This is a genomic window from Mucilaginibacter sp. P1_A3, from assembly GCF_056406855.1.
The window spans coordinates 1-230,686 of sequence record NZ_JBFTZJ010000006.1 but is presented as its reverse complement, the minus strand read 5'-3'; the positions used below and the strand labels follow the sequence as shown (position 1 = coordinate 230,686).

The window sequence follows — 230,686 nt, the reverse complement described above, 5'->3', positions numbered from 1 at the left end:
GATTTAAAGGATGATCCGCAATTGATAGCAGAATATGAGAATTGGCATAAGGCTGAAAATAGCTGGCCAGAAATACGCAAAAGCATATTGGATGCGGAAATTTTGGATATGCAGATCTACCGTACGGGCAACCGCTTGTTTATGATCATGGAAACAAGCGATCTGTATGAGGCTAAAAAAAAAGAGCAAATGGATGCGCTCAATCCAAAAGTACAGGAATGGGAACAGTTAATGTGGCTATTTCAACAACCCCTCCCCTGGGCAAAGGATGGGGAAAAATGGGTGATCATGGAACAAATTTTTCAGCTATAAAAACATGCAAGTAAAGTCTGATTGACGCAATTCTGCGACGGCGGCTTTATCTTATTTTGTTTTCGCCAAATAGCTTTATTGGATACAGCGTGTACCAGTAAATTATTATCGAACCTTTTATAAGCCAATGAATAATTTACCTCACTCTATATAGAGCCAAACCGTTATAAAATTTCAGCATCTCCCCCTCCCCGGGCTACAAACGGTGAGAAATGGGTGATAATGGATAAAATATTTCAACTACAGGATTAAACTTTTATAAAAATTTAAGATGAAAAGCATTTTTTTTATTCTGAGCTTTTTTTTAGGGTCAGTTGGTTATGCCCAACAAATTTTATCTCCTAATAAAAAAATTAAGTTGGTTGTGGAAATGCAGCCAGCAGGCCAGAAAGGGTTAGGTCAAGCCTATTTTAAAGTGCTGTATAAAAGCAAGGAGGCTTATATTGAAGTGTTGCCAGCTTCGCCGTTAGGCATTTCAAGGGAGGATCAGCAATTCATATCAAATCTCAAACTCATTGGTGAAAGCAAGCCTGTATTGGTTCATGACAAATACGAAATGCTGACAGGAAAGCGGAAGCTTTGCGAAAACTTTGGTACCGAAAAAACATTTAATTATCAGAATGACTCAAAACAGTCCCTGAATATCACTTTCAGGGTTTATAACGATGGGGTTGCTTTCAGATATACTTTTCCCAATCGCTCAGACTCCAGTTTATCTATTAAAGACGAAGCGACAGCTTATGTTATCCCTGAAGGTACGGCAAGGTGGATGCAGCCATTTGATCAATCTTATGAAAATTTTTATCCGCTTAGTACCACTGGAACTAATGAGAAAAACAGCGGCGAATGGGGATATCCGGCCTTGTATAAGGTTAATAACCAGTCATTATGGGTGCTCATTTCTGAGGCAGGTATAACCAGGCAAAATTGCGCTGCAAAACTTAATAATAAACAAAATACAAACCTGTACAAAGTGAGTTATCCTCTGGCAAAAAAAGACATGCACGGCGGAGCCGTTTCCGGTTTACCGTGGAAATCGCAATGGCATGTTATGATAGTAGGAAAGCTGGCCGACTTGGTAGAAAGTACACTAATTACTGATGTGAGCGAACCTGCCGCCTTTAAAGACACAAAATGGATTGAACCCGGAAGTGCAGCTTGGGTGTATTGGGCATACAATCATGGTTCAAAGGATTATCAAAGGGTGATTGAATACATTGACCTGGCAGTAAAAATGAAATGGCCCTATGTACTTATTGACTGGGAATGGGATACAATGACAAACGGGGGAACTTTAAAAGACGCGTTGAATTATGCCAGGAGCAAAGGCATCAAAACGCTTTTGTGGTATAACTCGGGTACGGAGTGGCTTGGCGCGACACCTGCTGACAGGCTCTTAACACACGAGAAAAGAGAAAAAGAATTTTCATGGCTGAGAGAGATTGGAGTATCAGGGATCAAGGTCGATTTTTTTGCGGGAGACCAACAGGCTATGATGCAATATTATATTGATATTCTGGAAGATGCGGCAAAACACAATCTGCTGGTAAACTTTCACGGAGCTACTGTACCCCGTGGCTGGGCACGTACTTATCCTAATTTGATGAGTACCGAAGCGGTGTATGGTGCAGAATGGTATAATAACAACGGCATTTTAACCGATAAAGCTGCTTCGCATAATACCACTCTTCCATTTACGCGGAATATAGTAGGTTCTATGGACTACACGCCGGTAACTTTTTCCAATTCGCAACATGAACATAAAACTTCTTTTGCTCATGAGTTGGCTTTGGCAGTGGCATTTGAATCCGGATTACAGCATTTTGCAGACAGGCCTTCTGCCTATTATGACTTACCTGAAGCCCCCCGGGAATTTCTAAAGAACTTTCCTACAACCTGGGATGAAACAAAGCTGATAAATGGTTATCCGGGCGAAATGGTTGTTATAGCTCGAAGAAAAGGTAAACTTTGGTATGTTGCCGGGCTTAATGGAAAAGATACAGCGCAAACACTCAATCTTACGTTTAACTTTTTAGGCAACTCAAACTATTCTTTCCAAATATTCAAGGACGGAATAGATGCAAAATCTATTGCAAGCGAAACCAGAAGCATCAAAAAATCAAATACGCTGCAAATCCAATGTCTGCCAAGAGGCGGTTTTGCAGCAGTAATCAGCGAGAAGGGCTCAAACACACTTAAATAAGAAATATCATGAAACGCAGACAACTTTTAAAGCATCTGGCAGCTTCAGTTGCGGCAATGAAACTCAAACTATGTTCAAACAAAAAATAAAAATTACGGCAACCGGGCTTGTATTAGCTCTCATGAGCCATTCTTTTGCCGTAATGAGCCAGCCGATGGGCGACGCAGAAAGAAAATCAATGGAGAAAGGCATGATCTATACTTCATTGAAGGGTGCAGGACAAGGTGTGTCGGGTCCGGGCTCCAATCTTCCGCCCGAGAAGATGCAAGGCTGGGAAGATCAGAAATTGGGGATGTTCATACATTGGGGTTTATATGCAATCCCGGCTTCAGGCGAATGGACCATGCTTAATCAAAAAATACCGCCTGAGGAATATGCAAAACTCGCCGATCAATTTAATCCGAAGCATTTTAGCGCTGCGGAATGGGCCAGGGTAGCGAAAGAAGCCGGAATGAAATATATGGTAATGGTTGCCAGGCACCATGATGGTTTTGCCCTTTGGAACAGCCCCTCAAGTTATAAACATTTTGATAGTTGGGAAACTGCCGCTCATCGCGATTTTGTAAAAGAGTACACCGATGCATGCCGTAAGGCGGGCCTCTCTGTAGGCATTTATTACTCTCCGCTGGATTGGCGCTTCCCCGGTTATTTCGACCCCAAGGGACTTCCTGACAATGCCGCGCTGCTCAAGAAACAGACCTATGGGCAGGTAGAAGAGCTAATGAAAAATTATGGCAAAATAGATATTTTATGGTACGATGGCGGCTGGTTAGCGCATAAAGGCACCGATGCTGATGCTGCTTGGTTTTGGGAGCCGCTAAAACTTAACGCGATGGTGCGTAGCTATAACCCGGATGTGGTCATTAACCCAAGGTCAGGAATGGTTGGAGATTTCCAGACTGATGAAGGCGGAGCGGATGTTAAAGGGCCTATTATTCCTTTCCCCTGGGAAAAATGCCTGAACCTTAATACAACAAGCTGGGGATATAATAGAGCCCAGCAATTGATGCCCTTGAAAACAATTATAGATATGCTCATCAATACTGTTGACCGCGGGGGAAATATGTTATTAAATGTTGGACCAGACCCGGATGGTGTCATTCCTCCTACTCATGTGGAGCGCCTGAAAGAAGTGGGCAAGTGGTTAGCTAAAAATGGCGAAGGTATATATCAAACGCGTCCAGGGCCTTTTCAACCCATCGATGATTATTATGGAGCTACCTACCGAGGTAATAATATATATATCCACCTGCTGAAAATTCCGGCCGGAGCTGCGGTTGTTAAATTACCGCCAACCAGGCAGATTATTACAGCTTGTAAGGTACTAAACGGTAAAAAAGTTAAATTCAATCAAGATATGGCGGGCATCACACTTGATCTGGCTACAGTGCAATTAGATTCGCTGGTAACCACCCTGGTGTTAAAAACAAAAGGCAAATAGCGGCCCCAAATATTGGATCAACAAGCAATCAACAAAAGGAAATAAAGAAATAATAGCCAGGTGCAATTAAAACAAGGGAAATCGCTTTTAAAGATTTTCATACAAAAAGGTAGCTCCTATGGAGCAAAAAAACATAAAGACACTTGTTCTACAAATAGGTAGCCGCTATGCGGCACCAATATTTAATATTATGAAAGAATGCCGCATAGCGGCTACTTGTTTGTAGAAAGAAAAGAATCAGAAAAAATGCCGCATAGCGGCTACCTATTCTGCCCGTTGAAAGATATTACCTTATCCAAAATGTTAACAGCGATTTCCCGGCAATTAAAACGAGGTAATCACCAAAGCATCTTAAATTATGTATAAGCCATTTCTTATTGTAATCATCCTTATCGCTGCTCTTAAATCTGTAAGAGGGCAGGATAATCAAAATCCAAAATGGAACACCTGGGCCACCTGGGGGGATCAGAATGATGGCACTTATCGGAACCCAATATTGCCTGCAGACTACAGCGATCTTGATTGTATCCGTGTAGGCGACGATTATTACGCCATATCTTCTACTTTTCAATATTCTCCGGGAATAATCATCCTTCATTCAAAAGATCTGGTAAACTGGACAATAAAAAGCCACGCAGTGCCTGATATTACACAAATATCTCCTGAAATGAACTGGGATCGAATGAACCGGTATGGTAATGGCATTTGGGCCGGAGCAATACGTTATCATCAGGGTAGATTCTGGATTTATTTCGGAACGCCTGACGAGGGATATTTTATGACAACCGCTAAAAATATAAAGGGACCATGGACTCCGTTACATAAAATCATGGGGGAAGCCGGTTGGGATGACTGCTGTCCTTTCTGGGATGATGACGGCCAGGGGTATTTCATTGGTACAAATTTCAAGGATAATTATAAAATACATCTCTTTAAACTCACTGCTGATGGTAAAGATATCATTAAGGGTACTGATAAGGTTATTTACCAATCAAAGGGAAGTGAGGCTAACAAACTTTATAAGATAAACGGAATCTACTACCATTTATTCAGTGAAGTGAAGGCAGACGGCCGGACTGTAATGATGGAGCGTTCAAAGAATATTTGGGGGCCTTATACAGAAGTAAAGCAGTTGAGCCACGCACAAAGCTGTATAAAATCACCCAACCAGGGCGGTATTGTGCAAACACAGAAGGGCGATTGGTATTTTCTTACCCATCATGGAGACGGAGATTGGTTTGGCAGGATCATGAGTTTGATCCCCGTGAACTGGGTAGATGGCTGGCCAATTTTAGGAAAAGTGGGCGAAGATGGAATTGGTACCATGGTTTGGAATGGCAGGAAGCCTGTTGCTGGAACAAAAATCATTACTCCCCAAACAAGTGATTATTTTTCTGGAGCCCGATTGAGCGAACAATGGGAGTGGAACTACCAGCCGAGGGCTGATAAGTGGTCTTTGAAGGAAAGAAAGGGTTGGCTTAGGCTTTATGCGTTCGGTTCACTTGAAAAAAATGATAACCTTACAATGGTGGGTAATATCCTAACTCAGCGGTCTATGTCTACTAAGGCTAACGAAGTAATTGTTAAACTGGATCTGAGTGGAATGGCCGACGGCCAAAAAGCCGGGTTCACTCATTTCGGGCATCCAGTTTATTCGGCCATAGGCGTACGTTTTGACGGAAAGATAAAAAGATTGGAATACAACTTAAAAGGCCAGATAACAGAGGGAGATCAAATAAATCAGAACGTTCTTTGGCTGCGGTCTGTTTGGGGGCTTGATGGTGTTAGTCAGTATTCATACAGTACCGATGGTACGAATTTCAAAAATTTGGGGCCTGCCTACAAGTTAGTGTGGGAGGCTTATAGAGGTGATCGTTTGGGAATATATTCTTACAATAACAAACAGGAAAAAGGATATGTAGATGTCGACTTTTTTAACTATACATTCTCAGGTCCTGAAAAACAAAGAAATAATTAAAATTCTATATGCAGTCAAATACATTGCCGCTCAAAAATTGACGAGATTTTGAAGGACACCTAAATCACCCGGACCTATTGGCCAACCCAAATAAATTTGACTTTGGCAAGAATAGGAAGATCACGCTGGTGAAACCTAAAAACCAGGTTTCCGTTACAGATTTCCTGGAACTTAAACTTGTTATTTCAGAAAAGGGAACAGCGCTCGAAGGACTTACAACAGAACACTTACTCTACCATGTTTATTTCAATAAATGGCCTAAATAAGCCATCATTAGGTTTTAACGATCAACTCCTCTTTAGCAGCCCACAAACCAATATCCTGTTTAGTTAATGCGGCGGCCATCAATTCCGGAAATTTATCGGGCGTACAGGCAAAAACAGGCACGCCCAAATCGGCCAGAAACTGGGCATTTCGATGATCATATGAGGGCGCTCCATCGTCGTTCAGGGCTAAAAGCACCACAAGCTGCACACCGGCAATAACCAGCTCCACAGCGCGGCGGCGCATTTCGTTCACATTTCCGCCCTCGTACAGGTCGGTGATCAGCACCAGTACGGTATCTAAGGGTTTGGTTACTATTTGCTGGCAATAAGTTAAGGCCGCGTTAATGTCTGTACCGCCACCAAGCTGTACGCCAAACAGGAGTTCAACAGGATCGGTCAGCTCTTCGGTCAAATCGGCAACGGCAGTATCAAACACAACCATTTTTGTTTTTATAGCCGGGATGGATGCCATCACACTGCCAAATATGCCTGAGTAAACCACAGATGAGCCCATTGAGCCGCTTTGATCCAGACAAAGAATCACATCTTTTAATGACGATCGCCTACGACCGTAACCCACCCTACTTTCTGGAATGATTGTTTGATATTCAGGCTGGTAATGCTTCAGATTTTTAAGTATGGTAGCACCCCAGTTAATTTCATTATGGCGTGGCCGGGTGTTTCTGATACTTCTGTTCAAACTGCCGGTAATGGCTTGTCGTGTTGGCTCGGTCAGTTTTTTCATGAGTTCGTCAACTACTTTACGTATTACCTGCCGGGCGGTATCTTTGGTTTTATCGGGGATCACCCGGCTTAAAGTCATTAAAGTGGCTACCAGATGCACATCGGGTTCAATGTTCTCCAGCATTTCCTTTTCAAAAAGCATCTGGGTTAAATTGAGGCGTTTCAATGCATCCTGCTGCATTACCTGTACTACACTTGCCGGGAAAAATGTGCGAATATCGCCCAGCCACCGGCTCACGTTTGGTGATGATGCACCCAAGCCGCCGCTTTTATCACTATCATATAAAGCTTCAAGCGTACGGTCAACCTTCAGGTCGGCTTCATCCAGATCAAACTGTGTCCCTTCCTGTTGGTGACCACCCAGGATCAACCGCCATTTACGAAGGTGCTGTGGTTCAATTTCCATTTAATTCGCTGTTGTTAATGGTTAAGCCCAATAGTTCCATTATTACCGGGAGTCCTTTTTTGGCCCGTTCAGTATCAAAGTTTGCAATAGCTGTGGTGTGTTGTTGCCCGGCAGTCCCTCCTTTACGCACTTTTTCTCCTAACTTTCGCCGTTCCGGATTGGAGAAATTAGCAAAAGTACGGCGCAGTAATGGCAGTACCTGCATAAAGATTTCGTTGTTTAGGCCTGATACCCAGGCATCGATCACCTGCCATAAATCCTGATCGAGCAGTAATAAAGTCCCGCTACCCTTTAAAAAACCTTCCAACCAGGCGGCCGAAATCACAGGAGCAGTGGCGGCCGACATGGCATAGCCAAAGTATTGCATCAACTGATCGGCCGTTAACAGTTTACTATCATTTAGCAAGCGTGTACCATAGCCTCCAATTACAGGCGATGTATTTTTGTTAGCTGCAATTACCTGCAAAGTTTGTTGCCAGCTTGCGGTAGTTTCAGGTTCCTGCAATAAATTAATACCATCATTTAACTTATAAAATAAACCAAGCAATTGTTGCGCGGCATCATCATCAATAGCCACGCAGGCATTAGGCAAGCTAATGCAAATACGGGTTATGATACTGCTAATGATACTTAAGACAACCGTGGCATCCGTTTTACGCACATTGCCATAACGGGCAACGGTAATTAAGCCGGGCACAACTTCCATTAACTCAATCACATCTGCCGATGCTGCCGCTAAATTGTTCAACCGGTGAATTAAAATTTGGATAGCCTGAGGTAATTCAGCCGGGATGCTTTTTTCAAGCAAATCGCTGATCACTTTCAGATCTGTAGCTTCTTTTGCCTGGTTTAATACACTGTTGGCAGCAGCCTCTAAAACCGTATTCCCTAAATTACCGCGTTCGATGATTTCAACAGAGTAACCAGGATCCCATTGCAGACGCCATTGCTCTTTAAAAGTCCCTTTACTTGCAACATATTGCTGCCTGCCCCATTGAATACCCAGCAAGGTAAGCCGGTGCAGAAAAACACTCCGTTCCAGATCCGTATCTTTGCGCAGATCGAGCGTATAGTCTTTAAAATCGGCTGTAGCTGGCAGTCTTAATTTCTTTTGCAGTTTTTCAATATCCAGCTGCAGTGGTGGCTTAGGTATTTCTACGGGTACCTCGCCTATCTGGTGACCGACAATTAGCTCATCATGCACCAGTTTCAGCAGGATAGCTTCTCCATTGCATAATACGCTTAGTGTCGCTTCATTTAATTCCTCCAAACCCACCTTTGGAAGGCCACGCAGGGAAGCAAGCGATTCTGCTAAGCGCACTGCCTCTATAATATGCGCAACCGAAGTGTCCATTTGCTGCTTGCGGAACAATTGGGCAACATGGGCCATCCACAAAGTGCCATCATCGTGCGGATGGTGCCAAACATGGTTATACCATCCCGGCGAATTAATGCCGGCACCGTAACCGCTGTAAAAGCTTAATCGGCTAAACGTCCAGGGGATCCAGGTGCACTCGGTTTTTACTTTAGGCAGGCCTTTGAGTAATTCGTTATCATCTTTTTGTGAGGTCTTATTTTTCAAGGCTGGTACATGCCATGCCCCGCAAATCACCGCGATGGTGTGGAACATTTCCTTTTCGGCTTGCCGGATGCAACGGCGCATGTAGGCTTCCCGCAGTTCCTCCAGTTTTTTATCTTTTTTCGGAAGGTCTTCACGCAAAGCCTGCATGGCTTCGGCTACAGCATCAAATACTTCATCGTTATTTAAGCGATATTCAAAAGTGTGTTCCCACCATTTTTCATCGTCGGCAAAACCGGCCGCGTCTGATAGGTAGCTAATGGGGGATTTATGTAACTGCTCATAAGATTGCGCTTCCAGATTGATATGATCAGGATTAATAGGAGCATCATCTTTTTCACGCTGTTCCTTCTCTATCAGCATTTGGTTGCCTGCAGGCAGATCCATAAAACGCACATGAATGTTTTGCTTACGGGCATAAAGAATAGCCTGCCATTCAGGCGAAAAATCTGCAAAGGGATAAAATACGGACCTTTGCGGATCATCCGGCTGGTAACAAAGCAAAGCCACCGGAGGCCTTAGATCGGCATGCCCTACCCATTGCAGCATAGCATCGGCCTCCGGCGGACCTTCCACCAATACAATATCCGGCTTAACCGATTCCAGAAATGCTTTCACATTCCTGGCCGAACCGGGGCCGTGGTGCCTTATACCTAATATGTTTATAGCCATTTACTGATCTGCTTTTTATTATAAATCGCGGCAGGCACGGTAAATATCACTCCAATCACCGCGTGTTTTCACAACGGTTTCCAGGTATTCCTGCCATACCAGTTTATCCTGCACGGGATCTTTTATTACCGAGCCTATTATGCTTGCTGCCAGGTCTGCCGCCTTCAAAGTTCCATCGCCAAAGTAGGCAGCCATTGATAAGCCACTGTTCACTACCGAAATAGCCTCGGCTGTGCTTAGCGTACCCGTAGGTATTTTCACCTTGGTTTTGCCATCCATTGTAACGCCGCTACGCAGCTCACGAAAAATGGTTACTATCCGGCGTATTTCCTGCAAAGCTGGCGGCTCGGCCGGTAACTCCATCACTTTCTCAAAGCTTTCTACCCGGCGGCGTACAATATCAATCTCCTCCTCTATCGAATCAGGCAGTGGCAATATCACGGTATTAAACCGGCGTTTTAGCGCGCTGGATAATTCATTTACGCCCTTATCGCGGTTATTGGCTGTAGCAATTACATTGAAGCCTTTAATGGCTTGTACTTCCGTATTTAGTTCAGGCACCGGTAACGTTTTTTCAGATAGGATGGTAATCAGCGTATCCTGCACATCTGCACCTATCCTGGTTAACTCTTCCAACCGAACAATCTTGCCATCTTTCATTGCCCGCATTACCGGGGTTTCAACCAATGCCCCCGCCGAAGGACCTTCCGCTATCAAACGGGCGTAATTCCACCCGTAACGTACTGATTCCTCGCTGGTACCTGCCGTTCCCTGGATGATTAGGGTTGAATCACCACTTACCCCAGCTGCCAAATGTTCGCTTACCCAACTTTTGGCTGTACCCGGTAAACCGTATAACAGCAAAGCCCGATCCGTGGTGAGCGTAGCAACAGCTATTTCCATCAGGCGGCGGTTACCGATATATTTGGGTGATACCTCAAACCCGTTTTTGAGTTTACCGCCTATTAGATAAGTAACTACAGATTGTGGCGAAAGCACCCAGTTGGCCGGTCGTTTATCGTTATCCTGTTTTTTAAGTTCTTCCAGTTCGTGTGCAAATAATTGCTCTGCATGTTGACGTAATAGCTGTGACATGTTAAGGTATTTATACGTTAAAGGCTTTAAGGGTTTGTTGCTTTAAGTCTAGTAATTTAATTAAGTGATCTCTGCTTTTTTCCCAGGCATTTTGCTGGCTGGCATCTTTACACTCTATTTTTTCAAGCTGATTGATAATAGCTGTCGGGATGAGTTTAATACGTTTATTAAAGAAAGCGCGGTTATATATATAAGGATTATTAGCCATATAGGGTAATACAGATATGACAAATTCCGCACCCCATTCCTGCTCACAATTAAGTGCTATATTGATGGTATTTTGCGGATCGTTTGCAAAGAACCTTAACATATATTTGTCCCGCTGCTGTGATGGTAGCTTATTGACAAAATCGGCATACAAACCAGCCTGGTTTAGCAAAAAGGGAATCCAGCTATCGGCTTTAAATGTTACTACAGCTTTAATCAATGCGCCCATTTGCGACAAGGCATACTTTTCGAAGTAGCTCACCACCTGCTCAGCTGTGGCATCAAATTGCTTTTCCCAAAATGAAGGCGGAACAGCAGCCATCAATTGGTATATAATAAAACTTTCATCAGAAATGCCACTTTTTTGCCCGGCTAACTTTTCTATCCCCGATCTAAAGATGTTCTCATCAACTGTATCTGGCAATTTTTGCTGAATGGAAACCTTAGTCATCATCCCCAATAAAGCTTTCTCTTTTTTAAGGATGACGGATTCCCTCAATAAATCCTGGTAAATATTTACGATGGCAGAGCCAGGTATCAATTTAAGTAAAGCCAGGGCTTCATCTTTTACCTTTTGCCCTTTTTCATTCAACAAACTTTCCAGCCATTCCAAATCGGCAACACAGGCATTAATACGAAGCGCTTTCAACAAATCAACTTTACTTGCAGCATTTTCCTGCACCCAGGTTTGCTGTAGCCATTCCCTTGCTTGCTCCGGATTAATTTGCCTTAACTTTTTAAGTACATTGACCCGTTCTTCGGGCTTGCCGGTTTGCCAGATTTCTTCATTCGTAAGGATTGTAAAATAATCCCATGCAGGGTTTAACGTACTTAACCACCATCCACGGTTACCACTGCATGCATTAACCAGGGGTTGTAACGATTTATCCTTTAAGGCTATATCCATAACGGCCGGTAAAACATCAGGCCAAAACAGTTGTTGCTTCGTATTACACAGAACCATCCATAATTCCAGCAACGCAGTGTTATCCTCGTTAAGGATATCACTTAAAACATTCGCAGCCTCTTCAGAACAGTAGGATTTTATTTCTTCGGGCGCTACGGTTACCGGCAGCTCCTTTTGCTCAGGTGTAAATCCACATTGACGATAGTTGTAAATTACAGCGGCCTTTTGCAAAAACTTCGCTTCTTTATCTGAAGATTCCGCAGCATCGATCATAACTGCTATTTCGGCTACCTCATCGGGCAAGTCGGCGCTGCCAGGCATCGGTTTATCCGTGCCCAGCATAGCGGTATTAATCACATATTCCCAGGCTTTCATCAAATAGCTTTATATTTATTTTTATGCCAAACACCCAATGGGCGGTATTCGTTTTCTTTGCCGATAACGCTCATCATCAATGGCTGTCCCCCGCTTAAAGACATTAGCTGCCATATATTTTTAAAATCAGAAGCAATACGGCACAAAAAACCATCCTGGTCCTGCAGCCACCATTGTTTTTGGTATTGTACCGGTTTTAAGGCTGCTACCACAAATGGCAGCTCATTTTTGAAAGGCAGCTTACTGTTAAGCACGGTTTCGTACTCAACTACCTGATTCCACCCCGTAAAACTTTGTATATTTTGCGTTGCGTTAGCCCCGGCGATAGTATAATTTTTAATGATAGCCCTATATGGTATGGCAGATGGAAAATAATTCAGTTCTGCATCCAGGCACATACCCGCGCTCAAAGACAATTGCCCAACCTGCCCGCGGGCAATAAATTGCAAAACAAGCGCATATTGATTACTTTTTATGCCGTATAACCAGTTTTCATCAACAGTGATCTGTTGTTCCTCGCGGCTTTCTTTTCCTATCACCAACCAGGTGTCGGTAATGCCGTTCTGCTTTTTAAGTTCCTCCTGGTTAACCGTAAAACCAATGGCCGAGCGTATATCCTGTTGTAATAAGGGATTAATGGCAGGTAAATGCTGATAGCTTTCAGCCACAAGGTATAACTGCAATAGCTTATCCATAAAACTGCTTTGCCAGCCTTCATTCCAGAAATTTGTGGCGCCAAGGTTTTTAACCATAGCGGCTAACCCCGATGCCTGGGCATCAATCATACGGCGGGCCATATTATCCCAATAAACTCCACCTTTTTCGGGGACGGTTAAAATGCCGTTACGAATAATATCTTTTATCCACATCAGCAGCTCGCTAATACCGCCGCTCACTTTTTGCTCGCGTGATTGCTGGCGTTTAGCCTGCGCCGCTTCATCAACTGATTTTTCCGCTTTTTCGGTTTTCTTTTCTTCTTTTTCAGATCGCTTGCTGATCCAGTCGCCTACCCATGCAGGCATATCCGAATTAGCAAATAAACCAGGCTGTCGGGCACATAATAATAACAAACCAAGCCCGTGTTTACACGGAAATTTACGGCTTGGGCATGAGCATTTGAAAGCGATAGCGGTAAGATCGACCTGAGTTTGGTATGGCTTGCTTCCGCTTCCCTGGCATTCGCCCCAAAGCGCTTGTTCGTTTATTCCTTTGGTAACCCATTTGGCGGGTGCAGCCAAATCGCGCCCGGCTTTTTTTGAAGCTTCATCAGGCGCAAGGGCGTATATCTGGTCTTCTGTTAGCTGCAAAGTAATTTACTTTATTGTGAAATAAGGTTTGTGTTGTTTTGCCTTAAAAATAGGATAAAAATTAAAAATGTACAGTCAGAATTATTTATTTAAAACCACCTCATAAAATTCAAGAGGTGGTCTGTTTTGTTTAACCAACGTGATAAGTTACCTCATGCGCTTCCCACAGTGCGGGCACCTCCAGTTTATATGTCAGCTTATCTAAAACCGCGACGGGAACAACAGCATCGCGGTTTTTATTTTGACCGTGTAAATGCTGATAAGGTACCTCGACATAGGCGATAACCACCTTTGCCTTATAGGTGTCGAATAGTTCGATCAGCTGCATCCGCATTTGGCTGGTGGTATTGGTAGCATTCCAGACAAAGGATTTCTGTTTGCGCAGGTAAACGCGTGCCCGTTCTTTTGCTTCCTGTATCACCTGGCCATTACCCCTTTTATCTGTTGGGGATATACCGCGTTCCATACGTATATGATCTAAAGAGATCACAGGCCACCCCAAGTAACGCTTCTTAATAAATGTGTCCTTACCTGCACCTGGTAAACCACTCATTAAAATCACCTCAAACGCAGGTTCTTCAAAAGGAATATAGTCCAGGTAGGCATCATTATGTTGCATATAATACATTTGTGCCTGGCCCGAGTTAAACTTACGGGCTTTTCCCCAGCAATCATTTTCCTGACAAAATGCTTCAAAGCAGTCGATACGATAGAGCATCTCCTCCTGATCGTCACAAATACGACCTAACATATCGGCACGAGCCAGCAAAGCCAGCCATTGGGTATTTACTTCCATACTGGCTTTCGCCAACGTTTTTAACGGGTCTGGCTTTTCAAACAACCATATCGGTAAACCATGATGACGCACCAAGCCCACAATCTGTTCGCGGATCATGTAAGGCGCAGGTTCATTTACATAAAGCAATTGCCTTGCAAATTGCGCGCCTTTACGGGCATGCCCTTTAGAGGTAATGCTGCCATCGGCCTCAAAAACCGTAGTGTTGTATTTTTCAACATCGTGCAATAAAGCGGCAGCCCATAGCATTTCCTGTTCCTGTTTAGATAAACCTTGAAAAACTGGTTCATTTTCCAAGGCAACCAGTACCATTTGCGTATGGGTAGCCACGTTGCCCTCAGCATGATAGCGCGGGTCTTGCTCAACGTTGTCCATGCGTTTTATCCAGTCAAATTTTCCTTCAAGATATGTCCAATCTTTATTTTCACTAAACGTCCACACGTCTACCTCCTTCATTTATCAATGGTGCACGTTTCCAGTTGCGGGTCCAGTGTTCATCGGTTTTAACGTGCCCCTTTCGTACATATTTAAATACATTTTGCGCAAAAGCGTCCACGGCGTAACTATCGGCATTACGACTAACAATACCTTCCATGGTAGTTGCTTTCTGATCATACACATCATAAGAATCAAACGCGCCTGGCCCCTTTACCAGTGTCAGTATTTCCGTTTCAAACTGTTGTCGCTCATCTGGCATACCTTCCGCTTTAACTACCGGAACCGTAGGCAGATCAAGCATATTGGCGTAGAACTGAGTTTCCTCCCAGCTAAGCCACCGGTCGTGCTCACGAATACCGAACACATAAAAATGGTGCTCCAGTTTGCGATATTCAATGGAATGTATCGCATACAGGTTCTCTCCGAAAATCTCCAGATCGCCCAGATCATATTTCACCAATTGCCAGAAACGCCGGAGGCTTTCCGTCCACAATGAGGTAGTTGGTGCCGCATGCGAACGGGCAAAAATGCCAGATTTGGAAAGGCAATTATTTTCGCCATCCAATTTTTCGGTATGTATTAAGTTTGGGATACGCTGTAAGTGGTCCCAGTAGTCGTGCGCTATACGATCATCGCTGGTTGTGCCCGGCGAAAACGGATAATGATAGGTACGACCATATTTTTGTGATATAGCCATGTTTTCAAGATTAAAATAAGAAAATAAAAATCGCTTCCTTCCCTGGGATGGGAAAGATCATAAATGATTTATGCGCGGGCGATTACATGGCTCAAGACTTATAGCGTTTTTGTTGACGCAAATGTAAGAAACTAATTTATAATCTATTAATGAAAATAATTACGCTATCGTAAACCCAAAGCAATCGCAATGGGACAATTACTAGTTTAATTTAAAACAGTTCGATCTCAATTTATATTAATCTGGCTAAAAAACGAAAAAGATCAATCTATTCAGATCGTTCAAAATGAAAGTCATTGCCGATAAAATAGCAATTACCAATGATCAAAGGTTTCAAATCTGAATTTTGGCTGGCTTACCAGTAAAACAGGGAAGCCAGCAAAAAAGCCCCTTTTGATAAACGACCATTAACGGTAAATAGCAGATAGGTTACAGGTAATTTTTGTTTCAGGCGCATAGATGGTTTATTCAGTTCTACTTTTCTAATATATTTTCCTTGTTCTCGATAACTTTTATCCTTTTCTTATAGACCCTCTTGGGTTTAGGTTTGTCGATAAAAAAATACATTATATAACCCATAATAAATCCTGTTAACAAACCGCCAATATGAGCAGCATTGTCAATACCTCCGGTAAACCCGATTATTAAATTAATCCCTATAAATATTGCGTTATTTATTAACAACCCCTTTTTGGAATTTGCGTCGGCTTTGTTGGTTGTTAATAAAGCGGTTAGCACACCGTATAACCCAAAGATCGCCCCAGATGCACCAACGCTTAAGGTTGCCGGATGCCACCATATACTGGCAAGACTTGCTAACAACCCACATAAAATATATGCAATTATAAATTTCGCTCTCCCTAAAATAGGTTCAAGGAAAATAGATACGAAAAGTAGTCCATACATATTAAATATCAAGTGCATTAATCCTCCATGCAAAAAGATATTAGTTAACAGTCGCCACCACTGCCCGTTAACCACTGCCGGCCGGTAATTAGCACCCCAGGCATATAAGTCTTGTCCGTCAAATGAGATAAAACCTAATCCTGCAAAACCCATAATGATAAAAACCAAAATGTTTAATGCAATAATGATTATTGAAACGGACGATTTACTGGTAATTTTTATTGATGAGGCAAATTTATTGAACGACTCCCGCTGACGCTCAAGGCTGTATTCTGGAAGCTTTTTTAATTGCGCATTGTTAAACTTAGGAAAAATCAACATGAGCAACCAAACTCCTGCGCCAATCCCGAATGATTTAAATATCCATCCAAATTTATCTCCGTTTCTTGTTTCGAACGGCTCATTTTTGGCTTCCAGAATTAAGGGCTCTGCACCATTATATTGAGGAATTGATTTAATTGCGGCGTAATAACCCTTATGGCGATCATTGTTGCCAATATGGTCTAAGTAAATAAACTGATCGAGGTTTTGTTCTTTGAGTTTATTATAAGTTTCTATTCCTAATTCTTTAAATGCCTGTTCTTTTTCAACGTCACTGCTGCGATTACTAATGCCCTTTGTGTATTCGGTCCCCAGCCATGCCGCGGGCATAATAAAACTACTATTATTACCAGTATCTATTTGCGGGGCCTTGTCTAAAATAGGGCAGGCAACATACAGATGAAAAGTTAAATATTCGTTATTTCTGCCACTTACCTCTGTTCTACGATGTACCGTTGCGTGTTGTTTATCTATATAATGGTTTGCAATTGTGTAATATCTTGTGATAGGCTTTTTACTTATTTCGCTAATATTTTCAACCGTTGTTAGTTTACCTGTGGCTGTTAGTAAATATTCCTGTAACACCATTGTTGGCACCGAAATAGCCAGGCAAGCCGCAAAAAAATAGAGAAATGGCAAATTACCCTTCTTATCTTTTAATACCAGTAATTTAATCCTTGGCCTTAGCCAGATATAAACAGGTATCACAGGCAGGCAAAATGGCAGCCAAAAATTAATTAAATCCTCGTTTAAGGCCAATAAAGAAAATTGGTATACAATCAGCCAAATCAAAAACGAATACGATATAATAAAGCCGATGGCCACCAGCAGAAATTGCAGATAGATTAACTTTATCTTGATTAAAAAATAGGCCATTAATAATTGTGATATCGATTTAAATATATCAAAATGATTTTTAACAAGTTAATTTTTCTCAGTTTCTATAGCACTTTCAGTTTCTATAGCCCTTAAGTTATAGAGATCAAGTGTTTTTTGCAATTGCGATTTCATTTGTTTGACTAATATCCTTGGTCGAAGCACTTTCATCTTTGAACCAAACCCTAATAATTCCCGCTCCAGTTCGAAGTTAAGGATCACTTTTATACTGAAAACTTTACCATCGTTTTCTTCACCCAACAGTTTTTGCGTATGATGCAGCGGCTTGGTTATCACATAGGGCGCGTTGGCATTATTAATCCAGAACACCACTTCACAATCGCGCTGCCCTGGGGATTTGGTAACGCCTATTACGTCATTATAGTAAGTAGCAAGATCGATTATTCTGTTCTCCCTATATTTTTCATCCTGTTCTTCTACAGATTGTATCCTGTCGAGGGCCAGATTCAAAAATTGTCCCCTGTTTTTATGCTGTACTCCCAAAACAAACCAGCGGTTGCGGTATTCTTTTAATAAATAGGCGCTAAAGCAAAATGTACTGGCTTCGCGAGCTTTGAATGATTGATACGTTAGGCAAAGCGTTTTTTTAGCAACAATCGCTTTACGGATACCTTCAATATATTCTAGTCCTTTCAGGTTATCATTTTTTTCAAAGTCGATAACCGGCGGACTATGAGTTTTTTGCGAATAGATCTTATCCTCCAGCTTACTCACCATTTCGTTCAGATCGGTAAAATGGTTGAAGCCTTTAAATTGTTTCAGTAAACTGGATACTTCACTTAAAACCTGCATATCCTGTTGGCTGATCGGGCTGTTGGTTATACTATAATTTTTGTCAGCGTAGGTATAATATTTCCGGTCAACCACAACAATAGGTGCCTCGTAGCCCAACTTATTACTGCGCATCATTTCAATATCGGCTTGTACAGACCTCCGGCTTACACCCTTATCAATACCTTCAAATTCATATAAGGCATCAGAACAGGCTTCGATTAAATCATCTAACGTCCATTTTTTATAACGGTTTTGAAGGCAATTGTCAATAGTGCGGTAGCGGATAAGGGCATTGCGGTTAACAGGCATAGGCGAATATATTTTATAAATATGGCAATTATTTTTTTACTGCGCAAAAAGACTGCGCACTTGCCATTCACCTTTGTAGTGTTGAAAGCGTGCATTGCTGGATAAAGATGGCAATGCACGCCACATTGAGGAGAATAACTATATTAACCGTACAATCTATTACCTGATGTTACTAACTATAACCACCACACATTTCCCGGCAGATGACCTGAGCTATTTATTGCACAAACATCCGGGTAAAATACAGTCTGTTGATCTCTCGGCAGGAAAAGCACATATTTTTTATCCGGAAGTAAGTGATCAGAAATGTACAGCTGCCTTATTGCTGGATATTGACCCGGTGGGATTGGTAAGAAATGCGGGGCCTAAAGGCAACGACTTTGCGTTAGAGCAATATGTAAACGACAGGCCATATGTGTCCAGTTCATTTATGAGCGCAGCTATTGCCAAAGCTTATTCATCCGCCCTTAATGGCAGATGTAAGGACAAACCGGAACTGGTAGATGTAGCTATGCCTTTTACAGTTAAGCTGTCGGTGTTGCCGGTAAAGGGCGGCGAAGGTATATTGCGATCCTTGTTTGAGCCACTGGGCTACCTGGTAAATACCATACAACATCCGCTTAATCCCGCTTTTCCTGAATGGGGCTACAGCCGATATTTTACAGTGGAGTTAAGTAACAAGCTTACCTTACAGCAACTGCTTTCGCACTTGTATGTGCTGATACCTGTGTGCGATAATGACAAGCACTATTGGGTAAACGAGGAAGAAGTTGAAAAATTATTGGCCAAAGGCAAGGATTGGCTGGAAGCACATCCGGCTAAAGAAATGATCGTTCGCAGGTATCTGAAAAATCAGCGGTCGCTGGCTAATCAGGCTTTGGGTGTATTGTTAAGCAAGGATGAAATTGAAGAAGCTTTGGAAAACGAGATAATTGTAGAAGCAGCGACCGATATTGAAGAGCCGCAATTACGCATACACGAATTGCGCTTACAAGCAGCTAAAGACGAGTTATTGTTGGCCGGCGCTAAACGGGTAGCAGATTTGGGTTGCGGCGAGGGCAAACTCATCAAACTTTTACTGACCGAGAAGCAATTTGAATTTGTTTTGGGAATGGATGTGAGTTATCGGTCATTGGAGATCGCTAAAGAAAGGTTGAAGCTGGAACGCATGTCTGAAAAGCAATTGCAAAGAATACAATTAATTCAAGGGTCATTAACATACAGGGACAAACGGTTGAAAGGCTTTGATGGTGCAGCATTGGTAGAAGTAATAGAACATTTGGATGAGCCGCGGTTAGCGGCACTGGAAAGATCAGTATTTGAATATGCTAAACCTGGAACAGTAATCATTACCACCCCTAATGCCGAATACAACGTACATTTTGCAGATTACCAGGAAGGCAAAATGCGACATAATGACCACCGCTTTGAATGGACAAGAAAAGAATTTGAAAGCTGGAGTACCAATCTGGCTGTAAAATATAACTACAATGTGATCTTTAAACCTATTGGAGAGGTTGATGCTGAAGTTGGGGCATTAAGCCAGATGGCGGTATTTAGCCGTCGTGACGAGATAGCGGAACAAATGGTGTAATCACAATTAAAAAGAAAAGAATGTTAACAAATAAAACTATACAAATACCTGAATTATCGTTGGTTGTACTCATAGGTGCTACCGGGTCAGGAAAATCTTCATTTGCCCGGAAACACTTCAAGGGAACGGAGATCGTATCCTCTGATATCTGCCGTGGCATGGTAAGTGATGACGAAAACAACCAGGCGGCTTCTGCCGATGCTTTTGCATTGGCCAGGTATATTACCGGTTTGCGCTTAAAGAACGGACTAGTAACCGTAATTGATGCTACCAATGTGCAGGAAGAAGCGCGTAAAGACTGGATAAAACTGGCTAAGGAATACCATTGCCTGCCAGTCGCCATCATATTGAATATGCCCGAAAAGGTTTGTGCGCAACGAAATGCATTGCGACCCGACCGAAACTTCGGTGCGCATGTAATACCGCAGCATATCTCGCAATTAAAACGAAGCTTTAAAAAGTTGAAATATGAAGGTTTTCGCCATATTATCGAATTACGCACGCCTGAAGAAGTTGAGGCAATAACCGGTATTGTACGCGATCCTTTATACAACAATAAAAAGGGAGAAACAGGCCCATTAGATATCATAGGAGACATACACGGCTGCTACGATGAATTAACACAACTTTTAGCAGATTTAAGATACATCAACAATGGTGAAACGTGGGTTCATCCCGAAGGCCGGAAAGCTGTATTTGCCGGTGACCTGGTTGACCGCGGGCCTAAAACACCCGAGGTATTAAAGTTGGTAATGAGCATGACTGCTGCCGGCAACGCTTATTGTGTGCCCGGTAATCATGATATTAAATTGATGCGCTGGTTGAGCGGTAAAAACGTGCAGGCCAAACATGGCCTGCAGGAATCTATTGATCAGTTAAGCCCGGAAACACAGGAATTTAGGGATCAGGTTAAAAAGTTTTTGGATAGCTTGATCAGCCATTATGTATTCGATAATGGCAAATTAGTTGTTGCCCATGCTGGTTTAAAAGAAAGTATGCAGGGGCGCGGTTCAGGTGCTGTACGCGAATTTTGCTTATACGGGGAAACCACAGGTGAGATAGATGAATTTGGTTTACCGGTTAGGCTTAACTGGGCTGCAGAATATAAAGGCAGGGCTATGGTTGTTTATGGACACACGCCTGTGCCTGAAGCACAATGGCTCAATAATACTATTGACATTGACACTGGTTGTGTATTTGGCGGATCATTAACCGCTTTGCGTTATCCTGAACGGGAATTGGTAGCTGTAAAAGCTGCTCAGGTTTACTGCGAGCCAGTAAGGCCCCTGGATCATGGTAAGGCCAATGTGCCAAACTTAACCATGCAACAGGAAAACGACAATGTGTTGGATATAGCCGAATTTACAGGAAAGCAGATTGTAGAAACACGCCTGGGGAATAACATCACTATAAGGGAAGAAAACGCTATAGCTGCGCTAGAGGTAATGAGCAGGTTTGCTATCAATCCAAAATGGCTTATCTATTTACCACCTACCATGAGTCCATCCAAAACCAGCATACTGGATGACTACCTGGAATTTCCGACTGAAGCTTTTGATTATTACAAAGCAGCCGGGATCAGTAAAGTAGTATGTCAGGAAAAGCATATGGGTTCAAGGGCAGTGGTTATCGTCGGTAAAAATGAAGAAGCGATCAGCAAAGCATTCGGAATTACGGGAGAAGGCATTGGTACAATTTATACCCGTACAGGTCGCGCATTCTTCAATGACAAAGTAACCGAGCAGGCCTTATTAACACGATTGAATGAGGCGTTGATTACTTCAGGATTTTATGATGCTTTTAATACCGATTGGGTTTGTTTGGATACCGAATTAATGCCTTGGAGCGCTAAAGCGCAGGCTTTACTCCAAACACAATATGCGGCGGTTGGCGCTGCTGCAACGCATGCTTTAGGCGATGTGATGGATGCACTAAAACAATTGACTCAAAGGGATGCAGCCGGTGAAGAATTGTTAGCGGAATACAGTGAAAGGCAAAAGGAAGCTAAGCAATTCACTACGGCCTATCAGCAGTATTGCTGGCCGGTAAACAGCCTGGACGATTACAAGCTGGCACCGTTCCATATCCTAGCATCCGAAGGAAAACTTTGGACAAGCGAGAACCACGAATGGCACATGGAGCAGATAAAAAAAATCTGCGCGGGCGATCCTGCTATATTGTTAGCTACCCCTTACAAAATAGTGGAACTAAATAACGAAGCCAGCATCAATGAAGCTACAGAATGGTGGTTAGCCTTAACCGACAAGGGCGGAGAAGGCATGGTAGTGAAACCTTATAACTTTATTGAAAAAGACGGTAAAGGACTAATACAACCGGCTATCAAGATCAGGGGAAAAGAATATTTACGGATCATCTATGGCCCTGAATATACTGCCCCGGAAAATATCGTCCGCTTAAAGTCACGTGGTTTAAATGCAAAAAGAGGATTAGCTATGCGCGAGTTTGCATTGGGAATAGAAGGTTTACAACGTTTCACCGATAAAGAACCGTTAAGGCGCGTGCATCAATGTGTATTTGGTGTGCTGGCTATGGAAAGTGAGCCGGTGGATCCAAGATTATAAAATGAAATAATAATTACGAACATGAAACAAATCATACTGCAAAAGTTATCTGAGCTTGAGCAATCGGAAAATATAAAAATTCTATATGCCTGCGAGTCTGGCAGCCGGGCCTGGGGCTTCGCTTCGCCGGATAGTGACTTTGATGTTCGCTTTCTCTACACCCGGAATGTTAATCATTATTTAAGCATTGCAGAAATGCCGGATGTGGTTGGCCTGCCGGTTAATGAAGTATTGGATATCGGCGGCTGGGATTTGAGGAAAGCTTTAAAGCTATTCCTCAAATCTAACGGCCCCTTATATGAGTGGTTACAATCACCTGTCATATATCGTCAGGACAATGCTTTCGCTGATGAAATGCGGAATTTAATGCCTGCTTATTTTTCCTTACGTTCGGGTGGGAATCACTATTTATCAATGGCTAACAATACACTTAGGGATGATCTGCAAACCGACCAGGTAAAGCTGAAGCGTTACTTTTATGCGCTGCGACCGGCATTGGCTTGCCAATGGATAGTTGAGAAACAAACCGTACCGCCAATGGAATTTTATCAGCTGCGGATGTTAATAAGCGATGAAAAAGTTCAAAAAAATATAGATGATTTACTGGAACAAAAAAAGACCGCTGATGAAAAGGCTTTTATAGCACCAGTTTCATCGCTTAACGAGTGGTTAACTGATACACTAAATTATTGCAGGGAACAAATGCCGCTAATGCCATCGGAGAAGAAAGACGCAGATAAATTGAATGAAGTTTTTAGAAAATACATACAGCCATGACTTATGCACAGCTAAAACAGCAAAAAGAACTGATCCTGTTGGATTGTATCAGTGGCAGTACGGCTTATAACCTGAATGTTGCCGGTTCTGACGTGGATAAGAAAGGAATCTTCATCATGCCTCAAAAGCAGCTTTATGGTTTTGAGCGACAAGACCAGATTGCTAATGCGACCAACGATGAAGTTTATTTTGAGATAGGCCGTTTCCTTGAGCTACTAACGAAAAACAACCCTAACATACTGGAACTGTTAAGTACACCAAAAGAGCATGTGTTATTTCGTCACCCATTAATGGATTTAATCAAACCGGAGGATTTCCTATCTAAACTTTGCCTGGATACATTCGCAGGATATGCACAAACACAAATCAAGAAAGCCAGAGGGTTAAATAAAAAGATCAATAAACCATTAGATGCCGAACGTAAATCTGTACTGGATTTCTGCTTTGTGATCTATAACAATGGTAGCATTTCACTAAAGGAATGGCTGAAGGAACATAATTTTAGTCAGGAACAATGTGGCTTAGTGAACCTGGATCATTTCAGAAATATTTACTTACTTTATCATCAAAAACAGTTAACAGAGGGGCGATTTAAAGGAATATCATCGGGACCTGATGCTGATGATGTTCAATTAAGTTCTGTACCTAAAGGTATAGAAAACATAGCTGTAATGAACTTCAATAAGGATAGTTACTCCATCTATTGCCGGGAACACAAAGAGTATTTAGAATGGGAAGAAAAACGGAATGAGCATCGTTATCAAAGTACGTTATCACATGGCAAAAGTTATGACGCGAAGAATATGATGCACACCTTTCGACTTTTGAGCATGGCTGAAGAGATCGCCCTATATCAGCGGGTAATTGTCAAACGTGAGGATCGCGATTTCCTGTTAAAGATCCGCAACGGAGAATTTGAATTTGATGAACTGATGCGCATGGTTGAAGTAAAGATGGAGGGGATAAAATCAGTTTATCAAAGATCGGCGTTACCTGATAGACCGGATATTCACATGGCCGAAGATCTGTTGGTGCAAATCAGGGCGCTTTTTTATAAGGTTAACTGTATATAACCTTACCGCAAATGCTCAAACTTATTAAAGTATCAGCAATTTTCGCCAGGCTACCACCACGAGAGCGTATTGCCCCTACTTTGCGAACAAGCAATATGATCAATTTTAATTGCCACGGTAGCAACTGACGTATTCAAACACCCAAAAAAAGCAGACCGCAAATCAGATTTAGCACCTGTTTTGCGGTCTTTTTTTGCTCAAAAATAGTCCAGCAGCCAGGTTAACAGATTTTCACCAATGCCCGATGATGAGCCAGGGCGTACCGCCAATACCACATATAGGGGGCCCGGTAATAGGCCCGGGGGACCCCACCGTATTAATTGGCGGACTACCTGCTGCAAGGGTCGGCGACATGCTGTTTTGCGTAGGGCCGCCTGATTCCATTGTAAAGGGATCAACAACGGTAATTATAGGTGGCGTACCGGCGGCAAGGATGGGCGACCAAACTGCCCACGGGGGTGAAATAATGTTAGGCGCTTTTAATGTTAACATAGGCGGATAGGCAATTATGACAATAAGGGCTATATTTTTGGGAGGATCGGTATAGTCATCCCCCAACCCCTTATTACTTACATCAGATGGTTCACCGATAGCAAATCTTCTAATTTCAATCTTTTCCAGTTACCGCCCGTGCAAAGAAACGCAGTATGGAATCCAAATCGAATCGAAAAACTATAAGATTCGGTGTTGCGCTGCTTCACCATCAGCAGTTTTCTGCTCGCTAAATGCAGGAGATTTTATAATAGATCGCAACCTCCAACTGAGAGCCAGGATTACTTCTTATCTGAAGAACAGCAAAGAACACGTTCAGCCCGCATTTTGCGCTACCGCGTTTTGGACGATATGACGTTGCCCCCGTATCACAGCTTCCAACAGCCAGTTGGCGTTTGCAGACGAAACAAAGGCGAACGCAGACATCTAAGCGCACTTCGCATAACGCAATCTCCCACCGGGTTTCTTTTGTATACATTTACGATATTATGAAGAAAATCACATTAACGTTAATGAAGTATCTTTTTTTTCTTTCCTTCTTCATTATTTCATTTTTTGATGCTACAGCTCAGCCGCAAAATAATTTTAGCTTAGGCTTTGCAGATAGTGTCAAGTCTAACATATTAAAAGAGCAGCGGCAATTGCTAATATACACGCCATATCAAGGCAAAAAATCCCGTGCTGCAACTAAAGACAATTACCCTGTCATTTACGTGTTAGATGGAGAAAATAATTTCCGCTCCGTTGCCATAACCGTTGAACGTTTGGCCGATATGGGCCTTTGTCCGCACATGATCGTGGTGGGCATCCCTAATACCGATAGAAGCAGGGATCTCACTCCAACAACTGTTGCAAACAATACAGACGGCGTAAAAAATTCCGGAGGGGGCGAGCGATTTCTTTCCTTTATAGAAAAGGAGTTAATTCCATACATCGATTCCAATTATCTTACTGCACCCTATAAACTTTTTATGGGCCATTCCCTGGGCGGGTTAATGGTAGTACATACAATGGTTCATCACAAGGACCTGTTCAACGGCTATATCGCTATAGAACCATCAATTTGGTGGGATAGTCACAAAATTTTGAACGAAGCTAATACTGCTATTGAAAAAGATTCCTATGCCAATAAAACATTGTTTCTGGCCATCGCCAATCATATGGAAAGAGGGGTGGATACCACAGCCGTACAGGCAGATACATCAGACCAAACGGAGCTGACAAGGTATAATCTGGATTTGATACATCACGTGCACAAGCACCCCGAAAATTAGCTGCGGTTTAAGGAAGTGTATTACCAGTATGACAATCATCAAACAGTTCCTTTAATAGCAGCTTATGATGCACTGCGTTTTGTTTTTGACTATTACACCTTCCCCAGGTATTCTGAGTATCAAATAACCAATCCAAATTTACCTTTGGTAATCACAAATCATTACAGAAGGATTACTGAGGAACTGGGTTACCAGGTACTCCCTGATGAATCATTGGTCAATAACCTGGGATATTACGCTTTAAGGTCAAAGCAATATAATATGGCCGGGGAATTATTCGTATTAAATGTGCGCAATTACCCTAAGGATGCAAACCCTCTGGATTCTTACGGGGATTATTACCTGGCCAAAGGTGACAAGAAAAACGCAATAATTTGTTTTAAAAAAGCGCTATCTATCAAAGAGATACCAGAAACAAGGGTTAAACTGAATTCACTTTTGAAAAGCGCGGTAAAACCATAATAAAGCGACACATTTATATAGATTATGAAAAAATCATTCGCGCTATTATTAAATATTGGCTTCTGGGCTTGTTATTTCATCCTGATCGGTATTCTTTTAGGGCTATATAACAAAAGTAGCCCGCCTGCAGGCGATCATGTGGCAAGAGTGATCAATGCTTTTAAAAACCTCTTTCTTTTTGCCATTCTGCCTTCGGCAATCACCTATATTTCTTATTATTTCGTGTTGTTTCCCAAATATCTGCAGCAAAGGAAATTTTTACTGGCGCTGTTTTGGGGGTTGCTGATAGCCGTTGGAACAGCCTTGCTGTGCTATGTTCTGCATCGTTACCTGATCGAAACCGGACGCGTACTTGACATGGATGATGCCGGTAAAAAGGGGCGTTCTACTGCCTTCAGCGTAATTATGGTGATGACATTCATTGATCTGGTTGCTGGCATTGTGGCTTTGGGCATTAAGGGCTTTATTACCTGGCTATATGAGATCCGGCTAAAGGAGCAGTTAAGGGAAAAGAATTATGAAATGGAAATGGCCCTGGTCAAGTCGCAGCTTGACCCGCACCTGCTATTTAACACGATCAATAACATTGATGCGCTGATCTTAAAGGATGCGGTCAAAGCGTCCGATTATTTGAATAAGTTATCGGGTATCATGCGTTTCATCCTTTATGAAACCAAATCTGAACAGATCTTATTGCACAAAGAAGTGGAATACCTGGAAAAATATATCGCTTTACAAAAAATAAGAACCGCCAACCCCAATTACGTCAAGTTTTCGGTAACCGGGGTGATGGGTAATAAACTAATCGCTCCTATGGTCTTTATCCCATTTATTGAAAATGCGTTTAAACATACCAACAATAAAAAAATTGAAAACGCCATCACTATTGATATCTTTATCAATGATGATAATATCAGATTAGTGTGCGCTAATAAGTTTGAACCGGGTACAAAAACACAGCAGCCTGACAGCGGTTTGGGTAATGAGCTGATCAAAAAACGGCTCGAACTACTTTATAAAGGCAAACATCATCTTCGGGTGGAAAAAACCAATGAATTGTACACGATCGACTTAATGATACCCAATGGATAAGCTTAGTTGCATTATAATTGAAGATGAGCCACTGGCGCTGGAAAAGACAAAGGACTTCGTAGAAAAGGTCCCTTTTTTGCATTTAAGCGCTACGTTTGACAACGCGCTAACCGGGCTGAATTACCTCAATAACAACAAAGTTGACCTGCTTTTTTTGGATATTAATATGGATGAATTATCCGGGATAGACCTGCTGGAAAGTTCCAGGATCAACAGCCAGGTGATCATCACCACCGCCTATCAGGAATATGCCTTAAAGGGTTACGAATTACAGATCACGGATTACCTGTTAAAACCGTTCACTTTCACCCGTTTCCTGCAAGCTGTCAATAAAGCGCAGGATAATTTAAATCAGCGCACCTCAGATAACCCGCCTGATTTCATTTTCGTCAAAACCGAAAACCGCTTAGAAAAGATCATGATCAACGAGATCATCTATATTGAAGGTATGCGGGATTATCGCAGGGTACACACGACCACCAAAAAAGTAATGACCTTGCAGAATTTCAGCGAATTTGAACGGCTGATTCCGGCCAGCCTGGTATGCCGTGTACATAAGTCGTTTATGGTCGCGGTGAGCAAGATCGAATCCATTGAACGCAGCCGGATTAAGATAGCCGATCAACTGATCCCGGTTTCGGATACTTACAAAGATACTTTCTTCCAACTCATCAATAGCAGGGCTTAAATCAAGCCTCCTTTGCAGATGGGAACCGGTCATATGCAGACATCCGGGGGCACTTGGCATAACAGAATTTAGTTACCTAAGTCATTCATATACTTTTGTTTAAGAAAAAAAAACAAAAGAAAATGAAAAAAACCTTACGCACCGGGTTCCTACTTGGTATGATCATCCTTGCTTCTTCGGCTTTTGGCCAAACTACTGATACCGTTAAAACCGCCAAAACGTATTTAGACCCGGTGATAAACCTGGTAAGTACGAACCTTAACTACGGGTCTGCGAACAGCGCCCTAAGCGATTATAAAAAGTCTGTACTTGGCGCCCAGGTCGGCGTATCTTTTCAGGCGGGTATCACCCCGGCGTTCTCCTTGGTATCCGAATTGTATTTCTCAATGAAGGGTGGAAAATTGAAGACAAACAACCCGTTAACAATCAACGAATCCACAATACGCTTGTACGCCATTGAAGTACCATTGCTGGCGCGTTTTCACTTTAGCGAGTTCCATATTAACGCCGGGCCATCTATTGCCTATAATTTTTATGGTACCCGGAATATCAATGACAAGACCAGCGACCTGTCATTTGACTCGTCGACAAACGGCTTTAAACGATTTGATGCGGGCCTTCAGGCCGGCGGTGGTTATACTTTTCATACCAAAACAAAAAGGATCACCCTGGACCTGCGTTACAATTACGGCCTTACAAATATTTCTAACGGGCAGGAAATGTACAACCGCAGTTTTATCGTCAGCATCCACGTTTCCAAAGCCTGGAAAACTAATCCATTTTCAAAACATAAAAATTAACAATTATCAATTTTAGTATGAAAGCATTTATTTTTCTATCAGTCATCCTTATTCTTAGCAGTACTTTACTATACGGTCAAAATAATGCTCAACACCGTCTAAAAGGGTCATGGTCCGGCAAACTGGTCATACCAAACGGACCCATCCTGACTATTATCATGAATTTTAAGGAAAACGGCAAAATATCCACTTTTGATGTGCCAGAGCAATTGAGTAAAGACGGATTTATAGATTCTGTTTGGATGGTAAAAGATAGTGTCTTCGCTGATTTCAGCACCAGGCTCGGTAAAGGCGCCATGTACAAAGGAACATTTTTATCCGGTGATTCGGTGATCACAGGGAACTGGATCCAGGGAGCTTCTTTTCCATTAAATTTAAGCCCGACCAGCTATGTGTTTACACTTAAAAGCAAACTGAATCCCAAATTTGACGGGTATAAAATTTTGAAGCTGATCGCAAGCACTCCTACAAAAGACCAACAGAATACAGGAACGTGCTGGAGCCATGCAACAACTTCTTTCATCGAAACGGAAGCTATTCGCCTCGGGAAAAAACCTGTTGTGCTTTCCCCGATGTTCTATGTGGTACCAACCCTGATGGAAAAAGCAGAGCGCTTTATTAGGATGCAGGGCAATGTAGCGTTCAATGAAGGCGATTTGACCTTCAGCGCTTTGAAAGCATACAAATCCTATGGGGCGATCCCGGAAGCGATTTATTCAGGTAAAATTGACAGTACATCAATACACGAACACCTGAAGATGGAGTTGGCTATAAAAGACAAACTGAAGCATTATGTAGATGCCGGCCGAGGGGAGATGACACCTGAAATATACCGAAAATCGGTATCCGCTATTATTTATAAGACGATGGCGAAAGCCCCTGCTACCTTTGATTATGACGGCAAAGCATATACGGCTAAATCGTTTGCAGATGAAAAAATAGGGATAAACCCTGACGATTATATAGAAATTACTTCCTATACACATCATCCTTTCTATACAAAATTTCCTTTAGAGATCGGGTCAAACTGGAATAACAATGCTTACCTAAACGTACCATTGAATGATTTTACCGCCATAATAGACCACGCGCTTCTAAATAATTATTCGGTTTGCTGGGATGGTGATATTCATGAAGGGTATCAAAACGGTTTCTGCAAGCTGACAAAGGAGGAAAAAATAACGCAGCAGGCCAGGCAAACCGCATTTGACGATTACACAACGCAGGACGATCACAATATGCATATCATCGGTATCGCAGAGGACGGCCAGGGTAAAAGGTTTTATATCGCAAAAAACTCATCCGCAGGCTTTGACTGTGGCGGATATGTTTATATGTCAAAAGATTACCTGCTTTTGAAAACCATTTCTGTCATGGTGCATAAAGACGCCTTGCCCAAAGGACTCGCTAACAAGCTAAGTGCTGGCTTCGGAAAAACGACATATAAAACATTAAAAAAATGAGCGCAAACGCTAACTTCTCTTCCGCAATGGCTACGGCGCCGTCGCACGCACCAATGAGTTCACTACGGAAAACCGCACTGGTGGCGGGCATTTGCTACCTGCTCACCTTTGTTTCGATCCCAACTATCGCACTCTATGGCCCGATACATGATCCAAATTTTAAAGGCGCTGCTACCCAGGTATTGATCGGCGTAATACTGGAGATCATCGTCGCGCTGGCCGGCATCGGCACCGCCGTCGCTTTGTACCCGGTTCTCAAAAAGCAAAACGAAGGGCTTGCGCTTGGTTTCGTTGCCGCACGCACCCTTGAAGCGGGCACAATCTTCGCAGGTGTCGCTTTGATGCTCACAGCGGTTACGTTGCGGCAAACGGGTACCCTGGTTGTTTTGTATGACCGGATGTTTCTCATCGGCCAAAGTTTGATACCTGCTATTAATGGCCTCCTGCTCGGCACCTTGCTTTATCAATCGCGCCTCGTGCCGCGGGTATTGCCCGTGTTGGGCTTTATTGGAGCGGCCTTACTGCTCGCTTCCTGGGGCGGCACACTATTCGGCCTTATCGGCAGGGTGTCCGCGGCTTCAGCGCTAATGACACTCCCTATTGCAGCCTGGGAGTTTTCGCTGGGGCTTTACCTCATTATTAAAGGATTTAAACCAAACAACCTATGAAAAAAATATTAAACCATCCGGTCATCCGGATCGTACTGGGCCTGTTGGTCTGCCTTACCGTGTTTGTCGCGACTCAAAATATCAGCGCACGGCTACTCAAAGACACCGGCAAAGACCTGCGCAACCTGGTTAAAGGCATCCTGGCTTCAAGTGCGGTCATTGGCATTTACCGCCTGTTCTTTCGTTGGATCGAAAAAAGGGAAATCACCGAGCTCTCGAAAAATATCATCAAAAATTTAGCGACAGGCGTTGTTATCGGTGTAACCATTCAATGCCTAACCATACTGGTTATCTATTGGAACCACGGGTTCCATATCGTTTCGGTTAACCCATTTTCCTTTGTCATTATCCCGCTGAGTGTTGCTTTTAGCGTTGCCATTTTTGAAGAGATCATGATCCGCGGTATTGTTTTTAGGATCATCGAAGAAAGGCTTGGCAGTTATGTCGCGCTTATCGTTTCGGCAATTATCTTCGGGGCTTTACACTTATTTAACCCCAACGCCAATATTGTTTCTGCCGCTTGCATAGCCATCGAAGCCGGTCTTTTATTAGGTGCAGCTTATATCTACTCCCGCAGTCTGTGGCTGCCGATAGCTATCCATTTTGCCTGGAATTTCATCCAATCGGGCATATTCGGGGCCATCACCTCCGGCAATGAAAAAACTAACAGCCTGATAACAACTAACATAACGGGGCCTGAACTCATAACCGGTGGAAAATTCGGGCCTGAAGGCACGATCCAGGCGATAATATTCTGTATGATTGCAACAAGCATTTTCATGCACCTCAATATCAAAAACGGCAAGCTGTTGAAAGGCCGGGTTTGGAATAGTTAATCATGTGTATCTTATGGAAACAATAAAAGAACCGCACCCTTACCCAGCGGCTTTCGTTACCCCAGCGCATAAGCCAGCCCATCGCTCATTTCAAAAACATCACGACCATATTTTTCTAAACTCATTTTGCGTTTTTAGTTATTTTTCTATCCCCGATAGATTTTCCAGATCTGTTTTTTCCTCATCGATTAAAATAAGCGGCATAAACCGGCTTTATTCATCGCAACAATCAGGTACGGGTAAAAACGGCTTAATTAAACAAATACCGCACCCCTACCTGCATCGAATAGGTGGAATTTAAGCTTACGTCATTTTTAAATGTGTCGGTTATCAGCCGCCCCCCTACCGTAGCCAGTTGAAATACCGGTTTGGTATTACCGCCGGGTTTTACATCCGGGAGGTTAGCAGGTACCAATATGGAACTGGCGTTAACTAATTTTTTCAACCCCCAATTTCTGTTGAGCAGGTTTCCCACATTAAAAACATCCCAGGAAAGCTGGATAGTATGCTTAACCACTTTATTACTGAGTATAAAATCATGCGTAAGTTTAAAGTCCCACTGATTACGCCAGGGCAGCGTAGCACCGTTTCTTTCCGCATAGCTACTTTTACGTGTCCGCAGGTATTTATCCTGATCTACATAGTTAAAAAACGCGTTGCTCTGCTGGGCTGCGGTATAGGTAACCCTGCCCGGCTGGTTTACCGTTAAGGGAACAAAAGTAATTTCTGACGGATTGCGGGGCACGTAAATTAATGACTTGTTGGTGCCATCATGGTTAAAATCCTGGGCATAAGTATAGGAAAAACGGCCATCAACAGCCCCCTGGTAAACCAGTCCCGCGCTTATTTCAAACTTTTTGAGATAGCGTTTACGGTAAATGAGCGACGCTACCACCCGATTCGGGCTCACATAGCCTGCGTAGCCCAGTTCGGGTGTATTGATACCATTAACAGTTGGTTTGGCGTATAGGGCCGATAGGGTTTGGTCGCCATCACCATCGTTCAAATTTTTTGCAATACTTTTGATATAGGCCGCCGACATAGAAAAGCTGTTAGAAAATTTCCGTTCCAACTGGAAAGTTGTCGACCAGTAATATCCTCTTGATGAATTGCCCACCACAACCGCGTTAAACGGTGAGTTACCATTAACATCAGGCATACCATCGGCATTTAAAGGATTAATAAAACGCTGACTATTTGCCGCGGGATAAACCAAACGGTTATCAGGATAACCCGCAATATTTAATGGTTTGGGAACAACGAGATTGGCATCGTTAAAGACAATGGCATTAATATCCTTATTGTAAAGCACTTCGACTGTACCGGTGATGCCGACAGGCAGATGCGCGTCAAGTCCGATACTGCTTTTCCAGGTTTGCGGCATTTTAAAATCCTTTGATAAAACACTGGTTATAGCGGGCAAACCAGGTTGCTGCACAGATATATCCGGCACATATCGTTGTGGATCGGAACTGAAGGGGCCTGGGGTATTTTGCCTGCCCTGCCAGGTTTGCGTTACCTGTTGCAAGCCGGAATACCGGGCTTGGCTTATAATCCATACAAAAGGGATGCGCCCTGTAAATACGCCGCTGCCACCACGAAGGCGCAGTTTTTCTTCCTGGTCAAGGTAAGTTGAAAAGCCAATTCGTGGCGATAGCAATAGCGATAACAGCGGTAGTTGAGAGGTATGTAAATGCAGGCCGTTGGCAAATGTAAGCGCCGCAATGTTGTTATTTTCGGCAAGGCCTCCCGGAAACCACGGGATATCAAACCTGAACCCGGCCGTGATGCTGGAACGTTTGCCAAGTATTATGGTATTTTGTGCAAATAAAGCCAGGTTAGCATATTTAAAATGATAAGATGGCTGCATTTTACCGGGAACGGTTGAATAAGTGATGGCATAATCAACCGGCGACTTTCCCGAAACAAAATCATCCCATGAAGCAAACGTATAATAGCCTGTGCCAAAAGGGATGTAGGTATTACTGGTGCGGCTATAATCAATCTGCGCACCCGCCAGCCAGTTGCTCTTATTGTGGTTCCAGTTAATGTAATCAATTAGCGAAGCCAACGTTACATTGCGGCTGTTGCTATAAGTAAAAGGTTCATAACCAAACGATGTGAACGGGATTCCGTCTTTTAAAATATCAACAAAAGGAAACGGCTTACTGTCCGACTGGCGAGGTTCGTATTGCCGGGTGTAAGAAGCCCGTAAAGTGTTGTAAACACCTGTAGTTAGTTTCACATTCCACTCAGCGGCCAATGAATAAAAATTAGATTTGGTACTGAAGTTGGAATTACTAAAAGGCAAAGCATTGATATTGCGGCGGCCTGCCCCCGCCGGAAATGCTGTTAAAGGGCTGCGTGAACCGTTAACTAACTCAGGCCTTACGCTATTCAGTTGATTATACCTGATGCTGAAAGTGTTATTATCCGCTATATTCCAATCTATCCGCCCGAGGATCTTTAAACTTTTGTTTTCAAAATTATAATTACCGTAACCACCGGGATCATAGCTATAAGTATTGCGCAGGTAATTACCTATCTCATTCAGTTCGGTTACAGTTGGGCGGGCGGTGTTAGGCCCACTGCCATAGGGCAAATCATTAGTAGCAGGGATCAGTTGTTGCGGGTTATACTTTTCGCTTTCGGTTTCGGCGCTTATAAAATAAAATAATTTGTTAACGATGAGCGGGCCGCCAATTCTAACACCATCCTGGTGGTATGAAAGGCTTTTTTTATCAAACGATGCATCGCCGGCATGATATCCGTAACTGTTTTGATTGCGGTAAAAGCGGTAAACCGATGCCTCAGTTTGGTTGCTGCCCGTCCGGGTTGTGATATTGATAGTGCTGCCGATAAAGCCCGATTCCCAAATGGCGTTAAAGGGCGCAACGTTTACCGAAAGCCGATCAATTGCATCCAATGATACCGGCTGGGCGCCATTTCCCGGCAAATTATCGCCTACACCAAAATTGTTATTAAACTCCGAGCCATCAATAGTGATGAAATTTTGCCGGTAATTTCCACCCGCTATTGCAGGCCCGAAAGACTGCGGCGTGAGCCGGATATAATCATTGATGCTTCTTTTGATGGTAGGCAGGCTGCTGATGCTTTGCCGGCTGCTTTTTGTAGATGGCCCTGTTTCGGCCGTTGTCAAAACCGGTTTGTTTAAAGGCGATGCACTCACCCGCACTTCGGAGAGCTGGGTTTGCTTACCTTTTAAAATTACATTCAACACTTCCGGTTCATCCAAGCCGAGGTAAAAATTTTGTTGTTTAAAGGATTCGTAACCAGTGCATGAAACTTCAATTTGATAAGGGCCGCCGGGTTTCAGATCGGGCAGGTAAAACCGGCCTGTTTTATTGCTTGAACAGCCATATTGGGTTGAGGCCGGTAGATAAGTAATATGAACTACGGCACCTTCTATTACCACTTTATTCTGGTCGCAAATAATCCCTGACAAACTGCTTTTGGTTGTTTGCCCAAAAAGCAAACAAGGAAACAGGAGCATGGCCCAAAATAAAAAACACTTTAATTTAAACATGCTATTTATTGTTACCGGGCATTACAGGGCAATATGTTTTGAGCAGAATAATAAGCAGGTAAGTTTTTTTTCATAAGCTTTGATTTAAACATCAAAAACGGACAGGTAAAACCCGCCCGCTTTTGATAATTGTTTTTATTGTTTGTTTACATTTTATTAAAATGAATACCGCGCGCCCAATTGGATCTGGTATGGTGTACCATTTGCAGTTGTTACGCCTACGTTTTCGTTTACACGATAATTGTATTGTTTGGTTGCCTGGTTAAAGCCTGTAACCGTATACAACGTTTGCTGACCAAGGTTATAATTAACCCCTTTATTCTTGTTAAGCAGGTTGGCAAAGTTGAATACATCTGCGGTAATGGTTAGTTGCTGGGTTTTAAAAGTATGGAAACTTTTAGCTAACCGAACATCGAACGTACCCGAGAAAGGATTGCTGCCGCCGTTTCTGTTGGCTATTTTACCGATGCTTTTTTTGATATAATCTTTAGCACGGTTATCCGGGTTGTTCAGCACTTTTTCCATCGAGGCTTTTACAGCTGCCGGGGTGTTAGGATTATTAGGATCAAAAACGAAAGCCAGATCATTATCAGTACCCGGACCGCCAACGAAATCCCCGTTGATATCTGAATCAACCGTTAAAGAATAACGTGTGCCGCCGCTGCCGGTAAACCTGCCGCTAAATGAAAACCCTTTCCAGGTTGGTGTAGAACCGTATAGAACGATTTTGTTGCTGAACTGGTTATCTGAATAGTCCATCTCACTCAAATCACGCGGATCTGATTTAATTGGGCGGAAGGTAGATGTATTAGCTACGTTACCGTTATAAGATGTATTATCCTTTGTATTATTCCAGGTATAGCTAAATGACAGGAAACCGTCTTTGTAGTACCTGAAATCTCCATCAAAAACAAAGGCCTGCTGGTTTAGCTTAGCGCCATTGGTTAATTCAAGCGTGCGGCCAACCAACTGTGTTTTACGACCCTGAACGTTATCGGTAACACCTGATGACGATATGGTATTGGCAGGTACAAACACGCCACGGTTAGCTTCGTTTGAAAGCGTAAAATAAGGCTGATCAGCCAGGTTGCGGTCCAGGTAAACATAATTGTTATTGGTGCGGCTCACCAGGAGGTTTACACCTAAACGAAGATACTCGCCAAACATGTGGTTATAGCTTAAGTTGGCTTTGTAGATGGTAGGGATCTGTAAATTCGGATCGTTAAGGTTGATAGTTGATACCGTTGGCGCGCCGGCGATTAAACCTGGAGCCGTAGACGGATCATTACGATAAGCCGGGAAGTTTGGTTTAGGAACCAAATTCGGGCCTGTATTTGATCTTGTAATATCAATAGAGGCCACTTTGGTACCGCTGTTTTGAATATTGTTTACCTGCGCGTAGTTAATTGGATTGGCAGAAAAGATACCGCCGCCTAAACGGATGATGTCGGTCTTTTCACCTTTTACATCCCATGAAAACTGAACCCTTGGCTGAAAGTTATTCCAATCTGTTGGGTTTGCATCGGTCCTTAATCCTAAAGCTTTATCAACTATCGGGTTATATTCGCCCTTAGTTAAATAACTGGTAAGGTCCCAGCGCAGGCCAAAAGTGGCGCTTACATTTTTTACAGGCTCAAACTGAACCTGGCCAAATGCAGAAAGGTTTAAAACATATTGCTGTACCGATGGGATACCCGCAATTGGCACCTCACGCACAAAACGTGTAGGGTTCAGATCATCAAACTCTTTAATGTTATTAAAAATGAACCTTCCGTTTTGTTCGTTGGAAATATAGGTATTGAGGTAGGTAAGTGTATTATCGGTACCAAATGTAAAGTTGTATTTACCTTTTGTAAGATAACTGGTATTCACCAATTGCAATTGGTTTTCCAAATCGCTCTCCGGCGTAAAACGCTGACCGCCTAATTGTACCGAAGTACTGCCGACAGTTCCGTTTGGTAAGGTAGAACGTACCGTAACAATAGCACGGGGAATATTAGCCGAAGGAAGCTGATTGTTTGGCGTATAATCACGCTTGGCGCTTTGCCATTGCAATTTCAGCTCATTCAAAAAACTGGAGCTAAACTGGGTACGCAATGATGCCAGCGTGGTGTTTTCGCGCGATTTGAAGTTACCGTATGTTTCAAACAGGTTAATATTGGAGTTATCATCCGTACTGTTAGGGTTATTCCAGTCGCTGTAATTGTTCCTGATAGTTAAACGGTTTTTATCATTGATCTGCCAGTCAATACGAGCAAAAAAAGTATTGGCAGTAGTTTTTCTTGGAAACTCACCAACTTGCGGGCCGCTACCCAAACCATATTTTGCACGGCCGATATTGATTACGCTATCAAGCATACCTTTACTAATGCGCAGGGATATAGCATCAGCATCTGACTTGATATCAGCAATATAAAACGGTGCAGACTGCTCCTGGCGATCAAGCGCGGTAAAGAAGAATAATCTATCTTTAACGATGGCGCCACCTAAACTAAAACCATATTGATTTGTAGTAAAATTTTGTTGGCGTTTATTACCGCGGATATCATAAGGGCTGGCTAAAGCATCTGAACGGTAATAATCAAAAGCCGAACCGGTAAGCGTATTGGTACCTGATTTGGTAACCGCGCTAACTGTACCGCCACCTGCACGGCCCTGTGATACATCGTAAATATTGGTTGATACCTCAAACTCGCGAATAGCCTCCAGCGACAGTGAGTAAGGACCACTACCTACCGCGCCTGATGTTAAGTTACTGCGGGCGCTGGTACCATCAATCAAATAATTGGTTGATGAAGGCAACTGGCCGCTTACCGAGCCACCGTTTGATGTTGGGGCAAGCGAAAGCAAGTTGGTAAAATTACGATTCAATGCCGGAATCTGCTGAATGGTACGCGCATTAATGGAGGTGCTGCCTCCTAAACGATCATTGCGGCTGCTTAAGGCGTTGGCTTTAACCACAATTTCTTTTAGCCCGAGTGTGTTGTTTGACATTAAAAAGTCTGCAACAACCCTATCGCCCTGGTTAAGGGAAATTTCGTTTTTAATTTGCGGGTCATAACCGATGAAAGATGCTTTAACCACATATTGCCTGCCTAAAGGCAACTGGCGGAAACTGTATTTACCTTCACCATTGGTAACACTTGTTGAACGGAAGCCATTTGAGCTATTTTGAATAGCAATGGTTACGCCAGGCATACCAGCGCCTTTGTCATCCTTTACCTGGCCGGAAATGGACGCATCAGTTGACTGGGCGTAAGCCGTATTGCCTGCTATTAAAAAAAGTATCACCATTAGTGATGTTGGGATCTGGATAAGGAAATTTCTTTCCAATATTTTTTTTCTTATTTGGATAAAAAGGTGCATATTTATTTGCGATAATTAATTTTTGACGAGTTAATTTTGAGTAGACGCTGCTACAGCGCCTACCTTGCAGCCGGTGGTGCGGGATCACCTCCGGCTTTTTTTATTATTTAGTTTATTTCATGTTGCTGGCTGAAGGGTTAATGATTAAACTGTCGGCATCAAGCTTATAGCTGATACCTGTGGCAAGAGTGAGCTGTTGAAGCATCTGGCCAATATTTTGGGTACCTAAATTGATCGTATATTTCCTGGTGTCAAGCGTGGGATGCCTGACAGTAACTTTAATATTAAAATGTCTCGATAGTTCGTCGCCAATCTGCTCCAGGGTCATGGCATCGGTATGTATGGAGCCATCGGTTCTCCATGTGGCTATAAGGCGGGTATCCTTCCTTAAAACTTGAGTAGTATTTAATGAGGCTTTATAAACCAATAGCTGCCCGCGGGTAATACCGGCGCTGATAATATGGGGTTTACCCAAACTATCCAGCTGTTCAACATCAACCTTGCCCTCAGTTACGGCTACCCGGTATTCGTTTTTAAGATCATACGCCCGGATGCAGAAAGTGGTACCAATATCCCTGGTTATCAATTTGCCGGAAATAACGCTAAATGGATGGGACGCGTCATGTTTTACTTCAAAAAAGGCCTCGCCTTTATCCAAATAAACCACACGTTCCTTTGTATTGTTAAATAAAGTAGAAACCCTCATGGTGGTAGCTGCGTTGAGCCAGATGCTGGTGCCATCATCAAGAGTTATTTTTTTCACCTGGGCGTTGCCCGTAGCAAACGTATTAAAAACAGCGGCGGTCAATGGCGTTTCACTATTGCGTTTATTAAAGTACAGGGCGGCAAGCAAAGAAACTGCAAATACAATGCATGCTGCTTTGAGCCAATTTTGACGCTGCCACATTTTACGCACCGGTGAAGCCTTTTGCGCATTAGCGATGCGCGAGGTAAGCTCCTGGTAAATCCGCTGTTCGGTATTCGGATCCTTCAGTATATCTGCTGCATCCTCATCTGTGTATTTTTCAAACCATTCATCAACCAATTCTTTTTCATGCTGATGAATGGAGCCATCCTGATAGCGTTGGAACAGCTGCTTTAAACCTGGGTACTTATTGATCTTCATTCAAAGCATTAGCGCCCGGGAAGCAAAAAAGTACTTTAATAAATAGTTAAGCTTACATTAATATTTACAACATAAGCCCAGCTACCAAAAGTGACAGGTAAATTAATGAGCCCTGCTCAACAGACATACGCAGCCTGCGTAGCGCTTCAGAAATATTGTTCTTAACGGTTTGTTCAGAAAGTTTCAACTCAGCGGCAATATCACGGATCGATTTATCCTCATACCGGCTTAGTTGAAAACATAAGCGCATATTAAAAGGCATTTTTAAAAGCTCATTATCAACAGATTGTTTTACCTCTTTTAAAAGCAGTTGGTCGTCGGCAGCTACCGAGCGCCCAACGTTGTCCAATAAAACATCTGCGCCCTGCAGCCGTATCTTATCCTTACGGAATGCTGTCATCACGTTATTGCGCGCCACGGTGTTTAAATACGGCAAAAAAGATTCGGCGGAATAAAGCGTTTCCCTGTTGTTCCATACGTACATAAATACATCCTGTAAAATATCTTTGGTATGGCTTTCATCCCGTGTCAAGCGGTAAACATAGGAAAACAAGGCTTTCCAGTGCCGGTTAAACAGCATCTGGAAAGCCAGTTCATCCCCGAGGGCAATTTCCTGCAACAGTTCTTTGTCAGACTGATGTATCATAGATCGGATTGGATAAAAACATTTATTTCAAAACCTCCTGCTATCAGGTTAAACAACACCGCCCATTAAAGGATCGGTTTTAGTTGGCGCGCCTGTTTCCACACGACCAGCAAATCGTTCCTCAAAAGTATCATGCCCGTTAAGTTTTACGCTGAAATCGTACCAGTTGTGATTTTTAGCTAAGTTTAAAACCACTCTTGTATTGCCGCCGGCAGGTATTACCAGGGTTTGTGCCTGTGCTTTATAGCTTTTATCACTTATAACTGCTGTTTGCGCCTTTTTATCGTGATTGGCAATATGAATAACAAGGTTACCGGTGAGCTTTGCTGCATTTAAGCGGCTGGTCTCATAATCGCAGCTTATTTTAAGCTGCGGATTATTATTGTTCCCGGCAAACTCGCGGTAAAAACCGTTAGGGCCGTAAACTTTTAAATGGTAAGCTTCGTTTTCAAAATCGTTGATTTTCCACTCATCTGTTAAGGTATCGCCCGCGGCTGCACTGTAATCCCAAGCGCGCAGTTGTTCTTTCTGATAAGGGTTAACCGCATACACCCTAAACGGTGAACCTGTAGACTTACTGCCATGCACCTTATTGCCTGCCTTGAATGCTATTTCGTATGCTTTCTTTTCTTTGTTGAAATATCCATCGGTATATAATTCATACGGCAGCGCGCAGGCGGGTTTTACGCCTTTTTCCTGCTTTGGAAAATAGGATGATTGAGTATGATCTGTATTAATCTGTTCAATTTCTGCAGCTGATAATTTTTTAAAATTAGCCGGCGCCTGTTTAAACTGTGCCTGGTGAATGCCTTCAATAAATGGTTTCTTTTCTAAAAATACCGGACCATCTATTTTTTCGCCATGATACCGGCGGAAAGCTGATGTCAGGTTACCGCAAATGGTACGACGCCATTGGGTAATATTTTCTTCTTTTACTTTTTTGTTGAATTTTTTTTCTAAAAAGTCCTCAACAAATTGCAGTGATGAAGTATGATCAAATACTTCCGAACATACGTAACCGCCACGTGTCCATGGTGACGCTATGATCATCGGCACACGGTAACCTAAACCTACAGCACCTTCACGGATATTCGCATCCGTAGCCGATGGATTAGTTTGCTGATCTTTAGTAACAAAATCAAGTTTAGGATCAATCCCCGCGGACACTTTACCGGTATGCTCTTTATAAGGGTTTGGTACTACATAGGGCGGCACGTGATCAAAATAGCCATCGTTTTCATCATAGGTGATCACAAAAATGGTTTTTTTCCAAACTTCCGGGTTCTGCAGCAAAATCTCCATCGCTTCACTTACATACCATGGGCCAAACCAGGGCTCGCCGGGATGATCAGAAAAGTGGGCCGGCGGCATCAACCAAGATACGGTTGGCAGTGTACCATTTTTAACATCCTCCCTAAACTGGTAAAAAACATCGCCTTTGGGTACATTTAAAGTACGCCCGGTACCGTTGTCATCATAAGTTAAGGCACTTAACTCATGGTAATCGGCACTGTTTATATTGGTTGAAAACGCTTTACTGTTTAATTTCTGGCCAGTTTTTGAAAGGCTATCAAAACTTGCTTTTGTGTATTTGGCTTGTGCGGTTTCAATGTTAGCCAATACCTTTTTAGCGGCGGCAAGCCTTTGAATGGTACGGCCTTCGGCAGGTTGTTTTTCGAGGTCGGCAATTTGCTGCTGGATGCTTTGTTTTTTGGTTTGCAGGTTTGCAATGCCACCTTCGTGCAACCGTACGTTGTATTGCTTAAAGTATTCCAACACATTGGTGCCAAAATTACTCAGCCATGCGCTTTCTTCTGATTTTAAGCCGTAGCCCATAGTTAGCTCATTCTGGTATACTTTCCAGCTAACGTCGTTTTCTTCCAATCTTTCGGGATAGGTTGTCCACTCCAGTTCGGGAAAATCATAATTATTTACGTTCCATAAATGGGCAATGCCTTCGGGTTTATTGCTTTCGCGCACGGTACCGGTCATCCAGTAATGGCGGTTAGGGTGCGTACCGGTAATGCTCGAACAAAAATTCTGATCACATACGGTAAAAGCATCGGCCAAAGAATAGTAGAAAGGAAAATCAGAGCGGTCGCAATAGCCCATAGTTAGCGGCATATCTGCATAAGCTTTGTTACGCGCCTTCTTTACATCTAGCCATCTGTCATATTTGCCGTTATTCATGGCATCGGTCTGGTCGCTCCAACCATGAGGTAGTGAGCCCATCCAGGCTATTTTGGTATCTTTTACATCCAGGTGAAACGGACCGTAAGTATCACCCTCTTTATTGGTTTGCAGCCAAACTTTGTTTTTATCGGGCAGGTTGATAGCGCGGGGATCATTGTAGCCGCGGACTCCCCGGAGGGTACCCAGCTGATGATCAAATGAACGGTTTTCCTGCATCAGGAATACAATATGTTCGGCATCGTAAAAAGTACTGCCCGGCTCGGGATTGATAGCCAGTGCTTTTTGTATTACCGGTGGCAGCATATTTATGGCTGCTGCACTGCCAGATAATAAAGCCGCTTTTTTTAAAAAGTCTCTTCTTGAATTCATTTTAATTTTTAATTGTTAGTTAGGCAATGATTGAAGATGTGAGTACACATAGCATAGCCATTAACCATCACTTAATTGAGGATATTTATTGAGAATGACATATCCCGCTGCCGTCAATAAATCGCGTCAAATATCCATCAACACTTTAAAGTGTATGTTAATAGGGAATTAATTAATCGCCATGTGCGTTTGTTTAATAACAGCTTAATGAGAGATTGCGAAATTTGACTATAATGGGTTCATTAAACTATTCGCTAAAAGATCGGGGGATTGGCCCTAAGCATCACCAAAACTCTCTGCCTGTACGGTATTGTTACACCTCACATCCGGTTATGGGGACTAAATTGAGTGAGTATAGTCAAAAGACTGCCGTGTTTCATTTAAGAGTATAACTAAAAAGATACTAATGATGGCACCTCATTTTAACCCATCGTCTGTTAAATTAAAATTACCTTATTGCATGATAAACGTAATGTACCCATACAGGAGTGACCTATTTGTTGTTATTTGATTATCAAAAGATTAAGTTATTGTGTACGGCTGATTTATTCAGTATTTCTCCAGATTTGACGGGGTGTTTTGCGGAAAAAACACGCCATAATGAACAAGTTTTACCTGATTGCTATTTTTATTTTTGCCGCATCATTTACTTATGCCCAGCAGGCCGTTTTAAAAGGGCAGGTTGTTGACGAAAAGACCAAAGAACCGCTAAGTGGGGCCTACATACACTTTGACGGCCAGAAGCGCGCTGCGCTTACCGACGCATTCGGACACTATTCCATTACCAATATAGTTCCCGGCACCTATAAAGTAAAGGTTAAATATGTTGGTTATACAGAATACGAAGAGACTATCCGGCTATCGGATGGCCAAATATCTGTTTTGAATATTAATTTGTCAGAAAAATCGGTATCTCTTAAACAGGTAAGTGTATACGGGAAAAACAACGAAGAATCGGAAACCTCCTCCCGCAGGACAGAAAAAAACGCGGATAATATTACCAATGTCCTATCTGCGCAGGCTATGCAAAGATCACCTGACATTAATGCAGCCAATGCCTTGCAAAGGGTTTCTGCGGTTACCATCCAGCGCAATAGCGGGTCTGATGAAGCGTATGCTATTATCCGCGGCTTAGAGCCTCGCTATAACAACACGCTTATCAATGGTGTTAAAGTAACCAGCCCGGATCCGGTATCGAGGTTTATTTCTCTTAGCATCGTGCCGTCAGATCTGTTAGAGAAAATTGAGGTTAGCAAATCTTTAACACCCGAAATGGAAGGCGATGCCATTGGGGGTACCGTTAACCTGGTGTTTAAAGATGCACCGGAGTATGAGTACTTTAAGGCCAATGGTTCTGTAGGTTACAGCGCCTTGTTTTTTAACCGCAAGTTTGACAATTTCAGTCATGGCGCTGTTCAAAGCCAAAGCCCGGCAGATAGATTTGGCGCCTCATACATTACCAAACCCGGTAACTTTAGCAGGCCCAATCTCGATTTTACTAAAAACAATGCTCCGCTAACCTCCTTGTTAGGTTTTACCTATGGCAGGCGCTTTTTCAACAACAAATTAGGTTTTATTATTGGCGATAGCTACCAGAACCAATACTACGGAACCAATTCTCAATTTAACACCGCCGATGCAGATACCCGCCCGGGGAAAGGTTTTCAGCCGGTTATTTCGGATATAGCTAACCGCACTTACTCTACTCAGCAATTAAACAATGGCTTATCTGGCCATGTTGATTATAAATTTAACGATCAGAATAAGATCAGTGTTGATAACGTTTTCCTGTACACGCACATCACCCAAACCCGGTTAAGTGTTGATACTTCTATTTTAGGCGGCAACGGAGGAAGGATAGGCCCTGGTACCGGTACCGTATTTAATGATAACCGCTCCAGTATCCAAAATCAGTTTGTGGAGAACCTTAAATTAACGGGAAAGCATATTTTATCAAAGCACTTTGCCTTTGATTGGGCTGGCGTATACTCAAACTCTACTCAAAAAGCACCGGATAGGGCCGATATTTCTATCAACCACCTCGTAAACCCTGATTTTACCAGTACGCCTGATTATTTTGATAATATATCACGGATATGGCAAAAAAGCGGCAATAAAGACCTTAGCGCTGCGGCCAACCTGGGCTACAAAACAGCACTTGGCCAAAACAATTTTTTAGAAATAAAGGCCGGCGGTATTTACAGGCATACAACCCGTTATAATATCCAAAACGAATATTCATTAAGGCCAACAGCTACTGCCAACGGCGTTAAAAGTCCGTTCACTGATATTTACTCGGCAGACTGGGTAGTTTATGATGTCACCGGTTCATTAGCCAGCGACAAGGCCAACTATACTGCTTATGAAAACATTAAAGCAGGTTATGGTGAGTTCAAATTAACACTCAATAAGTTAGACGTTGTAGGCGGCGTACGTGTTGAAGGTACGGAACAAGGCTATGATACCCACCCTGTAGTTTTGGATATCCGCAGCAGCGCTAAAAAAACATATACCGATGTGTTACCAAGTTTACAGTTAAAATATAAGCTTACCGATAAATCTAATTTAAGGGCATCTTACTTTAAATCAATTTCACGTCCGGCTTTATATGAACTGGTACCTACACCAACCCTTGGCGAAAGCACCGATGTAACGGGTAACCCTTTAGTACTCCATACCCAGGCCGATAACTACGATTTACGTTACGAACTTTTTCCGAAAAAAGAAGAACAGTTTTTTGTGGGCGGCTTTTATAAAAACATAATAAACCCTATTGAGTTTGCCCTAAATGGCTCAAGCGGCGGGCAGCTAAGCACTACCCCGCAAAACTTTGGGACCGCTAAAGTTGCGGGTGCCGAGATCGTTTACAGCAGATACTTTGGCGATCTGGGTATATCGGGTAATTACACCTATACTTACTCCAATATTAACACCACCAAAGTTTACACTTCTACAGATGCATCGGGTGTAAGTACATCTGTACCCAGGTTACAGAGCAGGCCGCTGCAAGGCCAAACCGGCGATGTGGTTAACTTATCGCTATTGTATAAAAACGATAAACAAAAGGCTTTTGTGCAGTTAGCCTATACCTATACCAGCAAAACCCTTTCATTGGTTTACGCCAATTACGGGTATGATTATTACCAGCAGCCACAATCGTTTCTCTCGCTATCCGGTGAGAAACAGGTAAGCAAGCACTTTATGCTTACTGTAAAAGCAAACAATCTGCTCAATACTCCTACCACCATCAAAATCAATAACCTGGTACAATCAAGGGATGTTTATAATGTGAGTTTCAATGTTGGGTTCCGTTATTCACTTTAATTAACTAAAAAAATGAAATTTAAAAATATACAAATGCTTGCAGCTGGTTTGCTGCTTGCAGTTACCATAAGTGCCTGTAAAAAAGAAATTACCTCTTTTACCAAAATAAAAATTCCGGCATCAAGTCCTATAACGCCGGGCAACATCAGTGGCTTTGTAAAGGGTACCCTAATAACCGGCCAAACTTATACCATAACGGCCGATATCACCGTAAAAAAAGGCGACACGCTGGCCGCACAACCGGGTGCCATTGTTATTGTTAAAAACAACGCGCAAATTACAGTACAGGGTGTTCTCCAATTTTTAGGCTCCAAAGACCAGCCTATCTCTTTAAACTCTGATAGTAACAAGCCGGGAACCTGGGGTGGTTTACAATGTGACACAGCTCAGGCTATCACCATAAAATGGACACATATTGATAATACCGGTGGGCCAGATGCCTCGGGCAGTGCCAGAGGAACCCTTAAAGTAAAAAAAGCTATCAATGTTGATATTGAAGATTCGTGGTTTACCAATGGGCAGGATGATTTAATGGCATTAAGTAATGGGGCTAAGGTAACCATCCTCAGAAACACCATCAGTTCATCGGGTAGTACTGATGGCGAAGGCATTAACCTTAAAACCGGCGTTACGGGTACAGTGGCCTACAACGTGGTGTTTAGCCAAGCCGGTTCGGGCATTAAACTCGAAACCAGCTCTAAGATCCCCTTCCCGCAAACCGAAGTGAATGTTTATAACAACACCCTGGTTTCTAACGGGTGGAGACGAGGTTCGGCCGAACCTGGCCGCGCGATCTCAGTGGGTGTAAACGCTATTGGTCATATTTACAATAACATCATCGTGAATGATTACCATGGTATTGAACTTTTTAGCGATGGCGACCTGGTGCACACCACTTATGGCAACAACCTGTTTTATGCCACCGTTGATACCTATGCCGATCTTGTTGATCCTGCACAAAAGATCAATATCCGGGATAATTTTTACCCGGCCTCTGGCTTGGGCAAACCACAGCCAACCGATCTTATTTCGAAAAAAATAGGTAATTATGATCCTTTGTTTTTGAAGTTTGACGGTACTGTTGCTGCACCAAATGGCTATCCTAATACTAACGATTTTCGCTTACAAAGCACCTCACCGGCTTTTAGTGCAGGAAATACCAAATACAACCTTGATCTGGGGGCCTACACCTCTGATGGCAAAGGCAATTTGCACTAAAATAAATTATTTTGGAGGATGGGTTCGCGCCTGTCCTCATTTACTTTTAACAACTTAAAACATGAAAATCAGCAATTACAAATTATTGGCCTTCCTTTTACTTACCATACTCCCTTTTTTCGCCTCAGCCCAAAAACTAAGTTATTTGGCCGATAAAACCATCCCCCTGCCAGGCAACGGCGGATACGATTATGTATATATTGATCAAATTAACCAGGTTTTATATGCATCTCATGGTACAGCCGTAAATGTTGTGGATCTTAAAACCGAAAAGGTAATTGGCACCATTGCCGATATGAAAGGCGTACATGGCATTGCCATTGTAAATGAGCTTAACCTTGGCTTTATAAGCGATGGTAAAGCCAACGCAGTCATAGCTTTTGATATTAAAACCTTAAAGGTTGTTAAAGAAATTCCGGTAACGGGTAATGGCGCCGATGGTATTATTTATGATCCGTATTCAAAAAAGATCTTCGCGTTTGAAGGCCATAGCAGCGCCTGTGTGGTGGTAGATCCCAAAGAATTAAAGCAAGTTGCCACGATAGATATGGGCGGCGCTCCTGAGTTTGCTGTTGCCGATGGCAAGGGCATTATTTACAACAATCTGGAAGATAAAAGCAGCTTAAATGTAATTGATGCAAAAACCTTAAAGGTGATCAAAAACTACCCGCTCGCGCCTTGTGGTGGCCCCACAGGTTTGGCTTTAGATAAACAAAATGAACGCTTATTTACCGTATGTCGCGAAAACAAAGGATTGAGTGTAATTGACACCAAAACCGGCAAAATTGTGCAAACCCTACCTATTGGTGCTGGTGTAGATGCTGTTGTTTATGATGCTAAAAACAAGCTGATAATTGCTTCTAACGGGGATGGCACCGCAACCGTTTTTAAACAGGATACACCGGATGCTTATACACTGATACAAACGATAACCACCCAAAACAGGGCCAAAACTATGGCTATTGATCTGTTAACCCATAAGCTATATCTGCCAGTGGTTGATTTTCAGCCAGGTACAAAAACACCGGTTCCAGATAGCTTTAAACTACTGGTTTATCGTTTAAATTAACAATTGCATGAAACGCAGAGACTTTGTAAGAAATACTACCATGGGTGCCATTAGCGCTACCCTGATAAGCCCTTTAACCAGCCTGGCCAAAACTCAGGTTACCCATTTTGAAAGTGACGACCTATCCCCAAGCGCATCTTTAAAAGATGATTTTCCCATGCACTTTATGGCACTTGGTGATTGGGGCCGCAACGGTGAATATGACCAGTTGGAGGTTGCCAAACAAATGGGCGAATGGGGCGCGGCGCATCCAAATAATTTTGTTATTTCGGTAGGTGATAATTTTTACCCAAAAGGTGTGGTTAGCGAAACCGACCCGCTTTGGCATTACTCATTCGAAAATATTTACACTGCTCACTCACTACAGTGCGATTGGTACCCGGTATTTGGTAATCATGATCATCACTCTGATGTTGATGCACAGATCAGGTACAGTAAGATAAGTAGGCGGTGGAATATGCCTGCCCGTTACTATGCCAAAGAAGTAAGCTTGAATAAGGATAAAGACAAGGAAATAAAAAGCGCAGTAGCCGATAAGAAGAAAGACAAAGTGCTTTTTATCATGATGGATACCGACCCTTTTTTACATGAAGATAAGGTTGTTTATGTGGCCACGCAGATGAAATGGCTTAACGAAACGCTGGAGAAAGCATCTGCAGATGTAAAATGGAAAATTGTTGTGGGGCATCATCCATTTTGTACCGTTGGGCCGCGTATCAATAATTACGATACCATTACCATAAAAAAAGCCTTATATCAAACCCTGAATGATCATAAGGTGGATGTTTACCTGTCGGGCCATGAACATTCCCTGCAACACTTAAAGCTTGATGGTTTTACACACCAATTTATTTCCGGCGCGGGCTCCGAGCTTACCAAAGTTACTGAGGGAGAAGCTTATAGCCGTTTCCAGGCATCAGAGCATGGTTTTATGTATTTTTCTGTTGATGCAAACCGTTTAAATGTAAAAGCGATCAATCAGGCTGGTAAGGTTTTGTATGAAACAGAATTAAAGAAGGCTTAGAGTTCAGTTACAAGCTGGTCAACGGTCACGGTATGTTCAGGTTAGTCGGTTACTATTTTATAACTAACATTTACAGACACTTTTTCTTCAAATCATCAATAAAAGGTGTTCGAGAACTGTGATCGGACCTCACCTTAGACCGCAAAGCAGATTTAACACCTGTTTTGCGGCCTTTCTTTTGCTCAAAAATAACCTTTATGCTATCAAAAACGCCGATTGTTTCAGCATCAGCCGTACTGCCCATTTGTGATGTCGCATGAGATTAAAAAAACTTTTAGCTTATCATTAAACCGGCCTCCTCAAAAATTGAGGAGGCCAGTAATTTTTTCAGCTTGACGAAACGCGTTTTATAAAATATTATAAAAAGAGAAACCCGGCTTTTAAAGGTTATTTTCCATTGGTGCTCACCAGTTTAAAATTTGCAAAACTTCCAAAGCCAGGTTGAGGACCATAAGTGCATTGATACAAACCAACCTGCACTGCCTTGCCGTTCATATCCAAGCGCAATACCGGGCTGCCGGGCAGATCCACCCAGTGGATATCATCTGTACTGGTGCGGATATAAAAAAGATCCCCGCTACGTTGAATTTGCAGGTAACGGTTAAAATTCCAGGCAGATTGGGCATTGGTTTGCCGGCGGTCACCATCCACAAGGTTGGTGAGCATATTGCCTACATTCCAGGCAGGAAAAATACCATTCTGTAAAAGCTGCTCGCTGCCATTGCCGCTTGCCTCATCGCGGGGCAACCGCACCATTAGGCCTGACTCATGGTTTCCCGCTACTTTTTTCTCTGCCAGCCCGCTTACATTAGTGATCTCCACTTCGGCAACAAAATCGCCTGCGACTTTTTTGTATAAAAAGGGGCCATAGGGTGTGTTTCCATCCCAGTTGGTACCAACGGATGCCATCCGGAGCGCATGATCAGCTGCCACTATTTTGGTATTAGTCTGCGTAACACCCTTACCCAGCACCCCGTCCCATACAGAGCCAGCCACATCGCCCGTAATAAAATCCTTGTTGGCCGAAAAATCATCGGCGGCTATCACAAACTGTGATAACCCGGTGCCGGCGGTAGCTACGGCAGAAGGGCCGGTAACATTGCCAAAGTTATCCCTTACCTTATAGCTGTACCGGTAAGTTTTATCCGGAGAAAGACCATAATCGATGTAATAGGGATTATCTGTCCAATTACGGGGAGTTAATTCATTTCCTCCTGAAAAATAATATTGCAGGTCGGCAGACTCATCAGCCGAACCCGCTTCCATAGCTATCATTTCCGGGGATAAGGCTTTGGGTGCTTTTTTATAAACCAGCTCAGCCCCCGCAGGCTGGTGCATATTTTGACGCCAGGTAGCGACCAGGGTGCTGATTTCATCCCCGGTAAGCGCATGTTTATATACAACCAGGCTGGCGATTGAACCTGTAAAACTATCCACGCCGCTTGCCCCCAGCGCCAGCGTACCTGCTTTTTTTGCTGATATTGCTGACCGCTTAGTCAAGGTTAAATGACCGTCAAGGTATTCCTTTACCAATTTACTGGTATACGTATTAACGAGCAGGTGCCATTTACCTGCTCCCGCAATAAATTTGAGATCATCATTATTTTTGATCGCGGCAGGCATAAAACCGCTGACGAATTTGCCCTGCTGTGGTGCCTCGCTGTATACCATTGCCGCTATGCTGTAACCTGCATTGCCCTTACCAATGGATAAAGGTTTATCCAACACCAGGGGATGTTTACTATCTATATAAACGGCTATTCGCCCTGCCGCATCCCTCACTTCGGCCGGCGTACCTACCGGTGTAAAATGCCCGCCCGCTTCACCGTCATTATCCCAGTTTTTTAATTGGCCATAAGGCAGCTTGGCAGCATCAAGGTAAACTGCCACATCCGGCTGTTTTACGTGGCTAAAAGCCGCTTTAATCGCGGTATCAGTTAAAGGCATGTCATAAACCTGCAGTGAAGCTATCGCCCCTGAAAAACGGGCAGGGCCGGCTTGCTGACCACCGATCAAAAATTTAGCGGCCGGCTTTATAAAAAGCATTTTATTCTCCTGGTTATTCAGCTCGCCATCAACATATACTTTCTCAAAAGTGCCGTCGAAACTGATGGCAACATAGTGCCACCTGCCGGCAAGGTCAATGTCCTTTTTATAAGGAAGATCCGAAAATCCCCCATGCCGGGCCGCCCCCATATCGCGGTTACTACCGTAACCGAAAGTGGCAGCGGTTAAATCTCCCCCCGCATCGGCCCAGTCAAGCACCGGGTTTTCGCCTTTTTGCTGGCCTGTATAAGCCCAAAAACAAACCGTATAGCTATTATTGCCTGCCAGCGAGTTTGGCACATTAAAACCAGAACTCAACGTTTGCCCGGCTTTAAAAACAACCGCTTTTTTACCCGCAACAAAATCTACATAAGGGGATCGGCCTTGTGTTTTGAATGAACCGCCTAAAGCGCCTTTATTGGCCCATTCCTTAACCATCGTTCCCGGTTGCAGGCCATCGGCATCAACATCAATGAGCAAGCCCTGTTGTTTAAAGCTAGCTCTGGCTACTGGCAGATTGATATTCGCCGGAACAGCTTCGTGGTTCCCGTCTGCAAACACCTTTAAGTTCCACACTGCCTTATATAAACCCGGCTGCTCCGTGCCGGTGATGGTCAGCCTGATGTACCGTGCTTGTACCTCCTTCTCGTCAATCACGGGGCTGCCGTGCCACCGGTTATCCCTTTTATCGGCAAAAATCTGCCAATCTTTTCCATTTATGGAGTATTCAATAAAATACTGGTAATACCAGGTGGCATATTCAAATTGCGTCAGCACCTTTTTCACGGTGGTGATAGTGCCCAGGTCTACCTGTAACCATGCAGGTGCCGTACTGTTATCTTTAGATTTCCACAAGGTTCCGTTATTATCGTCTGCTGCAAACTCCGGCTTATAATCGTCGCTGTAAAATGAAGAAGCGGTTACCTTTTTTTGATAGGCCAGGTTGGGGTACGGATTCGTGGTCTTCGCCAGTAAGCCGATACCTGTGTGCGTCGGGATCACTTTTTCAATATTGCCATCCGCGTCAAAAACAAGCTTATCGGCACAAATTTGCCGGTGATACCCCCCACCCGAATGTGGATTGTTATGGCGATGATAGATAATGTAATACTCATCCCCAATCTGTAATACAGAATTATGACCCGGCCCATGAACCGTTCCATCGGCATTGGTGGTAAGTATCGGACTGTTTTTTCCGTATACATAGCCAGACATTGGCCCGGTTTTACTTGTGGCATACTGTACCCGGTAGGTTTCGTTCTCGCAAAAACCCGATGAGTACATCAGGTAATAGATACCCTTGCGCTTAAACAGGAAAGAGCCTTCAAAAAAATCCTTAGCATCGGTATTGGGTATCTGCGCCGTTTTAGCAAATGTTTTCATATCGGGATTTAAGAGCCCTATACCACAACCATAACCCGGGTAAATACCCCAGGTGCCCCAGGTCATATAAAATTCACCATCGTCATCTCTAAAAGTTTGCCCGTCAAGCGTTATTACACTGGGGACGTATAGATTGGTAAGTACCGGTTTATTATCGGCATACAAAGGTGTCCAGGGCCCAACCGGTGTTGATGCTGATGCTCCATATATTTCAACCGTGGGCTGGCAATAATACAGGTAATACTTCCCGTCGTTACCCTGCGTTGCATCCGGCGCCCAGTAATTGTGTGTGGTAGGCCAGTTCATATCCTGCATTGTCCAGTTCACAAAATCTTTAGAAGTCCATACCTGTGACGGCCCCAGGCCCCCACCGTTACCATCGGTAGTTGTATACAGGTAAAATGTATCTCCAAACTTTTTTATCGTCGGATCGGCAAAATAGCCGGGGATTATAGGGTTGCCATTCCCGGCCAAAACGGCCTGGCTTTGGCCTGAAACCTTTACGGCAAGGAAACAGGTAAACAGAATAAAAGGCAGCAAAACACACCGTTGTAAACTCATGCAGTAAAGTATAAATAACCCTTCGGTTTGTTCATATTAACCAAGCCAAAGAAGCCGCCTGCACATTGCAGGACGGCTATCTTCGTTTCAACTAAATTAACCAGGATCAACTATTTTATTATTTATTTTTTTGTAATTGTAGGCAAGGTAATGGTAAGCGTATACGTACCGGGCGAAAACACTTTAAAAGCATCGAACGTAAAGTTCACATTCTTGTTTAAAGTGTTATAAGCACCTGGGATCCTATAATAACACAATGTACCATTAGCGCCTAACTTGATGGGGAAACCATTGGGTAAAACCGGGAAACCCCATTCCATTCCGGTAGAAGTTTTTACAACTGGATAATACGGATTCATCTGGGCATAATTTCCCCTGTCGCCACGATTGATAACCTGGCCAGCCGAAGGATCAAACGCCACCCCGTTACGGTCAACCACCTTAATGATCACTTTATTGGGCCCGGAAGCAGTGCGGGTAACAACTGCTGTAGGGCTGGATAATGATACAAAGTTAGTTTCTGATCCAACATCCGAATAAGAGGAAAATGTGGAGCCGATAGATGAGTTTATTTTGGCAACCAGCTGTATCTGGCATGCGTTGATCAGTGTTTTAGTACCGCGTTGATTACTTACCTGCACATCGATATCATAAAAACCCGAATCGACATTGATTGTAGCGGTGCTAAATTCAAGCCTGCCACCTAAAGGGTTTACATTAAAAGGTGGCTTTAGGCTTTTGGTGATCTTTGCGTTTAACAATGCCAATGTAGAATCGGCATCGGTTATTTGCCCGGAGAATGTGCTTATTGTATCTAATTTTAACATATCCGTTGCTTCCTTCCCGGTGAGCCTGTTCCGTATCGATAGTAATTTCACGGTTAAGGGTTGCGTAGATTGATCAGAATTGATGGCGTTGGAATACATGGTAATGCCTTGCGGCACTATCAACAGTTGCGGACTATAATTGAGGTTATTACTAATATAACCTACCTCCGGCTTTTTACATCCTCCAAATGCGGTTAAAAGTAAAAAAGCAAAATATGATAAATATATAAAGTTCTTTTTCATCATGATACAGGTTAAAAAGTTACGAAAGTATGGGTGTTGGATAGCACATGCAGGATTCCGCCCGACGAGGTTTCGATGCCCTGTGTTTGGCAGGAAACGGTCACGTCGGCCGGATTTGCCGGTGTAGGCAATTGGCCAGGTACATCAAGTGCCCCCCTTATTTTTACGTAATACAAAAAATACACCGGAGCGGATGAAAAGGTATAATAAGCAGGATCTGTACTTTTGATTCGCTGAACACCACAGGAAATTTTAGCCAGGTTTGTATTTACATGGATCAGATCGTCGGTAAAATCCCTGATCTTTATTTGTTTGGCAAACAGGTATTGCCTGAGCGAATCCGGTGTTAACCGGGCGTACAGGCTATCCATCGTAAATTTATTGTTCTCGTCTATCATCTGCACGCGCCTGTTTTGCAATAGCAAATAACGGTTGATAGAATAATCTGTAGCCGCGAAAAAAGTACCGGCCTTATTAACCTCGTCCTGCATATTATAATGCTTAATGATCGTAGTTAGTGTATCAAAAATATGATTAGGATGATTTTTCAGATAATCAAATGTGCTTAATGTTGTTTTGGCACTGTGTACCCCATCCTCTGTGATGTATGTTTTTTTACAGCCCGTAGTTAATACCGATACCGCGATCAGCAATGTAAAAAAGCAGTAAGTTATTTTATTGATTTTCATGTTATTACAGTTTTGATGACCAGTAAGGCGTTTGTTTTAAACTATTATCAAGTGTGATCAGGATTGGGTCTATCGGCCAGTAATACTTGCCCTTGGCAAATTCAGACAGGCTGATCTTCGCGTCACCAAATTCGGCTATATTTTTCTGGCGTGCCAGGCGCACCAGGTCATAAAAACGATGGCCTTCCAAAAACAACTCTCTCCCGCGCTCGTCTATTACCGCTTCAAACAGGTCCCCGTCGCTCAAGCTGTATGGCTGAATTCCCGCGGCCGTGCGAATCTGGTTTAACAAGCTGATAGCCGGCGTTGCCTGGCCTGTTGCCGCCAAAGCTTCGGCCCGCAGTAAAATAATGTCAGAAAGCCTGAAAACGATGAGGTTATTATAAGCCACCGCTATTTTATTGGTGCTTTGCTGAGTGTACAGGAAGTTGGAATATTTGATACAAATAGGATCAGTAGTCCCCCTGAAAGCGAATGCGTTTTTCAACCTCAAATCAGCGGTATCCGCGAAAAGGTTATTCAAATGGTCGGCGTTGATGGTAAATACCGCGTTGCCGTTAATGAGCGTATTATAAGGCGATTTTGTTGTAAAGAAAGGAATACCGGCAGTAGAACCTTCGTTTGAGACACTTTGGCTGATCTCAAAGATCCCTTCTGTAGACTGACCTTTATAAATACTTAAATAACCAACGCTTCCCCTATCCACCAATTGGTAGTTACCCCTTTTAATAACCGAATCTGCCGCCTGGGCACAATTCTGATAATCCTGCTGCCATGCGTAAATATGGGCCAGTAAGGCAAAAGCGCTGCCGCGGTTGGCCCTGATAGCCCGGTTATTTGAGTTTACATAACCATACTGCATCAAGGGGATGGCTTTCTTTAAATCACTAATGCATTGCGATAAAACTGTTGCCTGCGGAGTTCTGGCCGTGCTGGTTGCATCGCCTGCGTTTACGCTTTTAATAACCAACGGCACATCGCCCCAAACCCGCGATATGTAGAAATAAGTAAAAGCCCGCATAAAATAAGCCTCGCCCAGCAAATTGTTTTTGGTAACCACCGGATCGTTGCCTGAGTTATCAGTCGAGAAATCAACCGCAGGTATATTTTGGATACACAAATTGGCGTTATCAATCACCCTGTAAAAATTATCCCACCTGCGCAGGTTAATCATTGTACGGTAATCAGCAGTAGCCGGCACAGGTAATGACCAGTTCACATTGCCAACATCCGTCATATCCTCCACTCCGCCAAACGCGTTGTATTCATCTGCCGGGATATCGCCATAGGCATAATAAGTTACCGTTTTGTTATTCAGCGCCGTACGCAACAGAGAATAACATCCTGCAACGGCGCTGTTTGCCTCATTGGCAGTTTTAAAAAATTCGGTAGTGATGGGCGTACTTATCGGTTTCAGGTCAAGAAATTTCTTGCAGGAAAAAGTTAATATGCTTATACTAAAAAGTATCGCTATGCTATATATCCTTTTCATTTTTTTATTTTTATAATAATTTACTTTGTAAAAAATGTTCGGTCCCCTACCGGTTAAAATACGAGATCAAGTCCCAGGGTTATCTTTTTGGGTTGCGGATAAGATGTACCGTTTGCATAGCCATCTACATTCACCAGTTCAGGATCGGGTATGTTGGCATATTTTTTAAGGTAGATGTTATCAACGATGGAATAGATCCGGATAGATTGCAGCTTGTAACGGCTGGCCAATTTAGCCGGCAGTGAATAACTCAACCTAGCACTTCTTACCCGGATAAAACTGCCGTTTTGCACGTAGGTTGACTGGGCTATATTCCATTTATCTACGTTATTGCCTATCAACCCAGGAAACGTAGCTACGTCACCCGGCTTTTGCCAAAAGGTTTGCCCATTGTTCAGTTTTAAGGCAACGGCCGCATTGGTACCATACAAACTATAGGGATTGCCCGGGCCTGCTACCTGTAGCAGATCTGACAGGTAACCATTCCTGATTTCCCTGCCGAACATAAAAGTAGTGAGGATGCTTAACGAAAAGTTTTTATAACTGAATGTATTGGTAAAACCACCTGTAAATTTTGGATTAGGACTGCCGTTTTCAACCCGGTCCTTGTCGTCAATGATGTAGTCGCCGTTCACGTCTTTTCTGATAGGATCGCCGGCAGAGTAAAACGGACCAGAGCCGCTGCCGTGGCGCAGACGGAGGCCAGTAAGCGGATCAACGGGTACATCAGCATTTGTTCTGTATACCCCATTCACTATCCATGAATTATAATAAAACAAGGGCTTACCCACGGTTAAGTTCTCTGATAAATAAGGAGGGCCGTAGGTGATATCCCGGTTGCCGTTTGGCAGTTTGGTTACATAATTTTGGTTATACGCGATATTGAAATTGGTTGACCATTGAAATGCCGATTTGCTGCCCATGTTACGGGTATTGATGGTAAGTTCGACACCGGTGTTACGGGTACCAACAAAATTACTGCTGATGGAAGTGTATCCTGTTACAATGGGTACAGGTATAGAAAATACCTGGTTGTTGGTATTCCTGATATAATAATCTGCCGTAAAGTTGATCCTGTCGTTAAAAAAGTTGATATCCGCACCGATGTTAAACTGCGGGCTGCTTTCCCATTTAATGGCCGGCGATGCTGCCGGACTATAATAATTAGGATATGCTACCTGCGTACCTCCATAAGTAGGGATATTGACCAGGCCCCTGTCTCCCCCGGTACCATTCGCCAGTGCCGATCCCTCATAGGAAGCATCAGATATCAGGGTAGTGTATTGCGCGTAATAGTTGGAAGGGTCCTGTCCGGTAATACCGAAGCTTCCACGGATTTTGACGAAGGACATGACATTGCTTAGCGGTTTAAAAAAGGGCTCGTCAGAAATGATCCAGCCCGCTGAAACCGAAGGGAAGTTACCCCAGCGATGTGCCATGCTGTATTTGGAAGAAGCATCACGACGATAGTTGGCCTGGAACAGGTACTTACCCTTATAATCATAGCTAAAACGAGCGAAATATGACAACTTCCTGTTTTCTTCCGAATAAGAGTTACCTATTAAGTTAGCACCGGGGGCAACGCCTTGCACGGTTTTAACACCGTCTATAGCCAGGTTTAAGCCCTGCAAAAATGAATTGTCGCGTGTAAGACCATAAGCCCCCTGCCCTATCAGCGCGGAGAAATTATGATTTTCTTTTATTTTCCACTCGTATGACAAATAGTTGTTGATCTCCCAGATACGTTGCTGTAAAACGGTAGTTGAAGCACTGCTTACGCCGTTATTCAGTTCGGCAGGCAAAAAGTAATTCCTGGTATTGTTATCCACATTGTATGAAAAGCTGCTATTAAAGATCAAGCCCTTTGCCAGTGTCGCAATCAATTGAGAATTTGCCAGAAGCGACGTTTTGCGGTCATCATCCCTTAAATCATCATACCGTCCCTGGTATAAAGCCTGCTCGGCCGGCCTGATCTGGAAAAAAGAAGAAGGGAAACTTTGAATATTGAACGGATAGGTTGCGTAAGGGTCTCCGGAACCGATGCCATGTTTTGATTTGGTAGTACCATAAATAACATTGGTACTAAACTGGATGGCTTTAACCGGGTTTACCTGGAAAAACAAGCTTGGGGTTAACCTGTTAAAATCGTACCCACGTAATACCCCCTGCTCATAATACTTGTTCACGGCAAACTTATAGGAATATTTTTCTTCGGCCCCGCTGATGCTTGCATCAATACTGGATAAGGTTGCCCTCTGTGTTAACAGGCCCTGCCAATCTGTATTGTTGTTAAAGGCGGTATTTAAACTATCTGTTAACAGTGGACTAAGACCGTTTTGGATACCGGTATAAGTTCCCTGGTCATATAATATCCCCAACTTTAACCGGCGTTCCGCCGCGCCGGTAACCACCGGGATAAGAGAAGGTTTATCTGATACTCCATAGTAAGTGGAGAGCCGGATTTGCGGGATGCCAAGCTTTGGTCGTTTAGTTTTAACGATGATAACACCGTTTGAACCACGCGACCCGTAAATAGCGGCCGCAGAAGCATCCTTTAACACATCGATAGACTCAATATCATTCGGATTGATAATGGCCAACGGGTTGCTGCCATAACTGGATTGTTTATCATTTACATCATAAATGATATTATCAATTACATATAAAGGTGCGGTACTGCTGCCCTGGTTAATATTGCTGCTCCCGCGAATATTCACTAAAGTGCTCGCGCCAGGTTCACCAGAGGTACTCAATACTGACAATCCCGCTACGCGTCCCTGCAAGGCCTGGTCAAAAGAGGCGTAAGGTGTATTTTCAATATCCTTGCCTTTTACCGTAGCAATTGCACCTGTTGTTTTTCGGCGCTGCACACCCTGGTAACCTATCAGTACAACTTCCTGTAAAGATTTCAGGTCATCTTCAAGCAATACCCGCAAATTACTTCTGGACCCAACCGGAAACTCATTGGTTTTGAACCCCACCAGGCGAAACAGCAGCACGGCGTTTTGCCCCTTAAGGCTGATGGTAAAATTACCATCCTTATCCGTAACCGTTCCGTTTGTGGTACCTTTTTGAATCACACTTACGCCGGCTAACCCACCGTTTGTTTTATCAATTACGATACCGGTAATTGTTTTTTGCACTTCCTTTTGTGCCACCGCCCTCCAGGGTATCAGCAAGCATAAAAAGGCAAAGAGACTTAAAAATTTTCTGTAGTAAGTAAAGGTTCTTCTCATAAATCGGTACATTAAATCTATTGTCGATAAATATTTTATTTATGCTAAATTTAAGTACCCAGACAAGCTATTTTAATTGTTATTTTAACACATAATACTTATATATTACCCCATTCAAACAATTTAAATAACTAAAAAACAAACAGATAATAAGAATACGTGTGAAAAACACTATAATACCACAAAAGGCGCGATAAAGAATATCGCGCCTGTATAATAACCATTTTTTGAGAAGGCTAATTGCTCATGAATACACCCGGGAAGCCCCTCCGGATAATTTTAAAATAACTCTATTCGCCCCGCGCTGCCACGCTAAGTTCGTTACTGTTTCGGGCAGGGGGTTCAGCGTTTAACAAATGTTTTACAAAAAAATCACGTTTCTTTTTACGACCATAAGGGCCACCGTCACCATGCCCCATTCCCGGAACGGTTAAAAGATCAAAATACTTGCTATTTTTTATCAGTGCATCCGCGAAACGATAAGTAGACTCCGGAGGGACATTGTTATCAGCTTCACCTACAATCAGCAACAAACTACCCTTTAGCTTTCCCGCATTGGTTATGTTTGATTGCTGATCATAATGCAAACCAACCGGATAACCCATCCATTGTTCGTTCCACCATTGTTTATCAATACGGTTATCATGGCAACCGCAGGCAGATACGCCTGCTTTATAAAATTCAGGGTGAAATAATAATGCACATGCAGAATTTTGTCCGCCTGCCGATGTGCCATAAACCCCTACCCTGTTAATATCAGCCTGCGGATATTTCGCGGCCATGGCCTGCATCCATAAAATCCTATCAGCAAAACCGGCATCGGCCAGGTTATGCCAGCAAACATCATGAAAAGCTTTTGAACGATTGGCCGTACCCATACCATCTATCTGCACCACAATAAAACCCAATTGGGCAATACTTTGCATTTCATTCGCCACCGAAAAATTTTTTGGCACAAATGAATCCTGCGGACCGGCATAAATATTTTCAATTACAGGATAGCTTTTTGTAGGATCCATATTGGCAGGGCGGTAAATAACCCCCCATATATCTGTTTCACCATCGCGCGCTTTGGCAACAAATACTTCCGGAAGCTTTACACCTGTGGCCAATAGCCCGGTTATATCCGTATGCTCAAGAACGGCAACCGTTTTTAAAGACAAGGCATTTTTAAGTATAATTTGAGGAGTAGTATTAACTTCAGAATAAGTATCAATGAAATACTTTCTATCTGGCGAAAATGCGATACTGTGATTACCCTTTTCGGGGGTTACATTTACCAGGTTTTTACCATCAAAACCAATACGGCAATAGTGAATAAAATACGGGTCTTCACCGGGGTTCATTCCGCTGGCTTTAAACCAAATCTGTCTTTTCTTAACGTCAACGCTATCAATATCTCTTACCACCCAATTACCACTGGTAATTAGTTTTTGATTCCCGGTAAGCTCATTCACCAGGTATGCATGGCGCCAGCCGTCTTTTTCGGTAACCCAAACAATTTCATGTGTTTTAGGAAGGTAACGGGTATAAATTCTTTGTTCGTAAATAAAGGTTTTGGTTTGTTCATCTATAACATTGCGGGTTTTGCCGGTTTTAACATCAACTTCAATAACCCTGAAACGCTGATGGCCCCTATCAACTTTTTCATAGGTATAATATTGATTGTCGCCCTCCCTCCAATGTAGTTCAGGCGCACCAAAAAAGTCAATTTTTTCGGCATCTACCTTGATACTGTTTTTATCAGCTACAGAAAATATGTAAGGTTCAAAGGAAGTAAACTCATCGCCCGGCTGGTCATATTCATGCGATTTTAGTACACCACGGGTTGTGCCCGGTTCTGAACTTAAGATGTAATAAACTTCTTTTGTTTTCTTGGGATCAATGCGGTAGCCAATCAGGTGTTTGCTATCCGGTGCCCATGATACTTCGCCGTAAGGTTTATCCTTGCTACCATCTTTGGTAAACTGAATGGTTGAATTATCTTTAGCAGACTTGATAAAAACATTGCCCCCTCTAACAAAAGCGGTCCATTGTTTATCCGGCGAAATAGAATCAGTTACCAGGCCCTCCCAACGATACCTGCGTGATTGTAGCGGCAGGCTTGCATCATACATTTTAAATACGGTATCAGTAGTTTTTTCACATCGGTAACTGGCAAGGTCGCATTTTACCCAGTTGTTGTTTGCTTTAAAAGTAACCTGCTTTTTGTCGGGGCTAAAAAACATTTCGCTGATGTAAAATTTAGTAAGCGGCACAGGAGTGCCAAGCAAAGCGCCAACCGCATCTGCCATTTGTTTACTATCAAAAACTTTGTGCTTATCTCCATGATCCGCATTTACCAAAAAGTAATCGGTTACGTTATTTTTTACTTTTTTGGCATACCAAAACAGTTTGCTATCTGCCTGCCAATGCGGGTTAACATTATAAACAACCGGAATCTTTTTCAATGCAGAATCCAACATATCCGCGTTTTGATATGCCTGCAAAACTTCGGCATGCGTTGGTAAATACGGCGAAACCTGCTTTTGCTGGGCGTAACCATCTCTTGCCCCCAAAATCAACACCGTTAAAAAAATAATAGAAAAATGCGAGCGCAAAAATTGCATAGGAATAAGGATTTTGTTTGTAATAAAATTACATAGGATAAATAGCTTGTTTTGCCAATAAATTACCAACTGTTAACCAACAATTACCTATTATGGCTATCTGCCTTTAATAATCTTTATTAATCTTACCCCATGAGGCGGTATATTAAAAGCTATAGTATGTGCTGCCCGGGCTATGTTTTCCTGTTTCCAAACGTCTCTTACGGCAACGGCTTTGTCAATTCCAATTGTATTGAGCGGCAGCTTGTAGCTTTTATACTTTTCGCTCATATTAAATATACCAACAGCCAAACCGCCATCGGCTAATGGCTTAAGCCATACCTGTATATTTTTATCGTTTAGTATGCGTTTAGCTTGTACCCCCAGTTCATCCTGATCAATAGCTATTACCTCACGGTTTTTAAGCAAACTAAGGGTAAATTTATCCAGCTTACTCATATCACAGCCAATTAACAAAGGAGCAGATAACAGGCTCCACAAACTGATATGCGTATATTGTTCATAAGGGGTAAGGTTTGATGGATGTAAACTCTCTCCCCACCCTACCATGCCAACAATAAGCATATCCGGATCATTCCATCCGCCCGGATGAGCGTAGGCCGCATTATTGGTTTGACTAAAACCGATACTATAAAGGCTTTCCCAGGTATCAGTAATATCTTCGGTTGTACGCCATAGGTTCCCGTTCATTTGTTTGCCCCATTTCCACACATCATGAATACCATACTGGCAGATACTGTAAATTATATCCCGTGGTTGCTTTTTCAATTCATCGCGCATAACCATGTAGGGTTTTTGCTGGGCAAAAAGAGTAGTATCGCCGGCAGTGTTATCCGTGTAACTGCACAGGTCATATTTTAAATAATCTACTCCCCAGTTATAGTATGTTTTTGCATCAATTGCTTCATAACCCAATGAGCCTAAAAAACCACCGCAGGTTTTTGCTCCGGGAGATGAGTAAATACCAAATTTTAACCCTTCACGATGTAGCTGCCTGCCAAGAGCCGCCATATCGGGAAATTTTTCGTTTGGAATGAGCTCACCAGAACTCAATCTTTTAGCGGCCTGCCAGCCGTCATCAACATTGATGTAATTCCACCCATAATCTGTAAGGCCCTGATCAATCATTGCCTGGGCCGAACTTTTAACTTTTTCTGCACTAACGCTCAATCCCCAGCAATTCCAGCTGTTCCAGCCCATAGGCGGAGTAAGAGCTAACTGGTTACCAACTTTTATGGTAAACAGTTTTTTATCCTTACCTAAACTATTAATTACAGTAATACCTAAATGATAACTGCCATTTTTGGGAATGCTTCCTGTAATAATTCCGGTCTTTGTATCTAAGTTTAAGCCAGCAGGCAGTTTGCCTACATTATACGTTAGTGGTTTTTTCCCGCTTGCAGGTATTTTGTATATAATTTGCGAACCTGCATGAACGCCCAAAACAGCAGCACTATTTATAACCGGTTTAAGCGATTCGCCGGGTGTTAAAATATATGGCGCTATCTCCGTATAGCTTTGTATTTTTCCTGATGCAGATTCTTTAAAATCATAAATTAGCTTTATACCCTCGCGGTGTGGAAAGGTGATTGTAAAAGCTTTCCCAGAGTATGCAGCTAAAGAAGCAGGTATCGTTTTATCTTCAATAATCATGTTCTTTAACTCGTCAATTACCTGGTAATGAAATACTCCCGATATGGTAGTATTGAATTTATTGCTTACTATTAACTGACGTTCAGCTTTGCGGCCAGGCAAAAATTCTATTGAGGAAAGATTAAATGCGATACCATCAAACTTTTCGAGCATATCAATAAATGGCGACCCCATAAATATGCCACCGGAACCTCCCCCATCAAAAACTTTTATGGCAATAATATTTTCTGCATCCCATTTTATGGCAGCACTGCCGGCCGCCACAGAATAATAGCGGATAGCTGGCCACTTGCTTACGTAACCGCCTTGGTCATTAGGAAATGCCCCTATTTTACCTATCAATGTACCATTAAGATAAGTTTCATCAGCATCGTTTACGTGAGCTAAAAAGACCCGTAAACTATCACCCCATACCGCCCTTTGTTTTAATGATGATGGGATGGTAACATGTATCCTATACCATGCATATCCATGATAGTCTGGATAACCCTGGTTTTGCCATACCTCGCCAACCTTAATATCCTTCCATTGACTATCATTAAAAGCGGGACTCTTCCAGTCACTAATATCACCGGTAGAAAACTTTGCAACAGATAAGTTGATGTAGCCGTTATTTTGGCTGTAGACTAACTGGACTGAAAACAAAAAAGTTATCAGCAAAAAAAATTTGATCATGAAAGCATGTAGGTTAGCTGGCCGCACGGGCAAGGGTAATGATATTATTATGATAATTATCCAGGTACCCGCGTGGCGAGTTGCCTATGATAAGTTTAAAAACGCGGTTAAAATTGGTAATGCTCTTAAATCCACATTTGTAAGCAACTGTATTAATGCTTTCAAAGCGGTGTGCTATCAGTTTTTTACAGGCTTCGTTAATCCTTACTTCGTTAAGAAAAGTTACAAATGTATGCCCGGTATGTTTTTTAAAATACCGGCAAAAAGACTCTGGAGTCATAAAAGCAACCTTTGCAACATCCTCTAAAGTTATATCCTCCATAAAGTGCTGCATGATATAATTATAAATGCTGCCTATACGGATACCTTCGTTTTCTGTTATTCCCGGCAAATTACCATAGGTAGATAAAGGATCCAATTTTGCCCTGATACAGGTAAATTCCTTTAAAAGGTTTAAAAAAGCCATAAACTGATCCAAACCACCCTGATCTTCTAAAAGATTCATAGCCCTATAAATTTTATCTAAAATATAGTTAGGCAATTTAAAGCCTTGTTGGTGCTGTTGTATAAAGATAGCGCTTGGCTTCATCTCCGGAAGATTGAATACATTAGCCAGCACTCCATCAGAATTAAAAAAAACAGTTAACGCCTCCACCACTTTACCAGAATTTGGTAAAAAATACTCTGGGCTGCTTTTAAATACGTGGGGCATGTTGGCGCCTATTAAAAACACATCACCTGCCACATAATCATGCATATTGTTTCCTACAATTAAAGTTCCCTCACCTTTCTTAATCCATGTAAGCTGAATTTCTTTATGACGGTGTAAATAAGGATAATGATACGGTTGACAAACCTTTTCTGCGATTACGCTTTTATCATGCGGCACCGGAATAGTAAATTGTAAAACTTTCATAATGACAGGATTAATTAGTGTTTAATTTACAATCATTTAATATTAAAATCCAAATATTAACGCCAAAAAGATAATTTTCAGCCACAACATGTTAATATATTGTAAATACAACACTTGATATTGGCAAAGCTTAAGTATTCAATATAATAATTGTCAATTACACAACAATATCATATAACAGAACACCAAACCCCTCTTATCTCCAAATAAACTTTTAAAAAAGAGAAAAGTTACCGGGTACCTGTTTAATCAAAAAAATCATATACAATCCCTCCAATCAACTTTTCAATTGCACGTTTTTTTTAAAGTTTTGCTTGTTGGATAGCCGATTTTAGATAAACCGCTATAAAAAGAAGATGATTAATACTTCTCTTTTCTGGAACTGCTTGAGCGAGGGAAGATTTTAGATATTTGGGCAAAGTCTCTTACGCTTTACTTAACCTGTGTTGCATAGGGCGACACCTGTGTTATATAGCTGCTGTGTGCATCTGCCTCTATATAAAAAAATGGCTGCCCTTATTTGAGCTGCCATTTTAAAACAAAAGCCGAAGGCACACACCTTCGGCTTAACCAACCTATTATTAATGAAAATTCATCTTAGTGCTATGCTTCAACTTCAGTCCGCTTTCCCCAGCTGCCTGCAGGTAATTCCGGGCGAACTGCCAACGCATCGTTAATGATCTTTAGTACTTTGGCACGCTCATCGCCAATTAGTGGCAAACGCGGGGCACGTACATTCTCGGTACCTATACCGGTAGCTACTTCGGCCAGTTTAATGTATTGTACCAATTTTGGGTGGATATCCAACTCAAGTACAGGTAAAAACCAACGGTAAATGGTAAGCGCTTCGGCTATTCTGCCGGCTTTTACCAAACGATAAATGGCCACGGTTTCTTTAGGGAAGGCATCAACCAAACCAGCAACCCAGCCATCGGCACCCATCACCAAACTTTCCATAGCCAATGGATCAACACCTGTAAACACAGCAAAACGATTACCAAAACGGTTAAACATCCGGGTGATGTTGGATACATCGCGGGTGGATTCTTTTACCGCCTGGATGTTATCATAAGCAGCCAGCTGCTCAAACATATTCAGGGTAACTTCAACCTTATAATCAACCGGGTTATTGTAAATCATGATAGGCAGCGCTGTGCTCTTGGCAACCGCGCCAATATAAGCAAGTGTTTCACGCTCTTCGCTGTTGTAACGCATTGGCGGTAGCAACATCAGGCCGTCGGCACCGGTATCAAACGCTCTTTGGGCACAGGCCACAGCAGCTTTAGTTGTTTGCTCGGCAATGTTTAAAATCACCGGCACTTTACCATCAACATAAGCAATGGTATGTTTTAATAACGCGAACTTTTCATCATCGCTAAGCACACTGGCTTCGCCCAATGATCCGCCTAAAATAAAGCCGTCAACACCGGCTTCAAGCTGTGCATTTAAGTTGATGTCAAAAGCATCAAAATCAATTTCGTCACTATCGGTAAACTTTGTTGTTACCGCAGGGAATACGCCTTTCCAGTCAAAAGTTATCATTCTTAAATATTTTTATCAAAAGTATCAGCGTTTTACAGGGTATTTATTTATTAATTTAACACAACATTACCATATATTAACATAATACATCAGCCGGGCAATGAATTAATTTAAGGCTGTAAAATAAACAAGCTAAAATCCTGCTATTTATAGCAAATAATGATTAAAAATAGCTCGTTCCTCCGTAGTAATTTAGATTTTTCAAAAAATGATCTAACAAACCGATAATGCTATGGTAAATAAAAAATGGTTTATGTTAAATGCGGTCGTTGTGTCGGGCTTTTTTACCGCCAACATAACTTATGCACAATCATACGTACCCGAGTGGAACGAGACCCGTTTAAAAGTAAAACCTCAAACCGAGATCAAGGCCTACACTTTTGATTTAAAAGATGTACAATTACTAAACAGCCCTTTTAAACAGGCTATGCAAGTTGATGCAGCATACCTGTTATCTGTTGAGCCGGATAGGTTATTATCTGGCTTCCGCGCTCACTCTGGGTTGAAACCAAAAGGAAAAATGTATGAAGGCTGGGAGTCGTCCGGGTTAGCAGGCCATACGCTTGGTCACTACCTGTCGGCCATATCCATGCACTATGCATCAACCCGCCAACCGGAATTTTTAAAACGGGTAAACTATATAGTTAAAGAATTAGGGGAATGCCAGGTTGCACGTAAAACGGGTTATGTAGGCGCTATCCCGAAAGAAGATAACGTTTGGGCCGAAGTGGCAAAAGGCGATATCCGTTCACGCGGTTTCGACTTGAACGGAGGCTGGTCGCCATGGTACACTGTACATAAGGTGATGGCGGGCTTATTAGATGCCTATTTATATTGCAACAATACCCAGGCGCTAAAAATATGCAAAGGCATGGCCGACTGGACTGGCGAAACCATCAAAAATCTTGATGATGAAAAGCTACAGAAAATGTTGCTCTGCGAATATGGCGGCATGGCAGAAACCCTGGTTAATCTATATTCCATCACCGGCGACAAAAAATATCTTGACCTATCCTATAAATTTTATGATAAACGTATCCTGGATCCACTTGCTGAAAAAAAGGATATTTTGCCTGGTAAACATTCCAACACGCAGATTCCTAAAATAATTGCCAGCGCCAGGCGTTACGAGCTTAACGGCGACAAAAAAGACAAGGCTATTGCCGATTTCTTTTGGGAAACCATTGTAAATAATCACTCTTATGCCACCGGCGGTAATAGCAATTATGAATATTTAAGTGAGCCCAACAAACTAAACGATAAGCTTACAGAAAATACGACTGAAACCTGTAATACCTATAATATGCTTAAGCTCACCCGGCATTTATTTGCGCTTGAGCCATCGGCAAAGTTAATGGACTATTACGAAAAGGCCTTATATAACCACATCCTGGCATCTCAAAACCATGAAACAGGTATGATGTGTTACTTTGTCCCCCTTCGCATGGGCGGAAAAAAGGATTATAGCAGCCCCTTTGACACCTTTACCTGCTGCGTAGGCTCGGGCATGGAAAACCATGTTAAGTATAACGAAAGCATATATTTCAGAGGAGCAGATGGCAGCTTATATGTTAATTTGTTTATCCCATCGGTATTAAGCTGGAAAGAAAAAGGTTTATCAGTAAAACAGGAAAGCAACCTGCCCGAAAGTGACAGAACCACACTTACAGTGACAACTGTAAAACCTGTTCAGATGGCTATCCGGGTACGTAAACCTAAATGGGCCGGCAATACCAGTATCAGCATAAACGGTAAAAAACAACAGCTTACTGCAGATGCACAGGGTTACTTGGTTTTAAACCGCAAATGGAAAAACAATGATAAAATTGAATTTACCATGCCGGAGAATGTTTACACCGAAGCCATGCCGGATAACGCCAACAGGCGCGCGGTATTTTACGGACCGGTTTTATTGGCCGGCATTTTAGGCAATACCGAACCCGACCCGCTTAAAGGTGTACCTGTATTTGTAACCAGCGAAACCGACCCCAATAAATGGCTGCAGATGGTTGATAAAAAGCAATTAAGCTTTAATGCCTCCAATATTGCCCAACCAACCGAGGTTAAGCTGATCCCTTTTAATCAAACCAAAAACGAATACTATTCTGTTTATTGGGATGTGTTTACGCCAGAATCATGGGCTGTACAGCAAAAGGCATACGATGAGCAAAGGAAGAAACAACAGGAACTGGAAGCGCGCACCACAGACATTTTGCGCATAGGCGAAATGCAACCCGAACGCGACCACAATTTTGGCGGAGAAAACGCGATCACCGGGGAAGATCATCAGAAAAAATGGCGATCAACCGAAAACGGGGGTTACCTGCAATATGAAATGAAAGTTGACGCCAACAGTCAAAACACGCTCATTAATACCTACTGGGGTATGGATAATCGGGGCCGTACGTTTGATATTATGATAGACGGCATTAAGTTATCTACCGAAGATTTGAACCAATATAAGGAAAGCCGCTTTTATGATATCAGCTATGTTATCCCTATAGAACTAACTAAAGGTAAACAAAAAGTAACCGTTAAATTATTACCCAAAAAGGATAACAGCGCTGGCCCGGTTTATGGCAGCCGCATGGTAAAAAACTAATAAAACAATTCAAGAAACTATATGATGATAAGAAAAGGAAAAGCAGCTTGTTTGCTATTATCGATGATAGGAATAAGCAGCGTGGTGTTTGGGCAGCAAAAGGATTACCCTATACAGCCTGTTGCATTCACCAGCGTACATGTGAACGATAAATTTTGGGAACCCAAAATGGAGGTTAACGCCAATGTAACCATCCCCTACGTGCTTGCGCAATGCAAAAAAAATGGCCGCATGGATAACTTTTTGCGTGCTGGCAAGCAGCTGGATGGCGATAAGCTAAGCGAGTTTCCGTTTGATGATACGGATGTTTATAAGGCAATTGAAGGTGCTTCTTATTCCATGCAAAATAAAAAGAACCCAAAGCTTGACAGGTATATAGATACACTTATTAATATTATTGGCGCTGCACAGGAGCCTGATGGCTACCTGTACACATTCCGTACTGTGCATGCTAAAAAACCGCACGAATGGATTGGTGATAAACGCTGGGTAAATGAAGAGATATTAAGTCACGAGTTGTATGATTGCGGGCATTTGTACGAAGCCGCTGTTGCCCATTACCAGGCTACGGGCAAACGCACCCTGCTTAATATCGCCATAAAAAACGCCGACCTTCTGGTAAAAACCTTCGGACCGGGCAAGATCGAAGAATATCCTGGTCACCAGATAGTGGAGATTGGTTTATCAAAAATGTACAGGGTTACCGGCAACAAGCAATACCTTGATCTGGCTAAATTCTTTTTAGATGTACGCGGACCAAAAGGAGATGCTTATAACCAGGCCAATAAGAAAGTGGTTGATCAGCATGAAGCCGAAGGCCACGCTGTACGTGCCGCCTACATGTACACGGGGATGGCTGATATTGCAGCGTTAACCGGCGACACCAAATATTTAAACGCCATTGATGATATCTGGGGCGATGTGGTCAATAAAAAATTATATATCACAGGTGGCATAGGCGCTACCGGCGCGGGCGAGGCTTTTGGGGATGCTTACCAGCTGCCCAATATGTCGGCTTATGCAGAAACCTGCGCGGCCATTGGTAATGTTTACTGGAACAACCGTATGTTTTTACTGCATGGCGATTCAAAATACATTGACGTACTGGAAAGAACACTTTATAATGGTCTGCTATCGGGTGTATCATTAAGCGGTGATCGTTTCTTTTACCCCAACCCCTTAGCTTCCATGTTTCAGCACCAACGCAGTGCCTGGATTAGCTGCGCCTGCTGCATCAGTAACATGACGCGATTTTTGCCATCGTTGCCGGGTTACGTTTACGCCAAAAACAAAAATGATCTTTACGTAAACCTGTTCATGAGCAACTCCAGCAATATTAAACTTACTTCGGGCAACGTAAACATTGTTCAACAAACGGATTATCCGTGGAAAGGGCAGGTTGATATTACTGTTAATCCAGTAAAAACAACAGCCTTTACCTTAAGGATACGGATACCGGGCTGGGCCAAACTGCAACCCGTTCCAGGCAACCTGTATTCATTTATGAATAAAACTCCGCTGCCTGTTGTTATCTATGTAAACGGCAAAGCAACATCGTTTGTAACCGAAAAAGGTTATGCCGTATTAAACCGTAACTGGAAAAAGGGCGATAAAATTTCCCTGGCATTGCCTTTAGAAACCGAAAAAGTTTTGGCCAACGAGAAAGTAAAAGACGACAGAGGCCGTTTTGCATTCGAGCGAGGACCAATTGTTTATTGCCTTGAAGGACCAGATAACCGAGATAGCCTTGTTCAGAACATATTAATTGATAAAAATGCCATTGCCGAAGCAAATTATAAAGCCGATTTGTTAAATGGTGTGGACGTTATTAGTATTGGCGGAAAAAGTACCAAAAGGCAGTTAAACAGCGATAGCCTGATAGAAACAGACCAAAAAGTAAAAGCCATCCCCTATTATGCCTGGGCCAACCGCGGGCCAAGTGAAATGACCGTATGGATACCTTATGAAGCATCGGCCGCAAGCCCGAAACCGGCACCAACCATCGCCAGCACAAGTACAGTATCCTCGTCATTAAAAAACAAAAGAATGTACATGGCTATTAAAGACCAGTACGAGCCAACCAGTTCTGGCGATACCAACTATCCTTACCTGCACTGGTGGCCGGCCCATAATACCAGCGAATATGTGCAGTATGACTTTAATGCCGAACATACCGTTAGCGAATCGAAAGTATACTGGTATGACGACGGACCATGGGGAGGCTGCCGTATACCAGCTTCATACCAGCTATTTTATAAAAAAGACGGAGAATGGGTACCTGTAAAAAATACAACTCCCTATGCTGTAAGCAAGGATAGTTACAATAAGGTAACGTTTGAACCGGTTAACACCACTGCTTTAAAAATGGTGATCCAGCTCCCGGCCGACAATTCTACCGGCATTCATGAATGGACGGTGAAATAAAAAAACTATAGTACCCAGCCAGTAAAAAGGCCTGAATCGCGGTTTAATCCCCGCAGTTCAGGCCTTTTTTATGTCTTGCCATTTCTGGACAAGAATATCGCGATTTTAATTATTTAATAACAGAACTATGCAGTGTAGTGCCTGATAGTTTGATCTGATACGGCCATTCTTCGTCATTATTTACATTCCCATCGCTCACGTGTTCCCAATGTTGAGTTGGGGAGCCGCTTACTATCAGCCATAAATAAGCGGTATTTGCTGGCACGGTAAAATTGGCGGCTCCATTGGTATTTGAATAAACATTGCCATAAACTCTGCTGCCATCCTCTTTTACAGCCAAAAAGCCATATCGCCAACCGGCCTTGTCAATATTTATTGCGCGATAACCGGCAGCGCCGGCAATGCCTTTAAAATTCAGGGTAACCTTTGTCCCCGCAGCCGGTACATTTAGCTTAATACCATTATAGCCATAATTTTGAGGGCAATTGCTTTCAGCAATACGGTACCAACCATCACCGATGTCGTTTAAGGCACTCATGTGCTGATTGGCATAAGGTTTTGCGGCCCCTGCTATACGTGCCATATCCCATGTTATAAATTTTCTGTAAGCATCAAACATCTCGTCGTTAAACTTAGCCTGGCTCAGCCCTGTTAACCGTTTATAGGCCATTACCGGATCTTCTCCCTTCAATGCGCTGCGCCAAAGTTTACCTACAAAATCACGCCCCCGTTTACCCGACCAATATTCCAATACATAGGGCGAATGATATTGATTATCCTCATGTAAAAATGCCAGGTGTGTTTGCTTCATAAAACTCACCAGGTGGTAATTTTCAAATGTCATCCAGCTGGGGTAATTCTGAAACAGCATATATTGAGAGGTCATTTCAAATATGCTTTGCCCATGGCTGCCGGCAGGTGCCGAAGTAAAACCCCATGCACCATCTGCGTGTACCATGTATTGAAATGAGTGGCCAAGTTCATGCGCCAACGCCCCATACGGATTAGCACTTATCCTTACAGCGGGTGTCCACAAAGCGCCAATCTTGTCTTCAATGCCGCCGCCATATGCATTGCCGTCGGTATTGCTAAAAAAAACGTAGGTGAGCATTTTATAGCCGTCGGTTAATGAGTTGCCTTTTGTAACAAACTTTAAGGTATCTCTGTAACAAGTATAAAAGCGCTCCAGTTCGCTTACTGCTGTCATAGGGTTAAATCGCCTGGCAGGTTCAGAATAAGTTATTGGCGTGTTGCCGTATTCCTTTGCCCAAAACATGGCTATATCTGCCGATTCAACCTTCCTTTGGTTACTGAAGGCGCTGTTATTATTGGAATAATCATTACTGTCGGGCACCATCCATACGTTGCGGGGGTAATAGATTTTTTTTGCCAATGTATCTGATTGATTTTTACCGGGCGATATTACTTTGAATGGACTTACTTCATTTTTTATAGCTGGATGTTGGCAGGCAAATAAGCCGGTTGCAGAAAAAAGAGAAAAGAATGCAGGCAGATAACGTGGTATCATACGGACTTTTTTATGGGTAAATAAATGGGATAGGGAATTAGGTAAGTTACCTTACCGATAATCAAAATTAACGATGATAAACGGCAGGGAAAGTGAGGATATTGATAACTTGTTCTTATATATTAACGACGTTGACACATAAATCATCATCACTTCAGGGGTTTAAAAGCTCAACTCAACGCTGGATGCCATCTTCTGCCATGGCGATTTTAAAGCCGGTATACTAAAAGTTAAGATATAGTTAGCTTCGGTTAATTTATAAACAAAACAGATTACGGCCGCTAATAACTTTACAATTTGGAATTCAGAAACCTTCAATTGTAAAATTATGTATATCAAACCATTACTAAAAAAATTGCTACTAACACACGTATTTGTGTGTTGTTCAATACTTACAATTCTCGCTCAGACTATACTGAAGGGACACGTAAGTTCAGAAAAAGGGGAAGCCGTTCCGGGGGCCCTGGTTAAAATAAAAGGGAGCGCCGGCGGGACAATTACCGACGGGAGCGGTAACTTTTCAATAAGTTATACCAAGCCAAGCACCTTAACGGTCAACGCATTGGGTTACAAAAACTTTGAGGTCCCGATTTCTTCACAGACCACTATCGACATCAAACTTTCTGAAAATGTAACCCAACTTAGCGACGTTGTGGTAACTGCGATAGGCGTTAAACGCGAAAAACGCATGCTTACCTATAGCACACAAGAAATAAAAAGCGAAGAGCTTAGCCGTGCTAAAGAGCCCAACCTTATCAATGCTATGGATGGCAAGCTGTCGGGCGTACAAATTACATCCTCATCTGGTACAGCCGGTGCATCTACACGTATTGTGGTGCGCGGTGCGGTATCTGTAAATGGCAATAATGAAGCCTTATTTGTTGTTGACGGCGTGCCGATAGATAACACGGAAACTGGCAATATAGGCGGCGGCGCGGCCGGTGCCGGGAGCAGCCGTATTGTTGATATCGATCCTAATAATATAGAAAGCATCAACGTTTTAAAAGGCGCGGCAGCCACCGCCCTGTATGGTTCAAGAGGAGCATCTGGCGCTGTACTCATTACCACCAAAAGCGGTGCCCTTAATAAAAAGGCGGCGATAACCTTTACGTCCGACTATTCTTTTGAAAAAGGCCTTTTCCCCGAAAAACAAAATATTTACGGGCAGGGCACGGGAGGCGTTTTTTACAACGGCGAAACCCAGAAAACCAGCGCATCCTGGGGACCTAAAATGGATACCCTTAAAATCAATGGTGTAAAAGCGCCAACCTATGATCCTTTCTCTTTCTTCAGAACCGGGCATACTACCACCAATACCTTAAGCATTGGCGGCGGTAATGATAATTCTACTTACTTTATCTCCTATTCTTATTTAAATCAACAGGGTATTTCACCTAACAACGATTTCAAAAGACATTCATTTTTTACTAAATACACCACCAATATTGCAAAAAACTTTTCTACAAGTTTCCAGCTGGGTTATTCAAATTCGGCCCAGGAACGTTTGCCGGAGGGTGCAAGTAACGGACCTTTGTTTGTTGTTTTAGTTCAGCCCATATCATGGAACCCTTACCCGGTACTTAACCCCGATGGTTCACAACGGCTTTACAGATTCTCCAGAAACGCGCCTTTATGGACATTGGACAACATCAATAATACAGCCACAGTAAACAGGTTTTTACCGGTAACTACTTTCAATTATACTGCAACCAAATGGTTAACCATAACTGAAAGGCTTGGCGCTGATATTTATACCGAACAGGATAAATACACCGAAAACCCAAGCGCAGCAATCGGCCTAAAGGGGCAGATAAAAGACCAGGTTGTTAATTACAGACAATTCAATCATGACCTGATAGCCAATGCAAGCCAGAAAGTAGGGAAGTTTGATCTGAACCTGCTATTGGGAAATAACTATAATTCCATTTACTCACAAAGCACCAACTTAACCGGCACTGGTTTAGCCGTACAGGACTTTTATAACGTATCTGCAGGTTCAACCTTAACTGGTTCTGAAGGCCACAGCTCTCAACGGAAAATTGGCTTTTACTCCCAGGCGAATATTGAATATGATAAATTCCTGATCTTATCGCTCACCGGGCGTTATGACGGCAGTTCGGTGCTTTACGAGAAAAAGCAGTTTTATCCTTACGGATCAGTTGCAGGTGGTTTTATATTCACTCATTTTTTACCTGAACAGGTAACACAGGTATTGAATTTTGGTAAAGTTCGCCTGTCTTATGCAACTGTAGGTAACGATGCGATACCGCCATATTCTTTGAATACGCCATACGTGCTTGCCGGGAGAAATACAAATGCAGGTTACTTTCCATTTCCTTTCCAGAGCCAGCCTGGTTTTTTAAAAAGCTCCACACTTGGAAACCCTTACCTGCAAAACGAGAAGCTGAAAGAATTTGAAACCGGGTTAGAATTAAAATTCCTAAATAACAGAATAAGTTTTGAAGGCTCCTATTTCAACCGTAAATCGTTCAATGGCATAATCCAGGGCATCCAGATTTCAGACGCAACAGGTTATGGTGGCACTACCGTTAATTCGGCAGAAATAAGGAATAAAGGTTTTGAGTTACTATTAAATGCCAGCCCTGTTCAATCAAAAGACTTTAGCTGGGATGTAACCGTCAACTTTACCCGGATACGCAACAAGGTATTATCCATCAATGAGGAGAAAAAGATCACCCAGTTAGGACGTGTTATAGTAGGACAACCATATAATATTTTTTATGGAACGCGCTACAAACGCAACGCCAGCGGACAAATGCTTATTGACGACGCCGGTTTACCTGTAGTTGATTCTGAACAGGGATTGGTTGGCGATGCCAACCCTGACTGGACAGGTGGGATAAGCAACTCATTCCGTTACAAGCAATTTAGCCTGAGCTTCTTTTTCGACGTGAAAATGCATGGCGACGTGCAAAATGATGTGGAAAGTGTTGCCTTCTTTTACGGAACCGCTAAAGTTACAGAGAACCGTCAGCCTTTTGTAGTAAGCGGTGTTAACGCAACCACCGGCGCACCCAATACAGTTAAGGTTAATGCGCAAACCTATTACCAAAGCAGGCAGTACGAATCATCTATACAGGATGGCACTTATATAAAACTTAGGAATGTAAGTTTTGCCTACCAGCTTTCTCCTTCTATGATACAAAAAACGCCATTTAAAAATGCTTCGTTAACAGTAACCGGCCGCAACCTCTGGATTTATAGTCCACACTTTACCGGTGCCGATCCGGAAGTTAGCTCCTACGGCAGCGCTAACGGCAATCAAGGCATATATGCTTTCTCAACACCAACTGCGAGGTCATTTAACCTGTCATTAAAGTTAGGTTTTTAACCCATGTTTAACCGATTTAAAAATTATCAAATGAAAAAAATAACGATATATCTGCTTGTTCTGATAGCTTTAACAAGCAGTTGTAAAAAGGTGTTGAATGTAAACAAAGACCCCAACAATCCCATCGATATTCAGGAATCACTGTTGCTGGCTCCTGTTGAATTAAACGTATCTGACCAGGTTTACGCCGGAAATGCCAGCATCATTGTGCAAAATTTCATGCAAACCATAACGGCCAACCAACCTAATCCTGGTATATGGAACTACCAGCTATTCAATATTGATTTGGATGGCGATTGGTTTAATTATTATGTAAACATTCTAAATAATCTTAAAATTCTTGATACCAAAGCTACTGCCGATGGGCAAGCTAATTATTCTGCTATCGCTAAAATCTTATCAGCTTACACATTAGGAACAGCCACAGATATCTGGGGCGATATCCCCTATTCACAAGCCTTTAAGGGTAACGACAAACTTACTCCTGCTTATGATAAACAGGAAGACATTTACAAGGCGGTTCAAACACTTTTAGATAACGGTATTGCGGATATTGAAAAAAACAGCACTACCAAACCAGCAGGCGACGATTACTTTTATAACGGCGATATGGGTAAGTGGAAAAGACTGGCCTATACCTTAAAGGCGCGCTATTATATGCACCTTACCAAGGCCCCGGGTTATACCGCTGCAACACAAGCAGACCTTGCCTTAGCCGCACTTACTAAGGGGATGGGAAGCAGCGACGATGATTTGAAGTTTGCATATTCAGGTGCTGCAGGCAGCGAGAACACTATCAACCTTAACTTTTCGCCGGTTACTACTTACGTGTTGAACAACACCTATGTTGAAGGGTTTAAAAGCCGCAACGATCCGCGACTGAGTAAAATTGTAAAACCAGCCGAATCGACCAAATTATATCATGGACGAACAGTTGGTGAAGTCACCGGCGATCTATCAACCTATTCATACCCGGCCGATTTTTATGCAGGAGCAAACTCTCCTAATTATATCTTCAATTACGAAGAAGCATTGTTCCTGAAAGCCGAGGCTACATTCATCAAATCCGGAGCAGCAGCAGCGCAGCCAATATACCAGGACGCGGTTAAACTAAATATGAACAAACTGTCGGTAACTACCAGCGACGCCAACGCTTACGTGCTGCAAAGAGGCACACTTACTGCGGGCAATGCAATTCAACTGATAATGGAAGAAAAAAGCGTTGCTAATTTTTTCAATATCGAAAATTTCAGCGATTGGAGACGGACGGGCTACCCTGCAATTACCAAATCAAACGGTGCGTTATCAGATATTCCACGGAGACTGTTATATCCGCAAAGCGAGATTTTAACCAACGCACAACCCCAGCAAAGTGCTAAACTTACCGATAGGGTTTGGTGGGATGCACTATAACATTATTTAACTTTTCACTTCATAAAAAAATCCTCCTGGCATCCAGGGGGATTTTTTGTTTTCAGAAACTCCATCTGGCTACAAGTCATCTTTAGAACATGAGATCACTATTCTTTCGGCCCGTTATCCAATCTTGCTGTGTTAAATAATACCCGATAATATTTTCCGCAATTCATACTGCCGGTCTGATGGCTTGGGTAAATTATTGTAAAATATTTTCAATTTCTCTTTTTCCGTTTCTTCCAGGTCTTTCAACGGGAACTTTTCAGCCAGGCGCGCTAAAGCCTGAATTGCCCAGTATTGTCCAAATGCCGTTTCTTCTTTGGTTAGGGCATCAATCAATGGTTTTAAACCCTGCAGATCAGCTTTGGTGCTACTTTTATAAGTTGGAGAAATGATCACTAATTTTCTTAACCGTTCAGGACTTTGTATAGCAAATTTGTAAGCCCCCGAGCCGCCCATACTAGCGGGTTGGCTGCCTGAGGTAAACAACGCGTTTCAAACATTGAAGCCTGAATTTTTTACAAACACTCCTATGAATACGGTATATGATGCTGTGTCACCCGATAAAACAAAATGAACTAAGTTCTTAGAGCAGATGATGGCTTTCGCTTCAATACCATTTGACTTCGGAGACCCCAATATTTCGAAAATTTCTGCGCCTGTATTAATCATAGCCGGTAACAATGATGGACTGAATAAAATTGAGCTAATGAAAACATATAAACTATTAGGAGGCGGCATTTCTGTTGATCTTGGTACAATGCCAAAATCACAATTAGCCATTGTTCCTTAACAGGGGCATGTTAGCCTGATGATGCAGACAAACACAATATTAAGTTATCTAAATACCTTTTTTAAGTGAAATATAATTGCATTAAAAAGAGTTCGGTCAGTCAGCATTAGCCTGTATTTTACTACTTCATTTGCATACAATAAGGTGTGCAGTTTTTAGAATTTGCTGTTTCCTGCTAATTTTACGTAACCAATTAACAGGAAACCTTTTATCTCTCTAAACTGTAAACCATTATGATGATGGTAAAATAGTGTATGCCAAAGAAGGTATAATCAATCCCCCGGCCTTGAAAAAACTTATTGTTGATAACAAATATATAGGCCGGTATTACTAACACTTAGCTCTTTTCCTGTTTTGCATCGTTTACTAACGTATTAATTATACCCCTTTATGGAAGCTGACAACCCTAAACAGAGGATCAATAATTGGTTGCATCATAATACAATGCCGCTGCGCCCAAAATACCGCTATTTTCTAGGGCAGATATTTCTACCCTGATCCGCTCTGCCGATTTGGTATAGGCAAAGGTTTTAATCTGCTGCCACATATTTTCCTGGAAGAAATCATAAGCATGGCTCACCGATCCGCCCAAAATGATCAGTTGTGGGTCATAAGCATACATCACCATTTTAATGGCATGGCCTATATGTGTGCCCAATTCTGCATATAAGGCCAATGCCCTTGCATCGTTTTTTTTTGCATCCTCAAAAACCTGCATACCATCCAACTGGTGCACATTTTGAAAGAAAGAGCCGCTGCAATAATACTCCAGTATGTTATCCAGATAATTGAATAAGCCGAATTCACCCGCTCCGCAATTGTACCCGGCATACAGCTTATTATTAATGATTACACCGGCACCCAAACCAGTACCCAGTGTTAAACCGATCATAGAATCAACCCCGTTGCCTTTTCCAAAATGATGCTCGCCTACGGCAAAGCAATTGGCATCGTTATTTACAAAAACGGGGACATGATAGCGTGCCTCCATTAATTTTTTCAAAGGCACTTCTATCCACGAGGGAATATACAGCACGTCATAAACAATACCCTCCGTTACATCCACTACGCTGGGTACACCGATGCCTATCGCTTTTACCGAATCATCTATCAAAGCATCTACCACCTGGTAAATATCATTTAGCACATCCTCAACAGAACCATCACTATGAATACGTGCCGAAACAATATCAGATATTGCATTTCCTGTTACTACCGCCCCGCGTATGTTTGTAGCGCCAAGATCTATTCCTATAACTTTAATATCCCTCATCTTTATGATTTATCTTTTTTGTCGAACACGGTTTGATTAGTAATTAGTGGTTTTGCCCAAAAACCGATGCTTAAAATATAGCCCATGGTAAGGTATAAGAACAGCATCCCTGTACGCAGGCCCAGGAAATCACCCAACCCGCCAATGATCAACGGAACAATGGCGCCGCCAATAATGCCTGTAACCATAATACCGGCAAATGAACCGTGATGTTCATCTATAGAATTAAGTGCCAGCGAAAAAATAACAGGATACATTACTGATGCAAAAAAACCTACCAGCGGAAAGGCAATTAATGAAACCTTAGCAGGGCCAAAAAGAGCAGCTGTGAGGCAAATTAATGCCGCAACCGTAAACCCTATTAACACCTTACGGCTATCCAATACTTTCAGCAAAAACAAACCAACAACGCCTCCGGCAGTCATCAATCCCCAAAAATAGGCAACCGTATCAGCTCCTTTGGTTTGCGGATCAAAGCCATGATAGGTCTCTAAAAATTTTGATATCCAGTTGGCTATCCCCTGCTCGGTGCCCACATAGCAGATCATGGCGATAAAAAACAATACGACTACCGGTTTTCTAAAAAGCGTAATATGTGTTTTGATCGGCCCTACCTCTTCATCCGCCTTCAGCGCTACTACGGGGAATTTTGAAAACCTGATGATCACGATCATCAATAAAGAAATCACGGCAAATATCCAGTAAAGCGAGATCCAGGGCAAATTGGAGGGCACTATGGTATGAAAATAAGCCATAAAGCCAGTGTTGCCCGTATCATTCAGGTGAAGTGCAAAATAGGAATACACCATCGGACTTAGAAAAGATGCCGCGCCGAATATGAGCTGGGCCAGTACGGAGTTAAATGCATAATGTTCCTCTCCGCCGGATGTACGCAGCAAAGGATTGATCACCACCTGCAGCATGGCCATGCCCGAGCCAATCAGGAACAATGATATAATAGCGCTCAAATAATTGGGTACCATGGCCAGCAGCAGCGAACCTAAAAAGGATACGATAAACCCGGCAATCATTATTTTCTTTTCCTTGTACTTCTCCAGCAACATCCCGGTGGGGATAGAAACCAAGCCGTAGGCTATAAAAAAGGCAAATGGTAAAAAAGCTGCCAGCGTTAGGCTCAGGTGAAAACCCTTTATGAAATCGGGATTTAGGGCACCAATAACGTTGGTGAGAAAAGAGATAACAAAAAAGCTGAGCATGATTAATGCTACGATGTAGTAGTTACGTTTCATGAAGCTACTTTTAGTGATGAGAAAAATGAGTCCGAATATCTATGCATTTTATTAATTACCAAATGAAAATTTCAATACGATTGCTCAGAAATGTTAAAATTATTTGTTTCGAAGATGCAAATACTATCGAGTCAATCTTTGCGCGGCGTCTTTATCTAATAAAACATAAGCTGATGGCAGCGTTTGAAAAATGGACGCCGGTAATTGATTAGTGACCTCACCCTCCAATGCCTGAGCAATAATCTCCGCCTTTTTAACTCCGGCAGCTATGAGCAAAGGTATTTTTGCTTCCTGCAAATATTTAAGGCCAAGCGTTATACCCAGGTGCAGGTGGGTTTGCTTTTTAAAGTATTTTTGCCCCACACTCGCGGTAACCGGCGCCAGCGGCGAATAATGAGCATATAAATCAAAATCTGTACCGGGCTCATTGAGGCCTATGTGGCCATTCATGCCAATGCCTACCATCATGATATCCAGGGGACCTCTTTCTTTTATAAAATCATCCATTGATTTACATGCAGCATCCAGATTTGCTGATTTGGCATCAAAAAGCATCATCTTTTCCGGTTCAATTCGCAGGGGTGTAAAGAAGTTTTTGTAAAGAAAATTGGTGCAACTTCCATCATCATCCTTGCCCATACCTACCCATTCATCCAGCCCTACAAAGTAACATCCGCTAAAATCTACCTTGCCGTTTTGGGCATCGGCTATTAAATATTTAAATACTCCGGCCGGTGAATCTCCCGAAGGAATACATATCAGGGAGTTGAGTTTAAGTTGAATTTGGGCAACAATAATATCAGCAGCAGCTCTGCACATTTTATTGTAATCTGAATAAGTTAATACTTTCATATAACGGAATTAAATTAATTGATGATCTCAAAATTATCCTGTAATTGCATATCATCGGATGCGTTTCCAATCATTAATACCCTATTTACTCCTTGCTTAACGCCATTTAAATCAAGGAAGATTATTTAAAAAGCCCCACAAGTTTTTCTGTTTTCACAGATACTGATGGATTAAACCCCGGCGTATTCATATAATTTTCCAGGCTATATAGCAACTGTTTAGCTTCGGGACGTTTTTCTCGATCTGTAAGCAAATCAATACCTGAAACCACCAAGCTACCGTTTCCTGCTTTGCATTCAAAAATCAACCCCAAGGGCCTTGCGGTAAACCAGTCATCTATGATCCTTACAATGGGTTTGATCTCATTTGAAAGACTATCCAACCGGATTGCGGAGCTATGACTTATGCCATCCTGCCATTCCCAGTTGCTGTAATAATCCGTAGGAAACTTTGCCAATGCCGGGTGTGCGGGATTACACAAAATCCCCAGTGTATGCGGAGGCTGGTTATTAGTCCATGAGGTGTTCCAGAAAATACTGGAAAATCCCACCACAACATTGCCACCCATATCTGCGTTTATTGCGCCTTTTTTCACGGTAAGCAGAACTTTACCGCCTTTATTTAACATGGCCAAAGACTTTTTATCAAGTTGTTGAGTTACATAAATACTTTTATTAGGTTCGGGACGATGTGAAGGGTAAACAAAAATATCCCAGGAGTTAATGTGCCCCCCTGCTTCTACCTGTAGCACCAGCTTTTGAGCTTGATTGATGCCAGATAAGGATTGGCTGATTTGACCCAACTTGAAACCATTTCCTATAGGCACATTGGTTGTTTTCAGCTTTCCACTGTATAGCACTTTACCGGCATGGTCTTGCAGTTGCCATGTTGGTGTAATTTGTTTTAACGGAGTACTGCCATAATGCGCGATCTCCACTTCCGCTTCAAGCTTTTCATTATTTTCATAGATCATCTTAGCTGTTCTGATTAACGGCACCGTTGCATTACAAAACCTGCTGTATTCCTTTGCTGTAACATAACCCTTATCATCCCAGAAAGGATCTAAAACACCTACCAGCGCTGTACCCTGGCCCGGAAAATCATGCAGATCAAGCAACTGGAACCCGCCAAACCCTTTGGTTCTTAAAGCTGCCTCTATATCTGCTTTATAACATAGTACCTGTAGTTTACCTGATGCAAACAGAAAGCTATCGGCAAGACTTTCCAGGTGATGTTCTTTTAAGCGATCATAAAATATTTCAAAATTTTTAGGCTTGAGCACACCATCATATTTTTTTATTTCTTTGAAGTTAGGGTAAACACACCACTGGCCAATCTCATGGCTCACAGTGGGTTGCGGCCATTTGCTGATGATGGATAACCAATCATAATTGGTATTTGGCGGTTTAGAATTGATAATACTTTCGACGCCCGCACCCCAGGCTTGTATACGCGGATCGGGAGAGCTGTTGTAATCGCTTTCGGGAATTACCGGCCAGCCAGAAGCCGTGGTATATAACCGCCGGGGATCCTTTTGCTTCCAGTATTTAACAAAGCCGGTAAGGTATTCTTTTAGATTTTTACCGCCGGGTTCATTACCATAAGGCATCATGCAAAACGAGGGATGGTTACCAAAAGCATTTACAATGTGGTTGCTTTCCTCATAGAGGAACCGATCAATGGGTTTTCCATCTCCAACCGTTGCCCATGCGGAACATTCGATGGATAAATAGAACCCCGCTTCGTCGGCCGCCTGAAAAGCTGCTTCAGGGGGGCACCAGGAGTGAAACCGAATATGATTCAGCCCATATGACCTGCATATTCTAAATATTCTCGCCCAGGCGCCTTTATCAGTCGGCGGGAAACCTGTTTTAGGAAAAATAGCGCATTCCAACGTTCCCCGAAGGAAAACCGGGCGGTCATTTATTGTAAACTGACTTCCTTTGGTAATGAATTTACGCATGCCGAAAGTAATTTCCTGGCTATCCGTTCCGCTTTCCCCCTTTAAGGTCACCTTCATCTTATAAAGATTGGGATTAAATTCATCCCATAATAGCGTATGGGCTCCCATAGGGTACGTAAAAAACACAATAGTGGAATCTTTTCCAGCGGCAATTATTTTTTGAAGGACCGGCAGATATTGATGAGCGGCACCCTTATTATCCTGCACACTGAAAATCAGTTTCGACGCGCCGAAAGTTCCAGACAAGCTCTTGATGCTCACTTTCGCCACTACTACCTTTTTATCCACATCAGGAAACAATTGAACCGATGAAAGATAAACCGCCGGTTTGGCGTTAAGCGCCATATCACCAACAATACCATTCCAATTGGTTTGCGTATTATCCGTTACACTGTGTGCATCTGCCCCGGGGTTAATATCTTTAATCCGGTTATCAATCCTTAATGCAATAATATGTTTTCCGGGTTTAAGCAGATGATCCAGCACGTAAATATGCGGCGCCCCTAATGCATTTTGCATACCGGCTTCTTTACCGTCTATCCACAGGGTTGTTTCCCAGTGGCATCTTTCCAAAAATAATTCTATATGTTGTCCTGCCCATGCCGGTGGAATATTAACCTCTTTTTGATACCAGGCGGGCCCCACATAATATTTATTGGGTTGCAGCCAAAAGGATATCTTCACATTGCCCGGTTGCCGGTATTTGGCATAGCTGGAATCTTTAAACCATTGCATACTCCACATACCACCGGTCCATGGCGTATTCAGGGTTACATCGTTACCCTTGCCGTTGGTAGCCATAGAACCCGGCAAATGAATAGTTTCAGGTAATTTGTTTACAAACCATTTTTCTTTGACTCCCTTGTCCAGAGAATCTATTGCAAATGACCAGGTCCCTGAAAGATCAATTCTCTTATTTTGAATAATTTGTCCGACGCCGGTAAAACTACAGCAAACAAATATGCCTGAAAGAATAACATAAATGACTTTTTTCATATTTAACAATAGGGAATGACGAGAAAATAATTGGCCAGCAAATGTGTTAGTTACAACTGCTATTAAAAAATGAAAATACAACGAAAAAACCGGACTATCTGACCTAATTAATACTTCGTCTGAAAAAACATCTTTTTATTACCCCAGCCGAATCAATTTGTTCTTTACCTATGAGTTACTGGTCAGTTTCAGCGGAATAGCCGCAAAGAAGTGACAGAAAAGAAGACACAATAACTAAATTGAAAATCTATCGGGAAAGCCTCTATCGAGTTTGACAGGGACTTTATTATTTCTTGGCGAATTTGGGTTATTATTTAAGCCTGTAACGCGATGCAAGCGAACGACCAATGGCTTTTAAAAGGGCCTGATTATCGCCAATGGATGATTCTTCGGGAATCCACTCATTGAGTTGATTACGAATCAGGGTAAACTCTTCGCTAAAAAGGCTGATTTTTATTTGTGTGGTTTCCCTATTGATCCCTTTACTTAATACTTTGTAAGTATAATCAATATCTCCAAATGTGATGCGCAAAGGTAAACTCATGTATTGCAAAGATAAAAAGATGGTACAATATCATTCCGGTTAAAATATCCCTGAACCGAAATACTTTTAAAAAGAAAGTCCCCCGATACTCGCTTTCTGGGGCTTCCGGCGTGCAAGGCACTTAACATGGCCCCTGTTGAAATAAAACATAAACTGCGGTTTTCATAACATTTCAACAACTGAACTTACTAATTACAATAGTCAAATACAAGAAATTCAATTGTTTTTTTAATTTATTTCAAAGATTCTGTTTGTCTTCCTGGCCCCCCGTCAAGGGTTACGAATGATGTCAGTTAGGTCTGTTCCAGAATACATGTGTCTGTTTCTCCACTTTCAATCGTTCGGCATAGCCAGGCGTATTTTTAATGATATAAGATATATGAATATTAAAGTCAAATAACGTTAAGCCAGCTTCCAACCATGCCTGGGTTTGCAAAATAGGTTCTTACTCCAAAAGCCGATTGTCATTCTTCATTGTCTCTTTGTTAATCGATGCAATGGCAACGAGGCTTATGATACTTAATTGTTAGTCATTTTTGCATGGTGCTCGCTGTATCTTGCTCCAGTATCCGGGTATTTTTTCAGCAGTTCTTCAATAGTTTGCAAATCGTCCGTAGTCAGTTCTACGTCCACCGCAGCGGCGTTTTCCTTCAGATATTTGGTTTTCTTTGTGCCAGGGATAGGTATAATGTGTTCACCCTGGTTCAAAACCCAGGCAAGCGCTATTTGGGCTGAAGTAACATTTTTAGATCCTGCTATTGCAGCAAACCCTTCAGCCAGTTTCTTGTTGTTTTCAGCATATTTCTCCTGGTAGCGGGGCAATGTTCTTCGGAAATCGTTACCTGCAAGTGTACTGATATCGAGTGTATTAGTTACAAGTCCGCGGGCTAATGGACTAAAGGGAATAAAAGATATGCCAAGTTCCCTGGTCAAAGGAAGTATTTCCGCTTCTACTTCTCTTGTTAACAAAGAATATTCACTTTGCAGCGCGGCAATCGGATGTACGGCATGAGCTTTTTTAATTGATGCGGCAGAGGCCTCCGACAAACCAAGATATTTAACCTTTCCCTCTTTAACCAACTCGGCCATAGCTCCTACTGTTTCTTCAATAGGTATAAGCGGATCTACGCGGTGCGCGTAATACAGGTCAATATAATCTACACGCAGCCGCCTCAGGCTTTGTTCAACCGCTGTTTTAATATAAGCAGGAGATGCATCAAATGAGTTGATTTTATTGTCATCCCATCTGAACCCAAATTTTGTTGCAATAAAAATTTTATCCCTGTTTGGAACCAAAACTTCAGATACCAGTTTCTCATTTTCGCCTTTGGCATAAATATCAGCTGTGTCCCAAAAGTTAATGCCCAAATCAATGGCCAGGTTCAAGGTAGCCAATGATTCTTTATCATCCGGCTCGCCATAAGCATGATTCATCCCCATGGTGCCCAATCCTATAGCCGATAGCTTTTCGTTGGTTTTACCCAGTTTTCTATATTTCATGACTGCTATTATTAAAACATTAAATATTCTTTTTTTTGATGAAGCAAATTTCAGCAGAACTATTAAGAATCATTGTAGAGAAACGAAGAACTTTTTATGAATTTCAAATATGATTAACGATCGCATCAACTTAATCATATCAAAAAGATAAAAAATCAAAATATTGATGTTTGAAACGTTTGGGTCCAGCTTGTCTAAGAGTTCAGGCACTTACGCCGGTGGCATCGCCACATAAAAGGTGCTACCTTTTCCCTGTTCACTCTCCAGCCAGATACGCCCATGGTTGGCCTTGATAAAATCCTTGGTCAGTAACAGGCCCAGGCCGCTGCCCTGTTCTTTTTGGGTACCGAAGCTCACCTTCAGGTTACTCGTCAGGAAAACAGCCTGCTGATCCGGACTGATACCCACCCCATTATCTTTAACCGACAGGACCACTTCCTCCGGCGAAGGCAGTCGCGCACCAATGGTAATCGTGCCGCCCTCATAACTGAACTTAATGGCGTTGGACAACAGATTGCGGATGATAAATTCAAAGTGGTCGGCATCCGCGTGTAGTTTCAGTGCATCGGGCAGGTTGGCCATGAGCTGGATATTTTTCTGCGCCGCCTGCTGACTTAGCAAGTGTATACATCGCTCTACAACGGGCTGCACGCTAAAATCCGTCGGATTCACCTTGATACCCTGCAGCTGTGCTTTACCCCATTCAAACAGCGCCTGCAATAATTGCAGCGATGCCGTGGTCTGTTTACGCAGCTCGCTGATCATGCCTTTCATTTCCTCCTGCGTAAAATCTTCGGTCTCCATCATTTCAAAAAGCTGCGCGGCGCTGCCGGCCGGCCCTTTCAGGTCATGACCAATCACCGAAAACAGCGTATCCTTCACCCGGTTGGAATTTCGCAATTCTTCATTCAAGTGCTGCAGTTGTGTATTTAGCCGTTTAACTTTCCGGAGATAAAGCCAGCACAGGATCAGGATCAGCAATACCGACGCGGCCAATACCACGGCCAGCCACAATTCGGCTTTTTCCACCCGGTTCACCTTTTCAAGGCCTTCCGTTTTCTCGCGCGAACGCTCCAGCACATAGCTGCTGTCCAGGGCGGCGATCTCCTTAACCGTATCCGCCCCGAGCAGACTATCCACCAGGTGGTGTTCTTCTGTAAGCGCGGTCATGGCTTCACCATAATTTTTTTGCTGGCGGTAAACTGCGACCAGGGCCTGGTAGATACGAGCCTCCAGTTTCGGCTCGTGCAGGCTTTGAGCGATATTCAATGCTTGCTGCAGATCTTTAATACTTGCGCCGGCATCCTGTTTTTGGAGCACACCCGCAATCCCGATCAGCGCTTCGGCCTGCTCATCCGGCTGACGGTATTTCTTCGCTTCGTTGAGCGCTTGTTTATATAATGCGAGTGCCTTTACTTCCTCATGGTCCTGAGTAAAAAGCCGGCCTTCATCATTAAGCAAACGGACTTCGCCGTCCCGCGTCCCCTGCCGGCTGCTCCTGCGGACGCCTTCCTGCAGATAGTGCAGCGCGGTAGCGCTATCGCCTTTCTGTTGGTATAGCTTGCCGATATTTTCCAGTAATACAAAGTAAGCTTCCGGCTCCTGCCGGCGATGCTCATACTGGGTTAGGGCACGCAGGTACCAGCTCAGTGCCTTTTCGTGCTCGCCTTTGTCTACCGCATTGTTGCCCAGGTCCACATAGGTTTCGATCAACCCGCTGCTATCCCGGCTATCCTGGTAATATTTTAAGGCTGCACCGAAGTTTTGCGTATCGCCATCCAGTGCCCCCAATTGATCATAGGTATGGGCAACACCGGCCACATCATGCAGCCTGCGGTACAGGCCCAGCGCCTCGTTATAAAAGCTCCGGGCAAGGTCGGTATGATGGTGTAACGCGTTGATATGCCCCAGTGTCAGCAACAGAGAGGCCTGGCCCTGGCGGTCATTCTGTTTTTCGGCCAGGCGCATACCCGCATGCGCATAATACACAGCAGAATCTGGCTGCGTGGCCGCATAGGACTGGCTGATGTGATTATACAATCGAACCTTTTCACTTTCGCTTGCCGTTTGAAGCTGACCGGGCTTCGCCGCGGGTTGCTGCGCAAATGCAGTGTAGTTCAGGGAGCAAATCAGCATCAAAAAATAGCGCATAGATAAAGCTTTAAAAACTTTTTACGTAAACGCCGCTGATAAGTTTTTGATTTAGCTGCCGCCTGCCCCAGTAGTTTATCCACTTCCCCGTGAAATTCCTTTATAAATTGAGTGTAGTATTCCCCTATGGCCGGGCCGGCAAAACAACAGGCCGTGAGATAGTAGGAATGCTGGCTCAGCCAGCCCGGAGCAGTTCGGATACCAGCGCGTCCAGCAGATCAGCGCCTTTTAATAATAAACGATTGTCCTGGGGCGCTGGTAAAAAAAGATTTTCCCGTCGCCCATAGTCTTCCAGGCGGGCCAATGCCCTTTCTGCTTTTTCAAAGCCCGATGGTCGGGGGGCTAAAAACAGCGAGATAATCACGGCGTTGATGCGGTAATGCAGTACCTGAATGTGTTCCAATCGGGGTAAGTCGGCTTTGCCAGGCTCGACCCGCGCGTGCCGCAAACCTTCCGAAAAGCGTGCCAGCCTCAAATGAGCTTCCTTTCGCGCCAGCCAGACCTCCTGTTGCGTAGCCTGCTCCAGAACGGCTTTCAGGAACAGCTGGTTTCCAGCCGCTGCCGCACGCGCCAGGTCCTCCAGCTCGGCGTTTATCCAGACCGGAAAAACGAAGATCCCGACAAAAGCAAGAACGCAGCCCGCCAGTGAATACCAGAGCCGGGCAGTCGCGATCACAGCCGGCTGTCCATGATAAAGACTCAGGCAGATTACCACACAAACCGTAATACCGGTCACGCTCCGGGCATAGGCAGACCGGTTCCAGGCAAAAAAGCACAATAATCCCAGCCCTGCGATAACCAGTAAGAGCATAACTGGCTTGATTAGCAGCAGCATCAGGCCCGCCAGTAATACACCTACCAAAGTACCCGACAAACGCTCCAAGTTCCGTTGCCAGGTTAGCGCCAGCCGGGGCCGGGCCACGATCACAATCGTTAGCAACAGCCAGTAACTATAAGGATCCGGGGCGAAAAATAAGGTAGCAAGATACCCTGCCGCAAACAATAAGGTGAGCCGCAGCGAAAAACGCAGCACCGGTGAACGGAAATTTAAATGCGCCCTGAACTTCGAGGCGTACGTCCCCTCCTCTGGCAAGAAAGCGCCCGGTTCAGGCAGATCTTCCATTACCGCCCCCTCGTTCAAAACTATTTCGGCCAGTAAGCGGCGAATCGCGGCAGTATTGATCAGGATCCCGTTGATAACAGCCGCGTCCTCTTGCTGCAGCCCCGCTGCCATGATGGATAGCCGGTCGCTCAGTTGCAAGTAAGCGGAATCGTTCAGCGTTGGGTTCAGCGGACGGGATACCGGCACCACACGGCTGAGCCCGCGCGTTTCTTCTGACAGCAAAGCAATCAGTTCCGCTGTCAGCGGTAGCGCCCCACTCGTTTCCAACCGTTCGCGCACAACTACATAGTCATAATGCATGGCTGTTACCTGTTCATACAAGCCTATCACCCGGATCGCAGTGTTTAGCAACTGCTGCGCACCCGGACGGTCGCTGAGCAATAACTGCCTCACGAGCTCCTGCTTTTCCGAAACCCGCAAATGCAGGGCAATTGTTTGCCGGTAAGCCTCCTCCAGGGGCACAGCCGGGTCATAACAAACAGCCTTAGCCTTCAGGAAATCTGCAGTCGCAGACAAAGCTTCGCGCAGTGCCTGGTGTAATGAGCGGAACGGCCAGATCAATACCTGTACCAGGCTCACGAGATGGAACCAGGCCCCGCCCACCACGATAAAAGCGCTGAACCACAACGGCTCCTGCGGCCTCAGCCCCAACGTAAAAACCATCAGCACAATGCCCATAGTTCCGGCCACACCGGTACGGCCACCCAAAGCCGCCATCATCGATAGCAGGAAAGTCAGCGTGAGCAATACCAGCCCAGCCAGCAGCGCCGAGTGTAGGCTTGCCGAAAAGATCAATGACACCGCGAAAAAGATCAGCAAACTTTGCAGGGCTGTCAGCGCTTTGCCGCGCCGGTTGCCCGGTAAATCAGTCAGGCTGATCAACAATGCGCCAACACCCATACCGATACCTGTCTGTCGGTGGCTATGGTAAAACACCACGATCGGCAACAGCACAATCAGCGTATTGCGCAGCGCATCGGCCACGTTTTCGGCCAGGCGGAAATGAAAAGGATGAGTTTTGATTTGGAACACATTGCAAACTTAAAGAATAGCTATGCCTAAAAACAAGTACACCGAGCCTAAAATAAATCTGTTACTAATCTATACCGCTTTAGTATTGATATATGTTTTATATCGCTCTGTGTATAAAACATAAATTTCCTGCAGTTTATCCCTGTCTTCACTATGCTGCGTCGAAACTTTATGCAGGCAAATAATACGGAGTTATCAACCCTTTATCATTTGAACAAAATGATGACTTATTCCCAATTTCGCGGATCCGTATGTGCAAAAAAACTACATTTAGATTTATACTTACTCTGTCCATTTTATTTTAAATCTCTATTAGCTATTGATAAACAATATGGCATAATTTTAGTAATATTGTACATAAGCCTGAATAAAACCACCTATATAAAAAATTATTAACTGAAGATATTCTTTCAAGATTGCCTTGGTATGTGTTTCCATTTTGATTTAGTGCATATTATTATATAATATTAATTTTAATAATAAATCAAGTAAAAACAAGTCAATTTTGAATTAAACGGGGCTTTTATCTCCGAAAATATTAATTAAACTATTACACTGAGCATCAATAAATTTAACAAGATTATTACATTTTTACATGGTGCTTAATAGCAACATAAAAATTAATGGTAAATCAAAAATAAATACTGTTGATTTTACGCAACATATTGTGCAAATACTTACACAATAGGGAATTGTATTCTTTTTTCAATTCTGGTATTTATCTATAACAGAGGAGTTAAAAGGGTGTTTTTTTTTCTAAATCATATTCATCTGAGCAGAATACATAAGTTTAGCAAAATGAAATCTAAAACAAAAAAATTGAAACTTTATCAATTTCTATATCGTAAAATACCCCAAAGTTGCTCAATTGGATTTTCAATTCGAAACAGCGTAATAGCAGGTAAAAAATATTTTTTGAGCAATTTGTAAGTTTGGCATCCAAAAAAATGATAGTTGAAAGAAAAAGAAGTTTGGAAGAAAATCAAACCGTTAATGTCAACGGCGTTGATTTTGGTATTAGTTTAAAAGAGCTGAAAGAGTTCCTGGAGCATTGTTCTTCCTTTATGGACATTACTAAGGATGGATTTGAAACAATGATTAATTCTATTTCAGACTCTGTTGTAGACAATGAAAATCCTGAAATAACAATTGAAGAGTTAAGACCTCAACTAAAATTCATGCGAGAGCTCAATCTATTTCTTAAAACAATATACGCTGTAAATTAATATTTACCTATACTATTTTTATTTAGATTTTAAATTTGTATCCGGTAAAACCATACGAAGAATATTTTCCTTTTCAGTTTTATGCTCTTCTGCATTCCTAATTAAAAGTTCATTATAGTTTTCTAAAAGCTCCAGATATTTATCCTTCCAGTAGGCAGAGCCTTGCGGCTCGTTAATTACCTCACTGCCTGCATTCACAAATTTTACTTCGGCAGACATCTTTTTAAAATCATCGCTTTTGAATAAATGAGGGAATTCTACCGAAAAATCATGCTTTAAACACATGCCTATCTTGTATATAATCTCTGCTTTCAAAAACTGCTGATTAAACCAGTAATAAACAGATCGCCGGTTAACCTTTGTAAACCTTGCCACCTCACTAATACTATACCCCTCCCGCCTTATTACTTTCTCAATTATTTGCCCATGATGTAGTTCCATCGCTAAGTAGTGGTTTTAAATGCCAATATTGTTTATTATTAAATTACACCCTGATAAAAAATACAAATTACTTAATATCAATAATTTAAAATTACCTACAAAATACAATCATTCAACTTCTTTTAAAGCTATCTGGTCAAGCCCAACTTTAATTACTAAGGCACACTCCAACGGTTCAATGGTCATCAATACCAGTTTACCCATTATTCTATTCACTATACCTTCTACATTTAAGAGCACGCCGTTTTTTATTTTAACCCTGTCGCCAACACTTAAGTTGTTCAGGTTCACTAACTCAACGTCCGAATATTTCGAGAGAATTAACTCAATTCTTTCTATCTCTGAGTCACTTATAATCACGGGTTTACCGCAATGGTTTACAAAGTTTATAACACCTGCAACGCCTCTTACTTTGGTAAATTCAAGAGGGTTTATTTTAACAAATAAATAAGAAGAAAAAAGGGGGGTTTCAACCGTTTTCACGCGATCTGCCCATTTATTCTGAGATTTCACCACCGGGCAAAAAGAGGTAACATTTTGCTCTTTTAGGTTTTTATCTATCTTCTTCTCAAACCTGGATCGGGTATACACCACCATCCATTGTTTTTTTGAGGATTCTTTTAATTTTATTGGTTCTTTTTCCACGGCTAGGTTATTTATAATATCAATATAAATTATCGTACCAATTAAATTTTATTGCTCAACTTATTTATAACTTATAGGAATAAAATTTAAAAACAAACTAAATCCGTAATATTATATTAAAAACACAAAAATAACCAAAATTCAGCTTATTTATAATTAAAATACTATTATATTGTTTAAATAATCCATAACAATATATAAACATATTTAAAATCATTCATTTTTAGCTTAGCCTATAGCAATATTGCACGCTATTCATTAAATATTATTCGTAAAGTTGTAGATTTAAGCATATCGGCATTCATAATTTATAAACCCGAAATTGATGTATATGATCAATTAATTCAAGAATAGTGCTCACCCCTTTTTTGAAGTCTGTTAAATCATTTGATATACCCCCTCTAGTTACTCTTGATACCAATGCTCTGTTTGTTTTTACCAGGCGTAAAAATAACGGTATGCACATTAAAGGGAAAAGCCTATCATCCGGTGATTTCAATTAAAACCCCCTTTTAAGCTTAAAACAAAGCATTTTAAAATCAAAAGAGCGATTTTACCCTTATAAAATTCAGGTTACTAAACCTGAATTTCGCACATCATCACAACCGTATATGAATCTGTGATACAATTTTTCACACTTTGTATCAGTTTGAACATTCAATTATCAAAAGCGCAATAATTGACATACTTTTATAAAAATTAATAACAAAATACTTAGTTCTATTACCATTAAACAACACTAAGTATACTTTAATTACAAAAAAAGCAATCACTGTAAGTGAAATGGCGAAGCTTTATAACAGCCTTAAAACCTTCAATTAAATCTCCAATTTTCAGTTTAACCCTTCCCCAATTCTAATACGGATAATTAGTTACAATTATCCGGGGATATTTATATACATGATAACCCATATTTTGATATGAAAATATATTTCAAAGTCCAATCGCCAATAATTTTAATTATGGTATTTATTATCCTATCGTCCTGTAACTCCTATAAAAACATCCCCTACTTCCAGGATTTAAAAAGGTCAAGTAATTTAAATGACAACATCGATAACTTTTCACCGCTTACTATACAGACCGAAGATATTTTAGGCATCAGCGTTAGCAGCTTAAATCCAGAAGCCTGGAAAGACGAAAGTAATAAGGAAACCGGTTACCTTGTTGATTTGGATGGCAATATCCAGTTGCCGCTTGTTGGTAGCATCAAGGTAGCCGGCTTTACAACAAATGTGATAAGGCAGCAAATACAAAAAAAACTTACTACCTATTTAAAGGAGCCATCGGTAAACGTACGGCTATTAAATTTCAAAATATCGGTAATAGGTGATGTTGCAAGGCCGGATGTTTTCAAAATTCAAAATGAGCGCGTAACGATAACCGAAGCGCTTGGCTTAGCCGGAGATCTTAATATTACGGGGTTACGCAACAACGTACTCCTCATACGTGAACTTAACGGAAAGCGCGAATATGTAAACATTGATCTTACCTCGGCCAGCCTTTTTAAATCACCATACTATTATCTAAAAAACAATGATGTGATTTACGTTCAGCCAGACAAGACCAAATCTAACTCGGGTGACAGAAGTTACCGCACTGTGAGTTTAATACTTTCTGCCCTTTCGGTGTTAACAATTGTGCTTACAAGCGTAATAAAAAATTAAGGTATGAAAAACGAGAACCTGTTCCTCACCACGGCCTTTGAAAACAATGAAGAAACCACATCAAAAGATGTACGTGGAATATTTGCCAAGTATTTAAATAGGTGGCCATTTTTTGTTGTTAGTTTAGCAATTGCTTTGGGCATTGCTTATTACTGCGTTAAAAACACAAAGCCAGTATATGATATCAGGGCAAAACTTGCTGTAAAGGATGAAAAAAAGGCCGATAACGCAAAAGAAGCCCTTGCCGAAATTGATATAGCGGGACAATCAAAAGATATTGAAAGTGAACTTGAGATGATCAAATCAAGGCCACTTATCCGGCAGGTTGTTAATGATCTTCAGTTATGGGTAAACTATAAGGAAACAGCGGCTTACAGCAGTAAAGATATTTATGCCACTACACCTATCACCTTTAACCTGATCAAACCTTCAGGCCGCTTAAAAGATCAATCATTTGCTGTTTATATTAAAGATGCCAATACATTTTATTTAAAAACAGAAAACAGCGAATCACCAGCATACTCATTTAATACGCCGTTAAACAACAGCCTTGGCAAATGGACACTTACTAAAACAAGTAATTTCAATAATTATATAGGCAAAACAATTAATGTAAACATTCAAAATCCAGAAGATATTGTAACGCTATATCAGAGTACTGTTTTAGTCACCTTAAATAAAGATGCACCGATTATTGAAATGGAATTAGAAGATGAAGTTCCTGAAAGAGGAAAAGAATTTTTAACCCAGCTTATCAAAGCGTATAAAATTTCAAGCATCGAAGATAAAAACAAGGTTACACAAAGCACGCTCAGATTTATTGATGATAGGTTATCATCATTAACCGGCGAATTGAATAACGTTGAAAAGGATGTTGAGGGCTTTAAAAGCAGCATTGGTTTAACGGATATCTCTTCAAAATCTAAATTTTACCTGGATAATGTTCAAACAAACGATACGCGTTTAAATGATGTTAATGTTCAGCTTAATGTTATTGAAGGGATTGAACGTTATGTAAATTCAAATAGTAATGCCGAAAATGTGCCTGCAACACTTGGTATTTCAGACCCTGGATTGATAAGCCTGGTTGACCAATTATCAAAATTACAGTTACAACGCGATAGGTTATTAGCCACCACACCCGAGCAAAACCCAATATTTGAGCCATTAAACAGACAAATAAGGGCTACAAAAATTGCCGTTAAGGAAACTATAAACGGAATAAAATCCTCTCTTGTTTCGGTACAGCGGGAATTAAAAAATAATAATTCGGGATTCGAAGCCTCTATCAAAAATATTCCGGGGCAGGAAAGACAGTATATAAGCATTAAACGTCAGCAAAGCATAAAAGAAAACCTGTACGTTTATTTATTACAGAAAAAAGAGGAAGTTTCATTAAGTTACGCATCCACGCTTACCGGCATTCACACCATTGAGGATCCCTACTACGTATCGCCAAAATCAAAAAAACAAGTTCCTTATGTACTTGCTTTTCTGTTAGGCTTGGGTATCCCGGCTTCCTGCATATACGGGCGTGATCTCATAAAAAACAAAGTAGTTACCCGTGCCGAAATTGAGAAAATAACCAATGCTTCCGTTATTTGTGAGTTAAACCAGGAAAGAGGCAAAAATACAATTTTGGTACTTGAAAAAAATGCTTTTGCCATCGGCGAGCAATTCAGGTCATTACGTACCAACCTTCAAATGTTACATCCAGGCATCCAAATTGGGCGGGTTACCATGTTTACATCAAGCGTGGCCGGCGAAGGCAAAAGTTTTGTAACCAGTAATATGGGTGCAGCCCTTGCCGCCACAAGCCGTAAGGTAATAATTCTGGAACTTGATATGCGCCGGCCTAAAATATCCAGCATTTTTAATCTCCATGCTGATTATCCTGGCTTAAGCAATTATTTAAACAATGAAGTGTCACTGGATGAAATTACACAGCCCTCTGGCATCTACCCCAACCTAACTATTATTGGTGCCGGTACTATACCTGAAAATCCTTCAGAATTGCTTGACAGCTTTGTTCTTGATCAATTGATAAACAGGCTTCGTACCGATTATGACGATATTTTGATTGATACCCCTCCCCTTCACCTGGTTACTGATGCTATGCTGCTATCAAGGGTATGTGATGTTACACTTTACCTTGTAAAACAAGGGTATACTGATAAATCTGAGTTAAAGTTTATCAAACAAATAGTTAAAGAGAACAAGCTTCCTAACTTAAATATAGTGTTCAACGGTATCCAAAGAGCAAAATACGGCTATGGTTACAAGTACGACAATAGCTATTATTCAAACAGAAAGTTAAAAAAGCAAAGAGCTTAGTAGTCATAGTTTTTAAGTAAGCAGGGCCTTAACAAGTTCTGCTTTATCAAATCTCAATCCCAACTTAAAATATCCAAATTCACTTTGGATAAATATCATGAAAGCTATTACTCAAAATATACCGGCTACATCCAAATACACTAAGGCGCTTGAATGGGGAAAGTTGATCACCATAACAGGTTCGGCCCAGCTAATTGTGCAATTGATTGGATTTTTAAGCGCCATTATAGTTATCAGGTTATTGCCAACAAAAGAATATGCGCTATACACATTAGCTAACACCATGTTGGGCACCATGATACTTTTGGCAGATGGGGGTATTTCAACCGGTGTTATGTCTCAGGGTGGCAAAATCTGGAAAGACCGCGAAAAACTCGGTTTGGTTATAGCTACCGGTTTAGATCTCAGAAAAAAGTTTGCCGTTGGTAGTCTTATCGTAGCCATACCAATCTTGCTGTATCTGCTACTGCATCATGGCGCAAGTTGGTTAATGGCTATATTAATCACACTATCTCTTATACCTGCATTTTTCACTTCGTTGTCTGGTACTTTGCTGGAGGTGGCGCCAAAACTAAAACAGGATATTGCACCACTTCAAAAAATACAAGTTGGCACAAACGCGTTAAGATTAGCACTTATTGGCCTCACTATATTTACCTTTCCCTGGGCATATTTAGCTGTACTTGCCTCTGGTTTACCACAAATTTGGGCAAACCTGCAGTTAAGAAAAACATCATTTAATTACGCCAATTTTAAACAACAGCCAGATCCTGCTATCAGGAAAGATATATTGGAATTTGTTAAACGCATTTTACCGGGTGCTATATATTACTGTGCTTCCGGGCAAATCACTATCTGGCTCATCTCAATTTTCGGATCAACCACCTCAGTTGCGCAGGTAGGTGCTTTGGGCAGGTTAGTTATGGTATTAGGCATTTTTAATGTTCTTTTTTCTACACTCATATCTCCCCGCTTTGCGCGCTTACCCAATAACAGGAAAGTATTGCTAAGGAATTACCTTAAAATACAGGTAATATTGTTTGCACTCATGGCCATATTAATTATTATGGTTTGGCAATTCTCTACTCAAATATTATGGGTATTAGGACCAGCGTATATCAATCTAAAAAAAGAGGTTGTATTAAACATAGGCGGTAGCTGCCTTGGTTTAATCGCCGGGTCATCATTTTCCCTTTATACCCATCGTGGCTGGGCTATAAAACCGATCATCCTTATTCCACTTAGCATAGCTGCCATAGCTGTATCCGCATCGTTAATTGACATTTCAACGCTGCACGGAATTTTGTTACTAAATATTTATGTAGCCTCGTTTGAGGTGATTATGCACATGGCTTATAGCATCATAATGATTAAAAATGTTAAAATATCAAATGAAGAAGATGTCGCTACTTAGCCAATTGCCACAAATTACATCCAAAAAAGGATGGCCATGGGATGAAGAGGTAGTTTCAAATAATTACGATTCAAAACAGCATTGGCCCAAAATATCCATAGTTACCCCAAGCTATAACCAGGGCAATTATATTGAAGAAACCATCCGCTCCATCCTGTTACAAAACTATCCCAACCTGGAATATATCATCATTGATGGCGGCAGTACTGATGATACGGTACAGATCATTAAAAAATATGAACGCTGGATAACTTTTTGGGTAAGCGAAAAAGATAAAGGCCAGGCCAACGCTATTAATAAGGGAATTGAAAAATGTACCGGTGATATTTTTAACTGGATAAACAGTGATGATTACCTATCGCCAAAAGCATTGGTAAACATAGCCGGCGCCTTTGTAAATGGTCGTACAGTGGCGGGTAGCGTATTTAATTTTTACGATGACAATCCTGATTTTAAGGATATTATAAAAAATAAAGATCTGTCAATAGACAAGTTTTTATCACTAAAAGATACATTTCACCAACCGGGGATATGGTGCGATCTGGATAATATAAAAGCCACGGGTAAATTCTCCGAAAGTTCATCCTACTATTTCGACAGGATATTTTTCTCTAACTACTTCTTACAGTTTAATGAAGTAATATACATCGATGATATACTGGTTCACTTCAGATATCATGAAAATTCAAAAACACTGGTAATCAGGGACAGTAAGGCAGATGAACTTATAGATCACTATATGTTACTGCTTAAAAACCCAATGTTTAAAACTAATCGGAAACAACTGTTAAGAGGCCTAAATTATCAATTGCTTCCAGAAAAACATATCAGTAACTGGGAATATGAAAATGCACATAAAAAGTCAAAAAGCAGGCTATCAAGCTACTTCGCATTAATGATAAAAAAACCCGGGCTTTTAATATCCCGTCATTTTTTCACCAAGTTTAAAAGGAGTGTGCTTTACAATTTAACTTAATGTGGTTAGCCTTTCTGGAAACAAGCAACAAACTAAATGAAAATCACTTTTATATGTAGCTCTTTGCAAATCGGCAGTGATGGTGTTGGCGATTATGTACGCCGGCTGGCCTGTGAACTTATAAAGACCGGGCACCAGGTAAATGCTATTGCATTGAAGGATAGTTATACCAGTGTTATTGAAACCGATGTACAAGTATTTGACAATATAGAACTCCATGTATTTCGCCTGCCCGTATCTTTAAATACCGTTGAGCGCTACAACTATTTAAGCAAGCAGGTAAATCTTTTTAAGCCCGATGTTATAAGCTTACAATATGTTGGTTTTGGATTTCATAAATACGGGCTTCCGTTAGATATTTTACTTAACCTTCGCAAAGCGATTGGCAGTACCCGGTTACAAATAATGCTTCATGAGCTTTGGTGTGGCATGGCAGTAAACGCGGGTTTTAAAGAAAAAGTGCTTGGCAACTTACAAAAACTGTTTTTGAAAACACTCATTACTGTTTTAAATCCCGAAACAATTTTTACAAGCATAAAACCTTATTTACTTTTCTTAAAAACAATACGAATCAACGCAACGGTGGTTCCAATATTTGGAAACATCCCCACAAATGAATTTGGCAATGATAGTGATTGGAAAAACCTGACTAAGTCTGCTAATCTTTCCAATTTAATATCAACACCTAAAAAATGGCTTGTATTAGGTTTTTTTGGCACAACTTATAACTGCCCCGGTTTAGATAAGTTGCTGAACACTGCAAGTATAGCAGCCCAATCTGCAGGTTTAAATCTCGGCATTTTGGCAATCGGTCATAGTCGGGGCCAAAATGTAGGCGATATGGCACAAAAGATGCGCAACGTAACTTATTGGCAAACAGGTACCTTATCGCCTGGCATGATTAACCATTGTATGCAGCTTGTTGATATAGGCGTGGTAACAAGCCCGGTTGATGGGATAGATAAAAGTGGATCGGCAATAGCCTGGATGGAAAGAGGAATTCCGGTTATAATTTCAGAAAAGGATAAAACCTACATTGAACACGAAATGCCAAAACTTGGTATTTACCAGGCATCTTCGCCCGGTGCTGTTGTAACTGCATATAAAGCTAAAAAAGCTTTAAAGCCTAAATCTAACCTCAAAGCTGCAGTCATCGCGTACGCAAAATAAGGCTCCAAATACAATCAAAAATAGCTTCCTGATTAACGTGCTACCTGGGTTAGCCATGTGCAAAATTTGTCAACCTAATTGCTCAAACACTATTCGATATGACTCCCTACAGAAAAAAAATATTACTAATTGGCCATACAGATGGCCTGGGAGGTGCCCAAACCGCCTATCGCGAGTTATTTGATTTTATTAAACAAGAAGGATATGATGTTAAGATTATTAATTTAACAGATAGAACCATTAAAGAGCAGCCTTTTGGACAGGACATTTTGATAGGACTTATTGAGCACAAGGTTTCTGGAGCATTTCAAAAAATCAAAAAATACCTGTCATTAATTTCTGCAGGTTTATCTGCTAAGTTTTTCCATCCCGATATTTTTGTAAGCATTGGATTATCAAACTCAGCCAATTTTATATCCGGTTTTTTACCCGGCAATTGTTTCAAAATAGCCCAGGATTTTATAGCCAACAGGTCAAAGGAAGAAATGATCTGGAACGAGAGCCGCAAAAAATTCAATGGCATTGCCGTTCAGGCACCTTCAATGCTTAATTACTGGAAAGCCACTCTTGATAATCCTACCGATGTAAACTGGCTTCCATGCTTTCCGCAACCCCCCGTTAATGGCGTTTTAAAAACAATGGATAGCAAACCCAAAGAGCAAATTAAACTGGCTTATTTTGGCAGACTGGCTGGTAATAAAGGATTGCCATTATTGTTTAATGCACTTGCCACGTTACCAAACTCAAGCAATTTAGCCCTCGATTTATGGGGAAAAGGCGAAAAAGAAGCTGATTTAAAACAGCTTGCAAAAGAACTTAATATTGAAAAAAAGATAAAGTTTTTAGGTGGCTACCCCGGTGAACGGGAAGGTGCCGAATTGATGGCATCATATGATGCACTGGTTTTAACATCAACAGAAATGGAAGGCCTGCCACTTATCCTGTTAGAATCAATGGCTTACGGTTTACCTTTTATGGCCACCAATATTGGCGCCATTGCCGATTGTTGCATAGGCAATTCAGAAGCTATTTTGGTTCAGCCAACCCAGGATAACATAACCATAGGTTTGGCTTTACTGGTAAGTAATATACAAAACAATCTATTTGACCCCAAGAGATTGAGGCAATATTACGAGCGAAACTTTTCGCCCGGCGTAATGGCCTCCCGCTGGAAAGAATGCCTTGATAATCCCCAAATATTTTTTTCATGAATCAAACCAAAACCATATTGATAACCGGATACTCCTTAAACAATGGCTTAAAGCAAGTAGTTAATTGGGCAAAAATCAATGCCTGATCTTCGCGGTTATTATTACATGTTGTGTTTAATAGATAAATAAACGTTTTACCCCTCACGTTACCCATAGCAACATCTCATGAAACACAACCCCCAGCTTGATGCGTTACGCGCTTTGGCTGCCTTAGCAATAATTGCCTTTCATTACCTGCTTTTTCCTGCAGGGTGGATAGGCGTTCAATTCTTCTTTGTGTTATCGGGATTTTTAATTTCCGGTATAATTTTAAAAGGTAAAAAACAATACACGCACACAGGAATGACCGCTTTTTTTAAAGATTTTTATAAACGCCGCGTATTGCGTTTATTTCCTCTTTATTACGGTTACATTTTAATACTCGGCATATCCTATTTGTTTTTGAAAAAACCCGAGGCACTGGATATTGAATGGCCATGGCTGCTTACTTATACACTCAATTTTAGATGGTTATTTAACGGCTACACATTTCATATGGTTTATGGCCATTTATGGAGTTTATCGCTTGAATGGCAATTTTACCTGGTATGGCCACTTTTTTTATGGTTGTTACCTAAAAAAAGCGCGACCATGGTATTTTGCTGGTTAATTCCGTTAGCAATGGTTATCAGAATATTAGCATACGTTATTTGCAACCATATTCAATACCTCGTGGGTTTTAATGGAAATGCCAAAGCAGAAGCTCTGGCACCCTATGTATTGCCTTTTTCACATCTTGACGCCTTTGTTTTAGGCGCCCTATTGTGTAATGAAAAAGTCAGAAAAGTATTGAGTAAGCCACTCTGGGTATATTCAAGCATGGCGCTCACTGTAACAGCAGGCCTACTGCTTGTTATTACCATACCCGCGTATTCATTGGCATCATTGGGCTGGCCAAGTAATTTACCATCTGCCTATCAATGGATATGGGGTTATTCGTTACTCAACTTCACAAGTGCTACCATTATTGCGGCAATTATTGAGCGAAAAAATGCCCGTTTATTTTTATTTACACGTTTACGCCTCTTACAATACCTGGGTAAAATTTCTTACGGCATATATGTTTACCATCCCCTGTTGGTGTTTGCAATGTTTGCCATCCGGGACAAAGTAAGCCCATTCCCAGGCAAAAGTTTATTGGAATTGCTATTGATAATGATATTGACATCTATAGTTGCCCATTTTTCATACCACTTATGGGAGAAACACTTTATCAAAAAGAAGAAAATAAAAACAGCGATAACTAAACCATTGCCTGAACCCGAAGTAGAATCTGAAATACTTTATACCAATTAAGCTCAAAGAAATTAATTAATCATTTTAAATGAATAATAGCATAAACAGGCAGTTAATTATTATTGCCCCCACTTGCCCACCGGGAGTTTGCGGAGTAAGCGACCATGCCTATAAAACAGCTTTGGCTTTAAACAAATATTATACTTCGGTGAAAATAGGAGTTGAATATTTCCCGGAAGAAATTGTTGACGAGCCTTTATCATTAACAACTGCTTACTGGTGGTTATTGGTTGAACAATGCATAAAAGACAAAGCGCCTGTTGATTTGCTGCTTAATTATACACCAACAAGTTACTCAAAACTGGGCTTACCATTTAACTTGCTAACTGCGTTGAGAAAATTCAAAAACGCGTCTGAAAAGAATCACGTATTCGTATTTTTTCATGAAACATGGGATGGCAGCAAAAATCTTAAACCCCATCACCGTTTACGTAATGTTTTTATAAAATATACCATACGATTAATATGCAAATTATCTGATGGCATCACGGTAGTTACTAATGAACAAAAGCAAAAGATTGAATCCATAACAGTTAGCCAAAAAGTTAGGCTAAGTATGGTAGGTGCAAATATTTTACCTTTTGATAAAGAGTATGGCTTAAAAAGTGCAAGAAAACCTGGTGAGTGGATAATTTTTGGTTTGGCGCATACCCGTTTATGGACATTGCAACAACACCTGCCTTTAATTAAAGAACTTTATGAAAAAGGTGTGATCAAAAAGATATATGCCATAGGCCCTAAAAATAATCATTTCGCTACCCAGGAACTGGATCTTTCTGTTTCCACTTTCGGGGATGGTTTTTTAATACAGATGGGCGCGCTCAAACACGATGAAGTTTCAACCATGATGCTAAACGCAGAGGCAGCTTTGGTAGGTCAAAATGCAGATAGCTTACGTAAATCAGGCACATTTGCAGCTCTATCAGCACATGCCGTACCCGTAATTTGCGAAGCACCATTATTGTTAGATGAACCGCCGGGCTATGCCATATTTCGCCCTCATGAACTGATAAACAATCTTAACATCATCTCAACCACCGAGGGCGAAAAACGCCGGCTGCTATTACACCAGTGGTTTTGGCTAACCAGAAGTTGGGAAGCTATCGCTCTTGACATGCATACCTGGATAAAGAGTTGATCATTATTTACAATTTTATACGGTGTTATTTTCAAACAGCTTTATGAAAATAGTTTTATCTCATCCTACCGGTAATCGTAATGTACGTGCTGTTATGGCAAGCCTGGCTAAGGCCGATATGCTTGCTCAATTTAACACAACATTAGCTGCCGCACCCAATTCATTATGGCTTAAACTTTTACCTGCAGGCACCCGCAGCGAATGGTTGAGAAGATCATTCCCACTACCAACGGCCTGCATACATACCAGGCCTGCACTTGAACTTGCTCGTATGGCGTTGCCCAAATTAGGATTTGGCAAATGTGTTGAGCATGAAAAAGGCTGGGCATCTGTTGATGCAGTTTACCATGATCTGGATAAGGCTTGTGCTAAACAATTATTAAACCTGGCAAAAAAAGGCAAAGCAGATGCAGTTTATGCGTACGAAGATGGCGCGCTGGCGACATTCAAACAAGCAAAAAAGCTGGGACTTAAGTGTATTTATGACTTGCCAATTGCCTATTGGGAAACAGTACAAAAACTACTAAGTTATGAAGCGGATCGCCTGCCACAATGGGCAGTAACGCTGGGGGGAGGCATCCTTGACTCGGAGGCTAAGCTTGAGCGTAAAACACAGGAGCTTGAACTTGCCGACGTTGTGGTTGGGCCGGGAAGTTTTGTTATGGACTCAATACCCTATTGGTCGAACAAAAAAACAATAATGTCTCCCTTTGGATCACCGGCATTGGATAGCATGAATAAACAACCGGTACTAAGCATAACTAAAAAGAGCAACGCCCCTTTACGCATTTTATTTGCAGGTTCAATGGGGCAGCGCAAAGGCCTTGGCGATTTGTTTAAGGCAATAAAAAAGCTGGATAACAAAAATATCGAACTGGTTGTAATGGGTTCGTTATTAGCCCCAATGGAATTTTACCGCAATGAACTGCCTGATTTTACGTATGAGCCGGGCAGATCACATTCCCAGGTATTGGAGCTGATGCGATCATGTGATGTATTTTGTCTGCCATCAATTGTGGAGGGCCGGGCACTGGTTATGCAGGAAGCAATGAGCCAGGGATTACCCCTTATAATTACGCCAAACACAGGCGGTGCCGATTTAATTGAAGAAGGTGTAACAGGCTTTCTGGTTCCCACACGTTCGCCCGAAATTATTGCCGAAAAAATTTCATGGTTTTTAGACAACCGCGATCTGATACCCCAAATGGGCGAAATGGCCCGCGAAAAAGCGGCCTCCTATACATGGGAAAACTATGGAAACCTGATAGTTTCTTCTATCACAGAATATTTAAGCTAACACAACCCATTAATATTTAATTATGGCCACAATTGAAATTCCTGCCGCAATGAAATTGGGGGGCAACAATCGTTCAAAAAGGTTTCATTTAGCAAAACCCATTATACGTAAAGATCCCAACCTGTTACTTAAACAAGGGATCTGGGCCTACTTTTTACTCTTAATTTTTGAAGGCGCGTTACGTAAATGGGTATTGCCGGGTTTATCAACACCTTTACTTGTAGTTCGTGACCCGTTGGCACTTTGGCTGGTTTTACTTGCATGGAAACGCAATCTTCTCCCTGTTAATTTATATGTAAACGGCATGATTGTTATTGGTGCGTTGGGCATAATTACAGCACTGGCATTTGGCCACGGCAACTTTGCGGTTGCCATTTACGGAGCCCGCATTTTAATGTTCCACTTCCCTTTAATGTTTGTTATAGGCAGGGTGTTTGATAGGAACGATGTCATAAAAATAGGCAAAGCAACCATATGGATAACTATTCCGATGGCTATATTAATTGCCATGCAGTTTTATAGTCCACAAACCGCATGGGTAAATCGTGGTGTTGGCGGCGATATGAAAGGCGGCGGTTTTGACGGAGCAATGGGATTCTTTCGTCCACCTGCAACCTTTTCCTTCACCAACGGAACTGCTTTATTTTTTGGTTTTTCTGCCGCTTACGTATTTTATTTTTGGCTCACTCCTAAAAGCATCAACCGCCTTGTACTTATAGGCGCTACGCTCGGCGTATTAATAGCTATCCCCCTATCAATTAGCCGGAGTTTATTATCACTGGTGCTGGCATGTTTATTATTTTCATTAATAGCCATATTGCGTAACCCAAAATACCTTGGCAAAATGGTTTTGGCTGTGGTAGTGCTCATTATAACTTTTGCTGTGTTAAGTCAATTAAGCTTTTTTGCTACCCCCATGGAGGTATTCACACATAGGTTTACCAGTGCCAATGAAACGGAGGGCGGTGTATCGGGTGTGTTTGTTGACCGTTTTTTAGGTGGGATGGTTGGCGCAATAATTGAATCGGCCGATAAGCCATTTTTTGGATACGGATTGGGGATGGGCACCAGTGTAGGCAGCATGCTTATCGCCGGCGATCATACTGTATATCTTATATCCGAAGGAGAATGGGGCCGTTTGATAGGCGAAATGGGAATTATCATGGGCTTTTCGGTAATTATAATCCGCATATCATTTGTATGCAATCTGGCCATAGATAGTTTCCGTAAAATTGCTTCAAACGACTTTTTACCATGGATGATATGCAGCATTGGCATTTTGGCCATTATGCAAGGTCAATGGGCACAGCCAACATCCTTGGGCTTTGATGTTATACTCGGTGGTATTACACTGGCAGCTTTACGCACACCCAACCGCAAACTATGGCTGGTGAAAACTATGGAAACACAGTAACACGCTCAGCAACTCCATAAAATCTACAGCATAATCCATTCAAAATTTATACCCCTATTATATGTTATTAAAAAATATGATCGCATCGTCCTACACAGAATCTGTAAACGAATTGATTGATGTATTATATTCAAGCAAAATACTTGAAGATAGTATAAACGCAGCCGGTTTAGCTATCAAAAACGCCATTTTAAACGGCGGTAAGTTAATCACCTGCGGCAATGGCGGCAGTGCTGCAGATGCACTCCATCTATCTGAAGAACTTGTAGGACGATACAAGGCCGAACGCCGCAGCTTGCCTTCTATATGCCTTAATGCCGATGTTACCGCGATAACCTGTATAGGTAACGATTATGGGTTTGACAAAATTTATTCAAGGCAATTACAAGGACTTGGCAAACCGGGCGATGTAATTGTTGGCTTTAGCACCAGCGGCAATAGCGCGAATATCATCGAGGTATTTAACCAGGCTCATAAACAAGGCATTACAACAATTTACCTTGGTGGTAAAAACGGAGGTGCTATAAAAGGTACTTGTAACCATGAAATTATAATCCCCAGCAATACTACCGCACGCATCCAGGAACTGCACACCGTGATCCTGCATCAATGGCTTGAAGAACTTGACATTACAGATTGGAACACTTTAACCCCATGATCATGAATTTATCCTTATTACTTAAACAACTTGGCAATGTTAAAATATTGGTGTTAGGTGATCTTATGCTTGATCACTATGTGTGGGGTAACGTCCACCGGATCTCACCGGAAGCGCCTGTTCCAATTGTGCAGGTAACAAAAGATACCTACACGGCGGGTGGCGCTGCCAATGTTGCCCTTAACCTTACAAACCTGGGTGTAAAAACCAATGTAATGGGCCATTGCACACAGGATGATGCCGGCAAGCGACTGGTAGACATACTATTAAGCAAAAACGTTAAATATGTACAGCCTGAGTTACTTTTCCAGGCTCCAACAATTATCAAAACACGCGTTGTTGTACATTCACAGCAGCTTTGCCGCATAGATCGTGAAGATACGCGCGAATGCTACAGCATTGACACAGCCCCCAATTTTGAAAAAATGTTAAGCCAGGTTTTATCAGAAGTTGATGCAGTGATCATATCTGACTATGCGAAGGGCGTTATCACCCAGTCGTTAATGGATTCGGTATTAAAAATAGCCAAAACGCTTCCTGATTTACTGGTAGCTGTTGATCCAAAACCAGCCCGCCGTCTTTCATTCCGGGGAGTTGGGTTATTAACTCCAAACCGATCAGAAGCGCTGGAACTTGCCGAACTGCCAGAACCTTCGCCTGGTGAAAAATATCCGCTCGAAAAAATATGCAAACGCATACATGATATTTACAACCCCGAAATTTTGATAGTGACACTGGGTGCCGATGGTATGGCTATAAGCCATCGCGGCGAAGTAGTTGAACATTTACCTACTGTTGCCCGCCAGGTTTTTGATGTATCCGGAGCCGGGGATACCGTTATAGCAACATTAACAGCTGCATTGGCAAGCGGCGCAAATGCTGCGGAAGCCGCCCGCTTGGCAAACGCAGGCGCGGGTTGTGTGGTTGCTCATGTAGGTACCGCGCCCGTAATGTACAATGAGCTTGAAGATTGGCTTGAAAAAGCCGACATGGATTATCAAAATATTTAGCCAGCTAAGTATCAGCCCCAGTTATTAAAGCTTAAAGCATTAATAATAAAAACATTGTATGGCTATTTCAAAAAACAACAGGATACTTATTTACCGCCTTGGCAGCCTTGGTGATACCATTATGGCTTTACCCAGCTTCCATAAAATAAAGAATTCATTCCCCCTTGCCGATATTACTTTGCTGACCAATAAGCCGGTAATGACTAAAGCAGCAGCCATAGAAACTATTTTAGGAACTGAGTGCTTTTTTAACCGTACTATAAATTACCCGGTTGGCACAAGAAGTATCATCGTACTTTTTAATCTTATCAGGCAAATACGGGCACTTAAAATTGATACTGTAGTTAGCATTACCCCTACCCGTTCAAAAAAAGCGTTATTTAGAGACAGCTTGTTTTTTAGAGCTGCCGGCATTACTAACCTTATTGGGTTTGATGGCTTAAAAAAGGAAGACTTTGAGATCTGCATTGATCCCCAAACGGGAATAGACGAATGGGAAGCTAAAAGATTAGCCAGGAGAATAAAGGTATTAGGCGATGTTGATTTTAATGATCCTAATAATTGGGATCTCCATTTAAAAAAAACCGAAACTGATGCTGCAAACAAATATATTGATGTAATGGCCCAGGGAAAGCCGGTTTTTGCTATATCGTTGGGGACCAAAAACCAGGCAAATGATTGGGGTATTGATAACTGGCAAGCATTACTGGCGCAACTTTCAGGAGTAATATTAAATTGGACATTAATTATCCTGGGTGCCGAAGATGATGAACATGCGGCCGAAGAGTGCCTTAAAGCATGGGGTAGAGATGGAATTAACTTATGTGGCAAAATCACACCCCGAATATCTGCCGCATTACTAAAAAAAGCTGAACTATTTATCGGTCATGACAGCGGCCCGATACACCTGGCTGCCTGCGCCGGCATCCCGTGTGTTGGTATCTACTCCGCACGAAATATGCCCGGCCAGTGGTTTCCAAGGGGAAATAACAATAAAATACTTTACAAACTACCGGAGTGTGCCGGCTGCGGATTGGAAACATGTACCGTTCAGCAAAAAAAATGCATCCTATCAATAACAGTAAACGAAGTTAAACAAGCGGTAATGGAAATTGTGGATATGAAAAAAACAAAAGTTAACCCCGTTTTACCAATTAGTTTATAAATATGAAAGTACTTCATGTTATAAGCAGTATGGATCCTAAAACAGGAGGCGTTTGCGAAGCAGTAAGAATAATTGCCGGTGGTTTACAGGAATCGGGGATTGATAACGAAGTGGTTTGTTTGGACGAGGTTATTTTTAACAGTAACGGGCATTATATACAGCATGCATTAGGGCCAGCCAAAAACGCATGGTATTACAGCAAAAAATTACTCCCCTGGCTTATAGAAAACATTGCGCGTTTTGATGTAGTTATAGTTCACGGTCTTTGGCTCTATCACAGTTATGCGGTTACCAAAGCCTTTGGCAGGTTAAAAAAAACTGTGCCCGCGGTAAAACTACCAAGGTTGTTAATTATGCCACACGGGATGCTCGACCCCTATTTTCAACGTGCTAAAGGCCGTAAAATAAAAGCGTTACGAAATGTTATTTATTGGGGCTTAATTGAAAAAAACACTATCAATAAAGCCGATGAAATACTTTTTACCTGCGAAACTGAGCTTCATCTTGCACGTGAGCCTTTCTGGCCATATAAACCTAAAATGGAGACTGTTGTAGGGCTGGGGGTTGAAGCGCCCCCCGCTTACAACACCGCAATGACATTGGCTTATAACAATAAATTTCCGGATATAACAGACAGCCCTTATTTACTTTTCTTAGGTAGAATCAATGAAAAAAAGGGCGTTGATTTATTGATTAATTCCTATCAAAAAATGGTTGAGCATCAAATCGCTCGTACTGGCGAAGGCAAACCAAATACTATACCCAAACTTATCATTGCCGGCCCGGGGCTGAATACCATATACGGAACACAATTACAGCAATTAGTATTGGCGTCGGCTTTACTAAATAAACTGGTGCATTTTCCAGGCATGTTAACAGGAGCGGCAAAATGGGGAGCATTTTATGGTTGTGAAGCCTTTATACTTCCAAGTCACCAGGAAAATTTTGGTATTGCCGTAGTTGAAGCGTTAACCTGTAATAAACCTGTTTTAATATCCAACCAGGTAAACATCTGGCGCGAAATTGAAGAAACTGGTGGAGCTTTGGTTGCCGATAATACCCATGAGGGAACCTACAAATTGCTGCACGAGTGGAGTAAGCTATCTGCAACAGATAAGAAAAAAATGGGATATAACGCCCGCCGTTGTTATGAAAAGCATTTTGCGGTAAGCACGGTTATAAGCCGTTTTCAGGAGGTTTTTAAAACAAGCCTAAGCTACTAATCAAATAAAACAAAAATTTACTTATGCTTTCATACCACAGCACGGATAGTGAGGATGGATATTTACGTCCTGTATTTTCGTTCGGTAATAAATTAAAAAGGTTTGCCTGGAACATAACCTGGATTATATTATGCAGATGGACTCCCAACCCAATGCATAAATGGCGTGTTTTAGTAATAAGGGCATTCGGAGGTAAGCTGGGAGAAAAAAACTTTATCTATCCCTCCTGTAAAATATGGGCGCCCTGGCTGTTGGAAACCGAAGAAATAGTAACCATTGGCCCCGGTGTTGAGATCTATAATCCCGGAGGAGTTTATTTGGGTCATCACGCTATTCTATCGCAAAATTCATATTTATGCGGAGCAACTCATGATTATAATACGGCAGATTTTACCTATATCATGAAGAAAATAGTTATATCCCCCTATACATGGATCTGTTCAAAGGCAGTAGTGCTTCCTGGTGTATATTGTAAGGAGGGCAGTGTTTTAGGAGCCGCTTCCGTAACATCACGCGACCTGGAACCATGGACGGTTTATGGAGGTCACCCGGCAATACCACTTAAAAAGCGAACCAATTTTTTAGCCCCATTAAAAGAAGCATAGGTATGAACGCAAACAATCTTCTGCCAGATTATGATATCTGTATTTTAGGGAGCGGCCCCGCCGGTATAATTGTCGCGTTAGAGTACGCTCGCCTAAACCCACAAAACAGTGTTCTATTAGTGGAATATGGCTCCCAGCAACAATCTGGCGAAAACAATCTCGATAAATCAATACATGTTAAAAATCAGCAAAACCATCATATTCCATCCGAGTGTACAAACAAAGGCTTAGGGGGCACATCAGCCACCTGGGGCGGCAGGTGTGTTATGTATGATGACATTGATTTTATTGACCGGCCTATTTTAAACGGCAACTGCACTTGGGACGAATCCATATTTGAAGAGGTTAAGGCTCATGTACCTGTTGCCGCTAAATATTTTGAATGCGGCAAACCAGAGTTTACCTTTCCTGGCTCATCAAACCTAAATCATAAACCAATTGCCGATGGTTTTAAACAGGGTATAGTTACAGATGCTGTACTGGAACGTTACAGTATGCCAACCCGGTTTGGAAAACGTTATAGCGCCGATATTGAAGCACAAAAAAACTTAACGGTTTTACAGGGTTTTGAAGCGAGGGACTTTGCCGAACCTGATGAAAACAATAACATCTCTTTTTTAATAATCAGGGACGTTGAAACGCAAAAACTAAAAAAGATAATTGCAGGCAGGTTTATACTTGCTGCCGGAGCACAGGAAAGCACTCGTATACTACTACGTAACAGTCAATTATTTAAACAATTAGGAGCCCCGCCTTTTGCTTTGGGTAAATATTACCAGGGGCATATATCCGGAAAAATCGCTTCTGTACGCTTTTCGGGCGATCCTAAAAAAACCGATTATTCATTTTCAAGAGATACTGATGGTTCATACACCAGGCGTCGCTTTCAGTTTGATACAACGTTTCTAAAAGAAAACAATTTATTAAATACAGCTATCTGGCTTGATAACCCTTTATATTTTGACCCTAAGCATAAAAGCGGGGCAATGTCATTCATGTACATGGCAATGATAACGCCGGTACTGGGCAAAAAATTAGCGCCTCCGGCTATAGCGCATTCCATCACCAAAGGCAAAGTAAACAAGGTACCTGCACATTTAGGTAATATAGTACGAGGATTGCCAAACTCACTTTTAAAACCGGCATCCATATTTTATAAAAGATATTGCCTTAAGCGTAAACTACCGGGGATATTTCTGTATAGTCCGCAAAATACATATGCACTTCATTTTCACGCAGAGCAGATCCCTTTTGCAGGCAACTATATGAAACTTGGATCAGATGGTGAAAGCTTAATTATAAACTACTCGCCTACAGATGCCGATGTTGACTCGGTAATAAAACTACACGAGGCACTTGATAAATGGTTAAAGGATTGTAATTGCGGCGAACTAAGCTATTGGTTTAGTAAAGAGGATTTACCTGGAGCAATTAAAAAGATGTCAAAAGATGGCCTTCACCAGTCCGGAACTACAAGAATTGCCGATTCGCCGGATATGGGTGTTGTTGACAAAAATTTAAAAGTATGGGGTACTAATAACATATATGTATGTAGCAGTTCTGTTTTCCCAACATCAGGCCAGGCTAATCCCACTTTTATTTTAGGGGCTTTTGCGGCACGGTTGGCTCAGCACTTAACCGGTCTTCCTACAAATCTTAACATTCCTAAAAAAGAAAATTTTAAAATATCCTTTGATTCAATTTTATAAAAAATGGTATCAGTAATAATTCTAACAAAAAATGAGGAAACTGACCTTCCTATATGCTTAAAATCATTAACATTGACAGATGATATACACGTTCTTGATTCATTAAGCACAGACAAGACCTGTGAAATTGCAAAATCATACGGAGCAAAGTTGTCAGTTAACGCATTTGAGAGTTTTGGAAAACAGCGAAACTTTGCACTTGAAAATATTAAAATCAAATATGATTGGATACTTTTTTTAGATGCGGATGAAGTGGCCAGCAGCGAATTTAAAAAAGCGGTACTTACCGCTATCAACAACGCTGGTGATGATATTGCGGGCTTCTATTGCTGCTGGAAAATGATGCTTGAAGGGAAATGGCTTAAAAACTCAGATAACTTTCCTAAATGGCAATTAAGACTTATAAGAAAAGGCAGGGTAAACTATACCGATTTTGGTCATGGCCAAAAAGAAGATGAGGTAATTGGCAAAGTTGAATATTTAAAAGAGCCATACCTTCATTTTGGTTTTTCAAAAGGATGGTCGCATTGGATAGAACGTCACAATCGCTATTCAACACTGGAAGCTATTGCCCGTTTGGATAATCAGCCGCCATTTAAAAACATTTTCAGCAAGCATGGAAGTTCGCGTAACCCGGCACTTAAATCATGGCTCAGCAAAGTGCCTGGTTGGCCATTGCTAAGATTTATACAGGCTTATGTCTTCAACTTAGGTTTTATTGAAGGCTTACCCGGATTAATATATTGCGTAAACCTCTCTTTTTATGAACACATGATTACAATAAAAATGAGAGAGGTTTTATTGAAACGAAAAGATAAGATAAAAGCTATCCCTCCAATTCAAAAAGAAGAAATTTCAATAAAGCTGGAACTTAAATAAGCCTCCTTTAAAGTAAAGCATAACCTATTTTTTTTACTGTTATCTATCCAAGTATTACACGTCATCCAGTTTTTTTAAAGCCATTTACACATTTAAAACTCACCCCGGGATTTGTAAATAGTCTACACCATTATACGCAACAGTTATAGAAAGAGTTACAAAAAATAAATTCAGTTTATAAACCTAATCCAATTAAAATTATGAAAGCGTACCAGGTTTTACCAATTACTTCTTTTTTAAAAGCAGGTGCAAATTATACACACCATGATAAATACATTGAATTTACTATTGATAAAGTATCAGAGGCAATAAAAGCCAATGCATATTATTTTAATGAGCCGGAGTGGGCCGAAGAATATTTAACCTACTGCCACCGGAGCGATTCATTTAAAAGAAGATGGTTGGCCGCTATAGGGAGTTGGGATGATAAAATTGTTGTAGATATTGGTTGTGGACCGGGGAATATTTATGCAACATTAAAAGGTAAACCAAAGCTTTTAATCGGTATTGATGTTGCGCCAAAATCACTTGAATTAGCAAACGACCTGGGGTACACCAGTGTATTGGCTGATGCCACTTCCCTACCCTTTATATCTGGATTTGCTGATGTGGTTACCTTAAACGCCGCGCTGCACCATTGCGAAAACATGGGTGCTGTTTTGGCAGAGGCAGCACGTTTAGTAAAACCCGGTGGAATATTGATAACAGACCATGACCCGCAATTAAGCGCATGGGATTACCAGGGTATAGCTAAACTACTATGGAACAGCAGAAAATTAATATACAGGATCACCGGTCGGGGCTTTCATAAAACGCAGAGCCAGCAATTTTGGGGATTGGCCTGCGAAATTCATCACAAACCAGGGCATGGCGTTTCCAACGCTCTGTTTTCTGATACACTTGAACCGCTTGGTTTTCGTGTAAGCGTTTTCCCGCATAACCATGAACTTGGTGAGGAAGTATTAGCTGGAAAAAAAGGTTTGCCTGAGCTTAAATACCAATTAGGCAACTTACTTTCCGGAAGAAATCCATATGCCAATGCAAGCGCGCTCTCTTTGATGTGCCTCGCAAAAAAATCAGCGTGATTTCACCTGTTTTCCCAAACAAAATAAACAATATCATAATACCCAATAACACTTTTAAAATTATTAGACATGTTGGCCCCAGAAGAAAAAAGTGTGCTTATAATAGGAATTAATTTTTCACCAGAACTTACCGGCATAGGGAAATACACAGGTGAAATGGTTGATTGGCTTATTGAAAACAATTTTTATTGTACTACAGTGACCGCTTTTCCATATTATCCATACTGGAAAATACAAAAGCCCTATAAAAACCGATTTTATAAAAGAGAGACGTTAAAGAACGGTAAATTACATATTTACCGATGCCCCATGTACGTTCCCGAACAGCCAAGTGGCTTAAAACGACTTATTCAGGAATTTAGTTTCTTTCTATCGTCGTTGATAATGATTATTTACCTGTTATTTAAGCCAAAAAAAGATTATATTTTCTGCATCGCTCCCCCCTTTCATCTAGGTTTTCTGGCGCTGATATATCGTTTTTTTAAAGGAGGTGAAATAATTTATCATATCCAGGACTTACAGATAGAAGCAGCCCGCGATCTGGAAATACTTAAATCAAAGGCGGCGTTCAAAGCTCTTTTTGCACTTGAAAAACAAATTATGCAAAGAGTAAATTTTGTAAGCACCATCTCTGCCGGGATGTTAAAAAAAGTATCAAACAAAATAGATAAGCAAATACTATTTTTCCCTAATTGGGTTGATACAGCCACTTATTGTCCCTTATATGATAACGCCGAACTGAAAATACTGTGGGGCTTTAATCCAAAAGATAAGATAGTATTATACTCGGGCAGTATTGGTGAAAAACAAGGATTGGATGGTATACTTCAAGTTGCCAAACAACTTGAATCATCGGGCTTTATAAAGTTTGTAATTTGCGGTACCGGGCCTTATAAGGAAAAACTTATAGAAAGTGCCCGGGAAATGAAACTCCATAATGTTCATTTTGTGCCTTTACAGGAACCCGATATGTTCAATAATTTTTTAAACATGGCTGATATACACCTGGTTCTTCAAAAAAAGAGCGCAAGCGATTTGGTTATGCCATCAAAATTAACAACCATATTAGCAGTAGGCGGCCTGGCTTTAGTTACAGCCGAACCGGGAACAAATTTATTTGAAATTATAAATGATAACAGGATGGGTGTAGTTATACCATCAGAAAATTTAAGATCACTTGAAAATGCAATTCTATCATGTTGTACACTTGATAACTCCCTTGTGAAATCAAATGGACGAATATATGCCGAGAACCATTTAAATAAAAATAGCATACTTAAAAAGATCCTCGGCATTTTAGAGGACAGACCAATAAAGGTCAATGAAGAAGATCGACAATCGCTTGAGTACCTGGAATTAAAGTGATTTTATAAATTTTAGCTGCGTGTTTTGTAAGCATATATACAAATCAAAAAAGCATCAGAAAAAAAATTAAAATATGTAATAAAAAGTATAACCATTGGCTGAATGGTACGTATACAGAAAAAAACAAAAAGTGGAACGGTATCCGTATTTTTCATTTAAAGGTTCTTCTGTAATGACTTCACCCATCGATGGCAAAATCTATGTGACAGACATAGAACGTGATCTTACTTTTTATGGTTCAGTAGTATCATTTACAGAAAGCAAGGATGTTATAACAGTATCCTTAACTGATGTTAAGATTTATGAATACTCTTCTTCAAACTACTTGTTTAGCGAGTCTGAAATTTCTTTTTCCAGACCAAAAAACCTCCTGCATATCGAGAAAGTCAGGTAATTCCCGGTTTAAACTACTCCATTATCACCATTATGGGGTTGAAAACTATAACTTAATTACGCCTTAATTTTAATACCACATTCGGTTGGTTGCATCGATTGTATTGGTATAATTTTATAAGTTACCCCTTACTCCCCGCTTAAATTTTATATTATTTAAAATCCCGGCACTAAACCAAATTTCATTTTGATAGGCAACCCGCTTTGTCAAAAACCTATAATTCATTAAATCTAAATCAAATCACTGTGAAAAAAATTGCCCTAATTACAGGTATTACCGGCTAGGTATGATCTAAAAATGCTGGTCCATGATATAGTGCCATCTGATATTACCTTGTTCCAGAAGGAAAGAGTGTTAAAGGAATTAGGTTACGTAATTAAAAACCAATACGAATAGTTCAATAATTAAACCTAACTAACCTAAATTATGTGAATTTAATAATCATAGATGATGAACCGATTCAGCATTTTATCATGAATAGAATGCTGAAACTATATATCTCTCTGGATCTTGATAAGATAAAACATAGTGATAATGGCTTTACTATCCTTGATTTTTTTAGACGAAAACAAGGATAATGCCGATGAACTACCCGATATTATATTTCTTGACTTGCATATGCCGATAATGAATGGTTGGGATTTTTTAGAACATTTTGAAAAAGCACATAAAAAATTCAGCAAATCAATACTGGTATATGTCATCTCTTCATCAATTGACCCCAACGAAATATCACAATCCAGGAAATATACTTTTGTTAAAGATTATATAATTAAACCTATGACTACCGTGGCCCTAAAAAAAATATTTGAAGGTTACCAACCAACTTCGGGCAAAAACAATCTTTAGAATATGAAAATTGGTATTGAAAAAACATTACTTGATAAAATAAGCCAAATTACCCCGCTCAAAAAACAAATAAAGTATTGGCAGGGCGAAGGTAAAAAAGTTGTCTTCACCAACGGTGTGTTTGATCTTCTACACATTGGCCACATCACTTACCTGGCTAAATCTGCAGAATTAGGTCATAAATTGGTTATAGGGCTTAATGCAGACATATCAGTAAAACTTATTAAAGGAAATGACAGGCCAATAAACGATCAAAATAACCGTGCAGCTTTATTAGCCGCGTTATTTTTTGTGGATGCTGTAGTAATATTTGATGAAAGCACGCCTCTTAACTTAATCAGCACATTAATGCCCGATATATTGGTTAAAGGCGCTGATTATTCAATTGAAAATATAGTAGGCGCCGAAGTAGTTATTGCAAATGGCGGAGAGGTTAAAACAATTGATTTGGTAGAAGGATATTCATCAACATCAATAATTGAAAAAATAAAAGAACAGACTTTATAAAAGATTAATTATAGATGCTCCCTAATAAGAACAATCCAGCTTAGCAAGCGTATTAATCTTATTTAAGAACAAATCCTAGATTACCCCTTTTAATAATTTCGTCCTTAAGCTATAAATGGCTGAAGATATTTATGACGAATTGAATGCAGTCCTCTTAAACCTGTCGCGATTAATACGGCGTCGCAAGCTTAGCATACATAAAAGCCTTAAATGCAGATGCTAACCGGCGTAATCTGTGAATACCAATAGCAAAGTTCAATAACGGCAATTAACAGAACCAATTTCGTTTCAATTGTAATTGACAGTTGGCCCCCTCTCTACTTTTTTAAATATTAAAACTTAAACTAATTAAATAAAATGAAAACTTTGGCAAAATCTTTTAAAGCAGTTATCCTCGGTAACGCCGATACGATACAACTTAGAAATGTATTCTTCGTTGTAATTATACCAATTATGATTTTGATATTCATGTTTATACCGCATGGAAAAAATTAATCAAACATCGAAAGATAGCATCGAAGAGTTGTTCCGGGCTTAAAATTTATTGTTTTATTATGCCCCTTTTTATTCCCGAAGCATGGTATTTATGCTTTGGGCTTTAGTTTTATCTCACTAATAATTTAGTCCCGGTTATTTATAATGATCGGGATTTTTTTGTAGTAACAGGGGATCAGGAGCAAGGCGTTAAACAGGTTGTAGCCGATATGAAGAGTAGTTTGGAGAGAAATATGCATAGTTTTGGTGAGCTGGGCGCCTCCCGAGTAGCCGCAATGTATGCGCATATCTGAAAATTATTGAAAGTAGCTTTTTGAATGGTGATACGTGAAAAATGCGTTGATATATTAATATATTAGGTGTTTATAATGCTCGATTTTAAATAAAAACCTTTGCCTGTAATATATCTAATATGTCGAGAATAGTAATTTACACTTTTGGTTCGTTAGGGGATCTTAACCCTTACCTATCCATTGGATTAGAATTAAAAGAACTCGGATTCGACGTAATAATTGCTACAAGCGATATTTATAAAGTCACGGTTGAAAAAACCGGGTTATCTTTCCATTTAGTGAGGCCATTGTTTTCTAACTATATTAATAATGAAGAAATCGCCAAAAAAGCGATGGATTTAAAACGAGGTGGTGAATTTATAATCAAAGAAGTAATTTACGGGCATATTGAAGAAAGCTATGAAGATTTAATTTCCATAGCATCAACCGCAGATCTATTAATCACACATTCTATTTGCTATGCCGGGCCAATTGTGGCGGAAAAGTTAAAAATGCCATGGATATCCTGTGCGCTATCGCCCAATATTTATTTATCATCATATGATCCACCCGTATTTCCGATCTCACCTGTTTTTCAATATTTACCTCAATTGGGCAGAGGAGCAAATAAATTATTTATCAATATAACAAAACAAGTAGTTAAATCCTGGGGCAAACCTGTTGATACCTTTAGAAAACAATTGAAACTTCCTAAAGGCCGAGATCCGGTTTTCGAACAATTGCACTCGCCTTATTTAACACTCTCCCTGTTTTCATCTGTTATTGCCAAAAAACAACCGGATTGGCCACAAAATAATATCATTACCGGCTTTTGTTTTTATGATAATTCTTCAGTTAATCCGGGCCTTGAGTCATTCCTTAACGAAGGTGAGCAGCCCATATTATTTACACTGGGAACGGCAGCAGTACAAACAGCAGAAGATTTTTACGAAATCTGCTTTGAAGCCCTAAAAAGTATAAATACCCGTGCAGTTATCTTAAAAGGGAATAATAGTGTAAATATCCCTTCTGATCTTGATTCAAACGTTTATGTTGGCGACTATATTCCATTTAATCAAGCGTTTGGCAAATGTTCTGTAATAGTTAATCAGGGTGGTATTGGAACAGTAGCTCAAGTTATGCGGGCAGGAAAACCAATGATAGGAATCCCCTTTAGCCATGATCAACCAGATAATGTATTCCGGGTTAAAAAATTGGGCATGGGTGAAGTTATTTATAGGGAAAATCTAACCGTTAAAAATCTGCAACAACAACTCCTTCTACTCTTGAAAAACCCCAATTATACACTTGCGGCAAAACAAATTGCCGGGGAAATAAATGGCGAAAATGGAACAGTAAAAGCATGCCATGAGATTTGCAGCTTTTACCAAAAATTATAAATATCAAAACCTCGCGAAACATCCGATCTGAGTAGTTATCGGCAATCCTGAAGTATTACCAGATACGATTAAAACCAGAAACAAACTAAAGCTCTGATGAGCTAAGCCATCCGGGCGCGAATCCAATCCCATTGAAACTATTCAGATTAGTTTTCCATTATCTCTTTAGTTAACATATCGGCAATTTTTTTATTTCCCTTATCAGATGGATGCAGACCATCGTAGGTATAATTAATCGCCTCAGGGGGATAAGGATATTCATCTGTCGACGGATTAAAAGTGATCCCTTTATAATCAGGATATTTGTATTTTTTATAGTTTCCTGTCGAGGGATCTTTCAGCCTTTTAAATTTCACCACGTTACTTAACCTTATACCGCTTTTATTATAGAGGTCTACAACTTTAAAATGCTCATAGCTGCCTATTTCCTTCACAGCCGCGGCAAATTGCGAAAGTTCCTGACCATTTTTGGCGTTATATGATCCGGTGGCGTTATTATGACTGTCGGCTATGTAAATAAAATCGCCCCGCTGCAATGGCGTAATGAGTATAACTTTGGCATCAGGATTTAACGACCTTATTTTATTTATAATGATACGATAAGCGCCGCATACGGTATTAAGTCCTGTATTATTTTTATAATCATCAAGATTACCTAATGGTAGGCCAGCCCACCAATCATTTGTGCCCAGTAAAACCGAATAAACATCTGTTTTTTTGAGCCCCAGGTTGTCAATTTCTTTAGCTATTCCAATAGCTGTCCAACCATTATGTCCCTGATTAATGTATTTGATATTTGGCAGTTGCTCTACTACCCTGGTCAGATACCCTTTGGTCACCCTGTTTCCAGTTTCGTCCAGGTGGTCATTGAGGTAAGTAATTGAATCACCAATGGCAGTCCATGTAATTTCAACCGGTTTAAACGACGTAAAGCACAATAAAATGGATGCAAGTATTAGTTTTATTTTCATATTGGGTACTGTTATTTGATAGGGTGGTTATCGATCTACTTTTATTTACTAACTGTATAAATTGGCTGTAAAACCATTGTTTGAGTTTCTAATTCAAAGCTATGAAGTTACTTTATATTTCTCTGTTGAATCGTCACCGGCTCTGTAAGTTCCGGTAACCGGATCCCAGAGTTCCTCCGCCCCATTTGTCCGAAAGCTAAGTTCGCGGGTGAATCCTTACTTCCTTTCAATCATCCCCAAGAAATGAAAATAGAAATAACAGTAAGGGTTTGACACAGTTCTGACCATAATCCTCTCTTAAACAGGTAAATTAGATTATGAAAAATAACACAACTTTCTGGTTCTTCACCGTCATGATCGCACTGATTGCGACAGTCGTGGTGTGCAAAATATAAGGATCATCGGCTTACCATACAACAACAAAGGGCAGACATTCAACATGCCCGCCCCTTGTAATCATTTTCATAATATTCTCAGCTCACGGCCTCTAAATAGGAAGCGTAACCCAAAAAGTACTACCTTTCCCAAGTTCACTTTCAGCCCATATTTTACCGTTGTGCCTGTCGACTATTTGGCTAGTTAAATATAGTCCTATGCCCAATCCTGATATACCTGGGTCATTACCTTCAATCCTGAAAAACCTCGAGAATATTTGCGAAAGTTTATCTGCGGCAATACCCAATCCGTAATCCTTTACACCAATTGTTACCTGATCTTTTGTATTGCTCAGAAATACTTCCACCTTATTTGCTTTTGGTGAGTATTTGATGGCATTGGTCAGCAGATTAATGAGTACCTGCTCAATCCGATGAGGATCTCCATTTATTTTTAAACCATGAACTTTACTTTCCAATATGATCTGGTAATTGATATTGGATTGTTGTATCAGCTCAATAGCATTCTCTACAACAGTTTTTATCTCAAATTTTTCTGTGGCCAGCTGCATTTTTCCTGCCTCAATTTTAGATACATCCAGCAGGTCATTTACCAGGGTTATAAGTTTCTTTACCTGGTGCATTGTCTTATCCACAAACCTCTTGCTGTTTTCATTGGTTTCTAAACGATGGAGAATTTGCAAATATGCGCTTATGCTTGTTAACGGTGTTTTTAATTCATGGCTGGCTAAACCAATAAATTCATCTTTTTTATCATTCAAAACCTTAGCCTCCTCGTATAATTTGGCATTATCTATACCAATGGCAGCCTGCGCTGCGATAGACGATACAAGATTTTCATGTTCTTTTGTAAATTTCCCAGGCTCCGGATGTCCAAAAAACAAACCGCCTATAACAGCCCCTCCCCTGGAAATAACTGGCACCGCCAAATAACTAACAACGGGCAAATGCCCTTCAGGCATACCATGATAAGGGGTATTCTTCCCATAACGGGGATCTTTGGTAATATCAGCTGATCTTACAACACCATGCCCAGAGAAAGTTGGATTGAAAACGGCTGTATTGCGGGGCATGCTAAATTTTTCAAAAGCTTCCTTAGGCGCACCCGAAAGTGTGTATAACATCATTGATTCGCCTTTCGCATCAACGGTATTATAAAAGAACGCGCCAAATTTCGCACCGGTTAGCTCGGTTGTTGCGTCGGTTACTTTTTGTATGATCTTATTTAGGTCCAGTTCTTCCGAAATGGTTTCTATTATCGTATTGATGACCTCCAAACGTTTGGTATAGGTCCGCGTGGCCTCATGACCAGCCTGCTGTTCGCTGATGTCACGGGCAATTTTAGAGGCACCAATGATTTTTCCGGTGCTGTCTGTTATTGGAGATATTGAAAGTGAAATGGGGACCTCATGCCCATCCTTTGCAATCCGGATGGTTTGAAAGTGGTCAACTCTGTTTCCCTTGATAATTTCCCCGATAATAAATTCTTCTTCGCCCATGCGGACTGGCGGTATTATAAGGGATATATGTTTACCTAACACCTCAGCTTCTGTATAACCAAACATTTTTTCGGCCGCCCGGTTCCAGCTGGTGATGATCCCCCCTAATGTTTTACTCAGGATAGTATCATCAGAAGTATCAATAATTGAAGCCAGAATAGACTGTTTTTCTTCAGCTTTTTTTCTTTCCGTTATATCACGTGCAATTTTTGATGCGCCAATGACCTTGCCGCCACTCCCTATTATCGGCGAGACCGTTATGGAGATTGGAATTTCATGGCCGTCCTTCGCTACACGAATAGTTTCAAAATGATCTAATTTATTTCCTTTGGTTATTTGTCCGATAATAAATTCTTCCTCTTTGATACGGGAAGGAGGAATAATCAGTGAAATATGCTTACCAACGGCTTCATTTGCTGTAAAACCAAACATTCTTTCCGCCGCCGGGTTCCAGCTGGTAATAATACCATCCAATGTTTTACTGATAATGGTATCATCAGAAGAGTTGACGATAGCAGCAAGCATAGCCTGTTTTTCTTCTCCTTCGGTTAATCGTGTTACATCAATCAGGGTATTTATAGCACCTGTTAAAATACCCGCTTCATTAAAAACAGGGGCCGGGCAGGGTTTTACTTTAACTCTTGTACCATCCGGCCGTTCTACTATGATCTCTTCGCCTTCAATGGCAACGCCCTCTTTAAGCGTCCGGGCCATCGGACACAAATGAAGCGGCATAGGCTTCCCGTTTAAATAATATATTTTCCAGGAACCACACCAAAGATCTTTGCCAATTTCGGGCTTTCTGCCCCAAAGTTTTTCTGCGGCTATATTGTATGAGGTAATATAGCCCAAACTGTCGCAAGTATAAACAGCGACAGGCAATTCATTATATAAAATATTTGCCAAATAATTATTGGTATACTCCCCCTTGTTTCCTACCAAAGGGATGGGCAAAAATATCGGATGAGATTCTGACATGATAAACGCAACAAGCAATATTCCAATTTGTTGTATTGAGCTACTAAAAATTCAAAAAAACGGCCAATACATTTCCCCGGTAATTTAAAACTAAAATCCGGTAGTTTTATTCCGCAACTGCTTGTTCATAGATAAAACTTTCCGCAACTGGCGTTAATGCGACAAAGTGGGTTTTCATTTTACAAGACCATATCCAAAAATCGATCTACCGTTTTAACAAACTGTTAATCAGAAAGTTTTATTTAATGATGTTATTTTATTAAGCAAGGTATTGGGTGGATACCCAAAGTGACTTTTAAACGCGTATGAAAAATGGGAAAGATTTTCAAAACCTGCTTCAACATAAACATCAATGGGTTTTCGTTGCTTTTCTGCTATGTGGTAATGCGCCAGTTCCAGCCGCTTTTCTGTCAGCCATTTTTGTGGTGTTGTATTAAAGGCCTTTTTAAAATCCCTCCGGAAAGTTGCCAGGCTGCGGCCGGTAAGGTACCCGAACCTATCCAATGTCATGTTGAACATGTAATGGCGCTCCATAAAATCGGTGAGGTTTATTTTACCTGGTTCTTCAAAATTAGCGAGCAAACCGTCCACACTTTTATCAATTGTTCTTAATATGCAGATAGCTTCTTCAATTTTAATCGCGGCTATATCTGAAGGGAGGTTTTCGCCCAGGTCGAAATAAGGGATCAGCGATGCAAGGCAACTTTCCAACAATGGATGCTTTGAAAACCTATATACTTTTTTAAGCGGCTGTACCTTGCCAATCGCGTTATGCCTGGCGTAAAAGTCCGTTAACCTCTCTTTGGTAAGATGCATGGCAACAGCCTTGTGCGGGTGCCCATCTTTTGGATAATTGATAACAGTAGCCAATTGGTTACGGGGAATAAGAAAAACATCATCTGCATTGAAAATAAAGGTTGCATCAGCCTGTATAATCTTCGTTTCGCCCGAAATGAACCAAACCAGCATATGATGCTCAAACATCACCTCTGTTTTAAAGGCCTTGCCATTAAACTCCGAAAGTTTAATATCGGCAGTAATATATTTTGTTTCAAACTCCATTGTTTCAACAGTAAATTTACAAAATAAAACAAGCCGAATAATGTATCCGGCTTGTTAAACAAATATGTATGATCAGTAAATATCAATTAGCGGAAAATGTACACCTGTCATTCTTTCGGTTAATGACCATAGTTTTTTGGCGTTTTCCGCATCAACTGAATAAGGCTTTACCCCTCTCAGGGATAAAGGATCATCATAATTATGTTCAATATTCCCTTCATCCAGTTCAGCTATACCTGAGTTCTCGCAGTATACACCGCCAATGCCATTTAACTGTGCACTGGTAGCACACCAAACCGACGTGGCCGCCCCCTGCGCAACATTTTTGAGTTTAACTGCTACTTCGGGAAAGATATTTCCGTTGGCATCATGAGTGCCCATTTGCTGAAATAAAGCCATAGGGGCAACACGTCCAAGATCGGTACCAATTATCGATCCGGGATGTAAGGAAAAAGCCCGTACGCCAAAAGCTTTACCACGATAGTCGAGTTCAACCGTGAAAAGATTATTGGCTGTTTTGGATTGTCCGTAACCTTGTAATGTTTCATACTCCCGGTTAGTGAAGTTTGGGTCATCAAAATTGAAGGGCGCCATTTGGTGGCCGTATGAGGATACATTAATCACACGGGCACCATTTGCTTTTTTTAACGCCGGCCAAAGTTTTGCCGTGAGTTGAAAATGCCCCAAATGGTTGGTAGAAAGCTGCGATTCATAACCCCGACTATCGCATTGTAATGGCACCCACATAATGCCGGCATTATTAACAAGGATATGAAGGGCATTATTTGTAGAAAGAAACTTTTCTGCAAATGCATTTATAGATTCCGGATCCATAAGATCCATTTCCTCACTTTATGGATATCCCGGGCCGGTACAACTACTTGAGCACCCGCAGCTACAAAAGCTTTCACTGTTTCCAATCCTATACCAGCATATCCGCCGGTTACGATAGCTGTTTTACCATTAAGATCAATTCCTTTTATAACATCATGCACGGTGGATGTTGCGCCAAACCCGGAATTAATAGGTTGCTGTAAAGTGCCGTTGTAATTGTCTGTTAATTTCATCTTTTAAATTTTTATAAGACAAAATTAACGATACCACCATGAAGTCACTTTGTTTAAAACGTCAATTTACTTTGTTTAAAACGTCAATTTTTGAGTGGAGGATGAAGTTGAAAGTCTAATGCTTGATCCTCTTCACCCCAAACCTTTTAAATATGGTATCCAATTTTGACGAAGGCATGGTTGCACTATGTTCCAGCGCTTCGAGGGCGGCATTCGATATCTGCCATCCTAAGGGAAGCACAGGCCAGAATGGTTTTCCATTAAATTTGTAGGCCGAAGGCTGAAAACTTACGTAGGTATATCCATTGGTTTTTGTTGGCAACCGGCAGTTGATTAATTCTGCCCTAACACTATTTGCACTTCCAACGTTAAGTGCGCCCAATGGCGGCCCGAGTGGTTCATAAAAGTTTTTATCGTACACAGGAGATTCTATACCGGCGATACTGTTAGGTAGCGCCAAGATATTGATGCTTATATTTTTGAGTATAGGGTGATTGTCGGCTATCAATTTTGCCCGTACGCTCTCAAACACTTTTATCACTTGCAGGGAGGTTTCCCCGCCTGAATTTTCAATAGTACCTCCATCTGTAAAATGCCTGTTATTGTTCAATTTGGCTGTGGGGCTTACATAAGGAAACCTGGCACTCAGAAACCCTGCAGTACTTACGCGCATATCCCCCCTGCCAGGAATTTCCTGTTCCAGGAATATAGCCGACGGAAAGTCTTTTGAATTTAACAACACCGGGGCTATAATTCCTTTATTCCCGGATGGGATATCATAAGTATTTGAAAACAGTAAGGGAAGCTCCGTTTTACTATCATACCACATAGACATAAATGGTAGTTTTAAATCGATGTTACGATGTAAAGCATTTTGTTCCCAGTCCATTTCCATTAGCCTTGCTCTATCGGGTATGCCCGATAATCCAAAACTGGAATAAACCATATCGCGGCCCAACAAGGCAATAATATCTGATGTTAAATTATCTGTACCATATAAGGACCATGAATTATGTGGATAAAAAAACTGGTCATTAGCGAGGTCCTTTAGGTGTGCATGTCTTGACGCATCCAATAACATTAACCCAACAGTGCCACCCGAAGCGCCGGAATAAGAAAATGCGTAATGCTGAAAACCCAATTTATTGAATTTCCCGGTATCGGCCCGCATCTCTTTATCCAGTGTGCCTATTACCATGGTTGTCCAAACCGCTGCGCGGACTCCCCCGCCATGCGCGTTCACAAAATAAACAGGATAACTCTTTTTATACTGTTTATAATAGTTGTCTATTTCCTGTTCTCTTCCAAGCAGCCACTTTTCGGCATAAGTATTTAAGGAGTCGGCTGTTTTCACGCAGGATGTATCAACTCCATTTTTAGTTTTGCAATGAGTTGTATCTGTTAAAACTGCTATACCATGGTAATTTGTTACGCTGCTTGACGCACCAATAAAAGTGATAACCAATAAAATGGTTATCCAGGTAACACCTGTTTTTTTTCCGATAAACAGCAAATAGGTAAAGAATAACAAGTAGCCAGCTACCGCGAAAAACACGAAGGGCATGGTATAAAACCTTGAGCTGTAAATAAACCTGGCCAGGAATGACGGAAAATTACAGGCGATAAAGAACGCCAGGCAAGCCAGGCCGGTTAAGGTGATAAAAGGTGCAATTGGCCATTTTTTAATAATGCCACTGCAGGTGCGCAACGTGGTTGTGATTAAAAAAAGAATTGATAATATGATTAAGTCTAAAGCAAGATGAACAATGGCATAAGGTTGTGTATTATTTTTATCCATGCCCCAAATAACCATTGGAATGAACAATACTATTATGGTTATACCATATTTTATCCAGTTAATCTCGCCGTTAGTATTCTTATAAAAACCATCTATCCAATGATGCTCTAAAATAATCCTGTACACAATTAACATCAACAGGAATATAGCTAAAGGAGGTATACCCGAAAACCAATAGTCCATATGGTAATTGTCCATAACCTTGAAAATCCCAACCGCCGGAATAAGAAAACCGGCTGCACCAAGCAGGCGGCTCAAATCTACTTCGGCCTTTGGCCTTTTGTGGGTTTGCGGATCTACCTTAAAATCGACTGATTTAAAAAAGAATTGAGCATAATTCATTACTCCGTCATACTCAAGAATTTTAGGTAAATACCAGCATAACAAAGCGATAATGGATGTAGAAAACAGGAACAGGTATACGCCCAATTTCTCGGCGTTTAAAGAAAGTAAGAGATCCTGTCCCTGATCGCTGATATAAAGCAATGCAAAAACAATCAGTAAGGTAAAGAGCATCACCCTCCAACGCCAAAATAGTTGCGTGCCTTTTTTAAGAAAATCGGTGATCATTCCGAGCCACAACAAAGCGAGATCGAGAATAATAGACTGCCAAAGAATAATGGCCAGTACTGCTATAAGTAATATCCATTTTAAGCGGGATGGATACCCAACTATACTTGCATCAGGTAATGGATTTTTGGGGTTTGCCATATACAGATGAACTATTTTGGATGTTCCAAAATTCTCTATATAGTCAAGAATGCCACCTAAAACAGTAAAAAGCGCTAAAGCGATAAATAGCCAATTAAACCTGGGGCTGTAACCGTCAACACGAATTAAACGGGAAATTAACAATAGTAAAAAGCCAACATAAAATATAATAAAGGCATAGTCGGCTTGATTTTGGGCAATCACTGTTTTAAGCCCGGTTACCTTTACTACTCTTGGTGTATCGGTATTTTTATATACGAGCAGGTTTTTGTAGGTTATACCCCATTCCTTCAACATTTTATCCCTGTCCGAATTGTTTAAATTGGTTTCCCAGGACAAGATTGCCTTGGGCGCGTGCGCTGTAATGACCAGGTACTTATCCTTTTGAGTAAGCGTGGCAGTTATAAAAAGCCCGGCAGTAAAAAGCAAAAACAGCAACCTGAAATTTGGCGTGATCCAGTGGAGAAGCTTTGTAAAAAATGATTTCATGAGAAGAGGTTTGGTTCAATAAATCTATTGATAATGAATAACATAAGCAAGAAACTCAATAATTAAGTTTCAAAAATTCGCACGTGAAAAAAGGACGTTGTGTGGTTGCCACGGCTGATCTAAAGGGGTCCGTCGCTCCTGCTACTAAGGCCTTGTCCATTTTATTATTGTTTTTGTTACTTAGCACTATTAACTTACTTTAGGATATAGGTAAGGCTGCAAGGTTGAAATACGATAAAAAGGCAATGCCAATTAAATACTAAAATAATGGAAATAGGAATAGACAGTTTTGCTTCCGCAATGTATGGCACAAACGAAAGCAACAGGTTGAGCAGCGTTGACGCTATGGAGCAATTGCTGCAAAGAATAACATTTGCGGACGAGGTTGGCTTGGATGTTTTTGGCATCGGCGAACATCATAAAAAAGAGTTTCTGGATTCGGCAACCGCCGTTATCCTCGCAGCAGCAGCCGCAAAAACCAACAGGATAAAATTAACCAGCGCGGTGTCTGTTTTAAGCGCGGCTGATCCGGTAAGGGTATACCAAAGTTTTGCAACGCTGGATCTCATTTCTAAAGGCAGGGCAGAGTTGGTTGTTGGCCGCGGTTCTTCTATCGAAGCCTATCCCCTCTTTGGTTTCGACCTTGATGATTATGACGCGCTTTTTAAAGAAAAGCTGGACCTGCTATTAAAGATCCGCGACAATGAGTTTGTGACCTGGACGGGTAAGTTTCGGCCGGCACTTGATAACCTGCCGGTTTATCCGCGGTCGCTACAACCGCAATTGCCCGTATGGCTTGGGGTTGGCGGCACACCTGCATCTTTTGCCAGGGCGGGGACCCTGGGTTTACCATTAATGGTGGCCATTATCGGTGGCGAAACCCATCGTTTCCGTCCGTTGATAGATCTGTACAGGGAAGCCGGCGCGCGGGCCGGGTTTAAACCCGAACAATTGAAAGTGGGTTTGCACTCGCCGGGATATGTAGGAACCAGCACGGAACAAGCCATTGCTGAATATTACCCAGGCTACGCGGAACTTTGGACCAAACTGGGCAGGCAACGTGGATGGCCGCCGGTAACGAGGCCGCAGTTTGACGGATTAATTAGTCCCAAAGGTGTTTTGGTAGTTGGTGGCCCGGAACAGGTTGCTGAAAAGATATTGCGGCACAGTGAGGCGCTGGGTGGGATTTCGAGGTTTACATTCCAGATGGATAACGCGGGGCTATCTCATGAAAAGTTGATGAGTGCTATTGAGTTGATAGGGACCAAAGTGATTCCCTTAGTTAAAAGTGGAATGAAGGAATAATGTACCCATTATATCGATCTAAATTTTCAAAAATAATTTAGATCGATATAAAAAGTATAACAAACCTATTTGCGTGCAAGTTATGGCCAAAGCCGACCATACCGCACGCCATTTTTCAGGAGCCATTTTCACCAGGCCGCCTAATAAATAGTTCGCTGTATGCTGAAAATCAACCATCCCCTCTGATGCCAGGTAAATGAGTATGGAGTTTAGGCCAATAATTACAAAAGGAAACGCCCATTTACGATATCCTGCAACATCAATCACCAAATAAAATACCGAAAGAAGAATAAGGCTCCATCCCCCTACATATAAAACAAAGGAGCTTGTCCAAAGCCGCTTGTTGATCGGGAAAACTGTTTGCCACAATAAACCCAAAGCGATACAGGCCAAACCCATAAAAAAAAGCGCCACTCCCTTTTTCCACATTGGCCAGTCAGTGGATTCTTGTTCTAAAAACTGCCCCGTGAATATCCCCATTAGCGCCGTTCCGATGGCGGGGATAGTTGATAAAATTCCTTCAGGATCATGAACTTTATCATGAAGCCTGCCGGGTAGTAATAAACGATCTATATATGACTCCAGGCTGCCGTTCATTGTTAATACCCCTGCTCCATACCCCGGAACAGGAATGAGGGTCATAGCCGCCCAATAACCCAGTAATAAAACACCGAACCAAATAATCTGCCCCCTCAAATTAAAATTCAAATAGATCAAGCCGGCAAAAAACCAGGCAAGACCTATCCTGCCCAGTACGCTTGCAAAGCGAATATTTTCATATCCGTTAAATTTTAAAAGACCATTGACCACCATACCCAAAAAAATCAGAATTATAGTGCGTCTAAACATGGATTTATAAATCCCCCATTTTACTTTGGAGGGTAAAAGCAGGATATCATTGACCCCATGTTGGTTGATTTTATTTTTCATAGAATAAGGCATAGAAATGCCCGCTATGAATAAAAACAGGGGAAAAATCATGTCATAAAAAGTTATGCCATTCCACACCGTATGGTGCAACTGGCCAGACATCCATATAAACAGCGGCCATCCGGTTGCTTTTGCCAGGGCATGAACAATTCTTTCGCCGCTCATGATCCAAAACATATCAAAACCCCGTAAGGCATCAAGCGACATTAAGCGGGCCGGCTTCAATTTATTAACTATTTTACCAGGTTCAACGTTCCTGTTCATGATATTCTTATTTTAAATCTTCGGCCATTGCTTTCCGATACTTTTTATACAGCAATTCCGCCGTAACTACGCTATTCCCAGCAGTCTGAACAGGATAGCTTTTACTTGTATTAACCCAGCTCCATTCCCATTCACTTATCGCTTTATCAAACGCTTTAAGATCAGGTTCTTTTTTAGTACTTATTGATTTATTAAGCACTTCAAAAAATTTCTGCCACCTCACTTTGTAAAAATCATTCAGTAAACCACTCCATTGCCGGCAGGAATACTCATGCAATGGGCTATTTTTATCCCCCCAAAGCGTGATCAGGTTGCGGGCGTTACGTTCATAAAGCTTTTTTTCTTCGGGGTTTGTACCCCAGCTTCTGGCATCTGCTATCCATGGCCCTAACAAAAAATCTTTTCGGGTTGCTAATAGTTTATCCATATCAGTAATCAACTCCAAATAATCAGCAGCCGCTTTATTAAATGCGCCGATGTCTTTATCCTGGTATGCTTTAAGCCATTTAACCTGCAAGGGCCTGGCGTAATTTGCCAATACCTGGCGTGTCAGGTCTACCAGATCGTAATTAAAACCACTGCTATTTTGGCAAACCGGCGCGGCTGAAATCAATTTATCCCAGGCGGGAAGCAGATCTGCACGGCGGTAATTTAATTTTGTGCGGGTCCAAACTGCAGCAGAATCAAGCGTAGGCCGACCGGTAATGATTGATTCCGCACCATCCCGAATATCCTTTCCATTAAACACCGTTCCTCTCAATACCTTCCAGGCCTCCAGCGCATCAGCGCTCTGCACACCATAACGATTATAAATATACCCGGGCAACCACTCGTCAAGATTAACGGGTACATCCTGCCAGGTATTTTGCATCATTAACTCGTATAAAACCGGCGTTTGCTCAATTGCTTCCATTGTTAAACCTATCCCGACCATTTTACCGGATTGCGGATCATGCAAGGCTGTAGCCGGTTGTTTTGCTACGGCATCCATCCTGCCAAATAAGCTGATATTACCACCGTAATTATGAAGCATATTCCAGATCCATGGTTTGCCATAGAAAGCATTGGTACGCTTCCATATCGGTTCAAAATCAGTATTCAAATCCAGGATGATCATGTGCTCATTGGGCACAGCACTCAGCAAAGCTTTTATCTGTTCATCATGCCAAAACTCCTTGTCGCTAAAAAACAACCAGCCCTGCATAACCCAAACGGCCTTAGGATCGGCACCTTTCATCCCATCATAAACCCTCGCGCTTAATTCTGACAGGAACGCAGGATCATTGGAAGGCGGCTCGTTTTCGTTAAACGTATCTGCAGAGTAAAGGTGATCTGTTCCATATATCCTGGTTTGTTCTTCAATAAACCGCTTACCAATTTCGGCAAAAAGGGGATCTTTAGCATCCAGTATATAGGTGTCCTCAAATCCATTTTTCCAGTTAGTTTTTTTTAGCTTTGCCTGCGGAAACCTTGTTTTAAATGAGGCAGGTACATGCCCTGTAAATGCGGGCAATACCGGTTTTATACCCAATTCTCTCTCTCTTTTCAATATCTTTAACTGCAGGTCTTTATGGCCGTTTATCCAACTTTGCGGTAAAGGGCCTCCCCATTTATCTATATTCCCCATATAAAACCAGCCAAAGTAAGCAGGTCCGCTAAAAAAGTTCTGCATATCGGCCCCGCTAAAGCCCAGGTCTGTATAAACCTTGTTCCAAACATATTCCTGGCCGGTAATAGCCAGTGGCATATTGATACCGTGCATTGCCATCCAGTCTATCTCTTTCTCCCATCTTTTCCAGTCCCACCAACTCATGCTGTAGCTGTAGGTGCAATAGTTTAAATAGTAGCGATAATCATACGGGCTGTTTCTTCTTGTTTTATGATCAGGAATGGGGAGTTGCTGAGGTAAATTCAGATTTGTACCATTCCAGGTTACCTGGCAATGGCCGTATTCGTTCAAATAGTAATATAATGCCGATGCTATGGCAACGCCATTATTACCCCTTAAAATTATTTTTCCTTTTGCTCCTTCAACCTCAAAAGCATCTTTAGCGTTATTGTTTTCCAATGCCTCAACCACAAACATTTTAGCATGTGCAGGAACAACTCTGCTGATGAGCGCATAAGATGAATTAACATTTAGCTGTGCTTTTGTTTTTGCTGAAATACAGCAAATAAACGCAACAAGTAAATATTTAAGCTTGTATATTTTTTTCATGGTGGTAGGCGATTATTGGGGCCAATGCATCATTATATAACCTTAAGCCAGGTTATTTTATAAGTGTATTTTTAGCCTCGGTCATAAACCGGTCGTTTAGTGAAGGGTGTTTTACGTTGTTTAAAATAATCACAGGAACCACCTTTGAGTTGATCACATTTATTTTACTAAGATTTAGCTTATCTACATCATCAAAAATAAATGGGCTCCTGAAATCTTCGCCGACATGATTTATCCGCATATTTTTAAATGTGATACCTTCGGCATGCCTTACATAAAAGGCAGAAGCAGGCAGTTCTCCAAACATCGAAAACTCAGGGTAATCGCCGCTTTTCTCGGGTACTTTGATCAGGGAATCTGCATTGAAATAAGCTATACTCTTTTTTGCAATGCCTTTATACCTGATATCAATATTTTCGAGGGTTACATTGGTTACATTATAACCTGGCAAACCCATAATAGAGGATGGAAATATATTGTGAGGAAACAACTCGGCAGGCCCTTCCATATGATATCCTGCATCCGGTTTTCCAGCAGGTACTTCAACTTTCACGTTTGCTATAAATACATTACTAATTTTACCCGGAGGGCTTTTCTTGTTGCGTTTACCCAGGCGGATGAATATGGCATTCCCCGTATTTTTTGCAGTTACATTACGTATATCAATATCCTCAATTACAGCACCATCTACAGATTCAATGGCGATGGCGGACCGGAAGGTATCATACACATAGATGTTACGAACGGTTATCTTCTTAAAGCCGCCAAACGATGCTGTACCCATTTTGAGAGCGCTTGCGCTTGAGCGAATTTTACAGTTGGCTATATATATATTTTCGCAGGCGCCAAGAGGATCTGACGATTTAAGGCAAATCCCATCATCTGCAACATTGAAAAAGCTATTGGTAAGCTTTACGTTTTTACAATCAACAAGATCAATTCCATCATTATTTAAAAACGTGTTACTAACAACGCGGATGCTATCAACAACCATGTTGGTACAGCTTCTGTAATCCTGTATCCAGCACAATCCATTTTTAATAGTGATGTTCTTAATAGTTACCTTATTACATTTTTCGAAAAAGATTAACTTGGGCCGGTTATCTTCCTGAGGGCGCATCTGGTGCCAATCATTATAAGTTTGCCACTCCGAATCTTTTAAAGTGCCATTTTTTAGCATTTTATAGATATCCTTTAATAATTCATCACCATTGCCATCTATAATCCCTTTGCCGGTAATTGATACGTTTTGCTGTCCTTCGGCACAAATTAATGGAGAAGCCTTGCCAGGTCCGTATACTACTCGTTTTGCCGATGCCAGCAATACCGCTCCCGCGGCTAAGCGCAGCTCAACATTTGATTTTAAATGAATAACTCCTGTAATAAAAGTACCTGCTGGTATCAATACTGTACCCCCGCCGGCCTTACCGGCCATATCAATCGCTTTTTGGATATAAACCGCATTATCTGTTTTACCATCCGCTACAGCACCAAGCTTCTTAATATTGATAATGCCGCTTTTTGCCTCTGCCGAATTAACCAGCAGTACCGAAAAAATAATAAATAGTATTGATCTCATCTTTTAAATAATGGAAGTTTCAAAGCTAATAATAAGATTAATCCCCCAATCTTTACAAGACTGGGGGATTAAAATATTGGCTGTTAGTACCCAGGGTTTTGTGTCAGCTTGGGGTTTAACTGCATTTCGGGTCTTGGGATCGGGAAAATCCGCTTGGCGGGGTTGGCATCTGTTTTAATGCCCCAGGATTTCTCAAACTGTCCAAAGCGTATCATATCATTACGGCGCCACATTTCCATAGCCAGTTCCCGGCCGCGCTCATCTAAAATATCCTGCAAGGTTACAGCAGCCAATGGCGATGCCTTGGCACGCGCCCTTACCTGGTTAACCAATGATAATGGCGAATCGCCGTTGGTTGCAGTTGCACCTCTTAAAATGGCTTCGGCTTTCTCCAGCAACACATCGGCATACCTGAACATCGGCACATCATTGCCCTGGTTACGATCTGTATTTAAGCTGTCTGGATAAAATTTGTTGTTCCTGTAACCTTCTTCGTTGGCAAGCTCATCATTACCAATATCAAAAGTTGCGTTATTTTTCCAAACAATATCAGGCGTAAACTCCAGTTGGTGTACAACAGTTGCATTTGGGTTAGGGCCGCTATAACTTGCATCAAGGCCAATATTTGTAGTAGTAATGTTTATTGGCGTACCATCATTATTGTATTGTTTACCAACAAGGTATTGTTTTTTGCGAATGTCATTTGCATCGTTAAACAAAGCATAATACTCTTTGTAGGTATAAACCGGACCATCCGGAGTATAAGGCATTTTATACTTATTTTTCAAATTAGGGTTAATTGTCCAGCGGGCATAGTATTGTCCCTGAGCCTGAACGCCATCATAAGGTACGGCAAATATAAAATCCTTAATCTGCGGACCGTTGTTAGGTTTAAACATGCCCAAATAATCGGCGTCTAAAGAATATTGGCCACCTTTTATAATATTATCGCACATGGTAACCGCGTCCTGATATCTTGGCGTGCCAATGTAGTATTGTGCATTAAGATACATTTTTGCAAGGATTGCGTACGCTAAACCTTTGGTTGGCCTGCCATACGTTGTAACCCCTGCAGTAGCACTCAGATCAGGAATTTGTGCCAATAATTCGCTTTCGATAAAAGCAAACACAGTTGCCCTTGGCTGGGTGCCCAGGTTGGTGGTATCGCCAAACTTTTTGCTGATAGGCACATTTCCGAAAAGGTCCATCAGGTAAAAATAAGACAATGCTCTCATGGTTTTAATTTCGGCAAGGGTTTGTTTTTTGGCGTCGCTTGCAGGTGTAGCATCAAATAATGATAATACCTGGTTACATAAACTTATTGTTCCGTAACCCCACTGCCAGCAGGTTTCTGTCATACCGTTATCGGGTGTCACTGTATGCAGGTTCACGGTTGAATAGGTACCCCCGTCAAGCCAGTTACCTCCACGCGCTACCAGCACATTTTCATCGGTACTTAAATTTTGTAATAACCAGTACTGCCTGCCCGGCGCCCCCCGAAACGAGGTATAAATAGGCCCTGTAGCAGCTACGTACTGCGCAGGAGTAGTTGGAAAAATAGAGGGAGTAAGCGCCGATTTAGGAGTTATATCTAATTTTGTACAACCCGAAAGGTAAATTGCCGCCATAACCAAGGCAACAAGGCCCGGTTTTATATATCTTTTTAAATTGTTCATCTCTTGTTAGGTTAATGGTTATTATAAATCAACTTGGATACCGGCAAGGAAACTCCTTGTTTTTGGGTAAAAATTATTACTATCAACTCCAATAAACTGGCCGCTGGCCTGGTTGTCGATGTTCAAATTCAATTCAGGATCAACCCCTTTGTATTTGGTAATAATAAATAAGTTGGTACCGGTAACATACAAGCGGATGCCATGTACATAATTACCCGAAACATTTATTTTGTATGCAAGTGTGGCGTTACTTAACCTAATAAACGCGCCGCTTTCCAAATAACGGGTTGAATACAAGTTGGCGTTAACATCGGTGCCCGGCTCACTTAACGTGAGGGTAGGCACGCCGTGTGCCGAAGCCTGGGTTGGCTGATTAAAGCTGGCCAATGATGCGTTCATGATTTTATTACCACCCTGACCTCTGAAAAAGAAATTTAGGCTAAAGTTTTTATAAGTAAAATCGTTACCTAAACCAAAGGTATAGGTTGGCTGCGCGTTACCTGCGTAAGTTTGATCGGCACTTGTAGGTGTTGTAGTTGGCTGGCCATTAGCACCTAAAAATGTTGATACGCCATTGGGGCGGCCAAGATATTTTAGGGTATAAAATTCGCCAAGCGGGTAACCGGCTTCAATGATGGATACGTTTATCCCGCTTTGACCCGGTCCCTCAGGGTCGCCTCTGTATATTTTAGATAGATTTGGGGCAAGGGCTGTAATCTTATTTTTGTTGAATGAAATATTACCGTAGCTGCTCCACGTAAAGTCTTTTGATTTAATAGGCGTACCGTTAAGTGCTATCTCCACACCTTTATTGCTCATGCTACCTACGTTCATAACCTTGTAATTTACAAAGTTATTGATAAGCGGTACCGGAACGCTGGTTATCATATCGGTTGTTTTTTTATTGTAGATGTCAACCGAACCGCCCAAACGTCCTTTTAATATAGAGAAATCAATACCGCCATTTAGTGTGCCGGTACTTTCCCACTTCAAATCCGGATTCGGGTTTTGGGTTACACCAATAGCACCTATATAAGCACCGTTGTAATAAAAACTGCCCGTGGTGCCATAAAGCGTTATAGGCGTATATGGCGAGAAGCCTAATGAGTTACCAGTTTTACCGTATCCTACCCTCAGTTTCAGATCATCAAACAATGATTGCGATTTCATGAAACCTTCGTCTATCACGCGCCATGCAGCAGATACAGCAGGGAAATACCCCCAACGTTTGTTGGTACCAAAAGCGTTTGATCCATCGCGACGTACCGATGCCTGCAAAAGGTATTTACCTTCGTAACTGTAATTAAGACGCGAATAAAATGATATCAGGCGTAAAGTTTCTTCGTTAACACCACCATAATCAACACGGTAGTTGGAAGCCGGTGTACCCAGTGCCAGGTTGCTATAGCCGGTAGCATCAGAAATAAAATTTTGATTGGTTGACTGAAAACCGTTTCCTTTAGTTGTCTGGTCTATTGAATAACCAAACAACGCTTTAAAACTGTGCTTATCATTCCAGTTATGAGCATAGGTTAAATAATTTTCAAATAACTTTTTTGTATCCTGGTAAGTTGAGCGGATGGCTTTACCATTAAGGCTTGGAGCAAGCTCAGATGCCGAATTGTAATAAGTATTGCTATTGGTATTTGTTTCCTGGTAGGCTAAGTTGAAATTGTAAAGCAAACCGGCAGGTAATATCAGTTCGCCGCGTACATTACCTAACAGCAGGTTAATTTTTTGTTTATAAGTATCATTGGTAATAAGGCCAACCGGGTTATAACCTAATTTTAAAGTAGGGTCATTATAAAATGTTCCGTCAGCGTTATAAATGGTACGCGTAGGTAAATACTGAACTATTGATTTAAATAATCCCGGACTTTGGCCATTTGCACTTGACAACGGAATATCATTAACCAGCAGGTTGGAGTTCGTAACCGCATTGCTTAGGGAAAAATCCAATTTCAATTTATCATTCAACGCTTTTTGGGTGATATTAAGCCTGCCTGTAACACGTTTTAAATCACTGGTTTTAACAATACCCTGGTTGTCCAGGTAATTTAAGCTTCCGTTATAGGTAGTTTTATCGGTACCGCCGCCAAAAGAAAGGTTGTGGTTTTGCGAAAAACCGGCGTTGCGTTCAACCGCCTTTTGCCAGTCAGTATTTCCACCGTTATCATTTGCCGGTGTAAAACTTTGCCCGTTAGCTTTTACATAAGCCCTAAGCTGATCGGCGCTGGCCACATCAAACTGGTTAGATACTTTTTCAAATGCTCCGTAACCATTGTAAGTCATCCTCATCTGGCCCGCTTTAGCCTTTTTAGTAGTTACTATAATCACACCATTGGTAGCCCTGGTTCCGTAGATTGCAGCGGCAGAAGCATCTTTTAATACATCTATTGAAGCAATATCCGAAGGAGCAATCAAATTAAAATCGGCTCCGGGTACGCCGTCTATTACATAAAATGGTACAGAAGCTTCGCCGGTCCTTATTGATGATGGCCCACGCAGCGTAACAGAGGCTTTGCTATTTGGGTTACCATCGCTGGTAATATTTAAACCGGCCACTTTACCTTCCAGCAAATCGGCTGGGCTTGATACTACCCCGGCGTTAAATTGCTCGGCCTTAACGGTTGAAATGGCGCTGGTCAGCTCTTTTTTGGTGCTGCTGCCATAACCTATAACTACTACTTCATTCAGTCCTCTTTTTTCTTCGGTCAGTGTAATTGTTAATGACGTTTGGTCTTCAATCAACACCTCTTTTGTTTCAAATCCAATAAAGCGAAATTGTATAGTGTTTCCCTTTTCGGCCATTATAGCAAACGTACCGTCAGTTGCTGTAGTGGTAATTGTTGCAGAACCCTTTACCTGTACGGTAACCCCCGGTATAGCAAGCCCATCTTTATCCGTAACCTTTCCGGTAATACGGCGGGGAACCGCTTTACTGTTGTTATCAGCCGTCCCCTCCGGGCTCAGTTCCTTAATAATGATGGTATTATCATCCAACTCATAAGTAAGGGGCTGCGATTTAAAAATCTGGTTCAGGGCTTCGCCAAGCTCAATATTTGAGGCATGGATAGTTACCGGTTTAGCTTTTTTGAAAACCTGGCTGTTGTACATAAACAAAAAGCCTGTTTGTTTCTTTAATTGCTTTAAAACCGACTTTAAACCAGCTTTATCATTGGAAAGGCTAACCTTTTGCGCCAATGTATTTGCACTGATGTGAAGCGTTAATACAAATAAAAGGATACCCGTTATTTTCATAATCCTAAGTACCTGTTTTAAATAATTGTCATATTGACTAATTGGTTTTCGGTCCTGGCAAAAAGGCACAGGAATTTTAGAATGCAGAAGTTGTTTCATACATTTGAATGTTTGGGTTAAGTTATAATTGGTGCTGTAAACTGGTTATTAACAGGTTAATCTGATCACATTTGCCTTCCCGGCCGCAATCCGGGGAGGTATTAATTCAGATACCTTAACATTAATTGGTTTCGTAATTTATCTCTCCATAATTTTCTGATTAGGCTATTAAAATTTATTTTTTGTGAACAATTATTTTGTTTCCATCGATGGTGAATTTTACCCCGCCTGTTGATTCCAGTATTTTAATTACCCTCGACAGGTTATTGTCTCTTTTTACCGCACCTGTAAAATTCAAAACAGGTTTAGGACCATCGTATTCTACTTCAACATTATACCATCTGGATAGTTGTAGCATAACCTGTTCCAGCTCTGTATTATCAAACTGGAATAAGCCATTTTTCCATGCAATAACATCCTCTACATCAACCTCGTTAACTGCAAAGGCTTGACTATCTGATTTATAGATAGCCTGTTGCCCCGGCGCCAGTAATTGATTTTCTTTCCCTCTTGAAATTCTGACAGAACCTTCAAGAAGGGTGGTTTTATAAACTGACTGATCTTTGTATGCACTTATATTGAAGTGGGTTCCCAACACCTCAACCTGCTGATCTCCGAAGCTTACATGGAATGGCATTTTTTTGTTTTTAGCCACCTCGAAATACGCTTCGCCTGTAAGGGAAACATTTCTTACTTTACCCTTAAAAGCTATGGGAAAAGTAATTGATGATTCGGAGTTAAGCATTACTAAGGTACCATCGGGCAATTGTAATTTATACTGCCCTCCCCGCGGGGTCGACATGGTATTATAAACAGGTGCCCCCTCAGTAGCTCCATTTTGATTGTATTTAAGCTCTCCATTGGCAAGCTTTACAACAGATGCACTACCCTGAACTGCCAGCTTACCGTTTTTGGCATCATTTAACATAATCCTGGTGCCATTGGATAGGGTTAAAACAGCATTGTTTCCTCCAGGTTTGATATCGTTCGAGATTTTCGCCTGGGACGTATCGAAGTTAGTTTGTTTAGATTTAAAAAAATACAACCCAACGGATAAAAGCAAAATTGCTGCAGCTGCATACTTTACCCATGAAATTCTCGCTATGCTTTTTACTGTAGCACCCCCACTTTCAGGTTTGCCAGGTTGAACTGCGAAAACAGCATCCAGCATTTTTTCTTTTTGGCCCTGGGCAAATACATCATTTTCCGTATTGGTGGATGTGTTTGACATAAACACGTCTTCCATCAAACTTTTAATCATTTCCTCCTGCGACGGATCATTGATGATTTGCATTAGTTCATCACGCTCCTTTTCTGTAGCAGTCTTGTCGAAATAATTTTGGAATAAATAATTTAGTCTTTCAGGCTTCATTTGGGACATATACACCTAAAGACACTTAAAAAGAAAAAAAGGGGTAGTTGACCTACAAAAAATATTATTTTTATTTAAAAATCAACTGGGCGAGCAAGATCACGACCAAAACCCCGTCATTTTCTACATTAACATTACTTTTCAGAAACTTAATAGCCGATTTCATATGTTTCTTGACCGTTTCTGGCGAAATATTCAATTCCCGCGCTATTTCTTCATACTTTAGGCGCTCATTCCTACTTAATAAATAAACTTTTTTTTGTTGAGGCGGAAGCTTTTCTATGGCCTTTTCCAACAATGCCCGGTAGAATTCCCCGGATTTATCATCATCATTCAGAATAGAATTTTCTTCAAAATCTTTTTCCCACTCCAATTGGCGTACTTTTTCGTTCGCTTTTTTGCGTAGAAAATTATAGGTCTGATTGCGGCTGATTATAAAGAGGTAATTACTGAAGCTTTCTATTCCGCTTAAGTTTTCTTTTTTTGTCCATATTTTTATAAATACGTCCTGAACAATTTCCTCGGTTATTTCCAAAGACTCCGTTAATCTGTAAACATAATCACCAAGTGATTTATAATAGCCATCAAAAAGTTTGGAAAAAGCCCGCTCACTTCCTGAAATCACTTGTTTTATAAGTTCACTTTCATTAGGAATGGGTTTGATAGCCATTGTTACTTAATTAAACCGTTAAATTTATGTAAAATAAATGTTATTGTAGATTTATAATTGGTGCTGCAAAATAGTTAATAATTAATTTAATCTCCTCAATAAATGCTGAAATTTTGATTTTAGTAAAAAGCTAAAAAAAACTTAAAACGGCTGAAATGATTGGAATGATCGGATGATAAATTGGGGCAAGAAGATCTGGAGGATCTTCTCATTTTTTAACATTTGAAAAACAATATAGCCCTAAAAGAAGTAAAACCAGCAGATCCTCCCAAAGCAGATGCAAAAGCCGCAAACGTTGTTACTGACAACAAACCAAACCCGCAAGTAAAAAATTAACAAATACTGTTTAATTGGGATCTGTCGCTATTGCATCGAGCCCTCTACGCAAAACAAAGAAGCCTTAAGTCCAATTTGAACCTAAGGCTTCTTTGTTATTTACTTCGCTGCTAAATAGCCAGACAAGGCTGTTAGATCACAACCTAAAATTAAATGAAATATAAGGATACCATCCTTCATCAGAGTGGCCGGCCATCAACTGCACTACGGTTAATGAGGCTGGCGCAAAGTACAATCCGCCACCTGTTCCTGAGTGCCATTTATCAGAATGCTCGCCATTAACCCAAACGCGGCCGGTATCATAAAAGCCGATCAGCCCTAATTGGCCGGGTATTATATAACTGGCAATATCAGCTATCTTTACCCTGGCCTGCAGATTGTTAAATACCATATGCTGCCCCGCGAAGCGGTTTTGCAAATAGCCCAACAGGTTACCCTGCCCGCCCAGGAACATGGATTGATAAAATCCCGGTTTACCAAAACTTACACCACCGCCAACACGATCTGACAACACAATAGAACCTGTTGAATTTATTTTTTGATAATAGGTAAACTCCGGCCTTATTTGTACAAATGATTTCGAATAATTATTAAGGCCCGTATATCCCTGCAGATTTACAAACAAGTAATAACCTTTTTTGGGTAAAATACCATTATCCCGGTGGTTGCTCTCCAAATTTATCTGTGCGCCCAAATGCGCTTTGTCTTTATTTATAGTTAAACTATCATAAGCATTAACCTTGGATGACTGGGTGATAAAACGCCCCGCATTGTCGGCCAGGTCAAGGCGATAGAATTGAAACGACGGACCTACACTTATTGAAGTTCCACGGGCTAATCGCCAACGCAAGGCGGGATCAACCTGGTATATATCATACCGGGTACGGTAAAACCGGCGATAATTACCGGTTTTATCCAGTACAGTTTCGTTACCGCGGCCAAAAAAGTTTACAGTATTATCCGGTGCCTGTGCAAATGCCTGCAAGGTAAAATCAGCTTTTCCAAAAGCCTGAATCCATTCGCCATTATATTTTATCCTGAATGCATCGGTAGCAAAAGAATGTGTGATCATCAATTGCTGTACCGTGGAGTAAGGCAGCTTTCTGAAACCATCCACACCCGTATATTTAAACCCCAAACCTAACAGGAAGCCATCATCTTTATTTAACCCGGCTGTAGCCAAAGGCATCCAGATATTGTACGTGCTGGCTGGCACAAATCTGTTATTTGCGGTATCATTAGATAAATGCTTGCTCAATCGTCCAACATCACCGGTAAATTTTATGTTATCCGTTGGCCCGTAAACTTTTACTTTACGATTGGCCTGCTTTACATCAATCAATTTTGTACCGGCGCTATCAATCACCCTCAGATTGATGAGTGTATTGCTGGTATTGATTACTATTTTATCATCACCACCAGATACATATAACCTCAATTCTTTAGTAACATCCGGATGGTAGGTCATATCCATTACCGTATCCTTAACCTGTCCGTTTTTATTTATTTTATTGATGGCAACCCTCATGCCGTTGTTATCGCCATCTGTAATAGTCACCAGTTCATCCTTATCGGTTGTACGAACATCAACAATACGGTTAACAAACTTAAAGTATTCATCCATCGCGGCAGGAATATTATCCCTGCGCTGCTTTAGTTTGCTAAACAATACATTGTGACGAATGCGGTAAGTTTCAATCGGCAACCGTTTAAGTGCTTCCTCCAACACCGCGTCCGTTTCGGCTTTTACAAATTCATTGGCAATCCTCATCCAGTCTGCATGACTGAACTGTGCATCCGGAAACGCTTTTATAAAACGGGTTTTAAATAGAGAATACTTTACATGGGGAATTTTGCCATCAAAATGATCAAGCAGAGGATCTATCCACGGCAAGGCAGCAATAGAAGGAAATAAACCTTCGGATAGATGGAATACCTGGTCGCGGTCGCGGGGTACACCTACATAAAGTTTTTCTTTTCCGTTTTTGGTAGTAGCCCATCGCCACTGGTCTTCATGCCTGTCCCAGTCCCCTATCAGTAAATCCAGCATACGGGCACGCAAAAACTTCTCTCCATCAATGCGGTTATCATAACTTTTAACCACTTCACGTGTCATCTTAATCGTATTGTCTGATGGACCAATGGGTTCCCGTTCCTCCAGCAAGCATACTACGCCTGTAAATATTTTACTGTATTCGCCCAGTGCATCATCGGCCACTACCAGGCCTATAATGGGATTAGCATGGGGCACCCCGGCCGCTTCAGCGAGCGGGGGCACTATTAACGCGGAAAAAGGGTGCTGCCCGCTCATGGCATCATCAACCCAATCAACTGCAAATGTGCCCTGCAGGTTATCTGGCAATAATTTCTCAGGTGTTTTCTCAACCGTACGCAACACCCATTCATGACCGTTTTTATCCTTTAGTCGCAGCGATTTGGATTGCATTCCCCCACCCTCGCGAATTGGAATAAGGCCCCCATGAATTTGAGATAATCTAATCACCGGTAGTTTTACCGGTTCCGCCCATTCTCTCCTATAATTTTCACCAAACAGCCAACGATGAATGCCGGTGACCTTATTATAGGATGGATGCACTTTTACAATTGCACTATCTGCATTTTTTTTTACAGATGCATTTTCCTGTCCTTTTACAAAGGATGCATTAATTGCCAAGAAGGAAAAAAATATGAGTAATTTATTATTCATGCTAATAGGGAATTAAGAGACAAGTTAAATAAAAGCTTGACAATTTCACCAAATACCAATGCAAGTATTGCCATAGTAGCCCCTAAAGGCTTTTTGAAAGTACTTTTTCTGATTAAAAATATCTATCAGACGGTTTTATTGCATAAACTAACGTTAAATACAAATTACTGGGCGTTTTTTTGAACTATCATCATTAAAATCAATTTTATGTGATTTAATAATGATAGATCATACTAATAAAGTCTCGGCCATGATCAAATTTCTTACCTGATCAATCATAATATATCATTAAATTCAAATTCAATAATATGAAGTCAAAATTCGATATAAATCTATTATAAATCAACCTATAAATTATTCCCTAAGCCTTCATTTCAATATCAATAAATTGTATGGTTTTTTGCTTTTAAACAACTAACCCAGCAACATCATTAAGGTTGCAGCAGGTAAATGTGGTAATAATGTTATTAGTTGATTGCTTTAGGTAGTTAACAATTATAGCTTCCTCGCTATCCGTTTGGTATTGCTTGTTAAAGGGAATTTCCGTTTCCTGAATGTTTTCAAAATCCGGATGATTGTTTTTTTGCTTAACGAGGATATTTTTGAGCGCTACGGCTTGCCTGTTTTTTACACTTACAGTATTACTTACACCAAACAATACTTCGGGTTTTGTTTCCAGGCCCAGGTTAAATATATACTGCTCCATTTCTTCAAAATCAAGGTTCTGGCAATTGATGTACAGGCAACCATCCCGTATGCCCACAACTTTGCCACTATACCTATGCCCTTCCGAAACCGATTTTACAACTACCTGCCCACTTTCGTTTTCTTTTAAAACAAAGGGCGTTTTAATTACATTTTTACTTCCATCGGTTTTTTGGTAATACAAAAAGTAATTACCCAAAAAATAGCTTTTAATAACCAATATGGATGATTTGCTTAAGCCCACTCCTACTACCGGCGCCTTTGCCAGGTTATGGCGGTATGGGCTGGTACTTTTACCGGTTTCTTTTTGCCAGGCATCCCAATTATTAAAGGGCACCTGCAAAAATACAAGCAAGGTGTTTACCTTAATATATTTTGCCTCGCCACCGTTCCAATAGCTTTGCAGGGTTTTACCGCTTACCCAGTTATAAACCCGGTATTCGCCCATATTGCCCAGGTACTTTATAAAATCATAAATATTTTGGCAGCGCAATGCTTCCAGTTGATTGCTGAGCTGTTGGCGGCCTATGATCAGCCCCATTTCAACCAGGTCGGGGTTGGCCTGCACTTCTTTGCTTATTTGTTTATTTATTACGCGTGCAACCAGGTTAAACTGGGTTCGTGTAAAGTTTTCCCAATCATTTTGCTTGCCTTTTATCTTTAATACTGCTAAAACTTGCGGGTGTTCAACTATTGCCTTTTGTATTTTTCGGGATAGATGCATAAAACAGATACTTTTTAATAAAGTAAACCTACTATAAAGACATTTTTTTTAGTGTTTTTGATAAATCAATAATCAATATCGGCTACACTAAGTATTAAAATTAATTAATAACGATATGGAATTTTGACTCAAATACCGCTTGTATTTATGACTTAAAATTAGACTTAATTCTGACCAAATACAAACTACTGTAAATCAATAATTAAAATTTATCTGAAAAAAATATTTTGACTTATATTTTTCCTCATTTGACTTGATGATATTTATAGAACGAACGGGCAATTGCCCATTTTTTTAATTATTTATTCAATAATCTCCTAAAACCACACTATGAAACAACCCATACGCTTATTATTTGCTGTTTTAACCTTGTGGCTTTGCTTAACGGCCCCACCTTTTGCATTGGCACAGGACCATACCGTTAAAGGTATTGTAAAAGATGGACTGGGACAAACCATTGTAGGCGCATCTGTTTTTATAAAGGGTACCAAACAGGGAACTGTTACCAATGCCGAAGGCATGTTTTCTATCCAGGTTGATGGCAGCAATAAACAATTAATAATATCCTATATAGGTTTTAAAACCTATACCGCGGATGTTGGCAGTAAAACCCTGCTTAACATAGTGATGGAAGAAACCAAAAGCCAGCTAAACGACGTAATTGTGGTTGGTTACGGCACGCAAAAAAAATCCAGCCTTACATCGGCTATCAGTTCCATCAGCAATAAAGATTTTAAAGACCAGCCCGTATCAAATCTTGCTCAGAGTATTGAAGGTAAAGTACCCGGAATTTTGGTAACTACCCCCTCTGGTACTCCGGGTGCAGGTTTATTGGTAAGCGTTCGCGGTGCCAGCAACCCCTTATATGTGGTTGATGGCATCCCTATGATCAGCGAAAGCAATTCTTCACTTTCAACATCCTATACCACAGACGGCACAGTAGTAGGCCAGGGCCAAAACGTTAGCTCCATAGCTGATATTAACCCGGATGATATCGAATCTATTCAAATATTAAAAGATGCTTCGGCAGCGGCCATTTATGGAGCCAGGGCGGCTAACGGCGTTGTGCTGATAACCACCAAACATGGTAAAAACGGCAAAACCGAGTTTAGCTTTGATAGTTACACCGGCGTTCAGCATGTGGCGCATACCATCCCGTTTTTAGATAGCAAAGGCTTTGTTGCACTGGAAGAAGATGCCCGCAAGCAGGATTTGAAACTTTACCAGGCAGATCCCTCCCAGTTTCCTGATGGATTTAACTCCGCTGTTTTAACTAACCCGCTGCCCAATAACTGGAAAACCAAAGTAAATACCAACTGGCTCGATCAGATCCTGAGAACAGCTCCTATAAATTCTATCCAACTATCGGCCCGCGGTGGCAGCGAAAAAACAAAGTTCTTCATCTCTGGTAACTACTTTGATCAGCAGGGCATTGTGATTGAAAATTATTATAAACGGGCATCTTTCCGTTTCAATCTTGATAATAAAGTAAGTGACAAAGTTACCATCGGTACAAATTCGTCCTTTACCTATGGTAAAAACAGGCGTAGTTTCAATGATGATACCTATACAGGTATTGTAACCAATGCATTAGGCGCTTCGCCCTTAATGCCGGTTTATAATGCCGATGGCAGCTATGCTGATTATACCCAGTATGAAGCCAGCTGGCTAAGTGATAACCCGGTAAAATCAGCAAAAGAGATCCAGGCATTCACCACCAACTATCGTTTTCTGGGGAGTGTTTTTACTGACATCGAAGTGCTTAAAAACCTCAAATTCCGTGCATCGTTCAGCACCGATTACACCAGCCTTAATGACGACCAGTTTTTTGATGCCATTACTTCGGATGCCTCGGCAGTGGGCGGTAAAGCTATAAAAGGCAATTATTCAAATACCACATTGGTTAACGAAAACACGTTAACTTACCAAAACACCTTTGCCGAAAAGCATAGCCTGAACCTTTTAGGCGGCTTTACAGCACAATCAACCCGTACCGAAAGTTCATCCATCAACGCGCAAGGTTTTCCCGAAGGTACAGGGCTTACCAACATCTCCAGTGCATCAACTGTTACCGGGGCAACTGATTTACATTCGGGCTGGGGATTGCTTTCGTTCCTGTTCAGGGCCAATTATGCTTATGATGAAAAATACCTGTTTTCGGCAAGCGCCCGCTATGATGGTTCATCAAGGTTTGATCCTAATAAACGCTGGGGGTTGTTCCCGGCAGTTTCTGCAGGTTGGGTAATTAGCAAAGAAAAATTCCTGAGCAATTCTAAATGGCTTACCAACCTTAAGCTAAGGTTTAGCTACGGACTGAGCGGCGACCAGGAGATAGGCGATTTTCAATACCAGAGCTATTACCAGCCATCGCGCTATGATGGCGTATCCGGTTTAAAACCACGCAACATCGGCAACCCCGATTTAACCTGGCAACGCAACAAAATGATCAACGCCGGTTTGGATTTTGAACTATTTGGCGGTAAAATAGGCGGCTCATTAGAAGCTTACAAAGGCAACCGTACCGAACTGTTAAGCGAGGCTCCCCTCCCGGCTACATCCGGCTTTGCAACCCGGACCATAAACGCGGGTAATATTCAAAATAGTGGTATCGAATTTTCTGTGAATGCTTACCCCGTAAAAACCGCAAACTTTACCTGGACAACAGCCTTTAACGTAAGCTTTATAAAAAGTAAGATTATTGCCTTATCCTCAGATAACCAATTACTATCTGCTTACAGCGATTTATTCCCAACGCATATCTTAAAGGTTGGCGAGGCTGTAGGCTCATTTTATGGTTATAAATATTTAGGCGTCGATCCGCAAACAGGTACTCCTAAATTCAGCGATAACCAGCAGGTATTGGGTAAGGCCACGCCCGATTATTTTGGCGGCTGGAGCAACAGTTTTAGGTACAATGATTTTGATCTTAATATTTCAACCCAATTTAGTGTTGGCAATAAAGTATATAACTTAATCCGGTCAACCTATCAAACCCTCGGCTGGAGCGATGGCGGTTATGACGACCAAAACCTTTACCAGGTATACGCCAACAACGCCACTATTGTAAACAAACGCTGGGAAAAACCTGGCGACATAACCGACATCCCAAGAGCATCTATGGTATTCCAGAATTACGTACAAAATTCATCACAGTTTATTGAAAATGCCTCTTTTTTAAGGATAAGAACGGTAAACCTTGGGTACACTATCAAACCCAAAAACAGCAAAGTATTTTCATCCTTACGGGTATATGTTGAAGCGCAAAACCTGTACACGTTTACCAAATATTATGGTTTTGATCCCGAAGTTAGCTCAAATGGCGGCAGTTCGCCAAGTACTGCCGGGGTTGATTATGCCGCCTATCCGCAGGCACGTACAGTATTATTGGGTGTAAACTTTAAATTTTAAATCTACTATTATGCGAAAATATATAACACTTGTACTTCTCCTGGTTACCATCATCCAAACTTCTTGCAAAAAAGTATTGGATGTTACTTCGCCAAATGAAGTAGCCGATGGTACCGTATTTAAAAATGTAGCAGGTTTGCGCAGTGCCCGTATTGGCATGTACAGCACATTGCAAAGCAAAAATTACTATGGAGGCTATTACCCGCTGCTGGCCGAATGCTATTCAGACAATGGCACAACCGGTGGTTATGATGTAATTGACCTTACGGATATTGCCAATAAAGCGGTTTCGCCAAGTAATATTTATACATCAGCCATTTATATCCAGATATATAATTCCATTTACGCGGCCAACAAAATAATTGAAAACGCCGACAAAGTTCCCGGCACAGATGCTACTGAGCTATCAAACATAAAAGGCGAAGCTTACTTTGTTCGCAGCCTGGCGTCATTTGATCTTTTGCGCATGTTTGGCGAGCACTGGGATAATACATCAGCCTATGGCATTTCAATTGTTACATCAACGGCCAACCCGGCTACTCCTGTTAAACGCAGCAACGTTGCCGATTCATACAAGCAAATAATAGCCGACGCGCAGCAGGCAGTTAAATTATTAAACACCGATAACGGGAGCAAATATGCATCACAGGCCGCTGCAAATGCATTATTGGCAAGGATTTACTTATACCAGGGTAATAAAGCCAGCGCAGCTACAACCGCTTCGCTGGTGATTAATAACAGTGCTTACGCCTTGCTTCCAGCCGCAGATCTCAGCAAGATCTATACGCAAAAGAATACATCTGAAAGTGTATTTGAATTGGTTTTCGATCAGCAAAATAATAGCGCCTACAACGGTTTGACCTATGTACGTGACGACGCCTTGAGAACGGATGTTACATTTTTGGCCGCCGAAGATTTGAATACCTTTTTCACCGCCCGCCCAACCGACGATCGTGCCGGCCTGGTTGATTATGTAAACGTTGATCAAAGTATTCAACCCGACGGACGTACCGAAAAATACCGGGGCGAAACTACCAAAGACAATTCAGCCTACATTATCCGCCTGGCCGAGGTTTACCTCATCAGGGCAGAGGCTTTGGGCAGGGTTAACGGCCTCAGCGACTTGAACAACCTTCGCCAGCACCGGGGCATGGCAAATTTAACCGCTGCCAATGTACCCAACGATGCAACCTATTTAAATGCTGTTTTGGATGAACGCCGCGCCGAACTCAATTTTGAAGGCCATCGCCTTTTTGACCTCGCACGTACCAAAAAGGTAGCCGAAGTTTTAGGCGCATCAGTGAACCCTGTACTCCCAATCCCCCAAAGCGAAATCAGTGCAACCGGCGGCGTGGTGGTACAAAACAAAGGATACTAATTAAACATGCATAGTCCATTTATTCACCTGTTAAGAAAAGCCTTTTTCTCTTCCCTTAGGGAGGATGAAATTAGCCATGAACAAATGGGTGATAGTCGCCGAAAGTTTTTGCGCGACGCCGGTTTGATGGCCGGCGGGATGGCGTTGCTTCCTAATATTGCAGATGCTTTTAATTGGGGAGAGACGCCTCAGGTCAGTATAGCTATTGTTGGTGCCGGCATGGCAGGTTTAAATGCGGCTTACCAGTTAAAAAAGCGGGGTTTAAAAAGTACGGTATATGAAGCATCTGCACGTGCAGGTGGACGCATGTTTACCATTAAAGATAAATTTGGCAAAGGCATTACTACAGATCTGGGTGGCGAATTTGTAGACTCGGATCATACCGAGATCTTTCAACTGGCTAAGGAGTTAAACGTTGATTTTTATAACCTTAAGCTTGATAAGCTCGATCCCAAAACTTTTTATTTTGATGGAAGACACCTCAACGGCGAGGACCTCAAAAGGGCCATACATCCATTTGCCCGGCTGATAGAAAAAGATGTAAAATCATTACCCAAACAAATTGACTACACCACCGCTCCGTCGTTTCAACATTTGGATAATCTTTCTATATCGGAGTATATAAACAGCATTGGGATAAAGGGCTGGTTGAATAAATTGTTAAATGTAGTACTCACCATGGAGTATGGTATGGATACTTCGGAGCAATCTGCTATTAACTTTCTCATCATGTTTACCGAACCCGTAACCGGCGAAAAAGATTATGAGCTGTTTGGCGATGAGCATGAGGTATTTAAAATAAAAGGTGGCAGCCAGCATTTAAGCGATAAACTATACCAACAGGTAAAACAACAGGTTTTACTAACCCATAAGCTTACCGGCATAAGTGTTACTAAAACAAAAAAGTATGAGCTGAGCTTTGATCAGAAAGGCATTATAAAAAAAGTAACAGCCGATTATGTGATCATGGCCTTACCGTTCACCATGCTGCGAAAAATTAAATTTGACGTACCCATGCCTTCTGAAAAGCGAAAGAGCATCAACGAGTTGGGTTATGGTAACAGTGGTAAGTTCATCATGGGTTTAAACAACAAGCCCTGGCGCAAAGCAGGTAAAGCCGGCTATACTTTTACCGACCTTGAATTTGGCTGCGGATGGGATAGCAGCCAGATGCAATCAGATGCGGAAGGTAGTTTTACTCTTTTTGGTGGCGGCCATATTATCAATACCCTTTGCAATGAAAAAAATGAGTTACTGGCAGCCCGGATAGTGCCACAATTAGATAAAGTTTACCCCGGCGCACTAAAAGACTACAACAGTAAAACCATTAAGTTTTGCTGGAGCCAATATCCATATACCATGGGCGGGTACAGCACTTTTAAAAAAGGCCAATGGAGTGCTATTGCCGGTTGGGAAGCGGTGCCGGTGAGCAATATTTATTTTGCAGGCGAGCATGTAAGTCTCACCTGCCAGGGCTATATGAACGGGGCGGCCCAAACCGGCAGGATAGCTGCTGAAATGGTAGCTAAAGCCAACAAAAGAAACTTCAGGAATAAGCTGATAATGAAAGAAGTATAAAATTACAAACATGGACAATTCGCAGGAATTATTAGAGAGAAGAAAAAAGTGGGTACCTAATGCCATAGGGATCTTTAATCCATCAACGGCTGTAAGCGCAACCGGTGCTATTATTACCGACGCCAATGGTAATGAAATGATTGATTTTGCAGGCGGCATTGGCGTGGTAAATGCAGGCCATTGCCCCCCTCCCGTTGTTGCTGCTATTGCAGAACAGGCTGCAAAAATGATTCATTGCAGCTTTAACGTGGCCACCTATGATCTTTATCTGCAACTGGCCGAAAAGCTGGCTACCCTTTTACCTCATGGTGAAAACACTAAGGTAATGCTTACCAATTCAGGTGCCGAGAGTGTGGAAAACGCTATAAAAATTGCCCGGCAGGCAACCGGCAGGCCAGCCATTATCAGTTATGAATGCGGCTTTCACGGGCGTACCATGATGGCGATGACGCTTACATCAAAAGTGGGTTATAAACTGGGTTGCGGCCCCTTTGCCCCAGAAGTTTACCGAATCCCATTCCCTGATCATTACCGTTATGGTAATGGTTTAAATCTTGATGAGTTTTCTGATGTACACCTGCGCGAGCTGGAAATATTTTTCCATACCAACGTACCTGCAGAGCAGGTTGCTGCCATTATTATTGAACCCGTGCAAGGCGAAGGCGGCTTTAATGTTGTGCCCAAAAAATACCTGCAAGGCTTACGTGAGGTTTGTGACAAGTATGGCATTATACTGATTTTGGACGAGGTGCAAAGCGGTTTCGGCCGTACGGGTAAATGGGCTGCTTATGAGCATTATGGCGTAACGCCCGATATATCAACCTGGGCAAAATCAATGGGGAGTGGCATGCCCATTGGTTGCGTAATTGGCAAGGCGCACATCATGGATAGTTGCAAACCAAGCACTATTGGGGGTACCTATCCCGGCAATCCTGTTTGTTGCGCGGCCTCATTAGCTACGCTGAAATACATGGAGGAGATAGATATCAATGCGCTTGGCACAAAAGTAGGCGAGATTGTGCGCGGCCGTTTTAACAGTATGAAATCAAAGTTCAGCGCCATTGGCGATGTACGCGGCCTTGGCGCTATGATGGCTTTTGAACTGGTAAAGGATAATGACCCTTTTAAACCTGATGATGTGTTATGCAAAAAACTGATCAGCTATTGTGCCGATCATGGCTTGATCGTGATCAACGCGGGAATAAACGGAAACGTGGTCAGGGTGCTTAGTCCGCTTGTTATTGATGAAGCTTTATTAAACAAGGGCCTTGATATTATGGAGAATGGCTTAGCTGAATTATCAGTATAGGAAGAATTATAAACCAATTATAAAATTGCTATATAAAATGACCGGCAAAAGGCCTGTCATCCTGAGCTTGTCGAAGGAGTGCGCAGAGGCCTTTTCTCCATGCTTCGACAGACTCAGCATAACATCCAATTATTAAACAGATCAAACATGAAACAACAATTCATCAACGGGGAATGGGTAGCGGCAATTGATAAACAGGAGATGGATTTAATTGATCCTGCTACCGAAAAGGTTATTGATAAGCTAAGTGCCGGTAATGGCGGTGATTGCCGGGCGGCTATTGATGCAGCACATAAAGCGTTTGCTTCATGGAGTAAAACAACACCCTATCAGCGGGCCGAGATCTTAAAAAAAGCCGCCAACTATTTGCGGGAGAACCTGGAGATCATAGCACACGATATGGTAATGGAAAGCGGCAAACCCTTACCCGAAGCTAAAGGAGAATGGACTGTTGCAGCCAACCTGTTTGAGTGGTATGCGGAAGAAGGCAAGCGCAGTTACGGTCGTATTATTCCTACTAACAGGCCAGATAAACGCAGCTCGGTAATTTACCAGCCAATTGGGGTTGTAGGTATTATTACCGCCTGGAACTTCCCTGCCTATAATCCCGCAAGGGCCTGGGCAGCAGCCCTGGCGGCCGGGTGTACCGTTGTAGCCAAACCATCGGAAGAAACACCGCTATCTGCCTTTAATCTGGTTGATGCTTTGGTAAAGGCAGGTTTACCAAATGGCGTACTCAACGTTGTTATAGGCGATGCCGCCGCCATCGGCGACGAAATGCTGAGCAATCGCCTGCTTAAAAAAATAAGCTTTACCGGCAGCACCCGGGTGGGTAAAATATTGATGGACGGTGCATCGCGCACGCATACCAAACTATCACTGGAGCTTGGCGGTAATGCCCCGGTACTGATATTTGATGATGTAGATGTTGATGCTTTAGCCAAGGTGACAGCTATAGCGCGTTTCCGCAACAACGGGCAGGTTTGTACGTCGCCGCAGCGTTTTTATGTACATAAAAACATTTATGAGCAGTTTGCAGAAGCAGCTACCGCATACGTCAGCCAATTAAAAATAGGCAACGGGTTTACCGAAGGCGTGAATGTAGGCCCCCTTATCACCAAAAAACAAAGGGAAAGCGTACTTGACCTGGTCAGCAAAGCCCAGGCAGAAAACGCGGAGATAATGACAGGCGGAAATATACCGCCCCATCTTCAACAGGGGTATTTTTTACAACCCGCCGTTATAGGCAATTTACAGCAAACATCTGTCCTGGCGCAGAATGAGATCTTCGGCCCGGTATTGCCGCTATTTGTTTTTGACGACCTGGATGATGCCATTGCCAAAGCCAACGATACCGAATATGGGCTTGCCTCCTACATATTTACCAATAATTTAAAAACATCCATTTACGCCTCTGAGCGATTGGAGTTTGGGATAGTTGGCATAAATGAATGGGCGCCACACGGCACTGAATCACCCTTTGGCGGATGGAAATCCAGCGGCCAGGGACACGAAAGCGGTAGCGAAGGATTATATGAATATATGGAGAAGAAATTGATAAGTACCGGAGGATTATAGCTTAACAATGATCGCCTGTGAGGACACAGGCGATGGATAAAATTAACAATGTCATTGCGAGTTTTAAAATCCGGCAGACTGTGAAGGAGGAAATGACAAGCGGCGAAAGACTTACGAAGTTTTAAAAACTTCGTAAGTCTGGGATTCAACAACTTGTCATCCTGAGGAACGAAGGATCTATTCGCAAACTATACAGGGCGAAGAAGCATAGCGAATAACAGATCCTTCACTGCGTTCAGGATGACAAAAGTTTTTTTTCCCGTTACCTGTGTCCTCACAGGCAACTAACAACAAATAAAATTATAACAAACTAAACACATGGGTTACGGGGCACTTGCATTAATTCCGCCACTGGTAGTAATTGTACTGGCTATCGCTTTAAGGGCATCCTTTGAAGCATTGCTAATAGGATGTATTGTCGGGTTTATCATCATTGGCTTTCATGACCATACCAATTTCTTTACTGATTTTATAGCCAGTTTTTATAAAGTAATGGAGGATCAAAGTACAGTTTGGGTGATACTGGTGTGCGGTTTATATGGATCGCTCATTGGTCTTATGGTTAAAAGCGGGGGTGCGCTGAAATTTGGTGAGGATGCCCTGAAATATATCAAAACAAAAAAGACTGCCCTATTTGGCACATGGGCATTAGGCCTGTTTATTTTCCTGGATGATTATTTAAGCGCGCTTACCGTGGGCGTCACCATGAAAAAAATTACTGATCATTTTAAAATATCGCGCGAGTACCTGGCTTATATTGTTAACACCACATCTGCTCCCTGGTGCGTTATTGTTCCCCTTTCTACGTGGACGGTGTTTATTGGGTCGATATTGGAAAAATGCAAGTTTGCCGCCCAGGGACAAGGCAACCATGTATACCTGTCAATTATCCCTTATGTTACTTACGGCTGGGTATCTGTACTACTTATCCCACTGGTAATCGTAGGGGTAATACCCATGATAGGGCGCATGAAAAAAGCCGAAATGCTATCAGCTAACCACATTATTGCGCTGCCGGTAGAGCCCGAGGAGATCACCATTCAATCATCAGGGTTTGAAACAGATAAAAAGCCGAGTTCGTTGTTTTTCATCCTGCCACTGGCGGTTACATTGGTTTGTACTTTTTTAATGAATTACGATGCCCTTAAAGGCATTATGGTTGGTGTTACATTCACCTTTGTTTATTACCTCATTATAAAGCTTGGCACCTTTCAGCAATTGAGCGAAACTGTTTTCTCGGGTTTCAACAGCATGATATATGCACTGGCATTGGTGGTCATGAGCTATGTTTTGAAAGATGTAGGCGATAAAATGGGCTTAACCGATTATGTGATCAACGGCGTAAAACCTTATATCAATAAAGAACTGTTGCCTGTTATAATTTTTGTATCCATATCACTTATCACCTACTCCACAGGCTCATCATGGGGAGTTTACGCGGTGGTTATACCTATAGTGATCCCGCTAGCGCATACTTTGGGTGCCAACGTTTTAATGAGTATTGGGGCCGTAGTAAGCACAGGGGTATTTGGCTCAAATGCCTGCCTGTATAGCGATGCCACTATATTAACATCGCAAAGTACAGATGTAAGCAACCTCAAACATTCATTTTCGCAATTACCATACGCATTGATCGCATTTATATTTTCATCGGTTATTTATATAGTGATGGGTTATACCGTTGCTTAGTTTTTAAAGATCATGACAACAGAAAAACCCGCATATTACCAGTTAATTCCCGACGGATTGATTGTTCAGAACACGAGGCCTGAGCATGTAGAACAACTGGAAGAACTTCAAAAAATTATTTTCCCTACGTTATCAAGCGAGGAGCATATAAGGGCTGTACATTATTTACGCCATCTGGAAGTTTTTCCTGAGGGACAGTTTGTAATAACCGATAAAGACCATGTTATAGGTATGACCACCACCATGCGCACCAATTTTGATTTTGCCAACTATGAACATACGTTTGCCGAAACCATAGCAGGCGGCTGGCTCACCAACCACAACCCCAATGGCGACTGGCTTTACGGCCTTGATATGGGCATATTACCCGCCTACCGCGGCCGCGGCCTGGCAAGAATACTTTACCGGGCAAGACATGAAATGGCCAAATTGCTGGGCTTAAAAGGGCAACTGACCGTGGGGATGATGAGTGGCTATGGTGCCGTAAGCAGCCAAATGAGCGGAGAAACTTATTACCAGGAATTGCTTACCGGTAAACGCAAAGACCCTACACTATCCAAACAAATGAAAATAGGCTTTGAGCCCATAGCCTTAATGCCCGAACATGTGAACGACCCTGTATGTGGCAACTATGGAGTACTGATAAAATTAGAAATAAGTAAGGATGTTTGAACGAAAGTGTCTGAATCAGAATTTCTGAACCGGAATTTTTTGAATTTGAAGAATTTCTTGAATTTGATTTGTAATTCTGTTAATTCATTAATTCTGTTAATTCATTAATTCTGTTAATTCATTAATTCTGTAAATTCTGGTTCAGACATCCCAATAAAACCAATGAAATCGTAAGACAATGAAATATATTCAATTAAAAACCGCGTTACCCGGCCCTAAAAGCCAGGAAATATTAGAGAGAAGAAAAAACGCGCTGCCAGCCGGTTTAGCCAAATCAACAGATGTAGTTGTTGAACGCGCCTCGGGCGCGTTGGTTTGGGATGTGGATGGCAACCAACTTATTGACCTGGCCGGTGGCATAGGCATGATCAACGTGGGTCATAGTGATCAAAACGTGGTAGATGCTATTAAAAAACAGGTTGATAAATATATCCATACCTGTTCGCTGGTCACCACCATGGAGCCATATATTGAACTGGCCGAATTGCTAAATGAAGTTACCCCCGGCAATTTTAAAAAGAAAACCTTACTGGCCAATTCAGGTTCCGAAGCGGTAGAAAATGCCATCAACGTAGCCAAGTATTTTACCAAACGCAATTCTATTTTATGTTTTGAGGGGGCTTATCATGGCCGCACCTTGTTAACCCTTAGCCTTACCAGTAAATATTCGTTGTTTAAAAAAGGGATGGGACCATTTGTATCTGATATATACCGCATCCCTGCTCCTAACCTGTATCGTAAAATACAAGGAATGAGCGATGAGGAATACGTCCAGTATTTTATTAAACAACTGGATATCGCCTTCATATCACAAGTTGATCCGGAATCATTAGCCGCCATTATTATTGAACCTGTAATGGGCGAAGGCGGCTTTATCCCAATGCCAAAGGCTTACCTTCAAAAAATCCGTGAAGTGTGTGATCAATATGGCATCGTGATGATTGCCGATGAGATCCAATGCGGGGCAGGCCGTACAGGAAAATTCTTTGCCGTTGATCATTTTGATATAGTACCCGATGTAGTGGTTAGTGCCAAATCAATAGGCGCGGGCATGCCCATAAGTGCGACAACCGGCCGGGCCGAGATCATGGATGCGCCGCATCCGGGTGGTGTTGGTGGTACTTATGGCGGTAGTCCGGTGGCCTGTGCTGCGGCGATTGAGGCCATTAAAATCATAAAAAGTGAAAGCTTCCTGACCCGTGTAAACGAGGTTGGCGAACTGATGCGCACTACGCTCGAAAGCTGGAAAGAGAAATACCAGATCATTGGTGATGTGCGCGGTTTAGGAGCCATGCGATTGGTAGAGTTTGTGAAAGATCGCGACAGTAAAGACCCGGACATGGATGTTACGTTAGAGATCATCAGAGATGCTGTAAGCCATGGCTTAATTATGATCCGCGCCGGTATGTTTAGTAATTGCCTGCGTTTATTGCCCCCTATTGTAATAACTGATGAGCAATTAACCGAGGCGCTGAGCGTTTTGGAAGAGGCGATTCAAAGAGCGGATAACAAAAGAAAATAAATGAGCATCAGGCACATGAACGGTGATGAATCAACAGGATTTCCTCCCTTTAAAAACGGGATTGGAAGCTTATTGATCCATAATGCCCGGATCATTTCATTTCACGATGGCTTTGATGACAATAATTTCAATACCATCGCTGTAGAAGGTAACCGCATAAAAGCTGTAGGCAGGTTTGAAGAATTGCAACCCCTCATCCAGCCCCGTACACAGGTAATTGACGCATTGGGTAAAACACTAATGCCGGGTTTAAATGATAGCCATATCCATATATGGAAGGTTGGTAACCTTAAAACCTATATGCTTGATGTAAGGGGAGCCGAAAGCCTGGATCACATGCTGCAAATGCTTGATGCCTATGCTCATCAGTACCCGGAAGCGGCCTGGATAACCGCCCGTGGCTTTAACGAAGCGGCCTGGCTTAACGGGCAGATCCCAACCAGGGCTGATTTGGATAAGGTATTGAAAGACCGGCCCGTTTATGTAATACGTACCTGTGCACATATTGCTGTTTGCAATTCAAAAGCGCTGGAAGTTTGTAACATTACCTCAAACACAATTGTACCCGATGGCGGTGTTGTTTATATCGGCGATGATGGTAAGCCAAACGGTATTTTCACCGAAACTGCCCTGGGCTTAATCACCAAAAACATTCCTTCTTATACAAAAGACCAACTGAAGGTGATGGTACTATCAGCACGGGAGGAGCTTTATAAATACGGCATCACCGCGGCAACAGATCCCGCGGTCGATCCGCTTTTACTGGAAGCATATTACGAAATGCACCAACAGGGTCAGCTGGGGTTCAGATTGAACGCTATTCCGATAATCCTCCCCGATGGTGGTGATGCCCCCTATCCTATTCCTGAATATTTCAAGTCGGACGGCTTTAACGTAAACACAGTTAAATTCTTTTCGGATGGTGGCTTAAGCGGCAAAACAGCCGCCCTTAAAAGGCATTATAAAAACTCATCAGAACAAGGCGTGCTGCGATTAAAACGGGATCAGTACACATCACTTTCCTTACAAGCATTACAAAAAGGTTTAGGCATAGCTACTCATGCCATTGGTGATGCCGCTATTGAATTTGTAATTGATGTTTATAAAGATCTTCATCATAAGTTCCCAAGTATCGTTAACAGGATAGAGCACCTGGGATTGCCCGAAGAAAAACATTTGCAGGATATGCAGCAATATAACATTGCCACATCCATGCAAACCATCTTTATCAGCGAATTGGGCAAAAACTTTATCAAATATCTTGATGACGATTATCTTAACCAATGTTATCCTGTAAATTCAGTTTTAAAACATAACATCTTGCTGGCTCTTTCATCAGATGCGCCGGTAGTAAAAGATTTAAATCCCTTTAAAGGCATGCAGGCCGCCGTTACCCGTACAGATAATGAAGGGAACGTGATAGCCGCGCAGGAGGGAATTAGCATAGCGTCAGCGCTTAAGGCTTATACCTGTAGCGCCGCTGTTGTTAGCAAAACCGATCAGGTTGGTTCGTTGGAAGCAGGTAAGCTGGCCGATTTTATTATCGCTGATAAAAATCCATTAACAACGGCCCCGCATGAGCTTAGCATGCTCAAGATCGAGCAAACTTTTGTTGACGGCAAATGTGTTTATACCAACCGATCTTAAGCTTTTGGAAAGTTGCGCATGTTATTTTACAACAGTAACTGCAATTCCTTTTTCCTGTAATACTTTCAACATTCCGGCACTTATTCCACTATCGGTAATAATATGCTGAACCTGGTCTAAAGGGCAAATTTTCCCTAAGCCCCGTTTTCCAAACTTTGTACTATCTGCCAATACAACTACAGTTTGTGCGGCATTAATCATTTTTTGATTTAGCCTGGCCTCCATTAAATTGGTGGTGGTTAATCCAATTTCGGGGTCAATTCCGTCAACACCTAAAAAAAGCATGCTGCATGCCATGTCCTGCAACATCACCTCGGGGTATGATCCCGTTACCGATGATGATGAAGTACGCAGTTGCCCACCCAATTGAACAACCTCCACATTGGAATGCTGCGATAACTCCATGGCTACATTTAGGGCCGAAGTAATTACTGTAAGGTGTTTGCCCGGGTTAATAGACCGTGCCAGGGCGAGCATAGTGGTACCCGATGCAATAATAATCGAGTCATTTTGTCCTATCAATGCAGCGGCGGCTATACCTATTTGTTGCTTTTCGGGCGCGTTTAGTTTTTCTTTCTCGGCTACAGGTCTGTCATTGGTATACGGGTTGCTTTTGGTAGCGCCGCCATGTGTTCTGAATAATAATTTTTTATCCTCCAAAAGTTTCAGGTCCTTCCGGATAGTTACTTCCGAAACATTCAATTCCTTTCCCAGCTCCTGTACATTTACAAAGCCATCATTATCCAGTTTTTGAAGTATAATTTTATGCCTGTCGGTATTTTTATTCATAAACGATCAAAAGTAAATAAAAAACAAACAACAGCCAATTGAAACAAAAAATAAGTTTCATTTCATTACTTTATGTTTCGATATTGTATATTTGAAACATAAACGAAATACAAAACAACAAAATGAGTATTTTCAAAAGAGATTCAATTTTAACATCTATAAAAGATAAGGATAAGTGCTGGGATGTAATTATAATAGGCGGTGGCGCAACCGGCCTTGGTGCAGCTGTTGATGCAGCCTCGAGGGGATTTTCGACATTACTCTTTGAACAGGCCGATTTTGCCAAAGGCACATCAAGCAGGGCAACCAAACTGGTACATGGCGGTGTGCGTTACCTGGCACAAGGCGATATAGGCTTAGTACGCGAAGCCCTGCATGAACGGGGTTTACTGTTGAAGAACGCCCCACACCTGGTAAAAAACGAAAGTTTCATTATCCCTAATTACAGCTGGTTTGATGGTGTATTTTACACAATTGGCTTAACCATATATGATTTGCTGGCCGGCAAGCTTGGTTTTGGCAGGGCAAAGCATATCTCCAAAAAAGAAATACTAAACAGGCTACCCGGAATTGAAGATAAAGGATTGTACGGTGGTGTAGCATACCATGATGGCCAGTTTGACGATTCCCGGTTGGCTATCAACCTGGCACAAACCGCTTTAGAACAAGGCGCTACAGTTTTAAACTATTTTAAGGTTACCGGGCTAATTAAAGATATCCATCATAAAATTACAGGCGTTGCAGTCGCCGATACAGAAACCGGCATTGCTTACCAGTTAAAAGCCAAAACCGTTATTAATGCAACCGGAGTTTTTGTTGATGATGTACTTAAAATGGACACACCCGATTGTAAGCCTTTAGTAAGGCCAAGCCAGGGGGTGCACCTTGTTTTAGACAAATCATTTATGCCGGGAGAAGATGCGATCATGATCCCTAAAACCGAGGACGGGCGCGTGCTGTTTGTGGTTCCCTGGCATAATAAGCTATTGGTTGGCACCACCGATACACCTATTGACAAACATAGCCTGGAGCCAATAGCCCTTGAAGCCGAAGTTGATTTCATTATGCGCACTGCGGCTAAGTATCTTACAAAAACACCAACCCGCAAGGACGTACTGAGTGTTTTTGCCGGTTTGCGACCACTGGCAGCCCCCCAGGATGATTCATCAAAAACAAAAGAAATCTCGCGCAGCCATAAACTCATTGTTTCCAAATCCGGCCTCATCACCATAACCGGCGGCAAGTGGACTACCTATCGTAAAATGGGCGAGGACACTATAGATAAAGCGATTGAAGTGGGTAAGTTAAAAAACAACATCTGCCACACCGCAGGCCTGCCCATTCATGGCAGCAGGCCAAACCCTGACCGGAGTAATCATTTATATGTATATGGCGCTGATATAGAGAAGGTATTAGCACTGGCAAACGAGGATACCGACTGGAAAAACCCGGTTCACCCGGATGATGAATACACTAAAGGCGAGGTTATCTGGTCGATAAGGTACGAGATGGCGCGTACCGTGGAGGATATACTGGCCCGCCGTACCCGCGTATTATTTTTAGATGCCCGCTTAGCTATGGCCATGGCCCCAGAGGTAGCGCGCCTTATGGCAAGCGAACTAAATAAGGATACTAAATGGCAAGCCGAACAGGTAAGCGCCTTTAATAAAGTTGCCAAAAACTATATATTAGCCTAACCAATAAACCACCAATTTATAAAACCTAAGTAATGGAAGAATACATTTTAGCCCTCGACCAGGGGACAACCAGCTCGAGGGCAATTATATTTGATCATGCGGGTCAAATCAAATCACTTTCGCAAAAAGAATTTAAACAATACTTCCCAAAACCGGGCTGGGTTGAACATGACCCCAACGAAATTTGGTCGAGCCAGGCGGGTGTTGCGGCCGAGGCTACGGTTAAAGCCGGGCTTAACGGTAAAAACATAAAAGCCATTGGTATCACTAATCAACGCGAAACTACCATTGTTTGGAACCGGGAAACCGGCGAAGCCATTTACAACGCCATTGTTTGGCAGGACAGGCGCACCGCTGCTTATTGCGATAAATTAAAGCAGGACGGCCATAGCGATATGATCCGCTCAAAAACAGGGTTGGTGATAGACGCCTATTTTTCGGGCTCAAAAATAAAATGGATCCTCGATAATGTAGAAGGTGCGCGCGCCGAGGCCGAGGCCGGGAAACTGGCTTTTGGAACTGTTGATAGCTGGCTGGTATGGAAGTTTACGCGTGGCCAGGTACATGTAACCGATGTTACCAACGCAAGCCGCACCATGTTGTTCAATATCCGCACCCAACAATGGGATGATGAATTATTGCAGCTGCTTGATATCCCCAAAAGCATGCTGCCCGAAGTAAAACAATCCAGCGAAATTTATGGCGAAACCGCTACAACCATATTTGCCAGCAAAATACCAATTGCAGGCATAGCAGGCGATCAGCATGCAGCGCTGTTCGGGCAAATGTGTATTGATAAGGCCATGGTTAAAAACACTTATGGCACGGGTTGTTTTATGCTGATGAATATTGGTAGTGAGTTTATTGAATCAAAAAACAATTTGCTTACCACCATTGCCTGGAAAATTAACGGCGAAATTCAATATGCCTTTGAAGGCAGCATATTTATTGGCGGAGCTGTGGTACAGTGGCTAAGAGACGGACTTGGTATTATTAAAACATCGGCAGATGTTGAACAGTTGGCTATGAGTGTTAAAGATACCGGTGGTGTATTTTTTGTACCTGCATTTGCCGGCTTAGGTGCCCCCTATTGGGACCCTGAAGCCAGGGGGACTATTGTTGGCCTTACACGGGGCACAACGGCTGGCCATTTGGCCCGGGCTGCGCTGGCTTCTATAGCATACCAAACTATGGATGTATTGAATGCCATGGAAGCGGATGCAGGCATGCAAATAAAAGAGTTACGTGTGGATGGTGGTGCCACGGCAAATGATTTACTGATGCAGTTTCAGGCTGATGTTTTAAGTTGCAAGGTTATAAGACCAAGCATTGTTGAAACAACTGCATTGGGTGCTGCATACCTTGCCGGTTTAGCGGTTGGTTTTTGGAAGGATGTAGCCGAGATACAACAGCTTTGGCAATCTGAAAAGGAATTTACACCCGGAGACGACCTGCAGGATATTAAAACAGATATTGAAGGGTGGAAAAGGGCTATCCATGCTGCGCAGAGCTGGTCTGATGCCGGGCAGGCAGTTCAAACGATTTAAGTAAATTATTCAAACCTATAAAATCTATTATCATGTCTCCATTTATTGCCGAGTTGCTTGGCACTATGTTACTTATACTTTTGGGCGATGGCGTAGTAGCCAACGTGGTATTAAAAGATACCAAGGGAAATAACAGCGGCTGGATAGTTATTACCACAGCCTGGGGGCTGGCCGTATTTGTTGGGGTTGTAGTCGCGGGGCCATATAGCGGCGCGCATCTTAACCCGGCGGTTACCATAGCATTGGCAATAGCCGGTAAATTTCCATGGGCAAATGTTCCGCTTTATATTGCTGCACAATTTTTAGGAGCGATGATTGGCTCATTCCTGGTATGGGCTATGTATTATGATCATTTTAAACGCACAAATGAGCCCGGTGCTATACTTGCTGTATTTTGTACCGGTCCGGCGGTTCGTAACTATGTATCAAATATTACCAGCGAAATTATTGGCGCTTTTGTACTGCTGTTTACTATATTTTATATTTCGGGTGGCGAAATCACTCCCACCAAAACGCCCGTAGGCCTCGGCTCTGTTGGCGCTATACCGGTAGCTTTATTGGTTTGGGTAATAGGTTTATCACTGGGCGGCACAACGGGTTATGCTATTAACCCCTGCCGGGATCTTGGACCACGTTTCATGCACATGATATTACCTATCAAAAATAAGGGCACCAGCGACTGGGCCTACGCGTGGATACCCGTTTTTGGCCCGATAGTAGGCGCATCTATAGCCGCCGGTTTGTATTTACTGGTGAAGTAAAATAGTTTTCTATACTTTTTCAAATGATTACTTGCCTGATTAAGGGTAATCAAAGTTAAAAAGCCGACGTCGTGCCGAATTTATTTCGGCATCCCACAGGACATTCACACCTGCCAGGTCTCCGACTTAAAGCGACATAAAAAAGCATTTATTTTTATGTCGCTTTTTTATGTAAAAACGACATTTAAACTTTATTTTCATCCATTGAATAATCCGTATGAAAAACCTCTTCCTTAAATCAACACGCCTTTTCTTTTTCTTAAGTTTCCTGGCTACCAATGTAAAAGCCATCCAGGCGACCGACACCGTGTTCACTTTACATATCGATTTGAGCAAAACGGCACAGACGATCGATAATTTCGGAGCTTCTGGTTGTTGGTTTTCTGAAGGGATTGGTAAGTATTGGCCCGCCGAAAAAAAAGAAACTATTGCCCGGCTGCTATTCAGCAAACAAAAAGATAAACAGGGAAACCCGGAAGGGATAGGCCTATCCGCCTGGAGGTTTAATATAGGAGCCGGCACTACAGAACAGGGCGACAGCAGTGGCATAAAAGATTTCAGGAAAAGAACTGAATGCTTTTTAAGTCCTGCCGGCAATTATGATTGGAACAAACAGGCTGGTTACCAATTCTTCCTGAAAAAAGCGCAAGACTATGGTGTTGAAACCCTGATTGCTTTTTCAAACAGCCCACCGGTTCAATTTACACGCAACGGCCTTGGGTATAAAACAGAAAAGGACCATACCAGTAATTTGCGGGCAGATGCGTATGATGCCTACGCGCAATTTTTAGCACAGGTAATTAAGCATTTTGATAGAGAGGGAATCCATTTCAGTTATATCAGCCCGGTTAACGAGCCGCAATGGGACTGGGCACATACTTATAAAGACGCTGACCAGGAAGGCTCTCCCTGGAAGAATGAAGATATTTATAAAGTTGTAGAAAAGCTAAACCAGGCCTTAAACAAAGAACAAATCAGCAGTAATATTTTAATAAGCGAAGCAGGCATGTTAAGCTTTTTATACTCGGGTACCGAAAACCATTCAAGTCAGATTCAACATTTTTTTGACCCCAAAAGTCCGCTATCAGTCAACAAACTCAATCATGTGCCGGCAACCATTGCAGGCCATAGCTATTTTACTGAAAGCAATGATAAAGCCTTGCTTACTACCCGCAGCCGCCTGGCAGATACTGCCAGCAAATACAAGGTTAACTTTTGGCAATCTGAATACAGCATGCTTGCCGATGGTTACAAAGAAGGAGCAAAAGGCAAAATAAGCGCCATAGATTGTGCTTTATTTTTGGCTAAAGTTATACATACCGACCTGACAACAGGCAACGCAACGGCCTGGCAGTTCTGGAACTCCTATGAGCCCGGTAATGCCGATTTTGATACCCGTTACTATCTAATCGCTTTAAAACCAAAACCCGATTTTAAAGATGGGGAATTTACGGCCACTAAAAATCTGTGGGCCTTAGGACATTACAGTTTGTTTATCCGCCCCGGTATGCAACGGGTTGCCATCAATACTCCTGACACCGCAACAGGTAAGCATGATTTATTGATCTCTGCCTGGAAAGATAAAAACAATCAATTGGTCATTGTAGGCATTAATCATGGCACCAAAAGCGCCCGGATCAAGCTCGCATTAAAGGGCGACCACATAAAATATAAAACAATGGTAACCTATTTGACAGACGGGGAGCAAGCCGATAATATGAAGGCATCGCCAGGCAAGAAATTTTCACCTGATGTTATTCTTCCAGCCCGTTCTATCTCCACATTGGTATTAAATTAAGGTTCAGGAGATAAGAATCAAACCATAAGAGGCTGTCTAAAAATAGATTGACCGCGCGTCAATTGCGAGTTGTAAAATTTCGCGAAACTCTGAAGGGAGAAATGACGTTTTAAAAGGTTTGTCATCCTGAGTTGTAAAATTTCGTGAAACTCTAAAGGAGAAATAACGTAACAAAAATGGCTGTCATCCTGAGCCTGTCGAGGGATAGTGGGCAAAGGCCTCTCCGCGCGAGTCTTCGACAGGCTCAGACTGACAGGCCCACACGTCTCAAAATCCAATACGTCATGGGTAGGAACGAAGGATCTATTCGCCGGCTGTATAGGGCGAAGAAGCATGGCGAACAACAGATCCTTCACTGCGTTCAGGATGACAAAAAGTTTTTTTTTGCAACAACGTCATGGGTAGGCACGAAGCAACGACGCGCAGATATGTACTTCATTAGAAGTATGAAAATTTAGACAGCCTCTAAGACACGTCTTTTTATTTCTTGATTCCTGACTCTTGCCTCTTGATTCTCTTCCCCCTACTCGCTTCTTAAACTTTTTACAGGGTTAGTCATGGCTGCCTTAATGGCCTGGAAGCTTACAGTTAAAAGCGTTATTATGATGATAGATGAGCCTGCAATAAAAAACACACCCACTCCCATGTTAATACGATAAACAAAGCCTTGCAGCCATTGATTCATCCCCCACCATGCCAGGGGGAAAGCGATAACTACAGCGATACATACCAGCTTCAGAAAATCCTGGGTTAGCATAATGGTTATACTATTTACCGATGCGCCAATTACTTTACGGATACCTATCTCTTTTTGCCGTTTTTGTGCAGTGAATGCTACCAATCCAAACAAACCAAGGCAGGAGATAAGAATAGCAAGGAAGGAGAAATATTTGGTTAAAGTTGAAACCCTTACTTCGGTTTCATATTGTTTTTGATAAGCCTGATCTAAAAAACTATAGGTGAACGGGAAACCCGGATTATAGAATTCATAAAGATGCTGTATCTGCGCGATGGTTTCTTTCTGCTGCGCTCCTTTAATCCTGATCATCATTTTAAAATATGGACTGGTTCCCTGGGCAAGCAATATAAACGATGGCCGTACCAATTCGTGTAATGATTCAAAGTGAAAATCTTTTACCACCCCGATAACCTGGAAATTACCTCCTAAAACTTTAACACTTCTACCAATAGGATTTTGAAGATGCATGGCCTTTACAGCAGTTTCGTTTAATATAACCTTAGCGCCTTCGGTTCCATAGTTTTTTGAAAAAGCCCTGCCAACGGCCATTTTCATTGCCATGGTTTCAATAAAATTATATCCGCCAAAAAAGCCTTCAAAATAAACATCCTTATTAGCTTCTTTGCCATCCCAGCTGAGGCCGGTGGTGCCAAAGTTGCGCCCTACAATATTATGCTGGGTAAAACTGGCGTTTACAACGCCGGGAATGTTCTTTAATTCGGCAGCAAATATTTCCTCTGTCCCGGCAAGCTTTCCTTCCGAATCAAACCTGATCATATTATCTTTATTATAACCCGGCGTAGTATTTTGGATAAATTGGATCTGCCTGTAAACTACCAGCACCGCAACAATCAGCATCACCGAAAGCGTGAATTGAAAAACTACAAGTCCCTTACGCGCAACCAGCTCTGCAAAAGATGAATTAAGCTTTCCTTTCAATATTGCTAAAGGGTTAAATTTTGATAAGTATAAAGCCGGGTAACTGCCCGAAACCAGGCCGGTAAGTAGTGTGATGCCAATTAAGATCCTGATCAGTTGAAAATCGAAATTCAATTTAATTTCCTTCCCGGTTAGCTGGTTAAACTGCGGCAGTAATAACCAGGCAATTATAATCGCGAGTATCATGGTAAATACAGCCATCAGCAATGATTCTGAGAGGAATTGGATGATTAGCTGGCTCCGGGCCGCACCTACCACCTTCTTAATCCCTACCTCCTTCATCCTGCCCGATGCCTTTGCTGTTGAAAGGTTCATGAAGTTGATACAGGCAATCAACAGTATAAATATGGCTATGAGCGAAAACAGCTTAATATACTCATCCCTGCCGCCTACCCTTGCCCCATGATTAAAGGTGTTACGCAAATAATTCTCTGAAAACCGCATGGCAAAAGCCCGTCTTGTGGTATCGCCGCTATTCTTTGTGACCAGGTTGGTGATTTTTTTATTGAATGCAGCAACATCTATTCCCTTTTTCAGCATCACAAAATTATGCGGACCGCCATTACTCCAGGTTTTAACCCAACCCTGCACATCGGCCAGGTAATCAAACGATAATACAAAATCAAATTGCTGGGAAGAATGCACAGGCAATTTTTCAAACACACCCGAAACAGCAAACTCCTTATCGTGCTGAAATCTAATGGATTTACCTATCGCGTTATCTACCGTATTAAAAAGCTTTTTTGCAAGCTCATCAGAAATAACGATATCGTTTTTAGCAGCAAGTACTTTCCCGCGTTCGCCCTGCAGCATTTTAAACGAAAAAATATTAAAATAGTCCTTACCCACATACTGCCCTGTAGCCTTAATGTTTTTATCGCCTACGGTGAGGGTAAATTTTTGCCACCAATCTGCAGGGGCAACTGCTGCCGCATATTCAACATCCTCCGGAGCCTGAACCTTTAAAAGGTCACTAACAAGCCCCGATGATTCATCGGTAAGCGATTGGCTTCCGCCACCTATCCGGGTCTCCATCACCTGGTAAACCTGGTTATCATGTTCAAAAAACTTATCGTAGCTTAACTCATCATGCACCCATAAATAAATCAATAAAGTACAGGCCAATCCCGCAGAAAGACCCATCATATTCAGAAAAGTAAATTGCTTATCTTTTTTCAGGTTGCGAAACGCTATCTTTAAGTAGTTCTTTATCATGGCTTTAGGATTAATAATTGCGTAATCACTAATTACAATTAAAAACTATGCCTCGGATGTAAGTACTTGATTATTAATAAATTAATACCAAAACCACATTTATCACTGTATCAAAAACGAACAGCATCCGTTCGTTTTCGTGTAAGATAAATTCAGATAAAATTTACGTTTGCGGATATTGATATTTTTTAACTTTTATCCTGCTCTTAAAGCCCTGCAATATTCATGAATTATTTTCACCGACATAATCCCCGCATTTACCGACAACTTTAAACCTTCTGCGGGGATTAACTTTCTCCGGATAGGCAATTGCCTATTTTTGATTAACAATAAAGTCAAGAGTATGAATATTTTATCAGGAACCATCACACAAAATACGGACCATAGCTTCAACACAACAGCTATTTTCGGCGAGATAAAAAGAACAGTACTTTCAAAAGATTTTAAAGGCGGCATCGTCAGAAATTTATTCGGCAATACCGAGTTGGATTTTACCCAGGCCGACCTTACGGGTGTGGCCATCCTTGATATTTCACAGGCATTTGGCCAGGTAACCATAGCCATACCCATTGATTGGCGCGTTGAAACAGAGATTACGCACATTGCTTCGGAAATGGATGATGACCGGAGTTATTTAATCCGCACAGCAAAGTCAAATAAAGTATTGGTGCTTAAAGGGCTATCTGTATTTGCAGCTGTTGAAATAGTGAATTTCCTGGAAGAATAACCTGCACCTTACGAATTATAAATAAGTAAATCGTCATTGCGAGGTACGAAGCAATCTCCAAGCTATACAGAGCGGCTCTACAAGGCCGATCTACCTTTGTAGAGATTGCTTCGTACCTCGCAATGACGATCTTTTTCTCTATTTTTATACAGTCTCTAACAATCACGCCAACATTCTAATGTAAGTCGGGTTAAAACTCCTTTTACAGTTCCGCTTTCTGTAACAATTATTCTACCTGCAACCTGTTTCAGCCAAAGCTCCCTCCTTTTTTATAAATTAGGTTCATGAAACACATTAACCCAAATTTCAGTAATAGCATGTGGCGCAAAACAAGGCCATTTTTATTTGGCATGATGCTTTGCAGCGGCATTGCTCATGCACAATCAACAAATCCTATTATTAATAATATCATGACCGAGGAAACCAGCAACTCGCAGCTGGAAAAACTGGCGCATGAACTTTTTGATGGTATCGGCCCACGTTTGGTAGGCACACCGCAAATGAAACAGGCCAATGACTGGGCTGTAGCCAAATATAAAAGCTGGGATATCCAGGCTCATAACGAAAAATGGGGCGAATGGCGTGGCTGGGAACGTGGCGTTTCGCATATTGATATGATTTCTCCGCGCGTAAAATCATTAGAAGGCACACAACTGGCCTGGAGCCCGGGCATGGGTAAAAAAACCGTTACTGCCGAAGTAATTATTCTTGCTGACGTAACAGACTCTGTTGCTTTTCAGCAATGGCTGCCAAAAGTAAAAGGTAAATTAGTGATGATTTCCATGTGCCAGCCAACCGGCAGGCCCGATTATAACTGGACGGAATTTGCCACCAAGGAATCATTCGATAAAATGAAGGCTGCCCGCACTGCTCAAACCGATGCCTGGAAAAAGCGGATCAGCAAAACCGGTTTTACCAATAAAACATTGCCTGTTGCACTTGAAAACGCAGGTGCTGTAGGTATCATTACCAATAACTGGTCTGCAGGTTTTGGGGTTGATAAAATATTTGGAGCCAACACCAAAATAGTACCTACAGTTGATATCGCGCTGGAAGATTATGGCATGCTTTATCGCCTAAGCGAATCAGGCAACAGCCCAAAGATCAGCATCCATTGCGAATCAAAAGAACTGGGTGTAGTACCTACCTTTAATACCATTGCAGAAATAAAAGGAACCGAAAAACCCGATGAATATGTGATGCTTTCGGCACACTTTGACTCATGGGATGGTGGTACGGGCGCTACAGATAACGGTACAGGTACCCTTACCATGATGGAGGCTATGCGTTTACTTAAAAAATATTATCCTCACCCAAAACGTACCATATTAGTAGGCCACTGGGGCAGCGAAGAAGAAGGCCTGAATGGTTCACGGGCCTTTGTAGAGGATCACCCCGAGATAGTAAAAAACCTGCAGGCGTTGTTTAACCAGGATAATGGTACCGGCCGCGTAGTTAACTTAAGCGGACAAGGCTTTGTAGAAGCAAAAGATTATTTGGGCAGATGGCTTGCTGCCGTGCCCGATACGCTTAAAAACAGGATCAAAACAACTTTCCCTGGCCAGCCGGGTGGTGGTGGGTCCGACTTTGCTTCATTTGTAGCTGTTGGCGCTCCTGGTTTTTCCTTAAGCTCGCTTAACTGGTCATATGGTTCATACACCTGGCATACCAACCGCGATACCTATGATAAGGTTGTATTTGATGACCTGCGCAATAACGCCATGCTGGCAGCTATAATGGCTTACATGGCCAGCGAGGATCCGGCTAAAACAACAAACACCAAAACAGAGGGCGTTAAATGGCCGGTTCAAACGATGTCAAACAGGCACGGAGGATTGGATAAGTAACCTATTGCTTTGTATTATTTAAAAGCCTTTCAGCATTTACTGAGAGGCTTTTTGGTTTATAAACAAGCGCCCGGCAATCTATATTTAAACAAAACATTTTACGCTTTTGGCGCTTAGTAGTATATAAACCAATATCAAAAATCATGAAACACGCATTCATCTTCGGGACCACCATTTTCCTGAGTACACAACGCACGCTTAACGTAAGTGATGGCGATAATAACACGGAGTTTTTAAGGATTTTATCATTTTACAATGAAAGAAAAAACAACGAAAGCCTGGTGCTTAATATTGATGCAAACATCTCAACCATGGATGGTCATACTTTAAGCATTGTAAGCAATACCGTTGCCGACAGGCCAGACATTAGTTTAGTGATCACTAAAGCCCGTATTAAAGTGTACCAAACCGGTCATGAAGAACCCGTACTTGATGTTTACCAGTTTGATGAACATGAATATGCCGGTTTATCAAGCCATATACTTAATGAAATACATGCCCAGAACCCAGATAGAGTGTTAACCATTAAAGGCAATTTTAAAGTTGGCAACACACATTTCCTGATAGAGAATGAGAAAATGTTTGTGGACACCAACGGATATGCCAATGGAGTAGTGAATGCACATCATGGTATTATACTTTCGCCTGCCAATCATGATTTTGATTAGTCAATAAAAAAAACGAGCCTACACAAAATTGTATAGACTCGTTTTTTTGTTTTAAGCAGTTAATCCCGTAAAATTAAAGCCGGTGATTGAACGCCTTTTGCCTTCAGCATTTAATAACCCCAGCCAAGCGGTGCATCTGCAGGTTTAATACCCCAGGCTTTGTTAGGTTTTGATCCCATTACAAATTCAAGTTTGCCTCCGTTTACTATATCATTTTGGGTAATATAGGTTTTGGTATAGGTTTTACCGTTCAGTTTTAATGATTGAATATAGCCGTTTTGCTTACCGGCGTTTTTTACATCAACGGTAAAAAATTTGCCACTTGCCACACTGATCTGCGCATGTTTTAAAACCGGCGAACCGATGGCATAAACACCATTTGCAGGGTTAACCGGGTAAAAGCCCATCGCGCTAAAAATATACCATGATGACATCTGGCCGCAATCTTCATTACCAGAGTAGCCCGATGATGAATTATTATACAATTCGTTTAACACTTTAGCTACATACATTTGGGTTTTCCAGGGTTGGCCTGCATAATCATATAAATAAGCTACGTGATGGCTTGGCTCGTTACCATGAGCATACTGGCCTATAAAGCCTGATGCATTACCGTTAACTTCCCCGGGTTTATCTTTGGTAGAGAAAAACTGATCAAGCTTTTGGGCAAAAGCACTATTACCGCCAACAAGATTTATAAGGCCGGATACGTTTTGAGGCACATACCAAAAATATTGCCATGCATTGCCTTCGGTATAAGGGCTGCCGCCGTTACCGCCATATGCCAGCGGATCAAAAGGCTCCATCCAGTTACCATCCTTCTTTTTGGCCTGGAAAAAGCCGGTTTTGGTATTGTATAAATTCCTGTAAAATTCAGATCGTTTCATGAAGTGCTCATAGTCTTCTGTTTTATTCAGCTTTTTGGCTAATTGAGCTACGCACCAATCATCATAGGCCATTTCCAGCGTTACAGATACTGATTGTGATTCCACATCTTCGGGAATATATTGGTATTTCTCCAATGATGTAAATGGTGATCCGGGATGGTCTGTTACCGAAGAGCCTTTGATAGCTTCATAAGCTTTTTCGTAGTTGAAGCCTTTTATATTCTTTAAAGCGGCATCAACAATAACCGGGATGGCATGGTTACCAATCATACAATAATTTTCATCGCCCCATAATTGCCATATAGGCAGGTAACCATAGGTATCATACTGGCGCATCATACTATTGATAAAGCCTGCTGTTTTCTCTGGCTGGATCAAGGTATAAAGCGGATGCGCTGCACGGTAGGTATCCCACAATGAAAAAGTAGAGTAATGGGTTTTATCGGGTGCGTTGGCAATGGTAAGATCGGTAGCCTGGTAATCGCCATTTACATCTGCCATGTTGTTGGGCTGGGTAAAGGCATGGTACATACCTGTATAAAAGATCTGTTTTTGCTCCAGCGTTCCTTCAACCTTGATCTTTTCCAGTTCATGCTCCCACTGCAGGCTGCTCTGTTTGCTGGTATTATCAAAATCCCAGTCAGGCAGTTCGGCCTTCATATTCATGCGGGCATTCTCGGTACTAACCGGCGAGAGGCCAACTTTTACTAATACCTGTTCCTTATCTTTAGTATTAAAGTTTAAGGCTGCTTTCAGGTCTGTTCCGTTAATGATAGTTAAATCAGTATACCTGCGGCTTCCGCTTGCCAAAACACTGCTTGTAAATGGCTTTGAAAACTCGGCATGAAAGTAAACCTTACGTAATTTAGCCCAGCCACTTAAAATGCGATAACCCTCAATAGTATGGTCATCAACTATTTTTAACTGCGCGCTAATAATTTTGCAAACCCAATAACCCCGCTTTTTATCAAGGGTATGATCCATATCGATAATAATATGTGATTCCTCGCTCTTTGGGAAAGTATAACGGTGAAGCCCTACATGTGATGTTGAAGTAAGCTCGGCATTTATGCCATAGTCTTTTAACATCACCTGGTAATATCCGGGCTTAGCCACCTCTTCTTTATGCGAAAAAGATGAGCTATAACCACTGCCTGGTTTACCGGCGCTGCCCGGCACCAATTTAATTGCACCGGTAGTAGGCATCATTAATACATCAAACAAATCTGATACGCCTGTACCACTCAGGTGGGTATGACTAAAGCCAATAATGGTTTTATCGTTGTAATCATAACCGGAAGCCGGATCATCAGGAGCCTCACGGGTATCAGGACTTAGCTGTACAAAGCCAAATGGAACAGTTGACCCCGGAAAGTTACTTCCCGATAAACTGTTTTTATCTACAGCTCCTGTGCCGATGAAAGGGTTAACGTATTGAACCAGGTTATCCGGGGTATTTTTTTGTGCAAATACCATCGAACTAAAACAAACAAAGCCAATGCTTAAAATTTTTTTCATTAAATTAATTAGAAAGATCAATTGATGCCGCGAATATAGCGCACACAAAATAGCTTTTATATGTATCTACATATATTTTACACAGATGGACCCATTATGTGATTAAGGTTGATCCCGCGGAAGAGTCAGACCCCTTCAGGCCCAATCCATCAATCCGTTTTTCTGAAATAGCGGCATCCAAAGGCATACATCGGCTAAAAGCACCGGTGCCGATACCTTACACCTTAATGCTGTGGCCGTTATAGCATCATACAGATTAGTTTCTGTTTGGCATACGGAAAGCAAAATGTATTGTATTTCGGTAAGCTCTGTCATGGTTACCTTAAAGTTTTTGCGGCTCACCGCCATAAAAGTTTTTTGGGGCGATGGTAATTCATAATCCAAATCGCGGTAAACGGATGTAAAAAATTGGATCATCGAAAATTCCAGTTCCAGCAATTGCAAACAGCCGGGCGTGGATACTTTAACAACATTAAAAAAAACATTCTGGATACTTATTTCCTCATCCCTATGTACGTTGCCTTCCGTTCCGGGAGCACGCATAGCTTCCTGCCGGGCTCTTTCCAGCTTGGTTAAAGCTATGGGGAGATCCATAAAACCATCCAGATCACCCTCGTCACCAGGTACAACCGGCGGCTTTGTTTTAGCTAAAAATGAAGGAAAAACTTTCCCCAGGTCATATAAGGTAAATGAAGTGGATGGATGATAAAGTAAGTAGGCCTTTGCAAAACTATCAAACACCTCATCGCCCATAAATTTTTTACTGATAGCGTAATCGGCATACATGCAATCCAGCAGGCGCAGCAAATAGCCCGAGCTATACACATTTAAACGGGCATATACCGAGGCTTTACCCTGGTCGGCTACCACATCTGTTTCGCTCAAACCATAAAGTTGTTTTGCCCGTCCCAGTTTTTGAGGCATATAACCTGGCGTCATCACCACTGCTTTGAGCCAGTTTTGCATTAATATGAGTTTTTGATCTTTAACCATTTGCCGCCTGCAATTGAAAATCAACCGGGTTTGACACCGGATTATTCCCCGATTTGTTAACCTCCTGAACCGGAATATTACCCTTTAATACTTCGCGTGCCTTGTACAACTCTATCAACAGATCGGGATAATCAGGTATTTTAGCATCCCACTCAAGCAATGTGCTTACACCGCCGGTTAGTTTCTGCGCCTGGGCATAAAGCTTCCAAACTTCAGATGGTACAGGCTGGTCATGCGTATCTATCAGCAAATCGCCGCAATCTGTTGGGCCTGCAATATGCATTTGTACAATATGCTCATGAGGCAGGCAGTTTATATAATTGGGCGCATCGTAATCATGGTTTGTGGCCGATACAAAAACATTGTTTACATCAAGTAACAGGCCGCAGCCTGTGGTTGTGGCAAGAGATGACAGGAAGCCCCATTCTGAAATGGTTGATGCCTTAAACTGCAAATAGGTTGAAGGGTTTTCCAATATCAACGGTCGTTTTAAATAATCCTGGATTCGCATCACCCGATCGCTAACGTGGTTAAGACTTTCGGGAGTCATAGGCATAGGCATCAAATCGTGCGTGTTGGTATAAGCAACACCGGTCCAGCATAAATGATCCGAGATCCATGCTGGTTCAATTGCTTCGGCAAGCGCTTTAAGCTTTTCCAGGTATTTATAGTTGATAGGATCGGTACTCCCAACAGATAGTGATACCCCATGCATTACCACAGGTACCTCCTTCCGTACATGCATCAGCACATGGCGGGCAAAGCCAAAATCATCCATAAAATTTTCGCTGATGATCTCAAACCAATCAACCTGCGGCGGGTTGCTGAGCAGGTAATTGAAATGTTTATTTCGTAAACCAACGCCCAGGCCCAAATTTGGGAGGCCCAGGCGCGGTAAAATATTGGTATCCATACAGGTTGTTTTATTTAGGTTGATGGAGGAAAGGCCAAACGCAGATCGCTTGGTTTAGGCTTTTCTGGTACCGGCAGGCCCCTTTTTTCTAAAACCTTGCGGTAAGCTTTCCATGCTACATCATAAACCAATTCTCCTTTATCGTAATACATGGTAGCAAGCGGCTCTGATTTAAAATCAGGTTTCGGACCAAAATCATACAGCTGCATGCGGTACACATCAGTTTCCTTGGGTAGTTCGGGATACATTTGCGATGCCGAGATAGGCACGGCGCAACCACCTAAACCTCCACAGGCGTTATCAGATGGCGCACTAAAAAACTGATCGCTTGAATCTGCATTTACAGGCGGTGCTTTATAAAAAGTAAAAGCAGCAGATGCGCCGCAACCTGTTCCTCCGTGCGTTGACTGCACAAAGCCACATCCACCCTCCGCTCTGCAATCGTTTGATCCCTTGCAGGTATGAAACAACTCGGAAGGAGCGCAACTATTAGGATCGCTTTTCAAAGTATCATCCAGGTTCATTCCCTGGCAGGCATGATACAAGTGTTCGTCGCGGTTTACCGGCGGATCTAGCGGAGACACAATACCCAGTGAAAGATCGGGGGCTTTACCAAATATAGCCCAGCAAATAGACATCCTATCGCCCGAGCCACCCATAGAAGGATATGGGAAAGCCGCCCCTTTTGTTTTAAAGTAAGTATTAAGCACTTTGGTAACACCGGCAATAGCACCTGTTGAAGTACGGCTAAACAGATCAAAATTGCTTTGCCCGGCAGTATCATTTAATTTTAAACGGTTTAATGCCGCGGCTATATCGCCAGAGGCCGGTAGTTTTGGATTTTGAGCCGGGTCATAGACGGGAGTTTGCAACAATTCTGCTGTCCATGAATTTCCTTGTTGGTGCCATTGATCCCAGGTGGTTATTTCTCCATCTTTAATGAGGTCAAGCACATAAGCAAAGGTTTCAAAGTGATCCATCGCCCCATAATGATGACGGGCCTCGGCTTTGGCAGAGGGCGCATCGGCACCTGTAGCAGTAAATGACGGGTATTTATTACGCAAAACCGGGCAGCTGGGTCTAAACTGATCCTGAACCGCGGTAAGGTTTGCATGATGATCGACTGTTTTATTTTTGTTGGCTCTATCAAGAATGGCTTTTATCACGCCTCCGCCTTCACCCTGGTCGGTAATACCGTTTATCATGTTCATAACATCCTTAAGCGCTGCCTCCGATTCAATATGCTGAATACTGGTAGCAATACCCGGATACTCGTCCAAACTCTTGCCATCATCAATCGGCTGAGGATTAAGCCTATCCGGATTGAATACTTCCTGTTGTACGGCAGGTTCTTCACCACCAGGATTTGCTTTGGCTTTACCTTTTGCAAAAACGATATCCCATAAGGTAACTCCATCTGCATAAGTTATAGAAATGTAGTTCCATAATTGCAGGTACATATTGCCTATTGAGCCAAACCAGGGCAAATCTGTACCCGGTTTCCAATTATCAAAAGGCGCTTTTTCGCTGTACTTTTCTATTTTGTTAGGGTCAAGTACTTTTTCGGCATCGTTCTCTGTTTGCTCAATTGCCAGGAACAAGTGCATCTGCTCTATATTCATGGCACCGGTTTTCACCCTTATTTTATTATACGGGGCAATAGTATCCTTAAAATCAAGAATGTGCGGTAGTATAGTTTTGTCATCCCCATAGCATTTCCAGGCGTATGTCTTCTCATCCTGCAAAGGTTCGCAGGTAAATTTAGGGTCGTAGCCAATTACCTTAGCCAGGTTTGAAATGATTTGCAGGTGTAGCATTTCGGCCACAAACACACTAAAAACAGCGTTGAATGCTTTATCATTCCCGGTTTTAGGTTTTGCAGTAGCAGCCATGCCCGGCCAAACACGACCTTCATAAAAATTATTGCCTTTGCTGTTTATCTCGTGCATACCCTGCAACGAGTATAAAGAGGTCATGTACAAAGGGATGGTAAATAGCTCCACGTTAACCGCGGCCTGCACTATGGCATGCAAGGCCTGCTCATCTACCTCTTTGAAAGAGACGGGGCGGTTTTTCAGCCGGTCGTCATGTGTAAATAATAGTGTACTTTTCATGGTTTGGGTATGTTGATTTAAATGTGATCAATGCAAAGTAGGTAATGTGCCGTTCGCTATATTTTCAAGCCCGGCTATTCCCGGTAAAAACAAATACAGGCTGCCATCGGTACGGATAAAGCGTTCAATGCCGGTTATTCGTTTATAAGGCTGGTCTGTTGCTCCATCGGGCAGATAGTCAAACTCATTAAATTGCGGTATTGTGCTTTTTGGCGGACCAAAAAGCGGATCGAACCCACTCAAATTCGGACTATTATCAGCACCCGGCCTAAAGTTGTTCATGTTGATCCATGATTGCATAATAAACAGGAACTGCTCGGTTAAATTGGCGCATATAAATAAGCCAACCAATCCCCGCTGTATCCCCGCGGGTTCTTTTTCGGTATACTCCGGTCCGTAGGGGCCTGCCCTACGCATAATCCGTTTGGCCTGCGCATTGGCTGCTGTACCATCTGGATTAGTATTCCCTTTTACTTTTCCATCATCGCGCGGGTTGGTTCGGCGAATGTGGGAGGCATAAGGACAAAGTTGTGCCAGATCATCATTTTGACGTACACCTTGCTGATTTTCTGTGGGATTGATGTAATTAAAATTAGTAAAGTCAAAATCCTTTAAGTTTGGATCCGGCTTTTCGGGCGATATAACTAACGGCGTACCATCGAACCAGCGCCCGCACATTTTAGCGGCCACCAGATCGGGGCTTGCGCCATTTTTGGGGTTATTGATAAACTTATTGAATGCTTTTACATCCTGGTAAAGCAACCGGAACGCGGCAAAGGTTCCATTTTGCAGTAAGGGATGCGAATTATAGGTTGGCCCGCTTGGGCTTCTTGGGCTGATAACAAAATGATAAGGCGGTACAATGGGTCTGTCATCAACAGTACTTTTGCCCAACAGCAAACGTCCCTGGGTTGTATTCCATGGCACCTTACTTAATCTTGGCTGCGAAAAGCTATCCTTATACCCAAAGTGAATAAAATCGTTCCCTTGCGGCAATGGTTCAGAATCCTTCATAAAAACCGGCATCATTGATGGGCCATTGGCACTTGCGGGAATCATGCCAAGCAAGGTTTGATAATGCAATTCAAGACTATCATGATCATGTGCAAAAAGGCTTACCTGCACATCCAGATCAGAACCATCTTTAGCCGGATTAGTGGGTGACTGCCAACCGTCGGAACGTTTCCACCATAAAGCCGGAGCGCTATCGTCTGTATCGCCAACCAGGTCGGCGTTGTCCGGGTATGCCGCTCCATTTTTAAAAAGCTGAAAAAGCTCATAGCTTTTATTAGCTACCGCTTTATACTGAGTTTCGGTGATAAATTTTTTAAGACCAAAAACGGTAAAACCCACATTTAAACAACAAGCAGGTTTCTGTCCATTTTGCCAGGGTGTTGCGGTGGTTACAGTGAGCGGCTCATTACTGCCGGGCAGTATTTTTTTGCAAAATTCGCGTGCTCCCTCAACGTCTTTTATAGTAAAAACAATGTAACGTACGTACGGCAAATTATACCCACGTAATATTAAACCTTGTATATCGCTAAGCTTTGGAACAGGCTCGGCGTTGGTGTCATTAAAATTGTTATTCATGGGTTCGGCTTTTAAATAAGCCCCGCATTTGGGCGGGGCTTACAATTATTAACAACTTGGTTTTACCGATGGATCAAAAGTAATTGGCACCGCAGGCGAAGGCCACTGGCTTTGCGCATCCGGATACTTTTGTAGTATTCTGCCCACTGTTAAACCAGGGAAGGTTGAACCCAAAACATATTTTTGGTTTGGCGCAGAAGTAATTGCCGCCGGTATAGTTGGATCGGCAAAGTTATACCGCATTAACAAGCAGTTAAACGCGCCCGGATTTGACTGAACACCACCATTAGCCAAAATATAAACTGCCGAGGTTGGATCTTCTGGATCAATAAGGCCGGTTTCATCCATACCTGCCAACACTGCATTAAGGCCAAATGCTATTATAGGATGTTCAACAAATGAACTAATGTATGGTGCAAAATCAGCATCATAAATAGATTGTACCACAAATAAGCCCCTGTCATCCAACGCCTGGAAACTTGGAATAGGAAGCCCTGCATTGTTACCTGCAGCTAAGTGATAAAACATAAAAAAGTGTACCCCTGTAGAGGCTCTGATATCATTATTAGGCAATACAGCTTGTCTAAGCGATGTTAACGCCTCGTTTACACTGTCTGCCGATCCTTTTTTTACCGGGATGAACAGGAAAAGCATGTGCTGTTGTTCTGCAGGGGTTAGTTCTGTAATAGGAGAAGTCATGATTATTTTGTTTAGGTTTATTTTACACCTACTCTTTTAAGGCTTTTCGGTATCCGCCTGTTGTATAAAATTGCTATATGTTAGGCCAAAGCTTATCACTTTAGCTATTTTTTAGATGCTATTAATTCACACTCAAATATCCCGCTGACTTATTTTTCCTCTATAATAACTTACTTTCAGTTACATTTCCAAACCTGTAACTTATACTAACTTCATGCGTGGTAATATTTACGCCACCCAAATTATTGGATGATGTGCCAAACTGATAACTATACCCTACCCTAAAAGCTTTGCCGATTACCGATAGCATAGCCGCCGCTTTTTTATCTGTGCGATAATTTAGTCCCAGCCCCAACTGCTCCTTCAGATATAATGTACCTGACATATTTGCAATAACAGGCGATCCGTTTACATAGGAAATCAAGGTAGCCGGTTTAAACTTTACATCATCACTTACATCGGCCAGGTACGCGCCGGTAAAGTAATAATGCGTGCGCAGATAATTGGCTTGCTGCTCAGAAGCGTTGCCCAGGCTACGGATAGTAAACTCAGGTACCGAAAGACCGAGATAGTAATTAGGACTGTATAGCATCACTCCAAAACCTATATTGGGTTTTGTTTCGCGCACATCATTCATAAACTGCGGATCTGAGGCATCCAGCTGAGAATAATTACCAACATAGTTACGAACCCCCAGGTTTAATGCAACTGCAAGATAATTGGTTTCGGTTAGTTGTATCCCCTTGGCAAAAAATGCGTTAAATTCTATTTGATGCTCAACAGCCGCCTGGTCATTAAGTACATAAATTCCCGCTGCCCCATTAATTGATTCAATAGGAAAATTCGCGTTCAGCATCACACTGCTCGGCGCCCCGTCTATCCCAATAAACTGCTTGCGTCCCAGCACACTTACCGAGTTGGCTTTATCAAGCATTGAATAAGCAGGGTTTACCGCTGTAAGATTATCGGCATATTGGCTGTAACTATAAATCTGTTGCTGTGCAGAAACCTTGAAGCTGATTGATACCAGCAAAAAACTTAGAGCTATAATTGTTTTTTTGGTGAACATGAGTATTAATTGTGATGGCGCGTTTTATCAGGTATTTGTATTTTAAAGCTTTGGTACCTGGTTTCTACATGTAAATTCCGGCATCGTAAAACTTACGTAATGATAGACTGAATTATTGAGTTACTGAAAGTGTATATTCACCTAAATTGTATTTTTTCACAAGCTGATTTCACCCTTTTTTATGGCATAAAATAAGGTTGAAATGAGTATCCGGCAATCAATAATTAGCAGCCCCTTACTTTCATCAATCATATTTTCAACCCCGGCATTTTGTTTCCGCCGAGCTAACTGCAAAGGATATCTTTTACAAATAATCCCGACTGCTGATTAATGACAGATCAGCGGCCGGGACTAATTTTGTTATGTTTTAATATTTAAGTACAATGTACCCGGTTTTACGTTTGGTTTCGGCACCATCCTTATACTCCAGCGAGTAATAGTAAGTACCTGGTTTTTGCAATGCCCCACTTTTGTTGGAGTGCCCATCAAACAGGTTGCCATTGCTGCCATAACCTTTTACATCATATACCAACGCGCCGGCTGCATTCATGATAGACAGGTGATTGTCCGCGTATTTCTCTATGCCTTCAATGTTCAGGTAATCATTCAATCCGTCGCCATTTGGTGATACGGCCTGGTGAACTATGATATCAAAGGAATTGGTGATGTCATTTGATTTTTTGGCTATACCCGCACTATTATCATCATAAAGCGTGTGCAAAGCCAGCGTAGGTGGTGCAGTAGATGACGCAACTTTGTTTATAACGACAGTGTATGTCCTTGTAGTTACTCCATCCTCGGCTGTCACTACAGTTGTAACAGTTGTTGCACCAGCATCAATTGTTACGGGTATTGCAACCCCCGCGTTTGCTGTTGTACCATTAACTGTAACAGTTGCATTACTATCACTCAGTGTTACTGTTTGCTGGATACTTGTAACTCCGGAATCTATCGATGTTGTGTAATCATCTGTGGTGCCCACCCTGGTCAATACAGCACCGCTGACTGCTATCAAAGTAAGGGCTGCATCTGATGATTTCTTCTTACTCACGGTTACGGTGTATGTACGGGTGGCAATCCCATCTTCGGCGGTTACTACAGTATTAATATCAGTGGTACCTGTGGCGTTAAGCGCCACTGTTGTAGCTGTGCCTGACGTTGCTGCTATATTATTTACCGTAAAAGTGGCATGACTCTCACTCAGCGTTGCACTCTGTTGTATACTGGTTACAGAAGAGCTTACAGATGTTGTGTAATGATCTGTGGTGCCCACCCTGGTCAATACAGCACCGCTGACTGCTATCAAGGTAAGGGCTGCATCTGATGATTTTTTCTTACTCACCGTTACGGTGTATGTACGGGTGGCAATCCCATCTTCGGCAGTTACTACAGTATTAATATCAGTGGTACCTGTGGCGTTAAGCGCCACTGTTGTAGCTGTCCCTGACGTTGCCGCTATATTATTTACCGTAAAAGTGGCATGACTCTCACTCAACGTTGCGCGCTGTTCTATGCTGGTTACAGAAGAGCTTACAGATGTTGTGTAATGATCAGTGGTGCCCACCCGGGTCAATACAGCACCGCTGACTGCTATCAAGGTAAGGGCTGCATCTGATGATTTTTTCTTACTCACCGTTACGGTGTATGTACGGGTGGCAATCCCATCTTCGGCAGTTACTACAGTATTAATATCAGTGGTACCTGTGGCGTTAAGTGCCACTGTTGTAGCTGTCCCTGACGTTGCCGCTATATTATTTACCGTAAAAGTGGCATGACTCTCGCTCAGCGTTGCACTCTGTTGTATACTGGTTACAGAAGAGCTTACAGATGTTGTGTAATGATCTGTGGTGCCCACCCGGGTCAATACAGCACCGCTGACTGCTATCAAGGTAAGGGCTGCATCTGATGATTTTTTCTTACTCACCGTTACGGTGTATGTACGGGTGGCAATCCCATCTTCGGCGGTTACTACAGTATTAATATCCGTGGTACCTGTGGCGTTAAGCGCCACTGTTGTAGCTGTCCCTGACGTTGCCGCTACATTATTTACCGTAAAAGTGGCATGACTCTCACTCAGCGTTGCACTCTGTTGTATACTGGTTACAGAAGAGCTTACAAGTGTTGTGTAATGATCTGTGGCGCCCACCCTGGTCAATACAGCGCCGCTGACTGCTATCAAGGTAAGGGCTGCATCTGATGATTTCTTCTTACTCACCGTTACGGTGTATGTACGGGTGGCAATGCCATCTTCGGCGGTTACTACAGTATTAATATCCGTGGTACCTGTGGCGTTCAGCGCCACTGTTGTAGCTGTCCCTGACGTTGATGCTATATTATTTACCGTAAAAGTGGCATGACTCTCACTCAACGTTGCACGTTGTTCTATACTGGTTACAGAAGAGCTTACAGATGTTGTGTAATGATCTGTGGTGCCCACCCTGGTCAATACAGCGCCGCTGACTGCTATCAAGGTAAGGGTTGCATCTGATGATTTCTTCTTACTCACGGTTACGGTGTATGTATGGGTGGAAACGCCATCTTCGGCGGTTACTACAGTATTTATATCCGTGGTACCTGTGGCGTTAAGTGCCACTGTTGTAGCTGTCCCTGACGTTGCCGCTATATTATTTACCGTAAAAGTGGCGTGACTCTCACTCAGCGTTGCACTCTGTTGTATACTGGTTACAGAAGAGCTTACAGATGTTGTGTAATGATCTGTGGTGCCCACCCGGGTCAATACAGCACCGCTGACTGCTATCAAGGTAAGGGCTGCGTCTGACGATCTCTTCTTAGTCACGGTTACGGTGTATGTACGGGTGGCAATCCCATCTTCGGCGGTTACTGCAATAGTAATATTATTTGCACCTGCATTTATCGGGATATCAATTGTTCCGGTTACGCCATCAGGTGCGGTGCCATTTACTAACACTGTAGCGTTGGGCTCATTTGAAAATGCGGAAAGTGTTATACTGCTTATACCGCTACCTACAACAGCAGTATAGCTGGTTGTACCCGCAGTAAATACCGGACTAATCGTTCCTGCGTTTATGCCAAGACTGGCTAATGTAGCATCGGCAGATGCAGCAGCCCTGTTAACCGTTAAAGTATAAGTTTTGGTTGTGCTGCCATCTTCGGCGGTTACTACAACGGGGATAGCATTACTACCTGGGTTTAAAGCGACACTCAAACCAGATCCGGAAACAACGGCCAGCCCCCTTACCGTAATTACGGCATTTGCATTGGTAGTGGCCGGGGTTACAGTAATTGAACTGGTTGCATAATTTACGTTCGCGGTGTAGGTATCTGTATTGCTGCTAAACACCGGGCTAAAGGTACCTTTACTAAGGTTAAGGCCTGCAAGAGTTGCATCGGCAGATGGAACTGTCCTGGTTATAGTTACTGTATATGTTTTGGTAGTACTGCCATCCTGCGAGGTTATGTTTGTGGTTACTGTATTTGCACCCGCATTTAACGGTATTAATACTGATGGCGTACCGGCGTTGATGGTGGTTGTGTTACCCGCGTTGGTCACAGTAATGGTAGCGTTGGCTTCGGCTGTTGCCGGGGTAAAGTTCACAGACGATACATTACCCGCAACTGTAGCCGTATAATTTACGGTGTTTCGGGAAAACGCGGGCGAAATAGCTCCGCTGCTCAAAACAATATTACCAAGGTAAGCCTGGTTTACAGACGGGCGAAGCACATTTAAAGCATAAGTTGTAAAATTCACGCCATCGGGTGCTGTTACCCTGACAGTGATGCGTTGGTTGCCTTCAAACAACGCGCTGTTGGTGTATGAAGGATTTGAAGCATCAATGGTTTGTCCCCCTGCTGTTACTGTTACCCCTGCTGCCGAAGCCACCGGCGTAACAGTAATAGCATTATCACTGTTGGTTACAACTACAGTATAACTTGTTGTACCCGGTGAAAAAGCGGGTGCAAGAGCGCCTTTATCTACCGTTAACGAACTGAGCGTAACATCGGTAAACGGCAGCCTTATAGCATGTACAGTATAATATTGTGTATTAGAATTATCTGCTGCTGTAATACCCACGGTAAATACGTTATCCCCTACGGCAAGTGGCAAGCTACCAGATGCACCACCAGATATAGCATATCCGTTTACCGTAATAACCGTACCGCCTGGGTCAGACGCGTTGGGGATAAGACTGATTGCCGTTACATTGTTGGGAATAGTAGCAGTAAGGTTATTATTGGTTTGGTTAATGATAGCCGAATACTGCGCGTTACCTGAAAGTATAACATTGATCAAACCTGCATTTGATGAATATGCCCGATTGATGGTAATATTATAGGTATTGTTACCGCCACCGAATGAGAGCACATTTACGGGTATAACGTTGACGCCCCCCTGTAAGGCTACAAATCTTGATGCTCCTACATTTACGAGCGCTCCGCCCACCCTTACTTCGGCATGGCTATCCTGTGCCACGGGCGCAATTACAATACCGGTTACATTAGGATCGCTAATGACCATCGTATAATCATTCGTTGCCGGATCAAATACAGGGATTAGCGGTGTTATTGTCCCATTGATATTCATCGTTAAGCTTTGCAGCAAATTATTTGTCGAGAAATTCCTGGTTACATTTACGGTGTATGTTTTTTGAGTTGTTCCATCGCCGGCAGTAACTACGATCACCATAGGTTCAACTGCCGAAAAGTATTGGAGCGTGATGGCATTGCCATTAGCGGTATTTAAAGCCGTCCCGTTAATGGTTATCGTCGAGCCATCATTTGTAGCAATTGGTTTTAGGGTGAAGGCCGTTACATCGCCGGTTACCGTAGTGTTATAGGTATAAGTACCACTGTCGAAAGGCACATCCAATCCCGAATTGGTGGTCAGGATGCCCAGACCGGCAAGTGTTGCGTCTGTTGATGCGGCACGCTGTACATTTACGTTATACGTGTTTGACGCACCATTTTGAGCAACTACAGTTATTGGTACAGCGTTATCGCCCACTGCGAGCGGAGTGGTTAAAGCTATTCCCGAAGGTGCGGAATACCCATTTATTGATGCCAATGCAGTAACGTCATAAGCAGGTGTGATATCGATAGAGGTGGTTGCATTGCTTACCTGAACGGTATAATTATTGACCCCGCTGCCAAAAGCCGGACTAAGCGAACCTGTACTTACAGCCAGGTTGCTCAGCAGGTTGTTTGACGAGAAGGCTCGGTTAATAACCAGGCCATAATAATTTTGCGTAGTACCGTCTTGCGCGGTGACCACTACATTGTAGGAGTTATCGCCTAAGCCGAGTGGCAGAGTGACCGGCGTGCCCGAGTTAAATGGTGTACCATTGACCGTTAATGTTGCATTGGGTTCATGGACTATTGCTGTAAGATCAAAACTGGTAACTGTGTTGCCCACACTTGTCCTGTATACATTGTAAATATCAGGTGATGGGAGTGTGCCTGTGCTGATGCTAAAGCTGTTTAATGTTGCATCTGATGACGGCAAACGGGTTACCGTAATATTATAAGGATTTGTGGTGGTACCATCCTGCGCGGTTACATTTACCGGGATAATGTTGGAGCCAACGTTTAAAGAGATGGCGCCCGATGACGCGCCGGATGTTACCTGGTTACCATTAACCGTTACTCCCGCGTTAACATCTGATAAGGTTGGTGTTAACGTTAAAGAAGTAACACCTGTTGCAACCGTTGCAGTATAATTATTAGTGCCTGATGCAAACGAAGGAGATAAACTACCCTGGCTGATAGATAAGCTGCTCAGGTTACCATTGGTTGATAAGAATATTGAAAATGCCGAAGCATTTGAAGCATCCTGCGCAATATTATAATTAGCCGAGCTTAATCCCGAGCCGTTGATGGCATAAGTGCCGACCAGCGTACTTAATGTTACCGCTGTGCTAAAGCTAAGCGTACCTGTAGTAGCCGATGCCTGGGTATCGCCGTTTAAAAAGCCCGTTATGGTACCTGTTACCGATGGGTTTGCCGTATTAAATGCGCGGCTTGCCGGGGTGGCAACATAGCTTAAGGTATTTTTGGCGATGGTTAAGGCCGTATTGTTAGCAGCAGCGGCAATTAAATTATAGTTGGCTGCCGTTACGCCGCTTAATGTTATGGGGTAACCGCCAACACTGCTGGTTGTGGTAGCTGTGGTGTTATAAACCGGCGTACCTGCCAGGGCAGTAGAGGCGGTTTCATTGTTGACATAGCCGGTTATGGCACCACTTAGCGAAGGATTTGCCTCACCGTAATGCTTGGAGGCGGCCTGCGCCGTAAACGTTAAATTAGCCTTGGTTATGGTAAATATAGTGGTGTTGGAGGCTGCAGGCGTAAAAGTGTAGTTGAGCGCGTCCAATCCATTAACCGTTACAGGGTAACTGCCTATGGGGCTACTTTCAGTAGCTGTAGTTGCATAGGCAAATGAAAAGGCAACCTGGTCAATAGTCTGGCCGTTGGCTAAACCCGTAAACACTACATTAAACGATGGGTTTGCAGCGCCATATACCTTGGTTGCGGGCTGTGCGGTATAGGTGATAACGATCTTATTAAGCGTTAAGGCCGTGTTATTGGCTGTGGCCTGTACAAAACTATAATTGGCTGCGCTTAGGCCGCTCCCGGTTATAGGGTACTTGATTACTTTTGTATTGTCGGTGGTTACCGGACTGGTGGCATTAGCTGTTGAGGTAAAAACCATCGTACCTGTTGTGGCCGTTGCCTTGGTATCGCCGTTTACAAAACCGCTTACCGAACCCGTAAAAGTTGGATTGGCTGCGCCGTAATCGCGCGATGCGGCATCGGCAGTATAGGTTAATACTGCTTTATTAACCGTTAATTGCTGGCTCACATTTGTTGCTGCCAAATAAGTAGTATTACCCGCCTGCGATGCAGTGATATTTACAGTACCCACGCCTACAATGTGTACAAGGCCGGCGCTGGTTACTGTAGCAACATTGGCATTATCGCTGGTGTAGGATACCGGCAGCGTACTCGCCGCCACTGCGCCTAAAGTAAAATCTGCTGCCCCGTAAGTTGCTGCCGGAATACTATTAAAGGTGATGGCTTGGGGCGTTTTATCTTTGGTAATAGTGGTAGTATATATTTTGGTGGTGATGCCATCCTGCGCTGTTACCACGGTTGTGATGGTATTACTACCTGGATTTAAACTGAGCGCCCCTGATGCAGAACCAGATGCTACAGTAGTGTTGTTAACTTTTACGGTAGCATTGGCCTGTGCTATTGCAGGAGTAAGGGTTATTGATGTTATGTTATAGGTTACATTTGCCGTGTACGCATTTGTAATGGCCGAGAATACAGGACTTAACGTGCCTGAACTTAGTGCCAAACTCGTAAGATAGGCATTATTGGACAACGTTGTAAAGCTTTTTACATCTCCATATGACGTACCGGCCGCACTGGTTGCGTAAGCTCTGGCATAGTACAAGGTAACAGGACTAAGCCCGTTTAGCCCTCCCGAAAATGAACCTGTACCCGCCCCTATAGCCTGTTTCTGATCTGTACCAATAACCGGTAGTGTATTTGTACTGCTATATACTATCCCTGTTTCTGTAACTGCAATATCACTGTAGGTTACACTACCTCCCATGGTTACGGTAGTCGAGGATATATTGCTTACCGTTGCGGTTGAAAGCCTTGCAAGATCTGGCGCCCACAAGCCTGTTACTATAGCCGGAAATGCCGGAATTCTTGATCCATCCAACAGTGTGCTTACTACGCCTGTTGTAAGATCGACGCTATTTATACTGCGTGTTGTTATACTGCCACCCGGATTGCCATCGGCATAGTAGATTTTATTATGACCAAAGTCGGCGGCCATACAATAGCTGGGCTGGGCAGATACTTTAGATTTAACGGTTGTTTGTCCTGTACCGTCAGGGTGAACCTTAAATAACGCGTCGTTATCCCCTAATGCCGCAGTATTCTCCGATGTCAGCATATAAATATAATCCGTTGCAGGGTCATACGCGCAGTCAACACCCACCAAAGGTCCCGATGCCGCCACAGTAGGTATAGTACGGGTTACCGAGTTGTCTGCCAGGTTAATTACAACCAAACTATGGTCAGCAAAAAGGTTTTCGTATACAAATGCACGGTTGTTTTTTGGATCAAGCGCCAGGAATGTTGGATTTTTACAAAAACCAGATACTAACGATGTTGAACCAGTGCCATCCGGCTTTACGCGCCAAAGGGCATCATTAGTGCCCGCGACGCTGGTTGTTGCATCCTGCGTTACATAGTAAATATAGTCATTTACCGGATCGTATCTTATCGACTGAATCCTCACAGGAATTGTTAGCGTAATAAATTTTATAATTGCGCCCGTTGTTAAATTCACAACCTTTATACCTATACCGTTTGGTGGTGTGGTAGTATAAGCTTCATAAATAAAAGCCCTGTTATGTTGCAGGTCTACCTGTAACAGTGTAGGCGAAGGCGTAAAATTAGACGCAAAGTCTGTTTTATTGCCTCCCTGATAGTCTAAGCTATGGATTCCGTCATCTGCTGACTGAGCGGTACCTTTACCATCATTTGTTACATAATATACTTGCGCATTACTATTAAACCCAGCAAGCAACACCGCCCCAAACAGCAATAAAGCCATCAATGTGTGCAGATTAACTTTAAACAGGTTAATTAAAAGAGGTAAAAGTTTTTTCATTTTTGAGGTTTAGGGAAGTTGTCTGTTGGATATCGGCTTGATATTATATTTTAATTTTAAGGTATTATCCTTAAGTTGTTAAAGCATAATTCAAACCTGCTGCTTGCTATATTCGTAATTTGCCATTACTTGGTATAGCGTTGCCCCTGCCTTATTTATGGTTAAATAAGGCAGGGGTAACACTTTATTTTTTACCCTTGCAAATTGTATATCAGCATCGGGTAGCGTTAATGATTATGGTCTTGATGGATATATGCCTTCAAGGGCAATAATGAAGTTTATGGCCAAAACAGGTTGAACTAAATTTACCGCGGTTGCACCACCAACGGTTGATACTGAACCTGGATTTAAGGTAACATCAGGTGCAACATCTGAATAAAGGTTTTTACTTTCGCCAGAAACTGAATCAATAAGGGCTGATGGGTAAAAATTGGTTGGTAAAACCTGGTTTGCACCGGTTGAATTGGCCTTAATAAGGTGGGTGTGTGCTGGCATCTGATCTGTTGAAAGGACAACAGATTCTTTACCGATTGCCTGGCCCAGGTTGTACGCTGATAAATCTTTACCCTGCCCCTGCTGAATTGGAGCACGGCCACGCAAATCCGGCAGGGCAAAATTCGACATGCCATCACCGCCATAATAAGTCTGGATTATTGAAAACAATGCCTGCCATTGGCTAATTTGTAATAAACTTCCGTCGCAAAGCGCCCATCCACGTGGGGCAAAATCGCCCGCAAACATTTTGATCTCACCAATGTAAGGTTCCATAGTTAATAAAGTTTAGGTTTTAGTTAATAAGTTAAATATTTGATTTAAAATTGGTTAATTCGTCGGTAAATATATATTAATATGTGTAATATAAAATTTATTCGCTGCCAGTATTTTATAATTTAAAGCTATAAACACCAGTCTAATTATCAACACTTTATAAAAGCAATCGTCTGGTTAATTTTATTACCAAATAAGAATACTACCGCCCTTGTAAAGCATTTTTTTTACCAAAAACATAGTATTTAACAATACGTTTTAATATGTAAAAAAAATGCTACTGTGATTTTATTTGCTTTTGTATTACATTTCAAATCTCTGCTTTAATTAAAAGGCAGCACAGGGTATAATTAGCTTTTTTTAAAGGGTTTTTAAGGGTAAAAAAAGGCTTAATATAGATGTTGTGTTTCTACACATAATTGAGCACTTTCGGTAAACTCAAATAACAACATCATGATCAAAAAGATTACCCTAATTTCCCTGGCTTTTGCCACAATTAGTTTTAGCTCGTGCCAGCAAAAGCAGCAAGCCGATGTCAGCACTAATAAAATCGGCATTAACATTGATACGTTAAGCCTTCAAACGGCGCTGAGGTACGTAAAAAACTATAAAAAAAATGCTGGCACGGTTGATTCAGCCTTCTCTGATGCGCAAGCCGTGGAGAAGACCTATAAAGGATCAAACACCAGGTGCATTTGGTTTAGTGTTGATAGGCTGCAGGCTCTTGTTGATTCTATAAAAAAGGAGAAGGGTGATGGCATTCGTTTTTACCTGGCTACTTACGACAAATCTTACTCCGAAGATTTTAAGGGCGGCCATAAGCCTGAGAAACAATACTGGGGTTATAATACACTGGTAATGGTATCAACAAAACCAGACAGCACTACAGGCACTCTAATCCACCAGGATTACTACGGCAAAAATTCACAGGCAGGCCAAAATGGTGGCCAGCAAGGTTTTATTGTTGGCTCCACCCCCGAAAATCGCGGCGAACAATGCCCGCCACCGGCTACCTGTAAAGGTGCAACCCTATTGCTATTAGGCAACTAAATCAATTAAAACAAATGATGTTCATCACCATAAATACCGGGTGTGAATTTATATGCTTCCTGGCTGCCCTTATCTTTTTAATAAAAGATAAGAGTACAGCCTGGAAGCTGTTTATCCCATACCTGCTGCTAACCTGCCTTGTTGAAATGACCGGCGTATACTTGCGTAAAGTAGCACATGTGCCTAACTACGCCCTGTACAATGCTTTTTTATTGTTTGAATGCGGCGTTACAGGCTATGCGTTTTACAGTTTATACAGGCCATTTAAAAATACCGGTAAATGGCTTATTGCCTGGTATATTATTTTCACGACCATATACGTGGCAGAGCTGGTTATGAATCATTTTAAAACATTTGTATCCATAACCGCTACCGTAATGTCGGTTGTATTTGTACTGGCAAGCCTGTATTACTACTACCTTAAACTGATGGACGAAAACTTTGAGCGGCTTGCATTTTCAGCACCGTTCTGGTGGGTAAGCGGCGCGTTATTTTTTTACTTCGGCAGTACAACCTGTAACATATTTTTCGATTATCTTTCCAGCTTAAAACCTATCAATAACCAGCTTTCCATACGGTACTATATTTTTATTTTACTAAACATAACACTATACTCTTTTTGGTCATACGCTTTTTTATGCAGATATCTTCGCAGGAAATCATCTTCCTGATAGGGCTTACATCCCTCATTTTTTTGATCGCCCCGCTTTTCCTCATTATCTATGTAGTTTCCTACAATCGCAAAAAAAAGAAACATCATGAGGAAAAGTTGCTGCTGCAAAAAACATTTGAAAATGAGCTGCTTAAAACCCAGATAGAAGTACAGGAGCAAACCCTTAAAACCATCGCTTACGATCTGCACGATAACATCGGTCAATTGTTGAGTATCACCACTATCACCCTAAGTTCTATCGATTTGGACAATAAAGACAAAACGGCCGAGAAACTGGCTTTTGTTGAAGACCTCACAATCCGATCCATCAAAGAAGTAAAAGCCTTATCGCGCCTGCTGCACGGCGAAGAACTGGTAAATCGCGGATTGGCAGCAGCTATTGAATTTGAACTGGAATGGCTACAGCGATCAGACAAATTTAAGATCAATTTTGATAAGCGAAATTTCAACACATTTAACGCCGATAGCGGAAAAGAAACCATCCTGTTCCGGCTGTTCCAGGAGATTATAAATAACATTATCCAGCATGCCAAAGCAACCGAAATATTTATAACTTTAGAGCAGATTGAAAATTCATTTAAGTTAACAATCCGCGATAACGGGAAAGGTTTTAATGTAGAAGAAACACTAAAACGCAAAAACGGGATGGGCCTGCACAACATCACCAAACGGGCCGCCATGATAAATGGCACAGCCTCCATCAACTCGGTAGCCGGAAGCGGATCTGAAATTATTGTAACCATACCCTACTAAATATTAATGTACGCTGATAAAATAGATATAGCCATTGTTGATGACCACACCCTTTTTCGCCAGGGCCTGGTAAGTTTGCTTACCGATTCGGGCAAAGTTAATGTCATCTTTGACGCCGAGAACGGCCAGGATATGATCAGAAAACTGCCACGCCAACCCCTGCCCGAAGTGATCCTGATGGATATTACCATGCCACAGATGGATGGCTATGAAAGCACCAAATGGATTAAGGAAAACCACCCTCAGATAAAAGTACTGGCTTTAAGCATGTTTGAAGAAGACAAACCCATCATAGGGATGCTTAAAAGCGGTGCCGGCGGCTACATGCTTAAACAATCAAGATCATCCGATCTGCTTGATGCCATTACCAGTATTGCTAAACAATCCTATTACATGAATGATTTGGTAAGCGGTAAGCTATTACGCAACATTCAGGACAATCAGGTTATAAAAACACAGCAGGTAGAAGTTAACACAAACGAGCTGAGGTTTTTAGAGCTATGCTGCAGCGATCTTACCTACAAACAAATTGCCGATATGATGAACCTCAGTCCTCATACTATCGATAATTATCGCGAAGCCTTGTTTCAAAAATTTGGAACAAAATCAAGAACAGGATTGGTGATAGCGGCTTTGAAACAGGATTTAATAAAGATATAGGGGAACCTTAATATCTTTATCAACCAGTCATGCCGAACTTGTTTCGGCACCCCACAGGACAGGTGGACTTCATGCTGTACACCTTGCATGTGGGTTGCCGAAACAAGCATGACTTTATTCTCTTGGAAAGGCTGCCTCCCTACTCAATAAAGCTCCCATCCCCTCTTCTCTTCATCCTTTGTCCATGGCGCATCGGCGTACCCGTCCATTTTTGAAGGTTTAGCTTGGCGCTAAACATAAAGTATCTGCTTTGTGCATTACTGAGTGTGTTGGTTACCGAGTTTTCGGTAGTAACCTGGCTAACAAAATTATTTTGTTTTAAAATATCAAACACCTGGAAAGTGAGCGTAAGGTTTCTGCGTTTAAAAAACTGCTGTTCAATATAAGCGTTAATTACCAGCGGATTACGGGTTAGATTTTTAGAAACGCCTTCAACAAAATTTTTACTTGCGCTGTATCCAAAATTAGCTGTGCGACCTTCGAGAAAGTAAAATTTACCGTCAATAGCGAGGGCTGTGGTACTAATATTGGTATTTACCGAGTGAGGCAGCGTGAAGAAGGATTTTGATACATCGTATGATACATAAGGGTTAACTTCTATTGATTCGTTTGGATTGATCTGTGGACCAAAACGTTCATTAAAATGCCAGGTGGTGGTATAGTTTTGAAAGCCCTCACTCATGGATACACCATGGCCATAATTGATAGTTCCGTTGAGCGAAAGGTTATACTTACGATCATCCAGTTGTTTTGATATATTGTAGTTGCCACCAATAGTATAGCTGCCGTTTAAATTGATGTAGTGCGTTTCGTTTTTTTTAGAGTCGAGAGCATCGGGTATTAGCACGGTATTGGAAACTATCTGGTTTTTAATAAAACTAACATTGCCATTTGCCGATACATTGAACTTTGAATCAACAATGTAATTATTGTATTGCAGGTTGATAGAATTCCTGAATGATGGTTTCAGATTGGGGTTACCTACAACCGGGTTTTGCGGGTTTGATTCATCACGCACCGGCTGAATTTGGTTAAATGTTGGTTCCTGCGGACTGCCCGAATAGTTAACAGAAAATCGCTCCTGTTTTGACCATACGTACTGGAAACGCGCTATCGGGATTATATTGAAATTACTGCGGTGGGTACTTACAATACCGTCGCTAATTTTTGTACCATCCAACACGGTAGGCACAGCCGTAACACCTAATGAAACATTATATTTTTTTTGGTTTATGCGGTAATTAAGCGCTAAGCGTGTTTCTGTAAATGAGTATTTAAAAACATTGCTCAATGAATCAACCAGTGGCCGGTTCCCTAAGGAATCTATGTTATAAGTGTATGCCTTATTATCGTAGCTGCGCGAATTTACCTGGGCGTTAAATTCCAGTTGTGATATATCGCTCAATGGTTCAACAAAAGTAAAACTGGTTCTGAAATTATTACTCAGGTTAGTACGACTGATGTAACGATGCACTAATGAATCCTTTAGCATGGTACTTGTTGAACCCTGGTAATAAATAATATTATTATCCTGATTATTAGCCGTCTCATTGTTTGATCGGTTATAACTCACCTGCAGCGAGAGATTACGTTTGGGCTTTTTAAACAAATGCTGATAAAACACGACACCACCGTATGCAGGTACTGTATTATTACTGCCGGTTAATCCCGAAATATCCTGGTGAATTAACCCCGTTTTAAAATTTTGGGAAACATTTGATGAACTTGAGCCCGAGTAACTAAAATTTGGCGTAATTTTTAAATAGTTGGCACTATCAATATTATACTCCATCTCCAGGTTGACATTATGTGTTTTATTGTTGTTTTGAGAGTTGTTATTCCTGATAAAATTGGTTGTACCCAGTTTGCTGAACTGTTGCCCCTCGCTATGATTTATAGAATTTACATCTCTGAAATTATAATTATAGCTGGTATTGATCTGGATTTTTTTGGTAAGATAACTGCGGTAACTGATATTAGGGCCACCTGTTTTTGTAGTACCGCCACTACCACCACCTCCGCTTCCAGAAACGCCGTTCACGGTATTTACAAAGCTGCCGATAACGCCTATCTGTTCGTTCCCATTCAGGCGCTGAAAAAAAAGGCGGTTATCATAACGTTCATCACTGCCAGCACCTGCATTTAAACGGCCCACATTCCCTACAGATCTATCGGGCCGGGTGGTAATGTTGAGCACTTTTTGAGGGTCGCCATCTTTAATTCCCGTACGGGCGGCCTGGTCGCCGTAATCATCAATGATCTGTATTTTTTCCACAATGTCGGCAGGCAGGTTTTTAATGGCCTGCGCTACATCGCCGCCTATATAATCTTTGCCATTTAACCTCGCTTTTACAACAGCCTGCCCCTGGTGTGTTACCGTACCGTCTTTGGCAACTTCAACACCTTCCATTTTTTTTATCAGCTCATCAACAGTGGCATTTGGGCGCACTTTATAGTCGCTGGCGCGGTACTCTACTGTATCTGTTTTATAGGAAATGCTCGGGCCACCGTTCACAACCACCTCCCCAAGCATATGTGACTGTTGCTTTAAAACAAAGGGATCAAGGGATAAACTGCGCGATTCATCATTATTCAGCATCTTCCTGATAACAGGTTGATAACCAATACTGGTAACCGTTATCACAAACGTAGCCGATTTAACCTTCCTGAATGCAAACTTGCCAGTTGGGCCGGTACTGGTAACCGCGCTATCTGTAGCCGACACCAGTTTTACAGTTGCACCTTCCATCTTTTTATCAGCGGTATCCTTAACAACCCCTATAACTTCCCTGAAAGGTAATGGACCTTTTTGCACCTTTGATCTCCGCTGCTGAAAATTATCATTATTGCCATTATTACCGTTGTTTCCATTCCCGCCTCCCCGGCGGCCCTGGGCATAGGTTATACTCACAGATACAATCATCAATAACAGAAGTAAAGGTTTTTTCATAGTAAGGCAGCTATTGCAATTGTTTAGGCAGTCTTGGTTCTACAGTTATCAGTTTTAACCAAAAGATGAATAAATATCCTTTTGACTGTAAACTAACTACTTTAGACTGTATGCTTGACAGTAATTAAACTAAGGGGCTAAAATACAAAGGCTGCAACAGTTTATTTTAAACTGTTGCAGCCTTGTTACATAACAACCTTGTTACTTAATTTCGTCGAGCTGCAAAACAACACTTGTTCTGCCGCTGTTAACATCGGGGTTGATGCCAACGGTCATTAAAAAATCGCCGGTAAGCGTCAAATCATTACCTATAGTTGAATTGGTGCCGGGATAAAGATTTATCTCTTTAACCTGGTATTTTTTCTGCGGATCGAGGCCTTTTAAACGGATAGGCACTTTGGTACCCGCATTATAACGGTTATTAACCAAATAGTTAAATACTACGGCTTTTGATTTGGCATCATTTACATACATAATAGATGCGGCATCATTATCCCATGGGCTTTGAAGGCGGTATTGGTCGCCGTGCCAGATAGCTTCTTTCAGGTAATCATAATTTTTGAGCGCGCCATGAACATATGAAAGATCCTGCTCGCTTAGTTTACTTACCACAATGTCAAAACCTAATTTACCCATCATAGCCACATCTGTACGGAACTTTATTGGCTGTTTGCCCCAATCTGTTACGTGGTTTGAGCTGGTGATAGCCGGGTAAAAGAACGAGTACTCCCATTGGATGAAAACACGCTCCAGCGGTTCGGTATTATCGCTTGGCCAAAACTCGGTAAAGTATTTAAGCGCACCATAATCAACACGACCGCCGCCACCAGAACATAGCATTAAAGGAACTTTTGGATACTTCGCCCTTACGCGCTCAAGTACTTTATACAGCCCCCGTACATAATCAATATATAAATGCGATTGATCTTTTTTCAAATAAGCCGAATACGCGTTATAGATCACCGCGTTACAATCCCATTTAATATAAGCCAGATCTGGATTTTTGGTAAACAGGTTATCAACTATCCCATAAACAAAATCCTGCACCTGCGGATTGGAAAGATCCAATACCAGCTGATTGCGGAAATATTTTTCGGGGCGGTTGGGTTGTTTAATTACCCAATCAGGGTGTTTGGTATACAATTCACTGGCTGGGTTAACCATTTCCGGTTCTATCCAGATACCAAATTTTACGCCATCTGCCTGCGCTTCTTTAACCAGCGAACTGATGCCGTTTGGCAGCTTCAGTTTATTCTCCTGCCAATCCCCAAGCCCGGCAACATCACCGTTACGGGGGAATTTGTTACCAAACCAGCCATCATCCAGCAGAAATAATTCGACACCTAATTTTTTGGTATCTTTTAATAATTGAGCCAGTTTGGTTTCGTTAAAATCAAAATAAGTTGATTCCCAGTTGTTCAGCAGGGTAAGTCTTTCGCCTTCACCATCAACAATTTTATATTTGCGGGCCCAGCGTTGTAATTTACGGCTGGCATCCCCCTTGCCATGGTTTGAATAGGTATAAACCAGTGCCGGGGTAGTAAATTCTTCGGCAGGTTTAAGGTGATATTCTGATGCGGCATTGTTTATACCGGCAATTACCCTCAAATTATTAGAAACATCCAGTTCCAGGTCGATCTTAAAATTTCCCGACCATTCCAGCGCACCAAGCATTACTTTACCTTCATCCTCGGTAGCAGGTTTATCCATAGATACCATAAACATCGATGGCTCATATAAATTGGCACGGGTGCCCAATTTACTATCTATGGTTTTAATACCGTGGGTCAGTTTTGCTTCTTCGGGCTGCATTTCAGAAGCCCAGTTGCCATGGTATTGTTTGAGCCAAAAGCCATCACCCTTTAAGTTTAAATTTGCAGAAGCAAATTTATTAAGCGTTACCGTTCCCTTTTCGCCATGTTTTATAACCGACCATTGTTCAGTTACATCTTCCTTAAAATAGGTTTTGTAGTACAGGGTAACTTCAAAAGGATAAGCCGGATCTTTCAGCTTTACTGTTAATAAGCTGACATCTTCATCAATTTTAGTAACGGTGTGGCTTACATAAACCAGGTTAAGTGATTTATTGCCATCGGCATGTGTAACCGTTATAGCCGGTTCGGCAAGGCTGGCCGAACCGGATGGCATATAAGCATCATTAAGAACGCCCGAATCATCAGCCTGGTGATACATTTTCAGGATCTGTTCGTACTCTTTGCCATTACTCAATTTTGTACCGAAATAAACCATTTTAAGGTTCTTTTCGGCATCGGTTTGCAATACCAACGCGTTATTTTGTGTTTCTACAGGGATAGTTACCGTTTGAGCGAAACTTGCTGTCGCTGCAGATAACAAACTTGCCAGCGTAAAGCAAACAGGTACCAGGAATGTTTTTTGTGTTCTTCTCACTTTATGATTTTGGTTATTTTTTGATCTCAAATTTATACAATGCCGCGTCGCTTCCTCCCAGCTTAAAGCTTGTTTTTGGGTTTATGGTATTGCCTTGCAGCAGTTCATGAACTTCATATGATGCGGTTGGGTTTAATCCTAATCGTTTGTTATCAAAAGCAAACGTTTTGGGTTTATTGCCATAATTAAACAAGGCAATATAGATACAATTCCCGATTTTTTGGGTAAACATTTCAGAGGCATTTTCACCGGTATTGCCTTCAACTGGTTTAAAAGTTTTACCATTTTTTATCACCGTTAATATTTCGGGATTTTGATACCATGCAATGGCTCTCGCGCTCCACTGCCCATGTACCGAAAAATCATCACCTGTAATAAACGTACCGGTTATCATTGCCGATAACATGCGCGCGCGGTTAGTACCTTCACTTTCTGTTGCTAATACCACATGATCTGCATCAACGTAATTGTATAAATAAGTTTGCCACCAGCCGTAACTTACACTATTTAAGGTGTATTGGGTGTTATCGATACTTTTAAAAGCATCGCAGGCAATTCTGCGGGTATGCACGTATCTTCCTGTAGCCAGTGTGGGTGATATAGCGGCGTAGATAAGCATCTGGTCGCCGAGTTTACTGATGAGGTACTCCATTCCTTTGCGGTAAGCCTGCATGCCGGTGGTTACCGTGGGATCATAAAAATGAGTCGATTCGGCAGTGGCGTGGCCCAGGAAATCAATCTTGATCATTTTAAAACCGCATTCCTTTAGTTTGCCAATAACCAGGTCGATGTGTTGCAGCGTACCTGGGTGCGTGGGGTCAACAGCTCTGGCGCCATCAATGTCATGAAAACCTTTACCAACTTTTGTCCAGGTTTCTCCATAAGTATAATTTGATCCGGCTACCTTTCTATTGGGACCATCTTTCCAGCCCCAGTCAGTAAACGGCGCCCAGTATACTCCGGGTTGCAGCCCTTTGCTTTTACAGTAATCGGCAAACTCTTTTAGCTTACTGTAATCGCCTTCCAAACCGCCTTTCAACATAAAATCCCAATATGAATCAAGATCGATAAAAGCCGTGTTGCCTGTACGGAACGCAGCCAGGCTATCAGCAAAAAAATCGGCTACCTTGGTGGCCTTTTCATAGTTCAGTTTTTCCTGCATTACGCCCCAACTGTTCCAGCCTACGGGTGTTGGGTTTGTCCAGTTAAAAACAACAGGAGGTTCGGCAATGCGATTGGCTTTGGCATATTCTTCCATACCTGTACGCCAATCATCAAAGTAGCCTACAAAAATCTTAGGCGATTTTACAACATCACCTTTAACGTCGCCGTGATCTATGTGATCGCGGGTTACATTTACATCGGTATAGCCGCTCCAAACCAGCAATCTGTTGCCGCTATCATTTTTTGATGTACTACGAATACCTGTTTTCCATATTTCGTGCTCAATGGAGCCGGCAATGTAACCATTGCGCCAAGTATTATCATATACGGCACCAACTTCGGCGCTGGTATTGCTGAACGGAGCCTTAAACTCCTTTGCATTATAGCGAATAAAAGTATCGTTATCAAAAGGAACAAAGATGCTGCGGACGTCGCCGGTAACAACCGGTATATTGCCCGAAAAAGGCATGATGGAATTGCTGCTCAGGCTTTTTCCTGATAATACGATCTGTGTAAGGAAAAACTCTTTACCGGGATAGGTATAAAACACCTGCTCAATTTTAGCAAGGTTGTTTCCGGTTATGGTTATTACATGCTTTTCGCCTTTACCAAAGCCATCATTGATAGCGGTGGTAGTATATTTCCGCGACAGAGCATCGGTAGTAGATATCGCTACATCCTTTATTTTAAAGGTTGAACTGATATTGGAGAATATTGCCGTTTTGCCATGATAAACATTGTAATTGCCGGTTTTGAGGTCATAAACAATGGTATTGCCTTTGCCGTAGGGCATGGTTATGGTTGTGGTTTGCTTATGGATGGATGCAAGGGTAACCAGTGATTGTATTACTATCGACAGGGTAAGAATCAGTTTATAGCGTATTTTCATTTTTTTAAAAGGCATTAAGTATTATAAGTTGTCGTCCTGAACTTGTTTCAGGATCCCACAGGACAGGTAACCCACATGCTGTACACCATGCATACTGCACACTTTGCATGTGGGATGCCGAAATAAATTCGGCATGACAGGTGTTTTTTTTGTCGTCCTGACCTTGTTTCAGGATCCCACAGGACAGGTAACCCACACGCTGTACACCACGCATACTGCACACTTTGCATGTGGGATGCCGAAATAAATTCGGCATGACCCTTGTTTTTTAAAGTCGTCATCCTGAACTTGTTTCAGGATCCCACAGGACAGGTAACCCACATGCTGCATACCATGCACGCTACACACCTTGCATGTGGGATGCCGAAACAAGTTCGGTATGACAGGTGGTTATGAATACTAACCAACCTTCACTGCCATTACTTCCTTCATTATTCCGTTAACCTTTATTTTCACCTTGCGTGGTGTGGTTGATGTAACCCGGTAGCTGATTACTTTACCGTCTTTCCATTTAAAATCAACTGTAAAATTACCGCGGGCCCGTAACCCTTTTACTTCGCCTGATGCTTTCCAGCTATCGGGGATGGCGGGGATCAGGTTGATATAACCTTCATGGCTTTGGATCAGCATTTCGGCAATGCCAGCAGTTGTACCCAAATTACCATCTATCTGGAAGGGCGGCCCGGCAGATAAAAGGTTTGGATAAATGCCACCACCTGCACCATAGTTGATGCCTGTACTTGTGGTTGGTTTCATAATTTCGGTAAAGAGTTTATAGGCCCGGTTACCATCATGTAATCTCGCCCAAAATAACAGCTTATAAGCGATAGACCAGCTTGGACCATCGTCGCCACGTACATTAAGGGTTTTCTTTGCTGCTTCGGCCAGTTCGGGCGTGCCATCGGCTGTGATCTCGGATGCCGGATAGATACCGTACAGATGCGAAATATGCCTGTGCTGTGGTTCTGTTTCTTTATAATCTTCCAACCATTCCTGGATACGGCCATCTTTGCTGATGATACCTGCAGGTGGAATTTCTTTAAGCCTTTTCTTCAGCTGGGCACGAAAATCTGCATCAACACCCAAAGTTTCTGATGCGGTAATTACATTGGTAAACAGTTCGCGCATGATCTGGTTATCAAAGGTGGCGCCAATGCAGATACTCGCATGCTGGCCGCTGCCATCGGGCATCATAAAACTATTTTCGGGAGATGAGGATGGCGCGGTAACCATGTAACCGCTTTTAGGATCTTTCACCAGGATGCTGTTATAAAACTGGGCCGATCCTTTTAAAATTGGATAAACGCTTTTCAAAAAGTTTTTATCGTTTGTAAAAGCATAATGATCCCAAATATTGCTGCACAACCAGCCCGAACCTCCTTTGGTTACGCCCCATGAGGCGCTTTCGCCGGGTTCTGTCCATCCCCAAACGTTGGTAATTACGTGGGCCACCCAGCCATCAGCGTTGTAATAAGCTTTTGCAGTGCGCTCGCCATTTTTAACCATGCCCCTCACCAGTTCAACCAATGGCAGGTTTAATTCTGATAAATTGGAAACCTCTACCGGGAAGTGGTTCATCTGCACATTTACATCCAGGTGGTAATCACCATTCCAAGGGGTATGTACTTCATTGGCCCACAAGCCTTGCAAATTGGGTGGTAGTAAACCAATGCGTGTGCTGCAAATACTTAAATACCTGCCAAACTGGTAAAATAAAACCGGCAGGCCTTTATCATCCGCAGGTGCTTTGTGAAAGCTAATCAGGCGCTGATCGGTAGTTTCGGTTGAATTACCTTCGCCTAAATTGATGCTTACCCTGTTAAACAGTTTTTGAAATTTGGCTATGTGCTGTTTTTTTTGCAAGGCATAAGACGTTTTCATGGCGGCGGCTAAATGCTGCTCCATTTTTGCTTTAAATGCCGGATCTTTAAAATCTGTAGTTGCAGAAATATAAATGATCACCTCGGTAGCATTTTTTACTACAAGGCTGTTTGCTGTATGGGTTAAAGTACCGCCAATAAGCTTTGTTTTAACGTTGGCAATGTATTGCATGCCGTTACCATCGGTACCATTATCCAATCGGCCAGCCATTTGCAAGGTATTGCCATCGGTTGTTGTAACTGATCTTTCCGGGCGATTGATACCAATACTAAAATTTAGCTGACCAGGTTTATTGGCCGTTAAGCGGATCATATCCACATCATCGCTGAAACTGGTAAAGTACTCACGCTTGTAAGTAACGTCATTAACTGTATAAGTACTTCTGGCTATGGCATTATCAAGGGATAGTTCCCTTTCATAGTTGGTAAATTTTGAAGCATCGGCGCCTTTATAATCAAACTCCAGGTTTAAATTGCCCAGGGTTTGGAAACAACCCCATTGCTTACCGCCCGAACCGGGACCTTTACAAACAAAATCCTTATCTATCAAAGCTTGCGCTTCTACATTTTTACCTGCTAATAAAAGCTCCTTTATTTGTGGTAACTTTTTATAGGCATCGTAGTTATTGGCATCCTGCGGCGAGCCGGACCATAAGGTAATATCATTTAGTACAATATTTTCTTTAGCCACTCCTCCATCCGGCATCATCCCAAGCCGACCGTTGCCCAATGCAAGCGTTTCTTCCCATCTTGACGCCGGCTTATCGTAATGCAAAGTAAGCGGCTTTTGCTGTGCAAAAGTGATGGTTGATATTAATAAGAGCGCTGTTGCGCCCGGTATAATAAATTTTAAATTCATCAGGTTTTGTTATGATTTTATTACAGGAATATCTATTGCATTTACATCCAGCTCCAACACTACTACAGAGCAGTTTTCATCGGGCAAGGTGGCTGGCAACTCTATCCTATATCCTCTTCTATCAGATTTGATAGCTACCGCATTACCGTTAAGGAAATATGATTTCAGTATTTTAACATTAGGCAATAAGGGGATATTCAATGTGCTATCCTTGTGTTGAAAAATGTTGATGTATATTTTATTGCCAAAACGTGTGGAACCATATTCGGCGGTTGGCACGTATGGGCCTCCATGGGTACCGTAAACGGCTTCGCCATATTGTTTTAGCCAGTTCCCCATCTCTTTTAAACGGGTTACCTGCCGGGCCTCCATATGGCCATCCATAGCCGGGCCAACGTTAAACAGCAGGTTACCATTGCCCGATGCTGATGTTACTAAAGTTTGGATGCACTGTTTAAGAGATTTCATCCCGTCGTTAGGTTTCCAGGCCCATTGATTACAAATGGTGATGCAACTTTCCCATGGCTCATCCATGTTTAATTTGCCTATCGTTTGTTCGGGCGTTAAAAAATCACCTACCGCATCGCCGTCCAGCTTATCGCTTATTTTTCCAAGCCTGTTGTTTACAATAACATTGGCATCAACACTTTTAATGTAGCTGTAAATTTCTTTGCCATCTTCTGTTGTCCATGGTTTTTCCCAATAACCATCAAACCAAAGCATAAACGGGTGGTATTTGGTGATCACTTCTTTCAACTCGTTTTTCATGCGGGTTTTAAAAGCGGTCATATCCCCTTTCCTGGCATTTATTTCGGGGTGATGAGGGTTATCTATCGGGTAATCCTTGTCATGCCAATCAAGCACGGTCATATAGATACAAAAAGTTATACCCTGTTTTTTACATGCCCTGGCAAGTTCGCCAACGATGTCTCTTTTAAAAGGTGATTTGGAAACGTTGTAATCAGAAAAAGCACTTGGCCATAACAGGAAACCGTCATGATGCTTGGCGGTGATGGTTAAATATTTCATCCCGGCATCCTTTGCAGCTTTCACCCAGGCATCGGCATTAAATAATGCTGGGTTAAATTCATGGTACAGGTTGTCGTAATCTTCTTCGGGTACCTGGTCATTGCGGCTCCAGCCTATTTCGGTACCACGTTGGGTAACCGGGCCAAAGTGGATAAACATACCAAAGCGTTTATCCATAAACTGATCCATAACCGCCTTGGGCGTTTTAAGCGGTGCAGCGTTTTTTACCTGTTGGGCAATTGAAACACATGTACTTAACACAAGAGCTATAATGAGCCCTGCTTTTTTCTCCATGGTATAGTTTAAATTAATTAGGTTGTACTATTTATTATTTACAAAAAAGTTAACAATCCGGCAGGCGTTGCCCTTGCTCGAATTATTTTTTTTGTCGCTGATCTTTATTCTTAATATATGGTTACCGTTACTCAGGTTATCGCCAAGCAGATGATAAACACCAAGGTGGATCCAGCTGTAGAACTCAGTTAACAGATCAAGTTCTTTGTAAGCTCCATTATCAACCGAATAGGATATAATACCGGCATCAGGCCCGGCCACTACCGCAATTCCAACGGCTGTACCTTTAAAAGGCAGGGTTAGTTCGCTGCCAGGCGCGGTCGAGATCAGCATCGGCACATCAACAAAGCCGGGGCGGGTGGAAAGGCCATCCTTTGGATTCCAGTTTGGGTTGATAGCCCAGCCCTTATCCAGTTTGGCATTGGCGATATTGTAATAGCTTCCGTTATTATAATTTGCCTTATCAATGGGTTTGGGTAAAGCAGCTTTAAAAGGTTGTTTATACTCTGCCAAAATACTGGCTTGTAACAACGCCTTGATGCTTTCAAAATAGATCTCCTGCCCATGGTACCATGGATGGATATCTTTAAAATCATCGGCCCAGGTTAATTCCTTGTTTTTTATCTTATCATTAACTTCAAGCGCCAGGTTAACATAGGGCAGGTTGTAGTGCGTAGCAACCATCTGGTGGTTCAATAACTCGGGCGAGACCTTGCCTTTGGCATAATTGTCCATTTTTTGAGGGTCGACAAATGCCATAAAAATTACATCTTTCATCGGGTTAGTCAGCTTTGCATGCCTCACTATTCCTTCTAAAGCGCGTACTTGTGTAGTACTATCCGTGCCTCTGTCGTTTACGGCTGCTTCTACAAAAAGCAGGTCGGTTTTGCCAGAATCAAGAATATCTCTTTGAACCCTGAAAGCGTGCGGAAGACTGCCTAATGACGGGATGCCGGCTGCTATGAAATGAAAATCAGTTTCGGGATAAGTTTCTTTAAGGTACTTGCACACCTTATCGCGCCAGCCTGGGTTAAAAGTGATAGAGCCTCCCAGGAAAGATACGGTAGCCTTTTTCTTCACCGTTGCAGCGTAATAAAAGTTATTTAGCCCCCCGGCAACCTTAACGTAATCACTATATGGTAGTATTTTTTGTACCGGGTATGAGTTATTGAAAATAAAATCAGCATAATAAGCCGGGCGATCAACCTTAAAGTGATGCCCCTGTAACTCCATTGGTCCCTGTGTTACAGGATGGATACTGATAGGGCCTCCCAATGCTATATAGCGCTTCGCCAAAACATCGCTATTCTCTGCAGGCGGGGCTAACTTATCATCAAGACCTATAGTATGCAAAACAGGCACCCTGAACGATGCCAGGCCTTCCAGGTTATCAATAGGGTTATCATTATAGGCAATGGCCTGTTCCTCGGTAAAATGATATACCCGTTTTAATTCATTCCAGGCGTTTGTATCTCCTGCCCCTTTTAGTTTACCACCGGGCCAGCTTTTAATATCGCAAACAGGAGTTTCGGCGTAAATACAGGTTACTTTATCGGGGTTGCGCTTAGCCCAGGCATAAGCATATAAACCGCCCCTGCTTACGGCTTCGAGGGCCACCTTTGGCGCAAAGGCCTGCTGTTTGGTGAGGTAGGTGTAAAACACATCATAAAACTTCATGGCCTCGGGGCCGCCATACTGGTTATCTACATTGATAAAAGCAACATAAAATCCTTTTGCCAGCAGGATACTATCCATTTGGGTATGCCAATCGGGGAATGACGTACGCCACACCCATGGATTACCCGGCAATGGATGGGCAGGTTTTACGTAATATGCATCGTAACCTCCAAATTTCAGTTGTACTTTTTCAAAACCCTGCCACAGATTAGTTTTATCCTGTGCTTTTAAGGCCGAAAAAGCAGTGATTGAAAGTAACAGGGTAATTAAATATTTAAGTTTTAGCATTGACTCTTCAGCTTTATTGTATTATTCAATGGTTATATCTCTTAATGTTTGAACAGACAAATTATATTCAACTGATCCAAAGCCGGGCTTTGTACCTGTATTAAAATATGCTGCATTTGTTTGAATTTGTTTTATTGGTCAGGGGTAAATGTATCGGGTTATTGCATTTCAAAAAATGGATAAACCTTTGAAAAAGATGGATAATCCACTTGTTAAACCGGGTTTAGCCTTGCATTCACATATATTATTCGGTAATAGATCATTTATAATCAACACGATAAAAAAAGAAGCGGATACATCCATACCAGCAAATCAGCTTTGTATCAATTTTGTGATCTAAAAAAATCCAATCTGCCCCAAAAGTTATATAATTGATTCTTTTAATTTACTGCCGAGAAACTATACAACTGCCCCACTTGCGTTTTAAAACTATATTTAAAATCGGTATTTTCCTGACTACCTGTTAAGCCTGCAATATTGTTTTTTAAAGCATTAGGCGACCTTAAATTACAAACACCTCCTGCCAATGATTTAATTGTAAGCTTCGCAATTTTGCCATTCTTCCATTCCATATTGGTGATCTCGAAATCGCCGCGGGCACGCAAGCCCTGTACATTACCGCTCCACCATGCCTTGGGTAAGGCAGGTAATAGCTGGATTTCGTTTGTTTGGCTTTGCACAAGCATTTCTGTAATACCCGCGGTATAGCCAAAATTACCATCTATCTGAAAAGGCGGATGCGCGCAAAAAAGGTTAGCGTAAACTCCCCCACCCTCGTTGTAATTAACACCTGAGCCACCTGCCAGCGTTATAAAGTTGTTCAGGATTTTATAGGCATGATCACCATCCTGTAGTCGTGCCCAAAAGTTCATTTTCCAGGCCATTGACCATCCTGTTGATACATCGCCGCGAGCCAATAAACTCACTTTAGCTGCTTGCGCAAGCTCAGGTGTTTTGATGGTGCTGATGCGCCTGCCGGGATGTAAGCCAAAAAGGTTTGATGAGTGCCGATGCGTATCTTTCGGATCATCACGATCTGTTTCCCATTCCTGTAATTGGCCCCATTTACCAATTTTAGGTTTTAGTAAATGTTCTTTCATATCGGCCACATGATCGCGATAGCTTTTATCTACGCCCAAAACATCCGCTGCTTCAATATAATTGGTAAACAGGTCGTAAATTATTTCCTGATCATAAGTTACACCGTCTTCTGTAGGGCCATGTTCTGGCGACCAACCCAAAGGCGATACAAGTGTACCATCGGGCCGGCGCTTTAAATGATCATCCCAAAACTCAACTATCTCCTTAAGAACAGGGTAAGCAAAGCTTTGCAAATATTGTTTATCTCTTGTAAAAGCATAATGTTCCCAAATGCCCTGGGCGTACCATGCGCTGCCGGGAGTGTTCCACAAAAAGCTTGAGCCGCCAAAGATGTTATTTTCGGTTTTCACTGTCCATCCGCGCACACCGGGATACTCTTTTTTTGTACTTTCCTTTTTAACCTCGCGCATGCTGTTGATATAATCCAGGTAAGGAATATGGCATTCAGAAAGGTTTGTAGGCTCGGCAAGCCAGTAGTTCATCTGGATGTTGATATTGGAGTGGTAATCGCTGCGCCATGGTGGGTTATTGCTCTCGTTCCAAAGCCCTTGCAGGTTGGCAGGCAACCCGCCTTTCCTTGATGAACTGATCAGCAAATAACGGCCATATTGATAAAGCAGCGCTTCCAGTTGCGGATCGGCAGCTTTTTTATAATCAATAACACGTTTATAGGTTGGTTCGGCCGCTATTGGCGCAGGTGTTGTACCCAGGTTTATAGCTACCCTGCCAAACAAACTTTTATAATCCAGCAAATGGTTATTAAATAATTGCAGGTATGTTTTAGCTGATGCTGCATCAAGGTTTTGTTTTACTTTGATACCCGGCGCTTCACCCCGCCAATGTTGCTCACGTTTGTTGCTGTAATCTGTTGCTGCCGAAAGCAAAACAGTAAAACCATCAGCTTGGTTGATGTTAAGCTGTGTGCCACCTTTGCCATCACTTTCAACAGTGGCAGTGCCTCCTTCTGTTTTCACAACAATGGATGCATTATAGGCTAAGCCATTTTCCAGTTTACCTTCTATTTGCAGCGCCGTACCATTGGCAGTAACTTTTGACCCATGGGCATCTTTAAGGCCGATGATTGCAGAGTAAGCTCCCTTTTTATCGGCAGTAAAATGCAATACCATTACCTTATCCGGAAAGCTGCAAAAGTATTCGCGTTTGTAAGCTACTCCTCCATCAGCATAAGCTATCTGCTGAATGGCTTTGCTGATATCCAGTTGCCTGCGGTAATTAGCAGGTATAGCCATACTGGTATCTTTACCTTTAAAATCAATAAACAAGTCGCCAAAGGCCTGGTAAGCGCCAGTTTCAGATTCATCACCAGTCCATAGGCTGATCTCGTTGAACTGGATATGTTCCTGCGAAAGGCCGCCAAAAACCATCCCGCCAAAACGGCCGTTTCCCATTGGGTAAGCTTGAGTCATCCATGTTTTTGCGGGTTTATCATCCCACATTATTAAACTTTGCTGCGTTTGAGCAGCCTTACTTGTTTGTGCACCTGATGTAACGCTAAATGCTACCTCAAAGGCAATAATGGTTATACAAATTACTTTTTTGATCATTTTAAATTTTTCAAATGAGCTTAACGGGCTTCAATCCACCCCTAACACCTGCAATACTGTGCTATATTTATTAATAATTAAGTATCAGAATTCGGTAAAATTGGCTTGTTGGTTTCAATCACCAATCATAAGAAATTTTCCTGTCATTTTAACATTTATAACACCATCATCACAAAAAAATTACGGGCGAATTTCTTGTCTTTATTAAATCAATGGAGATACTAAAAAAAAGAAAGTCCCGGATACTGATACCCGGGAACTTTTCTTTTCACATTACGCTAACTTATTTTATTGTTTATTCCAAAAGGTCATTTCGCTCATGTTGCTGTATCCAGAACCTGTTACGGTATGTAATACCCTGATGCGGATATATCTTATTGGAGGAGGATTACTTAACAGATCAACCTTTAAAGCAGCCTGCCCGTCATCAGACCGGGTAACCGATTTAAGCAGTATCCATCCTTTGGCAATTGCTTCAGCTTTCCAGCCAGAGTTATCGGCCCTTAAAGTGGTAGTTGCTCCTGTTAGGCTGTTAATACCCCATACTTCAAACTGATCGGGGTTATTACAGCAATTCCTGCCTACTTCTTCGGCCTGGCCTAAATTATCATAAGATTTACCCATATCGAACGTAAGCACATGTGGAATATAAGAACCGTCACTATGGAAGATATTTGGATATCCTTGCGGGCCATCACTATTATCCCAAAGTTTACTGATGCTTGTTTCGGACGAATAAGTTGATACGTCCTGTGGAAGATGTACTTCCGAGAACAAAGATTTATCACATTTTACGTAAGTGTAGATCCTTGGAAAAGTATCATAAGTTGCTACAGCAAATGTATCAATGGCTGTTCTTTCCGGTATATAAAAGGATTGATAGGTTATAGGAGTACCAGCTTTAAAATTAGGTAGCGTTATTGAGTTACTTGTTGGTAAAAGTATTGCAGAACTTGCTACTCCTGCTGCATTGGTATATTTGATTATCGTTTTTATGTTAATGGTATCTGGTGTTATAAAATTCAACTTTACAGAGCCGTCATTATTAAGCACATAAGGGTTAGCTGCATCATATGCTCTGTTTAATAAGGTCGCGGCATAAATAGGGCCGTAAACTTTGGCATTATTTACCTCAAAAGGGATTGACTTGTTGCCTTTTGCGTCATAAGAATATATGGTAAAAGAGTAAGTATATTCAGACAGACCTTTGATAACCGTTCTGATACTATCCTTTTTATCAGCAACATTTACAACTACAGAATCAGCCTTGTTGTTATAAAATACCACGTATTTTACAATGCTTGGATCGCTACTTGCTTTCCATTTAAGTCCCATCTCCAAATTACCTGGCTCTATAATAGTTGAAGCTACAGCACCTGTATATATTATTTCATGCCCATTATAAAAATTCTTGTAATCTGTAGCATGGTTATCTTTCTGGCAACCATACCAGGTGGCTAACAATACACAGCCAAGTAGTATATATATAAGATTTTTCATGTTTTTATGTTATGTTAAACAATTAACTTATTCTGGTTTTCCATAAAGTGATATTTCCATGGCATGCGCAAAATTACCGCCAGACCATGTTTGCCCCACTGCAAGCCTTATAAAATGAACAGAAGGCGCTGCTAATGAAACATTAAAATCTACTCCGGCCAATACAAAAGCATTATCAGCAGAATTATGAGATAAAGGTGGCAAGCCCGACGGAGGATTAGGATAACGGAAATTACCGAGGTTAGTCCAATCTCCTACAACGGTACCTACTGCAGCTGATACAGGCAATTGTGCATCTTTAGGCGAAGCAACATTTGATCCCCATAAAGAAAATACTTTGGGATTACCGTGGCCGAAGGCATATTTGTTTGATCCGTCGTCCGGCCTTTCCCATAATGTAAATCTGCTTAACTTGTAACTTAAACCAACATTAAATGTACAAACAAAAGGAGGGTTATGTCCCGGATTGGTGTGCCATCCGGACGAGCTGCCATCTGTTTTGCCATCCCATAAGTTTGGAAGTACCCAGCCATATCCTATTTCGGTATCAGATGATAGATTATAGGGGCTAAATTTGCCTTTATCTAACAACTGCTCAAACAGCGGGCTAATATTTTGTTTAATTGTATCAGAAATATTTCCAAACTTATCTGTTATGTAAACACCAAATTGCCTTGAATCTGTGTTATAACCACGTACCGAATAATCAATAGTATCAGATTTTGTATAATGCTGATCCTGAATCTCCATAGTATTGGTTAATTTATCATAAGCAGTTACTATAACACCAATTTCCTTTTTCAATGGATTTAATGCTCTTACATTAACGCCTCCAAAATCGGCCGCAATAATAGATGTTTCTTTTATTGATAAATAAGGCGGGATAAGCGGATGCACTGTTACTTTAACAGGATCTGAAGAAACGTTTGCCCGGCTCACCGTATACAATGTAACTTCATAGTCTGCTTCTTTAGCAAAACCTTCAACATTAACAGTATCGGTGTAATAAGATGATTTAGTTTCTCTGGATACTTTATCTCTTATCTGATACTTAGCCAGTACATATAGTATATTATCAGAGTTGGGCAAATCATAAGTGATATATGCACCACCATTATAATTGGCCACTTTAACATTGGTGATAACCGCCGGTTTTGATTTATCTGTAGAGATAGGTACTCTATCTCCATCACTCTTTTTACACGAAATTACACTTGTAATAATCATGGCTAAAAAAAGCAACAATGAACTAATCTTAATATTTTTCATATTTTTTTTTATATGATTGTTAAACTTTTACCTACCAATTTAAATTTTGAACAAGATTGCCATTAACAATCAGGTCATTATCTGTTATAGGCCATAAATAATTCCTAACATTGAAAACAGGGGTTATCAATGTTCGCGGACGATAATAGTTTACTGAGGAAGATTCAAATATATTCCATCCCTGTAGCGGTTTACTCAGCACACTTTGTAACTCTTTCCACCTGCGCAAATCCCATCCCGGCTGGCATTCAAAAGCCAGTTCAATACGGCTTTCCTGGTGAATTATCTGGCGCAAACCATCCTTAGTGGTATACTTTGATGGATTTTTTGAATAAGTTGACCATGCCTGAACAACACCTGGTAAACCCGCCCTTGTCCTTACTTTATCAAGGTATGGAACAACCTGTGCATATGATTTGCCTTGTTCATTTAATGCTTCGGCATACAGCAGGTATAAACCCGCCAGCCTTATCATTGGTAAGCGAAAATCAGCAATGGTATATCCATCGTCATATACAGTTAGATAGTTAACCAATTTTTTGGGCCAGTAACCTGTTATATTGATCCTGATATTATCTGTAGGTCCTGCAAAGGCACCACTACCCCTTGCCTGAATATAATATAAGCTCTCCTGGTTTACCAGGCCGTTACCAAACCATATACCTCCGTCAAAACCTAAATCAGCATAAAATCTTGGCTCACGATCAAAATGGGCTTTAACTGTTTCGTAGCCATTGCCAATGTAAAACCTATTTGCATCATCACCGGTCCTTTTATCGTACCTGTTAGCATAATCCCATGTTTTATCTTCGTTTATTGGTACACCATTATGGGTATAAAACAATTCCTGCTCAGAAATTGGCACAGCAAAAGTTCCCTGGAATGATGGGTTAGCAGCAGCTTTGGACGTTAATCGCGGTCCGCAATATGTTTGCCCAGGAAAGGTGGGGTTTAAAGCCCATATTAATTCGGTATTGACCTCCCATTTCTCTGTAATAGCCGTTTGAAGATCAAGAACGGTTCTTAATGAATCTGAAAGGGTACCAACATTTGCAGGAGCTATAAATTTATGCAAACTGTTTCCGTTTGCCTCGCAAATTGTAATAGCATCTAGTGTAGCGGCAGCTGCCCTATCCCATTTTGCAGGATCATAACTTGAGCTAAACAATGCTTTGCCATCTTTATTTTTAATGCCTATATAATCAGGGTTACCATTAAAAAGCGGGCTTGCAGCTGTAGCCAGTATCTGAGCCTTTACAGCTAATGCAATAGGCTTAGTAATGCGACCTAACTCTTTTGCCTGGTTTTGTATGATAACCGGGAGGTCTGGCGCAGCCTGATCAAGCAACCTAACCATATAATTTACTACAGAGTCGGCAGGGTCTCTCTTAACCTTTACCTCTTCGGTTGAACTGTTGATAGCTAAATTTTTGTCGGTAATAGGGATAGCACCATATAATCTAAATAAGATAAAGTGATAATACGCTTTCAAAAACTTCACTTCGGCTATCCATCTTTTCTTTTCATCAGCGCTTAAATCAACTGGCTTATCAATATTCTCCAGCATGGTATTACACCTTCTGATGGCTCTGAATGTTGCCTGCCCGCCATTGGCGCCATCCCAATAGTTTAGTCCGGGGTTATTACTGCTTTGATTACCTCTTATCAGGTTAAAACCAGTTGGATCAATTCCCTGAAAATCTGTAAGATCATTAGGAAATATTATTTCTGATGATGTGGTAAAACCAGGATTATTCTGAGGATATACTAATTGTTGTAATGTAGCATAGCAGCTAAAAAGATAATTTTCTGCTTCGTTACGATTCCTGAAGGCATAATCTATGGTACCTACGTTATCAGGCGTAACATCAAGATACTTTTTACATGACACGCAAGATATTGCTAAGATTGTCATGAACAGATATTTATAATATGATTTCATATTTAAAGTAATAATCGGTTAATGTTATAAGTTGATATTTATACCTACGTTAAATACCTTTTGTATAGGATATGCAAAACCGTTGCCTCCCAGTTCAGGATCCCATAATTTGAAAGGGCTCCAGGTTAACAGGTTTAGGCCGTTAAAGTAGATTCTTGCATTTTTAACCAATAGAGCTTTTGCAATACGTTGAGGTAATGTATAGCCAAATTCAATAGATTTAAGCCTCAGGAAGCTACCATCGCGCAACCACCATGTGCTGTTTTGCCTATTATTTTCTATAACAGCGCCGTCCGGACCAAGCCTTGGATACAGCGCATACAAATTTTGGTTATCCTCAGACCAATGATCATCAGCAAAAGCTTTAAGCAATTGGGTATTCCCTGAATAATAAGAATCGGGGCTTTTGATAAAAGGAGAGGTACGTGCCGGATCAATGAAGAATGAAACTTTTGCCTGGCCCTGGAAAAATCCAGATAGGTCAAAGTTTTTATAGGAGGCAGATACACCAAAACCATATACTATTTGGGGTAACGTTGGATTACCTATAAATGTCTGATCAGCTCCATCAATTTTTCCATCTCCATTTAAATCACGATATTTAATATCGCCGCCCTTAGGCGCAAAACCACCTGTGCTAAAAATCTGCGTAGGCGAGTTTGCAGCCTCTTTATCATCAACAAACAATCTTTCGGCTACGTAACCGTATTGGCGGTTAATAGGTTGCCCAACCTGGTGCCTGTAACTCTCTGTATAGTCTGGCGCTTCATATTGCGTAAATTTATTTTCTGCATAGGTAAAGTTACCCCTAAGTGCCATGGAAAAATCTTTACCTATGTTTTGTTTTCCATCAATAGAGATATCAATACCTTTCGACTCGGCTTTACCTATATTGGCTGCGATATTTGCTTCAAGCCCCATTGTTGATGGTATAGAAGCACGGTTTTGCAGAATATTGTATTTGTTGTTTTTATAAACTTCGGCAATAACATTAATTTTTTTAAGTAAGGTAAATTCAACGCCTAAGTTGGTTTGTTTTGAGGTTTCCCAGGTTACATCATCATTTTCATAATTATTTATAGTTACCCCATTGCGGCCATAACCATTATTTGTACCAAAAGAAGCCGGGTTACCGCCGTTAAGATTAACATCTGATAAATAGAAGAACCGTTGGCTCCCAATTTGATCGTTACCCACTAAACCATAGCTGGCACGCAGTTTAAAGCGATCAAATACGTTATAAAGATCGCCCCAAAACTTCTCGTCTGATATGATCCATGATGCACCCGCTGTAGGGAAGAAACCAAACCTGTGATTTGCAGAAAAACGCTCAGAACCGTTGTACCCAAAGTTAAATTCAAGAAAATACCTGCTTTTGTATGAATAAGTTGCACGCCCGGCAAGTGTCTCATTTCGGTATGGTAAAGAATATTGCAGTGTATACGGGTCCTGATCTGGGTGATTATTAACAATATTAGGATCTTTATTATTTGAATATAGTTGCTGTTGGCGGGTACCAATCAAAGCTGCACTTATGTTATGATCTTTCCCTAAAGTTTTATTATAATCCAATACTCCTTGCAGATAGATCTGTGTTTGCAGGTTATCTGAACCGATATCTCTATTGTAAGATAAATACTCAGTAGCCTGACCTGGTTGCGAGTTTATCCATTGTAAGGTGTATTGATTAGTTGTTTTATTGTAATCAGATGCGGTGTAATAAAACGGATTATAGTACATCTGCGATTGAAAGTACGCATAGCGATTGGTACTAAAAATAGCATGAAAATTTAACCCGTTAGTTACAAATGACAGATTTTGATTTAACTCAAGCTGAGCCAGCATTCTCGACTCTGAGAAATTCTGATGCCCCGAAAGTAATGAAGCATACGGATTAATGTACTTAGAAGAACCTACTCCGCCACTTGCTGCAGGTACATTACCAAACAAAATATGCTTGGTTTTAAGGTTTGCAGAATCGGCAGGATAATAGGCCGGAAAATCAACTGGGCTTGTATGCACCGCAAGGTTATACAAATCTGTTGCGAGGCCTCCATTGGTTGACCGCGGTCCATTATATTCATTAAAAGTACCTGATAAGCGAACTATCAGCTCAGTTTTATCAGTGATATTAATATTTACGTTTGAGCGTAACTGATAGTTCTTATAATTAACGTTGTTATTATTGTTATTCCTGATATCGGTTCTTAAAATACCATTATCATTACTAAATGAACCGGCTACATAATAACGTGCGACACCGCCACCACCTTGTATACTTAAATTGCCACGCTGATTATTGGTACGCTTCTTAAATAATAAATTAACCCAATCAACAGCGGGATAAACATACTGATTACTGCCTGGCGCGTTGTTTATTGTGTTTAGTGTATTGATAATTTTATTTTGACTGTACGGCAATGGATTTAAAGGATAGCGCGTTTGAGTGGCCTCATCAAAAAGTCTCATATAGGTAATAGGATCTGCTAATTCCAGTGTTTTTACAGATTGAGATGAAGAGTTTTCAAGCCTGAAATTGATCTGGGCTTTACCTGCCTTGCCTTCCTTGGTTTTTACTAAAATTACGCCGTTGCCACCCCGTGCACCATATAAGGCAGTAGCACTCGCGTCTTTTAATACCGAGAAGCTTTCAATATCATCCACATTTAGCCTTGCAAGGTCACTGGATGTTAGCTCAACGTTATCAATCAAAATTAGCGGGTCCTGTTTGTAACCAAATGTGGTTACCCCTCTTATAAAAAACTTGGAATTATCCTGACCAGGCTGTCCGCTTGGCGTATAGGCTATAATCCCGGCTACTTGTCCTGCCAAAGCATTGGTAAGATTACTTGCCGGTATTTTTAAATTGCCTGGTTTTACAGTGGTAACTGAACCCACTACAGCCTCACGTGTTTGCTTTCGGTTATAGGCCGTTACAACTACATCATCAAACTGGCTTTTAGTTTCCACCATGGTAATTTTCAATACCTTTTGGCTGGACGATATAGTTATTTGTTTTGCTATGTACCCTACATAGCTTATTCTTAAAACCGCTCCAACTTCAACATCCAATAGGAATTTACCATTACCATCGGTTGCTGTGCTATTGCCCTTTTTATTTAAAGGCGCAATATTGGCACCAATAATTGGCGCGCCAAGTGTATCTGTAACGGTACCTATAACAGTAACCTTGGTTTGTGCGGCTGCACGGTTAACGGAGCCAAAACCCATAAATACAAAAACAAGCACAAGTAGGGCTGTTAGTGAGTTATAAGGAATTTTCAACACCCAAAGGCGTCTTAATACATCGTAAAATTTTCTCATAAATTGGTTAATTATTGGTTTGCAAATTGATTAAGGAAAAATTGGTGTAATACTTTTTCATAATTTAATGGGGTATCGGCCCCGCGCTTTAGCTGTATTCTTATTTAATGTATATTTTACAGTTTATTTTTTTCCCAGTAAAAAAGGCAAAGCGATGCCCGTGCATGTAAAGACGCAGTTTTATTCACTGTAGAAACTTAAAGCCTTATGGGATAACACCTTACCTTTTTAGCGTTTATTTAGTAATGCAACTAAACAGGTATGAAAAATTAATTACCCAATGTGGCTTTTGGTAATTAATAACATGATTCAGATGGGTTTTAATTGAAAGTAATTTTCTTGCATACGTCTAAGTTTATTATTTGGTTAAATTGGTTTAGTAAAACTAATTTACCTTAACACTATTTGAAATGGATAAATCTTGAAATTAGATGGATTATACTATCCTTTTTCATTTTTTTTCACACAAAAAATAACTGTACAAATCACACACAAGCGCTATATAGGAGTGTTTTATATTTTTAAAAATGATTTGTACTTGATGGATTATAATAGCACTAATGTGTAATTCAATGATGTGAAATCTTAAATATTGCATTTAACACAAATTATATATTAAACATTTATAAACATGACAGCATTAATGCAAATCCGTTAGGATATAAACAAAACGGGGAGTTGAATTTGGAAGAGTGCCCAAACCCAAATCAGCACACTTAATTGGTGTGGAACACTTCTTCCATATTTTGCCACTGTTTTTTTTGTGCAGCAGCTTCGGGAAGCGGAATTTGTGTTGGATCCGTTTCTTTCCACCATCGCTGTGTAGTGGTATCAGCAGCCATTTTAGCCATGTCGTCCTTTAAATTGGTGCCGGTATATTCAAAATAGCTAAACAAAAAATATTTATCCTCAATTTTTTGAATGTAGATGGAATAATTATGAATGTTACAGGCCGCAATCTTTTTTAATACTCCTGACCAGGCATGAGCATGCAGCTTCTTGTAATAGGCCAGCTTTTCGGGTTTTAAACCGGTTATCATACCAAAACGCTGCACTTTCACGTTAGCCGCCTTTGGTGTATCGCCGGGATGTTTATGCTTATTTTGCTGACTCTTCATATATATCCCGAAGCCAATCCAGCTTGTTACTATTAAAATGAGAAGGGGTGCTTTGGGTGAGCTCATATCACTATATTTTATCTAAAAAGGTAAAAAAGCACTGCCATTATACATATCAACAAAGCCGAAAGCACTTTATAATTGCCCAAACCACTCCAGGCAGCTCCTCTTAATGGTTCCCATGGCGATTTCCAGTATAGCGTAGCACTTTCTTTAGTATGCTGAACCGGATATATAAAAGATAGCGTTATCTGCATCAATAAACAGGTAAGGAAAAGATAAAAGGCCATCATCATAAACGGTATTTGCCCAATGGCACTTAAAGGATACAATTTGCCAATTACAAATACCAATACCCCCACTGCCGATCCTACCCATAAAGTATATTTTGCAGATATAGCCGAAGCTTTTTCCCAGAATACACCTAATAAGAACACACAGGTTATTGGCGGTGCTATGTGGGCAATAATGTCGTTTAGTCCATTAAAAATACTTTCGTAATTATTGAGCAGAGGCAGCATCAGCAACGATACAACCAGCGATACACCCGCGGCTATTTTGCCCACGTTCACAAGCTTCTTATCAGTAGCATCGGGTTTATACCTTTTATAAATATCATAGCTTACTATGGTTGATATGGAATTTAAAGCGCCCGAAATCTGGCTCATCAAACCTGATAACAACGCGGCAACCAGTACGCCTATCAATCCCGGCGGGATAAGCTGGGTGATCATCAGTGTATAAATACCCTTACTGTTTACCACCTCTTTGCCGTTCACCATACTTTTTAATGCCGAGATATCTAAATGGCCGCTTTGTGCCAGCGTATAGGCAAATAAACCGGGCATCACAAAAATAAAAACAGGTAGTATTTTTATAAACCCACAAAACAGCGGACCAACCCTTGCATGATTTTCGTCCTTTGCACCCAAAACCCTTTGAACTATGGTTTGATCGGCACACCAGTACCATATGCCCAGCACCGGGTAGCCTAAAAATACCGCATACCAGGGCATACCACTTGCATCACCATGCGGGCGCAGCATGGATAGTTTACTAAGCTGATCTGTATGTTTCAAAACATCAACCATCGGTTCCCAGCCGCCCATTTTAGTATAAGCGGCAATACTCATAATAATGGCCCCTCCCAAAAGCACAACGGTTTGTATCGATTCCGTTACTACAACGGCGGTTAAACCACCAACTACTGTATATATAGTAGTAATAATAGAGATCACGATTACGCTGGTATACATATCAACACCAAACAAGGTATGTAAAACAATACCACCGGCTAATAAGGAGAATGCGATATGGATCAACACCGCGGATACAACGGATATAATGGCCAGCCAATCGCGACTTGCACGATCATATCGCTTTTCAAGAAAATCGGGCAGGGTTGAAACGCCAGATTTGATATAAAATGGCGCGAAGAAAAGCGCCAGCAATATCAGCGTAAACGCGGCCATCCATTCAAAATCGCCATTGAGCAGGCCGGTATCAAATCCGCTTTGGGCAAGACTTACCAAATGCACGCAGGAAATGTTGGTAGCAAACAAAGCCAGCCCTATCATTGGCCAGCGTAGTTTTTTTCCGGCCAAAAAGTACTCACCGGCCTCGTTGTTGTTATTTTTTGTTTTGCGCTGATGACGGATTCCCGACCATAAGCCAATAACAAAAATCACAATAATGTATAAAGCACTAATGACTAAATCGGGTGTATGTATCATATTTTCATTTTAAAAATAACCTTTAAAAGCCAGAGCGAACTCGTATGGTTTCTCTATACAGTTTGGAGATTGCTTCGTAACTCGCAATGACGCGTGATGTTTTGGTTTTAATTTTTATCTCTTAATTCTTCATTTAACGTCATTGCGAGGAACGAAGCAATCTCTACACAAGCATATCGAACAGGCAAATCTGCTCTGTACAGTTTGGAGATTGCTTCGTTCCTCGCAATGACGCGTGATGTTTTGGTTTTGATTTTTAATTCAACGTTTTTGCAAAAACCTTTTTTGTCATCCTGAACGAAGTGAAGGATCTATTATCCGCCTTGCTTCTTCGCCCTGTAAAATCTGCGATTAGATCCTTCACTTCGTTCAGGATGACAAACGTTTTTTTTAGTCCTGACTCTTGATTCCTGACTCTCAAACTAATATTTTCAAATCGCAGCTGCTGCCCGGTACTTGCGGTGTTTGGTAAACACCGTTACTTATTTGCACAGGGTTAACAAAATGCTGTTGCAGGTGCGGAATATGTTCTAAAAATAAGGCCTCGTGCCCTACAGTAATATGATTAAATAATACCAAATGCTGGTGTAATTGCCCCATATCGCCTACATGGGGAACAACCGGCACGCCATACTTTTTACACAATAAACTCACGGTAATAAACTCGCTTACCCCACCAACCCTTACGGCATCAACCTGGATAAATGATGCGGAGCGAGTTTGCAGGTAATTTTTAAAAATGATCTTATTGGGAACATGCTCGCCCAGGGCCAGTTTCAATGGCGATACGGCATCGGCTAAAGTTTTATGCGCCAGTACATCATCCGGATGCGTTGGCTCCTCAATCCAGTAAGGGTTCATGCTCTTTAACTTATTGCAGATAGATATTGCCTGTGGCAAATTCCATTGCTGGTTGGCATCAAGCATAACTTTTACGTTATCGCCCGCTACTTCCCTTACAATATGCGCACGGCGGATATCTCTTTCAGGATCTGCCGAGCCTACTTTCAGCTTCATCGCTGTAAAACCTTCGGCCAATGCTTTTTTGCAATTTTCGCGCACCTTCTCGTCCGAATAATTGAACCAGCCAATAGATGTATCGTAACCCGGATAACCTTGCTGCAATATACCTTCGCGGTTAACACGGCTATCTTGCTGCGAACGCAGCATTTGCAGCGCCTGCTCATGAGTTAGTTCATCCTCGAGGTATGATAAGTCGAGCGTTGCCACAAGTTGCTCTGGCGACAGGTCGGTAAGCAGTTTCCATAATGGCAAGCCTCTCTTTTTTGCCCACAGATCATAGCAGGCATTGGTAACCGAGGCAAGGGCTAAATGTACAACCCCCTTATGTGGCCCCAGCCATCTAAATTGCTGATCGTTCGATAGGTTTTTAAACAGCTCGCCAAAATTGGCCATCGTATCTTCAATATCCCTGCCTTTTATCTTATCGGCGTAATACTGGGCGGCTTTACAAACCAGGTCGTTCCCCTCGCCCAAAGTAAATGCAAAGCCAACGCCTGTGTAGCCGCTGTCATCAAATAAACGGGTTACGGCGTAGGAGTATATCGGATCGGTATGTATGGCATCGCTGCCGGCGCTGCCATCAAGCTTGTACCTGACGTCATCAACTTTTATATTCTTAATCATATTATATAAGATCTTTTTTTTCCTGGATAGATTGAACAGTTTGATGGATCACCCTGCGATAGCCCAGCTCGGCCCCGCCGCTTACCGGCAAAATACAGCCGGTTACAAAACGCGCCTGGTCTGATACCAGGAATAAGCAGGCATCGGCTACCACGTCACCTTCGGGGCAATAGCCCAGGGCGTGTATATCATCCAGGTAATTTTCAATAGAATTAGCATCGGGTTGCTGCTGGCTCCAAACCCTCAACATAGGTGTCCATACCCCAGCCGGTGCCACCGCGTTAACACGAATGCCATAGGGTGCATAATCAAGTGCCATCGATTTGGTTAAAGCACTTATAGCGCCTTTTGTAGCACTATATGCCGCGTGAATCTCCTGCCCAATTTCGCCCACCAGGCTGCCTGTGTTCAGGATATTTCCTCTTGTTTTTTTTAATTCATCAATACCAAAACGGGTAGTATTAAAAACACCTTTTACATTCACATCAAACAAAGTATTCCATTCCTGTTCCGTAGTTTCGTGCACCGCTTTTGATGGGTTTGATATACCGGCATTGTTATGAATAACATCAATTTTGCCAAAATAGCCAACAGTTTCAATAATAGCCTGCTGTATATCTGCGGCTACTGCAACATCGGCCTTTATATATAGTATATCATCATTCAGCAGTTTTAAGCGGGCCTCATCAATGCTTGCTTGTGTATTTGATATAATACTGAGCTTAGCCCCGGCTGCATGGTATATTTTGGCGCACTCAAAGCCAATACCTTCGGTACCGCCGGTTAAAAAAATCACTTTATTCTTTAGTAGCATATAATGTTATAGTTATTTAGGGCATAAAAAAATATGCGCCTAAACTTTAGTGTTTAAACCACAGGATTTCAATTAATGAAAAATCAAAAGCTACGGTTATATTGGTTATTACTGAATAGCCAAAAGTAGTAGCATGTTTTGGAGATTATAATAGTTAAAACATTTTTTTTAATGGATTATTCCATTAAAACCCAACCTAAAATAGGTTTTATTGGCATAATACTGTGCGGCGTTTGCAATTGGGTTTAAATGATTGTATTTGCAAATTGTTTTATCTAATATAGCGTTCTAAAAATGGAATGTTATATTAGCGATAATGTAGTATCCCACTATAATACCAATTTGGCCTAATATTAATTTAGATGAGTAACAGCTTTAAAAGACGGCAGGGTTTTGATGGTGAAAAATTTATTAGCATTCCTCAGAAAGTGTTGCGCGACGCCAAAGAGCGCGATCCCCAACTTTTCCATATCTATATAACACATATAGGCTATTTCCCCAAGGCCTCTTTTCATTACCGCGAACGGCGTAAGGGCTGCGAAGACAATATATTGATTTACTGCCTGCAGGGAAAGGGCCATTATATTGTTGATAACAAGCGCTATGAAGTAAAAAGCAATCAATTTATCCTGATCCCGGCTACAGATAAATATATGCGCTACTGGGCTGATAATGAAGATCCCTGGACAATTTACTGGGTACACTTTACCGGCGATAAAATAGATGCGTTTAACAAATCGCTTAATTTAAGTATAAGCCGGGGACCGGTACATATCCCCTTTAATGAAAATGCCATATCCATGTGGCACAACATTTACCAAACACTGGAGATGGGTTACAGCCTGGAAAACATTAACAGCGCGTGCTTTTGCCTGTACCATATTATAGCTACCTTTTTGATGCCAGAGCGCCATATTCAAAATGATAAGGACGACGAGGGCGATATCATCACCAAAACCATCCATAACATGCGCAACAACCTCAGTAAAAAACTGAGCGTTGAAGATATGGCTTGCAAACATAATTTATCAGTATCGCACTTCTCAAATCTTTTCCGTAAAGCTACCGGCATGCCGCCTATTGATTATTTTATCCATCTTAAAATGCAAAAGGCCTGCCAGCTGCTATACGCCAACGGTGATAAAATAAAGGCCGTGGCTGCCGATCTTGGTTATGAAGACCCCTACTATTTCTCGCGCATATTTAAAAAATACATTGGCTCCTCGCCAGAGCAATACCGCATCACGGCAAAAAATACAGGTTGATGGTAATTTTATCCATGGTACAATTGGCAGAAAAATCGCTTTAAAAAACACGATGTCATGCTGAGTGATAAAATTTCGCGAAACTCTGAAGGTGAAATGACGGAAACTAACCAAGGTTAAGACTCACCCCGTCGAGGCTACGCCCGACACCCCTCTCTTCAACTTCGTTGGAAAGAGGGAGTTGAAACTTAGAATTAACTTTTTTGACCCTCTTTCCGGCGAAGCCGAAGAGAGATTCTGTGTTAATTATCAAATAATTTTTAATTTTGTTTACTTAAGGCGGCTTTATGTCAGCCTGTTTAGGGCGGTATAACTTCGTGTTTTATTCGCCCTAACTCTTTTTATACTGCTGCTGCATTTGTTTTTTGTAAGTATGCTTTATCATATTTCTTTTCTGTTGTCCAGATCGTATAAATCAT

Annotated in this window: 145 protein-coding genes and 1 pseudogene (1 of these 146 cut by a window edge); 70 read left to right on the top strand and 76 right to left on the bottom strand. The window is 41.9% G+C overall.

Annotated features, from left to right (window positions below):
• The 4 genes from AC1D0K_RS14185 to AC1D0K_RS14170 form a co-directional block, all read left to right on the top strand.
• Positions 1-312 carry the 3' portion of an L-rhamnose mutarotase gene (locus AC1D0K_RS14185; protein WP_477395964.1) on the top strand. 24 nt of this gene lie to the left of the window's left edge, so only the last 312 of its 336 coding nucleotides appear in the window; its start codon lies beyond the left edge, outside the window; it ends in the stop codon at positions 310-312.
• A gap of 271 nt (positions 313-583) precedes the next feature.
• Positions 584-2,515 carry a glycoside hydrolase family 97 protein gene (locus AC1D0K_RS14180; protein WP_477395962.1) on the top strand — a complete coding sequence of 644 codons (1,932 nt, stop codon included), beginning with the start codon at positions 584-586 and terminating at the stop codon, positions 2,513-2,515.
• 70 nt (positions 2,516-2,585) lie between these two features.
• Complete coding sequence (locus AC1D0K_RS14175) at positions 2,586-3,956, top strand: alpha-L-fucosidase (RefSeq protein ID WP_477395960.1); 1,371 nt, start codon at positions 2,586-2,588, stop codon at positions 3,954-3,956.
• 358 nt (positions 3,957-4,314) lie between these two features.
• Positions 4,315-5,934, top strand: a complete 1,620-nt coding sequence (locus AC1D0K_RS14170) for a glycoside hydrolase family 43 protein (RefSeq protein ID WP_477395958.1) — start codon at positions 4,315-4,317, stop codon at positions 5,932-5,934.
• Positions 5,935-6,207: 273 nt separating this feature from the next.
• Here the strand turns inward: AC1D0K_RS14170 and AC1D0K_RS14165 are convergent, their stop codons facing one another.
• From AC1D0K_RS14165 to AC1D0K_RS14125, 9 genes are all read right to left on the bottom strand, one after another.
• Positions 6,208-7,350 (bottom strand): VWA domain-containing protein, encoded by a 1,143-nt coding sequence (locus AC1D0K_RS14165; protein ID WP_477395954.1) that lies wholly within the window; start codon positions 7,348-7,350, stop codon positions 6,208-6,210.
• Positions 7,340-9,601 carry a DUF5682 family protein gene (locus tag AC1D0K_RS14160; RefSeq protein WP_477395952.1) on the bottom strand — a complete coding sequence of 754 codons (2,262 nt, stop codon included), beginning with the start codon at positions 9,599-9,601 and terminating at the stop codon, positions 7,340-7,342. The genes AC1D0K_RS14165 and AC1D0K_RS14160 overlap by 11 nt, the downstream gene beginning before the upstream one ends.
• 18 nt (positions 9,602-9,619) lie before the next feature.
• Positions 9,620-10,696: an ATP-binding protein gene (locus AC1D0K_RS14155; protein WP_477395950.1), complete on the bottom strand. Its 1,077-nt coding sequence runs from the start codon at positions 10,694-10,696 to the stop codon at positions 9,620-9,622.
• 10 nt (positions 10,697-10,706) lie between these two features.
• Entirely contained in the window at positions 10,707-12,185 is a 1,479-nt protein-coding gene (locus AC1D0K_RS14150) for a DUF5691 domain-containing protein (protein ID WP_477441584.1), read from the bottom strand.
• Complete coding sequence (locus AC1D0K_RS14145) at positions 12,185-13,492, bottom strand: SWIM zinc finger family protein (protein ID WP_477393515.1); 1,308 nt, start codon at positions 13,490-13,492, stop codon at positions 12,185-12,187. The genes AC1D0K_RS14150 and AC1D0K_RS14145 overlap by 1 nt, the downstream gene beginning before the upstream one ends.
• A 130-nt stretch (positions 13,493-13,622) precedes the next feature.
• Positions 13,623-14,744, bottom strand: a complete 1,122-nt coding sequence (locus AC1D0K_RS14140) for an AAA family ATPase (protein ID WP_477393513.1) — start codon at positions 14,742-14,744, stop codon at positions 13,623-13,625.
• Positions 14,716-15,423, bottom strand: a complete 708-nt coding sequence (locus AC1D0K_RS14135; protein WP_477393511.1) for an RNA ligase family protein — start codon at positions 15,421-15,423, stop codon at positions 14,716-14,718. The genes AC1D0K_RS14140 and AC1D0K_RS14135 overlap by 29 nt, the downstream gene beginning before the upstream one ends.
• 474 nt (positions 15,424-15,897) lie before the next feature.
• A complete protein-coding gene (locus AC1D0K_RS14130; protein ID WP_477393509.1) occupies positions 15,898-17,238 on the bottom strand; it encodes a rhomboid family intramembrane serine protease in 1,341 nt (446 codons plus the stop codon).
• 336 nt (positions 17,239-17,574) lie between these two features.
• On the bottom strand, positions 17,575-18,630 hold the full coding sequence (locus AC1D0K_RS14125; protein ID WP_477393507.1) for a helix-turn-helix transcriptional regulator: 1,056 nt from the start codon (positions 18,628-18,630) through the stop codon (positions 17,575-17,577).
• Between the two features lie 94 nt (positions 18,631-18,724).
• Between AC1D0K_RS14125 and AC1D0K_RS14120 the strand changes: the two genes are divergently transcribed.
• The 13 genes from AC1D0K_RS14120 to AC1D0K_RS14060 all read left to right on the top strand — a co-directional run bounded on the left by AC1D0K_RS14120 (position 18,725) and on the right by AC1D0K_RS14060 (position 32,431).
• Positions 18,725-20,224, top strand: coding sequence for a 3' terminal RNA ribose 2'-O-methyltransferase Hen1 (locus tag AC1D0K_RS14120; protein ID WP_477393505.1), 1,500 nt, complete (start codon positions 18,725-18,727; stop codon positions 20,222-20,224).
• 20 nt (positions 20,225-20,244) lie between these two features.
• The gene (locus tag AC1D0K_RS14115) at positions 20,245-22,806 is read left to right on the top strand and encodes a polynucleotide kinase-phosphatase (RefSeq protein WP_477393503.1); all 2,562 of its coding nucleotides are present in this window, start codon (positions 20,245-20,247) and stop codon (positions 22,804-22,806) included.
• 21 nt (positions 22,807-22,827) lie between these two features.
• Positions 22,828-23,583, top strand: coding sequence for a nucleotidyltransferase domain-containing protein (locus AC1D0K_RS14110; RefSeq protein ID WP_477393501.1), 756 nt, complete (start codon positions 22,828-22,830; stop codon positions 23,581-23,583).
• Entirely contained in the window at positions 23,580-24,656 is a 1,077-nt protein-coding gene (locus tag AC1D0K_RS14105) for a DNA polymerase beta superfamily protein (RefSeq protein WP_477393499.1), read from the top strand. The genes AC1D0K_RS14110 and AC1D0K_RS14105 overlap by 4 nt, the downstream gene beginning before the upstream one ends.
• A 193-nt stretch (positions 24,657-24,849) precedes the next feature.
• Positions 24,850-25,158, top strand: coding sequence for a PAAR domain-containing protein (locus AC1D0K_RS14100; protein ID WP_477393497.1), 309 nt, complete (start codon positions 24,850-24,852; stop codon positions 25,156-25,158).
• 478 nt (positions 25,159-25,636) lie between these two features.
• The gene (locus AC1D0K_RS14095) at positions 25,637-26,422 is read left to right on the top strand and encodes an alpha/beta hydrolase (protein WP_477393495.1); all 786 of its coding nucleotides are present in this window, start codon (positions 25,637-25,639) and stop codon (positions 26,420-26,422) included.
• A 15-nt stretch (positions 26,423-26,437) separates the two neighbouring features.
• Positions 26,438-26,884, top strand: coding sequence for a tetratricopeptide repeat protein (locus AC1D0K_RS14090; RefSeq protein ID WP_477393493.1), 447 nt, complete (start codon positions 26,438-26,440; stop codon positions 26,882-26,884).
• Between the two features lie 24 nt (positions 26,885-26,908).
• On the top strand, positions 26,909-27,976 hold the full coding sequence (locus AC1D0K_RS14085; protein ID WP_477393491.1) for a sensor histidine kinase: 1,068 nt from the start codon (positions 26,909-26,911) through the stop codon (positions 27,974-27,976).
• Positions 27,969-28,664, top strand: coding sequence for a LytR/AlgR family response regulator transcription factor (locus AC1D0K_RS14080; RefSeq protein ID WP_477393489.1), 696 nt, complete (start codon positions 27,969-27,971; stop codon positions 28,662-28,664). Before AC1D0K_RS14085 ends, AC1D0K_RS14080 begins: the two co-directional genes overlap by 8 nt.
• A gap of 122 nt (positions 28,665-28,786) precedes the next feature.
• Positions 28,787-29,464: a porin family protein gene (locus tag AC1D0K_RS14075; RefSeq protein ID WP_477393487.1), complete on the top strand. Its 678-nt coding sequence runs from the start codon at positions 28,787-28,789 to the stop codon at positions 29,462-29,464.
• A 17-nt stretch (positions 29,465-29,481) separates the two neighbouring features.
• Complete coding sequence (locus tag AC1D0K_RS14070) at positions 29,482-30,927, top strand: C1 family peptidase (protein WP_477393485.1); 1,446 nt, start codon at positions 29,482-29,484, stop codon at positions 30,925-30,927.
• Positions 30,924-31,595 (top strand): DUF4386 domain-containing protein, encoded by a 672-nt coding sequence (locus AC1D0K_RS14065; protein ID WP_477393483.1) that lies wholly within the window; start codon positions 30,924-30,926, stop codon positions 31,593-31,595. Before AC1D0K_RS14070 ends, AC1D0K_RS14065 begins: the two co-directional genes overlap by 4 nt.
• Positions 31,592-32,431 carry a lysostaphin resistance A-like protein gene (locus AC1D0K_RS14060; RefSeq protein WP_477393481.1) on the top strand — a complete coding sequence of 280 codons (840 nt, stop codon included), beginning with the start codon at positions 31,592-31,594 and terminating at the stop codon, positions 32,429-32,431. Before AC1D0K_RS14065 ends, AC1D0K_RS14060 begins: the two co-directional genes overlap by 4 nt.
• Positions 32,432-32,681: 250 nt before the next feature.
• Here the strand turns inward: AC1D0K_RS14060 and AC1D0K_RS14055 are convergent, their stop codons facing one another.
• From AC1D0K_RS14055 to AC1D0K_RS14035, 5 genes are all read right to left on the bottom strand, one after another.
• Complete coding sequence (locus AC1D0K_RS14055) at positions 32,682-35,978, bottom strand: TonB-dependent receptor (RefSeq protein WP_477463072.1); 3,297 nt, start codon at positions 35,976-35,978, stop codon at positions 32,682-32,684.
• A 156-nt stretch (positions 35,979-36,134) separates the two neighbouring features.
• Positions 36,135-39,311 carry a TonB-dependent receptor gene (locus AC1D0K_RS14050; RefSeq protein WP_477393477.1) on the bottom strand — a complete coding sequence of 1,059 codons (3,177 nt, stop codon included), beginning with the start codon at positions 39,309-39,311 and terminating at the stop codon, positions 36,135-36,137.
• Between the two features lie 145 nt (positions 39,312-39,456).
• Complete coding sequence (locus AC1D0K_RS14045) at positions 39,457-40,470, bottom strand: FecR family protein (RefSeq protein WP_477393475.1); 1,014 nt, start codon at positions 40,468-40,470, stop codon at positions 39,457-39,459.
• A gap of 64 nt (positions 40,471-40,534) precedes the next feature.
• Positions 40,535-41,116, bottom strand: coding sequence for an RNA polymerase sigma factor (locus AC1D0K_RS14040; protein ID WP_477393473.1), 582 nt, complete (start codon positions 41,114-41,116; stop codon positions 40,535-40,537).
• 48 nt (positions 41,117-41,164) lie between these two features.
• A complete protein-coding gene (locus AC1D0K_RS14035) occupies positions 41,165-43,678 on the bottom strand; it encodes a phosphocholine-specific phospholipase C (RefSeq protein WP_477393471.1) in 2,514 nt (837 codons plus the stop codon).
• 600 nt (positions 43,679-44,278) lie between these two features.
• Here AC1D0K_RS14035 and AC1D0K_RS14030 point away from each other — a divergent pair.
• The 4 genes from AC1D0K_RS14030 (at position 44,279) to AC1D0K_RS14015 (ending at position 50,313) form a co-directional block, all read left to right on the top strand.
• Positions 44,279-47,002 carry a TonB-dependent receptor gene (locus tag AC1D0K_RS14030; RefSeq protein WP_477393469.1) on the top strand — a complete coding sequence of 908 codons (2,724 nt, stop codon included), beginning with the start codon at positions 44,279-44,281 and terminating at the stop codon, positions 47,000-47,002.
• Between the two features lie 12 nt (positions 47,003-47,014).
• The gene (locus tag AC1D0K_RS14025; RefSeq protein ID WP_477393467.1) at positions 47,015-48,220 is read left to right on the top strand and encodes a right-handed parallel beta-helix repeat-containing protein; all 1,206 of its coding nucleotides are present in this window, start codon (positions 47,015-47,017) and stop codon (positions 48,218-48,220) included.
• Positions 48,221-48,281: 61 nt separating this feature from the next.
• Complete coding sequence (locus tag AC1D0K_RS14020) at positions 48,282-49,289, top strand: YncE family protein (protein WP_477393465.1); 1,008 nt, start codon at positions 48,282-48,284, stop codon at positions 49,287-49,289.
• A gap of 7 nt (positions 49,290-49,296) precedes the next feature.
• Complete coding sequence (locus AC1D0K_RS14015) at positions 49,297-50,313, top strand: metallophosphoesterase (RefSeq protein WP_477393463.1); 1,017 nt, start codon at positions 49,297-49,299, stop codon at positions 50,311-50,313.
• A 387-nt stretch (positions 50,314-50,700) separates the two neighbouring features.
• On the opposite strand, the gene AC1D0K_RS14010 is transcribed toward AC1D0K_RS14015, so the two are convergent.
• From AC1D0K_RS14010 to AC1D0K_RS13970, 9 genes are all read right to left on the bottom strand, one after another.
• On the bottom strand, positions 50,701-54,303 hold the full coding sequence (locus AC1D0K_RS14010; RefSeq protein WP_477393461.1) for a family 43 glycosylhydrolase: 3,603 nt from the start codon (positions 54,301-54,303) through the stop codon (positions 50,701-50,703).
• A gap of 122 nt (positions 54,304-54,425) precedes the next feature.
• Positions 54,426-55,376, bottom strand: coding sequence for a hypothetical protein (locus tag AC1D0K_RS14005; RefSeq protein ID WP_477441820.1), 951 nt, complete (start codon positions 55,374-55,376; stop codon positions 54,426-54,428).
• An 8-nt stretch (positions 55,377-55,384) separates the two neighbouring features.
• Entirely contained in the window at positions 55,385-56,062 is a 678-nt protein-coding gene (locus AC1D0K_RS14000; protein WP_477393457.1) for a hypothetical protein, read from the bottom strand.
• Positions 56,063-56,066: 4 nt separating this feature from the next.
• Positions 56,067-57,554, bottom strand: coding sequence for a RagB/SusD family nutrient uptake outer membrane protein (locus AC1D0K_RS13995; RefSeq protein WP_477393455.1), 1,488 nt, complete (start codon positions 57,552-57,554; stop codon positions 56,067-56,069).
• Positions 57,555-57,607: 53 nt separating this feature from the next.
• Complete coding sequence (locus AC1D0K_RS13990) at positions 57,608-60,790, bottom strand: SusC/RagA family TonB-linked outer membrane protein (protein ID WP_477393453.1); 3,183 nt, start codon at positions 60,788-60,790, stop codon at positions 57,608-57,610.
• Positions 60,791-61,080: 290 nt separating this feature from the next.
• On the bottom strand, positions 61,081-63,399 hold the full coding sequence (locus AC1D0K_RS13985; protein ID WP_477441818.1) for a S9 family peptidase: 2,319 nt from the start codon (positions 63,397-63,399) through the stop codon (positions 61,081-61,083).
• A gap of 96 nt (positions 63,400-63,495) precedes the next feature.
• Complete coding sequence (locus AC1D0K_RS13980; RefSeq protein ID WP_477397971.1) at positions 63,496-65,727, bottom strand: putative Ig domain-containing protein; 2,232 nt, start codon at positions 65,725-65,727, stop codon at positions 63,496-63,498.
• 13 nt (positions 65,728-65,740) lie between these two features.
• Positions 65,741-66,643, bottom strand: a complete 903-nt coding sequence (locus AC1D0K_RS13975) for an AraC family transcriptional regulator (RefSeq protein ID WP_477397969.1) — start codon at positions 66,641-66,643, stop codon at positions 65,741-65,743.
• A 603-nt stretch (positions 66,644-67,246) separates the two neighbouring features.
• Positions 67,247-68,185, bottom strand: coding sequence for a dihydrodipicolinate synthase family protein (locus tag AC1D0K_RS13970; RefSeq protein WP_477397967.1), 939 nt, complete (start codon positions 68,183-68,185; stop codon positions 67,247-67,249).
• 232 nt (positions 68,186-68,417) lie between these two features.
• Between AC1D0K_RS13970 and AC1D0K_RS13965 the strand changes: the two genes are divergently transcribed.
• Positions 68,418-70,787, top strand: coding sequence for a beta-L-arabinofuranosidase domain-containing protein (locus tag AC1D0K_RS13965; protein ID WP_477397731.1), 2,370 nt, complete (start codon positions 68,418-68,420; stop codon positions 70,785-70,787).
• 21 nt (positions 70,788-70,808) lie between these two features.
• A complete protein-coding gene (locus tag AC1D0K_RS13960; protein ID WP_477441815.1) occupies positions 70,809-73,211 on the top strand; it encodes a glycoside hydrolase family 127 protein in 2,403 nt (800 codons plus the stop codon).
• 109 nt (positions 73,212-73,320) lie between these two features.
• Here AC1D0K_RS13960 and AC1D0K_RS13955 read toward each other — a convergent pair whose 3' ends face one another.
• Positions 73,321-74,739 carry a DUF6055 domain-containing protein gene (locus AC1D0K_RS13955; protein ID WP_477397735.1) on the bottom strand — a complete coding sequence of 473 codons (1,419 nt, stop codon included), beginning with the start codon at positions 74,737-74,739 and terminating at the stop codon, positions 73,321-73,323.
• A gap of 328 nt (positions 74,740-75,067) precedes the next feature.
• On the opposite strand from AC1D0K_RS13955, the gene AC1D0K_RS13950 reads away from it, so the two are divergent.
• Together AC1D0K_RS13950 and AC1D0K_RS13945 are read left to right on the top strand one after the other, a co-directional pair.
• Positions 75,068-78,091 carry a SusC/RagA family TonB-linked outer membrane protein gene (locus tag AC1D0K_RS13950; RefSeq protein ID WP_477397737.1) on the top strand — a complete coding sequence of 1,008 codons (3,024 nt, stop codon included), beginning with the start codon at positions 75,068-75,070 and terminating at the stop codon, positions 78,089-78,091.
• Between the two features lie 30 nt (positions 78,092-78,121).
• Positions 78,122-79,504 carry a SusD/RagB family nutrient-binding outer membrane lipoprotein gene (locus AC1D0K_RS13945; protein ID WP_477441813.1) on the top strand — a complete coding sequence of 461 codons (1,383 nt, stop codon included), beginning with the start codon at positions 78,122-78,124 and terminating at the stop codon, positions 79,502-79,504.
• A gap of 141 nt (positions 79,505-79,645) precedes the next feature.
• Here AC1D0K_RS13945 and AC1D0K_RS13940 read toward each other — a convergent pair whose 3' ends face one another.
• The 9 genes from AC1D0K_RS13940 to AC1D0K_RS13900 all read right to left on the bottom strand — a co-directional run bounded on the left by AC1D0K_RS13940 (position 79,646) and on the right by AC1D0K_RS13900 (position 92,984).
• Entirely contained in the window at positions 79,646-79,906 is a 261-nt protein-coding gene (locus AC1D0K_RS13940; RefSeq protein ID WP_477397741.1) for a hypothetical protein, read from the bottom strand.
• Positions 79,907-80,718: 812 nt separating this feature from the next.
• A complete protein-coding gene (locus AC1D0K_RS13935) occupies positions 80,719-81,573 on the bottom strand; it encodes an ROK family protein (protein ID WP_477397743.1) in 855 nt (284 codons plus the stop codon).
• A 2-nt stretch (positions 81,574-81,575) separates the two neighbouring features.
• Positions 81,576-82,823, bottom strand: coding sequence for an MFS transporter (locus AC1D0K_RS13930; protein WP_477397745.1), 1,248 nt, complete (start codon positions 82,821-82,823; stop codon positions 81,576-81,578).
• Positions 82,824-82,946: 123 nt separating this feature from the next.
• Positions 82,947-83,675 (bottom strand): glucosamine-6-phosphate deaminase, encoded by a 729-nt coding sequence (locus AC1D0K_RS13925; protein WP_477397747.1) that lies wholly within the window; start codon positions 83,673-83,675, stop codon positions 82,947-82,949.
• 121 nt (positions 83,676-83,796) lie between these two features.
• Positions 83,797-86,634: a sugar-binding domain-containing protein gene (locus AC1D0K_RS13920; protein ID WP_477441809.1), complete on the bottom strand. Its 2,838-nt coding sequence runs from the start codon at positions 86,632-86,634 to the stop codon at positions 83,797-83,799.
• A 310-nt stretch (positions 86,635-86,944) separates the two neighbouring features.
• A complete protein-coding gene (locus AC1D0K_RS13915; protein ID WP_295719159.1) occupies positions 86,945-87,178 on the bottom strand; it encodes a hypothetical protein in 234 nt (77 codons plus the stop codon).
• Positions 87,179-87,697: 519 nt separating this feature from the next.
• Positions 87,698-88,678, bottom strand: coding sequence for an aldo/keto reductase (locus tag AC1D0K_RS13910; RefSeq protein WP_477397133.1), 981 nt, complete (start codon positions 88,676-88,678; stop codon positions 87,698-87,700).
• Between the two features lie 210 nt (positions 88,679-88,888).
• Entirely contained in the window at positions 88,889-90,829 is a 1,941-nt protein-coding gene (locus AC1D0K_RS13905) for a tetratricopeptide repeat-containing sensor histidine kinase (RefSeq protein ID WP_477397135.1), read from the bottom strand.
• A gap of 175 nt (positions 90,830-91,004) precedes the next feature.
• Entirely contained in the window at positions 91,005-92,984 is a 1,980-nt protein-coding gene (locus AC1D0K_RS13900) for an FUSC family protein (protein ID WP_477397137.1), read from the bottom strand.
• Between the two features lie 947 nt (positions 92,985-93,931).
• Here AC1D0K_RS13900 and AC1D0K_RS13895 point away from each other — a divergent pair.
• Positions 93,932-94,210: a hypothetical protein gene (locus AC1D0K_RS13895; RefSeq protein ID WP_477397139.1), complete on the top strand. Its 279-nt coding sequence runs from the start codon at positions 93,932-93,934 to the stop codon at positions 94,208-94,210.
• 18 nt (positions 94,211-94,228) lie between these two features.
• On the opposite strand, the gene AC1D0K_RS13890 is transcribed toward AC1D0K_RS13895, so the two are convergent.
• Complete coding sequence (locus AC1D0K_RS13890; RefSeq protein WP_295719169.1) at positions 94,229-94,651, bottom strand: hypothetical protein; 423 nt, start codon at positions 94,649-94,651, stop codon at positions 94,229-94,231.
• Positions 94,652-94,759: 108 nt separating this feature from the next.
• The gene (locus AC1D0K_RS13885; RefSeq protein ID WP_477397142.1) at positions 94,760-95,296 is read right to left on the bottom strand and encodes a UpxY family transcription antiterminator; all 537 of its coding nucleotides are present in this window, start codon (positions 95,294-95,296) and stop codon (positions 94,760-94,762) included.
• A 962-nt stretch (positions 95,297-96,258) separates the two neighbouring features.
• Here AC1D0K_RS13885 and AC1D0K_RS13880 point away from each other — a divergent pair.
• The 21 genes from AC1D0K_RS13880 (at position 96,259) to rfaE2 (ending at position 120,701) form a co-directional block, all read left to right on the top strand.
• The gene (locus AC1D0K_RS13880) at positions 96,259-96,963 is read left to right on the top strand and encodes a polysaccharide biosynthesis/export family protein (RefSeq protein ID WP_295719173.1); all 705 of its coding nucleotides are present in this window, start codon (positions 96,259-96,261) and stop codon (positions 96,961-96,963) included.
• A 3-nt stretch (positions 96,964-96,966) separates the two neighbouring features.
• On the top strand, positions 96,967-99,297 hold the full coding sequence (locus AC1D0K_RS13875; RefSeq protein ID WP_477397144.1) for a GumC family protein: 2,331 nt from the start codon (positions 96,967-96,969) through the stop codon (positions 99,295-99,297).
• A 97-nt stretch (positions 99,298-99,394) separates the two neighbouring features.
• Entirely contained in the window at positions 99,395-100,711 is a 1,317-nt protein-coding gene (locus AC1D0K_RS13870; RefSeq protein WP_477397146.1) for an MATE family efflux transporter, read from the top strand.
• Complete coding sequence (locus AC1D0K_RS13865) at positions 100,674-101,687, top strand: glycosyltransferase family 2 protein (RefSeq protein ID WP_477397148.1); 1,014 nt, start codon at positions 100,674-100,676, stop codon at positions 101,685-101,687. The genes AC1D0K_RS13870 and AC1D0K_RS13865 overlap by 38 nt, the downstream gene beginning before the upstream one ends.
• A 36-nt stretch (positions 101,688-101,723) precedes the next feature.
• On the top strand, positions 101,724-102,857 hold the full coding sequence (locus AC1D0K_RS13860; protein WP_477397150.1) for a glycosyltransferase family protein: 1,134 nt from the start codon (positions 101,724-101,726) through the stop codon (positions 102,855-102,857).
• Between the two features lie 98 nt (positions 102,858-102,955).
• Entirely contained in the window at positions 102,956-104,068 is a 1,113-nt protein-coding gene (locus AC1D0K_RS13855; RefSeq protein ID WP_477397152.1) for a glycosyltransferase, read from the top strand.
• 165 nt (positions 104,069-104,233) lie between these two features.
• Entirely contained in the window at positions 104,234-105,403 is a 1,170-nt protein-coding gene (locus AC1D0K_RS13850; RefSeq protein ID WP_477397154.1) for an acyltransferase family protein, read from the top strand.
• Between the two features lie 28 nt (positions 105,404-105,431).
• On the top strand, positions 105,432-106,541 hold the full coding sequence (locus AC1D0K_RS13845) for a hypothetical protein (protein ID WP_477442011.1): 1,110 nt from the start codon (positions 105,432-105,434) through the stop codon (positions 106,539-106,541).
• Positions 106,542-106,584: 43 nt separating this feature from the next.
• Positions 106,585-107,838: a glycosyltransferase family 4 protein gene (locus tag AC1D0K_RS13840; RefSeq protein ID WP_477397158.1), complete on the top strand. Its 1,254-nt coding sequence runs from the start codon at positions 106,585-106,587 to the stop codon at positions 107,836-107,838.
• Positions 107,839-107,860: 22 nt separating this feature from the next.
• Complete coding sequence (locus tag AC1D0K_RS13835) at positions 107,861-109,252, top strand: hypothetical protein (protein ID WP_477442009.1); 1,392 nt, start codon at positions 107,861-107,863, stop codon at positions 109,250-109,252.
• A 61-nt stretch (positions 109,253-109,313) separates the two neighbouring features.
• A complete protein-coding gene (locus AC1D0K_RS13830; protein WP_477397908.1) occupies positions 109,314-109,910 on the top strand; it encodes a D-sedoheptulose-7-phosphate isomerase in 597 nt (198 codons plus the stop codon).
• Positions 109,911-109,912: 2 nt separating this feature from the next.
• Positions 109,913-110,920, top strand: coding sequence for a bifunctional heptose 7-phosphate kinase/heptose 1-phosphate adenyltransferase (locus tag AC1D0K_RS13825; protein ID WP_477397910.1), 1,008 nt, complete (start codon positions 109,913-109,915; stop codon positions 110,918-110,920).
• A 58-nt stretch (positions 110,921-110,978) separates the two neighbouring features.
• Positions 110,979-112,085 (top strand): glycosyltransferase family 9 protein, encoded by a 1,107-nt coding sequence (locus tag AC1D0K_RS13820; protein WP_477442007.1) that lies wholly within the window; start codon positions 110,979-110,981, stop codon positions 112,083-112,085.
• A gap of 2 nt (positions 112,086-112,087) precedes the next feature.
• Positions 112,088-113,308, top strand: a complete 1,221-nt coding sequence (locus tag AC1D0K_RS13815) for a glycosyltransferase (RefSeq protein ID WP_477397914.1) — start codon at positions 112,088-112,090, stop codon at positions 113,306-113,308.
• A 23-nt stretch (positions 113,309-113,331) separates the two neighbouring features.
• Positions 113,332-113,913, top strand: a complete 582-nt coding sequence (locus tag AC1D0K_RS13810) for an LbetaH domain-containing protein (RefSeq protein WP_295719204.1) — start codon at positions 113,332-113,334, stop codon at positions 113,911-113,913.
• 2 nt (positions 113,914-113,915) lie between these two features.
• Positions 113,916-115,622 (top strand): GMC oxidoreductase, encoded by a 1,707-nt coding sequence (locus AC1D0K_RS13805; protein WP_477397918.1) that lies wholly within the window; start codon positions 113,916-113,918, stop codon positions 115,620-115,622.
• 3 nt (positions 115,623-115,625) lie between these two features.
• Complete coding sequence (locus AC1D0K_RS13800) at positions 115,626-116,501, top strand: glycosyltransferase family 2 protein (protein ID WP_477397920.1); 876 nt, start codon at positions 115,626-115,628, stop codon at positions 116,499-116,501.
• 200 nt (positions 116,502-116,701) lie between these two features.
• Positions 116,702-117,586: a class I SAM-dependent methyltransferase gene (locus AC1D0K_RS13795; RefSeq protein WP_477397922.1), complete on the top strand. Its 885-nt coding sequence runs from the start codon at positions 116,702-116,704 to the stop codon at positions 117,584-117,586.
• A 69-nt stretch (positions 117,587-117,655) separates the two neighbouring features.
• Positions 117,656-118,951, top strand: a complete 1,296-nt coding sequence (locus AC1D0K_RS13790) for a WcaI family glycosyltransferase (RefSeq protein ID WP_477397924.1) — start codon at positions 117,656-117,658, stop codon at positions 118,949-118,951.
• Positions 118,952-119,879: 928 nt separating this feature from the next.
• Positions 119,880-120,194 (top strand): response regulator, encoded by a 315-nt coding sequence (locus AC1D0K_RS13785; RefSeq protein ID WP_477397926.1) that lies wholly within the window; start codon positions 119,880-119,882, stop codon positions 120,192-120,194.
• A gap of 3 nt (positions 120,195-120,197) precedes the next feature.
• The gene (rfaE2, locus tag AC1D0K_RS13780) at positions 120,198-120,701 is read left to right on the top strand and encodes a D-glycero-beta-D-manno-heptose 1-phosphate adenylyltransferase (RefSeq protein WP_295719214.1); all 504 of its coding nucleotides are present in this window, start codon (positions 120,198-120,200) and stop codon (positions 120,699-120,701) included.
• A 620-nt stretch (positions 120,702-121,321) separates the two neighbouring features.
• Here the strand turns inward: rfaE2 and AC1D0K_RS13775 are convergent.
• Positions 121,322-121,483 carry a hypothetical protein gene (locus tag AC1D0K_RS13775; RefSeq protein WP_477397929.1) on the bottom strand — a complete coding sequence of 54 codons (162 nt, stop codon included), beginning with the start codon at positions 121,481-121,483 and terminating at the stop codon, positions 121,322-121,324.
• Positions 121,484-121,608: 125 nt separating this feature from the next.
• Here AC1D0K_RS13775 and AC1D0K_RS13770 point away from each other — a divergent pair, with 125 nt between their 5' ends.
• On the top strand, positions 121,609-122,868 hold the full coding sequence (locus tag AC1D0K_RS13770; RefSeq protein ID WP_477397931.1) for a glycosyltransferase: 1,260 nt from the start codon (positions 121,609-121,611) through the stop codon (positions 122,866-122,868).
• 146 nt (positions 122,869-123,014) lie between these two features.
• On the opposite strand, the gene AC1D0K_RS13765 is transcribed toward AC1D0K_RS13770, so the two are convergent.
• The 5 genes and pseudogenes from AC1D0K_RS13765 to AC1D0K_RS13745 all read right to left on the bottom strand — a co-directional run bounded on the left by AC1D0K_RS13765 (position 123,015) and on the right by AC1D0K_RS13745 (position 131,838).
• On the bottom strand, positions 123,015-123,839 hold the full coding sequence (locus AC1D0K_RS13765; protein WP_477441999.1) for an SGNH/GDSL hydrolase family protein: 825 nt from the start codon (positions 123,837-123,839) through the stop codon (positions 123,015-123,017).
• A 487-nt stretch (positions 123,840-124,326) separates the two neighbouring features.
• Entirely contained in the window at positions 124,327-126,711 is a 2,385-nt protein-coding gene (locus AC1D0K_RS13760; protein ID WP_477441997.1) for a PAS domain S-box protein, read from the bottom strand.
• 228 nt (positions 126,712-126,939) lie between these two features.
• On the bottom strand, positions 126,940-127,773 hold the full coding sequence (locus tag AC1D0K_RS13755; protein WP_477398616.1) for an AraC family transcriptional regulator: 834 nt from the start codon (positions 127,771-127,773) through the stop codon (positions 126,940-126,942).
• Between the two features lie 72 nt (positions 127,774-127,845).
• Positions 127,846-128,840 (bottom strand): annotated as a pseudogene (locus tag AC1D0K_RS13750) (SDR family NAD(P)-dependent oxidoreductase).
• Between the two features lie 115 nt (positions 128,841-128,955).
• Positions 128,956-131,838 (bottom strand): hypothetical protein, encoded by a 2,883-nt coding sequence (locus AC1D0K_RS13745; RefSeq protein ID WP_477398614.1) that lies wholly within the window; start codon positions 131,836-131,838, stop codon positions 128,956-128,958.
• Positions 131,839-132,105: 267 nt separating this feature from the next.
• Between AC1D0K_RS13745 and AC1D0K_RS13740 the strand changes: the two genes are divergently transcribed.
• Positions 132,106-133,143 (top strand): LLM class flavin-dependent oxidoreductase, encoded by a 1,038-nt coding sequence (locus AC1D0K_RS13740; protein ID WP_477398612.1) that lies wholly within the window; start codon positions 132,106-132,108, stop codon positions 133,141-133,143.
• 18 nt (positions 133,144-133,161) lie between these two features.
• Here AC1D0K_RS13740 and AC1D0K_RS13735 read toward each other — a convergent pair whose 3' ends face one another.
• The 9 genes from AC1D0K_RS13735 to AC1D0K_RS13695 form a co-directional block, all read right to left on the bottom strand.
• On the bottom strand, positions 133,162-134,337 hold the full coding sequence (locus AC1D0K_RS13735) for an acyltransferase family protein (RefSeq protein ID WP_477398610.1): 1,176 nt from the start codon (positions 134,335-134,337) through the stop codon (positions 133,162-133,164).
• Positions 134,338-134,344: 7 nt separating this feature from the next.
• Positions 134,345-136,555: an alpha-N-acetylglucosaminidase gene (locus tag AC1D0K_RS13730; protein WP_477398608.1), complete on the bottom strand. Its 2,211-nt coding sequence runs from the start codon at positions 136,553-136,555 to the stop codon at positions 134,345-134,347.
• 52 nt (positions 136,556-136,607) lie between these two features.
• Complete coding sequence (locus AC1D0K_RS13725; protein ID WP_477441995.1) at positions 136,608-138,134, bottom strand: glycoside hydrolase family 28 protein; 1,527 nt, start codon at positions 138,132-138,134, stop codon at positions 136,608-136,610.
• Between the two features lie 83 nt (positions 138,135-138,217).
• Entirely contained in the window at positions 138,218-139,810 is a 1,593-nt protein-coding gene (locus tag AC1D0K_RS13720; RefSeq protein ID WP_295719236.1) for a RagB/SusD family nutrient uptake outer membrane protein, read from the bottom strand.
• Between the two features lie 21 nt (positions 139,811-139,831).
• On the bottom strand, positions 139,832-143,170 hold the full coding sequence (locus AC1D0K_RS13715) for a TonB-dependent receptor (RefSeq protein ID WP_477392921.1): 3,339 nt from the start codon (positions 143,168-143,170) through the stop codon (positions 139,832-139,834).
• Positions 143,171-143,345: 175 nt separating this feature from the next.
• The gene (locus tag AC1D0K_RS13710; RefSeq protein WP_477441991.1) at positions 143,346-144,542 is read right to left on the bottom strand and encodes a FecR family protein; all 1,197 of its coding nucleotides are present in this window, start codon (positions 144,540-144,542) and stop codon (positions 143,346-143,348) included.
• Positions 144,543-144,612: 70 nt separating this feature from the next.
• Positions 144,613-145,212, bottom strand: coding sequence for an RNA polymerase sigma factor (locus AC1D0K_RS13705; RefSeq protein WP_477392917.1), 600 nt, complete (start codon positions 145,210-145,212; stop codon positions 144,613-144,615).
• Between the two features lie 472 nt (positions 145,213-145,684).
• Positions 145,685-148,255: a BamA/TamA family outer membrane protein gene (locus AC1D0K_RS13700; protein WP_477392915.1), complete on the bottom strand. Its 2,571-nt coding sequence runs from the start codon at positions 148,253-148,255 to the stop codon at positions 145,685-145,687.
• A 406-nt stretch (positions 148,256-148,661) separates the two neighbouring features.
• Positions 148,662-149,684: a hypothetical protein gene (locus AC1D0K_RS13695; protein ID WP_477392913.1), complete on the bottom strand. Its 1,023-nt coding sequence runs from the start codon at positions 149,682-149,684 to the stop codon at positions 148,662-148,664.
• Positions 149,685-150,014: 330 nt separating this feature from the next.
• On the opposite strand from AC1D0K_RS13695, the gene AC1D0K_RS13690 reads away from it, so the two are divergent.
• The 9 genes from AC1D0K_RS13690 to AC1D0K_RS13650 all read left to right on the top strand — a co-directional run bounded on the left by AC1D0K_RS13690 (position 150,015) and on the right by AC1D0K_RS13650 (position 164,465).
• On the top strand, positions 150,015-153,092 hold the full coding sequence (locus tag AC1D0K_RS13690) for a SusC/RagA family TonB-linked outer membrane protein (RefSeq protein WP_477392911.1): 3,078 nt from the start codon (positions 150,015-150,017) through the stop codon (positions 153,090-153,092).
• A gap of 10 nt (positions 153,093-153,102) precedes the next feature.
• On the top strand, positions 153,103-154,470 hold the full coding sequence (locus tag AC1D0K_RS13685; RefSeq protein WP_477392909.1) for a RagB/SusD family nutrient uptake outer membrane protein: 1,368 nt from the start codon (positions 153,103-153,105) through the stop codon (positions 154,468-154,470).
• Between the two features lie 6 nt (positions 154,471-154,476).
• Positions 154,477-156,048 carry a flavin monoamine oxidase family protein gene (locus AC1D0K_RS13680; protein ID WP_477392907.1) on the top strand — a complete coding sequence of 524 codons (1,572 nt, stop codon included), beginning with the start codon at positions 154,477-154,479 and terminating at the stop codon, positions 156,046-156,048.
• 10 nt (positions 156,049-156,058) lie between these two features.
• Positions 156,059-157,357 carry an aspartate aminotransferase family protein gene (locus tag AC1D0K_RS13675; protein WP_477392905.1) on the top strand — a complete coding sequence of 433 codons (1,299 nt, stop codon included), beginning with the start codon at positions 156,059-156,061 and terminating at the stop codon, positions 157,355-157,357.
• A gap of 147 nt (positions 157,358-157,504) precedes the next feature.
• On the top strand, positions 157,505-158,935 hold the full coding sequence (locus tag AC1D0K_RS13670) for an NAD-dependent succinate-semialdehyde dehydrogenase (RefSeq protein WP_477392903.1): 1,431 nt from the start codon (positions 157,505-157,507) through the stop codon (positions 158,933-158,935).
• A gap of 318 nt (positions 158,936-159,253) precedes the next feature.
• Positions 159,254-160,624: a Na+/H+ antiporter NhaC family protein gene (locus tag AC1D0K_RS13665; protein ID WP_477392901.1), complete on the top strand. Its 1,371-nt coding sequence runs from the start codon at positions 159,254-159,256 to the stop codon at positions 160,622-160,624.
• Positions 160,625-160,636: 12 nt separating this feature from the next.
• A complete protein-coding gene (locus AC1D0K_RS13660) occupies positions 160,637-161,296 on the top strand; it encodes a GNAT family N-acetyltransferase (RefSeq protein WP_477392899.1) in 660 nt (219 codons plus the stop codon).
• A gap of 178 nt (positions 161,297-161,474) precedes the next feature.
• Positions 161,475-162,818, top strand: coding sequence for an aspartate aminotransferase family protein (locus tag AC1D0K_RS13655; RefSeq protein ID WP_477392897.1), 1,344 nt, complete (start codon positions 161,475-161,477; stop codon positions 162,816-162,818).
• Positions 162,819-164,465 carry an amidohydrolase gene (locus AC1D0K_RS13650; protein ID WP_477392895.1) on the top strand — a complete coding sequence of 549 codons (1,647 nt, stop codon included), beginning with the start codon at positions 162,819-162,821 and terminating at the stop codon, positions 164,463-164,465.
• A gap of 21 nt (positions 164,466-164,486) precedes the next feature.
• Here AC1D0K_RS13650 and AC1D0K_RS13645 read toward each other — a convergent pair whose 3' ends face one another.
• Positions 164,487-165,254: a DeoR/GlpR family DNA-binding transcription regulator gene (locus tag AC1D0K_RS13645; protein ID WP_477392893.1), complete on the bottom strand. Its 768-nt coding sequence runs from the start codon at positions 165,252-165,254 to the stop codon at positions 164,487-164,489.
• Between the two features lie 122 nt (positions 165,255-165,376).
• On the opposite strand from AC1D0K_RS13645, the gene AC1D0K_RS13640 reads away from it, so the two are divergent.
• The 4 genes from AC1D0K_RS13640 to AC1D0K_RS13625 all read left to right on the top strand — a co-directional run bounded on the left by AC1D0K_RS13640 (position 165,377) and on the right by AC1D0K_RS13625 (position 171,057).
• Complete coding sequence (locus AC1D0K_RS13640) at positions 165,377-166,951, top strand: glycerol-3-phosphate dehydrogenase/oxidase (protein ID WP_477392891.1); 1,575 nt, start codon at positions 165,377-165,379, stop codon at positions 166,949-166,951.
• Positions 166,952-166,983: 32 nt separating this feature from the next.
• Positions 166,984-168,498, top strand: coding sequence for a glycerol kinase GlpK (gene glpK, locus AC1D0K_RS13635; RefSeq protein WP_477392889.1), 1,515 nt, complete (start codon positions 166,984-166,986; stop codon positions 168,496-168,498).
• Positions 168,499-168,530: 32 nt separating this feature from the next.
• Positions 168,531-169,259, top strand: a complete 729-nt coding sequence (locus AC1D0K_RS13630) for an MIP/aquaporin family protein (RefSeq protein WP_295719268.1) — start codon at positions 168,531-168,533, stop codon at positions 169,257-169,259.
• Between the two features lie 217 nt (positions 169,260-169,476).
• Entirely contained in the window at positions 169,477-171,057 is a 1,581-nt protein-coding gene (locus AC1D0K_RS13625; RefSeq protein WP_477392887.1) for a glycoside hydrolase, read from the top strand.
• A 523-nt stretch (positions 171,058-171,580) separates the two neighbouring features.
• Here AC1D0K_RS13625 and AC1D0K_RS13620 read toward each other — a convergent pair.
• Positions 171,581-173,950 carry an ABC transporter permease gene (locus tag AC1D0K_RS13620; RefSeq protein WP_477392885.1) on the bottom strand — a complete coding sequence of 790 codons (2,370 nt, stop codon included), beginning with the start codon at positions 173,948-173,950 and terminating at the stop codon, positions 171,581-171,583.
• Positions 173,951-174,293: 343 nt separating this feature from the next.
• On the opposite strand from AC1D0K_RS13620, the gene AC1D0K_RS13615 reads away from it, so the two are divergent.
• From AC1D0K_RS13615 to AC1D0K_RS13605, 3 genes are all read left to right on the top strand, one after another.
• Positions 174,294-174,677, top strand: coding sequence for a LiaF domain-containing protein (locus tag AC1D0K_RS13615; protein ID WP_477392883.1), 384 nt, complete (start codon positions 174,294-174,296; stop codon positions 174,675-174,677).
• A 284-nt stretch (positions 174,678-174,961) separates the two neighbouring features.
• A complete protein-coding gene (locus AC1D0K_RS13610; RefSeq protein ID WP_477392881.1) occupies positions 174,962-176,524 on the top strand; it encodes a M20/M25/M40 family metallo-hydrolase in 1,563 nt (520 codons plus the stop codon).
• A gap of 143 nt (positions 176,525-176,667) precedes the next feature.
• The gene (locus tag AC1D0K_RS13605; RefSeq protein WP_477392879.1) at positions 176,668-177,192 is read left to right on the top strand and encodes a hypothetical protein; all 525 of its coding nucleotides are present in this window, start codon (positions 176,668-176,670) and stop codon (positions 177,190-177,192) included.
• Positions 177,193-177,302: 110 nt separating this feature from the next.
• Here the strand turns inward: AC1D0K_RS13605 and AC1D0K_RS13600 are convergent, their stop codons facing one another.
• The 9 genes from AC1D0K_RS13600 to AC1D0K_RS13560 all read right to left on the bottom strand — a co-directional run bounded on the left by AC1D0K_RS13600 (position 177,303) and on the right by AC1D0K_RS13560 (position 196,414).
• Complete coding sequence (locus AC1D0K_RS13600) at positions 177,303-179,597, bottom strand: GH92 family glycosyl hydrolase (RefSeq protein ID WP_477392877.1); 2,295 nt, start codon at positions 179,595-179,597, stop codon at positions 177,303-177,305.
• A 135-nt stretch (positions 179,598-179,732) separates the two neighbouring features.
• On the bottom strand, positions 179,733-180,563 hold the full coding sequence (locus AC1D0K_RS13595) for an HvfC/BufC family peptide modification chaperone (RefSeq protein WP_477392875.1): 831 nt from the start codon (positions 180,561-180,563) through the stop codon (positions 179,733-179,735).
• A gap of 19 nt (positions 180,564-180,582) precedes the next feature.
• Positions 180,583-181,503, bottom strand: coding sequence for an MNIO family bufferin maturase (gene bufB, locus AC1D0K_RS13590; protein WP_477392873.1), 921 nt, complete (start codon positions 181,501-181,503; stop codon positions 180,583-180,585).
• 14 nt (positions 181,504-181,517) lie between these two features.
• The gene (locus tag AC1D0K_RS13585) at positions 181,518-183,617 is read right to left on the bottom strand and encodes a ferritin-like domain-containing protein (RefSeq protein ID WP_477392871.1); all 2,100 of its coding nucleotides are present in this window, start codon (positions 183,615-183,617) and stop codon (positions 181,518-181,520) included.
• Between the two features lie 27 nt (positions 183,618-183,644).
• Positions 183,645-185,207 carry a hypothetical protein gene (locus AC1D0K_RS13580; protein WP_477392869.1) on the bottom strand — a complete coding sequence of 521 codons (1,563 nt, stop codon included), beginning with the start codon at positions 185,205-185,207 and terminating at the stop codon, positions 183,645-183,647.
• Positions 185,208-185,255: 48 nt separating this feature from the next.
• The gene (locus AC1D0K_RS13575; protein ID WP_477392867.1) at positions 185,256-185,906 is read right to left on the bottom strand and encodes a hypothetical protein; all 651 of its coding nucleotides are present in this window, start codon (positions 185,904-185,906) and stop codon (positions 185,256-185,258) included.
• Between the two features lie 160 nt (positions 185,907-186,066).
• Entirely contained in the window at positions 186,067-186,975 is a 909-nt protein-coding gene (locus AC1D0K_RS13570; RefSeq protein WP_477392865.1) for a PorP/SprF family type IX secretion system membrane protein, read from the bottom strand.
• A 367-nt stretch (positions 186,976-187,342) separates the two neighbouring features.
• Positions 187,343-195,646, bottom strand: coding sequence for a cadherin-like beta sandwich domain-containing protein (locus tag AC1D0K_RS13565; RefSeq protein WP_477463071.1), 8,304 nt, complete (start codon positions 195,644-195,646; stop codon positions 187,343-187,345).
• Between the two features lie 234 nt (positions 195,647-195,880).
• On the bottom strand, positions 195,881-196,414 hold the full coding sequence (locus AC1D0K_RS13560) for a phage tail protein (RefSeq protein WP_295719299.1): 534 nt from the start codon (positions 196,412-196,414) through the stop codon (positions 195,881-195,883).
• 453 nt (positions 196,415-196,867) lie between these two features.
• Between AC1D0K_RS13560 and AC1D0K_RS13555 the strand changes: the two genes are divergently transcribed.
• The 4 genes from AC1D0K_RS13555 to AC1D0K_RS13540 are packed head-to-tail and all read left to right on the top strand — an operon-like array spanning position 196,868 to position 199,550.
• Positions 196,868-197,464, top strand: coding sequence for a hypothetical protein (locus AC1D0K_RS13555; RefSeq protein WP_477399986.1), 597 nt, complete (start codon positions 196,868-196,870; stop codon positions 197,462-197,464).
• Positions 197,465-197,478: 14 nt separating this feature from the next.
• Positions 197,479-198,135: a hypothetical protein gene (locus AC1D0K_RS13550; RefSeq protein ID WP_477399984.1), complete on the top strand. Its 657-nt coding sequence runs from the start codon at positions 197,479-197,481 to the stop codon at positions 198,133-198,135.
• Positions 198,102-198,890 carry a sensor histidine kinase gene (locus AC1D0K_RS13545; RefSeq protein WP_477438656.1) on the top strand — a complete coding sequence of 263 codons (789 nt, stop codon included), beginning with the start codon at positions 198,102-198,104 and terminating at the stop codon, positions 198,888-198,890. Before AC1D0K_RS13550 ends, AC1D0K_RS13545 begins: the two co-directional genes overlap by 34 nt.
• Before the next feature lie 6 nt (positions 198,891-198,896).
• Entirely contained in the window at positions 198,897-199,550 is a 654-nt protein-coding gene (locus tag AC1D0K_RS13540) for a response regulator (RefSeq protein ID WP_477399734.1), read from the top strand.
• A gap of 139 nt (positions 199,551-199,689) precedes the next feature.
• Here AC1D0K_RS13540 and AC1D0K_RS13535 read toward each other — a convergent pair whose 3' ends face one another.
• The 15 genes from AC1D0K_RS13535 to AC1D0K_RS13465 all read right to left on the bottom strand — a co-directional run bounded on the left by AC1D0K_RS13535 (position 199,690) and on the right by AC1D0K_RS13465 (position 229,002).
• Positions 199,690-202,500: an outer membrane beta-barrel family protein gene (locus AC1D0K_RS13535; RefSeq protein ID WP_477399732.1), complete on the bottom strand. Its 2,811-nt coding sequence runs from the start codon at positions 202,498-202,500 to the stop codon at positions 199,690-199,692.
• Between the two features lie 201 nt (positions 202,501-202,701).
• On the bottom strand, positions 202,702-204,909 hold the full coding sequence (locus AC1D0K_RS13530) for an alpha-galactosidase (RefSeq protein ID WP_477443213.1): 2,208 nt from the start codon (positions 204,907-204,909) through the stop codon (positions 202,702-202,704).
• Positions 204,910-204,922: 13 nt separating this feature from the next.
• On the bottom strand, positions 204,923-206,962 hold the full coding sequence (locus AC1D0K_RS13525; RefSeq protein ID WP_477399260.1) for an alpha-galactosidase: 2,040 nt from the start codon (positions 206,960-206,962) through the stop codon (positions 204,923-204,925).
• 399 nt (positions 206,963-207,361) lie between these two features.
• The gene (locus AC1D0K_RS13520) at positions 207,362-209,701 is read right to left on the bottom strand and encodes a glycoside hydrolase family 95 protein (protein WP_477399258.1); all 2,340 of its coding nucleotides are present in this window, start codon (positions 209,699-209,701) and stop codon (positions 207,362-207,364) included.
• 9 nt (positions 209,702-209,710) lie between these two features.
• The gene (locus tag AC1D0K_RS13515; RefSeq protein WP_477443240.1) at positions 209,711-211,024 is read right to left on the bottom strand and encodes an alpha-L-fucosidase; all 1,314 of its coding nucleotides are present in this window, start codon (positions 211,022-211,024) and stop codon (positions 209,711-209,713) included.
• 27 nt (positions 211,025-211,051) lie between these two features.
• Complete coding sequence (locus AC1D0K_RS13510) at positions 211,052-212,989, bottom strand: SGNH/GDSL hydrolase family protein (RefSeq protein WP_477399266.1); 1,938 nt, start codon at positions 212,987-212,989, stop codon at positions 211,052-211,054.
• A 380-nt stretch (positions 212,990-213,369) separates the two neighbouring features.
• Complete coding sequence (locus AC1D0K_RS13505; RefSeq protein WP_477399268.1) at positions 213,370-215,655, bottom strand: glycoside hydrolase family 95 protein; 2,286 nt, start codon at positions 215,653-215,655, stop codon at positions 213,370-213,372.
• 288 nt (positions 215,656-215,943) lie between these two features.
• The gene (locus AC1D0K_RS13500; protein ID WP_477399270.1) at positions 215,944-217,155 is read right to left on the bottom strand and encodes a DUF4998 domain-containing protein; all 1,212 of its coding nucleotides are present in this window, start codon (positions 217,153-217,155) and stop codon (positions 215,944-215,946) included.
• 27 nt (positions 217,156-217,182) lie between these two features.
• Positions 217,183-218,424: a DUF5000 domain-containing lipoprotein gene (locus tag AC1D0K_RS13495; RefSeq protein WP_477399272.1), complete on the bottom strand. Its 1,242-nt coding sequence runs from the start codon at positions 218,422-218,424 to the stop codon at positions 217,183-217,185.
• A 31-nt stretch (positions 218,425-218,455) separates the two neighbouring features.
• Positions 218,456-220,339 (bottom strand): RagB/SusD family nutrient uptake outer membrane protein, encoded by a 1,884-nt coding sequence (locus AC1D0K_RS13490; protein ID WP_477443238.1) that lies wholly within the window; start codon positions 220,337-220,339, stop codon positions 218,456-218,458.
• A 51-nt stretch (positions 220,340-220,390) separates the two neighbouring features.
• Positions 220,391-223,690 carry a SusC/RagA family TonB-linked outer membrane protein gene (locus AC1D0K_RS13485; RefSeq protein ID WP_477443236.1) on the bottom strand — a complete coding sequence of 1,100 codons (3,300 nt, stop codon included), beginning with the start codon at positions 223,688-223,690 and terminating at the stop codon, positions 220,391-220,393.
• Positions 223,691-224,406: 716 nt separating this feature from the next.
• Positions 224,407-224,874 carry an L-rhamnose mutarotase gene (locus AC1D0K_RS13480; RefSeq protein ID WP_477398639.1) on the bottom strand — a complete coding sequence of 156 codons (468 nt, stop codon included), beginning with the start codon at positions 224,872-224,874 and terminating at the stop codon, positions 224,407-224,409.
• Between the two features lie 11 nt (positions 224,875-224,885).
• Positions 224,886-226,541, bottom strand: a complete 1,656-nt coding sequence (locus AC1D0K_RS13475) for a sodium:solute symporter (protein WP_477443650.1) — start codon at positions 226,539-226,541, stop codon at positions 224,886-224,888.
• A gap of 417 nt (positions 226,542-226,958) precedes the next feature.
• The gene (locus tag AC1D0K_RS13470; RefSeq protein WP_477398635.1) at positions 226,959-228,188 is read right to left on the bottom strand and encodes an enolase C-terminal domain-like protein; all 1,230 of its coding nucleotides are present in this window, start codon (positions 228,186-228,188) and stop codon (positions 226,959-226,961) included.
• A 1-nt stretch (position 228,189) separates the two neighbouring features.
• Positions 228,190-229,002: an SDR family NAD(P)-dependent oxidoreductase gene (locus tag AC1D0K_RS13465; protein WP_477398633.1), complete on the bottom strand. Its 813-nt coding sequence runs from the start codon at positions 229,000-229,002 to the stop codon at positions 228,190-228,192.
• A gap of 362 nt (positions 229,003-229,364) precedes the next feature.
• Between AC1D0K_RS13465 and AC1D0K_RS13460 the strand changes: the two genes are divergently transcribed.
• Positions 229,365-230,267: an AraC family transcriptional regulator gene (locus AC1D0K_RS13460; protein ID WP_477398631.1), complete on the top strand. Its 903-nt coding sequence runs from the start codon at positions 229,365-229,367 to the stop codon at positions 230,265-230,267.
• Positions 230,268-230,686: the final 419 nt, after the last annotated feature.

Coding starts and splice junctions, on each gene's coding strand:
- AC1D0K_RS14180 (WP_477395962.1), top strand. CDS start 584: ATGAAAAGCATTTTTTTTATTCTGAGCTTTTTTTTAGGGTCAGTTGGT.
- AC1D0K_RS14175 (WP_477395960.1), top strand. CDS start 2,586: ATGTTCAAACAAAAAATAAAAATTACGGCAACCGGGCTTGTATTAGCT.
- AC1D0K_RS14170 (WP_477395958.1), top strand. CDS start 4,315: ATGTATAAGCCATTTCTTATTGTAATCATCCTTATCGCTGCTCTTAAA.
- AC1D0K_RS14165 (WP_477395954.1), bottom strand. CDS start 7,350: ATGGAAATTGAACCACAGCACCTTCGTAAATGGCGGTTGATCCTGGGT.
- AC1D0K_RS14160 (WP_477395952.1), bottom strand. CDS start 9,601: ATGGCTATAAACATATTAGGTATAAGGCACCACGGCCCCGGTTCGGCC.
- AC1D0K_RS14155 (WP_477395950.1), bottom strand. CDS start 10,696: ATGTCACAGCTATTACGTCAACATGCAGAGCAATTATTTGCACACGAA.
- AC1D0K_RS14150 (WP_477441584.1), bottom strand. CDS start 12,185: ATGAAAGCCTGGGAATATGTGATTAATACCGCTATGCTGGGCACGGAT.
- AC1D0K_RS14140 (WP_477393513.1), bottom strand. CDS start 14,744: ATGAAGGAGGTAGACGTGTGGACGTTTAGTGAAAATAAAGATTGGACA.
- AC1D0K_RS14135 (WP_477393511.1), bottom strand. CDS start 15,423: ATGGCTATATCACAAAAATATGGTCGTACCTATCATTATCCGTTTTCG.
- AC1D0K_RS14130 (WP_477393509.1), bottom strand. CDS start 17,238: ATGGTGTTACAGGAATATTTACTAACAGCCACAGGTAAACTAACAACG.
- AC1D0K_RS14125 (WP_477393507.1), bottom strand. CDS start 18,630: ATGCCTGTTAACCGCAATGCCCTTATCCGCTACCGCACTATTGACAAT.
- AC1D0K_RS14115 (WP_477393503.1), top strand. CDS start 20,245: ATGTTAACAAATAAAACTATACAAATACCTGAATTATCGTTGGTTGTA.
- AC1D0K_RS14110 (WP_477393501.1), top strand. CDS start 22,828: ATGAAACAAATCATACTGCAAAAGTTATCTGAGCTTGAGCAATCGGAA.
- AC1D0K_RS14105 (WP_477393499.1), top strand. CDS start 23,580: ATGACTTATGCACAGCTAAAACAGCAAAAAGAACTGATCCTGTTGGAT.
- AC1D0K_RS14095 (WP_477393495.1), top strand. CDS start 25,637: ATGAAGAAAATCACATTAACGTTAATGAAGTATCTTTTTTTTCTTTCC.
- AC1D0K_RS14085 (WP_477393491.1), top strand. CDS start 26,909: ATGAAAAAATCATTCGCGCTATTATTAAATATTGGCTTCTGGGCTTGT.
- AC1D0K_RS14080 (WP_477393489.1), top strand. CDS start 27,969: ATGGATAAGCTTAGTTGCATTATAATTGAAGATGAGCCACTGGCGCTG.
- AC1D0K_RS14075 (WP_477393487.1), top strand. CDS start 28,787: ATGAAAAAAACCTTACGCACCGGGTTCCTACTTGGTATGATCATCCTT.
- AC1D0K_RS14070 (WP_477393485.1), top strand. CDS start 29,482: ATGAAAGCATTTATTTTTCTATCAGTCATCCTTATTCTTAGCAGTACT.
- AC1D0K_RS14065 (WP_477393483.1), top strand. CDS start 30,924: ATGAGCGCAAACGCTAACTTCTCTTCCGCAATGGCTACGGCGCCGTCG.
- AC1D0K_RS14060 (WP_477393481.1), top strand. CDS start 31,592: ATGAAAAAAATATTAAACCATCCGGTCATCCGGATCGTACTGGGCCTG.
- AC1D0K_RS14055 (WP_477463072.1), bottom strand. CDS start 35,978: ATGTTTAAATTAAAGTGTTTTTTATTTTGGGCCATGCTCCTGTTTCCT.
- AC1D0K_RS14045 (WP_477393475.1), bottom strand. CDS start 40,470: ATGAAGATCAATAAGTACCCAGGTTTAAAGCAGCTGTTCCAACGCTAT.
- AC1D0K_RS14040 (WP_477393473.1), bottom strand. CDS start 41,116: ATGATACATCAGTCTGACAAAGAACTGTTGCAGGAAATTGCCCTCGGG.
- AC1D0K_RS14035 (WP_477393471.1), bottom strand. CDS start 43,678: ATGAATTCAAGAAGAGACTTTTTAAAAAAAGCGGCTTTATTATCTGGC.
- AC1D0K_RS14030 (WP_477393469.1), top strand. CDS start 44,279: ATGAACAAGTTTTACCTGATTGCTATTTTTATTTTTGCCGCATCATTT.
- AC1D0K_RS14025 (WP_477393467.1), top strand. CDS start 47,015: ATGAAATTTAAAAATATACAAATGCTTGCAGCTGGTTTGCTGCTTGCA.
- AC1D0K_RS14020 (WP_477393465.1), top strand. CDS start 48,282: ATGAAAATCAGCAATTACAAATTATTGGCCTTCCTTTTACTTACCATA.
- AC1D0K_RS14015 (WP_477393463.1), top strand. CDS start 49,297: ATGAAACGCAGAGACTTTGTAAGAAATACTACCATGGGTGCCATTAGC.
- AC1D0K_RS14010 (WP_477393461.1), bottom strand. CDS start 54,303: ATGAGTTTACAACGGTGTGTTTTGCTGCCTTTTATTCTGTTTACCTGT.
- AC1D0K_RS14005 (WP_477441820.1), bottom strand. CDS start 55,376: ATGATGAAAAAGAACTTTATATATTTATCATATTTTGCTTTTTTACTT.
- AC1D0K_RS14000 (WP_477393457.1), bottom strand. CDS start 56,062: ATGAAAATCAATAAAATAACTTACTGCTTTTTTACATTGCTGATCGCG.
- AC1D0K_RS13995 (WP_477393455.1), bottom strand. CDS start 57,554: ATGAAAAGGATATATAGCATAGCGATACTTTTTAGTATAAGCATATTA.
- AC1D0K_RS13990 (WP_477393453.1), bottom strand. CDS start 60,790: ATGAGAAGAACCTTTACTTACTACAGAAAATTTTTAAGTCTCTTTGCC.
- AC1D0K_RS13985 (WP_477441818.1), bottom strand. CDS start 63,399: ATGCAATTTTTGCGCTCGCATTTTTCTATTATTTTTTTAACGGTGTTG.
- AC1D0K_RS13980 (WP_477397971.1), bottom strand. CDS start 65,727: ATGATCAAATTTTTTTTGCTGATAACTTTTTTGTTTTCAGTCCAGTTA.
- AC1D0K_RS13975 (WP_477397969.1), bottom strand. CDS start 66,643: ATGAAAGTTTTACAATTTACTATTCCGGTGCCGCATGATAAAAGCGTA.
- AC1D0K_RS13970 (WP_477397967.1), bottom strand. CDS start 68,185: ATGATAACTTTTGACTGGAAAGGCGTATTCCCTGCGGTAACAACAAAG.
- AC1D0K_RS13965 (WP_477397731.1), top strand. CDS start 68,418: ATGGTAAATAAAAAATGGTTTATGTTAAATGCGGTCGTTGTGTCGGGC.
- AC1D0K_RS13960 (WP_477441815.1), top strand. CDS start 70,809: ATGATGATAAGAAAAGGAAAAGCAGCTTGTTTGCTATTATCGATGATA.
- AC1D0K_RS13955 (WP_477397735.1), bottom strand. CDS start 74,739: ATGATACCACGTTATCTGCCTGCATTCTTTTCTCTTTTTTCTGCAACC.
- AC1D0K_RS13950 (WP_477397737.1), top strand. CDS start 75,068: ATGTATATCAAACCATTACTAAAAAAATTGCTACTAACACACGTATTT.
- AC1D0K_RS13945 (WP_477441813.1), top strand. CDS start 78,122: ATGAAAAAAATAACGATATATCTGCTTGTTCTGATAGCTTTAACAAGC.
- AC1D0K_RS13935 (WP_477397743.1), bottom strand. CDS start 81,573: ATGAGGGATATTAAAGTTATAGGAATAGATCTTGGCGCTACAAACATA.
- AC1D0K_RS13930 (WP_477397745.1), bottom strand. CDS start 82,823: ATGAAACGTAACTACTACATCGTAGCATTAATCATGCTCAGCTTTTTT.
- AC1D0K_RS13925 (WP_477397747.1), bottom strand. CDS start 83,675: ATGAAAGTATTAACTTATTCAGATTACAATAAAATGTGCAGAGCTGCT.
- AC1D0K_RS13920 (WP_477441809.1), bottom strand. CDS start 86,634: ATGAAAAAAGTCATTTATGTTATTCTTTCAGGCATATTTGTTTGCTGT.
- AC1D0K_RS13915 (WP_295719159.1), bottom strand. CDS start 87,178: ATGAGTTTACCTTTGCGCATCACATTTGGAGATATTGATTATACTTAC.
- AC1D0K_RS13910 (WP_477397133.1), bottom strand. CDS start 88,678: ATGAAATATAGAAAACTGGGTAAAACCAACGAAAAGCTATCGGCTATA.
- AC1D0K_RS13905 (WP_477397135.1), bottom strand. CDS start 90,829: ATGCGCTATTTTTTGATGCTGATTTGCTCCCTGAACTACACTGCATTT.
- AC1D0K_RS13895 (WP_477397139.1), top strand. CDS start 93,932: ATGATAGTTGAAAGAAAAAGAAGTTTGGAAGAAAATCAAACCGTTAAT.
- AC1D0K_RS13890 (WP_295719169.1), bottom strand. CDS start 94,651: ATGGAACTACATCATGGGCAAATAATTGAGAAAGTAATAAGGCGGGAG.
- AC1D0K_RS13880 (WP_295719173.1), top strand. CDS start 96,259: ATGGTATTTATTATCCTATCGTCCTGTAACTCCTATAAAAACATCCCC.
- AC1D0K_RS13875 (WP_477397144.1), top strand. CDS start 96,967: ATGAAAAACGAGAACCTGTTCCTCACCACGGCCTTTGAAAACAATGAA.
- AC1D0K_RS13870 (WP_477397146.1), top strand. CDS start 99,395: ATGAAAGCTATTACTCAAAATATACCGGCTACATCCAAATACACTAAG.
- AC1D0K_RS13865 (WP_477397148.1), top strand. CDS start 100,674: ATGTTAAAATATCAAATGAAGAAGATGTCGCTACTTAGCCAATTGCCA.
- AC1D0K_RS13860 (WP_477397150.1), top strand. CDS start 101,724: ATGAAAATCACTTTTATATGTAGCTCTTTGCAAATCGGCAGTGATGGT.
- AC1D0K_RS13855 (WP_477397152.1), top strand. CDS start 102,956: ATGACTCCCTACAGAAAAAAAATATTACTAATTGGCCATACAGATGGC.
- AC1D0K_RS13850 (WP_477397154.1), top strand. CDS start 104,234: ATGAAACACAACCCCCAGCTTGATGCGTTACGCGCTTTGGCTGCCTTA.
- AC1D0K_RS13845 (WP_477442011.1), top strand. CDS start 105,432: ATGAATAATAGCATAAACAGGCAGTTAATTATTATTGCCCCCACTTGC.
- AC1D0K_RS13840 (WP_477397158.1), top strand. CDS start 106,585: ATGAAAATAGTTTTATCTCATCCTACCGGTAATCGTAATGTACGTGCT.
- AC1D0K_RS13835 (WP_477442009.1), top strand. CDS start 107,861: ATGGCCACAATTGAAATTCCTGCCGCAATGAAATTGGGGGGCAACAAT.
- AC1D0K_RS13830 (WP_477397908.1), top strand. CDS start 109,314: ATGTTATTAAAAAATATGATCGCATCGTCCTACACAGAATCTGTAAAC.
- AC1D0K_RS13825 (WP_477397910.1), top strand. CDS start 109,913: ATGAATTTATCCTTATTACTTAAACAACTTGGCAATGTTAAAATATTG.
- AC1D0K_RS13820 (WP_477442007.1), top strand. CDS start 110,979: ATGGCTATTTCAAAAAACAACAGGATACTTATTTACCGCCTTGGCAGC.
- AC1D0K_RS13815 (WP_477397914.1), top strand. CDS start 112,088: ATGAAAGTACTTCATGTTATAAGCAGTATGGATCCTAAAACAGGAGGC.
- AC1D0K_RS13810 (WP_295719204.1), top strand. CDS start 113,332: ATGCTTTCATACCACAGCACGGATAGTGAGGATGGATATTTACGTCCT.
- AC1D0K_RS13805 (WP_477397918.1), top strand. CDS start 113,916: ATGAACGCAAACAATCTTCTGCCAGATTATGATATCTGTATTTTAGGG.
- AC1D0K_RS13800 (WP_477397920.1), top strand. CDS start 115,626: ATGGTATCAGTAATAATTCTAACAAAAAATGAGGAAACTGACCTTCCT.
- AC1D0K_RS13795 (WP_477397922.1), top strand. CDS start 116,702: ATGAAAGCGTACCAGGTTTTACCAATTACTTCTTTTTTAAAAGCAGGT.
- AC1D0K_RS13790 (WP_477397924.1), top strand. CDS start 117,656: ATGTTGGCCCCAGAAGAAAAAAGTGTGCTTATAATAGGAATTAATTTT.
- AC1D0K_RS13785 (WP_477397926.1), top strand. CDS start 119,880: ATGGCTTTACTATCCTTGATTTTTTTAGACGAAAACAAGGATAATGCC.
- rfaE2 (WP_295719214.1), top strand. CDS start 120,198: ATGAAAATTGGTATTGAAAAAACATTACTTGATAAAATAAGCCAAATT.
- AC1D0K_RS13775 (WP_477397929.1), bottom strand. CDS start 121,483: ATGCGCATACATTGCGGCTACTCGGGAGGCGCCCAGCTCACCAAAACT.
- AC1D0K_RS13770 (WP_477397931.1), top strand. CDS start 121,609: ATGTCGAGAATAGTAATTTACACTTTTGGTTCGTTAGGGGATCTTAAC.
- AC1D0K_RS13765 (WP_477441999.1), bottom strand. CDS start 123,839: ATGAAAATAAAACTAATACTTGCATCCATTTTATTGTGCTTTACGTCG.
- AC1D0K_RS13760 (WP_477441997.1), bottom strand. CDS start 126,711: ATGTCAGAATCTCATCCGATATTTTTGCCCATCCCTTTGGTAGGAAAC.
- AC1D0K_RS13755 (WP_477398616.1), bottom strand. CDS start 127,773: ATGGAGTTTGAAACAAAATATATTACTGCCGATATTAAACTTTCGGAG.
- AC1D0K_RS13745 (WP_477398614.1), bottom strand. CDS start 131,838: ATGAAATCATTTTTTACAAAGCTTCTCCACTGGATCACGCCAAATTTC.
- AC1D0K_RS13740 (WP_477398612.1), top strand. CDS start 132,106: ATGGAAATAGGAATAGACAGTTTTGCTTCCGCAATGTATGGCACAAAC.
- AC1D0K_RS13735 (WP_477398610.1), bottom strand. CDS start 134,337: ATGAACAGGAACGTTGAACCTGGTAAAATAGTTAATAAATTGAAGCCG.
- AC1D0K_RS13730 (WP_477398608.1), bottom strand. CDS start 136,555: ATGAAAAAAATATACAAGCTTAAATATTTACTTGTTGCGTTTATTTGC.
- AC1D0K_RS13725 (WP_477441995.1), bottom strand. CDS start 138,134: ATGAGATCAATACTATTTATTATTTTTTCGGTACTGCTGGTTAATTCG.
- AC1D0K_RS13720 (WP_295719236.1), bottom strand. CDS start 139,810: ATGAACAATTTAAAAAGATATATAAAACCGGGCCTTGTTGCCTTGGTT.
- AC1D0K_RS13715 (WP_477392921.1), bottom strand. CDS start 143,170: ATGAAACAACTTCTGCATTCTAAAATTCCTGTGCCTTTTTGCCAGGAC.
- AC1D0K_RS13710 (WP_477441991.1), bottom strand. CDS start 144,542: ATGAAGCCTGAAAGACTAAATTATTTATTCCAAAATTATTTCGACAAG.
- AC1D0K_RS13705 (WP_477392917.1), bottom strand. CDS start 145,212: ATGGCTATCAAACCCATTCCTAATGAAAGTGAACTTATAAAACAAGTG.
- AC1D0K_RS13700 (WP_477392915.1), bottom strand. CDS start 148,255: ATGAATAATAAATTACTCATATTTTTTTCCTTCTTGGCAATTAATGCA.
- AC1D0K_RS13695 (WP_477392913.1), bottom strand. CDS start 149,684: ATGCATCTATCCCGAAAAATACAAAAGGCAATAGTTGAACACCCGCAA.
- AC1D0K_RS13690 (WP_477392911.1), top strand. CDS start 150,015: ATGAAACAACCCATACGCTTATTATTTGCTGTTTTAACCTTGTGGCTT.
- AC1D0K_RS13685 (WP_477392909.1), top strand. CDS start 153,103: ATGCGAAAATATATAACACTTGTACTTCTCCTGGTTACCATCATCCAA.
- AC1D0K_RS13680 (WP_477392907.1), top strand. CDS start 154,477: ATGCATAGTCCATTTATTCACCTGTTAAGAAAAGCCTTTTTCTCTTCC.
- AC1D0K_RS13675 (WP_477392905.1), top strand. CDS start 156,059: ATGGACAATTCGCAGGAATTATTAGAGAGAAGAAAAAAGTGGGTACCT.
- AC1D0K_RS13670 (WP_477392903.1), top strand. CDS start 157,505: ATGAAACAACAATTCATCAACGGGGAATGGGTAGCGGCAATTGATAAA.
- AC1D0K_RS13665 (WP_477392901.1), top strand. CDS start 159,254: ATGGGTTACGGGGCACTTGCATTAATTCCGCCACTGGTAGTAATTGTA.
- AC1D0K_RS13660 (WP_477392899.1), top strand. CDS start 160,637: ATGACAACAGAAAAACCCGCATATTACCAGTTAATTCCCGACGGATTG.
- AC1D0K_RS13655 (WP_477392897.1), top strand. CDS start 161,475: ATGAAATATATTCAATTAAAAACCGCGTTACCCGGCCCTAAAAGCCAG.
- AC1D0K_RS13650 (WP_477392895.1), top strand. CDS start 162,819: ATGAGCATCAGGCACATGAACGGTGATGAATCAACAGGATTTCCTCCC.
- AC1D0K_RS13645 (WP_477392893.1), bottom strand. CDS start 165,254: ATGAATAAAAATACCGACAGGCATAAAATTATACTTCAAAAACTGGAT.
- AC1D0K_RS13640 (WP_477392891.1), top strand. CDS start 165,377: ATGAGTATTTTCAAAAGAGATTCAATTTTAACATCTATAAAAGATAAG.
- glpK (WP_477392889.1), top strand. CDS start 166,984: ATGGAAGAATACATTTTAGCCCTCGACCAGGGGACAACCAGCTCGAGG.
- AC1D0K_RS13630 (WP_295719268.1), top strand. CDS start 168,531: ATGTCTCCATTTATTGCCGAGTTGCTTGGCACTATGTTACTTATACTT.
- AC1D0K_RS13625 (WP_477392887.1), top strand. CDS start 169,477: ATGAAAAACCTCTTCCTTAAATCAACACGCCTTTTCTTTTTCTTAAGT.
- AC1D0K_RS13620 (WP_477392885.1), bottom strand. CDS start 173,950: ATGATAAAGAACTACTTAAAGATAGCGTTTCGCAACCTGAAAAAAGAT.
- AC1D0K_RS13615 (WP_477392883.1), top strand. CDS start 174,294: ATGAATATTTTATCAGGAACCATCACACAAAATACGGACCATAGCTTC.
- AC1D0K_RS13610 (WP_477392881.1), top strand. CDS start 174,962: ATGAAACACATTAACCCAAATTTCAGTAATAGCATGTGGCGCAAAACA.
- AC1D0K_RS13605 (WP_477392879.1), top strand. CDS start 176,668: ATGAAACACGCATTCATCTTCGGGACCACCATTTTCCTGAGTACACAA.
- AC1D0K_RS13600 (WP_477392877.1), bottom strand. CDS start 179,597: ATGAAAAAAATTTTAAGCATTGGCTTTGTTTGTTTTAGTTCGATGGTA.
- AC1D0K_RS13595 (WP_477392875.1), bottom strand. CDS start 180,563: ATGCAAAACTGGCTCAAAGCAGTGGTGATGACGCCAGGTTATATGCCT.
- bufB (WP_477392873.1), bottom strand. CDS start 181,503: ATGGATACCAATATTTTACCGCGCCTGGGCCTCCCAAATTTGGGCCTG.
- AC1D0K_RS13585 (WP_477392871.1), bottom strand. CDS start 183,617: ATGAAAAGTACACTATTATTTACACATGACGACCGGCTGAAAAACCGC.
- AC1D0K_RS13580 (WP_477392869.1), bottom strand. CDS start 185,207: ATGAATAACAATTTTAATGACACCAACGCCGAGCCTGTTCCAAAGCTT.
- AC1D0K_RS13575 (WP_477392867.1), bottom strand. CDS start 185,906: ATGACTTCTCCTATTACAGAACTAACCCCTGCAGAACAACAGCACATG.
- AC1D0K_RS13570 (WP_477392865.1), bottom strand. CDS start 186,975: ATGTTCACCAAAAAAACAATTATAGCTCTAAGTTTTTTGCTGGTATCA.
- AC1D0K_RS13565 (WP_477463071.1), bottom strand. CDS start 195,646: ATGAAAAAACTTTTACCTCTTTTAATTAACCTGTTTAAAGTTAATCTG.
- AC1D0K_RS13560 (WP_295719299.1), bottom strand. CDS start 196,414: ATGGAACCTTACATTGGTGAGATCAAAATGTTTGCGGGCGATTTTGCC.
- AC1D0K_RS13555 (WP_477399986.1), top strand. CDS start 196,868: ATGATCAAAAAGATTACCCTAATTTCCCTGGCTTTTGCCACAATTAGT.
- AC1D0K_RS13550 (WP_477399984.1), top strand. CDS start 197,479: ATGATGTTCATCACCATAAATACCGGGTGTGAATTTATATGCTTCCTG.
- AC1D0K_RS13545 (WP_477438656.1), top strand. CDS start 198,102: ATGCAGATATCTTCGCAGGAAATCATCTTCCTGATAGGGCTTACATCC.
- AC1D0K_RS13540 (WP_477399734.1), top strand. CDS start 198,897: ATGTACGCTGATAAAATAGATATAGCCATTGTTGATGACCACACCCTT.
- AC1D0K_RS13535 (WP_477399732.1), bottom strand. CDS start 202,500: ATGAAAAAACCTTTACTTCTGTTATTGATGATTGTATCTGTGAGTATA.
- AC1D0K_RS13525 (WP_477399260.1), bottom strand. CDS start 206,962: ATGAAAATACGCTATAAACTGATTCTTACCCTGTCGATAGTAATACAA.
- AC1D0K_RS13520 (WP_477399258.1), bottom strand. CDS start 209,701: ATGAATTTAAAATTTATTATACCGGGCGCAACAGCGCTCTTATTAATA.
- AC1D0K_RS13515 (WP_477443240.1), bottom strand. CDS start 211,024: ATGGAGAAAAAAGCAGGGCTCATTATAGCTCTTGTGTTAAGTACATGT.
- AC1D0K_RS13510 (WP_477399266.1), bottom strand. CDS start 212,989: ATGCTAAAACTTAAATATTTAATTACCCTGTTACTTTCAATCACTGCT.
- AC1D0K_RS13505 (WP_477399268.1), bottom strand. CDS start 215,655: ATGATCAAAAAAGTAATTTGTATAACCATTATTGCCTTTGAGGTAGCA.
- AC1D0K_RS13500 (WP_477399270.1), bottom strand. CDS start 217,155: ATGAAAAATCTTATATATATACTACTTGGCTGTGTATTGTTAGCCACC.
- AC1D0K_RS13495 (WP_477399272.1), bottom strand. CDS start 218,424: ATGAAAAATATTAAGATTAGTTCATTGTTGCTTTTTTTAGCCATGATT.
- AC1D0K_RS13490 (WP_477443238.1), bottom strand. CDS start 220,339: ATGACAATCTTAGCAATATCTTGCGTGTCATGTAAAAAGTATCTTGAT.
- AC1D0K_RS13485 (WP_477443236.1), bottom strand. CDS start 223,690: ATGAGAAAATTTTACGATGTATTAAGACGCCTTTGGGTGTTGAAAATT.
- AC1D0K_RS13480 (WP_477398639.1), bottom strand. CDS start 224,874: ATGAGCTCACCCAAAGCACCCCTTCTCATTTTAATAGTAACAAGCTGG.
- AC1D0K_RS13475 (WP_477443650.1), bottom strand. CDS start 226,541: ATGATACATACACCCGATTTAGTCATTAGTGCTTTATACATTATTGTG.
- AC1D0K_RS13470 (WP_477398635.1), bottom strand. CDS start 228,188: ATGATTAAGAATATAAAAGTTGATGACGTCAGGTACAAGCTTGATGGC.
- AC1D0K_RS13465 (WP_477398633.1), bottom strand. CDS start 229,002: ATGCTACTAAAGAATAAAGTGATTTTTTTAACCGGCGGTACCGAAGGT.
- AC1D0K_RS13460 (WP_477398631.1), top strand. CDS start 229,365: ATGAGTAACAGCTTTAAAAGACGGCAGGGTTTTGATGGTGAAAAATTT.